The sequence below is a fragment of the Vibrio sp. DNB22_10_4 genome (genome assembly GCF_052879755.1).
On record NZ_JBNNXW010000003.1, the window covers coordinates 230,685 to 420,477 of the forward strand.

Below are 189,793 nucleotides of genomic sequence, written 5' to 3' on the forward strand. Positions count from 1 at the left end.
TTGTGCCACTTGGCGAGTGACAACTTCGTCATCCTGACTGAGACTTGGCTGAATCACCGCCGTTCTCAAACCAAACGTTTCCAACAAGCGCTGTTCTAGCGAGTGCGTTCTTTCTTGTGGAAGCTTTAGCGTAATCTCGACCAGACCATCATCATGCGCTTGCTTAATAACACGATTCACTTTCGCCGTGGACAACCCAAGCTGCTTAGCAATGTCTGACTGGCTGCGATTTTCCATATAGCGCAACGTTAAGATCTTTGCTGTTTGTCTCAATATGTCGTCACGTTCGTTCATCGTCATATCTCTACCTTTATTACTGCTTTCTGCCTTTATATAGGCTTCACATTTCGTTAACACTCAATGACTTTTTGTCTTGGCAACCTTGGTTAACTAGATGTGAAATTTATTTCATCTGAGTAAAAAGTAATCATAGAAAAGGACTTTTACAAGTCAAAATGATACCAATCGTATCGTTTTGACCATTTAAGTGCGCCAGATCACAAATAACAGCCAAAGTGATACGTATTGTATCGATATAGCATTGACCGGCTACATTTTGTTCACTACCTTTTAACACGTGAAATATATTTCACCTGTCTGAAAGATAATTCACATCATCGAGAACAACGTGTTGTGCTGCTTTTGGCTTACTAAGAACGAGGCTGTTTTATAGAGGCGAAGCAGATGTTGCTCCAAAGACGACGAGTGAATAGCAAATACAAATGGAGAAAATTATGAAGTCAGTGACTTTGAAAAAGATATTTAATAAAGGACTTATCGCTACGAGTATTATTGTCGCTTCAAGCCTAGCTGCCACAACACATGCAAACGAACGAATCGCATTTTTCGTTTCTGATTTGTCTAATGTATTCCACCAATCTCAAGCGACGGAAGCAAAGCGCTACGCAAAAGAGAAGTACGGTGCTGAAGTGGTTATCTTCGATGGTAAAGCCGATTCAGCGGTAATGACGCAAAACGTTGACCAAGTAGCAGCAGGTGCATTTGACGGTGCCTCACTTCATATTTGGGATGGCGAAGCTGCGACTCCGGGTGTTGAAGAAGCATTAGAGGAGAACATCGCTATGACGTCTTTCTTTAGCCCAATCACTGATACCGGCATTCCAACGGCTCGAAGTGATGAAGCGACCGTCTCTTACGATATGGGCGCACAAATGGCAAAAGCGTGGAAAGAAGCCAATCCTGACAAGCCTATCGTCATGGTTCAACTCGGTTGGCCAAACCACACCGAGGTAAGCTCTGGCCGAACTAACCCATTTGCTGAAGGCGTGCTTTCGGTTGATCCAACAGCGAAAAACCTCGGCGCTCTTGATGCTAGCGGCGGTCAAGAAGCAGCGAAACAAATCATTGTAGATCTTCTTACTCAACAACCAGAAGTTAACTTGATTTATTCCGAAGCCTCGAACTTAACAGTAGGCACAATGGCAGGTCTCAACCAGCTAGGTCGCGGTAAGTTTAAAGATGGCAAGCCGGTGACAGAGATCGTCGCCAGTGTTGACTTTGACTCGGTTGAATTTGGTCAAATCTATGATCCTGAATCAAGCCTAAAAGTCTCCATGGGTCTTCCTCCGATTGAAACAGCACGTGGTCGTATCGACTTAGTAATGGATGTCATCAACAAGAAGGTTTCGCCAACGAAGGATCAAGCAGAAGAATTCTTCTATAAGGCTTACACCATCTCTTACTGGTCAATGCCAAAGCCTGATGCAGAGCAATGGCTAGACGCTCAGTTCAGCAACTAACCCAGGCTTAAGGTCGGCGGCTAGACCGCCGACCTTATATGTTACTCACTTATTCAAAATCTCAGTGTTAAGGAAAAACTCGCTTCATCTGTCATGTCATCTGTGGCCTAGCAGTATCGAAGGTGCAACCACTGAAGGAGAGATCATCTTGAATAGTCACAATTCAACACCTGTATTATCAATTGAAGGGCTGATTAAAGACTACCCCGGTGTTAGGGCAGTTAACGATGTGAGCTTTGCGATTGAACGAAGTACCGTTCACTGTTTGATTGGCGAGAACGGCGCAGGAAAATCCACATTGGTAAAAATGATCACCGGCGCTATTCAGCCTACTCAAGGTGCAATGAAGGTGAACGGTAAGGATTACCGACCGACTGGCACTCAGTCAGCGCGTGACTCGGGAATCGCCACTTTATTCCAAGAGCTACACGTCGTTGATGAATTGACTGTACTTGAAAACTTAACGCTAGGTATGGAACAGAGCCGATTTGGTTTTTTGATTAAGTCCGGGTTAGAAGAGCGCGTGATCGAAACATTAGCAACCATTGAGCCTTCTATCGACCCATATGCTCGCGTCTCGACCCTCGGTGTCGCCCAAAAACAGATTATTGAAATTGCCCGTGCCGCCTCATCTGGCGCTAATGTCATTATTATGGACGAACCAACGGCAGCCTTGTCGGAAAGAGAGGTCGAAAGACTCTTTACCGTTATTCGTAGGCTACAAGAACAGAGCGTGACGGTTATCTATATCTCTCACAAACTGGATGAGATTTTGACCTTGGGGGATCGCGTCACTGTCATGCGCGATGGCAAACACATCGCCACTAAACCCATGTCTGAGGTCGATGGCCGCGCAGAGCTCATCGATATGATGATAGGTCGCAGCATCATGCACGATTATTCCCCGCGAGACGCCATTACTGATGAAGTGTTCCTCGCCGCGCAGCGCCTTAACAACCATCGCCTCAAAGATGTCTCGTTTGATATCAAAAAAGGCGAGATCGTTGGATTTTATGGATTGGTTGGTGCTGGAAAAACCGAGATCGCACGAGCGATATTCGGTGCCGACAAAGTCTCTGGAACGATTCGCCTCAATGGCAAAGATGTGGGTAATTCGCCACGTGAAGCCATTGCTGCGGGTATTGCCCTCGTGCCTGAAGAGCGTCGTACTCAAGGCCTATTTACCAATTTAACCATTCGAGAAAACATCCCAGTCATGAATCTACCAAGAATGTCTGACTTTGGGGTATTCAGAGAAAATGATGAGCTGAATGCAGCGATCGATTACGTCGATAAGCTCTCTATTGCCACCAGCTCAATAGAAAAGCACACAGAGAAACTCTCTGGTGGTAATCAGCAAAAAGTGGTGATCGCTAAATGTCTGTTCTCACAGGCGAAGCTTCTGCTGCTCGATGAACCCACTCGCGGTGTCGATGTGGGCGCGAAAAAAGAGATCTATGACTTAGTAAAAAGTCTCGCCAACGAAGGCAACTCAGTCGCGGTGTTTTCTACAGAACTCGAAGAGATCTTGGGCGTTTGTGATCGAATCTTCTTACTTTATGACGGCTCACTGGTATCTGAAATCAAGAATGGAGAGAACGTCGACACTAACTACATATTGAATGCCGCTACGGGTGGCCTTGAGGAGGCAGTATAATGAACACGTCAGTAAAGCCTAATCACTCGCCAGTGGAGTATCGACGGGTGAGCGACCAAATGTACATCACCTTGTTAGTGGCATTTGTTGCTATCGGGCTGTTTCTAGTTGCGTCAGCGTTTGTCCCGAACTTTTTCCAAGTTCAAAACATGCTTAACCTAATCACCAATAACTGGGCAGTGATTTCTCTTGGTGTTGGCGTCTCTTTCTTGTTGATTTCAGGCAACTTTGACCTCTCCGTTGGCGGTATTGTTGCGCTTTCAGGCGTGCTATCGGTTTGGTTTGCTCAAGCTATTGGTGGCGGTTCAGCCCTATCGACGGGCTTAGGGTGGCCTTATTGGCTTGCGGTGGTCGGCGCATTAATGGGCGCACTGGCTATCGGTGGTTTGAACGCTCTGTTTGTCGTGAAGTTTCGCATCCCATCAATCATTGTCACGCTTGGGACTATGATGGTGGCGAGAGGTATCGCCCAGGTGATTACTCAAGGTTCGCAACGTAACACCAATTTGCCCGAGGAGTTTGGCTTGCTCGGCAATTTGAAGGTGTTTGGCACCTCAATGCAATTCCCAGTACTGTTTATGCTCATTCTATTTTTTGTCGCCATTTTTATTGAGCGTAAAACCGTGTTTGGCCGCATCACCTATTGGATTGGCGCCAACCCTGAAGCCGCAAAGCTGTCAGGTATCGATAATTCCAAACACATTACTTACTTGTATCTATTTAGTGCGCTAGTAGCCGGCATTGTTGGCATCCTGCTCTCCTCAGAGTTTAAGTCAGGCTTTTCTAATCGTGGTTTACTGATGGAGTTTGACGCATTGGTTATCGCGCTACTTGGCGGTATTGCCATTGCTGGCGGCTTTGGCTCTGTCATTGGCATGTTCTTTGGCGCCATTATCTTAGCGGTGGTGACCTCGGCTGCGACTGGGCTAACCCTATCACCGGATTGGCAATTCATACTCAAAGCGGTCGCCGTTTTCTTAGCGATCACTGCTCAAACTTGGGCACTGTCCCTTAGAAACAAATAAGGAGGGGAACGTTATGTCCGATTCAACTAAATCACTTAATTCATCATCTGCCCCGTCGCCAGCTCCCGCATTGGGCGGACAAGTGGCCGAGTTTTTCCGTAACTACTACATCTACTTTGTATTGGCAGCGATTGTTATTTTTCTAAGTAGCGTTAACTTAGATCAGTATGCATTGTTTGAGCGCGGAAACTTTCTTTATAAGAAAAACGTCATCAACATTTTACGTGTTTCCGCTCCCATTCTCGTATTGGCGGGCGCGTTTACCTTACTGATGGTCTCTGGCTACATCGACCTGTCCGTTGGTAGCACAATGGGACTCACTGCCGTCATTTATGCCCTTCTCGCCATCAATGGTGTTCCAATGTGGGCGGCTTTCTCCATTACCGTGTTTTGCGGTATATTGCTGGGAGCATTCAACGGCTTGTTGGTGGTGAAGTTTAATATCACCCCCGTTATCGCTACCTTGATTACCCTAAGCTTGTATAAAGGTATCGCACTGCTTTTGGTTGAGGACGGCGTGTCAGCCATCAAATCCATGGGCGATCTAAAAATGCCAGCGTGGTTTAACGACTATGGTCGCGATGCTGTTTTACTTGGTTTACCAATGGCGTTTTGGGTAGCAGTGGGCGTTACGGCTCTACTCATCATCCTGCAAAACCGTTCTTTATTGGGTAAGTACGCCGCCGCTACGGGTGGTAATCCTACCGCTGCTAAGTTATCGGGAATTAAGACTGGGTTGGTCGTCTTCACGCTTTACGCTATTGTCGGCGCTACAGCAGCGCTTGCGGGTATTGCGCGTTCAAGCTTTATGTCGCTCGGTGACCCGCTATCGGGTGACGGTATGGAGTTAACCGCTATTCTTGTGGTGTTAATTGGTGGTACGGCGTTCAGCGGCGGTGAAGGTAAAGTACTGCGTTCATTTGTTGGTGCACTGATTATCATGACACTCACTGTCGGAATGCTCACTCTCGTACCTGCTTATTACCAAACTTTGGTGATTGGGGGTGCGCTATTGGCAGCAGCGGCATCGAATCACTTGATTAGTCGAAAGCGTAGTGAAGGATAAGTAGATTTAAGTGCAAATTAAGCCAGCGACAGGCACCAATTTAAACAGCCATGCATAGTTTTAATATTGCTGGCTGTTTAAAGCCCATAATAGAAAACTGTAAACTTTCATTACATGAAATAAAAGCTAAACATTTTAGTCGTAATTTCCACCTATGTTCTCCTTACAAGTTCCAATAATGAAAAAAATCCTTATCTCAATTCTGCTATCATTTTTCTCAATGGGAGCATTTGCTCAAAAAGATGCTATTTACATTTCTCCAGAAAAAATGATGTATGACCTAACCGAAGAAGCCACTTGTATAGCTGCTGCCACCTACCTTGAAGTAGATCGCCAAACAATCCATCGCTCGAACTTCACCACTCTCGCGATGGAGTATCAAGTCCCGAAGGATGTGGAAGAGCGAATCTTAGAGATGAACAAAAAGCAATACATGCACTTTATAACAAGAGCAACTAAGCGCTACCAGCCTGAGATACTGCCTTCAATGCTCTTATCAGCCTATACGCACCGGTGCGAGTTTATGAATGGTTTCGAAGCCAGACGCCAGTTTAACTCATCGCCACCAGAGATATAGTGTCAATTATACTCATTTATGCCTCGCTATAATGCGAGGCTTTTTATTGTCTATAATATTACACTCACTTAAATAACATATCTCAATCTAGAGAAATAAATTGCAGGCAACATACCCTTTGGAATCAACATCATCCTTTACAACCCTGCGAAACAAATATACACATACTGTCTTTAAGTATAAATACAAAGTAAATAAATCCTTAATATTCCCCACCTACTCTGCCTGTTCATAAATTTCAAAGCCACAATTATTACCCTTGGAAAATTTCAATGAAAAGCAGTATATTTAAAACTTCGGCGATTGCACTCGGAATAGCCTCCATTCTTTCAGGTTGTAACTCTTCTAGCGATGATGAAACTATCGTCACTCCACCAGAATCAACACCCTCTGCGCAGCTAAAAGTTGGTCTACTTCCAGATACGCAAGGCGGTGGCTGGAACGTCGCTATTCATCCTATGGAAGCCGTGCTTGCCAAACAAAAAGAACAAGGGGTCAACATTGTTATTCCAGTGGGAGACTTAACGGACAATGGCTCCACGCACGAATGGCGCCAATGGGTCGGAGTGGCAGAGAAATATCGAGATGCCGGTATTGAGTTTTTACCTGTCATGGGTAACCACGAGACAAGCTGGGCATACACGGTTGAGTGGATTGAAAATATGCGTCATTTTATTCCTGAGGACGCAATTCATATGCCAACAGCAGAATGGCTCAACTACTATGTTGTACGCGAGAACGTCCTGATAATTGGCCTCGCCTACTATAACCTGCCTATCGCATTTGGCTGGATTCAAGAAGTACTTGCCAATGAAGAAGGCAATTTTGACCATGTCGTGATTGCCAGCCACGATGGTCTTATTGGCGCAAAGTATGGGGAAACTCGTGAGCAAATCGTCGAAGGTAAGAAAGACGACAACCGCTTATTCGATATTCACAAAGAGATTCGAGAAACCTTTGCCGAGCATGATGTTATCTGGGTTCAAGGTCATGAGCACATGTATCAGCGCTCTCAGATCCACGCTCGTGTCCTCGGCTCTAACGACCCTGGCGGACGTGCATCGACTGAAACTTTAGCATCAACACCAAGCGGTGGAAACTATCGCATGCCTTCATATACTCAGATAGTCAGCGGTAATGCGTCCTACAAAGGTTATGAATATCGCTACGGCGAGCGAGAGCTAATTCAAGATGTGATTCAGCATAAGATGGATACCATGTTAGAAGGCTCGACACACTACGATGCTAATGCGCCAATCCTAACCTTCAACGACCAACGAGTTGATTATCACTCTTGGTCCGCGCCTCATACGATCAAGCACAATGACGACGGTCTAAAAGAGCTAGAAAATCCGGAGTGGACTATGATCGACACCTTTAGTCGCACACTTAACCGCTGCGAATCTTTGATCTATCCAAACTCAATACCTGAAGGACAGCGCCCTATCCTGAACCACATCACGCAATACAAAACCGCAGAGTGTGTCGGGGATGATGGCTCAGCAGCGCAGCTTGTCGGCGGAACAAATAATACATTCAATCGAGTCGACACGACCCAGCGCACACTAAGCTTCCACGAAGGTTTGAAGCGAGCTGAGTCCATGAATGACCTGACTCGCCTTACTTACCAATTCTTATTTACGCAGCATCAAGGTTGGGATGTAAACTTAAATGGTAACAACCGTATCATCAACGGTGAAAATGACTTCGATGACACTGGCGCTCGCAAAGGTAACGTGATTGTCCCAGCAACAACCATCGACATGAAAAAACATGTCACTTTAAGCTGGGAGCCAAGATCAAATGAAACCGTATCTGACATTCTTATCGTAAGTGGCATGCAGGTGCATGGCGGAACCTATCAGAATGCACATGGTGCTGAAAAAGACATCACAACGGAATACGGCCATGAAGGCTCTCAACCAGACGGCACCGCAAAACCGCCTCACACTATGCTTCCTTCTACAGCGACTCAAGCTTGGGATGTCGAAACCATTATTGGTGATCAATACGGTATTCAATTTACTGCAGATAGTTCCATCAATGCTGAAACGGTAGCACTCGGTCATTTCTTTGACGGCTCTTGGGTTGCCGTTGCCCCGCAAAATTGTGTTTTAGATCTTCCATGGGATGAAGATTTCGCTCATGGCGTTAGCCCAGATCGCGACGCTGCGTGTGAAGATTATCCGCTTGTAGGTTACGACTCTAATTATGAAAACCGTTGGTGGATGGTTGCGGATAAGGATGTTGAGGTTGCTTTGATTCAGAAATAGGCGTTTTATTTACTAAAAGAGCCTCCAAAGATGAGTCTTTGGAGGCTAATAGTCACTGTTACCCTTGCTGGTGACAGTACTTCCAATCACCTTCAGTTAGGGTGAGTATCCTAGGTGATGCTTCAAGCAACCTGAGCTACTTCCAGCTGACTTACATCTTGGAAAACCCGAAGCTCAAACAGGTTCAATACCGAATAGAGATGTTCGAAGATTTCTGCCTGAACAGTTTCAAAGTGAGTCCAATCCGTATTTTTTGTGAAACAGTAAATCTCTAGGGGAACGCCTTTGGCAGATGAGTCCAACTGACGAACCATAAGCGTATGCTTTTGAGTGATATCTTCTCTGGAGCGCAAGTAAGCTTCAATATATAGACGAAACAGCCCCGCATTGGTCAAACATCGTTTATTGATATTGTCGCCTAGTTGATTGAGCTGATGAGTTTCACATAGCTCCGCTATTTGGTTTCTAAGCAGTGGCACGCTCGCCAATCGACTAACCTGATTCATGTCTAGAAACTTAATGCTGTTTGCATCTAACGCTAGACTCCGTTTAATTCTTCGACCTTGGTTAGTCATACTTCGCCAGTTCTTAAGACCAACGTTCAGTATCTCGTAAGTAGGTATGATGGAGGTAGTTTTATCCCAGTTCTCGACCGTAATAACGTTGAGCGTGATGTCTTTTATTACCCCATCTGCGTCATATTTTTCTACCTCTATCCAATCTCCTTTGCGAACCAGTCGGTGCACATTTATCTTAATAGCCGTCACGATACCAAGGATGCTGTCCTTGAAAATGAGTATCAGAACTGCCGACATTGCACCAATACCACTTACGAGCGCCATAGGCGGAATATCCAGTAAGATTGCCAAGATCATAACAATCATCATTACAGAGGTAACAATCTTGATAAGCTCGATAAACGGCTTGATAGGGATCCCATCCAGTGACTCGTTCTTGCTAAATCGAGCCTCAAAGAGGTCGAGCACTGAATGAACCACTAAAACAGAGAATACGATTAGCCCCATCTCCGCAAGTTTGTTATACCAACCCTGCGCCGAAAAGTATTGAAACCAAAATAGGCTGAAGACAAAACCCACTAAGTACTGTACGCGATGCACAAAGCGCGCTTCATACTGCTTTTTTTCTCGGTTGAGCTTTAGATCTAAAAACTGTGATAGGACTGTGCGAACAAGCCAAGGGATAAGACAGAATGACACTGTGGTAGCAGCGATTTGAAAAAAGTGTTTTTCTACCTCTGTTAGGGAAAGGTAGAGAGATTTCAGCGTTTCTAAATAATCCATTATAACTACAACTAAAAAAAGGCGACGTTGTCGCCCTTTGAAAAACAAAACGTTAACACAAGCTTCTAGGAAAAATCAGCACTAAAAGCATAGGTATCAGTGGCTAAGGTCGAATTAACTGGTACTCAGACATTGACAGAATGGCCTCTTCTAATTCATAGAGCGCAAGCGTGCTATAGCCGAAAAAGTTAGGTACCAGATCCTGCCTGAGTTTTTGCGCAACCACGGATACATCCTCTCCGAGCATCATGCCATCGACTAATCTGTCCAAATCATTACGAGTATTGGCTCCCAAGTCCTCTTCAAATTGAGAAAAACCAGAAACCGACGCATATAAGTTCCCAAACTCCCCACCCGCATTTTCTTCAACATAATAAGTAGCAATACGTGACAGGTTTGCTCTCAAATCAGATACATCTTCCTGAGCACTGAATGAACGATTTAACAGCTTGCTGCCACCTGATGATTTTGTCGTATCGGGTTGGAAGTTATCGACGGGAAAAACCAGAAACGCTGCAATAGACTCGTCCTGAGTAATCGCTGACAGAATAAACCGGCTGTCCTGGTAATACTTGATAATTGCACCTGATGAGCTGCGTTTGATGTAAACAGGCGCTCCCATGACCTCATCAAGGACATTAGAAGAGGCTCTAACATACACCTTTTCAAGCTTACTTTGAGAAGGAATGTCCGTGAACTGAGACAAAGAAAACTGGTATATTTTTTCAAGCGCATCGACGCTGTCATTGAAACTTCCCAGGGCAATGGCAACCAATGAAGCAACGGCAACAAGCTTTGTCCATTGATCCTTGATTGAGTGCCTTTTTACTTCATTCTCTTCACTCTCCGGTGATGTTATTGTTTGAATGTCTGACATCATACTTTGCTCTAAATTGGTTCTGCTTCATAAAGTGACATCCGTGACGACACTTTCTTTAGGTAGTTTTTGGTTTCATCATATGGCAAGCGCTCAATCAAACGCTCATACACTTGTTTTGGCGTCATCTGATTGATGATTTTGGCTGCTTTTCTGATATTCGTAGAGTTATCGGAATTGAAAGCCCTAGCAACATTACCAGCACCAGTGTTATAGGCTGCAATAGCGCAATACAAACGACTCTCATCGTTGGTTATCCGGCTAAGGTAACGCGTGTCCAATATATGCAAATATGCCGTACCCGTTTCAACATTAAAGCCTGGCTGGTATAACTCAGCTTCTTTCATTGGCGCATCGATATTTCGGACCATCCGATTGACATCATGACCAGCACTAGTAGGCACAACCTGCATAAGTCCAAAAGCAGGAACATGAGATTTTGCTCTTGGACGGAATGAAGACTCGCTATGCATTATCGCCATAACAAGCGCTGGATCGAGCTCCCATCGTTTACTCTGTTCAAGCGCCAATGGTTGATATTTAGCCGCGCGTTTCGCAAGACTGTTGTTTGGGAGTTTGATTTTGTATGTGATTACTTTCTGCTTTGGCTCGTTTTCAACAACTTCAGCCACTTTTGCAGATTCCGTTTTACTTACTTCCTCACTCTTCGCCGTCTCTTTAACAGGCTCGCTTTTGGTTGGCTTTAACTTCTCAACCGTTTTAACGTTGACAACCTCCACGTGTTTTACTTCTTGAGCTGGTCTTGTCTCTTCGACATCTTCTGCTTTTTTATCAACTGCTACGACGGAAGTATCTGTTTCTGGTTTAATAACTTCTTTGGCAGGCTCGGGGCTTGGCGCTAGCTCAGCCGTTTTATTCTCAACCACCTTTTCATCAGTAAGTTCAGGGATTCCAAGTATCTTACGTTGTTGCTCATACTGTGCATTTAGAGCCGCTATCCGCTGCTGAGCTTCTTTAATTAGGCCTGTCTTTTTAATGTGCGATCTTTCATAAATAAATGAGTCTGGTACGCCAGTGTTCGCCGCGATCAGGCGATCGGCTTGAATGTCATACTCATTCATCTGTTGCTGAGTTTGTTTAACTATGAACGCTTTTTCTTTGGCTTGCTGTTCGTGGGAGTACGCAACTTTTTGTTGTGTCACATCAGCTTGGTTGATAGCTAGGCTAGACCCATCTGGAAGCTGAGCATTTGCAATGACAAGGCTCTTCGCTTGCTCCTCTGTCATATTCTCATCAACCAAAACAGAAATTTCAGCGGTGTTATTGTCATAATCGACGACCTTTCTTATCGATTCGTCATCGCTATATTCAACATCTTTGGTTTCATCCGAGAGCTCCGCACTGCCCCAACGAGAAATTAATTCGCCTCGCTGCTGATCTAAGTTGGCTGTATAGTTTTCACGCCACGCTTCATACTCATCAAATTGTTGATTAACGTAGTCCCTAAACTCACCATATACCTCTTCCTGAGGACGATTCTTTTTGGCGACAACTTTGTTTAGTTCATCAAATGATTGGGAGTTTGCACTAATAACGGGAGAGAACGCGGTGGCAATGGATAGTGCGAGAGCTGAATAGACTATTTTTCGCATTGATCTAATCCTGACTGTTAAAAACAGGGATCCGAAGATCCCTGTGTATTGCTAATTACATGCTTTTTAAAGAGTTAAGCGCATTGGAAAGCTCCTGCTCCGCTTTTTCGTTGTTGAACTGATTCCACAACTTAGCTTCGCTCGCTTGGTCAACCACTTGGTTCACGTTCGACTTAAACGTGTCTTTGTCCATTCCAACCAACACGTATAGGCCACCAGCCGGACTAACCTGACTAACGATCAACTTGCTATTGGTAAGATTCTGCGTAACAACATTCTGTGTTACCGACTCAAACGTTTCAGTTACAGACTCAACTTCTGCCTCGTTGCTCGATAAAACTGAGCCTTCAATCGCTTCTCTGAACATGTTGCTCACGTCGGTCTGGAATTGAGACGCCAGCTGAACACGCGCAGCATTGACTGCACGCTCACGCATGACTCCAATACCGGCACGACTTTTTTTGGCATAACCCATAGCGCCAGCACCAAGATCTTGTGGCATGACATCACAAACCCAGGAAGGCGCTTCATGTGTTGGCGAATCAGGGAAAGTACATTGCGCAAACTGCTGAGCTTGTTCAACGGTCGACTGAGTACTTTGACAAGCTGCTAACGACAATACTGCAGCACTAACTATAATGCTTTTCTTCAACATCTTACTTCATCGCCTTCTTAAGACCACATTCAAATTCGGTAAGTGACCACATGCTACATTCCTTAGGAACGACTGTTGCAGCATCACCTTTATGAAGCTTTAAAGACATTTCTTCACTTATACCTACCCATGAGTACTTGGATCGAATACCATTTCTAGGAACATCAACAACGGTTCCTTCTCCAATCGGAAATGTTTCAATTTCACCTTCTGCGTTCTTGATCAGAGTTGCAAACTCGATTTTATCATTCGGTTGGATATTCTTTTCCGACCCTATACCCACTTTAGCCATTGTGCCAGTTTTACATTGACGGACTTCGATAACAGGAGCTGTTGGAGCGAGCAAATGCTGTAGCTCTGTATTGTAATCAACGGACTCAGTCGCAGCTTTGCTAGCTAAACCAGCATAACTGGCAGCCGAAATTGGACAACGCGAATCTCTTGTATCGGTTTTCAACGAGTGATCGCCATCCAATTCGATACGTTTTACTAGACTCATTTCTGGTAGCGTTACAACTTTAACAACAGCCGTAACATCAACGTTGTAACTACAGCTCGCGGGGACTAAATATTCATCACCAGTTAGAATATTCGTTGCAGTATGTGCTTCCTCGTGTGACTTTGATAATTCACTGCCTATAATTTCTGTAATGATGGCATAATCCGCAATAGGAACACCCTTGGTGTTATATCGACCGCTTTGCTCTGCTAGCTTAATCTCGTCTTTAAGCTTATTTGCGATTTTTCTATCAACCAGCTTACTACCGGTTTTACTTATTTGGCTTTCAAGCTCATTACGCATCACCGCTTTTAGTTTTTTATCCGCAGAATCTTCAAAAGAAATATCAACAGGAAGCACAATAACCTTTCGGTCATCACTTGATTTTGACTCAACTTGCGCTGTTGCCAGTGGCACTGCCATATCTGGTGTACATATAGCTGAAACACCACTCCCCGTCATTTGACAACCAGAGAGTACCATCAACGTACTCAAAGCCACTGCCGTTTTTTTAAACATTTTGTCACTCCATTCAATTATTATTATTTACAAACCAAGTGCGTTCCAAACGCCTTGTTCATCAACTAGGTCGATAAAGTTTCGTTCAGCTCCTTCCCTAGATATTTTGTAACTAGAATAAGAACTGCCAGTTGAAATTATTTCATTGCTTCCCAATGTAGCTCCACGCTTCGGTGTCAACTCTAGTCGTGTAAACTGAGTCGAAATGAACGCCTCTCCGACTTTGTTCTGACGTAATTCAGTTTTCAGGCTTAATGTATGCGTGGCGCTAGGAGTTCGCTTGAGAGATGTTTTAATCGTTTGTTGTGACAACTTGTCCGCTAGTAGTTGAGCACTTTGCTTCGCACTACCTTTGAATGCGAATTGAACAACAATGTCAGACTGAATTTCATCAATCTTTTTGACCATTTTATTTACACTGTTAGCATTTGAGGTTGTTTTTACCCCCAACGCAACAAGCATAGCTTTTCGTACATTTATAGTATTCTGTACGTCTCTTTTGTCTTTGTTTTGAAGCCACCAAAGCAAACTATCCTGATGGGTTAATTTGTCTAAGACTTGTTGTGCATTTTTATCCGCTAATACGATGTCACTATTAAGCTGTTGAGCAATCTTTTCTCGACTAACTTTTGCTTGTACAAAGTACGCGATGTCATTCTTTTCAGTTTGGATATATTCTATGTCAGCAAATGTCACTGATGCAGTCTTGCTATTAATCTTACTATCAACAAGGCCAAATTCAGTTTCATCTACGCCATTTGTTCTATATACGTCTCTTGAGGAAAACGTTGAATCTATCTCTGTCCAAAGCTGGGCACTTATTTGACTGAGAGCTGATTGCTTTGCCATCTCTAAACTTCTACCCTGTCCTACTGCATAAATATAGGAATCATTGGTTGTTTGTGCAGAGTGGTACCATTCCGGCGGCTGGGTATTGGTTGACTGACACCCTATTAGAAAAACAGAGATTATTGAAGCCAATTTTAGTGAGGTCTGACGTATCATTATCTTCAGTGCATTGTTGAATATATAAAAATATTACAATTCGTAGTTATATAAATAAATTACAAGTTTATAAATTGAACTTTATTTGTGATGTTTGTCACATATTTTTATTTTATGAAACTTCATGCGGGCGATGTTTAATCAATCAATCCTTTATTACGAAATCTAATTCCCATCTGTAGAAAGCAAATATCTAAATCAATAAATTTAACATTTCCATGACATTAAAATTAACAGATCGTCATTCTATATACCGGAAAGTTAATTAGATGAAATTGACGCTATTTTTAGTATTACTAATTTACACTGCATGATTGATATACTTTATTTAAGAACAATAATTGAGATGGCGTACTACAAAACATGACTACTCTACATTGAGTGTTTGATGCGCTGAGTAGATAGGACTCACATCGAATATACCACTACACTAAACGGCAATTCAAAGCGCAAAGACTAACTTGGAATCTATGACTACGAGATAAGCTGCACTGATAGGTACTGTGGATTTGCGGTACAACATAAACAAAAAACCCACCGAAACGGTGGGTTCAGAACAATTGTCAACTCATACGACTAACAAGCATAACTAAAGGTCAAGCAGTAATCATCACCACCTTTTGCTACATACTCTTTATCTTCATTGCTCGCCGATGGATGACGTTTTTCGTCGCCTTTTACAAGGCTAACCCAGTGACGTAATCCCATCTCTTTGTCTGCACCAAATGTCGTGCACGTTTCGATTTGGATATCATCTATTTCAACTAGTTCAAGGCAACCTGTGCCTTTGCGGCGAGCGATGGTCATTTCTACATGCGTACCACTTTCGTCGCGGAACAAGATGTTGTCAGGGTTGCACTCGTCGCCAGTGTAAGCAACAAAGTGTTTGTTGTGGCGTAGGCCGCTGTGCTGGCCGTTTTTGAAGAAGGCTTGCACGTGGCGGTAGTTGATTTCGTAACTCACTACGTCTTCGTGTGAGCCATTTTCTAGCGGAAACAGCGTATCAAGAAGCTGCTTGGCCATTTTCTGCTTTTGCGTAGGCTCGCCTGCGTCGACCATTTCAACGGCAAACACGGCTTGTGCGATAAAGTTTTGTGGATTTTGTTGTTGTGTATTATCGAATGTTTGCATTTTCATAGTCTATTCCTTCAGCTACTTTGAGTACTGCATTAACCAAGCTGTCTACTGCTTTATTGGCGCTTCATGACTGTTTGGTTACCGCTTGATTTTAGAATAGCGCTTTTTTACAAACAATTTCACAACAAAATTTTTACACTGTCAATTTTACAAAAATGCGTTTTTACACATAACTGATTTTCCCGATGCTACACTCAAAAAAAAAGCGCAAACCATCGGTTTGCGCTTTGCTTATTAAGGGAAGCTCGTCAAGCTACTGATTGAGTTGAACTAGCCTCTTGTCCTACGCTGCCCCTTTATCGGTTACGCGCTCATCGACCGTTGAGTCATTGCTATCTGAAGGCTCACTCGTTGCGTTATCACTTAGTACTTCTGCAAGCGTCGACTTAGATAAATGGCCCTGCAGGTCACCGTTATCATCGACAACAGGAAGTGGGTGGTCACTGTCGAGTGTTTCTGGAATCACCTCTTCAAGCAGAGCATCGCTTTGAACGGCAGGTACATCATCTAGCAAGTCTTCCGATATCTCTTTGTGATAATCGTTTTTGTTTACTTGCTCTAACGTTTCTTGAGTAATGACACCTTGGTATCCGTCATCATTAACAACGTAACCATAGTCTTCTGACGATTTTCGCATCTGGCTAATAGCTTCACCCAGTGTTTCCGCTGTAATACGAAGTACAGGAGGCTGCATAACAGTTTCAACCGTCAGTGCTCGGGCTCGGTTTACGTCTTTAACAAACGCCTCTACATAATCATCTGCTGGGTTGAGCAGGATATCGACGGGCTTGTCTTGTTGGACAACAACACCGTCTCGCAAAATGGCGATGCGGTCACCAATGCGAAGCGCTTCATCTAAATCATGGGTAATGAAAATGATGGTTTTATGGAGCTTTTCCTGAAGCTCAATCAACTGATCTTGCATTTCACTACGAATAAGAGGGTCAAGTGCAGAGAAAGCTTCATCCATCAACAGGATCTCTGCGTCGGTACACAGCGCGCGAGCGAGGCCAACACGTTGCTGTTGTCCGCCAGATAGCTGACTCGGGTACTGCGCCTCATAGCCTTCTAGGCCAACGGTTTTGATCCACGACTTAGCTTTTTCAAATCGCTCTGTTTTACTCATCCCTTGGATTTGTAATCCATATGCGACGTTATCAATCACCGTTTTATGCGGGAGTAAGCCAAAGCGCTGGAATACCATGGACATTTTATGGCGCCTGAAATCACGCAAATCTTTATCAGAAAGCTTCATGACATCAGACCCATCAACAATAATCTCCCCTTCACTTGGGTCAATGAGACGATTGAAATGTCGAATAAGAGTGGATTTTCCTGAGCCAGATAGACCCATAATCACAAAAATTTCTCCTGGATAGATATCCAGGTTGATGTCTTTGAGGCCAAGGGTATGAGCTGTACGCGCTAGAAGATCATCTTTGGATTCGCCATCTTTAACAGCTTGAAGATAGGACTTATCTTTAGGGCCAAAAATCTTATACAAATTCTTAATTTGAATCATTGGCTGAGGTTGAGTAGTAGACATTATTCTCTACCTCCTAAGTGAGCTTGGGTACGTTTTGCATAACTTTGTGAAACACGGTCAAAAATAATGGCAAGCGCCACAATAGCAAGGCCATTGAGCAAACCTAGCGTGAAATATTGGTTGGTGATGGATTTTAGAACCGGTTGCCCCAAACCTTTTACACCGATCATCGATGCAATTACAACCATCGCAAGTGCCATCATAATGGTTTGGTTGATCCCGGCCATAATGTTAGGCATTGCCAACGGTACTTGAACTCCGAAAAGACGCTGCATGGGACTAGCACCATATGCAGTGGCAGCCTCTAGTACTTCTTTGTCGACGAGTCGTATCCCTAAATCCGTCAAGCGTATAACGGGCGGAATAGCGTAAATCACTACGGCAATAACGCCAGGGATTTTGCCTATACCGAGTAACATGACCACAGGAATCAAATACACGAACGCGGGCATGGTCTGCATCACGTCAAGTATGGGAGTAATGATGGCTCTGGCTTTTTTGGACTGAGCCATGAGGATACCCGTTGGGATACCGAGCGCAATCGCGAGCATGGTCGAGACTAAAATGATGCTCATGGTTCGCATCGTATTGTCCCACATACCGAAAAAGCCGATAGCAAAGAAAGCGATACCAACAGAGGCACTGAGTTTCCAAGATCGACTCGCAACATAAGCAAGTCCAACTAGAATACCAATAATTAGCCACCAAGGACTAGAAAGCAGTAACTTCTCAAACCAAATCAAGAAGCTTAATAATGGGTCGAATAGAGATTCGATCGTGTCGCCGTATTCTCGAGAAAAATCTCGATAGGCACCGTCTAAGGTTTTTCTTATTTCTAATAGTTGTTTGCGGTCTAATTGAGGTATTTCACTCAACCACGTGGCATTAGACATCTGTTACTCCTTGATTACTTCTGCCAGAAACAGCAATAAGTGCTGCCTTGTGTTCGCCTCTGAAATAGCGAGCTTGTATCAAATAATAAGGGGCTATTCGTCTAGCCCCTTTTACTACCAGTTCGGTCTATAGTTCATCTACTGCTTTTTGTACTTTTGCTGCAACATCTGGTGTTAACCATGCAGACCAAGTTGATTTGTACTCTTTCATAAAGTGTTCGACAGCGTATTCGCCATCCGCTTGTTCGTCTTCCATCCAAGCCAAAAGACCGTTCATTTGTGCGTTGGTAAACTCACGCTTGGCAAAATACGCCATTGCCTGTGGTGAGCGCTTAGCGAAGTCAGTAGTAACCACCGTTTCCACAATTGATGGTGGATACATAGTTGCTTTAGGCTCTAGGCACGTTTCTTGAGTAATACACTCTTTAAACATCGTCTCATCAACACCGCTACCGAAGTCGACTTTGACCATTTTGTATTTACCAAGAACCGCTGTTGGTGCCCAGTAATAACCAAACCATGCTTCTTCGCGCTCATATGCTTTTGCAATTGAACCCGAAAGACCCGCACCTGACCCTGGATCGATGACCTCAAATCCTTTTTCTTCCATACCGAGTGCAGTAACTAGGTTGCCCGCAGAGATTTGACAGTTCCAGCCAGCTGGACAAGAGTAAAACGCCGATTTGCTTGGGTCTTCTGGGTGCTTAAACATCTTCGCGTTAGCTAGAACACCTTCAATTGTTGCCAATGATGGGTCTTTAGCGACCATATATTCTGGTACCCAAAATCCTTCTTCACCGCCATCCGTTAAGGTTGTACCTGCGTATTGGATTTGACCGTCTTTGACACCCATATCCAAGGCTTCACGCATTGAGTTACTCCAAAACTCTGGTGCAATATCTGGCTGACCTTTTGAGATCATAGACGCACCCGTCGGTTGAGTATCACCTGGGACGAGTTCTGCTTCACAATCGAAGCCGTGTTGAAGTATGAACTTGTCTACGTTCGCAATAAGAGTTGCAGAGTTCCAGTTCATGTCTGCGATAGTCACTTCACCGCATTCGTTAGCAGAAGCGGTTTGAAGGGAACTTGCAGCAAGAAGAGACGAAAACAATAACGTCCTAGTTAAGTTTTTCATAATGATTTCCATATGGGGTTGTCAATAAGTGTATGAACAGTAGGTTATTATTACAAAATTCACTGACACTCTGTTTGCAGCTTGAATCAATCACCCTAGCGATAGCAATGCCTATGTTGCGTGCGATGATATTGATGAACAGAAGGCTCACAGCATGAACACCTTTAAGAAAGGCTTCTACATAGCCGTTGATAGGATTGTGAAGAATGTCATCAGGACAACCAGCTTGCAATACATCGTCATTGTTCAAGTGAATCAGGTACAGACAAGTCGATTCGTTTTGCATTTCGATTGGATTAAGAGAGTAGTGAGCCGAAAAAGCCCCGCCCATGAATGGAATAGCAGGGTTGGATGAAAGTTCACGAGCAAGACCTACACACTGCTTCGTGACGTTCCACTTTTCAACTTCTATGTCGGTGAATGAGAACGCTCTCTTCGAGTTTCCCCCAAACACTTTATACAGTCCCTTAACTTCCAGAATGGGATCCATGTCGAGTTGCCCTTAAAGTCCTTTGTAATGTAACGTTTAGCACTCTAAGTAAAGCTGGCGTCAATTTCAAGGTATAGCATTCTGTTAACAACTGGAAAACATCAATAAATTGATGATTTAGACATGCGATCTCCCTCGCACAACAATAGGTAACTAACTGAAATTAAAGAAAATCCTTACAAATAACATGTGTATAGATATTACCCATGCAAATATTTTTAAGTTTTTGATAATAAAAACAACAATTGGCAAACAGCTTTCAATATGCTAGCTGCTTAATCAAGCTCATAATAATAATTAGAACACTAACCTTTAATCTGCCTATTTCACCAAACCTTACGGATAGATGCACCCTACACTAAGCATATTTTCATCATTCAAGTGCTTCCACAATGAGACTCAAAGGATGTACACAAGATAACCCAGTATTCTCTTCAATTTGCCAACGACAAGTTTCGCAATCAGAAACCGCCAAATCGGCCTGTGAGTGATCAATTTGCTCAAATAAGCCGTGACCTATCTTCATTGATACATCGTAGTTTTCTCGCTTGTAACCATAAGTTCCGGCCAAACCGCAGCACTCACTATCTAGCACTTGCACTTCTAGACCTGGGATCATTTTTAGAAGCTCAATAGTAAAGATATGGTCACCGCTACGCTCCAAGTGGCAAGGTGTGTGATAAACAATACGCTTATTCAGTGGCTTCATTTTTGGTATGTTGCCCTCACGCCACTCACCGAGCATAAAGCGGTTAAACAGATGTACTTTGTCAGCAACCTTCTGGTTATCGACATCGAGTACATGGGGATACTCTTCTTGTAAGGTAAACGCACAGGTCGACGACGTTGAGATCACCGACTCAGAGCGGCTCTCTAACGCTTTCTCCAACTGACTCACATTAAGCTCTGCGTTTTTCTTTGCTTTGGCGTGAAAACCGTTGGCAATCAGGGGCACTCCACAGCACTTCTCTCGCTCTAATAACTGGACACCAATGTTCATCGCGTTCATAACACGGATAAAGTTTTGGCCCACGCTATGATCGTTATAGTTAACGTAGCAGCCATGAAAATAGCTGATTTGACGCCGATATTGGCTTTGATCGGCGACGTGTTTTTTGTACCAACGACGGAAGGTACCATGTGAATACTTAGGTAAAGACTTATGATCATGCACCTGAATCGTATGGTGCATGGCCTTTTTCACGAGGCTTTGCTCGGTAAGCTTATTCACAATAGGGGCAAACGGCGTGGCTAAGCTACCAAACAGATCAGTATGGCTCAGAACGAAATCCCTTGCCGTTGTCAGACTCAGCGGTTTGCGTCCATGCTTTCCACGCGCAACAGCAATAATGTCGCCAATACGAACCCCAGAGGGACAAGCAGTTTCACAGCGCTTGCAGTTAGTACAGAGCTTAAGTACATCATCAAAAAACTCTGGGCTTTTCAGTCTCAAACGCTCTCCATCAGGGCCACATTGTTTGGGCCCAGGGTATTCAGGATTGGCTTTTGCGACCGGACAATAGACGGTACACACCGTGCACTTAATGCAGTTCTCAAAGGTTTTCGTTTGCTCATCACCATGAAGGCTAGCGACGGCGATTAGTTCAGCTGGGCGTACGGCAGTCATACTAGCGCTCCTTTCTTTGGTGATTGATTATGCTGCTGTGAGTGGCTTAATTTGTGTGAGTAACAAGCTGACTCTTCGCTTTCAGCGATAGCATCAGCGACATGGAAACCAGTGCTTATTGCCACGCCCCCGCCACAGCCATGAGCAATAGGATCATAATGAGCAAGAATAGAACCTGCACAATAGACATTGTCTATGCACTGATGCGCTTTAAGGGGCTTGAATTCCCCATTAGTTGACACACCAAAGTTCATAAATGGATGGGATTTGTGTGAGAAAAAGTGCTTTGAATACCATGATTCCCGCCCACCGATGTCTTCAATATCCAAATCAAAGATAGGCTCGCTCACCTTATGATGCTCCGCTTTCAGACCTTTGCTAAAGAAGCTCCCAGATGCCAGCACCACATGCTTCGTATTAATAGGTACCGTTCGCATTTTTCGGGTATACAAACACGCAAGCGAAAGCTGGTCACCTTTTTGCTTAAACACACCGTGCGTCACCTCGTCGCCAACATGAAGTGCACCACCCGCTTCAATAAATGCTCGTCTTAACGTGTCTTCGATTCGAATACCCAAAAGGGACGGCGGCATAGTGGGCACTTCATGAAACTTCAGATGTGTTTCAGAGGCCAGTTTTTCCATCAGTACCAAGCCATCTCCATTGCCAAGGATTGAAGGCATCAGTACCAAATCGTTCGGCGTGGCAACTTGCCTAAGCTGGGAACAAAAGTTCTTAAAGTCAGCCTCTTGACGCAGCAGCCGAGACACATCAATAGAACGAAATTCGTGGCAATTTCTTTGAGCTATACCTGATGTATCAAGCGTGATTTTTACTGTGAGCAGCTCTTTGTCAGCGAACATTGGTAAACTCGCCAATTTGGCTTTGGCAATCTCCGGCTGGAAATCTCGGAAACCTTCAATCGAGACTAGGATTACTCGTTCAATCTGATTGAGTGCTGCAAATTTCTGATCAAGTTGCCATACATAAGGTTGAGATAACCATGTGGACTTTAGTGTGCCTAGGCTGCTGATTCGATAGTGATTATCCAATGAATCTTGATGTTTCAAAGGCAGCCCATGTTTGCTCATCAACTGTTGAAACCAGTTGAGTGACTCGAAGACCCGTTTCTCACCTAACTTTGCGTAAGGATGTAAAGACGAAGTCTTAGCAAGCTCAGCAATTTCATTAAAAGGATTGCTCACTGCTTCACCAGTTATTGGCGAATGACTCAGCACATCGATAGAGCCAGATGAAAAATGCATTGCACTTTGACCATGAGAAACCACGGCTGTTTTGAGTCCACGCTCAATGCATCTTAAAGCGCTGCTGTACCCTGCAAGGCCGCCACCAATGACAACCACATCATAATCAATCATTGCTCAACCTCCACTTCCTTATCTGTCTCTTGTTTCGTTTCGCAGTGATTCACATCATCTTGTTTGAGCTCAAAATCCCCGGCGCCAAATAAGCCTTGATATATCCAGTAGCTAAATTCCGCCTCCCGCAGAGCATCGCCCCAAAGTACAGGTTTGGTGCCCTTCCAGCGCTCTTCAAGAAAGTCATGCAGCATCTCTCCAACTTCGTACCCCGAAAAGTTACCGTAGTCCGCCAATAGACTGGCTGCTCGATAGCTGCACATTTCGCCCTGACATGGCCCCATTCCCAACCTTGTTCTTCGACGTAAATCGACGAGGTTATGCACATCCAACGCTTTTACCGCGTATTCAATTTCACCTGCAGTGACCATCTCACACTCACAAATCACAGACTGGCTGGCTTTATCATCAGATAAAAACGCCAGTGCCCGCTCTCCATGTCGATCAATCGCAGAGTGATAAACAGGCTTCGCGATACTTGCGGTTTTCTTAGCAGGAGTTGGGACACTATAAGAGCCAGGCAAAGGTGTGGTGTGCGTGATGCAAGGATTGGTGTTGCCAAGCTTTTTCGCGACGCTGTCGGTTGCCATTTGCGCCATGAGCCTATACGTCATTAGCTTGCCGCCAGTAATAGTGGTAAAACCATGCAGGCCGTCAAACTCCGCGTGATCAACAAGAACGATGCCGCGGCTGATATTACGCCCGCTAGTGTCTTCACTGAGTGAAACTAAAGGTCTGACACCCGCATAAGCACGTAGCACCCGGCTTTGGCTCATAATTGGCGCAAGCTTTGCACCTTCTTCCAGTAGAATGTCGACTTCATCGGCACTCACTCGAAGATCGTCTATTTGGTCGTAATCGATATGTTCGGATGTGGTTCCGATGAGAGAAATGGTGTCGCCAGGTACCAAAATATCGGCATCCGCCGGTTTGCGGCAACGATTGATGACTCGGTTATTGATGCGGTAGTCGAGTATCAGAAGAGATCCTTTAGCTGGGAACATTTTTACGCTGAGATCCGCATACTCACATATTGTCTGTCCCCAAATACCAGCAGCATTGATGACCTCTTGCCCAAACACCTCAAACGGTAACTGAGTGCGTGTATTGAAAGCATTAACACCAATGACTCTATCCCCTTCTCGGATGAGAGATGTCACAACACAATGGCTAAATAGCCTAGCGCCTCTCTCTTTGGCATCGAGTACGTTTGAAGCACACAATCTAAATGGGTCAATGGTGCCGTCTGGTACTTTAATCGCGCCGAGCATTGCTGGATTGGCGTTAGGCTCAAACAGTAACGCTTCTTGGGTTGTCATTCGCTCGGTTTCGATTCCGGCAACATCGCACGCTGCAACGAACTCGTCTTGAAAGGAGAGCTCATCTTCTGGAAGCGTGATGAACATACCACCAGTGTCTTCAATACAGTGTGAGGCAATGGACTTTAAGATGCGATTTTCAGCAATACACTCCATTGCAGAATCAGGATCAGTGACAGCGTAACGCGCACCAGAATGCAATAAACCATGATTTCTGCCAGTTGTACCAGAGGCCAAGTCATCTCGCTCGAGCAAGATACAATCAATACCCCGCAATGCGCAGTCCCGCATAATGCCAGATCCTGTTGCACCGCCTCCTATGACGATCACCTCTGTTTGATATCGAGCTATTGCTTTCATTGCATCCCACCCATTGAATTAACGCACAATTAGTGTGGCATTAAAACTCAATAAGTTTCGGGATTTTGCTCACAAATGTTCGTTCGAGCATTTAATCGCGCAATTTGGTTTCGGTAAAAACCTTTAATTTTGATAAATGCCATGACTACAAAACACAGATACAAAAAAACCAGCCATAAAGGCTGGTCTCTCAAGTCACGACTCGTTATCAGACGCTAAGCAATCTCGACGTTAATCTCATTATCTTTCAGAACATTGCAGATCTCTTTTGGTGGTTTCATATCAGAGATGACCAAGTCGACTTCTTCGATACCACCCAGTTTCACCATCGCATTACGACCAAACTTACTGTGGTCGACTCCCAACAAAACGCTCCGACTGTTTTCAATGATCGCGCGTTTTACTCGAACTTCATGGTAATCGAAATCCAATAGTGAGCCATCATAATCAATGCCACTAATACCTAATATACCAAAATCGAGTCTAAACTGAGCCACGAAATCAATGGTCGACTCTCCTGTGACGCCGCCATCGCGACCACGAACTTCACCTCCTGCTAAGATGACACGGAAGCTTTCTTTGTGCATCAACATCGATGCAACGTTGATATTGTTGGTCACAATACGCAAGTCACTGTGTTCAACCAATAGCGCTTTAGCAATGGCCTCTGGCGTGGTACCGATATCAATAAACAGTGTGGCACCATTCGGTATGTGTTTGACGAGCTGCGCAGCAATCCGCTCTTTCTCTGCCTGACTGGAGACTTTGCGGCTTTGGTAGGACGAATTTTCAGAGCTGGTCACAATGGTTGCCCCACCGTGATTACGTTTGATTTTGTTCGCATCCGCCAATTCGTTTAAGTCTCGACGAATCGTCTGTGGACTCACATGAAACTTTTCAACCAAATCTTCCGTGCTGACGTAGCCATGCGTGGTCACCAATTCAATGATTTCCTGATGTCTTTTTATCGCTTTCAACCACACTCCCTCGCGTTAAAACCATGGTGAACCTCGAGTTTACTTGGTATTGGTAAGGTTTTAAATAGTCGCTACACCAAATCTGTCCATTACTGTCTTCGATTACAGCTAAAGCAAACGAAGCTCTGCTCTATTTCGCGAAAAATAACCTAAACGAACATAAAATGTGCTTTGGATAACAATTATGAACATAATACGAACATTTTTAACTTTCGTACGCACATATGAGATCTAAGCCGAATTTCTAACTGGTCTAATCAGCTACAATCCCAGCGCACATTTGATATGCATATGAAACAAGACCAAGGAAAGAACTATGAGTATAAAAAAAGATCCTGCGCTACTCGGCCAGTGTATCGCAGAGTTTATTGGTACTGGCTTGCTTATATTTTGGGGTGTCGGCTGCGTTGCGGCGTTAGTGTTAACCGGTGCTGAGTTCGGCCAATGGGAAGTGAGTATCGTATGGGGCTTAGCCGTAGCGCTTGCTGTGTACTGCACCGCAGGTGTTTCTGGTGCTCACATCAATCCAGCGGTGACCATTGCTCTTGCTGCGTTCCACGGGTTTGAAAAGCATAAGGTACTACCTTATATAGCATCGCAAGTTGCAGGTGCATTCTGCGCTGCGGCGTTGGTATATGGACTGTTCAGCAACTTGTTTGTCGACTGGGAACTTGCCAACGGCGTGGCACGAGATACACCTGAAGCACTCGCAACAGCAGGTATTTTCTCTACCTACCCTCACGCTTCTCTGTCCTTCTTAGGCGCAGCAGCGGTGGAATTTACCATCACAGCAGTTCTAATGTTCGGCATTTTGGCGTTTGGAGACAGCAACAACGGCGGCGAATCTCGCGGTGCGATGGTGCCACTATTGATCGGTTTACTTGTTGCCACGATTGGCGGCTCGCTCGGCGCACTGACCGGCTTTGCGATGAACCCAGCACGTGACTTCGGTCCTAAGCTATTTGCTTACTTTGCTGGTTGGGATTACGCACTGACGGGAGCGAAAGACATCCCTTATTTCATTGTTCCAATTTTTGCCACTATCGCAGGCGGCCTATTTGGCGGCTGGCTATATCCAAAAGTGATTGGCGCTTATCTTCCTGCTGCTGGCGGTTGTACTAGCCCGGCTCAGTGTGAGGAAGAAGCTGAAGTCAACGACACGGAAGCACACGTTTAATTGAGTTAACTCTATCCCCTACAGATAATTACAACGAAATCAAAAGGACACTATTATGACTAAGAAATACATCGTCGCTCTTGATCAAGGCACCACCAGCTCACGAACGGTCGTACTTGACCATGACGCTAATATTGTCAGTGTCGCCCAAAGAGAATTTACTCAAATCTATCCAGAAGCTGGATGGGTTGAGCATGATCCGCTAGAGATCTATGCCACGCAGAGCTCCACTCTGATTGAAGCACTTGGCCAAAAGGGCATCACTTCCGATGAAGTCGCCGCTATCGGCATTACCAACCAACGTGAAACGACCATCGTTTGGAACAAAGAAACGGGTGCGCCAGTCTACAACGCCATTGTCTGGCAATGTCGCCGCACAGCAGAAATCTGTCAAGAACTTAAACAACGCGACGGCCTTGAAGAATATGTTCGTGAGAACACAGGTCTGGTACTCGACCCATACTTCTCAGGCACGAAAGTTAAATGGATCCTCGATAACGTCGAAGGTGCACGCGACCTTGCTGAAGAAGGTAAGCTAATGTTTGGTACTGTAGACACATGGCTAGTTTGGAAGATGACTCAAGGCCGCGTCCACGTGACTGACTTCACCAACGCATCACGTACCATGCTTTTCAATATCAATACGCTTGAGTGGGACGAACGCATTCTCAAAGAGTTTGATATTCCACTTTCTATGATGCCAGAAGTGAAACCATCTTCAGAAGTTTACGGCCAAACCAACATTGGTGGTAAAGGCGGTACACGTATCCCTATTGCGGGTATTGCAGGTGATCAACAAGCAGCGCTATTCGGCCAAATGTGTGTAGAACCAGGACAAGCGAAAAACACCTACGGCACAGGGTGCTTTATGCTGATGAATACCGGTAAAGAGAAAATTAATTCTAAAAACTCTTTGCTAACGACCATCGCATGCGGCCCGAAAGGCGATCTTGCTTATGCGCTTGAAGGCTCTGTATTTATGGGTGGTGCATCTATTCAGTGGCTACGCGATGAAATGAAGCTATTGAGTGATGCGAAAGACTCTGAGTACTTTGCGAACAAAGTAGAGTCGAGTAATGGCGTGTATGTGGTTCCAGCCTTCACTGGCCTTGGCGCACCGTACTGGGATGCTTACGCACGCGGTACCATTATTGGTATGACGCGCGGGACAGGAGCGAATCATATCATCCGAGCGACATTGGAAAGTATTGCTTATCAAAGCCGTGACGTGATTGATGCCATGCAAGCTGACTCCGGCATTGAGCTCGCCTCTTTACGTGTAGACGGCGGTGCAGTTGCGAACAACTTCTTGATGCAGTTCCAAGCGGATCTGCTCAACACAGAAGTTCATAGACCAAAAGTGGTGGAAGTCACTGCGCTCGGTGCAGCTTACCTCGCCGGCATTGCCGTCGGATTCTGGAGTGGATTAGAAGAAGTATCAGGCAAAGCAGAAATCGACCGTACCTTTATTCCGTCAGGTGATGCTGAAAAACGTGATACTCGTTATAGCGGCTGGAAACGTGCAGTGCAAGGCGTATTGAGCTGGTCTGAGTTTACTCAAGCTGAAAAATAGTCACGATTAGTCATCGGAGCGCATTCGAAGTGTAACTACCTCGGTGCGCTCTTTTCGTTTGTTCACTATTACGTCTATCCACACCAGACCAGATAGAAGTAGCCCGAGCCAAGCAATAAACACAGCGGTGAATAGAGCACACTATCAAGCACGGCAAAATCACCCTGTTTGTTTTTTTTGGTAAAGCCAACCAAGTTAAAGTCGCCTATCGCTCTTAAAATAAAAATCGTTCCGACAACAATACCTGCCCACTGAACATACTCGAGCAGCTCAGGTTCGATGAATACTAACTCTATTAACCCTAAAGACAGTGAGGCAAACAGCGAAAGGCAAATCGCCACTAAAAATGTCACCCCTGCGCCCGGCGTAAACGCATTACTTCCTTCTAATTTGGGGATCGCCAATTGAACGCCCTTTTTACCCCCAAACGCCCAATACACGTGAACCAACGCGATAATCGATAGAATCGAAAACATCGATAAAGCTACGAGCGACTGCATGATACCTCTCCAATTTCAAATACCTAAGTCATCTACAGAGAGGTGTACTATGTTGGAGGTTGCAAACCAAGTCGAAGCACGCCAATTACGTGTGTTACATTGAAGTTTGCGTGTCGGGCGACATTACAAGACTTAGTAACCCGTTAATTCCATGTATCCAAGACCTTCATGGGAGCCTTTTATCTGTACGGGTCCTTCCCAGTAAGGTACGGTCAAAGGCATTTTGGCATTAGGGTTAATGGCGTTAATCGTCAAAGATAGCTCGTGTGTTGGTATGTCTAGTTGCCACGATGTCGGGTGCGGGTGGCCATTTAGGTCTGTGTGTGTCTTTACCTTGAGAGAGAGTTCATCTGCACTAATGGTGATTCCTTCTCGGTCACGATACATCAATCGTCCATAGGCGTAGTTAGCTTCCCCTGTTTGGTTGTCTCTGAGCTGAAAAACCACCAAACTAGTGTCTGTGTCGAGCCTCAGTGCGAACCAGTCCCAACCTTGCTGAGAGCCGAGCAAAAATCGGGAACTCCACTCTCTGTCTATCCATGCTTGCCCTGTCACCTGATGCCTTTGCCCTTCCACTTGAATCGAGCCCGTGACGTCTATAAACGGCTGACTGTAATAATGAGAAGCAACCCTACCATCGGCACTTTTCACGCTATAACCATTATCACCCTGAAGCTGAAAGGCTGACTCGCTAGAGAGTGAGAGCTCGTAGCTAAATACATCTGCGGCAACGGAAAGTGTGGCGGGGAACATGTCTTGGGACTCACTATTCCATTGCCAATCATCCAAATAAACACGAAAAGGCCGCTCAGTCACCCCAGCGATTTCTGGATGGGCGCGAGACCATTTCTCTTGTGCAAGATGAAGCGTTGGCGTGGTGATTGCACTGTGCGCCATGTATATCTGTGTACTGTTCCAGTTTGCCTTTTGTTGTTCTACGTTTTGCGCCTCCTCTGGCGCTAAGGCGATTCGAAACTGCGTCCATTGAACGCCAAATGTTTCGCCTGCACTGTTCTCTAAATTTGCAGTGACATACCACCACTCATAGCGAAAATCATTGTGCGGCTGATGATCTTTAGGAAACTCTATGCTTCGATTGGCCGTCACCTTGGTAAAGCCTTGTTCATCTTGGCCAAGTAAAGCACCAAAACCTTGAGGCTTTGGTTCCTCACAACCGCTCAATAGAAATAAGAGTGGCAACAGTGTCACCAAAAGACACGAGGATCTATTTTTCATCACAGCACCTCGCTCTGAAGACTCGACATCGCTGGACGTTTCACCAAACGCCACAACGGCAATGCCGTCGCCGCTGATGCTGTTGCGATACTCACCAGTGATAGCATCGCGATATCGCTCCAACTCCAAACAAATTGCAGGCTCCATCCAAATGCGCGCAGCGTTACCATATCCGTCAATATGTACCCCACCAACGCACCGAGCGGCAGCGCAAGGCATAGCGTAAAGCAAACTAACACCACCATTTGCATCACAACCATGCCTAGCAATAGTCGACTTCGTACCCCAAGTGCATACAGCCGGGCTATGGCTGCTTTGCGCGCTTCTATAAGCATGAAGCAGGCACTAAACAGCCCGATTACCGCCACCATTAACGTGACACCATTCAATGCTTTTGTAACCGCAAATGTCTGCGAGAAAATCTCGAGCGCTATGGTTTTGATTTGTTGCTGATCGTAGAGCTGATTGTCGCTTAATCCAAACTCGCTCATCAGTTGCCTACGCATATCATCGCTAGCAAGTTCTGATTTAATGCCTAAGCTAGTCGGTACCAGTGAGAATCCAGCGCGCTGCCAAAGCGCGGGGGCAATCAACAGCTCCCCTGTAGGTGAACCATAATCATAAAAAATCGCCCCTACTTTTAACGGCTGTTCAAGCGCTGTATTCAGCTCCGTCACCTCAAGCTCATCCCCAAGGCCTAATCCAAGCTTCACTGCCATTGGCTCACTGATAGCCGCTAGCTCCATTTGATAAAAGCGTGGCCAGAAATCTTGCACCATTTCTTTGGCTACCATCGTTTGTTCGAGGGTTAACGTATCTTTGGTACCGAGCTTGGTTGAGAGGTTAGAAACCGTCGTATCTAAATAGCTTTGGGTGAAGATGGCGCTTACTCCTGGCATAGACTGCAACCTACTTTGAATGCTGCTCATCTCACTTTGGGCGGGACTGATATAAATGTCCGCATGAAGGCGCTGCTCTAGCCACTGTTTCAATGTGTGCTCAAAACTCACTACTAAGGTATTCATCGCTAGGTTCGCTGTCATGGCCAGCAGCAATGCCATCATCGCGAGAGATAACGGCGCGACCAACTCTTTAAGCTCAGCGACGAGATAATGCTTCAACCCACTGGTAAACAGCTTTTCAGCCCAAGCGCTCAGCATTAATAGACCTTTGGGCAGATAAAGTGGCGTCGCAACCACCAACACGCCAAGCCAAAGCATGGTGACCCGAAAATGATGGCTGAGCACGAGTCCAAATACCGCCAATATCGTTAAACCAATGGCCATAACCAGTAGCTCGGTGGTCTTTTGTGGTTCTGGAAGCGCGTAATAGCCACTGTGTATCGATAAAGGTTGCTGAACACTACCCCGAAAATGTTGCCAGGATGCCCCAAGAGCAGCGGCCAACGTAATAGCGAGAGCCTGAAACAACCAACTCAACTGCCAAGAGCCAGGTAGTAGTGTAGCGCCATAGAGCTGCTCCAACGTCAATGCCACCGTTGGGTGCAACCAATGACTAAGCTGCATACCAAATATAAAACCAACTAGGGATCCAAGCAGTACCATGACGGTCAGCTCGACTAACAAAGCAGTAAACACGGTTGTGGAATTAAGTCCCGCTTGCTGCAACTGAACCAACAGTCGCCTACGCTTCAATAAGCTGTACTTCACACCATTGTAGGCAATAAATAGCCCAACCAAGAAAGCCAGCATGCTCATTGCGGTTAGGTTTAGGTGGAAACTGTCGGTCAGTGAATCGAGATCGCTGCTTTGAGTATTTTCAATCCACTGACCTTGATCAGCGACGAGACTCTTCCACTTCTTTTCTTGCTCGTTTTGATTTTCAAATACCGCTATGTAGCTAAGCTGCCCAGAGCGATTAAGTAAACGCTCCGCGAAGCTAATATCCACCAGTATTCGATTACCCAGTTGCCATTGATCAGGCACGGCATAAATCTGTGTCTTGGTATCATCGAGTATCAGCTTGCTAGGGCGCCCCATTTGCTCAAACTGTTGTTCACTCACCAAAGCGACGGGTTCACCTCGAAGCATGTCAGCCAATGGCAGTTGCTGATCGAACAGAAAAACAGGTTGCTTACCATCTTCACGGCCAAGGTTCATAGTCGCGGTGACAGCCGCAACGATATCACTGCCCTGCACTGAGTATCGCGGCCCTTCGGATGAGCGAACGCGTCCTTCAAGTACCGCCAGTGATTGACTTAACCCAGCCTGTCTAAGCTTAAAATAGAGATCGTTTGAGAAGTACTTTTGTCCCGTTGGTGGGATAATAAACTGTGAGGCAGGTAAACTCAGTTGCTCTGCAGCATCCGCGTAGCTGCGTTTTGCATTTAGGTTTATCGCTTGGACCGCAACAAACAGCATCACTGCGAGCACAATACCAATCAATATGGAGGCCGCTTGCAATGGTGCTTGCAGATAATGGCGGGCATAAACTCGCAGTGCGAGCGCTAGATGCCAAGGCTTAACTCGCGTCATACAGCTGCCCATTCACTAAGCGTAATCTCGACTGCATAAACGCTGCGCACTCCCCACTGTGCGTAACCAACAGCACTGCTGTGTTGCCTTGCCGGGTAATGTCGGCCAGAAGCTGCATGACTTCTCGGCCTGACTGCTCATCTAAATTTCCTGTCGGCTCATCCGCCAAAAGCAACTTCGGCTCACTAGCCAGCGCTCTTGCGATGGCAACTCTTTGCTGCTGCCCACCGGATAAAGCCGCGACATGTCTATCAAGTAAACCACTTAGCCCCAATGTCTCTACTAAGTAGTCACACCAATCATTCCATTGCTTTTGAGCAAGCGACAGCGGAAAAGCTATGTTTTGACGCACGTTGAGTGGCGTCAATAAGTTGAACTGCTGGAACACAACGCCTAACTTGTGAATGCGAAATTCGCTCCAGTCACTATCTCGCCATTGACTCGTATCTTCGCCATCAAGGGCAAGCTTTCCCGAATTTAATGGTTCAAAGCCCGCAATGATGTTCATCAGCGTACTTTTACCACTTCCACTCGCTCCCATTAACGCAGTGCTCGAGCCAGTAGCCATCACGAGTTCGCAGTCGCGAAGCACCGCATGCACTTCATTACCATCAACAAATTGCTTGCTGACACTGCGCAGAGAAACCAACGAACTGTTGGGCATAAAGCCTCCTTAGAGTCTGTTATTAGAGCTGGGACACAATGCTGATACGCATCCAATCTGGCTTTACACCAACCCTACAGGTGACAATTAAGTTAATAAAATGTAATTAACACAACTAGATAAGACAAGAAAGCACGCACTTTTTGATTTTAGTTCACTAAATAAATGGGAAATGTGACACGAAATACAATTCGACCCAACAACTAACCCATTGAGTTGCTTGGCAATGGACATCCCACTATGGTGGACAGGATATGCACCTACACGCAAAACCGTATTTAAATCGGTGAATGTGAGTTTTGGGTGACATGGATGTAACTAACCCCAAGCGTCAGACTTGAGGTCAATAAAAAAGATAAGGAAATCAGATGCCATTAAAAAAAACCGCATTTGCACTAGCCTGTGCTTCTGCATTGCTTTCGACTTCAACATTCGCCGCCAGCGATAAACTCACCATCGGTATAACACAGTATCCAGCGACGCTGCACCCCGACATCGATAGTATGGTAGCAAAAGCCTACACCAGAGGCTTTGTTAACCGTGATACCATTGGCTACGACCAAAACTGGGAGCTTGTCTGCTTTTACTGCGAACAAGTTCCTAGCTTCGAAAATGGTTTAGCGCAGATCGTCGATAGGCCACATGCCAAAGAGGATGAAAGCAAGCAGGGCGTTAAGATGCGAGTCACCCTCAAGTCTGATCTCTATTGGGGCGATGGCACACCAATCACGACAAAAGATATGGTGTTCTGGCATAAAGTGGTCACCTCACCAGACGTGCAGGGAAACCCAGAGCTAACCACGTTACAACAAATCGAAAAAGTTGAGGTAGTGGATGGGCATACGGTGAATGTCTATGTCGACCGTATCTCGTTCAAATATAATGCAGACTACATTCCAAACGTTCTTCCTTCCCATATCGAAAAAGCGGTCTTTGAAAGCGATCCTAAAAAGTACCACCTCAACACCAAGTTCGTTACAGAGCCAACCTTAGCTGGCCTATATAGCGGCCCTTATATCATCGAGCAGCTTAAACAAGGTCAATTTGTAAAAATGACTCGTAATGAGCACTGGAAAGGAAAACAGCCCCATTTTAATACAGTGACGCTTAAAACCGTCTCTGACACTCAAGCCTTACAAGCGAACTTACTTTCCGGTGACGTCGACTACATCCCTGGCGAGTTGGGTCTGACTCTCGATCAAGCGCTGCAGTTTGAGAAAAAATTTGGGAATAGGTTTAACGTCGATATTCGTCCTGCGTCACTCTACGAGCATCTAGACGTTCAGCTCAACAATCCTCACTTGTCAGAAGTGAAAGTTCGCCAAGCGTTATTATTTGGGCTGGATCGCAAGCTAATTACAGACAAACTATTCGAAGGTAAACAACAAGTTGCTAACTCAGATACGAGTCCACTCGATAGCATCTATACCTCTGACACACCGACCTATGACTACAACCCAGAAAAAGCTAAGCAACTTTTGAAACAAGCAGGCTATGAGCTAGTCAATGGCGTGCAAATGAAAGATGGCAAGCCGCTGGAAGTTGAGTTTATGACTACCGCTGGCAACAAAACCCGTGAATTGGTACAGCAGTTCGCTCAAGGCCAGTGGAAGAAAATCGGCATCAAAGCCAGCATTAACAACCAAACTGCACGCGTGTACTTTGGTACTACCTTGACCGAGCGCAAACACAAAGGTCTAGCCATGTTTGCTTGGAGCTCGTCACCAGAAAACCCGCCGTTAACGATTCTGCACTCTGACTACATCCCAACGAAAGACAATCAATGGGCAGGACAAAACTACGCTGGATACAGCAATCCAGAAATGGATCGCATCCTAGAAGCCATCGATGGCGAACTTAACAAAGAGAAACGGACTGAGCTTTGGAAGCAATTCCAAAACCTGTATGCAACAGAGCTACCCGCGCTGCCTCTCTACTATCGTTCAGACAGCTACATTCTTCCGAAATGGCTAGTCAATGTTGAGCCAACTGGTCACCAACATTACTCAAGCTACTGGTCTGAAAACTGGAGTCGAGCGAACTAGATTTCGAGCCCAAATATTCGAAATTAATAAGCATCGAAACCGTCAATCGGTATCCATTTTTAAGAATGAAGTGTCTATGAATGAAGTAATCTTAGACGTCCGCAATATGAGTGTGGCCCTTGGGTCACACTTTGCTGTTAAGGATGTCAGCTATCAAATCAAGCCAGGTGAGATCCTTGGTGTCGTCGGTGAGTCTGGCTGCGGTAAGTCCCTCACCTCTCTTGCCATTATGGGTCTACTCGATAAATCGCTAACCTTGTCTGGTGATATTCGTTTTGGCGGAAGAAATCTTGTCGGTCTGGGTGAAAAGCAGTACCAGCATATTCGTGGCGAAGGCATTGGCATGATTTTCCAAGAGCCAATGACCGCATTAAACCCAGTAATGAAAGTTGGCGACCAGATCGCCGAAATGTTCATTATTCACGAAAACAGTTCGCCGAAAGAAGCGCGAGATCGTGCCATCGAAATGCTCAAACAAGTTCACATTCCTTACCCTGAAAAGCGCGCTAATGCCTATCCGCATGAGCTATCAGGGGGAATGAGACAGCGCGTAATGATCGCCATGGCACTCGCTTGTAAACCAAAGGTGCTGATTGCTGATGAGCCCACAACCGCGCTTGATGTAACGGTTCAAGCGCAAGTGCTCGATCTATTAGAGGAGCTGCGAGAAACCACAGGGACGGCGATACAATTTATCAGTCACTCTCTTGGTGTGGTGTCGCAAATCTCGGATCGCGTTATGGTGATGTATGCGGGTCGCGTGGTTGAAATTGCCGATGTGAATGAAATTTTCGATAACCCTCAGCATCCGTACACACAAGCACTGCTGGACACAATTCCACGAGTTGGTGTCGATGTGGACAGGTTGCCAGCTATTCCAGGCAGCGTACCACCACTCGATCAACGAAGCGAAGACTACAGCTTTCGCGACCGCTGCCCAGATCTCTATGATAGCTACTTGCAGAAAGCAGAGAAGCGCAATCAACAAAGGCAAGCCAAACAAACATCTCAATCCAGCTCGGCGCTACAATCGTCCATGTTTCGTCAACAAGGAGGCGCGGCCTAATGACTTTGCTCGAAGCCAGTAACCTGCACAAACATTACCTCCTTGAAGCAGGCTCGATGTTTGGAAGAAAACCGAAAACCCTTCACGTAACCAACAATGTCTCTCTCAAAGTTGAGTCGGGACAAACCACCGCGATTGTCGGTGAATCGGGCTCAGGAAAATCGACATTGGGGCGCATGCTCAGCATGTTGGAGCGACCCGATTCCGGCGACATATTTCTCTCAGGCCAAGAGGTGTCTAGATTACCCAGTCAGATGCAGCGTCGCTTAAGGCAACGCATTGGCCTCGTATTCCAAGACCCCTACTCCGCTTTGAATCCTCGCATGCCGATCCTCTCTTCGCTTATTGAACCAATGAAGGTCAACGGCATAGGTAACAAGCAATCGCAGCGTGCGCGCGCTATCGAAGTTTTAGATTGGGTGGGTATGCGAGAAGACGTTCTTACCCGCTATCCCCATGAGTTCTCTGGCGGACAAAGGCAGCGCATCGCCATTGCTAGAGCATTAATGCTACGGCCTGAGCTTATCATCGCCGATGAGCCGCTCTCGGCACTCGATGTTTCCGTACAGTCGCAAATCCTAAATCTATTTAAAGATTTGCAACAGGAGCACGGTATTGCGTTCTTGTTCATTAGCCACGATATGGCGGTGGTTTACCACCTCGCACACGAAGTGGTGGTAATGAAAAGCGGAACCATTGTCGAGCACGCTTCCAAAGCTGATTTTTTTGCGAACCCCAAACACGCTTACAGCCGTGAGCTACTGAGCGCTGTTCCGGACATTGGCAACACGCGCAGGCGAAATCGCTCTCAGCAAACCGTAACCGCTTAAACAGTTGGCCACTGGTTTAAGCCATTAGATGTAAGGGCTTTATGCCCGTATGGATACACGCATTTTATGAAACGATTTATATTTTCAAGATTGCTGCAAATGCTGCTGGTTCTTCTGCTGGCCTCGTTTGCTGCATACAACTTAATGGGATTAATGCCAGGCGATCCTATCGATCTCATGGTACAAAATAACCCCCATATTACCGCTGAAGACGTCGCAAGACTTAAAGCAGAGCAAGGACTGGATAAACCGGTCTATGTTCGCTACTTCCATTGGCTTGGTGATGCCCTGCAAGGTGAACTCGGTTATTCCCGCATGTTCTCTCAGCCCGCTATATCCGTGCTTTGGGAAGCGATGAAAAACACCCTCATTTTGGTTGGGTGCGGCACGCTTCTCTCTATACTGATTGCACTACCCGTTGGTGTGCTGTGTGCCGTAAAGCAAAATCGCTTCACCGATTACCTGATTAGTGGCATCACCTATCTGTTTCTGTCCACACCTGCGGCTTGGCTCGCGCTAATGCTGATCATGCTGTTCTCGGTGGTGTACCCCATCTTCCCCGCAGGAGGAACGGGAGAAGCCGATGGCGCTGAAGGTTTTGATAGGCTGCGTTATATGATCCTACCTATCCTTAGCCTGACCTTACTCAGCATTGCCTCGATTTCACGTTTTATGCGCTCAAGTATGCTGGAAGTGTTTCGCCAAGATTTTGTGCGAACCGCAAAAGCAAAAGGCGCTTCTTCAACACGAGTACTCTTCAGGCATTGCATTAAAAACGGCATGTTACCGATGATTACCGTGCTCGCAATGGATATTGCGGCATTAATGAGCGGCGCGGTACTGACCGAAACCATCTTTAGTTGGCCTGGCATAGGTAAACTCACTGTCGATGCGATTAACGGTAGTGACTACAACGTCGCCATGCTCTGTTTTATGGTCGCCACTACCGCCATTCTAGTGATGAACTTTATCGCCGACATTCTCTACTCCAAAGTGGATCCCCGTATTGATTTGACCAGAGGAAGCCCGTCATGACCGCACTCGCAGCAAGAAGCCAAAACCCTTGGCTGCAAATCGTTCATCGCTTGTCTCGCCATCGGTTGGCGATGGCTTCGCTGGTAATTCTTACCGTAATGACTTTACTGTGCTTTAACGCCACCAGTATTGGTCAATGGCTAGGTGTGGATCCGTTCGAAGACAATCTATTTAGCCGTTTCGAGGCTCCGAGCGACACGCATAAGCTTGGCACTGACGAACTTGGCCGTGATATTTTGATACGCCTCCTTCTGGGTGGTCAGGTATCCCTTACGTTTGCCTTTGTTGCCGCCATCGCAACCTCAGTGATTGGCACAGTGCTGGGCGTTGTTGCTGGTTATCATGGCGGCCGCGTAGATGCCATTATCATGCGCAGTGCTGACTTTATCATTAGCCTGCCGGGTATCATGTTGCTGATTTTGATCCAGAGTATCGACATGACCAAGCTAGGCTTCTCAGAAGAGTTAGTCCGAAGTGATAGCTTTAGTGTCTACCGTTTAGTCGTTGTTATTTCGCTATTGGGCTGGCCATTTGCCGCACGTCTAGTGCGCTCAAACACACTATCCGTCAAACACCGAGAATACGTGCAAGCGGCTATCGGTTATGGCGCAAGCCACTGGTTTGTAATGAGGCAGCACATCCTACCCAACGTCATTGCTCCTGTTATCACGGCCACCACGCTTGGCATTGGCGGCGCAATCCTAACCGAGAGTGCATTGAGCTTTCTTGGCTTTGGCATCAATCCACCAACACCATCATGGGGCAACATGCTACAAAACGCTCGCGAAGCCATGTGGCATTACCCAATGGCGGCGGTATACCCGGGAGTGATGGTGCTCATCACCGTGATTACGATTAACTTTTTAGGAGATGGCTTGCAGGAAGCGATTGATCCGAAAGCTTAGTGTTTGTTAGCAGGGAAAGTCATGATGTGCTTTCCCTGCTTGCTATTAAAATGTTGGCAATAAGTTGTCCTCACCTCCTTAAAAAAGGAGACCTACTGAAGCGGGTTACTTGGAATAGTTTTGTGAGGATGACTGTAGTCTGCCATATACCGCAGTGCTAGAAACCTTACTTAGCAACCAACGCTACCCCATCAAATTTTACGCCTTCCCAGCCATATTTAATAAAGTTACGAATATTGGCATGATCAGTACCTTCAGGGTTTTTCAATACATCTTCACGATAGTATTGGCCAAAGCATGCCAACGTTGATTGCTCATCCAGCTCTTTGATTTGAGCGAAAGCGAAGATCTTACAAGAGCCGCTGTTTTGACCGGCTTGATTCTCAGTATCACCGTTTACAAAGCTCACTGGCGTAAAGTCGAAGTGCTTGTCAATCACTTGCATCGTTTGTTCAAACATCACTTCGTTTGGTTGTGAAGCCAGTAGTGCTAGAAATTGTTCCATTTTTTAGTATCCCTTACTCTTTTTCTGAGCTAGCACTATATCATTGGCGCAATCTAATGTGAGGCTATTGGAGAAGAAAAAGAGCTTAGGAGGAAATGCGTACGCCAACTGATTAAATATCAGCCAACAAACAACATACCTCTCTTATCAGCGACGTTGAATGTCTTTTAAGTGGGCTAACAATGCCCTCTCAAAGTCTCTCTTAATAAGGGGCTTAGCAATAACCGTATTGACGCCACTATCTAAAAACTCTTGTCGATTTTCACTGATAACATCCGCTGTCCAACCGAATATTAATACACTATCGCCATATTTTTCTCGTATCTCTGATGCCGCACTCGGACCATTCATCACAGGCATGTGATTGTCTAATATGATCAGATTGTATTTGCTAGGATCGAACATTTCTAAGCACTCAGCGCCATTGGCACAGCTTTCTACTTCGATATTTAAAGACTGACAAAATTTGGCGGCAACAATTCGATTGATCGCATTATCATCAACGAGCAGTACCCTGTAGACAGAGAAATCTGCATCAATAGGATCAATACTCAATTGATCATCAACCTTATTCTTAATCTCAGGTAGAGGGATCAGAACCGTAAAAGAGGAACCCACTCCCACTTCACTGTTTACTTTGATTTGTCCGCCCATCAGCAAGGTAAGGCTTTTCACTATCGAGAGCCCTAGTCCAGTGCCTCCAAACTGACGTGTTGTCGAGGTTTCTGCTTGCTCAAACTTCTCGAACACACTGTCTATTCTCTCTGGGGGGATCCCTATGCCCGTGTCTTTGACAACCAACTCGCATTGCGCCTCGACTCGATTAGACACTGAGACAGAAATCGTTCCTTTTTGGGTAAACTTAAGAGCGTTACCCACTAAGTTGAGTAAAATCTGTCTCAGTCTTACCTGATCGCCAACAAACTGCGTGTCTGGATCGGTTTTATCATGAATTTCAAACAGCAGACCTTTTTCAGAACAGAGACTTTGATAGGTATTGTTCACTGGGGCGAGTATTTCTTGCATCTTGAACTGGGTATGTTCTAGCACTAGCGCTTGATTTTCGATCTTCGAGATATCTAAGATGTCATTGAGAATTGAAATAAGATGGTTGCCAGAGCCTAGTATGAGTTGAAGTGCCTCTCGATGTTTAGGGTCGGTAATTTCTTTTTCTAGGATTTGGGTTAGGCCGAGCACTCCATTCATTGGTGTTCGAATTTCATGACTCATCGTCGCCAAAAATGCTGATTTCGCCTCATTTGCAGCATTCGCTTCTTTGGCTGTGGTGGTTAGTTTACTCTCTAATTTTTTGTACTCAGTAACGTCCCTTTCTATGGCAATATATCGGTCTATGACACCATTCTCATCGCTAATCGGTGTGATATCGATATCCACCCAGTATTCTTTCCCCTGAGAATCATAATTCAAGATTTCCGTTTTGATTGGCAGCCCTTTAGATAGGGATTCCGCAATGCGTTGTTTCGCTTGCGGGTCAGTATTGTCACCTTGTAAGAAGTGACCAGGTATTTTGCCTTTCACACTCACCAACGCATAGCCAGTCATCTCTTCAAACGCTCGGTTGACCCATTCAATAGCGCCGTGTTTATCTGTAATCACCACAGCATCTCTAGCGGCTTTAACTACCGTTGCTAGTAGCTTACTCTCACGCTCTTGAAGAATGAGTTCGCTGTTTTTCTCCGCTAACTCTTTTTGGGATATTTCGAGTTCTTTATGAGGGTTAACCAGTACTTTATTTCCAGCAAACAAGACAAGTAGAAAACTGACGCCCATAACAACCGCAATCGCATTGTAAATATGCCCCATGAAACTATCTAATTGCAGCTCTAAAGATTTGGGGTTAACACCTTGCATTAGCGTCAAACCCGCCCTAGCGACAGGTGTAGAGTTCACAAGCCAGGCACCAAGTTCGTTTTGAGTGACGTAATCAGAGACATCCCCTTGTGTTAACGCGTACCAGCGCTCTTTGGGGTCGATCAATTCCCCAAACAGTTCGTCATAATCTACTGGCGTCTCACCAAATACCATTCCGACGAAGTTGCCGTTGCTAATTATTGGCATGAAGATCTTGATGCAAATATGATCGGTATCATTATGGAGAAGGTAAACTGGCGCTGGCGTAATAAGGTTCGACGCCATTTGCTTCATTTCATTAAAAATACGGATTTCATTGGTTCGAGATGGGTGCCTAAACTTGTCTTCAAAAAGGACTTCCCTATCCGCGTTAAACACCGCAAACAAAACGGAACGAGTGTCTCCCTCATAACGGTGTAAAGTCGAATCAAGGTTGACGCTCTGTTTACCTTCAAGAAACCCGATAATGTCTTTATTGCTCGACGCCAGTTTCACGCGCGCCTTTGCATTGTCTAAGTATTCTTCAACAAACAACTTCGCGGCTTGCAGCTCTAAATTCGATCCAGTTGTTTGCAGATAGTCTATCGCGTGCTTAGATTCTCGACCTAAAATAACGACAGAAGCAATAGCGAATACACACATGACGAAAGTCGTGTATATCAATACTAACGTTCTCCCACTTAGCCCTTTTAGTTTCAGCACGTTAAGTCCCTTTTACTGGTCACTTCTATGAATCTAGGAGATTTTGTACAGATATGCAGTACAACTTCACGAAAAAAGGAAAGTCCACAGGCTTAGCGCACTATTTTTAAAGTGCCGAGGCAGTTCACTAAACGCACTAAAGTTTTTAAATTTCTTGATGTTAGCCACCCAACCCACCATTTAGCGTCTATATTTCTGTTAAGCCCCCTCTTCAATTCAAGGATGATGAATAGCAAAGCGCGATTTGCCACTAAAGTGGCACTAAGTTTGACTCTCGCTTATCTCATACCCTTTGCTATGGGATGGCCTCAAGCTTCCACGGCTGCGACTACCGTTATGCTCATTGCATCGACGGGGAGCCAGCGTGAGTCTTTTGAAAAAGGCAGTCTCAGAGTACTTGGCACCATTGTCGGTGCTGTTATCGGACTAATTTTAGTGGGTGCTTTCGCTCAAGACCGCTTTTTGTACATGTTAAGCGTGTCTATTGTGGTGTCGTTTATTTTTTACTTTCGTAACGCCTATCAAAGCGACCCTACTCTACTCATGCTGACGGCTGTCATGACGCTAATGATGTCAAACGGTGGCGATGCCGAAGGTGCATTTCTGTATGGTGTCGACCGTGCTTATATGACGGTATTTGGAGTGACGATATACACCTTGGTTGGCGTCTATTTATTCCCCAGTAAAGCAGAGCAAAACCTCACTGCGCTGCTTCAAGAAACCTTAGACATCCAACAAAAAACCTTCGCCGCAATTTCCTCATCTTTGCCAGGTATGGCGACTTCCGCTTCGAATGATATTCAACCAAATGAGGCAAAAGACGAAACTGGTGAACGTGATTCTGCCGAAAACACGACTCCATCCATCGACGATCTAGTCGAAAAACTGTTCTCCGCACAAACCACGCTTGAGCAGCGCTTCAACGTCATAAAAAAGGAGAGTAGCGAAGTCGCCGCGTACATGCATGAGTGGAAATTGGTCATCCACCACAGTCAGAAAATTACCCAACTCCTTGCGACTGCGTCAAGCGCGCGCTTCAACCATGAAGACACCAATGATTACTTGGCCGAGTTCCCTACGTTTGTCACGCAAATTGAAACGCTGCTCTCGCAAAGTCAGCAGTTTTTAGCTTCACCTGAGGGTGGAGAGTCATTTCGCTTTGAAGAGAAGAAGCTGCAAGTTGATGAAGCAAGATTAGCAGCAAGCGGTCACCTTTCCAGGGCTTCGGTGTTGACCTTGGGCTATCTAGTGAATCGGCTTTATGATAACGCAGGTAAGCTTGCTGAAGCGGTTAGCTGTATTGACTCCATCACTAAAGTGGTGTCGTTTAAAGAAACGCTTCCTCCAATGCCGAGTGCCTTTTTGTGGTGGGATGCAGAAAATTTTAAAACGTCGATTAAAGTCTTCGTCACTTACTGGGTCGCAGGTGGTTTATGGATTATGTTTAACCCACCTGGTGGTTACAGCTTTGTGATTTTCTCCACCATATTTATGGCTGTCCTGTCTTTTATGCCGCTTCATCCTAAAGCGCTGGGATTTCTGTTCACATTCGGTTTTTTATTCGCTATCCCCGCCTATGTGTTTATTTTGCCCGCGCTAGAGCTCGGAATTGAACTCGCACTGTTCCTATTTATTTATACCTTTATCGGCTTTTACCTATTTAAAGGGCCTATCACCATCTTCTTTATGTTGGGTATGTTTGTGCTTGGGATAGACAACACTATGACCTATCACTTTGGCATCATTCTTACCGTCATGACGTTGTTTTACCTCGTGGTGATGATGATAGTGTTCTCACACTACTTTCCTTTTTCCAGCAAAGCGGAGCATCTATTTTTAACCGTTAGGCAGCGACTTTTCTTTCACTTACACCGTTTGCTGCTCGGCATGCAAAATATCAAACCAAACTGGCTAACAAGAGTGCGCCTCGCATTGCACGTCAAAACCGCCAATGTTGCCGCTAAAAAGCTGGTGCTTTGGGCAAGTAAGGTCGACGTGAGCTATTTCGATAACAATAGCCAACAACACTTAGTTCACTACGCCAAACGCTGCGGAGTATTAATAGGACATGTGAATAACCTCGTTGCTGCACAAACAATTCTGAAAAATAACTCATTGATTACTAAGCTTAGAGAGACTCACATTGATACTGTTTTGCCAAGCCTCCTCAGAGTGCATGGGCTCGAGGTGAATGGTGTCGCCCGATCAAACAGTCATGCTTATTTCGAGCAGGCTGAGCAAGACTACACCCAAGCGGAACAAGCTCTGGAAACCTTTTTCGAGTCGCTCGACTTGGACGAGATAGACAAAAATGACATTGCAGGCTTCTACCTATTTCTTCATCTAAAAAGAAATCTGTATGAATCACTGAAAAATGTTGAAGAGGCTGGTCGAGATATCGATTTGGAGAACCTCAAAATGCATCGATTTTAGGGACGAAATAATGATGAGCTATCGGCTATTCATAGCCTTTATTACGACTATGTTGATGACTGCCTGTACCACACTTGGCCCTGAATTTGAGCCGAGCAGCAAGGTGGTGCTTCCTCAGTCATGGAGTGACAGTGAAACAGAATCGAGCACACAATCAACGGCGAACTGGTGGCAACAATTTAACGACCCGACTCTCAATCAACTTGTAGAGAAAGCCGCTAAGCAAAACCTAGATGTCGAGGCCGCTGGACTTCGAATCTTGCAGGCCAGAGCCGTATTAGGCATTGCCGATGGTCTGCGTTACCCACAAGCACAGGCAATATCGGGCAACCTGGCTCGAGCCTATGTAAATGAAAGTTCCTTTAACAACGCCGCCATCAGTTTCGACGCAGGTTGGGAAATGGACGTCTGGGGTAAATACGCTCGCGGTATTGAAGCCGCGCAGGCAACCTACTACGCCTCTATTGCCTCTTATAACGATATATTGGTGACCATCACTTCAGAAGTGGCTCGCAACTACATCAACTATCGTTCGTTCCAAGAGCGCATGTTACTTTCTCAGCGAAACATCGAAATTCAAGAGCGTGTTGTCAATATCACTCGAGTTCAATTTGAGTCCGGTAACGTCACCGAGCTCGACGTGCAGCAAGCGAGAAACCAACTATTCACCACCAAAGCGGCACTGCCCGCGCTTGAGATTGCCATGTTGCAAGCGCGCAATGCACTTGCTGTTTTGCTCGGTTTGCTGCCAGAACAGGTCGACCCTTTACTTGAAGATGGGATGAATCAAAGGCTCGCTGAATATGAACAGCGTTTTCGTTCATCAGGGTCAAAATCTCTGATATCAGAAGATGAGGATGGGTCAATTGTGCCTGCGGCGCCAGCACTTGCCTCCAATATCGACGCAAGCTTGGTCATGAGACGTCCAGATCTGCAAGTCGCAGAACTTCAAGCCCATGCCCAAAGTGCACAAATTGGTGTAGCAGAAACCGCGCTCTATCCTAGCTTTTCCTTATTTGGCTCGATTGGTATCGACAGCTCAGTTCCGTCAGGTTCAAGCTTTAGCTTCAATGACTCACTGACATTAGTGGCAGGTCCTTCCTTTAGCTGGAACATTTTTCAATACGGCCGAGTTAAAAATAACATTCGCCTTGAAGACGCCCGTTTCCAAGAGACCATGACCAACTACAACAAGAAGGTTCTACAAGCGGTGCAAGAAGTCACTAACGCCATGGAAGCCTACGAACTCTATGTCGAGCAAAAAGCACTTCGTCTTCAATCGGTCAACGCATCGGTGCGAGCATTCAATATCTCTCTTACTCAATATGAGAACGGCCAAATCTCGTTTGAACGCCTGCTCAATTCGGTAGAAAAAATGACTCGCAGTGAAGATAGCTACGCACAAATCAAGGGCAACGTCGCCAACCAGGTCGTCGCGCTTTACAAGTCACTCGGGGGCGGTTGGCAAATCCAATCTGGGCAAAGCTTTGTGTCTCCAGACAACATTGAGCAGATGAAACAACGAACGGATTGGGATAACCAACTCAACGATGACAATACGGTGCTTCCTGATCTGATGTTTAGGACTGCGCACAATAAGGAGGAGCCATAGATGCCACACGAACTCGCTTGGGGCGACATCTACTTTTCACCGCTACTCCTCGTAGTATGTATGGCGATTGTCGCCACATGGATTACGGTGATCATTATGAACAAAACTAAGTTGTCGCGATTTGTCGCATTTCCTTCACTAACGTTCCTCGCCATCGTGGTGATGTACGTTGTTGCCTTCGACCACTTTGTGATTAGGTTTTAGGAGCCTCCGAATGAAGAAATCCATTATTATCGTCCTGAACTTAGTCATACTTGGCGGCGCGGCCTGGTTTGGGTATCAGAAGTACCAAGACTATTTCAATAACCCTTGGACGCGCGATGGCCAAGTAAGGGCGAACATAATCAAAGTCGCGCCACGTGTCTCAGGCCCCATTGTTAACGTTGCTATTACAGATAACCAAAGAGTGCATAAAGGCGATCTTCTTTTTGAGATTGACCCAGAGACTTACCAGGTTGCATTGGCTCAAGCGGAAGTTGCACTTGAGCAATCCATCATCAGCTCAAAGGGCAAAAAAATCGAATACGACCGCTTGCTCGATATACGTAAAAAAGACAAAGGCGCAGTATCGCACAAAGATCTGATTCGACGTGAAATCGCTTATCAAGAGTCCCTACTCAAAATCAAAGCGTCAGAGGAAAAACTGAAATCCGCCAAGCTTAATCTAAGCTATACCCGTGTAGCGGCCTCTGTCGATGGGTTTGTTTCCAACCTCGATATTCGCACTGGTACGCAGGCTGTGGCCAACCAACCGTTATTAGCCCTCATAGATGAAAATAGCTTTTGGGTATTCGGCTTTTTCAGAGAAAATCAACTGCCACAAATCAAACCAGGTAGTGACGCTCAAGTCACTTTAATGTCGCACCCAGACACACCTTTAGAAGCTACGGTCGACTCCATTGGCTGGGGGATTGCCCCCAAAGATGGCACCGTGGGTTACAACTTACTGCCTAATGTGAACCCTGTATTCCAGTGGATTCGACTCGCGCAGCGTATTCCGGTGCGTATTTCGATTAAGGAATTACCTGAAGGGGTTCATCTAAGATTTGGTCTATCGGCTTCTATTATGGTGATGGAAGACACGGAATAAAGTGCCACGCGCTAGTGAACAATATGGAAACGGGTGGCAAAGCAGCAAGGACAGATAACATGAAAGTAGGAAATCGCCTTAAAAACATCAATGAAGAAAACAATTTCTTCTATTTGACTCTCGCCTTAATTGCCTTATTGATTAGCGGTGCTTTGGCAGAAGTTGTGGGTAGTGGTGCTATCGAGCGTGTTCTTCAAGTCACTATTGTCATTACCTTTATCGTCTGTTTTGCGAGCCTTAGGTTTGATAAAAACTGGTCACGACTTCTGAAAACACTCGCTCTGTGCTGGGTTGCCGTCATTATTTTTAAACTCATATTCGAGCGACGTGAAATGGATATCGCCATGCTGGCGATCACCTTTTGCTTCTTCTTTGGAACATTCAAATCCACAGCAAGGCAGGTACTGTTTCATGGCAAGGTAAATACCAACAAAGTCATCGGCTCAGTCGCATTATTTCTCCTGCTTGGCTTAATGTGGGCTATCGTTTATTTGGTAGTCATTGAATATTCACCTGGCGCATTTACCGGTATGGAAGCGATTTCTTGGGGAGAGAACTTCTCAAATGCAGCCTATTTTAGTTTCGTTACACTAACAACATTAGGTTATGGCGACATAAGTCCAGTGACGCCACTGGCGCAAGTAGTGGTGTATTTGGAGGCGATTGTCGGCGTATTTTATATGGCAATCGTCGTATCGAGTTTAGTCAGTGCAAATTTGCAACACAGGGAACAACAAAATGGATAGACAAACCGAACAACGTCAAAGCAAGCTCTTTGTCAATAATATGGTGGAGTCGGCTATTCGAATCGGCTTACTCGTACTTTTGCTCAGTTTTACTTACGACATCATTAAGCCGTTCATTATTCCGGTGTTGTGGGGGGCAATCATTGCCGTAGCCTTATTGCCCGTCACTAAAAAGCTTGAACGTTCGCTTGGTGGTAAGCGAGGGTTAGCCTCTACACTAGTTGCTTTGATTGGTATCTCAATTCTAGTTATCCCATTTGCGTTGGTGTCAGGCTCAATTTATGACGGCGTTGCACATACGACGGAGGTACTGCAAAGCGGTGAGATTAAGATCCCTGGTCCAACAAACAAAATCGCCGAAATCCCTATCATCGGTGACAAGCTGTATAGTATCTGGAACTTGTTTGCGACCAACATTGAAAAAGGCATTCAGCAGTTCTTGCCTGAAATTAAAGGCTTCTTAGGCACCATAGCTTCTATCCTTGGTGGCGCACTGACAAGTCTTATCATGTTCATCATCTCACTGGCGATAGCCGGTGGCTTTATGGCTCACGCAGAAAAAATATCTGGTGCACTAGAAACCGTCGCGGTGCGAACCGTTGGTAAAAAAGCAGAACAATGGGCGAACTTAATGGCCGCTACTATTCGCAGTGTATTGCTGGGCGTTGTCGGTGTTGCCTTTATTCAAGCAGCCATTATTGGCGCTGCGATGTTTGTATTCAAAGTACCAGCCGCTGGTTTACTTACTCTTGCAACCTTGATTTTATGTATCGCTCAGCTTCCCGCGCTTTTGATTGTCGCTCCGGTGATTTTCTACGTTTATTCAACAGGCGATGGCACCAGCACCACAATATTTACGATCTGGGCATTGGCCGGCGGTCTTTCTGATAATTTCCTAAAACCTATGTTAATGGGGCGTGGTGTTGACGTTCCGATGCCTATCATCCTAATCGGTGCTATTGGCGGGATGCTCTTTGCGGGCATCATAGGCTTGTTCTTGGGAGCAATTGTCTTAGCGATTTGGTATGAGTTGTTCTTGTTCTGGATAAACTATGAAACGCAGAGTGAGCTAACCGAGTCAAAGCAAAGTGAGGAAGAGGTCGAAGACTACCGAATATAACTTTTGTCTCTGATTGTTTTTAGAGACTTAATCAAAGATCTGCGAATACATGGCCTTGTTCGTGCGTTACCGCTAACAACAAGGCTATGTTGGTTTTGAAGATGATGAATTATTTTTCCGCAATAACAAGGCCATGATTACTTGCACCCAATAAGCTCGGTTCCTGGCAGGTTGCTAAGTGATAGTTAAGCCAAGACTGGTATTGAGTGGGTGTAAATCGATTAACTCCTTGGTCTAAATATCGGTTAAAGCCATCTGTAGATGCATGAGCTGTGACTTGAAAGTCTGCTCCTTTGACTAGCGACTCCATCTCCGCTGGTGAAGCAAAGTAGCCAACATTGAAAAAACCATCCGCTTCCTGGTTTGAAACGGTGCCTTTTGAGTGCAATTCACCAAGTATCTCAGGCGTAATCAGGTGAGGAAAACGTTGAGCAAATAATCCAGCAACAAAAAACTTAGAAATATAAGCTATCGCAAGCACTCCACCTGGCTTCAAAATGCGCTTAGCTTCTTGAATCGCTTGCTGACGCTCGTGCTCAGTTTTCAAGTGGTAAAGCGGCCCCAAGATGACACATAAATCTTGAGATTCATCCTCGATAAAAGGCACATGGCAAGCATTCCCTTCATGGATATCTAGCGCTAAACCTTGTTTCAAAGCATTCTCTTTTAGCAAACGCACTTGATCGGGTACTAACTCAACGGCAGTAACATGACACCCCTGACTAGCAAACTCTAGAGAATAACGCCCTGTCGCTGCCCCCAGTTCACTAACCTGTTTCCCTTTGCCAAGATAATCACTCAGTAAATGCATAGTCGTATCGTATTCAAGCTGGGTAATATACTGACGAGTCAAGCGCGAATGCTCGTCTGCATCTGTATATTGGGCAATTAATGCATCCATTGCGAAGTCCTTTAATTTTTATGATTGAAGATTTAGCTGTGTGACCAGTTTTACATTCCAGACCGTTTCCCCATGGCGAATGAGATGAACTTGAGACATAAGCTTTCCTTGTAAAACCGTCACTTAGCAACAATATGCCACTAAACCCATAACCAAGTAAACCACATGAACATTCATTGCAATCACACCAAGCCTACATCTGAGTCTCACTTGGGTATATACTCCCTAGCACGCCACACACTCGTGTAAAGACGACTTAAGCAACCTTAGTTCCTATTCTTACCCTATTATGCAGCTGTCCAACTTCAAATATAAAACGCGAAAGGGCCCTGACTATCGTCATGGCGAACAGGTTTCTTTTTTAGATATCAAGCAGACGTTTGGCATTGGCAGCATTCGTGTTGGAAGTTGGGTAAACTCGGAAGAGAAAGATCTCGCCGCTAACCTTATCTTTGATTCATTGGCTGATTTGGCGTTTTTCCTCGCACTTCCAGCTAAGGCTATCGGCCTGCGTGGCAATCTGAATCTTGCTTTTGGCACTGGTGGCCGTAAAGGAGTACAGGCGCACTATGCTCCCAATCAGAGAGAGTTGGCACTTGCTAAAAATGCGGGCGCTGGCGCCCTAGCGCACGAATTCTGGCACGCGTTTGACCATTACATTGCAGAGAAAGCCTTTGATATTGGTGACCGTTCAGGCCCGCAGACAAAAATACTGTTCGCGAGTGATTGTTGGCTTACCAATACTAAACACTTACCTCATCCTTTAAATGAACGGTTACTTAACGTATTTGATACTGTGCTGTTAAGCAGTGATGGTTTGGATCGACACGACTATGTTTCTCGAAGTGTCAAAGCAGATCAAGCCGCAGGTGCCAACTACTTTTCTCAGCCAACTGAAATGATGGCTCGAGCATTTGAGGCTGTCATTGAATCATGCTCAGAGATTGAAAACTCGTACCTCGTTGCAGGTACCGAGAAACAAGATCTTATCGCGTTGTATCCAGATATGCACCATCGCCAAACCATCAGTGATGCACTGCTGGCATACTTTAAACCGCTTGGAGAAGCGCTAAGCCGATAGCTTTTCAACGCTTATACTGATAGTCACCAAAATAGACATCAGCTTGCTCTACTGACCACAGCGGCTGCTTTGCCATGACTTTGGAAAAAAACGGGCTATTTAGATAACGAGTCAACCAGTCACGTACCTTGGGATAAGGCGCTTCTCGAAACCACTGCTTGTCGATACGAGCGAACTTTCTAATAAATGGCAGTAAGGCGATATCAACGAGGCTTTCGCGCTCTCCAAACAGAAACGGGTGCTCTGAAAGACGAAGTTCGAGCTTGGCCAGCTCACGCTCACATTCTTGCCGCAGAGGGTTCATTGAATCTTCATGGTAGCGTTTAGCGCATCCAAACGCGTTGAGTGCTGGGTCAAAATCTCGTTCAAATCCCTCAATCAATGTCAGCATAATTGGAAGCTGATTGTGACTATCCTCTCCCAATAATCCATGAGGATCATTTTTCGACAACGCCCAAACCATGATATCCAAACTTTGTTCTAGAACGTGCGTCTCATCAGCCAACAGCGATTGCTGACTTTCTGAAACCACGAGTACCGGCACACTGGCCTTTGGAGAGGCTTGCAGGAGTTCGGCGGGCTTATTGTCTAGCTTAATTGAGCGAATACGTACTCGTTGCTGAGCTTTAATCAGCGCCATCCGAGCACGTATTGCAAAAGGGCAATTGTGCAGAGAATAAAGAATGGGCATGGATTCCACTATTAACATCCTCTGACGCTTTGTGCCTCATAAGCCACTATCTTACCACTCGAATTACTCTTGAGGCTTGTTGTTATCTCTATCCACATAGGGCCAGTAATGGTGCCCTACTCGAATAAGCAAAGTCGCGGCCGCCAAAACAAATGCCGCTACCGATAGCCAAACGACTATGGTTGCGTCCATTTCTTTCATCCCAAGTGTGATATAGCGAGCAATGGCCATCATGGCAATATAGATTGGATATCTAACTGGAATTTTTCCGTTCACGACGAACTGCTGCACCATAGCGAGAACTTCTAGGTAAATAAACATCAGCAGGATATCAGTGAGCAGCACTCGACGTTCAGTAAAGACGTGCATGAACTCTTCAACCATGGCGTAAATGGTGGCAAGCGTAATCGCCACCAGCAGCACGGCTTCGAGCACATAAAATATTTTTAAAAACGGCTTACTAAACGATTTAGGTAAATGTGAAGGCATAAACTTTCTAAGTTATTGTTAGTTATGTTTTTACTCTAGCACATTTTTACAGGGATAAAGAATACGCACCATAGCACATTTACTCCTTTCGCCCTGTTGACTCTCTAGCACCTCTAACATGAACTTATTGCCCTTGTACCTAACAACTAGGGAAACGGATGCCCAAACAGATTGGTGTTGGTGAGTTTGACCATAAGATAGCGTAATATGTTCGCAAGGAAGCATCCCAACCAAATAAATATACGCCGCTAACACCACGATAAAACTCACTAAAATGACCAATAGTCCTTTTGTTGAAGAAAGAGATCTTGTGCTATTCAAGAATGAAAAAGCCCGAGTAATACGAGCTTTGGTTACGATAAAACAGCACAACTAACAATTAACTTGTGAGCTCTTCCGTCACTGCCTGTTTTTTCGGGCTAGCCAGGACAAGTCCAATCACTATCATCAAGATAGTTGGTACGACCCAAGTAGCAAAGTACTTGTATAGCGGCATGCTATTCTCAAACCAAATGTTCATTGAATCCGGTATGTGCCCTAGAACATGCAACGCATCGACACAGCCAAAAACAAGTGCAGTGAAAGCAGAGAAAACAATCATAGCACGAGATAGTTTGTTTCGAATTGGTGCAATTAGCATTAGAGCGATGGCTACTGGGTGCAGCGCCACAACGGCTGGCAGTGTTATTGCAAGCAACTGTTCTAAACCAACGTTAGCAATTAGTCCCGCAAGCACCATAGTAATGACAACAGAACCTTTGTATGACAGTTTGGTAAATGTTTTGTCATAAAATTCGCTGCCAGCTGTTGTCACTCCAATCGCTGTCGTTAAACAAGCAAGTACCATCACAGCACCAAGCAACAGCGAACCGAAAGCACCAAAGTGATTAAAGGCAAAGGCCGTTAAAATATCCCCACCGTTACCAAACTCGGCTGCTAAGTAAGAGCTAGTGGAGCCGATATAAGACAGAGATACATAGACAAAAGCCATGGCGACAGCATACATCATAGCGGCTATCAGAGTGTATCGCGCTGTCAACCTTGGACACTCTATTCCCATACTGCGAATAGCACGGAAAATAATCCAACCAAAGCCAATGGAGCCTAACGCATCCATGGTCATATAGCCTTGAGTGAGACCCTCAGAGAAAGCATTGTTAATATACGACCCACTTGCACGGGTTAAATCGCCTGCTGGATAGATGAGAGCAGTCACCGACATTACCAACAAAATAGCCATCAACGCAGGTGTCAAAATCTTTCCCAGAGTATCGATGAGTTTACCTGGGTATAGTGCAAACAAAATGGTGACCAAGCAAAAAATAGCTGTGAATGGGAGTAGAGCAGACTCCCCGAAAATCGGTGCAAAACTGAATTGATATGCAACGGTGATAGCTCTAGGTATTACAAATGCAGGACCGATGACAATAAATACCATCACCCAAAAGCTTGTTGCCAATGGTTTTGGCAATGCGGAGGTCAATTTGTCTGAACCATTAACAATAGCAACCATTACTAACGCCATTGCGGGAAGACCAACACCAGTGAGCAAAAACCCGAGCATACCACTGAGATAGTTTTCTCCTGCTTGATAGCCCAAAAATGGTGGAAAGATAAGGTTGCCAGCCCCCAAGTACATGGCAAACGTCATAAAGCCTAGTGCGGCAATATTGCGAGCGCTTAACATCGCGATTCCTCATACAAATCATTTAGCGGACAAAGACCCTAATGTAGATGAGACATTTAACGCAACCGCTCAGAACCAAATAAGTCATAGCTTGCAAGATTTAGACAAAAGTCAGAACTTATCACCAATAATAGCCAAACAAGCAGCTATAAAGCCTATTCGCAGTACAAATGATAGCCACCCAACCCCCTTTCCATCTTAATTATATTCTCAATACCAATACTAATTCGGCATCAACACCTCATCACTATTTGTGCTCGTAGTTCTTGCTCCAGTTGATTCAATTTCTCCAAAGCACGCTGGTCTATTCGCAGATCAGGCATTTTCAATATTTTATCTACACAACACCGTTGAGCCTTTGTTCTCAATAAATGCGATTCAGTTAACACTTATCGTCCAAACTAGTATGAAAGGTCGACTAGCGCCTGTTATCTACTAACTTGTTTTCACATCATTCGCGTTAGGAACGAAAACCATGAGTGAAAATCAAAGACGTCACTATCGACTTACCTATCCAACTAAAGAGCGACCGACGCTGCATTTAGCCAATCACAGTTACGAGGTATTGCAGATTGCAGAAAGTAATATCGTTATTTCAACAGAGCGGACTTCGCTGAATGCGGAGTACATATTCCAAGGAGAGATTGCATTTAATGATGGCACCAGCGACAGTGTCGCGGGCGCAGTGCTAAAAAATGATGAGCAGCAAGCGATCATCTCACTCACTGAGACATTATCTTTCAAACGTTTGATGTCTGAACAACGCCGAATTCGAGTGACTTATCCAGCGTTTGATTTTAGTGACTGAGAACTAATTTGGCTCTATATAACAGCGAATAAGCAGTATCGATGATGAAAACCTAACGCACATCGATACTGCATTTAGGGCGAGTGCTTTCGTATCTGCGAGCTTTCTAGCTCAATCCCGCAAACACCACTTTCCGATAACCTTTACTTACCCACTACCAAGGTTACCAAAAAGCAAACACAGGCTATCACTAGTAAGGTGATTTCTTTTCTGCGCATAAACGCTCCTTTTGTTTCACGATTAAAAAACCGATAGTGCACGAGTGCTTATCCAGAGATAGGTAGGCACTCGGCAATTTACTTATCTTTGCGCCACATCTTGTAGCCATTCCAATACATGCTTTTGCTGAGTAGGTGCGCAGCGACTGGCGCCGTCAACAGGATAAACAGCATGGTACCGAGAACTCGGGAGACAACGGTCACGTCTGGCATACCTACTGCCACAGCAGCCAATAATGCGGTCAACCCCATGGTGTTAGCTTTAGTCGAGGCATGCATTCGCGTATAGAGATCCGGCATACGCAGTACCCCAATACTCGCCACCAGCACAAAGAAAGTGCCTAAACAGAGTAAAAGCCCAGTTAAAAACGTCATGACTTGCCCCCTTCCTCAAGATTCTTCTGATTTTCCGCTTCATTTTGTTGCTGGTTTTGCTTAGCAATAAAACCAGCAAACGCGATAGTGCCTAAAAACGCCACCAATCCGAGCGTGATCGCCACGTCAAGTAGCGACTTTTGGCCACTCGCTAGTGTGTGCACAGCAATAAAACCAACCGTGATAAAGGCAATAAGATCCAGTGCAACCACTCGGTCAGCGAGCGTCGGCCCTTTAATCAATCGGATAAACACCAACACCAAACTAAACAGCATGCCTACATAGGCAAAATTGATACTAAATGACAGCCAGCTATCCACGTGTCACCTCCAGAATTCGTTTTTCCATCCCATTCTTTATTGAGCGAATCACATCGTCGTGATCTGGTGCGAACATGGCATGAACAACCAAATGTTTCTTATCTTCAGTCACATCCAGACTCAAGCTGCCTGGGGTAAGTGACACCATGTTTGCCAGCAGCGTGATCTCAAGATCTGAGGTGACATCCAACGGCACATAAATGATGTCTGGATCACTTAGATGGGTGGGCGTGACAACGTCCCACACAACATGAGCGGCGGACACCAGCATTTCGTAGCAAAAATAAAGAAACAGCTTTATCGAAGCACTGAACCGTTTGAAGTAACTCGATTTAAGCCCAAACGGCTGGCTCAACCTAAGAGCGAAATAGCCCACCACAAAACCGGTGACGAAACTCAAGCCGGTATACTCACCATTGAGCATCATCCATGCGCCACCCAAGAAGACATTTAGGAAGAAATAATTCATGCGCCACCTCCTAAAACGGCGTTGATATAAGCGCTAGGTTCGAGAAGTTGCTCTGCTGCGGTAAAGGCAAACTGAAAGAACGGCTCTGCTGCAAAGCCAATAACCAAGGTCATTGAAGTCAACACAACGATTGGCGCGTAATAAAGCGCTCTGGTTTTGCTGCACAGTTTTTCTACAGGCATCTCTCCGTCTTGCTTAGACGGTTTGGCCTTCCAAAACACCTCACTCCAGATCTTGGTCATTGAGAAGATAGTAAGCAGGCCAACAAACAGTGCGACACCAGCTAGCATGTAGTACTCGTTTTGCAGGCTATCTTTGATGACCAAGAACTTGCCCCAAAACCCTGATAATGGTGGGAAGCCAGCCAGTGAAAACGCTGGTACTAAGAACAAGAACGCAAGCCAAGGCGTCGCTTTGTACATGCCACCTAACTCACTTAACTCGCTAGTTTGATGCTTACGCTCGACAAGACCGCCTATCAAAAACAGATTCGCTTTGACGATTATGTGGTGCACGATGTAGAAAATAGCGCCCGCCAAAGCAAGCGGTGTATACAGTGCTAGTCCCATCACCATGTAGCCAATTTGGCTGATGATGTGGAAAGAGAGGATTTTCTTTACGTTATATTGGCTCGCGGCTCCCAGTACGCCTGTCAGCATCGTCAGCGCAGCCACCCAAATCATCAGAGGCTGCCAGCCACTGTCGGCCAAAGGAAATACCAAGGTAAACACACGCATTAGCGCATAAATACCCACCTTGGTCAGTAGCGCAGCGAATAGTGCCACTACACCACTTGGCAACGTGTGGTATGACGCAGGCAGCCACGCAAACAATGGAAATAACGCTGATTTAACCGCAAAGCCAAACAGGAATAATGCCGCAAGCAATACCTTGGTTTGTGGTGCAATGTCTGCCGCCTTACTGTGTAAGTCAGCCAAACTCAGCGTACCGGTTGCGCCGTATAGCAGACCAATCGCCAACAAGAACATCAGCGTCGAGATAAAGTTCAGCATTACATACTTTACCGCGCCATCAACTTGCTTACGATTCGCATCCAGCACCATAAGGCCAAATGACGCGATCAGCATAACTTCAAACCAAACGTAAAGGTTGAAGATATCACCGGTTAAGAATGCGCCGTACACACCTGCTAAAAGCACATGAATCAGCGAATGAAATACGCCGTAGGACGGTTTCTGCTTTAGATCCGCCATGGCATAAAACACACTTACCACACCGATAATGGCGGTAATGACCACCATCGCTGCCGCTAAAAAATCGGCGACGAACACGATGCCAAATGGCGCTGCCCACTGGCCGAATGCGACTGCTTGAGGGCCGTGGTCTAAAACGCCATTCAATAACAACACACTGCCTAGCAAAGTAAACAGTGCACTGGTGCCACTTACTGCTTCAGCAAGCTTATGGTTATGTCTGGCGAAGAACACTAACACAGCGGTCAAGACAGACATGATAACAGGCAAGGTTAACCACATTGACATTACACCTGCTCCTCTGAGTACTTCATTTCATCAATATCTGCTGACTGCGTTTCTTCATAAGCGCGGTAGAACAGCACCAAAGCAAACACTAAGAGCCCAAAGCCAATCACAATGGCCGTTAAGATCAGCGCTTGTGGTAACGGGTTCGCAGCATCCATATGTGGCACGACAGAATCAGCATCAATGAGCGGCGGATTTCCTGGCGTTAGTCGACCTGCATTAAAGATGGCTAGATTGACTGCGCTACTCAGCAAAGTCAGACCAAATAGGACTCTGAGCAAATGTCTTTCCAGCATCAAATAAATACCAGATGCGACAAACACACCAACAACAACACTCCACAACATTTCCATCAGTCCATCTCCTCCGTTACATGGAGGATCATTCCCATCACCCCACCAATGACACCCAGATAAATACCAATATCGAAAATTAATGGCGTACCCAGTGGCAGTACATCTTTCCACCAAAGACCCGTTAGGAATGGCAGATTAAACACTAAGCTCACGGCACCCGCGGCAAAACTAATGAAGACACCGAGCATAGCGATGCTGAACGGCGCGTAATGCAGCCTTTCTCGCACATACTGTGGAGACTCGGCAAACATGAGCAGCGACAGACCAATAACGGCGATCAGCGCACCGATAAAACCACCACCCGGAGAGTTATGACCGCGCATGAGTAGATAAAGCGAGAACACCAACATAAGGGCGGCAACGATGTGCGATGCCGTACCTAAGATAAGTGACTTCACCTTGGTCGATGGCACACTGCCAGGTTTAAGTAGGCTCACCGCACACAGGCCAGCTAGTGCCACAACCAGTACCTCACCAAAGGTATCGAAGGCGCGGAAATCAACCAAAATGACGTTGACGATGTTGCGGCCATGACCGCCCGGTACGCTTTGCTCATTAAAGAACTGAGAAACCGACATATCGATAGGTTCGGCGGTAATAGAAATCAGCACCATAGCAACGGCAACGCCTATTGAACCCGCAACCAGGGCGTGCAGAGCGCGGCGACCTTTGGAGTGCTGCTTCACCGTCGATAGTTTTGGTAAATGACGCATTAGCAGTACTAAGAAGACCACCATCAAGGTTTCAACCAATAGCTGAGTCTTAGCGACATCGGGTGCGCTATAAATCATGAACACCAATGTGGTCATGAAGCCAATCATGCCGAGAGCTGCGACCGCTAAGAATTTTGTTCTGGAAATAATCACCACGAAGGACGACGCGATGAGTAGAGCTGCTATAACGACTTCGTAAAGCTTGATACCCTCCAGTCGACCTGTAAATTGACTAAACGACATCGGAGTATGGGAAATAAGCAGCACCGCCAAGGTTCCAAATGAAAGCAGTCCATAAACACTCATTCGTTTTGTCTGAAGCAAGTTCGTTTGCCACTTCGCAAAGCTCACCATAGCGTGCAGCAGATTATCGAAGACACGATTTGCACACGGCATTTTTGACAACTGACGATCAAGCAATGTGGTCAGTGACGGATACACTTTATAAAGCAGCACGCCCAGTGCCAAAGTCACAACACTCAGGATGAGCGGCGTGTTGATACCATGCCACATTTTCACTGGCTCAGGCGTCGACACCGGCGCTATCGTGGTCACGCCAGGAATAATCACTTGCTCATTAAGCCACCCTAGACCAATGACCGTCGCCAAAACGCTGATGATGGCCAGCATAAATGGTGGCATCCACAACCCTTTATTGAGTTCAACGGGCTTAACTTGTGTCGGCTCACCTTGATGACGTGTAGTAAAAGGTTTAATTAACAGCGCCATAACCAGTGTCACGGTAAGCGCATTCACTAATACCATCAGAAAGACTGCCCAATTGCTGACTTCCAACCCCGCTTTGTACATGTACTCCTTACCCAAAAAGCCAGGAAGAGGCGGCACACCAGAGGTCGAAAGCACAGCAACAACCGCGGCGACAAAGCTGATTTTTAGCACAGAACGTAAACCACGAAGCTGACTGATTTCACGTGTGCCCGCTGCTTTATCAATGTTGCCGACCACCATGAACAGGCCAGCTTTGTACAGGGCATGAGCAACAATCAGCATCAGTGCCGACTTAAGTGCTACGTCACTTCCAATACCAAGCAAAAAGGTCAGCTTTCCGAGTACTACGGTCGTGCTGTATGCCAACATGAGTTTCAAATCAGTTTGCTTGAGCGCCATCAGCGCGCACCACAACGCAGTAAAACCGCCGAGTAAGGTCAGCGTATAGAACCAGACCTCTGAGTGAGAATAGATGGGTGATACCACTGCCAGCAGGTAGATACCCGCTTTAACCATTGTAGCGGAGTGCAGATAAGCACTCACTGGCGTTGGCGCTGCCATTGCATTAGGCAGCCAGAAGTGAAACGGGAACTGAGCAGACTTAGTCAGCGCACCCAACAAAATAAGAACCAAAGAGGGTAAAAACAGAGCGTGATTTGAGATCTCGCCTACTTGCGCCAAGATACTGGTCAGCTCATAGCTGCCCGCCATGGAGCCAAGCATAATCAGGCCAGCAAGTAATGCTAACCCACCAGCGCCCGTAATAAGCAGTGATTGCAGCGCATTCTTTCGAGACTTGAGCGCTTCGTGGTTAAAGCCGATGAGCAGATACGAGGTAACCGTCGTCAATTCCCAAAATACAAACAATAGCAACACATTATCGCTGAGAACAACGCCAAGCATGGCGACCATAAACGCGGTCAAGTAACAGTGAAATGCGAGTCTCTGTTTGTGCTCTTTAAGATAAGCCAGCGCATAGATCTGCACCATAGTACCGATACCGCTAATCAAGCAAGCAAACAGAAACGATAGTCCATCCAGCCGGAAACTTAACGCCAGACCTAGGCTCGGAACCCAAGGAAAACTCCAACTGACGCCCTGAGGATCATACAACGACAAGACGGTTGTTAAGATCAAAAACGGAAACAACGCAAAAAGGCCAAATAGCGGAGACGACGAACTCTGGCCTCTACCGCTGCTCTGGCTTTGTATCCCGCTATTTATTACGGCTCTCTCGATACTCAAGTTAACACTCACTTCTCTCTTTCTCTGCACATAGTGAGTTGGTTGTCTTTCTCCCTTCTTGGGCTCCCTGATAAAAACATCGGAAATTCCGAACCAAAAACCACATATGCAATACAAAATTCGAACTTAATTCTATCCTCGAATGGTTACAAGGCTCTAGGTAGGAACTGTAAGATTTGATTGAAGAGTTAAAAGAAGCGTTTCTTTGGATGTAAAAGTTCGACTATTTGCAGCGAAGTATTGCGATCTCAACAAAATTCATGAGCATTTGTAACGAACTGTCACAGCAAGGGAAATTAAGCGGAGGAAGCAATAACGTGAGTATCCCCCGGAGATAGGGATAAACGGCTAAGTGTGGCGTAGTAAAAAGTAAAACGCCCGAAATGATTGACCACATTTCGGGCGAGGAGTTCCAAGCGATAGCTTATTGTGGAGATTCGATGTTCATCTCATTTAGCCCACCGGCATTGTGAAGTGCTGTGAAGCCTTTAGACTCCATATAAGCCAGTGCTTGCCCAGAGCGATTACCACTGCGGCAGTAAAGCACTATAGGTTGAGACTTATCGAGTGCAGCGATGTGCTTGTCCAACTCAGAAAGTGGATAGTTGACGGCTTGGTCTAAATGCCCAGCATTAAACTCTTCTGGAGTACGAACGTCGATGACCATTGCGCCTTGCTCAATCATTTGCCAGCCCTGTTTTGCTCGTTCACTGGCATGAGCGGCCCCTAAAACAAACAATAAACTAAGTACAATATAGCGAGACATAACCTTCATTCTTCCCTCCTTGAGCATCACACTGAGCAGCCGTTGTCTAAAACAAGTCTAGCGTAGCCTCTCTAGCACAATGTTTTGGTCTAGATGTTCATGATACGGCTGATAGTCAAAACCGCGATCAAATATATAGGCCGTTACCAATGAACGAACGCAACTCACAAGCTCTTCGGCCTTCCAAGGCTTCTCAAAGTAGTGGCTGACACCCGCAGTGTTAATCGCAGTAATGGTATCTGAGTGCGTCGCTTGACCAGTGAGCAGCACCTTTTTTGTTTCTTTGAATCGACTGTCACCTGAAAGCTCAGTCAGCAGCTCTACCCCGGTCATTCCCGGCATCACATGATCCGAGACAATCACCGCGATACTTTCACCTTCCGCATCAAGGTCTTCAATAAGATCCAGTACTTCTTCGCCCGACTCACAGTCTTCAATATTCAGCCAGCTTGATAGCGGCTCAAGATCTTGAATGACGGCGCTGAGTACTTCTCTCTGGTCATCCACACAAATGACGTTAAGCTTCTCCATATGCTTCTCCTACTGGTAACTTGACGCGAAAGATAGTGCGTGTTTCATCGCTTTTAACAGCAATCGTGCCACCTATCTCGCTGACGATTCTTTTCACAATTGATAGTCCTAACCCCAAGCCAAAAGACAGTCCGCCTTTTTTTGTTGTGAAGTTAGGCTGAAAGATTTTTCGGCGTGTGGACTCATCGATTTCCGGTCCATTATTGGCAATGGTCACCAGAATACGTTGATTCACAAACTTGGTTTGAATATCGATATTGGGCGCATCCGTTTGGGAAAGTGCATCACAAGCATTCTTTAAAATGTTGCTCCAAATCTGCACATACTCCGTCGATGCCCCTTTTATTAACGGCAGAACCGCTGGTTGAACACGAACTGACACCCTTCTCAAATCACTTTGCAACAGTGCTAGTGCTTTATTGATGGTATCGTTTATATCAAGCAGCTCATCGGGCTCACCATCAGTACGCCCGAGTTGCTTCACAGATTTGACGATGCCAACGGTATGCCTCGCAGCAATTTTGAGGTCGTGTAGATCCCGTCCCATCCCCCAGTATTTGAGCGCTTTCTGAGGATCATGCAACCAAGACTCGGGGACTGGGTTATTGCCTAGCGCTCTCGCCAGTTGCTTAGCCGTGTCTCTCTCTAAGCGATAATCACTTTGGTAACGCTTGGCAATTCGGCGTACCTCACTGGAAGAAACCGTTTGACCGAGCATCAGACCGACATCGAAATAGCCACTGACTTCCGGGTGTAGCTCTTCAAGGAGTTGCAACAAATCTTGCTGCATTCGTTCTGTTTTGCTGCTCACCACGCCAATGGCATTATTCAACTCATGTGCAATCCCAGCCGCTAATTGACCCAAGGTGGTCATCTGCTCCGCAGTATGCAGGCGTTGAAGCGCTTTCTCTTTGGCTAGTGCTTCTTGCTTAGCGCGCCTTTGACGTCTTGATAGCTCATTGACCATCACCGGCATAAACTGGGCACTCAATGGACCGTATTGCTGCGGTTCGACTGGCTCAGTATGTTTATCTATCCAAGCCAGCGTCACTTTGGTTTTAGCAATCACCGTCGATGAAGCGACCCAGGTACCAGAAAAGAAACTGTGCACACCAATAAATGCCCCATTCGAGGCATTGAAGAGCTTCGTGAGCTTGCCATCTTGTTCACTTTCAAAGTAGCCCTCAAGCTCTCCTTCTAGCACGTAATACAGACGGTCATTGTGCGCTTCTTGGCGCAGCACCACCTCTTCGGCATCGAAAGTAACTTGACGACTTGGCTCTGAAAAATAATGACGAACCAACAAATCCATTGGCACCTACCCTATATGTCCAACTGCGTGCAGCAGCCACACTAAGACAAAGCTCAGCAATACGCCCACCACACCCAATATCACGCCAACGCGTGCCATCTGACTGCTTTGTACATGGCCTGTCGCATGAGCCAATGCATTTGGCGGCGTACTAATCGGTAGAGACATACCGAGTGATGCAGCAAAGGTAACGACAAGAATGAGTGTCAACTCCCCGCCTAACGGCGTTAAAGAAGTCATTGAGGTACCTAGTGCCGCCATGATAGGCATCAATAGGTTTGCCGTTGCGGTATGGGACATAAAGTTCGCCATCACCAAACATAGAAATGCAGCGCCAAATAACACAACGTAAGGAGAGAATTCATCAAACGGAATGCTGTGAACAACGAGGCGAGCAAGCCCTGTTTTATCAAGCGCTAGACCCAACGCGATACCACCTGATACCAACCACAGTACATCCCACGAGATCTTTTTCAGATCTTCTTTATTGATGATGCCAGTCAGCGAGAAAATGGCGACCGGAATAAGCGCAACTGTGTATGAGTTCATGCCGTGTGTTGAGCCCATTAGCCAGAGGATAATGGTCAAAGCAAACGTGATGTACACCATGATGGCTTTTGGAGTTTTAAGGAACTTACCTTTGATCGACAGTTCGATTTTCTTTTGATCAGCACTGTACAGGAAGTTAATCAGCATCCAAGCCAGCGCCATCATGACAACGACGAACGGCACACCAAATGCCATCCACTCACCAAAGCTGATGTAGTTGTCACCCACTAAGTATTTGAGCGCAATTGCGTTCGGTGGCGTACCAATTGGCGTACCAATACCACCAATGTTAGCGGCAACGGGAATACACAGCGCAAACGCGATACGACCCGGATCTTTAGGGCCAAACACTGCAATAACCGGAGTAAGAATCGAGAGCATCATCGCGGTCGTCGCCGTGTTTGACATAAACATCGAGAAGATACCGGTGATCAACATCAAGCCCAACATGACAAACTTCGGGTCGCTTCCAAAAGGTTTAAGCAATACGCGAGCTAAGTTGACGTCAAGACGGTATTTCGTTGCCGCCATAGCAAGGAAGAAGCCCCCCAAAAACAGCATGATGATTGGGCTCGCAAAGGTCGCCATGATCTCGTTGTAATTGAGAAGCTCACCAAAATGTGGCTGCCCCTCTTCCATTCTGAACAAATAAACACCTTTATTGGACACCAGCAAAAGCTCGAGAACAATAATCACAACGGAGGTGGCGTAGATCGGAATAGGTTCAAATACCCAGCAAAGTGCGGCCAATAAAAAGATGGCGATGACGCGCTGCTGAACTATGGTCAATCCTTCGAAAGGGAATGCGGATAATGGTAGAAGTAGTACGATCAATGGGATCGATATCGGAATGATATACTTCAGATATTTTTGCATGATACTGCTCGTCCTGAGAATAAATTACTGTGAGCAGTATCACGCCACTATGCCAGTTTGGACTAGCGTAGGATCAAAGTTTCCTCATAAATATCATCAAGTTTCTTGGAATGTGATTTGAGTATCAATTTAGCTCAGTTTGTTTTTGAGGCTTTCAACCACGGACTTTCTAATTGAGCCAAGCCGCGGTGTCTGTTCCTGTTTAAATGGAATCGGACGCATTAAATTGATGGTCTTCAATCCTAAACGAGCCGTCACCAAACCCACACCTAAACCTTGCCCTGCGCGTGCAGACAGTTTTTCTGCCAGGTTCATCGACAATATGTCAGCACTCGATTCAATGGCTAGCTCACTTGCCCCAGCAATCGCTATGTTCACCAACACCAATTTGAACAGCTTCAATCTCGACCAGTAACCTAGCTCAACACCATAGATTTCAGAGATTTTGTCAATCATACGGAAGTTACGCCAAGCAATTAGAAGCATGTCAGCAATCGCGAGTGGGCTTAACGCCACCAAAATCGCCGCTTCACCAGAAAGCTTAGAGACCGACGCCATTGCTTTCTTGTCCTGCTCTGTCAGCACCATAGATTGATACATATCGAGCACTTCCGCATCGCTATGGGCACTGTGCACACTATTTTGCCAACGATCAAAAGCCGGATGTTCTGCAGGTATAGACGCCTCGTGAGCAAGCTTTTGACAGAACTTTTCGCCTTTACCTACCGCGTCATTGTCCAATAACGCTTGCGCCTCTTCTTGCACTGAAAAATGATTCTTCAATTTGCGAAGTTTAAAGAGCTCTTTACCAAAGGCACCGATACCCATGACAGCAACGCCAGTCACTAGAGCAGACCAGCCAAGCGATAGATAGTCGCCCGTCGTTGCCGCAGTAACTACGTTATCAATAGCTTGCCAGCCAACGAGACCTGCAAACGCAGTCAGAAATGTCGTCGCTATCCAACCTTTCTTGCTACTACCACGGATGGTTTTCTCCAGCTCGGCATCACCCTCGTCTTCAACAATAACCTGCTCAACGGGAACAAAGGTTTGCTCAGGCTCAAACAGCTTTTGGCTGTTCATGTCTAATGTTGGCTCTCCATTAGACAAATCTTCATCAAAGACTTTTCTGTTTTTCATATCACTCATCGAAGTTTGTCTCCAATTAAATACTGCATCGCTTTATCAAGGCGAATATGACCGCAAGGTGCATCTTGCGCACTCGCTAGAGGCCTGAATGAGGTAAATTCAAACCCGCTTTGCTGCCAAAAATCAGGCTTCGGTAGTCTTGCTGGCACATCACCGGGATACAGCGTTAATGTTTGATTATCCAATGTCGTGCCACGCAATGCTGGAGAACTGTCGCTGCCATTGCCGACAAATCCGGCTTCCGTTGCTTGAATAGATGCTACGCTCATGCAGCTCATCTCAATATTTTCAAACGCCGTTTCTTGCCATGCTGGGTGAACCATCTGTTGCAATAGGCTGACCAAGTTCCCGTGCTGATTCGGTGTTACATGGTCTGCCTTTGTCGCGGCAAATAATATTTTGTCGATGCGCGAAGCAAACAAGCGTCTTAGCAAATTCGATTGTCCATAACGGAAGCTTTTCATGATCTGCTGAAGCGCCTGCTTCATATCATTGAATGCCTCGTCCCCCGCCATCAGTGGCTGCAGACAATCCACCAGTACGATTTGGCGATCAAAGGTAGCGAAGTGCTCTTTATAGAACTGCTTAACCACTTTAGTTTGATACTCTTCGTAGCGGCGTTTCAGCATGGCGTAACCGCTGTTCTTTTCTGCTTTGTCCGTTAGAGGCTTGCATGGGAAGAACTGAAGCACTGGTGCACCCGCAAGCTCACCGGGCAACACAAAGCGACCGGGTTGTACCCAATGCAGGCCACGATCTTTACAAGCAAACAGATAATCCGTGAAGGCCTGAGAGATCTCAGCAATCACTTTCTCGTTAGCTTCTGCTTTTGCATCAAATGTCTCCAGTGCAGCAAGCCAAGCTTGTGCACACTCGCTACGAATACCAGACAAGTTTGCAAACTGCAGCTCGCTCCATTCTTCGAAGGAAAGGTCAAGCAAAGGTAAATCCAGCAGCCACTCTCCTGGATAGTCAATAACATCAATAAATAGAGTCGATGTTTTGCTGATTAAACGCTTCGCTCCTTTCGCTGGCTTATATTTCAGCGCCAAACGAATTTCACTCACATCTCGCGTTGGCTGCGGCCATTCTGGTGGCTCAGCGTGAAGCTGTGCGATGGCATCATCATAGGCAAAGCGCGGTACCATTAAATTAGACTGAGGAACGCGCTTTGCTCCAATGAGTCGCCCATCTCGCGCGCACTCAAGTAATGGCAAGTTGTCGTGAGTGGAAGTATGAAGTAACTGGTTCACCAATGAGGTGATAAAAGCGGTCTTACCCGCTCTGGACAAACCGGTAACAGCAATTCGAACGTGAGAATCTAGGCTTCGATGCAACAAATCTGAGACTTCTTGACCAATGCGGTTCATTCAACTTACTCCAATACAAAAGACGAGGAACAGTGTGCACTATACGAGATTAACCAAGTATGAACAAAAAACCCCTGATACAGTTCAGGGGTTTAGAGCGTTTCTAGAGATTTTTAGATAGGCCAATTGGCACTAATCATCCTCAATGAGTTTGTAAATAACAAACAGAGCAATCTCAAGCAGTACAGTCAGCACACACGCCATCGTGACGTACTTTTCATTGAAGATGCTGATGCCGTGTAAAATCAAGTCATAGCCAACAAAGAAACCCACTACTAGTAGTAACGCGATTTGTAATATTTGTATAAATCGAGGCATGTTTGCACTCTCCTTGGTTCTTTTTCTTTGAGTATATACCCTAATTGCCTCAATATGCCAAAAAGCTACTTGGGTATATGTCTGAATTATAGATAAAAAAAAGTGAGTATGTCTTCACACACTCACTTTTTTAAACTCAAATTAGGATGCGCTTTCCGCTTCCGCAATTTTCACTTTCCACGTATCTGGACCAATTTGGTGAGCATTAGCACCACTTGAATCCACCGCAACCGTGACTGGCATGTCTTCGACTTCAAACTCGTAAATCGCTTCCATACCCAAATCTTCAAACGCAACCACTTTCGCTTTCTTAATCGCTTTCGCAACAAGGTAAGCCGCGCCGCCTACCGCCATTAGGTAGACTGCTTTGTGCTCTTTGATAGATTCAATCGCCGCAGGGCCGCGCTCGGCTTTACCAATCATGCCCGTTAGGCCTGTTTCAGACAGCATCATGTCGGTGAACTTATCCATACGCGTCGATGTTGTTGGGCCAGCAGGGCCTACCGCTTCATCGCCGACTGCGTCAACAGGACCTACGTAGTAGATAAACTTGCCTTTAAAATCTACACCTTCAGGCAAACCTTCACCGCTCTCTAACATGCCCTGAATGCGCTTATGCGCTGCATCACGACCTGTCAGAATTTTACCGGTAAGCAGTACTGTTTCACCTGTCTTCCACTCTTGAACGTCTTCTTTAGTGATTTCATCAAGGTTCACACGACGTGTGTTCGCGCCTGCTTCCCAAGTGATATCTGGCCACTCTTCAAGCTTAGGTGGCGTAAGCTCGGCAGGTCCTGAGCCATCCAACGTAAAGTGAACGTGGCGCGTTGCTGCACAGTTTGGAATCATACACACTGGCTTTGACGCCGCGTGTGTTGGCGCAGTTTTGATTTTCACATCAACAACCGTCGTTAGGCCGCCAAGACCTTGTGCACCAATACCGAGTTTGTTCACTCGGTTGAAGATGTCGAGACGAAGCTCTTCTTCCGCATTTTGTGGGCCACGGTCGATAAGCTCTTGAATATCGATATGCTCCATTAGCGACTCTTTTGCCAGCACCGCAGCTTTCTCTGCCGTACCGCCAATACCGATGCCAAGCATACCCGGTGGACACCAACCAGCCCCCATCGTTGGCAATGTTTTCTCTACCCATTCAGCAATATCATCTGATGGATTAAGCATCACCATCTTGGTTTTGTTTTCAGAACCGCCGCCTTTAGCCGCAATTTGGATTTCGACCTTATCACCCGGCACCATGTTGATGTGCACAACGGCAGGCGTATTGTCTTTGGTGTTGATGCGCTTGCCCGCAGGATCTTTAAGAACCGATGCTCGAAGTGGGTTGTCTGGGTTGGTATAACCTTGACGAACACCTTCATCAATCATCTCTTGTACGGTCAGGTCGCTGTCCCATTGAACGTTCATACCAATGTTCACGAAACAAGTCACGATACCTGTATCCTGACAAATAGGTCTGTGACCTTCTGCTGACATGCGAGAGTTAATTAGGATTTGAGCAATCGCGTCTTTCGCCGCTTGGCTCTCTTCCTTTTGATAAGCTTTGTCTAGGGCTTGAACAAAATCGAGGGGATGGTAATACGAGATGTATTGCAATGCATCAGCAACAGAGCTGATCACATCTTCTTTACGAATAACCGCCATTGAATACCTCATTTATAATTTTAGCTTCCAGGAGGCCGAACTGTTTGACCTATCAAACTCATTGATCTGTTAAAAACTATTGGTCTATCAAAAACCATCAGCAAGCGAGTGACTACTTCGAGTAGAGCGCTTAGTACCACTCACTTTAACCATAGTGTTATCAGGGCTAAATGTCCGACTTTTTGTTGTGAAAATATGATACTCTTGCTTTCCACTATGCGCCATGAGTGCGACAACGTTTCTGTCACAGTTTAAGCAAATGAACAAAAAAGAAAGCCAATCTATTCAATTCGTTGACCTGCCTTATCAGCCAGATTTAGCCAAACAATACTTTGCCACTATCGAGCAGCTCCCTTGGGCTATGCTGCTGAAGTCCTCGACTTTAAAACATGAAAACAATCGTTTTGATATTTTGGTCGCTGAGCCAGTTGCGACGGTGCAGACCTATGGTGAGCTATCAAAAATTCACTATGATGGAGCGGAAGAAACGCGTAGCGACGATCCATTCACGCTTATCAATGACCTGATTGCAGAAAAGATTGGGCATACTGACATAGAAACCGAGTGGCCGTTTCTAGGCGGCGCGCTAGGGTACTTTGCCTACGATCTAGGCAGACGAGTAGAACGTATTCCTGAGACCGCAAATCATGACATTGCCGCCCCAGATATGGCGATTGGTATCTACGACTGGGCACTGATGGTCGACCACCAGCAGAAAAAAGCAGTGATTATCGGTATTGAGCCAAATAACAAGCTCATTTGGCTGCAGAGCCAACAGGGCAAAGCACTCTTGCCTTTTCAGCTCACCACACCTTGGCAATCCAACATGAGCCAGACCGGTTATCAACAACGCTTCCACTCAGTGAAAGAGTATCTTTCTGCAGGTGATAGCTATCAGATAAACCTAGCCCAGCGACACTGTGCTCAGTATTCTGGCAGTGAATGGCATGCCTTTGAAGTCTTAGATGAACACAATCAAGCACCATTCAGTGCATTTATCCGTTTGGAAGACAGTGCGATTATAAGCATCTCACCCGAGCGTTTCTTGCAGCTTCATAACCGCGTCATTGAAACTAAACCAATTAAAGGTACCCGACCACGTTTTGTTGACCCCACTGAAGACAAAAATAGTGCAATCGATCTGGCTAACGCGCCAAAAGATCAAGCCGAAAATTTGATGATCGTCGATTTGCTAAGAAACGATATTGGCCGCGTGGCCAAGCCGGGCTCTGTAAAGGTGCCAAAGTTATTTGATATTGAAAGTTTCCCTGCTGTTCATCACTTAGTGAGCACGGTAACGGGAGAACTGAATAGCCAATATCAAGCTACTGACCTATTGCGAGCATGCTTCCCTGGCGGCTCAATCACTGGTGCGCCAAAGGTTCGAGCTATGGAGATCATTGAAGAGCTTGAGCCGCACAGACGCAGTGTCTACTGCGGCAGCATTGGCTATATCAGTGCCCATGGCGTAATGGATACCAGCATTACTATTCGTACATTAATTGCGACGCAAGGTGAGATTTATGCTTGGGCGGGCGGTGGCATAGTGGCCGACAGTGACTGTGACGATGAGTATCAAGAGACGTACCACAAGCTAGGCAAGATACTGCCTATACTAGACAGCTTATGACACTCGATGGGGTCTAGCACTAAATCGCTTCAAGTCCCCAATTTGGCCCCCACTTGGCCAATGTTTGAGTAAGATCTTTTGCGGTGTAGGGTTTGGACAGTATGTCATCCATCCCTACATCGTAACAATTTTGACGCTCTTCCGTTGTGGTACCAGCGGTCAGAGCCACTATTGGGTTACGATATTCCGCACTGCGCAGTCGTTTGGTCGCCTCAAATCCATCCATGACCGGCATTCGACAATCCATAAAAATAATGTCGTATTGTTGCTGGCTCGCATGCTCAACCGCTTCGAGGCCATTAACTGCCAAGTCAGGCGAGATACCCAATTTACTCAACATCTTAGTAATAATAACTTGGTTCATCTTTATGTCGTCGACCACAAGAATCTTCAACGCTGAAAAGTCTAATGTTTGATTACTATCGGCTTGAACTGCTTCAGTTTTTTCTTCAATCAACTCCGTTTTTAGGGGCAGAAACACATGGAACGTGGTACCGACACCGAGTTCACTTTCCAGCGAAATATTACCCCCCATCAACTCCACCAAGCGGCGACAAATAGCTAACCCCAGCCCAGTTCCTTCATAGTTACGCGAGCTAGAGCGATCGGCCTGAGTAAAGGGCTGAAACAACTTCTTTTGAGCCGATTCACTAATACCGATACCAGTATCTGTCACGGATACCTGAAGGCCATTGGCGCTATTTTCCACATGGACACTAACATCGCCTTTGTCGGTAAACTTAATCGCATTGCCAATCAAATTTACAAATATCTGAGTAATTCTCTCTAAATCACCGTTGATCTGCTGGCTATCCAAATTCTGTGTTTTAATTGTAAATCCAATCTGCTTCTCTTGTGCTTTATGTTCAAAAATACTCTTTAAGGTCGACTCTAAAGTGTTCCAGCTGAACTTTGATTCGATAAGCTCAAGCATACCGGCGTCAATCTTGCTGAAATCTAGCAAGTCGTTGATGATGGATCGCAGTAGTTGACCCGATTGGCTGAGATTATGATGAAGATCTTTTTGTGCATCTGATAATCCCGTATCCGCCAATAGCTCGACACTACCCAATAATCCATTTAAAGGAGTTCGAAGCTCGTGGTTTATCATCGCCAAAAACTCTCTAGTCGAACGTTCCGACGCCTCTGCACGATCCTTTGACTCAACTAAGCGTTGATTGATAACTTGACGGTTAATCGAACTGGCCAGTAACTCACACACCAGTGACATCTGACTGTTAACAAAGTCCATATCAAACGTGGTTTCAATAACGCCTAACTCAAGCTTACCAATCACCTTCTGCTCAAGTTCAATAGAAATACAAGATGTCGTACAGCCCTCGTCGACAATAAGCTGGGCATATTTAGTCGTTTGATAGTGAGATTGGGTAACTGCCGGGAGGAGCTCACTTGGCAAAGCGATGGCACATGCTACATCTTCCGTCACTTCCGAGAGCTGATTAACCAGATCCACGACCAGTACATCATCTAAGTTGGCACGCAAAAAAATCCGACCGAAATGGATAAGGATACGCTCGATTTTCTGCTGAAACTCCAGACGTTTAAAACTTGCTTCGGAGCGTGCTTCCGTTTGCTTGAGTGCAACCTCAAGCTGCTGATTAGCATTAAAAAGCTCTAAACTCTTCTGTTCGAGTAAGGCTTCCGCTGCTTTTCTCGCGGCTATTTCTCGTTTAAGTTTGCGCTCGATCGCCGCACTGCTGGGCATAGTGTCTTTACACCAGAGTGAGACTGAATCTGACAGTGCTGTTATCGTCGGACTGAGGCGTCATCTCAACATTGATTTTCTCACCAAAATGTTCAGCGCAACCTTCAATGAGCCCCAAACAAACATGAGACATGCAGCGCGCGCTTTGATAGTCCATCACCATGTCAGTCTCAGACTCACTGATGAAGTAGAACTTGGGGGGCTCCGCATCAGAGTAAAGCTTCTTTACCTCTACATGGATATAGTCTTCCACATGTCGGATAAACTGAAAAGTCGAGCTACTGGTGCCAATGCTGGCACTTTCTGGAATAGAGGCAAGCAAGGTTTTAAACACCGTTTGCCCAAACACCTGCTGAAGTGTCTCAGGGTCAATGTTGGTTTTCTTACTCAAGTTGACGATAAGCTTGACTAAGTCTCGATGGTCATAACTGCCAACCGCAGTATAAATGCCCTCATCACCAGACATCTCCAACACCTCATCCAATACATCCAGACCAAACTTCTCTTCAACCAACTCCATGAATTCAGTAAAAATAATTCCTTTCATTCATCTTCTCCTTGTTAATGGAACGCACTGGTTGTGTGTTTATCGTGACTCATTAAAGTATTAGGACAATTCTTGGTTGTTTTCCATATATTGTTAAATATCAGATAATAAGGCGACAAGAACTTTTTCGGCATCGCTACACAGGAGCGAATAGAGTACTGCCTTTAATACTCAACGTTAGTTTGACGTCTTTTGGGTTTCACCTGTAACTGTCTTGGTAGGTTTGCGACCGCAATCCCTGTCGCAACATGCTCTACACCATCACAAATCGAGTACACAAAGCGCCTTGGGTTGACTGATACCGCTTTCTCCTCTTTATCAACAAACGAACCATCAGCTTGTGGGACTAGGAACTGCTGATCGTCCAGACAGAAAACGGACTCAACAAAAGCAATGGGACTTGATAATGAAGGGGTTACCTGAGCCAGCACTTTTTGCTCAAAACACTTAGTATCGTGAGACAAGGATAGTCTAGAGGTAAACAAACTAGAGAAACGAGAGAAGTCCAAACAGATCATAACCTTGGTGATCTCTTCAGAACCAAAATTCTTGAATAAAAGGGTTAAGTGACACAACTCTGATTTAGGAGCCAATAGTGTCTGATTGGGGTATACCAACAAATACTGTGGTGTGATATTAGAGGTATAGCCCTCATCTATGTCGTTGACACCTAAGAAAGAGACCTTCACTTTATCCGTTAATTTTCTAGATGCGTTTCGGCACAAGCTTTCTATAGAAATCATGACGGTTCCGTCACTGAGCATCGTATAACCAGAAAGAGACGGAGCGTGTCTGCGCAAAGACAAAGCACTCATGTCTAAGCAAGGCAAATCTAGATGATCAGGGACACTCATCACTTCATCTGAATCAATGGGGCAATAAATCCGAAAAGCAGCTCCGCCTACGGTGCATTTCAATACTAGCGTTTGCTCATCTTTCGACTGTTTACGATACGCGTAAAAACCATTCCCAAAATCTTTGAACACCCCGTTCGGGTTTTCACATATTACATGCTCTGGCTCAATGGACTCTAACTCTTTGGAGCAGCTTTGTAGATACTCTCGCGTGAACACTAGAGTGTCACAAGCGAGTTGTAACATAAGTCTTCCGTGCTGTTCTCCACGTTCCATAATAATCACCTAATACTCAGGAAAATATAGAGTTATTCGACACACTCACTGCCAGCAAGGTGCTCTTGAATTTGCTCGGCAGTCATTGGCCTGTAGAAGAAATAACCTTGAATAAAATCCACATCTATTAGCTTGAGTGTTTCCAATTCCTCTGCGTTCTCAACGCCCTCTGCAACCACTTTGATGTTTAAGTCATGGGACAGCTGTCTTAGCATATTAACTGCAAAAAACTTCTGTTTTATCTGATGGATATTCGTGATGAATTTACGGTCGATTTTTAGCTCATCAAAATGAAAGTCACTGAAGTAGGAGAACGACGAGTTACCTGTACCAAAATCATCAACCGCAATTTTTACCCCTGAGTCACGAATGTGTTCCAATAGGTTGGAGTTGTTAATGTTTTTTTCGAAATAGGATGTTTCTGTAATCTCAATAGTGACATCTTCATTTGTCACTGGTGACTCATTAATATAGGTAAACAACTCGTAAAGATGGTGGGACTCAGTATCAGCAATCGAGCAATTTAGCGACAGTGTTAGCTTTTGCTCCACTGCATTATCGAGTTGAACAAACGCTTTAATCGCCTTCTCAGCAACAATCATATCAATGGCATTGATCATCTTTAACTCTTCAGCAAGATGTATCATCTCCTGAACACAATAGTCCACTTCTTCGATTTGGAAGCGACACAAGGCTTCTAACTTCACAATCCGGTTGGTTTTGGTGTCCACAATCGGCTGAAAGTGAACATCAATTTGCTTGTTTTGCACCGCTTCAATGAGTAAATTTTCCAACTTTCTACGACGAATACTCGCTTGCACCAGCACTTCATCGTAAAAGTTCACGCTACTTGATTGAGAGTCATGAACAAACATGGCTTGAACCGACTGAGAAATCACTTCATCCATCGCACATTGATTGAAACCATGTAAAGCCACCCCAATTTGCCCATCAGAGATATCATTGATCAAATGGTCATCTAGATACTTACTCAAACCCGTGAAAAACTGCTTAATACACATATTGATCGTAGTGACGTCTTCAACATCGTCTTCACGTATTCGAAGCAAGACAACAAATGTATTCCTACCAATATAACCAAAGCTATCGGCATCATGAAACGACTGAAGTGCGGTATAAACTTTTTGACGTGACTCCACCTCAAGCTCACTGTAAAAGCGAGGATGTAAACTCACTACAATGAACTTGCCTCCTTGAGATGAAAGCTGCTTGGCACTATTTCTAAATGCAACTTCGTCCATCTCCTCCAAGTTAGGAGCATTGGCTACATCTGGCGCGTTATTTTTTATTGGGTTCCGATGTTCACCTAGAAAGCTGTATATATAAAAGCAGTGTTCTTGCGCTACCTCAACTCGCTTTATATGAACCATCTCCAACATAGAACGCGATTCTTTCGCATTAGTAATCATCGCTCCGCGCCATCTCACTTCACGCTCAATACGTTTTTGAAATGCTTCAATATGTCGCTTGTCACTATGGAACAGCCCTCCGTCACTAATACTACGTCCAAGTAACGCAAGCGAGGATGTACCATGGTCTCGACATAACTTCTCGTTGGTAAACAGCACTCGGTGTTTATCGTCGGTGATCATGACTCCTCTGGCAGGATCATCCAGTACATGCTCCAAAAGCTCAGTACAAGCAATCTTAGAAAGCGTGTGTGATAACACTTCAACATTGCCTTTCACCAAATTATCAATGACCAAGTAGATCTCAAATTTCACTACAATCAACTCACCGCCGGTCGTCTCGAGTGGAATAGGTACGGCGGCTGGTGCACCGTCAAATTGGACGTCGCGAATCAAAGTGAGTATGTGGTTAATACTGTCAATCGAAGGTGGATTGACATGAGAATGACGGGTATCAAAGTTCATAACCCTCTGCCAAAACTCGCCTTTTGACACTTCAGTAGTTATGTCATGAAGATGCTCTGACCAGAACAGCTTCTTCGCTTCAGCCTGCTTCGCTAGCATGTCGATCTCTCTTTGAATTATTAGCCAACCGAGGTGCTTATGAGTTTCCCTCTTGCACCAAAACAAGCTAGAAGAAACAAACTCAAATTCAAGTTGATATTTACTTGAATGCAGTGCAATGCGTTCTAGGTTATTGTCATGTTGTTGCGTAGCGGAGGGGCTCGATGGATTACGTGTATGTCGATGACTTATATGACGATGTGTATCATACCCCACCACCTGTCGATAAAGCGCTACAGCGCGGTGATGTACCCGAAGAAGAGTTTGAAATTCGTGAAGTTCTTGATTGTTGGTATCAAGCAGGCTTTGTTCCATTTATCGAAGGTCAACTGGAGCAAATCAACTTTTGGCAACGAGTAGACGAATTTAAGCGTTTAACCAAAACACTCACACTGCTGATACGATGTCGTGCATACCAAAGCGCAGTAAAACGTATTACGTCACAATGGCAATCAGAATCGCTAGAGTTTCGCTACGTTCACTATTTACTGTATAAAGTAAGTTACCCATAAACACTATTTTTATTAGGGATTTAAGAATTTTTATCATTAGCACTAATACTCAAACTATCAATAGCGCTTTTACGGTACCTATGATATTTTGCTAACGTGTACTTTTTATAAGTTTTATTATGTACAAATACGTCAAAGACAAGCTCGATCACAGCTATACTCAGGCGGTGCCAATTGGCCAGGCTCTGAATGAGAATGAGATACCACAGGAAGAAATTGAGATCAGAGAAATGGTCGAAGCCTGGTATGTCAGTGGCTATCGCCCGATAATTGGGGAAGATACTCTCTTTGAGCAATATTGCTGTGCTCACTCTTTAGCGAATATTGAAGGCGACTGGGAATCACAATCACAACAACAAAAAACAACCAGACTTCAACGCCTTGAACAGACGCTGGCTGAAATTTGTCGTCACCGTGTATATTTCGCTGCCCTTACTCGCTTTTTATCGGGTTTGCAGGACTGTTCAGTCAAACAACGGCTAACAGAGGTACTGTCAGTTGCCGAAGCGTCACAATCGAAGCCAAGGCTGCATCACTAGTGTTACCTACTAGCAAGTAGCGACAAACATTACTCACCTCATTACCCAGCCATCAAATTTGAGCTTGCCCTGAAGCTTGGTCACACCTTCTTGCTGCAGTTGACGTACTCTCTCTTTAGAAAGCCCATACATTTCACCTAGGCAGTCTAACGTCAATACTTCTTTACCAAACAGTCCAAATCGATGAATCACAATATCTCTATACTTGTCCGGTAGTGATAAAACCACTCTTTCTAAACTTTTCAGAAGCTTTTCATCGTGGCAAGTATCGTAAGGCTCGGGAATAGCATCGGAACGACACGTATCTAGACTCTGGAACTCCTTGTCTGTGATATCTACTGAAGCACTAGACTCGATAAATCCACTCATGTGAATAAGTTCACTCACGTGTTGCTGTGAATTCGAAGTTTGCTCAGCAATCTCTTTGACAGACGGCGCTCTTTTCAGAGCTGAGCGCATCTCATTAGTTTGACGTGACAGTCGATTGATTTCCTTGATCACATGAACTGGCAAGCGTACCGTTCTACCTGTATTCATCAAAGAAGACTCAATGCTTTCGCGTATCCACCATACGGCGTACGTACTGAAGCGGAATCCTTTTTCAGGTTCAAACTTATCGATAGCTTTGATCAAGCCTAAATTTCCTTCTTCGATTAAATCGAGGATGGTGTGATTATTTAAGCCACGTTTTGTATAACCCCTCGCAATCTTGACCACAAGACGAAGATTGGATTCAATGAGTACATCCCTCGCTGCCTTATCCCCGCGCCTGGCTAGCGTAGCATAATGGTATTCTTGTTCCGGTGTCAGCAAATCAATACCTACGACATCTTGAATATACTTGGAGTAGAAATCTACATTGCTGTCTAAGCCGTCAGTTTTTGCGTTTTCGATCCTAGTAGTCATGATAATCTCCATATCTCTGCAGCCTCGCCAACTCTATAGATAATTATTAGTTTCAATATTTTGAGGTGCGTCGCATGATCAAGAGTAGTCCCCTTTATGCTATGCATCAAAATTTACTTCATACTGTTTAGTCAATTAATGATCGAATTAGTACCAAAGTCTTAGGTGAGCAGCGATTACAAAGATCAAGTTTAGATCTTCATGATTGGCAGTTTTTCATTTCTAATAAACTATACTATTGTTGTTAAGTAACTGAGTTTGTGACTGAAATGAAACAAACTCAGTCAGGAAAAACGATAAACAGCATAAAAGGACAGCAGGATGATAGATTTCGACGTACTTCGCAGCTACATGGACAATGACGAGGACATCATCGCAGCCGTATTTATGGCATTCATGGAAGAACATGAAAACGGTGCAGACAAAATACAATCGCTTTATAACGAGCAAAATTGGAGCGAACTGTTTATCACTGCCCACTCTTTAAAAGGTATTCTCGCAAGCTTTGGCGAAACCAAAGCCGTCGACAAGTTAGAAGCGATAGAAACTGCGACTCGCGGTGGCGATACACCGCAATTGGCGGATATTCAATTCGTGATTCAAGAATTGGAAGTTATCAAAAACCAAATCAACGAATATTTAGCATCAATGGTGTAGTTGGCGAATAGTAGTATGACGAAATCTGAGTTTTTATCGCGCTTTCAACTGCAACAAACCGAGGACTACCATAAAGAGACTAAACTACGTACCGCAAATATAGACAAAGGTTCTCTGCGTGAAGCCAGTGTGTTGATAGGGCTAGTCGAACGTGAAGCCAAGCTTCACGTCATCCTTACCAAACGAGCCAGTCATTTAAAACACCACCCAGGCCAGATTAGCTTTCCTGGTGGTAAGGTAGAGCCAAGTGATCAAAGCCCTATCATTACAGCACTTCGAGAGACAGAAGAAGAGATAGGTATCAGTAGCAATCATATTTCCGTGATTGGCTACCTTCCCAAGCTCGTAACCGTCACGGCGTTCAACGTGACACCGGTACTCGCGTTTATTGAGCCTAAATATCGACCTAAAATTGACACTAACGAAGTCGACTACTTATTCGAGGTACCACTGGAGTTTCTCGCTTCCCCGACCAATCTTTCGGCTGTAGGTTTTCAAATTCGCGGACAGAACCACCGTGTTTTGTCTATTCCTTATAAAGAACACTTTATTTGGGGCGTAACAGCACAGATCATCGAAAACCTACAGACTCAACTTTTACCAAGTTAAATAAAAGTAAAAAGCCAATCGTTTGCCTAAAATGGCATTAGTTTTACTAATGCCACCCATCAGTCCACCTAATCAGTAGCACGAAAAAAACGTGACTAAACCTGCAAAATATAGCCCCAATGAATAAGCCAACACAAACCATGACCTAGATCTAGTTTTTGGCTGCAATTTACGTGCAATATTGCGGCCGACTTATTTCCTGTTCCCAAAAAATGAGTATTAACTATGACTACCACAACTACTGCGGCAGCGAGTCGCGCTGCGTCTAAGTGGACCTACAAAGATTTCACGTGGGCACTTTCTCTTTTCGGTACAGCCGTTGGTGCTGGCGTACTTTTCCTTCCTATTAAAGCGGGTGCTGGCGGCTTCTGGCCATTAGTAATCCTAGCCCTAATCGCAGCACCAATGACATGGTTTGCGCACAAGAGCTTAGCGCGTTTCGTACTTTCTGCTAAAAACCCAGACGCAGATATCACTGACACCGTTGAAGAGCATTTTGGTAAAACGGGTGCAAACCTTATTACTTTCGCTTACTTCTTCGCCATTTACCCGATTGTTCTAATCTACGGTGTTGGTATCACAAACACAGTAGATTCGTTCTTAGTAAACCAAATGGGCATGGAGTCTATCCCACGCTGGTTGCTATCTGGCTGTCTTATCGCTGCAATGACATGTGGTGTTGTATTCGGCAAAGAACTAATGCTAAAAGCGACGTCTGCAATGGTTTACCCATTGGTATTCATCCTTCTAGCTCTGTCTGTTTACCTAATTCCAGACTGGAATACATCAATGATGAGCGTGAGCCCTGATTGGGGTTCAATGCCTTCAGTTATCTGGCTAGCTATCCCTATCATCGTATTCTCATTCAACCACAGCCCAATCATTTCTCAGTTCTCTAAAGAGCAACGTCGCGTATACGGTGACGACGCTGTGAAGAAAACAGACATGATCACTGGCGGTGCTGCGATGATGTTGATGGGCTTTGTTATGTTCTTCGTATTCTCTGTAGTGCTATCTCTGTCTCCAGAGCAACTATCGATTGCACAAGAGCAAAACATCTCTGTATTGTCTTACCTTGCTAACGTTCACGAGTCGCCATTTATCTCTATCCTTGGCCCTGTTGTTGCTTTCGCAGCGATTACCTCAAGCTACTTTGGTCACTTCCTTGGTGCTCACGAAGGTCTAGTGGGTCTTGGTAAGTCTCGCTCTAAAGCGCCAATCGGTAAAATTGAGAAAGCGTCTCTAGTGTTCATCGTAGTTACAACTTGGGTCGTCGCTATCATCAACCCAAGCATCCTTGGCATGATTGAAACCATGGGCGCACCGATGATCGCAGCTATCCTATTCCTGATGCCTGTATACGCAATGAAGAAAGTGCCAGCGATGGCGAAGCTCCAAACTTCAGCGCCTGTACAAATCTTTACAGCAATTTGTGGTGTTGCGGCGATTACTTCGGTAATCTACGGCGCTTTTTAATTGACGCTGTCAATTGAACATCTCGATTAAACCGTATCTCGATACACAATAACGATAATTTGAGCCCCTATTTCGTATAGGGGCTTTTCTAGAGGCAAATCAGTATGATCAGTGTTTTTGATATCTACAAAATTGGTGTTGGTCCTTCAAGCTCACACACCGTGGGTCCGATGAAAGCCGGTAAAGAGTTCATCGATGATCTACGCACCATGGGCAAACTAAGAGACATCACCAAGATCACTGTAGATGTTTATGGATCACTATCACTGACAGGGAAAGGTCACCACACAGATATCGCTATCATCATGGGTTTGGCGGGTAACTCGCCAGAAAAAGTCGACATCGACTCTATCCCAGGATTTATTGCACGCGTAGAAGAGACAGAACGTCTTCCGGTTGGTATGCATTGCCATACGGTTTCCTTCCCTCGTGAAGGCGGAATGAACTTTCATTCAACCAACCTAGCGCTGCATGAAAACGGTATGCAGATCCACGCGTGGATCGATGAAGAGCTCGCTTACTCGAAAACGTATTACTCAATTGGCGGTGGTTTCATCGTTGACGAGGAAAACTTTGGCAAAGAAGAGGTCTCTGCTCTCAAAGCGCCTTATGAGTTCAACTCTGCTGAAGAGCTTGTTAACCTATGTAAAGACAACGGTCTTTCTATTAGCACACTCGTGATGGCAAATGAGCACGCGGTTCATTCTGATGAAGAGACACGCACTTACTTTGCGAACATCTGGCGCACCATGCGTGAGTGTATGGAACGTGGTATGAATACCGAAGGTATTCTGCCTGGTCCTCTGCGCGTACCACGCCGTGCTGCAGCGCTTCGTCAGCAATTGATCACATCAGAAAAAACCACAACGGATCCAATGTCAGTCGTTGACTGGGTTAACATGTTTGCGTTTGCGGTCAATGAAGAGAACGCAGCTGGCGGCCGAGTCGTTACAGCACCAACGAACGGTGCGTGCGGTATCATTCCAGCGGTTCTGGCTTACTATGACAAGTTCATTCAAACCGTCACAGAGAAAGATTATATCCGCTTCTTTGCTGCGTCTGGTGCTATCGGTGGTTTGTACAAGCAAAACGCATCTATCTCTGGTGCGGAAGTAGGCTGCCAAGGTGAAGTCGGCGTAGCATGTTCAATGGCCGCAGCAGGTCTTGCTGAGCTCATGGGTGGCAGCCCAGAGCAAGTTTGTATGGCTGCTGAAATCGCTATGGAACATAACCTAGGTTTGACTTGTGACCCAGTTGCAGGCCAAGTACAAGTACCGTGCATCGAGCGTAATGGTATCGCTGCTGTAAAAGCGATTAACTCGACACGTATGGCTCTTCGCCGCGCATCTGCTCCACGTGTTTCACTCGATAAAGTGATTGAAACCATGCTAGAGACGGGCAAAGACATGAACGCGAAATATCGTGAAACGTCGCAAGGCGGTCTAGCGATTAAAGTGGTTTGTTAATAGGTCTACAAACCGCTCAATAATATAAATGCCGAAGCCCAAATAGCTTCGGCATTTTTGCATCTACACGGTAAAGAATACGTTGGAATAAAAACCAATGGCAAAAAAAGTCGAGATAGCCGCACCTGTCAATAAGGTTGGCATTCGCGCTTTTGGATAGCGTTCAAGCAGGAGCATGATTGCCAAGTAGGTTGGATACAAGCCAAAAATATAACGCGGCATTGCATTCACACCCGATGACAACGGGATCAATAGATTGATGAGCATAAACGTCGCTTCTGCATAACGTTTTTTCACGAAAAGGTAAGCATTAAGTGCGAATCCTATGAGCGATACCAGCACCAAATAGAGCTTTGCTCCTCCGGTTTTCACACCATAAACCAACCACTCAATTGGATTACTGAACTCCCTACCCCAAGCAATCTGGATATGCCCAAAGGCCAGGGCATCCCCCATATGAAAATGCAAGTAAGCCATATAGCTAAAGAAGCCCAAAGGAATCAACCAAATTGCAGCAATTACCGAGAGCGCATTGTTCTTTAACCGATAGAAACTGCTCGCTCCATAAGCCTGAAAGCCCACTATCAATACTGAAAACACCAACATGACACCCAAGTTTCGAGTGATCGCAGCGACCAACCCAAGCATGCCTACTGCCCACCAATTTTGTCGATAGCAGGCAATGAAGACGCCACTGATGAGAGCGATATAAAGCGGCTCGGAGTAGCCAGACATGGCATAAACCGCATAGGGAGAAAAGCACAGTAGCCAAATGGCGATGTCTTGCATCTCCTCACTGAATCTTAACTGCTTTAGCGCTTTCAGGAATACAGCCACACTGAGTACAAATGTCAGGTTGGAAACCAAAACGAGCGCGAGATTGGTGTCTCTGACTAACAGTGCCATCAGCTTGCCCAACAAAGGTGATACCGGCATAAACGCCCAATTGGCCGCATTGCCACCTTTCATATAAGTCGGGAACAATGCATAGCCATCATCGGCAATACGTTGAAACCACATACAATCAAAACGGCATACCTGTTGCCATATATCGATATTAACAACCGTTTCTGGGTTATACGCATGCGTTCCAATCAGTCCTAGCGCATAGAAAACCGTACGACTGAACAGAACTGCAACCACTAGGGTTATCCACTGCTGCTTAGAAATCGTCAAGCTTGGTAAATGCTTATCAACGTACCGTGTTTGTTCTTGCAATAAAGTAGAATCGGCAACGTTTTGTGGATTTGTCATGGTTAGTTTGGTCATACTCATTGCACCGCCTCCGTAATCGTCACCTGCCGGACATTCAAACTGGCGTCAGTTTCAAATCGCAGTTGTTGAATTGGCTGAGCGCGCAAAAAAACACTTGCGGGTAACGTCGTTTCTAGTGAATTGAGTTCTAACGGCATCAACATGACCTTTCTGCCTTGGTTTGCTGAAATATAAACAGGCTCAGTAATCGATTGATTAAGCGAGATTTTAATTCGAACAGGGCTATGTGGCGTTTTTTGAAAGTTAAAGTAGAGGCTCGCATCGTGCACTAACTCCCTACCTTCTCTCTGCGGTAAGGATTCCCAACCTTGGCGGCTCAAAAATGGCGATGGTTCTGCGACATTGATAGTCCCCATTTCAGGCCAAATGAGGTCTATATTCTCTTGACCCCAATAGCGAGTTTTCTTGTCGATGTAATAGGTCTGGTAAGCCGTTGACACATTCGGGTGGGCGGCAAGATACAAGACCCACACGTAATACAAAGAAAGCGTGATAAACAACGCGAATACGAATGGTCGAAGTACCTGTGCTTTCACCTTAGCGAAGCTATTGTTTACTGATAATTCAGTGGGTTGTGAAGACATGCTGGATAACGTTCAATAACATCAAACCTCATTTTTACGCCTTACAACACACTACCCTGTCAGATTTGAGTCAAGAACTGATGAAGTTTCGATGACCTCGTGATAGTCAATCGGCATCAATTGATAAGTGTGATGGTACGACCACGTATGAAGGGTGATTTCTCAATTTTGAAGCAGTTTGCACTAAAAACCATGAGCTTTTCGAGGTTTTGCCACAAATCCACTTTTCTATTAAGTATTTATTAACTTAATATTCACCCCGTCAGCCCATACAGTTAACAATATAATTATGCGACTTACTATAACAAATAAGCTTCTACTCGCACTTATCTTGGTTTTTGGCACCGTCGTTGTCATTTCAACCACTTATCAATACAACCAGCAACGTAACCTTATCTATTCGGTACTCAGTGAGCAGCTAGAGGATAAAGCCAGTAACTATTTTGATAGTTTGAATATGATGATGCTTACCGGCACCATGGCACAAAAAGAAACGTTACGAGGTAAAGCTCTGGCTCAAGAGAATATCGAGAATGTCCGAGTGCTTCGTGGTGATGCTGTGAGCAAACTCTACGGCCCAGGTTTAGACAATCAAATTGCGCTTGATGATATCGATAAACGTGCCCTACTTGGAGAAACCGTGTTGGAGCCATTTAAGGCAGAATGGGGGCAAGGCCTCGTCGTTGCATTGCCAATGAAAGCCAGCGAGAACTACCGCGGCACCAACTGTATTGCTTGCCACATGTCTCAAGAAGGTGAAGTGCTGGGCGCAATTCGAATTGAGTATAATCTCAGTCATGTAAATAGCATGATCAACCAGCGCACCGCGATTGCCGTCGCCATTATGGCTGCCATAGCGTTTATCGGCTACCTCGCGACCATTTTCATTGCGAGACGCTTTATCGTGGGTCCGGTGCAAACTACATCGAAATTTATGACGCGAGTGAGTGGAAGCAAAGATCTCTCCATCCGATTAGAAGGCAAGCAAAACGACGAAGTTGGCGACCTTACTAATGATATCAATGACTTCCTAGATACTGTTTCACATAGCCTAGTCAAAGTGCAGTCGACCGCTCAAACCGTCAGTGGCAATGCCGACAAACTTACTGACATCGCGCAAAACAATGAATCGACGGCCAAGCGTCAGCTTGATGAAACCGCTGCGGTTGAAGCCAACATGCAGATGCTAAAAGAGCAACAGGCAACGGTCAGCGAAGCAACACAGCGCGCCTCACAATTAATGCAGGAAACCTGTGAGCTCACTCGTCTAAGTAGCGTGGAAGCGAAAAACGCCAGTGATGATATTGAGTCCTTAGTTCAAGATATAACAGAAGTCTCAACGCACATCTCTGAGCTCAATGAGCAGACGGAACAAGTCTCTGCGATCCTATCCACCATTAAAGGCATTGCTGACCAAACGAATCTGCTGGCTCTCAACGCTGCCATTGAAGCAGCACGTGCGGGTGAGCAAGGCCGAGGCTTTGCTGTTGTCGCCGATGAAGTTCGCTCCCTTGCCAGTCGGACTACAGAAGCGACCAACGATATTGAAACCATTATTGACAAGTTCCAACAAGGCAGTAGTTTCTCCGTTAACGCAGTCAATCAAGTGTCCGACACTGCCCACCAGCGCGCTGATGAAGTGCAAGCCCTCGCTAGCAAAATGCAGACCGTAGTGTCGCAAATTGAATCAACGACAGAGCTTGCTAGTCAAGTGCAGGATCAGATCCAAGCCAACCGCCAAACCAGTGAAAGTGTCGGTGAAAAAACCGCCACAATCACGGAGCATGCAAACGAAACATCCAGCAGCGCGACCCAAACGCATCAAATCAGCATGGACTTACAACAGCTTTCTCATCAGTTGGAGACATTACTTAATCAATTTATGCTTAATAACCACAATAAAGGTTGAACCGTGAAAATTGACAGGTAATATGTCCCTTTGAAAAGAAATTTAGTAGCAACCCAATGAGTTGACTAATTATTGGTCAATAATCATTGGGTTGTATTGTTACCTCCATGGAGATGATTAATAACATGACTTACGCGCCTGTAACTGACGTACTAAGCGGTAAGCTAGCGGTAGACAGTGAAGTAACTGTTCGCGGCTGGATCCGTTCGCGTCGTGATTCCAAAGCTGGAATCTCTTTCCTTGCCATCTACGACGGCTCTTGTTTCGACCCGATTCAGGCCGTGGTCCCAAATAATCTTAATAATTACGAAGAAGAAGTCCTAAAACTGACTACTGGTTGTTCAGTGGAAGTAACGGGCAAAATCGTAGAATCTCCAGCGAAAGGTCAAGACTTTGAGCTTGCAGCGACTGACGTTAAAGTAGTTGGTTGGGTTGAAGATGCAGACACTTACCCAATGGCTAAGACTCGTCACTCAATCGAGTACCTACGTGAAGTAGCACACCTTCGTCCACGTACTAACGTGATTGGTGCGGTTGCGCGTGTTCGTAACTGTCTATCTCAAGCGATTCACCGTTTCTACCATGAGCAAGGTTTCTTCTGGACTTCTGCGCCACTTATCACAGCGTCTGACGCTGAAGGTGCTGGTGAGATGTTCCGTGTGTCTACTTTAGACCTTGAGAACCTACCTCGCACTGAAAAAGGCGACGTAGACTTTAACGAAGACTTCTTCGGTAAAGAGACGTTCCTAACCGTATCTGGCCAGTTGAACGCCGAAGCTTACGCGTGTGCACTAAGCAAGGTTTACACGTTTGGTCCTACGTTCCGTGCAGAAAACTCAAACACCAGCCGCCACCTAGCGGAGTTCTGGATGGTTGAGCCTGAAGTTGCATTCGCAGACCTAGAAGACGTGGCTAAGCTTGCTGAAGACATGCTTAAGTACGTGTTTAAAGCGGTACTAGCAGAGCGTCGTGATGATCTTGAGTTCTTTGCTCAGCGCATCGACAAACAAGCAATCACTCGCCTAGAGCAGTTCGTAGATGCTGACTTTGCTCAGGTTGACTACACAGACGCAATCCAAATCCTTCTAGATTCTGGTCGTGAGTTCGAATTCCCAGTTGAATGGGGTATCGACATGTCTTCTGAGCACGAGCGTTTCCTAGCGGAAGAGCACTTCAAAGCGCCAGTCATCGTTAAGAACTACCCGAAAGACATCAAGGCATTCTACATGCGCTTGAACGACGACGGTAAAACGGTTGCAGCGATGGACGTTCTCGCACCAGGTATCGGTGAAATCATCGGTGGTGCACAGCGTGAAGAACGTCTAGACGTTCTAGATGACCGTATGCGTGCAATGAATATCGACCCAGAGCACATGAACTGGTATCGCGATCTACGTCGTTACGGCACAGTACCTCACGCTGGCTTCGGTCTTGGCTTTGAGCGTCTAGTGTCTTACGTAACAGGCATGGGCAACGTTCGTGACGTTATCCCGTTCCCACGTACACCACGTAGCGCGAACTTCTAAGCTGTTTCGTAGAACAGTTAGTCGCACAAATTAGCTATTTCAAAGGCCACCTCAACAGGTGGTCTTTTTTATTACTCGATATACCGTTTTAAAGTCACTATTAATGCGTGTTTAGTTTTCGTTTTCGAAGCACTTTTTACATTGGTAAACCATCAAAATCACACTACATTTAGATTAAAGAAAAACAACAACACGAGGTGTTTTGATGGGCAAGTTTACACAGAACGATATCCAATACTCCGGTGAAAGCAACGGCGTACATAAATGGGAGTCCACAAGCGGCCAGCCTTACTATTGGCACCCAGATTGGCTACATGTCGCAGAAGATGAAACCGGCTTACACCCTAAACAAGACCTAGATGTTGGCAGTAGTGAAGAGGCGACGAAAGAGCATGCTGCAAGCGCAATACTGAAGCATCTTAATGATTGGGCGAAAAGTAAGTTCGATAAAAACCCCGATATCGAAACTCAAGCCGTTGAGTCGGAGCACCAATTGAAAGGCCACGACGACTAACCCGCTATCACTAACGTGTCTAGCTATAAGATTGGCAGATACTGCCATTCACATTCATCAGCGCAAAGCACGTTAGTGACACCTTTCTCCCCGTATGTTAGCGATAAACCCATACCTTTTCATACACAAACACCCAATTTGTTCCCTTTTCTGTTTCAAATCAAAATAATTTTCTGTTTTCTTCTTTAATGTGGTTGTCAGGTATAGCCTTGAAAGGTATAAATAGGCTGTTGTCACCAAGTAACCGTTTCGTTACCAATGGTTTTTCGCCCCCTTCAATTAACATGGATGAAGAATATGTTTGAAAAAGTTGTTGCAGCACCCGCTGATCCTATCCTCGGTCTAACAGAAGAGTTTAAAAAAGACGCTCGCGCTGAAAAGATCAATCTAGGTGTTGGTATCTACAAGAATGAGCAAGGTGAAACCCCTGTTCTAGCGACCGTAAAGAAAGCGGAAGCAGCACTTTTAGAAACGGAGAAAACCAAATCTTACCTAACGATTGAAGGTACAGCTGAATACGGTCTAGCGGTACAAAAACTTCTGTTCGGTACAGATGCTGAAATCGTAACTGAAAAACGCGCAAAAACGGCTCAAGCTCCGGGTGGTACGGGTGCACTGCGAGTTGCTGGTGAATTCATCAAGCGCCAACTTGGCGATGCAAAAATCTGGATCAGTAACCCAACGTGGGCGAACCACAACGGCGTATTCAGCGCAGCAGGTATCGAAACCGCGCAATACCGTTACTACGATGCAGAAAGCAAAGACAAAGATTTCGCTGGCATGGTTGCGGACCTAGAGCAGGCATCTGCAGGCGACATCGTCCTACTACACGGCTGCTGTCACAACCCAACAGGTATCGATCCAACAAGTGACGAGTGGGAGCAACTAGCGAAACTTGTCTCAGACAAAGGTCTTATCCCTCTATTTGACTTCGCTTACCAAGGCTTTGCAAAAGGCGTAGAAGAAGATGCACAAGGCCTACGTACATTTGCTAAGTACAATACAGAAATCCTAGTGGCGAGCTCATTCTCAAAGAACTTCGGTCTCTACAACGAGCGTGTAGGTGCCTTCACACTCGTCGCAGCATCAGAAGAGATCGCAACAACAGCGTTCTCTCAAGTTAAGAGCATCATTCGCTCTATCTACTCTAACCCACCAGCACACGGCTCTGCGGTTGTTACTTACATCCTTAACGATGCTGCACTGCGCGCAGAGTGGGAGCAAGAAGTAGCAGAAATGCGTGACCGCATCCAAGATATGCGTGAGCTGTTCGTTGAGACACTAAAAGCAGAAGGCGTTGACGCAGACTTTAGCTTTATCGAGCGCCAAAACGGCATGTTCTCTTTTTCTGGCCTAAGCAAAGAGCAAGTGAACCGTCTGAAAGAAGAGTTTGCTATCTACATCGTTGGCTCTGGCCGTATCAGTGTTGCTGGCATGACCAAATCAAATATGGGACCACTATGTAAAGGTATCGCTGCGGTACTTTAATGTCCTAATATCAAAATATTAACTCAAAGGTCAGCGTAAGCTGACCTTTTTGGTTTCAGCGTGTAGTATTAACAGATACTCCATTTGATAAGGCTCGTCATGGACGCTGAACTGATTGAAATCCAGAACTTTCTGGCCTCTCATCCCCCTTTCGATGAACTCCCTGAAGAAACGCTGATACACATCTCACAGCAAATCGAGATTGGCTACTATCGTGAAGACACCCCAATCATTCATTTTGGTGACGATATCCAAGATCTGTTTATGGTGCGCAGCGGCGTCGTCGAAATCTACCGCCGTAAAGGTGAGCTATACAACCGAATTGATGAAGGCGATCTGTTCGGTCAAATGGGTCTTCTTACCAACAACAAGGTACGTTTCCCCGCCAAAGCCGTCGAAGATACGTTGGTGTACTGTATTCCCGCTGAAGTGTTTCAGGAGCTATATGATGGCTTTGACTCCTTCGCTGACTTTGTAGAAGTAGAAGATACGGTTCGATTGCGCCAAACCGTCTCGAACAATGAGAACACTAACGACCTTACAACATCAAAAGTTCGAACCCTTTTGACCCGAGATGCACCGACTATTGAACGTAGCAGTAGTATCCAAAATGCCGCGCGCGTTATGGCGGATGAACAAGTGTCATCACTGCTTATTATCGACCCTGAAATCGTCGAAAGTGATGAAGATGACTCCTCTCCCGTCGTCGGTATTATTACCGACAGAGACTTGTGCACACGCGTTCTTGCGGAAAACCTAGATCCACAAGATGAAGTCTCCTCTGTCATGTCTACTGACGTAATTTCACTTGATCACAACGCGTACGTATACGAAGCCATGCTCACCATGCTTCGTTACAACGTCCATCATCTACCTGTACTTAAAAACAAAAAACCGCTGGGGATCATCGAAACCACCGATATCGTTCGTTACGAGTCGCAGAACTCGCTGCTTCTAGTAAGCAGTATCTTCCAGCAACAGTCCATTGAAGAACTCAAAGCACTGTCTGAACAGGTTCGCGACAGTTTCGTGCGCTTGGTGAATGAAGATGCTAACGCCCACATGGTAGGCACTGCAATGTCGGTGATCGGACGAAGCTTTAAACAGCGTATCATTGAGCTCGCAGAAGAAGAATTAGGCCAAGCACCGATCCCATATTGCTTCTTAGCACTGGGTTCTATGGGACGTGATGAGCAGCTCATAGTCACAGATCAAGACAATGCCATTATTCTTGATGACAGTTATGATAAAGCCAAGCACGGTAAGTACTTTGAAGCCTTCTCCAAATTTATCTGCGATGGTTTAGCGGACTGCGGTTACACCTACTGCACCGGCGATATCATGGCAACCAATCCCGAGTGGCGAATGACCCGCAAAGAATGGGAAGCCTGTTTTGCTGATTGGATTGATGACCCCAACCCGAAAGCGCTACTCAATGCCTCTATCTTCTTCGATCTAGATGGCGTATACGGCAAGCTAAAATGGGCTGAGCAACTCAACAGCTTCATTGTCAGACGCGCGAGACGCAACAACCGCTTCCTTGCCTGTTTGGCACGCAATGCGCTTAACCGCAAGCCGCCTCTAGGCTTCTTTAAAGACTTTGTGATGGAAAAGGATGGCCGTCATAACAACTCTATCAACCTTAAACGACGTGGTACGGCACCTTTGGTTGACCTTATCCGTGTGCACGCCCTCGCGGTCGGCTCACGCTCAACTAACTCGTTTGAGCGTCTAGATGACATCCACGAGGCAGGGATTTTACCCAAGGGTCGTGCACGTGATCTTAAAGATGCCCTCGAATTTATCTCAATGGTGCGTATCTCACACCAAGCGCTCGACGTCGAGCAAGGTATCGAGCCAGACAACAACGTCGAGCCGGAGAACCTGTCCGACTTTGAAAGACGCAATCTCAAAGATGCGTTCCAAATCTTGAGCAACGGTCAGAACTTCCTGAAGTTCCGCTATCAAGCCAGTAACAACTTTAAGTAGGTCATATGATAAAGAAGCTCCTTAAAGCTCCGGCAGTGCAATGGAACAGTAAGTTCGAACAACTTAGTGAGCGTGCCAAAGATGACAGGCTCAAAGCCTTTTATGCTGCAGGCTTACCGTCACCAGAAACCCCTTTGAATGAAGTGCCTTTTGTTGCCTTGGATTTCGAGACGACAGGACTTAACCCAGAAAAAGATGGGATTCTGTCGATTGGTTTAGTCCCATTTACACTCTCTCGAGTTAAACTCCGTCAAGCCGCTCATTGGACAGTAAGACCAAAAGCTAAACTCGAAGAAGAGTCTGTGGTCATTCACGGCATCACCCACAATGACTTGATTGATGCGCCTACATTGAATGAGATATTGGCCGACGTGCTCAACGCTTTAGCTGGAAAAATCATCGTAGTGCATTACCGCCCCATTGAACGCGGTTTTTTAAACTGTGCATTGAAGAAAATGCTCGGTGAAGGTATTGAGTTCCCAGTTGTCGACACCATGCAGGTAGAGTCGGACTATCAAGAGAAATTAACGGCGGGCATAGTCAATAAGCTCAAAGGTAAGCGTGCGGATTCGGTGCGTTTAGGTCAAACACGTCGCCGCTATGGGTTGCCAGACTACCCACCTCACCACGCTCTGATGGATGCTGTTGCAACAGCAGAGTTGCTTCAGGCGCAAATGGCCTATCAGGACAATGAAACCAAAGTACTTGGTGACTATTGGCTTTGACACCTCGGTCTTGCCTTAATTCTTGGGTTTAGGTGTTAGTTAAAACAAGTCCTGCTGCGGGCTTGTTTCCTCCTCGAGAACTTTATTTGGCACAGGGACTTTACCCTGTGCTAATTTACGACGATATCGCTGCCGACAAAGTTTGATAATATGCAGCTGCTGTGCCGACGTATAAGAAAGCCAATTAAAACGTTCTTCCCGCTTGCGCATACATCCTTGGCAATAGCCCTTTTCATCCACCGTACAAACTCGAACACAAGGACTCGGCACGGTAAAAAACTCAAGCTGTTCCATTCACTTTCCTTGCTATCCAATCATTAATCTGGCTGGCAAATATTACTCTGCCTAGCTATACCTCTGTTTTCGCCCTTCAATTACTCTAGCACCCACCTTACAAAGCTTAAAATTCAGAAAGTAAGAATAGTCTGAACTATCGGTCAGTAGCCATACCTGCAACATGGATATACAATAACTTCCACATCCTAGGTTGAAATCCCACTATACTAAAGATAACCTACTCCTGACAAAAAACAGTGTTTTATTAGATACGCTAGTCAGCAATTTCATTTAGTTGGAGCAATAAATATGAAGATTTTTTCTAAGAAGGTACTCGCAGCTGTTGCGCTTCCAGTTCTTATGACGGCTTGTGCCGCAAACGATGCTAAGCAGGAGGAGCCAATGAAAGCCGTTACCGCTCAGGATCTTCAGCACCATAACTGGAATCTGGTTCAAATTGATGGCAACCCAATTCAAATCGAAGAGCAAAGCGAAGCGCCACGCCTAGAAATCGGTGAAAAAATGACAGCCAACGGCAACGCAGGTTGTAATAACTTCTTCGGTCAAGGTGAGTTGAAAGACGGTCAGTTCCGCATTGAAAAAATGGGTATGACGATGAAAATGTGTCCAGGTGCGGCAATGGACATCGAAAGAACGGTATCTCAAACCCTTTCTGACTGGAGTGAAATCACTGTCACTCAAAATGGTCTAGAACTTAAAGGCCAAGCGCATACGCTTACATTTGAGTTGAAAGACTGGGTAAACTAAGCCAAACACATGATCTAGGAGGCCTCGCTTTATGCGGGGCCTTTTTGTATCCCTTCCCTCCCCTCGGCTCTTGCCCAACCTTTGCTTTACAACATTGGCATTACAACATTGGTTTTGCCTATTGGAAGAATAACCACATCCAGTTATCTCTCGCACAGCAAAGCACGTATCTTATCGACATATTGAATTGCTACATTGAACCAAACGAGATTACCCATGACCACCAAAGCACTCATTGTCGAGGGAGGCGCCATGCGCGGCATTTTCGCAGCAGGCGTACTCGATGCATTTTTAGAGCAAGACTATCGCCCTTATGACTTTGTTCTCGGCGTCTCTGCGGGTGCTTCCAACCTACTTAGTTACTTAGGCAATGCACCAACTCGAAGCTATCAAGTCATTACTGAGTTGGCGACCAGCAAACAGTTCTACAACCCACGTCGATTTGTTTCTGGCGGCCATTTGGTCGATGTGAAATGGCTCTATGAAGAATCTAATCGCCGATTCCCTTTGGATCTGGAGCGCGTGTTTACATCGGCTCCTTTTATCGCTGCAGCCACCAATATCGCTACTGGTCGTCCCGATTACTACGAAATCACGCCAGACAATATCGCCAAGGCTATTGAAGCCACCGCTTCGCTGCCCCTTGCCTACAAAGAGACTCCTTGTTTTGATGGCGGCTGCTACACCGATGGCGGCGTGGCTGATTCGATTCCAGTACGTGAAGCTTATCGCCGCGGAGCAAGAGACATCACTGTGATTTTATCACACCCTTTAAGCTATGAAATGCCAAAGCCTAAAGCAGGTTGGCTAATGAAAAAGTTATTCACGAAGCATCCAAACATTGGGCTAGCGCTGGCAAAACGTGCTGAAAACTACAATGACTCGCTGCTGTTTATTAAAAACCCACCCAAAGATTGCGTGGTTCGAGTCATCACCCCACCCGAGGACTTTCCTGTGCAGCGCTTAACGATGAAAAAAGCTCTACTCGATAAAGGCTATGAAATGGGTATGGAACAAGGGCGAAGCCATGTCAATCATCTGACAGGTAAACTCGAGTATCGACAGGAAGAGTGTCACTTTTGCTAATAATGGATGAGTAAGTATGCCATCATAGTTACTCACCCACTATAAATAGGAAGTTTTCTTGATGCGTAAATCTGATAAGAAAATTGATAATCTAATCAGAGAAGTGTTGACCGAAGTTTGTGAAGGTACGCTAAAAAACTACGAAGGTTTTCTTTGGGTGACTCACACGGTCAAATTCCAGTCCTTCCCACAGAGCTTACAAATTATCTGTGTATTCGAATCGAACCAAGATAGAACAAACTTCTTGATGAGCGATGGCCAGAAACATGTCTCAACCACCATCCAAAATGCGTTCAATCAGGTTGGCGTACAAATGAAGAACGTGAGTAAGCAAATCAGTTACCAAACACGCTAAAAATGTAGTTAGTGAGCCGTTTGAGCTTTGCAGTTGCAAACCCAATCCTGGATATTTTAGAGATGGCTACGGTCGCAGCGTTTGCAGCGATACCGCTCAACACACGGTCTGCGCCATCATGACCGAAGACTTCCTCGTCTTCACCAAAGCCTGTGTCAATGACCTTTCTAGTCCTAGGCCAGAATAAGTCGAGATAACAGCGGTGCTGATACTGTTGTTCATAGTGCCCTGCCAAGAACTCATAGCCCCAGCCTATGAAATGTATCGTGACCACCCCCTATATCAATTACACCCCACCATTAAAATAGCCTTTGTCCCCTTTATATCATTGGTCAATATTTCCTATCTAGGAGGGTCATTGTCTATCTGATATTCCCATTCACAACTTTAAAACAGACAGTTTTGTAATATACCTCTATTAACGTTGGTCATTGAAATGAGAAATAAACTCTTACTCACAGCAATAACACTAGCGCTACCATTCAGTTCATTTGGTTCGGGAAATGTACTACCGTACGAAACTCCGGAATTTAATGGGAAGATTGGTCGCACAATCGCAGAATCAACAGAAGATTATCCGCAACCCGTTGAAGCTCCTGAAGGGGCTCCAAACATTATCCTTGTTATCCTTGACGATGTTGGCTTTGGTCAAACATCCACTTTAGGCGGTCCAATCCCAACTCCTGCAATGGATGAGTTGGCTGAAGAAGGTGTTACATACACCCGTTTCCATACAACTGCGGTATCGAGCCCAACGAGGGCATCACTCCTGACAGGACGAAACCACCACCAACTTGGCTTTGGAACCATTTCCGAAATGTCATCTGGCTACCCCGGATACCACAGTATTTGGGGGAAAGACTCAGCAAGTGTTGCAGAGATCTTAAAGCAGAATGGTTACAACACAGCAGCTTGGGGGAAATGGCACAATACGCCTGACTGGGAAACCAACCAAACCGGACCATTTGATCGTTGGCCAACTGGATTAGGTTTTGAATACTTCTACGGATTTATGGGAGGAGAAACCAGTCAGTATGAGCCTCAGCTCTTTAAAAATACCTTACCTGTAGAGCCTGAAAAGAAACCGGGTGAGACATACCATCTGACTGAAGACCTTGCGAAAGACGCCGTTAAATGGATCAAGCAACAAAAATCTCTCAACCCAGATAAGCCTTACTTTGCATACTTCTCAACGGGTGCGATCCATGCTCCTTTCCATGTAGGTAGTGAGTGGATCGATAAATTTAAGGGTCAGTTTGATGATGGCTGGGATGCGATGCGCGAACACACTTTTGAAAGGCAGAAGCAACTAGGCATCATTCCAAAAGACACAAAACTGACTCCGAGACCTGATGAGATCCCAGCCTGGGATGAACAGTCTGAGGACGAAAAGAAACTCTTTGCACGTCAAATGGAGGTCGCCGCTGGATTTATGGCGCACACTGATCACTGGGTGGGTAATCTAATCGAGCAGGCAAAGGATATTCCGGGGGCAGAAAACACCATGGTTATTTACGTCGTAGGTGATAATGGCGCCAGCGGTGAAGGTACACTCATCGGCACAACTAACAACATGATGGTACAAAATGGTTTCCCAGATAGCGTTGAAGATCAATTAGAAGTGATTGATGGTATCGGTGGAAAAGACTTTGAAAACCACTATGCAGTGCCTTGGGCTTGGGCGGGTAGCTCTCCTTTCCAATGGATGAAACGTGTACCCTCTCACTTTGGCGGAACCCGAAATGGTCTCATAGTTTCTTGGCCAGAAGGAATCAAAGCGAAAAATGAAAAACGCACCCAGTTCCACCATGTTGTCGATATCGCCCCTACTATTTATGAAGCAGCAGGAATTGAAATCCCGACAGAAGTAAACGGTGTAGAACAGTCAACAATGGCCGGTGTTCCGATGAATTACTCGTTTGATGGTGCAGACAAAGAAGGCACTAGAAAAACACAGTACTTTGAGGTAGCAGGTCATATGGCTATTTATCATGACGGCTGGATGGCATCGGCATTCCATGGCGTACCGTGGGCCTTTATAGGATCGAAAGGCTTTGATGATGTCACGTGGGAGCTCTACAACATTGATGAAGACTTCTCTCAAGCAAATGATCTAGCTAAGTCTCACCCAGAGAAACTTGAAGAACTGAAGAAGATATTCGATGAGGAAGCAAACAAGTATGACGTCTATCCATTGGATGATCGGTATGCAGAGCGCGTAGTAAACCCAAACCGTCCGTCGATTACTCGCGGTAAAAAGCACTTCAGATATTACCAAGGCACAGTGCGCATACCTGAAGGTGGTACTCCTCCTGTCTACTCACGTAGCCACACCATTGAATCCAAGTTGGACTACAACCATGGTGATGAAGGTGTCATCGTTGCTGTTGGGGGTAATGTGGCTGGCTACACCATCTATATCAAAGATGGCAAGCTGCACTACCACTACAACTTCTTCAACAAAAAACGCTTCCATGTGACATCAGAAGAGCCTTTGCCGAGTGGTTCTCTCGACATCAAGATGGACTACAAGCAAGAGTCTAGTGAACATGGTGGAGGTGGCACTGCAACTCTTTACGTGAATGGCAAAAAGGTAGGTTCTGAGAAAATCGGAAACACTGTGCCGCTTCGCTTTGCAGTAACAGAAACTACCGATATCGGTATGGATCTGGGCTCTCCAGTGACACCAGAATACGAAGCGCCTTTCGAGTACCCGAACCGCATTGAGTTTGTGGATTACACGCTCAATTAACGGTCACTTTATCACCACCTGTCGCTACCAACCGAAGATGCACTGTCTCGGTTGGTAGCAACGTACAGCTGCTACTTAGCAACATTCAACAACACCAAATTATCAAGCCCCCCTTTGGCCGTGAGGAATTTTCATGCAAACACCGACTAGTTGTCATGTAATGGCAAAACCAACTGGCTCTGTCTGTAACATTGACTGTGATTACTGTTTCTATCTAGAGAAAGAAAAGCTCTATCCAGATCGCCAAAACAACTGGCGCATGAGCGACGCAACGTTGGAAGCTTATATCATGCAGACTATTGAAGCGCAGAAAAATAACCATGTTCAGCTTACCTGGCAGGGAGGTGAACCTACGCTCATGGGGCTGACGTTTTTCCAAAAAGCAGTAGAACTAAGCAAGAGATACGCAGGCAATAAAACGGTTGAGCACAGCTTTCAAACTAACGGCCTGCTGCTTAATGATGATTGGTGTCGTTTCTTTAAACAGCACAACTTTCTTGTTGGCCTGTCTATTGATGGCCCCGCAGACCTAAATGACTGCTATCGAAAAAACAGAGCCGGCAAACCAACCCACGTAAAGGTAATGAAAGCGATCGAGTTACTAAAAAAACATAACGTAGACTTTAATACACTGACCGTGGTGAACCGAGAAAACGTAAAGTATCCGGATCGTGTCTATCAGTTTCTTAAAGATATTGGTTCAACCTACATCCAGTTTACGCCTCTGGTCGAACGAGAAGCCAGGGTGGCAAAAAGTGATCAATTACGCTTGGTTCTACCCCACGAAGCATTAGCGGATGTCACCGAGTGGTCCGTACCTGCGCGCCAATATGGTGAGTTTTTGAACGCTATTTTTGACCAATGGGTGCGAAAAGATATTGGACGAGTTTACGTAAACATGTTCGATAGTACATTGAGCAGCTGGTTTGGTGAGAACCCTAGTATTTGCCACTTCGCGCAGCGCTGTGGTCACGCCTTTGCTCTTGAGGCAAATGGGGATTTATACAACTGTGACCACTATGTTTACCCTGAACATTTGTTGGGCAATATTCACGACAAATCTATCGAGGAATGCAATACGAGCCGTCAGGCCATTCAGTTCGGAAAGGACAAACAGGAAACATTAAACGCAGACTGCAAACGCTGTAAATACAAGTTTGCCTGCAATGGAGGTTGTCCAAAGCAGCGCTTTACTGTCAGTCCAAATGGGTTGCCTAACCACAATTACTTCTGTCAGGGTTATAAGCTGTTTTTTGAGCACACTGCAACCTACATGCAGGAAATGTGCAACTTACTCAAACAGGGGCGCTCTCCTGCAGAACTGATGTGGATGCTGAACTACAGAGAGCCTAAAACCAGTGCGACTAAAATGAGCTCTATAGGCAGGAACTCACCTTGTCTATGTGGCAGTGGGCAAAAATACAAACGTTGCTGCGGTTAATCTACCTTTATGATTAAAATGGTTACCATCCGCCAGCGATACGACGCTTAATGGCCTCTCTGAGCGACTTATGTTGCTCATTGTTGGCATATCGCTTGTGGTAAGCCAAACTATAATTTATGGCACTAAGTTCAATAGGACACGCAAGCATTTTTAACCCCAAAGTGTTTTGCCAGTACTTGGCAAACCCTTCTGATACAACAGCTACTGCATCCGATTTTGATACCAGCATTAACTTGGCTGAAAGCGAACCAACAACGCTATGGATCTGGCGCTCTTGAACTATCGACTTAGCACCATGCTCAAAGCCCGACATTCTTTCCCATTTGGTGGATAAAATGATGTGGCGCTGCTGATAAAACTCCTCACTCGTCATTGTATCTCCAATTGACGGGTGATCAGCTCTACAAATAACTATCGCGGTTTCTTCAACGACAGGCTCAATAATAAGTGAGGGATCTCTAACAGTAAAAACAGACAGTGCGAGATCCAAAGATTGATTGCGCAGGCGCTCAATCACACTCACCTGCTCAGCTGGCGTTTCTTGTATTTGAGCATGGTCGATATTGACGACTTGATGAAGAAGCGCTTCGTTGACATGTACTTCAAAATTCACATCATCTGTCACTGCATTAATAATTTCATTGAAACCTTGATGACATCGTGAGGCGAGCTTATGTGCGTTCGCAGTAGGACTGATGCCTCGCCCTTGCTTTACGAAAAGTTGATAACCAATATCGGCTTCCATCTTTCTTACCGCAGCACTCACAGAAGGCTGACTAATACCAAGATTGTTAGCCGCTTTAGTAAACGAGCCAGTTCGGTAAACCTCGAAGAATGTTCTGATCAAATTCAAATCGAATTGTTGATTATTTTGCATAGATTAGAGTTTCTGTAGAAAGTTTTTTGCTCACGGTTGTGTCCATTATAACGACATTTGCTCTAAATGTTCTGCTCCCTTAATTCAGAACACTAAATTCAGCAGCTTCGAATGCGAGAGTTTATTCACATGCGACTAAACTAGCCATCACGCTAAACCCAAAAGGCTCCCGAGATATTGGGAGCCTTGAATCTTTTCTCACCGAAAAGCTGGTTATTTTGGAGATACATCCTTCGACATGATGCGATTCCATACTTGCTCTTCCCAACCTTGGTTATTCATACCTGGGTGGTTTGGCTTGATACCAGTGTCGAACACAGAAACGTACACTGGATTTGGTCTCGCTTCTGGGAACGGCAGCTGTTGATCTGCGTATGGGCAGTTCGATACAACAAAGTACTGGTCTTTCTCTGCGTAGAACTCTACCGCTGTACCATCTTCAACCGCGGGAGCTGGCGCTAGCACACAGCGAGTGATGTCACCGTCCATTTGCGTAAAGCGGTTAGGTTGGAAGATGTTCACATCGTTACGATTTGCATGGAAGATGGCCGTTTCACGACGTTCGGTTTCGTCTTCAATTGCGGCAATTGCTGGAACACGTAAAAAACCATGCAGGAAATTCTCGTTGCAAGAGTTCACGTTACCTTCTTCACCGTACAGCATGGTTAGCCAGTCAGCGTTACAATGTGCGGCATAGAAGATGTGGGTAAAGCCTTCTTCCAGTTTTTCGTACGGGAAGTTATCTTCGACGAGTGTCGCCATCTTCTCCATCTTATGACGTTGAGACCACACTCCTGAGTTCACACGAAGGTTTAACCCTTCCAGTGCCGAAGTATTTAGATGGTCAGCCCACTGGGTCAGGTCTGGGGTAATCATTTGCACATCGATGATTTGAGTACGGCCGTTGTGACGGCTAGGGTTGTTTTCGAAACGGATGACTTGACCCGCTTTAACAAAGAAAGCATTGCCTGTGTGTGCCTCTAAGATGTCGTCATATACGTGAGTTCGCGTACCGTTTTCTTTGGTTGCACGCACTGCGTCGTAGAATGCCATGTCAGGCGAGGCCATACGCTCATACGTTTTTGCCGGATCGGCATCTTCGTTATACTCGTAAACACCTGCTTCGTTGATTTTGCTCTCTACTACTTTGATATCAGACATAATGTGTACCTTAAATCGTAAACCTATCTGTTTCCGTACCAATCTCGTTTGATGTTTGAGTTAGGCTTCCTCGCTGCTTGTGGGTGTAGAATAGCAATTTTTAATTACATACAAAGTCAATGAAGCTTAAGAAAAATTTACACTTTGAGATGTCGAACTGTATTAGCTTCGAGTTGAACGATGGTGTTTGAGCACACCTCTGTCTAAAAGGGAATCTCATTCAGCGCGTAGCAAAGCTGATTTACGTGACGTAGCCGATAATATTCAGTTACCTACCCGCGCAGAAGAACCTCACTTTCGTGAGGGTGACGGCTATATTGGGCAGTTAGAGGCAAAGGAAACGCGATTGTTATTTCCAAATCCTTGTTACGAAACAATCACCACCGCTACAGGCGGTGGTTTAGAGGGGAGAACAAAAAATAGCACTCATTGAGTGCTATTTTTACTATTTGAACAGCAATACCTTCAAGGCTGCATCTGGGTCTACATCCGCGAACTCGTCCGGATTTGGCAAACGCTCAACAAAACTCAACTGCGGCGCTTCCTCAGCCATGCCTTCAATCAGAAAATCCGGAGTAACCGCTGGCGAGTTAACACACGCCATCACCTCACCATTAGGTGTCATCAGCTCATTTAAACGTCTTAAGATCTTCTTATAGTCTTTGGTTAGCGCAAAACTGCCCTTTTGAAATGACGGTGGATCAATCACGACAATGTCATACGGGCCATACTTTTTGATTTTCCCCCAAGACTTAAAAATGTCGTGGGCAAGAAAACTCACTTGGCTAAGATCGTGATTGTTCAGGCGATGGTTGTCGCGCCCTTTGTTGAGCGATGAACGCGCCATATCGACGTTGACCACATGCTCGGCACCACCAGCTATCGCCGCGACTGAAAAGCCACAAGTGTACGCAAATAAGTTAAGAACACGCTTACCTTCCGCTTTAGACTTCACCCACTCACGGCCATTTCTCATATCAAGAAACAGACCGAAGTTTTGGTTGCGACCAATATCGAGTTGATACTGACAACCTAGCTCTTCTACCACAGGTTTGTTATTGAGTTCACCCCAAAGCACCTCTGAAGGCGCGCCATCGCTGTATCGGTGTTGCAGTACTATCGCTTTGCCTTGCGCCTTTTCCCAAATAGTTGAAACCGCTAACTCCATTAAACCTTGTTGCAGTGTCGTTAGGAACATCTCATCAACAGGCTTAAACAAGTTCACCAACAACTGATTCGCTGCCCAATCACAAGTCAATTGCTCTAAACCAGGGAAACACTTACCACGGCCGTGAAACAAACGGCGAACCTCCGTTGGCGAAGAAGCTAAAGCGTACTCGACTTGTTCGAAGAACACCCCCAACTTTTCGGCCTGCATCACTTGACCTTGTGGCTCTTGATTGTCTTGTGATGAAATCATTTCTTCGGCCATACTAACTCCCACGGTTTAGACCATTGCTCAATTGCACTATTCAAAGCTGCGCTGTTCCATTTACTACCTAGTTTTGCGTTTCTTGGATCGCAGATAAACTCATACGCTTGATTAAAAAGGGTAAAGCGCAGCGCGTAAGCATGAAGATAACCGCGATCAACGCCTGTGCTCTGGCCATAAATGGGATCACCCACAATCGCAGAGCCCACTGATTTAAGCGCCACGCGAATTTGATGAGTTTTTCCTGTTAATGGCCGACATAAAAATGCCCGCTCACCTTCTTCGCCTGCTGAGGAGAAGAACTGTGTCACTGCCGGGTTATTCTTACTTGCTACCAACTTCCAAGAAGCACGACGAGAACGTTCCATATCCCCTGAGATTGTACCCTGCTTTTTCTTCGGCTTTTTGCTGCCAATCGCCAGATAGAACTTGTCCATTTGACGTTGCTGGAACAGTTGCGAGAACTCGGCGGCCACCTCGGAGCGTTTGGCTAGGATAAGCAACCCCGAAGTCATTTTGTCGAGGCGATGCACCAAAAATAGAGGCGGACAACCAAGGAAGGTCGCCACTTCTTGCACCAGCATGGTATCCCCGTCATCTTTGTGAACACTAACACCTGGGTACTTGTTGATGACCACAAAATCATCATTTTCAAACTGAATATCGAACATGAAAGGCGTAACTTTGAATTGTTTGGCTCGGATGATACACAAAAGCTGCCCGAAGAGCAGCTTTTGGTTTTCTGATAATAACTGATCAGAGGAAAGGATAAGCAAACACGATTAAGATTGCCGCCGGGCACACAAACTTCACATACCAAGGCCAAATTTTCCAGAACCAGGTCTGTTCAATTTCTGGGTTGCCTTGTCTGATTTCCTCAAGCAGTGAGTTACGGCTCCAAATCCAACCAAGAACCACAGCCCACACCACGCCAAGAAGCGGCTGCATATAAACCGTAGAGGCGGTCGCTACTAAGTCGAACAAAGCATTAAAGTTAGCAGCAATAATAGCGCTACATAGCAAAATAGTGCCGCCCAAGATCTTGGTTGCTTTGTTGCGAGACATCTTCGCTTCTTCTTGAAGGCAAGACACTGGCACTTCTAACATAGCGATAGAAGACGTTAATGCAGCGATGACCATTAGAGCAAAAAATGCGATGCCAATGACTTCACCAGCTAGCCCCATGGAATCAAAAAGCGCTGGCAGTACCACAAACACCAGGTTACCAGAGCTAATAAGCTCACCAAGCTCATTGAAAATCTGCACGCCATTTTCTTTTGCAACAAACATAGCGGGAAGAATCAGCAAACCCGCCATAAACGCGACACCTGTATCGATGATCGCCACCTGCCCCGCCGTTTTCGGAATATTGATGTCTTTGCTTAAGTAAGAGCCGTATACCATCATTGCGCCTACGCCAAGTGACAATGAGAAAAACGCCTGGCCCATCGCGTTAACCACAAGACTAGCATTTAAGTGGTTCCATTTCGGCACGAGATACATTTCCAGTCCGTCCATAGCGCCATCCTGGGTAAAGATGTAGCCAATTAGAGCAATGAAAAGCACAAAAAGGACTGGCATCAAACGAGATGACCACTTTTCGATCCCGTCGGAAACGCCGCGTCTAACAACGAACACCGTCATCAACATGAACAGCACAGTTAAGCTTACGTTACGAGCTGTGCCGAACGTCACTAGCCAGTCAGCCACACCATTTAGCCCAATAACATCAGCAATCGGCGCAAGACCAAAACCGATTAGCCAGCCAGCTAGAATGGCGTAAAAGCTAAGAATCATGGAAGCAGTGAGCAGCGCGATAACACCGAACATGGCAGCCACCGGCTTATTTTTTACCCATATTTTGCGAAGCGATGCAATTGGGTTTGATTGGCCATAACGGCCAATTGTCAGCTCAGCGATCAACATTGGAAACGCCAACAGCGCCATCATAAACAGGTAAACCAGCAAGAATGCCGCTCCACCGTTGGTCGCCGTTTGGGTTGGAAAGCCCCACACATTACCTAAACCTACTGCGCTCCCCGCCGCAGCCATTATAAAACCAAAGCGAGAAGTGAATTGTCCTCTATCGGAACTTGTCATTGTTTCGTACCAAACCGTCGCCCAGCGACGTGAAATGTAAAGTTGGCTGTCCTTGATACAAATAGCAACGCAAACCATCACTAACTAGCGATCATTGTTCCTTGTGCGAAGTCTTAGCAGCTCCCAGATCAAGGCTGTACAATATAATTTACAGCGCAGTTTTTATAGGAGTTTTGCGAATGGGTAGCAAGTAAAACAGGTAATCTTTACAATTGGAAGGCCAAAACCATTATCTGGCTATTTTGCATTCTATTTCACTATAGTTCGGCCACTAAACCATCGAATGTCAACGTAATGACCTCCCTAAGCCACACTTTGCTCTGATCACTTCCATTGCCATAACCTTTTATCTCACGTTTGTTAACTCTTAGCGCTCACAGCAGTGACTAGTTGTATTTGACAGACAGTTAACTATTCCAAATACTTGATTCTGAGATTATTATTTCCAAAACTGTCTTTCTATCGAGGCTAAATGGACAAGGTTTATCACTTTCTAACACTCGCAGGCATTGGCTTGTATTGGATACTCGTTGCCGGTGTGACATTGCGGGTCGTGCTCAAGCGGCGTGCAGTCAGTGTTTCTCTTGCGTGGCTAATGGTGATTTATATCATTCCAGTGGTCGGCGTGATTTGCTATTTCATGTTTGGTGAGCTCAACCTTGGCCGTAAACGCGCTGAACGCGCTCGCGTCATGTTTAAGCCCTTTGAAGAGTGGTTTTTTGAACTAAACCATTGTAATGCTCACGTGCCCGACAACATGGGTACGCACATTTCTAAGATCGATAACTTGTGCAACAAGCGCATGGGTATTCCCGCTTTGTGTGGCAATGAGCTGCAGTTGCAAACCACCCCACAAGAAATCTTGCTCTCGGTCATTGATGATATCGAGAACGCCAAGCACAGCATTCGAATGGTGTTCTACATCTGGTACCCTGGTGGGTTGGCTGACTCAGTAGCGGCGGCACTTATCCAAGCGTCAAAACGAGGCGTAAACGTCAAAGTTTTACTGGATTCGGCAGGCAGTCCAACCTTTTTCCGCAGCCACTGGGCAACCATGATGCGCGATGGCGGCATTGAGTTAGTTGAGGGGCTTGAGGTTTCACCATGGCGTATTTTCTTGCGTCGTTTGGATCTGCGACAGCACCGTAAGATCATCGTTATTGATGATGAAGTCGCCTATACGGGCTCTATGAACATGGTCGATCCCGCATACTTCAAGCAAAGCTCTGGGGTTGGTCAGTGGATTGATATTATGGTTCGTATTGAAGGCCCAACCGTCAATGTGCTCTCTGCTATTCACTGTTGGGACTGGGAAGTAGAAACCGGTGACCGCCAACTACCTGTGCAGCCAGAATGCCAAATCGATATTCCAGAGGATTCGAAACCGGTTCAAGTCGTACCATCGGGACCAGGTATGCCAGATCAGTTGATTGGTCAGGTGCTCACCATTGCCATGCATCAGGCAGAAAAGTCCGTGCGCATCACCACGCCTTATTTTGTACCAAGTGCCGATCTATTAGAAACCATTAAAACCACAGCACAGCGCGGCGTTAATGTTGAACTGGTGATACCGAAAAACAACGATTCCATGATGGTGAAATGGGCATCACGCGCTTTTTACACGGATCTGCTTTCCTCAGGAGTGAAAATCCATGAGTTTGATGGTGGTCTTTTGCATACTAAATCGGTGGTGATTGATGAGCTATTTTGCTTAGTGGGTACCGTCAATATGGATATGCGCAGCCTTTGGCTCAACTTTGAGGTAACACTTGCGGTCGAAGACCCAGCCTTCACACTCGAAATGCATCAGCTGCAAAGCCACTACATCGAGAGCGCTGAGTTAGTCGACTACAACAAGTGGAAACAACGCAGTATCTATCACCGTTTCTTCGAACGACTGTTCTACCTGTTCAACCCACTGCTCTGATCATAAGGACAGAAGAAGGCCAAAGACTTGCAACTCTTTGGCCTTCATGGTTTATTGCTGTTATCTAAGCATTAATCTCAAACACATTGCGGTTTGAATACAGACAGGGATCCTTAATGTCAGAAAGCAAAACCACCAAATTTGTCACCGCTGGCCGCGATAAAAAGTGGACAAACGGCGTCGTGAACCCGCCAGTACAACGTGCCTCTACCGTTGTCTTTGATACTGTCGCTGAAAAGCATCACGCTACAGTGAATCGCGCCAATAAGACCCTGTTTTATGGTCGTCGTGGCACCAATACGCATTTTGCTTTCCAAGATGCGATGACGGAAATCGAAGGCGGTGTTGGCTGTGCGCTCTACCCATGTGGCACAGCGGCTATCTCAAATGCGATTCTTGCCTTTGTCGAGACCGGCGATCATATTCTCATGGTCGACACTTGCTACGAGCCAACTCGTGACTTCTGTGACAGCATCATGAAGAAAATGGGCGTAGAGACCACTTACTATGACCCAATGATTGGCCAAGGCATTAAAGATCTTATCCAGCCAAACACCAAAATTCTGTTCCTAGAATCCCCAGGCTCTATCACCATGGAAGTGCAAGACGTTCCAGGTATGGCTAAGATCGCTCATGAGCACGACGTGATTGTTATGCTGGATAACACGTGGGGAGCAGGCGTCAACTTTTCTCCATTTGAGCATGGTGTCGACATTTCGATTCAAGCCGCGACTAAGTACATCGTGGGTCACTCGGATGTAATGCTGGGTACCGCTGTTACTCACGAAAAATACTGGGATCAACTACGCGAGCAGAGCTACCTTATGGGTCAGTGTGTCTCTCCTGATGATGCGTATCTTGGCCTGCGTGGCATCCGCACGCTGGATGTGAGACTGCGTCAACACGCTGAAAACAGTTTAAAGGTCGCTGAGTGGTTGGCCACGCGTCCTGAGGTGGATCATGTTCGCCACCCTGCTCTTGATACTTGTCCTGGCAGCGAGTATTTCAAGCGTGACTTTACTGGCGGTAACGGCTTGTTCTCATTCGTGTTGAAATCGAGCTACCCACGAGCGACTACTGCGCTACTGGATGGCATGAAACACTTCAGCATGGGTTATTCCTGGGGTGGTTTCGAAAGCCTTATTCTCGCCAATGAGCCAAAGAGCTTTAACTCACTGCGCACCGTCGCCAACCCGGACTTTGAGGGGACTCTCGTTCGTCTTCATATCGGATTGGAAAGTGTCGAAGATTTAATTGAAGATCTAAAAACCGGTTTTGAGCGCTATAATTCGGTGATTCAAGAGAAAACCGTTACTCAATAATGTTTGTTTAAATGGCTTTCAGATTGAAAGCCATTTTTTTACTAAAGGAAATCCGAATGAGACTCAAAGCCGACGTCGCCATCTTAGATATTCTCGGTCATTTGTTAATTTGGTTGATATTAAGTTTCATCACTTTTGGTATCGCACTGTTCTTTTTCCCTTATTCTTTCTCCAAGTTCATTCTCAACCGCACCTATGTGGTCGATGATATGGGAAGAGAGCGAAAAATGGATTGCGATATCGATCTGTTTAGCGACCTCGGCCACGTGCTATTGTGGTTTGTGATATCGATACTGACGTTAGGCATTGGCTACATTTTCTATTTCTATCGTGTGTGGAATTATGCGCTCAACAACACCCGCGTAGACTAACCTCATTTTGGAAACACAAAAGGCAGGGATTCTCCTGCCTTTTCTCGTTAGTAGTAACTAACAGTTGGATCAACACATTGATAAATTTGACCGATACTTGCATCATTCAACAATAATTGGTGCACTAAGCGTGCAACTTCGCTGCGATGAATCGCACCATGAACTTCCACATGTTGAGACAATTCCCCTCGCTCTGTCACCTCACCATCTTTAAGTCCGCCCGGTCGTAGAATAGTGTAATCGAGTGAACTACTCGCCAGCCACGCTTCCGCTAACGATTTCTCTCGTACTGCAGCTCCAAAGCCCGCTCTCGCGCGTTCAGAAAGGTACTGCCATGAATCACCACATCCAAGCGAAGTCACCATTAAAAAGCGGTCAATACCGTGTTTTTCCAAAGCATCGACTAAATAGCGGTGTCCAATGTAGTCTACTGGTTTATCCGACCTAAAGCTGCCCATAGTAGACAGCACAACGGCGTCCTTTGGTAATTCTGATACAGCACTATTTACAGCGTCGAATTCTGTTGCATCACATGCGATGAGCTTTTCGCAAAGGGAATCCAAGTCAGCTTCCTTCTGTGGGTTTCTTGCCACACCAATAACATTGATGTCTTGGCTAGCAAAATAGCGCACCGCAGCAAGCCCCAGCCCACTACTGGCACCAAAAATCACAATTGTTTTCATTTTTCACCCCTTTTGGTAATGCGAACAATTTACATCACCATCAAGATAAATCTATAATCTGCATCAAACAACGCGCCTTTGAGCTCAAATCCATCCATGCTAAGGTGAGCACTTAGACATGGACACGTCGATTAGGAAAGCCACTATGAACTCCCCCTCTGCCATTCTTTACTATGTTTACGATCCCATGTGTTCATGGTGTTGGGGCTATAAACCGACTTGGGAGGCTATCAAAGCTTCGCTGGGCGGAGACGTAGAAATCCGCTACGTTTTAGGTGGGCTGGCTGAAGATACTGATGCGCCGATGCCCCTTCAGATGCGGACTCAGATAGCGGAGTACTGGCGCAAAATTGAGAGCTACTTGGGAACCGAGTTTAATCATGATTTTTGGACGCTCAACGAACCAAGGCGTGCTACCTATCCAGCTTGCCGAGCGATTATTGCTGCTCGTGCTCAAGATGCCGAGTTTGAAATGTACGCGGCGATACAAAGTGCCTACTATCTTGAAGCGAAAAACCCGAGCGATAATTCCGTACTCATCGACATCGCGACCGAAATTGGTCTAGATAGGAACCGCTTTACGCGAGATCTCACCGCTCAAGAAACACAACAAGCTTTGCTCCAAGAGATCGCTTTTGCTCGCAGTATTGGCGGCAACAGCTTCCCTTCGCTATTTCTATCTAAAGGTAACGCAATTGTGGAGCTGCCAGTCGATTACCAACATCCTGAAGTCACTGTGTCACAGGTACGCTCGATAGTAACCTCTCACTAACTTTTTATTGTTTGACCATCAATATTACAGTCTGCTGCTTTTTAGGGGTGTCACGTGTACACTTATTCATGCATGTGATTTGATGAGCCAAATTATTTCTTCACCCAACTGTTTCACCGACAAGAAAGTCTCAAATGACCAAAACCCAGTTTATTGCGTATTTTTTGCGTCTGAATCGCACCTCTTATCTGCTAGCGATTTTTTTCATTTTCCTCGTTAACTGGTTACAAGTAGAGATCCCACGCTACATTCAATTAGCGATCGATCTTCTTGATGGCATCAGCAGCGAAAGCTATGGCCAATTGCAATATTACGTTTCCATCGTCGTGGTTATGGCCATTGCGATGATCATTACGCGCATACTATCGCGTATTTATGGCCTCAACCCTGGGCGTATAACGGAAGCTGAGCTAAAAAACATCCTGCTGAAAAAACTTAATCGCCTCCCAAATGAGTTCCACAGTCAGTTTGCTTCGGGACATCTGATTTCTATTGTTAATAACGACTTAATGGGGATTCGATTGATGTTTGGTGTCGGATTTCTGCAGCTATTTAATACCCTACTGGCCTTGTCATTAACTCCACTATGGATGTGGCGCATTTCACCGGAGCTGACTCTATATTCGGTGATCCCAATTATCATTGCCTTTGTGATTTTTCGCATCGGTTTTACCAAGATGAAAGATCTGCACATGGAGCATATGCGCCGTCTACAAAAGTATTCTGCTGAACTGATGAGCTACCTTTCCGCCATTGATTTGATAAAAAGTCAGCAGATGGGAGCCTGGGTGCAAACCGAAACCGACGCGCTAAATCAAAAGCTACTCAGATGCCAAATGAAGCTGACTCGCATTCAGGTGTTCTACATGCCCGTGTTGGATTACGCCAACAGTGTTATGAAGATTCTCATCTTAGGTCTTGGTGGCTACATGTTGATGCAGCAAGAGCTGACTCTGGGCGAAATCACCGCATTTTTGACCTACTCAGTACTGCTCTCGATACCGCTAATGGCACTTGGGCGAATCGCAACAATCTATCAGCGCGGTATGGTTGGCATCACCAGCTGTCAAACTATCTTGAACGCCGAAGTACCTGAAATTGACACCCAAACCTTGCCAGAAGAAACGCTTAATACCCTTAAAGGCCAGCCCTTTTCGGTTCGCAATCTCACCTACCGTTATTCGCAAGACGATGCTCCTATACTTGATGGCATTAGTTTCGATATTCCACCAGGTAAAAAAGTGGGGGTTTTAGGAAGCATTGGCGCCGGAAAAACGACCCTAGTGAACTGTCTTAATCACCATCTCGATGTACCAGGTAATTCAGTTTTTCTAGGCGATCGCGACATCACCAGTTTCTCCCGAAATGATTTGAGGCGCTTTGTAAAAACCATTACTCAAGATCCATATTTGTTCTCAGCAACCATCACAGAAAACGTCAAGTTCGGTAGCGGGAGTCGAACGATTAGCGACGACGATGTTCAAGGTGTACTGGACCTGAGTCAACTCGCTGGCGACGTGGAACGCTTTGAGCAAAAAGCGCAAACCGTGGTAGGCGAAAAAGGCGTTATGCTTTCCGGTGGGCAGAAGCAGCGCTTGAGTATTGCAAGGGCGCTGCTTGAGCCTTGCGATTTGCTTATTATGGACAATGTGCTCTCGGCTGTGGATTACGAAACAGAAAGGAAGATACTCGAAGGTCTGTTTGCTCGATTAGATCATCAATCGGTGCTTGTGGTCTCTCATCGCGTCAATGCCTTGGAATATATGGATGAGATTTTAGTGCTTAGCGAAGGCAAAGTACTCGCCAAAGGCGACCATGCGACTCTTTTAAAAACCTGTGACTACTACAAAGAGACCTGGCTACTACAGCAAACTGAAACGGAGGCAAACCCATGTTAAAAGGGTTAGATGTAAAGTACCTCAAACACTTCTTCCAGTTTGCTCAGCCTTATCGACGTACGGCATGGATAGGTGTCGCCATGTTGCCGCTCTCCATCGCGTGCAGTTTGCTGTTTCCATGGCTGATTATCCAAGTGATCGATGGCTACCTGTCCCACAGTAACGTTGATGGGTTGCTCACCCCTATCCTCTACTTAGTTGCAGTGCTGATTGTCAGTTACATCGTTGATACCACCTATGCCTACAACTTGCGTAAAACTGGTCAACACACCATTGCCGACATGCGCTCTGTGCTGGTGTCACGAGTGCTTAAACTGCCGCGCAGTTACTTCGATAACACACCAATTGGTATCACGTTGTCGCGGTTAACCAGCGATCTAGAAACCATTGGTGATTCGTTTGTTCAAGCCGTTGTGGGACTAGTGAGAGACAGTCTAAATACCATTGCACTTTTGATCATGATGCTGGTTATCGATTGGAAGCTCACTATGGTGGTATTAGTGGTGATGCCACCTGTGATTTATTTAACCGTCTATGTGCGTAATCGCCTACGCCAAATGCATCAAATTACCCGTTCTGCCCTTGCGCGAGGTATTGGGTACCTGCAAGAAGTGCTGCTCGGTGTAAAAACCGTTCAGTTATATCGCGCCGAGCAAGAAGTAGAGGCCAAATACCAAAGCTATACTGATGAGTTTTTAGCTGCGCAGATGAAGGTGAACAAATACGATGCGATTTTGTTCGCGTTTATCTCTGGCGTCACCTCGATCACCATCGCACTAATGATTTGGTTTGGCTCTGGGCAAGTGCTTGAAGCCTCGCTTACGCTAGGTGTATTGATTGCATTTATCAACACACTTGAGAAAGTGTTCATTCCGATCCGAGACTTCACCTCTCAAATTGCGTCTATTCAAAGCTCCTTTGCCGCTTTTGACCATATTGAGGAGCTATTTGTAGAACCGCTTGAGGAAGAAGGACATACACTGCTACCAAGTGATGAGATAAAGCCAAAGCTCGCAGAGTTCCAAAGCTTAGAGTTTCGTAATGTCAGCTTTAGGTATAAACAGGATGGGCCTTATGTGCTCAACAAGGTGTCTTTTACCCTCAATAAAGGTCATCAAGTCGCATTGGTGGGCTCTACGGGCTCTGGAAAGTCAACCATCATGCGTTTGATCACGAAAACCTATCGCGATTATGAAGGCAGTATTTTGCTTAATGGTATTGAGCTGTCACATATCGCGGCAGAAGATTGTGCTCACCTATTCTCTATGATGATGCAGGATGTTCACCTGTTTGAACAAAGCATTGATTTCAATATTGCGCTTGGTAAGCAAAGCGTCGGACGCGAGCAAGTTGTAGAAGCTGCACGCTATGTTTATGCAGATCGCTTTATCGATCAGCTCCCAAATAATTACGACTTTAAACTCGACAAAAATGGCGCAAACCTATCGGTTGGACAAACGCAGTTGATCTCGTTCGCGCGGGCCATCGCTCAAGGCGGGCAAATCATGATGCTGGACGAGGCCACCAGCTCTGTCGATTCCATTACAGAGGATTTAATCCAAAAAGCAATGAGTCGTTTGTATCAAGACAAAACCGTCATTGCCATTGCGCATCGCCTAAGTACCATTAAACACTCCGACATTATTCTTGTGCTCGACAAGGGCGAAATTGTCGAACGTGGCAATCATCAGCAACTCGTCGAATTTAATGGACTATACGCAAGTCTGCTAAATGAATCTAAAGGTGGCAGCCTAGATCAAATAAATGTGATTAATATGTAATCCAATTCCGATGATGTCATTAGTTAAAACTACATTTACTAATGACATCATTAATAAAACCCATCATTCTCATGACCGCAATGCCAGCTTTGCTTACTCTGCCTTATATTTTGTTTTAAATATTTTCTGTCTGTGTGAAAATAGCCGCCTATCCACTAGGATACCCAAAAATATACGTGCAATCTTCTAAATTTAAGGAGTATTTATGAGATTGATGGACTCGATCGCTAAGAAGTTAGTGCTAGCGATCGCCGCTATTATGGTAACGATATCGATATTCGCTTCCTATTTTATTGTTAATCAGCGCTCCGCTTCTGTAGAGAGTCAAGTGATTCAGGAAGTTCAGTTAGTTACTGAGAAAACCGTACGCTCCATTCACGAGTTCTTTCGCGAGCGCTCACGTGTGGTCACAACCTTGGCAGAAAACCCGTTTATTAACAACTGGTTTGCCAACTATACTCAGCGGGGTTCTAACATAGATAGCGACCCTACCTATCAGTCGATAGTTGATACCTTTCAATCTATTTCTAAGCACGATCCACTGATCAAGTCGGTCTTCTACGCTCCAGCCAATACTCATGAATATTTCGATCTCAACGGCCGTTATAACAACCTTGACTATTACACTACCAAGCGACCTTGGTGGTTTGAAGCACTAGAAAAAGACCGTCTTTTCATTACAAAACCACAAATTGATGCCAACGATAAAAGTATTGTCACTTCAATTAAAACCACGGTTAAAGATAATAAGCAGCAGCTTATTGGTGTCTTGGGAATTGATATTCTAGGGACAGAAATAAAACAAGGCTTGATTGATAAAATGCGCTATCAAGGTGTTGGTACGGGCTTTTTAATCGCCTCTGATGGTGGCATCATCGCATTTAACGACACCCAAAACCGCATTGATATGTCGACACTACCAACCCTCGGTGACGTCGATAAAGTGTTTGGTAATACATCCGGATTCGCCGAGCTGCAAAGCAACGTTCGCCAGCAAACCCAAACTATTGGTACTGTCGTTTTCAATGGCCAGCCACAGCTCGTATTTGTTGAAGCAGTCACCGACCCCACACTGGAGCTAGATTGGCGCGTGGGCTTTATGGTTCCAGAGAGTTTGATTACCGATCCGATTCAATCGACATTCTGGGGAACCGTTGCGGTCATTTTGTTGGTGCTTATCATCAGTGGCATGGCGATGATGTTCATCATTAATCGCTTCCTAACTCAACCGCTGAGTAACGTGGTTACGGCGATGGACAACATCGCAGTAGGTGAAGGCGACCTGACGCAGCGTTTAGAGTACGAACATAACGATGAGCTTGGTAAATTAAGTCGCTCATTTAACCTCTTTGTCAACGATATCCAGCAGACCACACAGCTTAGCCTTCGAACCACTGAGCAAGTCACTAACGACGCGATTGAACTGCATCGTATCGCTGAACACTTTGGCAACACCATCGCTAGTCAAAAAAGCTACATTGAGCAAATCGCCACAGCTTCGACGGAAATGTCACAAACGATCAGTGGTATTGCGGACAATGCGCAGACAGCACAACAGCATGCTTCAGATGCGTCAACGAGCTCTCAGCAGAGTCAAACACTGACTCACGACGCAAGCAATCTGATGAATGACATCTACCAAGATGTCTCAAAATCAGAGAAAGTGGTTGCCGTTCTTAATGACAATGCTACCGCCATTACTAGTGTGCTTGAGGTAATTAAAGGCGTCGCTGAGCAGACGAACCTACTCGCGCTCAACGCCGCGATTGAAGCCGCTCGCGCTGGTGAGCAAGGGCGTGGTTTTGCGGTCGTTGCCGATGAAGTTCGTACCCTCGCCCAGCGCACTCAACAGTCTACTGTTGATATTGAAGGCATCATCGCCACGCTACAAAGCTCTGCGGCTAACGCGGTAGATTCACTACGCATTGGCCGCTCTAAAACCGAGCAAGGCGTAGATATGATTGCAGAAGTCGACAATAAGCTACGCGAAATTCATCAAACGATGGAAATGATCGACTCTCAATCTCAAGAGATCGCCTCCATGGTGAATGAGCAAGCTATTGCCTCTGGCGAAATCAGTCAGCAGACCGTCTCTGTGGATCAGCTAGCCGAAGACAGTGTCGCAGACACACGCAAGATGCTAAGCAAAATCGACAAGCAGCTTGAAATGGTAGAAGAGCTTAAAAAGACGATTGGTAAATTTAAAGTAAGCTAAATCCTTTGAGATGAAGCATCAAAAGGGCTCATTTGAGCCCTTTTCTATACAAGAAAAACTCTAACTCTCCTGCTCATTTTCGTGAATCTTTCGGATAAGCTTGGCGGGCGTGCCTCCGTAAAGCGAGTCTGGTGGTACATCAGAATTAACCACAGAGTTCGCTGCAATCACTGAGCGAGCGCCAATAGTCACACCTTGGTTTATCACAACATTGCCCCCAATCCACACATCATCTTCGACGGCAATGGGGTCGCATTGTGTCGCCCAGTTGCGGCGTTTTAAGTAGTTTAAGTCGTGACTTGCACAGTAGAACTGGGTATTGGGACCAATCAACACGTTGTTGCCAATGGTGATTTTCGCGCCATCGAGCATGGTGACATTCATGTTGAGGAAGGTTTTCTTGCCAATCGAAATCGTTTTACCAAACTCACAGTAAAAAGGTGAACGAATAATGCTAGATCCATCCATACTCCCCATGAGTTGCTGAAACAGCTCACCACGTTGCGCTTCGTTAGTATTTTGATTGATGGCCTGTAGTAAATCCGCTGCATTTTGACGGATTTTATTAATGCTCTCCGAGCCACCATCAAACTCTTCGCCAGCAAGCATCTTTTCAAATTCGGTCATGTTATCTCTTTAGTTTTTAGTGAGTTATTATGAGCGGCATTGTAGCACTCTCCCACATCGCTTTTCATCCATCTCTACACGCGAGTAGAAAGCTAATCAAACCGAGTTTTCAGAAAGACTTTGGCATAAATACATGTAGCGATATCGATAACTAATTGAAGTGATTAGATCAAAAAAAAACCTGCCATAAGGCAGGTTTTCTATCATTCGAGTATCTGATTACTCTTCAGAAGCGTCGTCCGCTGCTGGTGCTTCAGGAGTATCGGTTGCTGCAGCATCTACTACCGCGCCTTCGGTACCCTCTTCACCTTCAAGTTCCGCTAGCTCTTCCACTTCATCGATGCGCTGTAGACCTACTACAGATTCATCAGAAGCGGTACGGATTAGTGTTACGCCTTGAGTGTTACGACCGACTTGGCTCACCTCTGCAACGCGAGTACGTACTAGCGTACCTGCATCGGTGATCATCATCATTTCGTCGCCTTCTTCAACTTGGACAGCGCCAACCACAGGACCGTTTCGCTCAGAGACTTTGATTGAAACCACACCTTGCGTTGCACGACCCTTAGTTGGGTACTCTTCAAGCTCAGTACGCTTACCGTAACCGTTTTGCGTAACGGTTAGAATGTCACCTTCGTTTGAAGGAACAATCAGAGACACCACTTGGTCATCGTCAGCCAGCTTCATACCGCGAACACCTGCCGCTGTACGGCCCATTGCGCGGACTTTGTCTTCGCTAAAGCGAACCACTTTACCCTGCTTCGAGAACAGCATCACATCGCTGTCGCCGTTAGTGATATCCACACCAATTAGCGAGTCATCGTCACGCAGGTTCACAGCGATTAGGCCGTTAGCACGTACGTTAGAGAACTGGTCTAGTGACGTCTTCTTCACTGTACCGTCGCCAGTTGCCATGAAGATGTACTTGTCAGCGCTGAACTCAGACACTGGCAGGATAGCCGTGATACGCTCACCTTCTTCTAGTGGAAGAATGTTAACGATAGGCTTACCACGAGCTGTACGGCTCGCTTGTGGCAATTGATATACTTTCAGACGGTAAGTCTTACCGCGCGTTGAGAAGCACAAGATGTTGTCGTGAGTGTTAGCAACAAGCAGACGCTCGATGTAATCCTCTTCCTTCATCTTAGTCGCACTCTTACCTTTACCACCACGACGCTGAGCTTCGTAGTCGCTTAGGTACTGATACTTGACGTAACCTTCATGAGACAGCGTTACTACTACGTCTTCACGAGCGATCAGCTCTTCCATATCAATGTCATGAACGGCAGCCGTAATTTCACTGCGACGCTCGTCACCGTAGGTCGCTTGAACTTCTTCTAGCTCTTCGGTGATCACTTCCATCAAGCGCTCTGTGCTAGAAAGGATGTGCATTAATTCTGCAATCTCTTCTAGAAGTGCTTTGTACTCTTCTAGGATCTTCTCATGCTCTAGACCAGTTAGACGGTGTAGGCGAAGTTCTAGAATCGCTTGAGCTTGTTGCTCAGTTAGGTAGTACAGACCATCACGGATGCCGTATTGATCTTCTAGCCAGTCTGGGCGAGCCGCGTCAGTACCGGCACGCTCTAGCATTGATGCTACGCTACCTAGTTCCCAACCACGAGAAACCAGACCAACTTTTGCTTCTGCAGGCGTTGGTGCGTTTTTGATGAGTTCGATAACTTCATCGATGTTCGCAAGGGCTAGGGATAGCGCTTCAAGGATGTGAGCACGGTCTCTTGCTTTACGAAGTTCGAAGATAGTACGACGAGTCACAACTTCACGGCGGTGATCAACGAAGCACTTCAGCATGTCCTTAAGGTTGAACAGCTGTGGCTGACCATTGTTTAGGGCAACCATGTTGATGCCGAACGTAGTTTGTAGCTGAGTCTGTGAGTACAGGTTGTTTAGAACCACTTCACCTACTGCGTCACGCTTACATTCGATAACAATGCGCATACCGTCTTTATCAGACTCATCACGTAGTGCGCTAATGCCTTCTACTTTCTTATCTTTAACAAGCTCTGCAATCTTTTCGATTAGGCGAGCCTTGTTCACTTGATAAGGGATCTCGGTAACAATGATGGTTTCTCTGCCATTCTTGTCTTCTTCGATCTCTGCTTTAGAACGCATGTAGACTTTACCACGACCCGTCTTGTAAGCATCGATGATGCCTTTACGACCACTGATCAGTGCCGCTGTCGGGAAATCTGGGCCCGGGATGTAATCCATGAGCTCATCAATCGAGATGTCTTCGTTCTTGATGTATGCCAAACAGCCATCGATAACTTCATTGAGGTTATGCGGTGGAATGTTGGTTGCCATACCTACCGCGATACCAGAAGAACCGTTTACTAGTAGGTTTGGAATCTTAGTCGGCAGAACCGCTGGAATTTGCTCTGTTCCATCATAGTTAGGAACATAGTCAACGGTTTCTTTGTCTAGGTCTGCTAATAGCTCATGAGCGATTTTAGCCATGCGGACTTCGGTATAACGCATTGCCGCCGCTGAATCGCCATCAATGGAACCGAAGTTACCTTGACCATCTACCAACATGTAGCGAAGCGAGAACGGCTGAGCCATACGAACAATAGTGTCGTATACAGCACTATCACCGTGTGGGTGATATTTACCGATTACGTCGCCGACAACACGGGCAGACTTTTTATATGGTTTATTCCAATCATTACCTAGCACATTCATCGCGAACAGAACGCGGCGGTGTACTGGTTTTAGGCCATCACGCACATCTGGAAGAGCACGACCCACGATAACTGACATCGCGTAGTCGAGATATGAGCCTCTCAGCTCATCTTCTATGTTTACGGGCGTGATCTCTTTAGCTAGATCGCTCATAGAGCCAATATCCCTCTATATTTTGATCGTATATTGATACGTATAAGGTGACAAAATATAACACAAGAATAGTGGGTTCGGCATCACTTTCCCTTCCCTTTTATTATGTTGTGACCTTGGTTGTGATTCAAACGTCCACAATTTGCACATTTTGAATCTATGGCTCTGAAAAATGGCGAAAAAACACTCAAAATGTTCGAGCTAAGTAGGCCGCAAGCCACAAATGCGCCAATTATGCTCACTGGGTAGGTTTTCCCAATTGAAATTGCGGTATACTTCCGCGCCATACCGGTGTGAAAAATGGCCGGAGCTACGTTTGAACAGAACTACGCATGAACGGAGCTAAAGTTAATCGGAACACAGAATTGTCGGAACAGAGAATTGGCACAGATGGATAAGCAACAAAACGTCGATCTAGACGAAATCAGAAAATTTGAAGAGATGGCAAGCCGTTGGTGGGACCTAGAGGGCGAGTTTAAACCTCTGCATCAAATCAACCCACTGCGCCTTAACTATGTGTTAGAAAAAGCCAATGGCCTTTTCGGCAAAACCGTACTCGATGTGGGTTGTGGTGGCGGTATCTTGGCAGAGAGCATGGCCAAGCAAGGTGCTAATGTCACTGGCCTGGATATGGGCAAGGAGCCACTGGAAGTCGCGCGCTTACATGCCCTAGAGACTGGCACTAAGCTCGTCTACGTTCAAAGCACGGTTGAAGAGCATGTTGCCGAAAACGCGGGTAAATACGACGTAGTGACCTGTATGGAAATGCTTGAGCATGTTCCAGATCCAGCATCCGTTATTGCTTCTTGTGCCAAACTCGTCAAGCCTGGTGGTCAAGTGTTCTTCTCTACCCTTAACCGCAACCTACAATCCTACTTGTTTGCCATTGTTGGTGCTGAGAAGCTACTTAAAATTGTTCCAGACGGCACTCATAGCCATGACAAGTTCATCAAGCCTTCTGAGCTTATTAAGATGATTGATGCCACCGAGCTGATTGAAAAAGGCATCACCGGCCTCTCCTACAATCCGCTAACGGATAGCTACAAGTTAGGTAAACGTGTAGACGTTAACTACATCGTCTACACTGAAAAGTCTCTCTAAAGGCTGCAGTGTATTAGTTGGTCATAGACACGAACTAATCAAACACAATATCTAGTACCAGCACCAATTTGGCGAGCGGAAATTGCACGCCAAATTAGTGCTACAAATCACGTTAACGAGCGGCCACAATTTGTTTACAAAAACAAGACACTTTCGTCGGTTTTGTGTACTGAAATCGCACTTTTAACCTCCTCATCAATAACAGCCAAAACTTGCCAAAGATCAAGGAATTTTTTTTCGCATTGTTTAAAACGAAACCGATCTGCTAGCACGTGTTTTTGTACAACTAATACGGGTCTAACTTCCATGGTAAGTATCCACTAACGTATTTTTTTCTTTCCCCTAGTTATCCACAGTTTCCTCAAATCGCCGAACTTGAAAATCTCGCTATATAGCACTATCTTGTAACCCGTAAACCAAATGACCCCTATATCTTGTGTTGGAAGCCAATTTTCATAGGGTGACATTGATCACGAAGCCTTCGCTAAGACTCAACAAAATTTCATAAAAGCGAGGTTTCATATTGTTTTGTTAGGGAACACCTCAGAATGAACCAGCAACTTTCCGTTACTAAACGTAATGGCCGCAAAGAAAGTATTGATCTCGAAAAAATCCACCGCGTTATCGCATGGGCTGCCGAAGGCCTAGACAACGTTTCTGTGTCGCAGGTGGAACTTAAGGCTCACATCCAGTTTTACGATGGCATTACAACGTCTGACATCCATGAAACTATCATCAAGTCTGCAGCAGACCTTATCTCTGAAGACGCACCAGACTACCAATACCTAGCAGCTCGCTTGGCTATCTTCCACCTACGTAAAAAAGCGTACGGTCAGTATGAGCCACCAGCGCTGTTCGACCATGTGTCGAAAATGGTTGAAATGGGTAAGTATGACGCGCACCTGCTTGAAGACTACACGAAAGCTGAGCTTGAAGAGCTGGACGATTACATCGACCACACTCGCGATCACGACTTCTCTTACGCTGCGGTTAAACAGCTGGAAGGTAAGTACTTCGTACAGAACCGTGTAAGCGGTCAAATCTACGAAAGTGCACAGTTCCTATACATCCTTGTTGCGGCTTGTCTATTTGGCAAGTATCCAAAAGAGACGCGTCTTGACTACATCAAGCGTTTTTATGATGCAACATCGACATTTAAAATTTCTCTACCTACACCAATTATGTCTGGTGTACGTACCCCTACTCGTCAGTTCAGCTCTTGTGTTCTGATTGAGTGTGGTGACAGCCTAGATTCGATTAACGCGACGGCAAGCTCTATCGTACGCTACGTATCACAACGCGCAGGTATCGGTATCAACGCGGGTCGTATTCGTGCTTTGGGTTCTGAAATCCGCGGCGGCGAAGCGTTCCACACTGGCTGTATCCCATTCTACAAATACTTCCAAACAGCGGTTAAGTGCTGTTCTCAAGGTGGTGTGCGTGGCGGTGCGGCGACGGTGTTCTACCCTATGTGGCACGGCGAAGTACAATCACTAATGGTTCTTAAGAACAACCGTGGTGTTGAAGAGAACCGTGTACGTCACATGGACTACGGTGTTCAGTTGAACAAACTGATGTACGCACGTCTTGTTCAAGGCGGCAACATTACGCTGTTCTCGCCATCAGACGTTCCTGGTCTTTACGACGCATTCTTCGAAGACCAAGATGAGTTCGAGCGTCTATACGTTAAGTACGAGAACGATCCGTCAATTAAGAAAGAGACGGTGAAAGCGGTCGAGCTATTCTCGCTACTAATGCAAGAGCGTGCATCTACCGGTCGTATCTACATCCAAAACGTCGACCACTGTAACACTCACAGCCCGTTTGACTCGAAGGTTGCACCAGTTCGTCAATCTAACCTATGTCTTGAGATTGCACTGCCAACTAAGCCACTGAAAAACGTGGAAGACGAATCAGGTGAGATTGCGCTATGTACGCTATCTGCATTCAACTTGGGTGCGATTAACGAGCTTGACGATCTGAAAGATCTGTCTGACCTAGTGGTTCGTGCACTTGATGCACTGCTCGATTACCAAGACTACCCACTACCAGCGGCATACCGTTCAACCATGAACCGCCGTACTCTGGGTGTTGGTGTGATTAACTACGCTTACTACCTGGCGAAAAATGGTGTTAAGTACTCGGATGGTTCCGCAAACAACCTCACTCACCGCACGTTCGAAGCGATTCAGTACCACCTACTGAAAGCGTCTGTCGAGCTTGCAAAAGAGCAAGGTCGCTGCCCATCGTTCCACGAGACAAACTACGCGAAAGGCTTGATGCCAATCGACACGTACAAGAAAGACATTGATCTCGTGTGTGACGAAGCACTTCATTACGATTGGGATGAGCTACGTGCAGAAATCATGGAGTTCGGTCTACGTAACTCAACACTGACTGCGCTAATGCCTTCAGAGACCTCTTCGCAGATCTCTAACGCAACCAACGGTATTGAGCCACCACGTGGTTACGTATCAGTGAAAGCGTCGAAAGACGGTATCCTGAAGCAGGTTGTGCCAGATTTTGCCAACCTAAAAGAGAACTATGAGCTACTGTGGAACATCGGTGGTAACGATGGTTACTTGCACCTTGTCGGTATCATGCAGAAGTTTGTTGACCAAGCTATCTCTGCCAACACTAACTACGACCCTAGCGTCTACGATAGTGGCAAAGTGCCAATGAAGAAACTGCTTCAAGACCTGCTAACTGCGTATAAGTTTGGTGTAAAGACACTTTACTACCATAATACTCGTGACGGCGCGAAAGACGACCAGAACGACAAAGCAGCAGTTGTTGAGCAAGACGACGATTGTGCAGGCGGTGGCTGTAAGATCTAATGTGCTAAGCACACATTCAATACAGCATTTAAGATTAGATTTCTCTGCCCTTCCTTGTGAAGGAAGGGCTTAAAAAGGATTGCAGCATCATGGCTTACAGTACTTTTACCCAAACTAAAAATAACGCGCTTAAAGAACCTATGTTCCTGGGTCAACCAGTCAACGTTGCGCGTTACGACCAACAAAAATTCGAAATTTTTGAAAAGCTGATCGAAAAGCAGCTTTCGTTCTTCTGGCGTCCAGAAGAAGTGGACGTTTCAAGCGACCGCATCGACTACAACAAGCTTCCAGAGCATGAAAAGCACATCTTCATCAGTAACCTGAAGTACCAAACGCTTCTAGACTCGATTCAAGGTCGTAGCCCTAACGTTGCTTTGCTACCGCTTGTGTCACTGCCTGAGCTAGAAACATGGATCGAGACATGGTCGTTCTCTGAGACTATCCACTCTCGTTCATACACGCACATCATCCGTAACATCGTTAACGATCCAGGTGTGGTTTTTGACGATATCGTTGAAAACGAGCACATCCTAAAGCGTGCGAAAGACATCGCACACTACTACGATGACTTGATTCAAGCGACAAACGACTACCACCGTTTCGGTGAAGGTACGCACAACATCAAAGGCGAAGAAGTTAAAGTTAACTTGTACGACCTGAAGAAGAAGCTGTACCTATGCCTGATGTCAGTGAACGCACTAGAAGCGATTCGTTTCTACGTGAGTTTCGCTTGCTCGTTCGCATTTGCAGAGCGTGAGCTGATGGAAGGTAACGCGAAAATCATCAAGCTTATTGCTCGCGATGAAGCGCTGCACCTAACCGGTACTCAGCACATGATTAACCTGCTTCGCAACGGTCAAGACGATTTCTCATTCATGCAAATCGCTGAAGAATGCAAGCAAGACTGTTTCGACCTATTCAAAGAGGCGGCAGAGCAAGAGAAAGAGTGGGCAGAATACCTGTTCAAAGACGGCTCTATGATTGGTCTAAACAAAGACATCCTATGCCAATACGTTGAATATATCACCAACGTTCGTATGCAGGCCGTTGGTCTTGGTGCCGCTTACCCAGAAGCAACATCGAACCCAATTCCTTGGATCAATGCTTGGCTGTCTTCTGATAACGTACAGGTTGCGCCGCAAGAAGCAGAAATCAGCTCTTACCTTGTCGGTCAAATCGACAACGAAGTAAGCGCAGACGACTTTGAGGGCTTCGAACTTTAATGCCAACCATCAAGATAAACTCTATCACCACGATCGAGTCTAACCCTTCCAACACCGTCCTAGAGACAATGGAACAAGCTGGGTTAGAACCAGAGTATAACTGCCGAGATGGTCACTGCGGTGCCTGTCGCTGCACATTGGTCTCTGGCGAAGTGGAGTACGTAGGGTTTGCGATGGCTTACACACAGGCAAACGAGATTTTGCCGTGTATTTGTCGTGCGAAAACTGACATTCAGCTCGACAATATAGCGCATCAAATAAAGAAGCGTGCTTAGTTCAGCACCTCTCATAAAAGCGGCTCAATCGAGCCGCTTTTTACTTTTAACTACAAATTATTCCTTTACATCCGGTGAAGTAAGCCCCATACTGCGCCCTTCTGCTGTTTAGCGGTATTAAGTGAAATCTTCAGTTGTAAAAGTAAAACTCTCAGAATCTCTTCGTTATTGTTGTAATCCTCAGTGTTTCCCTATGCTTCATCGATGTATTTAATAAGTCTAAACCCAGCAGTTCATGCAATTTTGCATCAATTTTTTAAGTAATAAGGGACACATCATGTCTAACAAAGTAAACGGCGTAGTAAAATGGTTTAACGAAGAGAAAGGTTTTGGCTTCCTATCTCAAGACGACGGCGGTGCAGACGTATTCGTTCACTTCCGTGCTATCGCATCTGAAGGCTTCAAAACACTTACAGAAGGCCAAAAAGTGTCTTTTGAAGTAGAACAAGGCCAAAAAGGCCTGCAAGCTGCAAACGTTGTAGCTCTGTAATAGTTCAAAAACAAGTGGAGCGGTTGCTGACTGTTCCACTTGTTTGCTTACCGCTCAGTAATTAATCGCTCCCGTACTGCAAGCCTCTCGAAATCTTCTAGCACAGCCCAACCTCTCTAAGTTCTCGCTACACATTTTTCAACAAGCAAGCCCACTGAGTTAATCTATAACACTGAGTGCACTACACCTATATTCAAACCAACTAATAAGGCAAATTATGTCTCGTTCCATCGGCAGAAAGCGCTTCTGGTTTTATCAAAATCGTGAAGCAAGCAAACATACCAGAGATTTAAAATCGGAGATTCATGAAAATAGTATTCAAATCCACCATCGATAACCACACTTGGGAAACCGAAACACATCAACTCAATAGCGATATCTTACTTAGACACTTTCTAAGTAAAGCGAAAACCAAAGACTTACATATAGACTTCAGCTACTGTGAACTTACCCAATGTGGAGTGATCACAGACCGGCATGAACAGATTATTGGTCACTTTTCCCTGTTAACCTAGCGCATTCCTCGCCCCAGAATCTTTAAGCTTTTCATGTGAATTCACTATAGCCAACTCGTACCGTTAGAAGGTGCCCTCGTTGAGCCGACTTCTATAGTGAGATTCAAACCTTACTTGACTCTTTTCCCCACATCACTGTCTGTTGGTGGCGATAAGACAATCGTCATTTTTTGCTTGAAGCTCATGTCTCTTCGAGACAGTGCTCTCACTATTTCATTCCATTCACGAAACGTAACAACAAAAGGGTTAAAACTATTCACCGGCTTACTGATACCATATCGAACCTCTTCAACTTCTGGTTCAAACGTCCCAAAAATACGATCCCAAACAATTAATATGCCAGCATAATTCTTATCGATATACTGAGCATTGACCCCATGATGTACTCGGTGATGGGAGGGCGTGTTAAACACCCATTCTAAAGGGCCAAGTTTACGAATCCACTGGGTATGTACAAAGAATTGAAGCCCCAAGTTAAGCAAAACCACGAACACTACCCATTTAGGTTCGAAGCCAATAATGATGAGGGGCATCCAAAATAACCACATGCCAGCCAGCGGATACATTAAGCTTTGGCGAAACGCGGTGCTGAAATTCATGTTCTCTGAGCTATGATGAACGACATGAGCCGCCCACATCCAACGCACTCGATGACTGGCGCGGTGAAACCAGTAGTAAAAGAAATCTTGTAGCACCATGAGTAACAGGAACATCGTAAGCGACATTTCTATATCAAATAGTTTCCACCCAAACACAAGCAAATAAAGCTTAGCGATGAACAAACCCGCCAATAAGTCAGACAGTTGATGTAGTCCCGCTAGAGAAAAATTGCAGACTAACTCTTTAACAGTGTATCGCGCTGATGCTGGTAGTTTGTCGCTTCTTTGCCCAAACCAATACTCCAGCCCCATCATGAGAATAAAAATGGGTGCTAGAGCTATTAATAACAATTCAGGTTTGTCGGCGAGGGTTTCCATACTCATCCTTTTTTCTACTCTCTCGGGTCAACGTTTACCATTTGGCGTGATGATCTTCCGTCAGACCCAATACGTTCTCGATCTGATAGGTCTTTTCGGTTGATAATGAAATCGTTCCAGAAAACATACCTATAAATTGGCGAAAGTTGCTTTTAAGTAACCACAGATTGAGTTGCTCCTTACGCACAGTCTTGGGGCTAAAGCGAAGGTCAATCTGTCCATTAGAATCATAAATTCGCCAGGCAGAATCTGGATTTTGACGGTCAAATTCAAACAGTACAGCAGGAAGAAGTATTCTTTGCCCATCTATCCATAAGGCATTTTCGTTCACTCCAGTTTCATTCACGCCTGCCGCGAGGTTTAACCCTATTCGGGTTCCGTTAGAATCTGCGCTGATACTCGCCCAACGCCAACTTGTCTCACGGCGCATAAACCCCGCAGAAAAGTCATAGCCAGCCCGCGCATTGCTCAGCGACACTGAACTGCCAGCTACACTCAAACTGCCAGAGACATCCAGCGCATTGTGCTTCTGAGTATAGGTCCAGCCTGAGTAACCAGTCGGTGAGCACACCATGATTGGAGCACTGTCATGACTGGGCGGCGTCAGAGTGATGTCCATAGAGAAATGCTTAGACTTAACGACTACACTCCAAACACCTTCTTCGATTTGCAAAGCGAGAGCACCACCGTTAAATACGGCTTTCCCTTGCCAAGGCGACGGCGTCATCGTGTAGCCGAGCCCCAAAGGCCGAAGCCAACTTTGTTCAAGCAACTCATCTCGCTTGATGTCATAGAGATAACAGAAGCTGTTGCCTACATAACGTATATCAGCAATGGCAAACCCAATGACATAATCTGGCGTAAACACGCTAATGAACTGGAATTGTTTGTAGTGGAAATACTTAGCGACCGAACTGCGCTGTTTGTCCATGGTAGAGAAATAGCGAAAACTCTCGACGTCCAGCTGCTCTGGTATTGAAGTGAGATATCCCTGCAATGGGCGCCCAGTCTCATCGATTAAGGTTTTAATTTGCTGAATTGACGAGAGTTCCATACTCGAACACCTATAGTGTGGTGATAGATTGTACAAGTATGAGTCAAATTCTATGTTCTAGACGAGCGTTAGAGCAAAAGCACCAAAGCGATCACAGTTTCAATAAAATTCGTTAAGAACAACGTGAATAATGTGGCACAAAAAGAAAGGGCTGACGCACAGGTCAGCCCAAAAGGAATGAATTTTTTTAATCGACTGTCGACAAAATTGAATCGGCGGTACCCATAGATACGCTCTTATCGGCGACATGACGACCACCATCGTCATAAAGCGAGATTCGGAAACCATCGTCGGACAGGATTTCTTCCATAGGAGCCTTCAACCACATAGCTGCTATATCACCATACTTTTTACTGAACGCTTCACCAAGCATGATTTGCTCATTAGCTACTTGATAAAACACTCTTATTTTAGATTGTTGGATCATATCTCCCCCCTCCTGCACACCACTATATTTAGGGTGAACATTGATTCTAATCAATTGGAGAAAAACAGCTACTCTCAAAAATGAGAATTTGAAATTCCCTTTAGAGATCAGTTTATTGTGAGCTAGATCCAATTTTCATATATAAATAACTAAATAGCATATTCAACCAATCGCATTTCAGTATCGATGAATCAAGATAACTTATCAAGCGGCAGGAATATATCTTGAGTTCTAGTCAAGAACCCATAGTCAGGAAACATCGGTTGATTGTCTAGGTATCGACGTAGCATGTCGCCAGCTACCGTACTGATCACGGTTTTGACACTCTTTTGGTTATAGCTTCTTTGGAGTTTGAGTGTCTGCCCCCACTCTCCTTTTGGTGTTGAGATCGCAACAGAGAACTGCTCGTTCTCTAGTTTACCAGTCGAGATGGCGATATCGGCCGAGCAGTTCCCTTTGGTCGCTCCAGCAAGCGCCAACGTTGCTCCCAGCTGTTCACTATCACGATCTAACGGTGAAGTCGTTTTTGAGCCCAAGATCCATGTAGCACCGCAATATTTAGATATCAGCTCCTCATCTTGTAGCCAAGATGCCAAGTATCCCTTAGTGGAATGCTCAGAGATGGCTATTGTCGGCTTGTGAAAATCAACCAGATGACCGATACGCTCCAACATAGGTTCATCAACGCTGACCACATTGCTGTGCAGAAGTTTCTCTATCATAGAAAGCACACGAGCCCCTGTTTCCAAATCATCCGACGGTCCAAAAAGCTTCACTTCGATAAACGGTAAATACGAGCGATAGCCAAGCTCATAATCGGCAGGGAGCTGAATATTAGATAGCGTGTCAGCAATACCAGATTCAGAAAGACCAAACGTATAAACACGACGACATACTCGTCCCTGTTGAGATGGGAACAGAGTTGTAAGATCTGGGATGATTTGTTCGATTGCCATCTTCTTAAACTCGCTCGGCACACCGGGCGTGAAATAAAACAGACAATCGTTAATCATCATTTTGAAGCCACACGCGGTACCGATTGGGTTATCCACTACTGTAGCATTCGCAGGCAACATCGCTTGTTTGATGTTGCTCTCAGGCATCAGTTTACCGCGTTTTGCATAGAAGGATTTTAAGTTAGCTAGCCACCCTTGATTCAATACCAAAGGCTCATCCGCTGCTTCCGCTGCTACCTCTGCACTCAAGTCATCCGATGTAGGACCTAAACCGCCATTAACAATCACCACATCAAGGTTAAGACTCAACATCACCAGTTCTTGCAGCAAAGACGCTCGTTGATCGCCGACCGTCGAGCGTTTATACATAGAAAACCCATGCTCATAAAAGACACGACTGAGCCAAGCGGCGTTGGTATCCACAATGTCACCATAAAGCACCTCTTCTCCAGTACTCAGCATCGCTATTTTAGGCATGATCTCTCCTTATTTGTTTTTCTTTAAGAATGACATGAGTAAAGGAAATAGCAATAGCGTTGACCAAGCAAATCATTGGATTAGCAGAACATTAACCTAACCATACTGTACGGTCGGTATGGGCATCGTTATAATATTGAATCAACTCGTATGGGAAGTGATACATGGCAGATCTAAAACAGACACTACTTGATGCTGGTTTTGAGCTTATCAGTGAGCATGGATTCGCTGGTATTGGCATCATGAAGATAATCCAACAAGCCAATGCAACCAAAGGCTCGTTCTATCATCACTTCAAATCGAAAGAAGACTTCGGACGCCAATTACTAGAAGACTACTTCGAGGATCATCTCACAACTGTGATCTCATACCTTAGTGATGAAAGTGTGCCGTTTGCAGAGCGAGTTTTAAAATACTTCGAATTCTGGTCCGACTCTAAAGTGACGGGCGAGTTTCAGGTCAAGTGCTTAGTGGTAAAACTCTCTGGTGAAATAGCTGGGACATCATCAAGCATGCAATCTGAGCTCGACAAAGGCGCAGAGAAAGTGATTAATCGTATGGCTGATTACTTTACCGAAGGTAATTCGCTAGGTGTCATGTCAGTCCCTGAGCCCTATGAGGCGTCCCGTTCACTGTATGCTAAATGGTTAGGCGCAACCTTACTTTGTGCAATCCAAAAAGACCGATCGCATCTAGAACAGGCGATGCGTGAAACTGCGCAGTTAGTCGGTAGTAAATAGCTATTCCTAAGCACCATCAAATCTCTATAAGAAAGGGCTGTTTCCAGCCCTTTGTCATTTAACGTCCTATACCTGATGCATCGACGGCCTCAGGCTCAAATGTAAGTGGCGGCCACTCTTTAAAGGTCTCTAAGTGCTGCTTAACCGCAGCTTGAGCAGGCCCAAATGCCCACATTTTTTTACCCATCCAGTTGATGTACATACCCGACTCTTCCGCAGCTCGCTCGTAAGGATCTCGGCGAAGATTAAACAGCAGTGGCGCATTAAGCTCTTCTTTTGGACCGCTCCAACCATGGTTTTGAACGATAAAGTGCGCTTTCCAATCACCTACTCGCACCGCTTGCAACCTATCGCGCTCATAGTAGATGATCTCTTTACGGTTTGAAGATCCTTGCTCTGTTAGCATCGACATTTGGTTGTAACCGTCTAAGTGAGCTTTGTAACCCTCATACCCCGTCAACATCTGCTCTTTAAGATCACTCGGCCCACCAGCAGCGTCAACGAGCGTTGGCAACCAGTCCATACCGTCAAACATACCATTGTGAACTTTTCCAGCTGGAATTTTTCCTGGCCAACTCACAAGCAATGGCGCTCTCACCCCACCTTCCCAAGTTGACCCTTTTTCACCATGAAATGGTGTCATGCCGCCATCCGGCCAAGTCATAATCTCAGGTCCATTATCCGCGGTAAAGATCACTATGGTATTGTCAGCGACACCCAACTCCTCAAGTTTGGCCAGCATTTCCCCTACATGATCATCAAGGTCTTTCATCACCACTTCTTGAAGTCCCCAGCCGTTTTGACCAAGCATAGCTTCATACTCTGGTGACAAGTGAGTCCATACGTGACCTCTCGAGGGGCAGTACCAGGTAAAGAACGGTTTATCATCTTTAACGGCTCGCTCAATAAAGTTGATGGCGTGTTTGTTCACTTCGTCATCTAAGGTTCGCATTCGATCTGTGGTTAATGGGCCATCATCAGTGATGGTTTGCCCACCTTTACCATCAGATTTCGCATGAATCACATTTCTAGGAGCAAACTTCTGAAAAGCTTCGTCTTTAGGCCAGTCTGGATCTTCGGTGTACTCCATTGCGTTTAGGTGATACAACCATCCCCAATACTCATCAAAACCATTCATCGTAGGTAGTACCGCATCCAAATCGCCAAGGTGATTTTTACCAAACTGGCCAGTGGTATAGCCGAGCGTTTTGAGGATTTCTGGTAGTGTAGGTGTATCAGGATTGAGCCCTACTGGACTGCCCGGAAGCCCCACGGTATGCATACCGGTTCTAACAGGAAATTGCCCAGTAATGAATGCCGAACGCCCTGCGGTACAAGATGGCTGGGCATAATAATCGGTAAGTAGCATGCCCTTTTCAGCGATACTATCAATATTTGGCGTCTCACTGCTCATCACGCCACGGTGATAAGCACTAAGGTTTGAAATACCAATATCATCAGTAAAAATAACAAAAATATTTGGCGGCTTATCCTCTGCATTTGCTAGCGCGGTAAACCCCAGGAATATGACCAATAGAAATCTAATTATGTGACGATGCATCCTGCCTCCCTTATACATTCATCCTGCGTACTGTGTTTCCTGTTTGCTACTTCTAAGAAGAATTAGGCCTACTAAACCAAAGCCAATTTCCAATAATAAATACACCACGAGTAGCCAATGCGGCATACCATCGATAACAATGCTGAAAACTCTCCCAATGCCAAGCCCGAGCATAAAGACAACAAGACTTTGTAGCGCTGACCGAGCCAAAAACAGAGATCCGAATGCGCCCATTAACCAATAAATTACCAAAGCCAAGTACAGTCCCATCACCGCTCGAAATATGTGGCTAACATTGGTTGCACTAGCATCAATGTCGAATAAAAACGGCAATGAAAGGTTAGGCTTCAAGCCATAAGAGAGTGCTATTGGGGTTAAGCCAGCCGCTGCGAGAAGTAAAAACTTTTGTACGTTCGTCATATGTCGCCTCCTCTTTCACAAAAGACTAGAAGTTACATCCAGAAAATCAAACTTCTAACTGCACTCCAATCGGTTATATAAAATTGTGTCGAGAGTGGGTTTGAGATTAGAGACTCACTTTATCAAGTAATCCTTGAAGGTTTAGCTGTTCACCCAGTTCAAAAGCGCTGACCAAACCGTAGCTCAATCCACTCCACCACAATATTGATGCAGCCAGAAGGACAAAGGTTGCGGAATAGGATTGACGCAGACGTTTGGCGATCAATGTATAGAGGGGGATGCCAACCAAAACCGGAGCCAGCATGGCCATAGTGGTGTTGCCATAACGCTTCCATGCCTTAACAAAACGGCGCAACCTAGGCCGAAAAGGTCGCAAGTTTCTGCTCGAGTATAGAAGCAACGAATATCGTCCCACAAACCAACCAAAATAGCCTGCAACCAATGCAGGGAGTACATTGAACAGCAGCATTTCCGGATAGCTAAACCCAACAAATGCCGCCAAAGCTGGCCCAGAATAGGTTTTCCAAATACTGAGTAATGCCATTGCTAAGCCCAGTAGCAGGTAACTTTCCATCACAATCTCACTCTAGCGGTTGGCAGAAACTTCAAACCCATTAATGGAAAGTATATGCCTAATAATCAGGGCGATATGATGAAATATTTGTTGCCAGCCTTCACATAGATAATTCAATCCAGGGTTGCGTAACGATTCACGTTGCCCATCTCAGCCTCCTAGCGTATTGCTATGGAAACGTCTGTTGCCCTTTTTTGCTCCCACCAGTAGCCCAAAGTCCAAAGCACCACCACAGTATCCATAACGCCTGCCAATATGAAGCCGTTGATATGTGGATTACCTAGGTTGGTTAGCAGCAAACTCACCATAAACCCCTTCTCAATCGCAGAGTAAAGCATAATGCTTTGACGCCATTGCGGCTTGAAGGCAGCACCTATCATCATGACGCCCATCATACCGACCATAATTCCCCAGTGCTGATAGAAAATGAAATCTTGCTCGAGATAAGGCAACTGACCAATGTTGTTGACAGCCCATTGTGGGAAGAAAGCATAAGCTAACGCTGCAGAAGTACCAATACCTGTGATAAGCAGCATTTTTTCGACGTATTTTGTAAAAAACATAGTTAATCTCCAAGGTGTGTAAGCCTTAGTTAAAGGCGCACGGTTGTAGGACATAGGTAAGAGAACCATCCTTGGTACTGTATTGATTTCGAGTTAACAGGTTGCCGCCAAGATTTGCTCAATCTTGTGCTTGGGAATCGCATAGAACTGGAAGCTCATGTCTTTCTCGATACCTTGCGCTATCTCGGATTGCGTATCTGTATTCAAACTCCAATTGTTAAAGGTTTGATGAGCCTTCACTTGTACTTGGAAAGCGCGCAAGGACAGTACGACTTCGCGATGCTTTTCTTCTGCAGTAAGCGTTTGAGACAGTCCAAAAATACTCGCGAGCTTATCAATACTTGGCAGATAGAATTCCGGAAGAGCCTCGATCACCGCTGGCAATAACACGCTGTTCGCATCACCATGAGGGATGTGAGCGATCGCACCAAACGCGTGCGCACAGTTGTGAATAGGGATGCCGCCTAATGAGGAGTAAAACGCCGAAATAGCCATAGTACTTGCTTGAAGTAGCTCCGTTCTCGCCTTGATATTATTGGGATCAGAGACCACTATTGGCAGGTTATCCAGTATCAAGCGACTCGCTTGTACTGCATACGCATCGGTAAACGCATTACTCATTGGAGATGAAGCCGCTTCAATGGCGTGAGTCAATGCATCCATCGCTGTCGACACCGTTAGCGGGACAGGCAAGCCAAGGGTAAGTTTTGGGTCTAGTACCGCAAGATCACATTCAAGGCCAGACACGACTAAGCTCGCTTTGACTTGCTCAACGTCATTGAAAAACACGGCAATGGGTGAGGCTTCAGCACCGGTTCCCGCTGTTGTTGGTACACCGATGTGTGTAATGGTAAAGGGCTTCACATGTGATCCAACATCAATACGTCCACCACCACGGATAGCTTCACGAATGTCATCAAGTTTGTGCTCTAGCGAGTACTTGATACCTTTAGAAGCATCAATCACGCTGCCACCTCCCAGCGCCACAATACTGTCCGCTTTCACTTTGTTGGCGTACTGAACGGCCTTGTTTATGTCATCACAGCCCGCCTCAGCCTTAATGTCGGTATAGACACCGACTAGCTCTACTTGCATGTTGTTTTCGAAAACGCCAATCAGCTTATTCACTAGACCAACCGTCTCTAATCCAATATCACTCAATAGCAGTACTCGATGAGCACCACGCGCTGCTAGTTGAGCAGGAATGTCATTGATTGAGTCTTCACCAGACAAGATCACAGTTCGCATATTAAACATAAAGTTATTGTTCATAATTTCATCTCCAAACCAGTAATTAAGCGCACAGTGAAACAAGCACTGCACGTTTGAATTCATTGTCTTCTGGGCCAAGCAGCTGGCTAACGTTGTGAGCTTTAACGTCGGTTTTCATGTCAGTTCTCCTCAGAAAGTGATTACACATTAAACAAAACAAACCGGTCGGTCTAGTTAATAAATGTCAGAGAACTGTCAATTGAAGTTAATTGAAAAATGATCTGCTGAATAACTGATTGTCAGCGCTGCAAAAACCATGAGTTTTGTGGAGTTAATTACACTTCCCTAAACTCATGGAGGTTTTTTGGTGTGAACCTTGAGGTCAATCATGCGTGGCGAGCGTTTTAGATCTAAACTGGAGTTAACTAATCAATTAGTTATTGGTTTTGTACCTGTGGAGGGAAATGTATGAGCAGTAGTACCTTTATCGTCAACTTTGTTGGCCAAGCGACCCCAGCCACCATTAAAAACCTCGCATCAGTGACCCACGAAAACGGGGGGAAATGGCTGGTGAGTAAAGTGAACTTTATTGAAGACAACGTCGCCGCTGTCATCAAAGTCGAGCTTCCGAGCGACAATGCGCAAGTTGTCAAAGATGCCTTCAACAATCAACAAGGTTTGCTCGTCCAGATTTCAGATACGGATCCGCATCGTCATGAGCATGAGACAGTTTTCCAACTAAGACTCGACGCCAATGACAGAGCCGGTATCGTCAATGAAATCACTCAATTCTTAGATGGACAAGATATTCGTATTTTAGATATGGATTGTCAGCGTGTGTTTCTCGCTGGCGGCGGTGGTATCGGCTCTAGCTTGTTTACCGCCAACATGGCACTAAAGATCCCGCCTGCGATGCAAATAGAAGATGTAGCGAGTGAACTTGAAGCGTTGAGCGAAGATACTCGTGTGATTCTTGAGTCCTAAAATGATTCGCTATTGGGCTGATTTTTACAGTCAGCCTTAGTGAATTACATCTACATGTTATCGTCACCCCTGCGCCAGGCAGGGGTCTACTTACAATGCACACCAATCCAATCTAAACGCGATTGTCTCCAAACCCATAGGCAATGATTTGGCTTATCTCAGACAGCGAACGACCTGATTGCTGGTGCCATTCCATGAAGGCTTTGTTTGCAGCAGTCATAGCACGTTTAGTACCTCTTCCAGAATCAATAATGTTGGTATTACGAAGATACCCTTCCACATCATTAGACAAAATGAAGGTATCTACACCCAATTGTCGTAACGCATAAGATCCGGTGTTTCCCCCCAGACGAGCGCCGTGTTTTTTCAGATGTGCCCATAAATCCGTTATCGACTCCTTCGGCCAATCTGCCACCATTTGGGCGAAAGAATCATGTTCAAAGCGTGCTCGCTGAATCATCGCTGCATTGGCTGGTATGGACATCACCTTGGTCATATGACGAATAATTTTAGGATCTTGCGCTTTTTGTTCCCACTGTTCTTCAGAAAGCATGAGCAATGGGTCAATACGAAATTGAAAAAAGTGCTCTTCGAAGTTAGGCCATTTATTTCTCACTACTTTCCATGAGATGCCACTTTGGAACACCTTCATAGAAAAAGCAGACAACCAACGATCCTCAGGAATGGCGGCAACTTCATCTCGCGTAAGAGGCTTAGAAACAATTGACTCAAGCCCCTGCTCTCCCCCTTTACGCTCTGCTGCTCTCGCATAAATCGAATCAAACTTTTCCATAAATTTCCATTACCTACTGCTAAAAATGCAACTTAATCAAATGAACCATAAAAGAAGTATTTCGTAACTATACTCGTTACTGACACTTGGAATCTAGCTAAGGATAGCCCTTATGAGAGCGCTTTTGATTTTTGTTCTACTACCACTAAACGTTATAGCCGCCCAATTTGGTCGAGTTGAATATAAAGGCAGCCAGCGTTGGGTCAAAGTCGTTGAAGAAAACCAAAAGCTCTATGACATCTTGTCTGACTCTCCTTTCAATAATCCCAAAACGCTAGACACCATCAAGTCGTCAGAGGCTACACTTGTCGCCCCATTGGCGGGTGGTAGCGTTTACGCCGTAGGGCTCAACTTTAGAAGCCATGCCGGAAATTCAGGTGCTGCAAAGCCAGAGATTTTCTTTAAATCTGTCGATTCAGTGAGAATAAGCGGCGATCTCTCCTTCCCAAAAGGCGCCAACAACGTCCACTTTGAAGGTGAGTTAGTTATTGTAATTGGCAAACCGTGCCAAGAGGTCAATAAGACATCTGCATTGGAGTGTGTGTTCGGATATCTAGCGGGTAATGACCTCACTGAGCGCAGTTGGCAAGGACAAGACCTTCAGTGGTGGCGTGCAAAGGGCGCTCGAGGGTTTGGCCCTGTTTCTAGTTTTATCGTTAGCGATGTCGCGATTAAAGACCAAGTCATCACCACCACGCTAAACGGCAAAGTGATGCAGCAAGAAAGCGTTGCCAATATGATTCACGATGTACCTGCAATTATCTCATATATAAGTACCTACATTACACTGAATCCAGGCGACATGATTTTTGCAGGAACGCCGGGGCGCACACGTTCGCTCAATGCTGGAGATGTAGTTAGCGTTTCTATTGACGGTATCGGTACAGTCACCAATACCATTCAAGGCTCAAACTAACTCGTATTCTAAACCTAACGCTTGGTAGCTATCGATGACCTCTTGGCGTCGATAGCAGTCGAGGCTGTGGTCATTGATAAGCCCTGCGGCTTGGAGAAACGCATAGATGATAGTAGAGCCAACAAATTTAAAGCCACGCTTTTTAAGGTCTTTACTGAGCGCGTCCGATACCTTCGAGGTCGCAGGATAGTCCTCAAGTTCCTTATAACTGCAGACTAATACCTTGTGATCGGTAAACGACCACAGATAGTCGCTAAAGCTACCAAACTCTTTTTGAATCTCTATAAAGTATTGAGCGTTGGTAATCGTCGAGCTGATTTTTAGCTTGTTACGAATGATGTCGGTATCTTGCTGTAAGCGCAGCCCATCCTCTTCGGTAAAGGCCGCCACTTTCTCTACATCAAAATTGGCAAACGCACGTCGGTACCCGTCACGCCTTTTGAGAATGGTGTACCAGCTTAATCCTGCCTGAGCAGACTCTAACACCAGAAACTCAAACAAGGTTCTATCATCAAGAACGGGCACGCCCCACTCTTGATCATGATATTCCACATAGTCTTGTTTAGTTTCATCCAACCAAGGGCAGCGATTAGCCATGTTCGGTACCTCCGTTACAATCCATTTTCACTAGAGTTCAGCATACTCCTAACAAACGGCCTGTGCCAGTAAGGTACTGACACAGGCCGTGATTTTCTAAAAGCAGTGTTTAGATCTACAGTTGATTAGATCTTGAATCGACCAATCTCACTTTCTAGCTTCTGCGACAAGTCTGAGAGTTCAACCGCTTGCTGAGCCGCTTCTTGCGCTTCTTCTGCCAGCTCATCAGAGACGTCGCGAATGCCTTGCGTATTGCGGGTAATTTCAGACGTTACCGAAGCTTGCTCTTCAGCAGCCGTAGCAATTTGCGCGGCCATATCACTGATTTGCTCAACTGCGGCATGGATCTGCGTCAAACTCGCTGCTGCGCTATTGGCATCATCAACACTGGTTTCTGCCAATGCTTTGCTGTCTCCCATAATGCCAACCGCCTTCGCCGTAGTGCCTTGCAAAGTTTCAATCGTGCTTTGGATCTCTTGGGTAGAAGCATGAGTACGCTGACTCAGAACACGAACTTCATCTGCTACAACCGCAAAGCCACGACCTTGCTCTCCAGCACGAGCCGCTTCAATCGCAGCATTGAGTGCTAACAAGTTAGTTTGCTCTGCAATGTCCTGAATCGTCGAAAGTATGGTATTGATGCTATTACCATGAACTTCAAGCTCTTGGATAACCGATGTTGCTACATCTACTTCCGCAGCCAAATTCTGAATAGAGTTTTGAGTTTGCGATACCTGACCCGCACCATGGGTGCTGGCCCCTACCGCCTCTGACGAATTTGACGCGGTCATGTCAGCATTGTTCGCAATCTCTTGTGTCGCGGCAGCCATCTCATTGATTGCAGTAGCTACCATGTTAATTTCATCTTGCTGAGTTTGAATACGCTGACTTCGAACTCGCGCATGTGTTGCCGTGTCTTTTGCTTGTTCAGACAGTGCGATTGAGACATCTTTCAAGTGCATGATAGTTTCATGCATATAGCTCACGAACGTATTGAAGTTACGCGCTAGCTGCCCTACTTCATCTTTGCTTCTCGGCTCTAGTCGCTGAGTTAGGTCACCTTCACCAGACGCAATTTCCTTGAGCGCTTTCGATACGCGAGCCAGATCGTTCACCAAGAAACTCATTAGCCATGAAGCAATAAGCGCGACAAACACCAAAATAATCAATGAAGTGACAACAAGTTGCGTCAATGCCGTCTTATGTCCCGCAAGCTCTGTAGCCTTGTCTAATTCAATAGCAAATACCCAATTGGTGCCTGGAACTTGCGAGAACAACATAAGCTTCTCAGAGCCACCTAGGGTTAGCTCCAAGATTGAGCGGTCCGCGACTTTCTGCTCAATAGTACGAGTCGTAAAGTTTTGGCCTAGCGCCGTGACCGGTTTCAGCAGCAGTGACCTTTTTGGGTGCGCGAGAAACGTGCCGTTAGTCAGGTCAATCAGCATAGCACTGGCATTGTCACCCACGTTTAGGCTGATCACATCATCGACTAGCTGATCAATCAGCACGTCAGCGCCCACAATGCCAGCCATTTTGCCATGTGTACGTACAGGTTCAGCAATCGTTACTAGTAACGCATTGGTAATCGCATCTTGATACGCCTCTGTAATGATCTGTTTGTTGGCGGCTTTTGCGTCTTGATACCAAGGGCGGGTTCTTGGATCGTAATCTGCACGGTTGCGCTCTGGATGGGAGCGATACATGTCACCTTCAGGCGTACCAAAGAAAATGTCATCGAATCCACCAGCGATACGCGCTTGCTGCAAGTAAGGTACGTTGTCCTCTTGGTCAGCAAAACCATTAAACGCGCTAGCGATGTCTTTACGAATATCAATCCAATTTTTGATACCTTCAACGGCGGCAAACGATACATTATTTGCACGCGCAGTGATCGCGGCATTGGTTTGAGAAGAGAGTTGATTGGCAGAAAGGATGGTCAAAGCCAAAGCCATAATGATCACTGCGCTCAACGTAGCGGCAATGAGCTTTTGTCTTAATGATAAGTTCATAAGTTATTATTCTGTTATTTATAGGATTTACTGACCATTCACTCAAATTATGAATCGGCAAATGGCGGTCGAATAATATACATATTTAAAGGCAAAATCGAGAGGCAATATATTGACTTAAGATGATGTAACAACGTCATATTCTTGACTACCCGCAAATAACAAACATTTATTCCATTTTTGGTGCGACCAAATACACCTGATAAAAGCTATACTTGCGAGATCCTACCCTTACTTGGACGCAAACATGCCTGAACACCTTTTTCAGTTGCCTCTGGTTGCTGTCATCATTGCTTACCTCAAACGACCCTTTATCCATTAGCTGAAGGGCTATCTAACACCATTACTCCATTTGGATTAATCCACTTAGACAACCCAAGGTAAACAATGAAAAACAAACACTGGACACAATTTGAACTTCTCCATCAAACCGTCAAAAACCAGAACATTCATATAAAAGGGTCACATAGCTATTACAGTGATGCTTACGATGATGGTTTTGAAGCATCAGTCGTGCGCTATTTACATGGTGATGAACACACCAAAGACCGGGCGCCACGTTGGCCTATCGACCAGTTATATATTGGAGACTATGTCTGTATTGGTGCGGAAGCCGTCATTCTGATGGGTGGCAATCATACCCATCGCAGCGATTGGTTTTCGCTCTACCCTTTTATGGAATCTATTGATGACGCCTACCAATCAAAAGGCGATACCCGCATTGGAGATGGCGTATGGATAGGTATGAGAGCAATGCTAATGCCGGGAGTGACATTGGGAGAAGGCGCCATCGTCGCGGCAAATAGTATCGTCACCAAAGACATCCCACCCTATGCGATTGTTGGTGGAAACCCAGCCGCCATTATAAAATATCGGTTCGATGAAACGACAATTCACAGGCTGCTAGCGCTTGAGATATACACTTGGAGTCCCGAGAAATTTGACGCGTTAAAACCATTGATTTGCGCATCCAACATAGACGCACTAGAAGCGGCGAGTCGCAATTTCAAAGCATAAAAAAAGAGCGGTCATCGACCGCTCTTTCTAGTTTTATTTCGTAGTCAGCTTAGCTGCTTAGTAACGCTCTGTCTTCATACCCATTAGCAAGCTCACACACATCATGAGCAAGATAACAGTGAATGGTAGTGCGGATGAAATAGCACCTGCTTGCAGAGCCGCAATCGCCTCTGTGCCACCAATCCAAAGAAGCGCAACCGCAATAGCACCTTCCATGAACGCCCAGAATACACGTTGAATAACTGGCGCATCGACTTTACCACCCGCTGTGATGCTATCGATAACCAAAGAGCCAGAATCTGACGAAGTAATAAAGAATACCAATACCAGAATCACAGCAATGATCGAAAGCAGCGTGCCCATTGGCAACGCATCGAACATTTCGAACATCGCCAGCGGCATATCACGTAGACCATTAGCACCAAGCGTACCTACTTGGTTCACGACTTGATCGATGGCCAAACCACCGAACACAGACATCCAGATCACAGTCACAGTCGTTGGGACAATCAGTACTGCTGTAATAAATTCACGGACGGTACGACCCTTCGATACACGTGCGATAAACATACCTACAAATGGTGACCATGAAATCCACCAAGCCCAGTAGAATACAGTCCAACCGTGCATCCAAGCTTCGTCTTCACGACCGTGTGGGTTACTTAATGGAATGATGTTCTTTAGGTAGGCAAACAGGGTGTCTGGAATCGAGGCGAATGTCACCGCATAGCCAATGAGCGCCACCAAAATCAGCAGCAAGAACGCCACGATCATATTGATATTACTCATGACTTTTACGCCACCGTCAATGCCACGAAGCACCGATACAACCGCCAGAAGTGTCACAACCGCAATAACGATGACTTGTAGTGTCATGCCCGCTTCAATACCGAATACGTGCTGAATACCACTCGCCGCTTGCTGTGCGCCCAAACCCAGTGACGTTGCAAGACCGAAGAGTGTTGCAAGTACCGCTAGGATATCAACTACGTGTCCTGCCCAGCCCCAAGCTCTATCACCTAAAATTGGATAGAAGATTGAACGCATCGAAAGAGGCAGGCCTTTGTTGTACGCAAAAAACGCCAGTGATAGCGCTACCACGCCGTAAATCGCCCAAGGGTGAAGGCCCCAGTGGAACATCACTGCTCCCATCGCAAGCTCTTTCGCTTGCTCTGTATTCGCCTCTACGCCAAGCGGAGTCTCGTACCATCCTGTGAAGTAAGCGACTGGCTCAGCCACACTCCAAAACATCAGGCCAATACCCATACCTGCGGCAAACAGCATCGCAAGCCAGGACATGAATGAATAATCGGCGACAGCATCAGTACCGCCTAGGCGGATTTTTCCGAAAGGCGTCACAATCAACACTAAACAGAAAACGACGAAAATATTGCCAGACCACATGAATAGCCAGTCAAATTTGTTGATGATGCTCCACTTAATTCCATCAAGTGCGCTCTTTGCCGTCTCGGCATCAACAATCACGGTCATTACTAGGAGAAGCGCAATAAAACCTGCACTGATCCCAAATACTGGGTTGTGAACATCAAACCCCCACTTTTGGACATTATCCTGTCCTATTGTGTAGTCAGTACTATCAATACTGTACTTATCAATACCCTTTGTCATGAATCCTCTCTATGACCAAATTGCTTTCAACTCAAAGCATCTAATGTTCTATATAACGGCGACATTGGCATACAAAAATCGCTGAGAACATGCATTAATCTACTTTTCAGCGCAGTACTCTACCAAATTATAAGTGTAATTTCACAATATGTGATTTTTATGGCGATATTTTAAGCAAACAGCTTGGAGATAAAAAAGATTAGTACTCAAAAGAGTATGGCGCTTCTAAATACAGAGTAGAGAAATAAAAAACGATATGACGGTGTGAGGAATGAGAAAACCGGGCTTGATAAGCGAACAAAAAATCATCAGACCCGGATAGTATTTTAGTTTTTCGATATATTACTATCGAGCTGCAGAACGGGGGCTGCATCAAGATCGTCAGCGTTCATCATCAATGAAATACGCTGGATAGACGAGAGAAGCAGCGTCTGCTCCCAGCTCTCCAACGCTTGAAACTTGTTCACGAAATTATCTTGCAGTGGCGGCGGCGAATTTTTCAGCACTTCTTGGCCTTTTTCAGTCAATACCGCGTGGACTTTGCGTTTGTCTTGTTGGCTACGCACACGCTGGACGTATTCCTGCGCTTCTAGACGATCAATAATCGTCGTCGCGGTAGCTTGGCTAATATTAGTGGAATTCGACAACTCACGAATGGTCACATCCCCCATATCTCGAATGGTATTCATGAGGATCAATTGCGGGCCAGTCAAACCACACTCTTTCTTGAGCTTCTTCGAATGTAGATCGATAGCTCGAATGATCTGACGTAACGCTACTAAGACTTCTTCGTGTTTTTCCAAAACTAATTCCAAACGTTCACTGATATTGCGGGCACTTTATAACAGAACTTTGCTGTTGATGTGTGGGAAAATTGATAAAAATTATGTGAGATCACATTAGGGTGAGTGGTTGTTGTGACTTCACCGCATTATACCCCCTCTAGCTCCCCCTATATTAGGGGGAGAACTTTGGCTCGCTCCTATCGTCACATCACTGCTTTCATTGCTCTAGTTAAGCGATGCGAAGCGAGCCAGTTGTTCCTCCCCTTACTAAGGGGAGGCTAGGAGGGGTAGAAGCGATGCACATAAAGCCAACTCTAAATAACTAGGATCTTACAAATCAGTTCGCAAACTTTAACTAACCACTTGTCGCAACTTCACCGCACTATACCCCCCTCTAGCTCCCCCCTATTTGAAGGGGAGAACATAGGCTCGTTCCTGTCGTCACATCGCCTGTGCTAAGCCAGTACTCTCAGTATTATGACAAACCATTCTCTAACGCATACTTCGCCAACTCTGCCGTAGAATGCAAGTCCAGCTTATGCTTGATATTCTGGCGATGCGTCTCGACCGTTCGATAAGAAATATTCAACAGTTGAGCGATCTTCTTGCTACTGCAGCCTTGAGCGACCAAGGTCAAAACCGATTCTTCACGGCGGCTCAGCGGGTTGGACTTTACCGCTGTTGGAGTGATGTCTTGAGAGAATAAGGTTTGAGTTACCGACTCGCAAAAATACGTCGACCCTTGATGAACCGTCTTAATGGCTTGAACCATTTTCTCGGCAGAAATTTCTTTAAGCATGTAGCCGACCGCCCCAGCCTGCATCACCTTCATAATATACTCACGGTTGTCGTGCATGGTCAGCATTAACACGCGAACGTTCGGCAGCTCAGCTTTCAATACTTCCGTTGCCTCAATGCCGTTCATTATTGGCATGCTGACGTCCATCAATACGACGTCTGGCATCGATTGTTTGATAACTTCAACCGCTTCCACACCATTACTGGCTGTTGCCACCACGTCAATATCGGGTTCGCGTTCTAAACGCGCCATAAATCCTTCAAGCACTACTTGATGATCATCGACAATCACTACACTAATTCGGTCGTCCATCACACCGCTCCTTCTACCGTCAACAATACGGTTATTTCTGTTCCTTTGCCATACTCACTAATCAGTTCAAACTCACCACCGATAAATTCGACTCGCTCGCGCATATTACGCAGTCCTATTCCGCGGCTATTCATTGCGCTACTGACATCAAAACCCACACCATTGTCAGACACAATAAGTTGCAGAACTTCACCAAACTGCTTGAGAAACACCGTCACTTCAGTCGCACTGGCATGCTTTTCGATGTTGTTTAACGACTCCTGCACTACTCGATACAGTGTAGTCGCTACTTCGGACTTCAGTTTGGGTGTATTGGCGTCAAGTACCAGATTTGTTTCCGCCATCGAGTAATTTTTAAAGTCTTGCAGCAAGGTGGTAATGGCGGCTTCAAGTCCAATATCATCCAACGCACTTGGTCTTAGATGATGAGATATACGTCTTACTTCCATAATCGCTTCTGACAGCGAGGTTTGTGATTGTTTGAGATGATCCATAGAGCGGTCATCCACACTGCCCGTGTCCATCAGCTCTAAATGACACTTACTCGACACCAGCAACTGATTCACGCCATCGTGAAGTTCCCTCGCCAAATGCTTGCGCTCATCTTCTTGAAACATCACCGTCTTATGTGCCAGCTCTTTAAGGTTCTTATCAGCAAGCTTATGTTCGTGCCAATTGATCGCCAGCGTTAATACAATGATCACCGCAACTGTAACGGCAAAAATGGTGACAATAGAAAACATGGTGGTTTCGATATTATTGTCAATGGCGGCGCGCAGCACCGCCACTTCTTGCGCTACATCTTCAATGTACAAACCTGTACCAATCATCCACTCCCATTTATCAAGCCACGCAGCGTAACTCAACTTGGTGACCGTTTCCCCAGTCGAGGGCTTTTGCCACAAGTACTGATGAAAACCGCCGCCCGCTTGCGCTTGAAACAGCAGAGCTTCTATCAGGTAATCGCCATCTTGGTCTTGAAGTTTAAGTAGATTTCGTCCCACCAACTCGGGAATGATGGGATGGACTAAGTTGGTGCCAATCTTATCGTAAGCAAAGAAATAGCCGTCTGTTCCATAGCGAAGACGGTTCAAAATCGCTTTCACTTCGACCTTCGCTTCTCGCTCCGACAAAGTAGGATCTAGATACGCTTGCTCGATAGCATCAAAAGCAAGCTCAACACTGTCTTTCAATGCGGCTTCTTTAGTGCGGATCAGACTCTCGCGAAAGATGCTGATTTCCTTTTCGCCCAATGCCTTAGCTTGGTAGAGAGTAATCCAACTGACGCTCGCGGTTACAATGACCAGCGGGATCAACGTCAGTAGAATCAGTTTGGCTTTTAACGGCATAGAAATCCTTTCCTAAATTCGCCTTTTGCTATATTCGCCCCTTAACTGCATTCACCTTTGCACTTACGAGTAAAGCTGCACTAAGTGCAGCTTTACTAACCTTACCAACGAGTGGCGGTGAAATGAAACGCTATGCTGAGCTTACGCCAAGGCGATCACATTCCATAGAACTCTGGGAAGATGAGGAGAGAAGCTAGTACCACTATCTGTATCGCGATGAATGGCATCACGCCTCGATAGATATCACGTGTCGTGACTCCATTTGGCGCCACTCCCTTAAGATAAAACAGGCTAAATCCAAATGGTGGTGTTAAGAACGAGGTCTGTAGGTTCATCGCAATCAAGATAGCAAACCACGTCATGTTGATACCCATCAGCTCAGCGACTGGCGCAATCATAGGTACGATGATGAAGCAGATTTCAACGAAGTCGATGAAGAAACCAAGGATCAAGATAACCAGCATAGTGATGATCAAGAAGCCCCATTTTTCACCTGGAATTTCTAGCATCCACTCTTCCACCAGCATATCGCCGCCAGTGTAGGTAAACGCCATTGAGAAAGCGGTCGCACCAAGCAAGATTGCGAACACCATCGCCGTCACTTTTACCGTTTCTTTGGACGCATCGTAAAGCATGCTCCAGCTAAATTGACGATAAAGCACAGCCAACACAATCGCACCAGCGCCGCCCAATGCTGCAGACTCCGTTGGCGTCGCAATACCGGCGAATATCGAGCCCAGTACGACTACGATCAGCGCTAAAGGTGGAATTATGGCTTTAAGTGCCGTTTTAACCTCTTGTGAGCGTGAAATAGACTCATCACGTGGGATTGGCTGCGCGCTCTCTGGGTTCAGCTTGGCATAGATAAGAATATAGAGTACGTAGGCACCAACTAGAACAAACCCTGGCCACAGCGCCGCTTGGAATAGATCGCCAACCGGCACACCCAACACATCACCAAGCAAGATGAGTACGATAGAAGGCGGAATAATTTGTCCAAGGGTACCCGATGCGCAAATCGTGCCGCAGGCAAGCCCTTTGTCGTAATTGTACTTAAGCATGACAGGCAGAGAGATAAGACCCATTGCTACAACAGAAGCACCTACTACACCCGTTGATGCGGCCAGCAATGCACCCACCAGCACCGTAGAGATAGCAATTCCGCCTCGCACACCACCAAATAAGCGCCCCATTGACTCTAGAAGCTGCTCTGCTAGGCGCGTCTTTTGAAGCACCAACCCCATGAAGACAAACAGAGGCACCGCCATGAGTACCGTATTCTCCATGATGGATTGAATTCGATATGGCATAAAGGCAAACATCTCCATGCCTTCAGCCCAAACACCAAAAATTAATGCAATGCCACCAAAGGTGAAGGCGACAGGGAAACCAAGTAGTAGCGCGAACAAGGCTACAAAAAACATCACAATACCGATCATGAGAACGTCCTTATTCTTTAGCGCCGGAAGACTTTGCGTACATCAAATGCGGATTAAACAACTTGTTCAATGAGTGAAGCACCAATCCGCAGCCAGCAATCGCCATAAATGAGAAGGACAATGGGATCATCGCTTTAATCACCCAACGATAAGGTAAGCCACCTGGGTCACCGGAAGTTTCACCAAGCTCAAAACTTTCTTTCGCAAAGTCGATACCGTACCAAGCGACCAATAGGCAAAATGGGAACAAAAAGATAAAGGTGCCGAGTAAGTCGATAATGGCCTGCGCCTTCATAGATAAGCGCTCATAGAACACATCCACACGAACGTGACCGCCCGCTTTTATGGCATAAGGCACACCTAATAAAAACACCGCTGAAAACAGGTGCCACTCCATTTCTTGGAAGGCAATCGACACATCATTAAAGACGTAGCGCATGACAACGTCATAAACCACGTTTGCTAACAGAAGAAGAAAAAGAATACTGGATAGCCACCCGAGCGCATCGGCTATCTTGTTAAACAGTCTTTCGATATAAATTAAACTACGCATACAACTTTCCGCCTATCCGCCGTGATTCGTTAATAGTTATGATTAGGGCGTATGACAATGGGTGTAAAAAGAAAGTGGCGCAGGAGCTACGCCACTTGAGTTGGGGGGTTAGTCGTCGAACTTGTTTAGGTAAGCTTTCGACGCGATATCAGTCCAAGAACGCACTTGCTCTAGGTAAGCTGCTTGTGATGCTTGGATCTCTTTCGCCATCTCATCTTTGTCAGCGTGCTGCTTAAGCAGTTTATCGTTGGCGTCACGAAGCGCATCCATCACCTCTTTCGGGAAGTCTTTCACTTTCACGTCAGGGTAATCAGTTTGGATAGTCGCCCAGTTCTTACCACTTTCGTGAGTCGATTGGATGTACATATCGTATGCGGCTGTCTTCATTGCAATTTGCAGAATCGCTTTCAAGTCATCCGGAAGCTTATTCCAAGTACGTTTGTTAACTAGGAACTGAAGCTCTGTTGCTGGCTCATGCCAACCTGTGTAGTAGTACGGTGCAATTTTGTGAAAGCCCATACGAAGGTCAAGTGAAGGGCCTACCCACTCAAGCGCGTCAATCGTGCGACGCTCTAGAGATGTGTACAATTCACCCGATGCGATGTTCGTTGGTTTAGCGCCAACTTCTGCTAGGATTTCGCCCGCGAAGCCTGGGATACGCATTTTCAGACCTTGCAAGTCCTCTACGCTGTTGATCTCTTTCTGGAACCAACCGCCCATCTGTACATCAGTATTACCGCCAGGGAAAGACAGCAAGTTATGTGGGTCATACACTTTTTCCATCAACTGCATACCACCGCCGTGGTAGAACCACGCATACTGCTCAGGTGCCGTCATACCAAAAGGCATAGTCGTAAAGTAGAGGGTATTTGGCACCTTGCCTTTCCAGTAGTAAGACGCAGAGTGGCCCATGTCGTACTGACCAGATTTCACCATATCAAACACACCGAACGGCGCTTTGTGTTTGTTAGACGAATCGATGCGAATTTGCAGACGACCGTTCGACATTTCTTCGGCCATTTTCGCCATGTTCTTCGTTGCATCACCGAAAATTGGGAAGTTTGGCCCCCAAGTTTCTGCAAGTTTTAGGCGATAGACTTTATCGTCAGCGCTGGCATTTCCAGCTACAAACGCTAGGCAGGTTGCAGCTACGATAGCCGTGCTCTTCATGACACGTGATACTGATTTCTTGATTAGACTCATTATTCAGTTCCTTGAGTAGGTTCCTTTTTGAAGTCAGTAACTGACTCCAAGTTTCACATTCCAGATAACTATGGATGGAAAACCCAGCAAGGTGTATTAGTGCGAGCACGCAGTAATAAGATTATCAACAGATCGACTTCGACCTTGGTATTACGTATTACTACGTAGGTGATAAACGAGGTAGTTACTCAAGACAAATAAAAATCAACTGGTTAGAGTGTTCAAAAAGAAATCTAGAACGAGACAAACACGTACGCATTTATTATCAGCAAGATATTACAGGATGGCTACTTTTGTGACATCTGTCGCTAACATCTCCCAATTTTCCAAACGACAGGATCAAAAAAACCCCTCGAAAGGGGTCTTTTTGAAATTGGGTAAAGTGAACGCTTATAGCGCTTTGTAGATCACTTTGTTGCCCGCTAGCTGCTCTTTAGCCACCAAACCTTCTTCAAGAAGCTTCTTTAGAGCGCCAGTTGCCCAAGAGGCTGCTTTCGCATCTTCTTGGCCAGCCGCAAGGCCGATACCTTTCGGGTTGATGCCTTCAGCGTTGTTAGCAACGATGTCTAGCACTTGTTGCTGTTTAGGAGTTAGGGCTACATCAACTTTTTTTGTCGCAGTTGCGGTTTCAACTACAGGTGCTTTTGCTACAACAGGCTTTGCTGTTTTTGTTGCAGCGGCTGTGTTGGCAACTACCGCTTTAATACGCTTTTGCAATTTTGATTGCACTTTGCGCTTATGAGCAAGTCTCATCGAGTTTTCTCTCCAATTCACTGCATCAGGGCAGTGGTCAAAATTTGAAGCGCGTTTTATACCAAAATTTTGAATGCTTTTGTAGGGTCTTGACACAAACTCGAGACAAAAATGCCGTCCCGAGCCAACAATGACTATTATTTAAACAATAAACTTTGTGGTTGTTTCACCAGTATAAAGTGAGATTAGTATTCATTGATGGCACCGATTATGGACACATTACATCTTAGCAATCACCACTACACTTGGGACTCTCCTACTGTCAGGATGTTGGCTGGCGTGGGCGCGTTGGTGTGTTTCTGCTTTTTGTTACTCTCACCTTCTTGGGAGCACGCCTGGCTGTTCATTGCTATTTTCGCAAGTGTGTCGGGCTTTGCTTACCTTATGCTACAAAAAAGTCGCGTCACGTTTACCCTAACCAACTCTCATCTTCAACAGCATTTGTTTAAGGGCGGCTGGGTTCTTCGCTGGGCGAATGTCGAGAGAATTGGGATCTGTACTCAACATCAAGAGGGCTGGCACAAGCCACTTCCCTGGATTGGGCTTAGAGTGAAAGAATATGGCCCTTACTTGGATGCCATCTGTCCGCGTATTGCCACCGATATTCTACTTAGCCAACGTGCACTACTTTATATCGGCGTACAGCAAACCTCACCAGCCAAGAGCTTTGAAGACATTGTTCTTGACGCTGAACCCTTTGTCGATGAGCGCGGCATCGAATACAAAGGACTTCTGGCCATGCTTGCCAATCGTATGAAGCATCAAAGAGAGTTTTACGGATACGACGTATTTATTGCCGAAGCGGATTTAGATAGAGCAGGAGAAGATTTTGTGGGATTGGCTCGCCGCTATCAAGCAGCGGCAAGCCGGAGTGAGGTTTAGTAAAGAGGCATCTCATCAGCAACGTACGGATTAGAGACACGCTCACGACCAAACGTCGACTCAGGACCATGACCAGGTACAAATTTCACATCATTACCCAGTGGCCACAACTTGGTTTTTATCGAGTTTATCAGTGTTGCATGATCGCCTTGAGGGAAGTCAGTACGACCGATGCTGCCATTGAACAGAACATCACCGACAAACGCGACCTTAGCGTCTTCATTAAACAAGCACACGTGACCTGGTGTGTGACCCGGCGTGTGGTAAACACTTAGAGATTCATTACCAAAAGTAACCACATCGCCTTCGTCTAGCCACTCAGTTGGCTCAAACGCTTCCGTTAATGGCCAGCCAAACATTTGACTTTGACCTTCCAAACCTTGAAGCCAGAAGTTGTCCGCTTTATGCGGGCCGATAATGTCCACTTTAAGAGACTCGGACATCTCTACCGTACCACCAACATGATCAAGGTGACCGTGAGTCAAAACTAGCTTCTCAATCGTTACGCCAAGCTGTTCAACCAAGGCTAGCAACTGTTTTACGTCACCACCTGGATCAACCACAATACCCTTCATAGTTTCGTCACACCATACAATAGAGCAGTTTTGCGCGAAGGTAGTGACCGGTACGATTTGATACTTAAGACTCATGATAAACCCTATATTTTGTAAACTGAGGCGACTATGACACTGTCATAGAAGAATAACAAGTCTGTGCCGCTGGCCAAACAGTGAAAATCAAGACAGTGATTAGACGATGCCCTACTCGTTACCATTATATTCCAGAGACAACAAAGCCACCGTGGCAAAACTGGCACGATGGCTCTTTATCAAAGTGAGGTTTGTTTGATTATCGATTACTCGATAAGGCAGCCTCTTCTACTGGGTTGCGCTTGTCATCGTAACGGTAGACGTCACCGCGGAAGTGTGCCTTACCGTCTACGAGCCAAGCTGTTTGATAGATAATGTGCACCGGAATTCGCTCCTTAAAGGCAATGGCTTTATTGGGACGCGAGGATGCGACATCTTCTAGGCTCTTACCCTGCACCTCTAGCAACACTTCAGCAAATTGGTCTGCATGTTCGACCCGGACACAACCCGAACTAAACGCACGTAAACTTTCATCAAACAAATGCTTACTTGGCGTGTCGTGCAAGAAAATGGCTTGCGCATTCGGTGTGTTGAACTTGTATTGGCCGAGCGCATTGAGCTCACCGGCTTTCTGGCGCATTCGATATGGGAATCGCCTAGCGTTGACCTCGCTCCAATTGATCATAGTTGGATCAATCCTGTTCTGGTTATTCCAGCCTTCCAAAATTTCGAAGCGCTGAGAAAACAAATAGGTCGGATCACGCTTCACTTTAGGAATAATGTCTTTCACCATGATCTTCCATGGTACATTCCAAGTAGGATTCAAGATCAATGAATCCATTTTGGTTTCAAAGATGGGAGTTTGACGACTGGTTCTACCGACAATGACTCTCGACTCGAATCGCGTTTCACCTTCATCCCAGTATTTGAGCTGAAAGCTCGGCACGTTAACCAAAATGATGTTTTGACGCTGCTCTGGCCATAGACGGGAGCGCTCTGAGTTCAACGCTAAGATCCTAAGTTTGTCATCGGAAGACTTATTCAACCATTCGACAGTATTTGGCCCAATAATTCCGTCGTCATTAAGTCCATAGAGACGCTGAAACTCGCGCACTGCAAAATCTAGCGACTCATCAAACATATAATCATCGCGAATCAACACCTCGACGTCCGACGCTTGTAAACGTTCGACCAGCAACTCATATTGTTGCGGCATCAGCACATCACCCATGCGCAATAATCCCGTTTGTTCGTACAATGGCGTATCGAGTTGAGACTTAACAACCAGGTCAATATAGGCGTTTTCAAATCCTGGCTGTTTAAGCATTGGTGAGGCGAGACTTAAAACATATTCCGATTCCGTACCAGCCTCAAAGGCAGAGACCAACAAATCTACTTCCGTCGCAGAAGGCCTTGGCATCACCTCATTCAAATCGGTAGTGAAATACCACTCTTTGCCTTTATCCGCCGCAGCAGCGACATAGCTCATGTAAAGCAGAAACGTGTCGGTGGTCAGTCTGTCATATAGAACAACATCCTGCTTCTGATAGGCAGCTTGCATTAAAGCGACACGATGTTCGAACACCGGACTAAAACCAGCCAACCGTACGACATCAAGTTGAAGGTTAACTTGAGCATTCAGCTCAACATCCGCCCAAAGCGTTGCTCGTTCTAGGCGAGAATAGACATATTCCACCAGTTGTGGATAAAGGAACTCGCTGTCGATGCTAGGCATCGATTCAATCTTTTCAGAGGCTTCTGCTGAGCTCGATTTCAGAATCGGTTCAATATGTTTAACAGAATAAGAGGTAAGTTCACTAGAATCAGACACGAGCTGGTCTGGCGCCGCTGTAACGGCGACTGAACTTGACAATGCCGAGATCAATATACTCGGCAAAATTAACCAGTTTCGCATCTACCCACCTCCTTAGACAGAGTCTTAAGTATGGCAGAAATCACACTTTGGAAAGTGCTAATTTATTTTAAACCAGTTAGCGTCTCATTTATGTGATAGCACTCCAATGGTTATCCCATTGAATCCCCGAGACAAAGGCATTCTTGGTGAGATCCGCATTTATTTTTACGACCTTTCCAACGCCAGAACTTACATAAAACTGGTCATTTTTAACCACCACGCCAGAGGCATCCGGCAACACATTGATCTCTAAAAGATCGAGAGAGGATTTGTCCCAAATACCATAACAATTGCCCCGTGGCGATGTCGCTAAGATATGAGAATCTGTTGCCGCGATGCTCGCCACATAATGGTTGAAGCGCGCCCACTGCTCTGGTTCACCACCGAGCTCAACCAGAGACTCACCAGTTCGATGCATGGCAACTAATGGAACATAATCATCTGGCTCGCCTCGATACTGCTGACCACACAGCACGGTTTGCTCGCCATCATGAGCCAAATGCCGAATACTCTTATGGTGATCTGGCAGCATCACTTGATCAAGCAACTCCCCATTGCCTGACAAATAGCTAAGGCTTGGCTTCATTGTTGCTAAATTAATCGGTGTTCTCCCTTGAGTATGAACTCCGCCGACACCAACTACCAACCGGCCATCAGACATAATAATGATTTCATGCGGGCCGACCCCAAACCCAGAAAACTCGGCAACTTTTTTGTAGCTATTCTCGGCATCGTATACACCAATAATGCCTCGGCTTGTCGCACGCTCTCCTTGAGTAGCGTATAACCAACGACCATCGTTTGAATACACCCCATGACCGTAAAAGTGACGATTGTTTTCCGCAGGAATGAGTGCCTTTTCTTCTCCATCTCGATAGTCAAAAACCATCGCATAACTGCCGGGACGACGAGCAAACATCACAGCGTGATGCTTTGATGGTGCTATCGCTACCCCATGTCCTCTCGCTGGCAAAGGGATATGATGTTGAAACTGCCCCAGTTGAGAGTAAACCACGGCCTCAAATTGACCTTGGCGACGAATCGCTCCACCAATCAATACTTGGTTTGTATTCATGCTGCCTAGTTCAACGTTGCTCTTAGCCGCAGTGCTATTCGTTACACAGCCCGCTAGCAATGAGGGCGAAAGCGTCCCCATTGCCAATGCTTTAGCTAGATTACGCTTAGCTCTATCAATCGCCATCTGTTGCATTGAACCCTATAACGACACCCAGATTTATAGCCGCTTCTTCACCAATCAAATATTTGAGCTGCTCCAGCTTGTTGAACTGCGCCAAAGCGGTTCGGTAACCCGATTTAGTTTGCAACATATCAAATAGACTCGATTCTTGTGGCCATGTTTCTAGCGTATCTTGGAACTGCTGAGCAATATCGTCAGCGAGTGCTTCCTCGCCTTTATCTCTCAGAATGGAGTCAAGACCACTTCCTTCGGCCAAATACAATGCCTGCATTGCCACTAGGTTTTCTTTTAGATTCGACAGCGAAGTTTGAGCGCGCCAAGATTCTGAAAAATACGGACGTGGTGCGCCAATTTTCGCAAGCGGACGAGACAGCTTCTTCATGCTGTAATCAAGCTGATTGGTGAGTAGCGCTAAATATTCCGCATGCCATGCTTTGGTATCTAACTCGACCCATGGGTTTGTGGTCCAAGCCTGCAAAACAGTGTTTGAACGATCGACCAGAGAGTCAGTAACCGCTTTAAGCAAGCTACAATCTTCCTTACCACCTTCACTCATGCTTGAGGCACCGTCATATAACAGCCATTCCACAGAGCCAAGCCCTTGAACTGTCACGCTCTGAGATTGAATCGACGTCATATCCCAACTCTTGGTTTTGATCGCCGTAGCCATCTTGCGGCCTGTGGTATTTTTTTTATCGGGCCAAAACTGAATGTTCCAGTTTTGTTCAAGCGCTTCTGAGGGGCCTCGCTCCTGCCCTTGAAGATGCATCCAGCTCTCCATCCCCTGCTGCCAAGCAATTTTCACATCTTTTAGGCTGCTTTGAGACTCGCAATAACGCGCAGATTGATTGCGAAGTTTGAGCATAGAATCATTAAAGCGCAGAGCAGATTCAAACTGGATCTCATACACACCTTGGCTTTGGTGATTGCTCGATTGAGGACGCAGTTTGTCTGTACTGGTTGATGATTGACACCCTGCCAGTAGAACTAAAGCCGCAATGGTCACTGATTTTTGATAATACATCACTGTTCCCTATAGCGAATTTAAGAAAGCAAGCAGCGCTTCACGCTCTTTCTTGCTCATTGCTAGCACCTGATTTCTTGAAGTTTGAGCTTCACCGCCGTGCCATAAAATGGCCTCGGTTAAGTTACGAGCACGGCCATCATGAAGAAAATACGTGTGACCATTCACTTCTTCGGTATACCCAATACCCCATAGTGGTGGCGTTCGCCAATGCGAGCCAGATGCAGCGTATTCCGGACGACCATCAGCAAGCCCCTCCCCCATATCGTGTAATAACATGTCTGTATAAGGATGAATTGTCTGATTCGACAAAGCAGGTAAGCCTTCGCGTTTCGCCGTTTGGATATTGGTTCGATGACAGTTGTCACAACCCACTTTTTTAAACAGTGCTTCTCCAGCTAGCACCTCTGAGTTATCAATATTACGACGCTGTGGAACGGCAAGGTGCTGTGTATAGAACTCAACAAAATCAAGAATGTTGTCGCTTACCTCAGGATCGCCGCCACTTAGGCTCTCGGTGCACAAATCTTGTTTATCAGTGCAGTTTTCTTCTGTAAACAATGCACTTGTTAAGCCAACATCACCGTTGAATGCCGCCGCATTTTGCTGCATTAGGTTCGGCTGTCCCGCTTTCCAGCCAAATCGTCCTAGGCTCATCTCTTTAGTTCGTACATCAAGCACATAGTTAGGAATACCAGCAACAGACGTTGTGTCCTGTTGTTGCTGCTTAGAAAACTCTAGGATGGTCGATTCAGGAATGGATTCAAGCAACCCAAGGCCGATCATAGGTGGAGCGACGCGAGCTGACATCATGACATCTGGATGCATATCTCCATAAGCAAGTTCAACGATCTTTAAGTTTGGCTTACGCAGCATAACCGTGGTGCCATCTTCAAATCGCATCGCGACATCGTCATAAGTAATGTGTATTTGGCCTTCAGGCGCCATATCTGGAAGAGCAAAGTCTTGAAGCTGACCACCATAAGTCGGCTCAGGAATTACACCTGACATTTTTACTGCTTGTTTTTGTGCTTCCGTCGTTGCAGGAATACTCAGACGAACTAACATTGACACCGCATGCTGGTCGTTCTGCTCTGGTGGGTGTCCACGACCATCTTTTATGTGGCAGTTTTGACATCCATTAGTATTGAATAAAGGCCCTAGACCATCACGAGCATCCGTCGATGCGGGCGCTTGAACCCAAGGGTTTCGAAAGAAACTGTTTCCGACACTAAAATCGAGACGTTTGCTCATCGGCAAGTTAGCCGCTGGCATTGAAAAGGCGTTGGCACCGTTTTTTTTAACCGTAGTTTTGCCGCCAGAAAGACGGCTAGGAGTCGACTCTGCAAAAACGGACGTGGAGATTATCGCAAAAAGCGCAACCCAGATGATGTTTGATCTAGACATACAGCACTCACAAATAGAACAACAAAGGGGGCAAGCGCCCCCATTTCACAGATTTTTATTATGATTAGAACTCGTGGTCAGCTGTGTCTGGGCTAAGGCTATCAATGCCTACAATACCCGCAGCACGTTCTATTGAACCTGTTTGAGCAACAAGTGCAATAATCGTCTCATTCACAAGTTGGTTGCCTTGTGGGTTGCTTGAGGCGATCAGTTGATCAAAGTACTGGTTGTCTTTTTCTGCAGAAGTGACAAGTTTGCCTACTTGAGCGCGAGCCAAATCAAACTGCTTTTGAATCTCTTTCGCTGCGCTCTTATCTTTTTGCTCTACAAGGTTAGCAATGCTTGGACCATCAACTAACGTGCCGTCAGCACGTACATAGGTACCGGTGTAGACGTTGTAGATCCCCTGCTCGTTATAGTAGTGAGAGTTGTGAGTGTTATCAGAGAAACAATCATGCTCATCTTCTGTTGAGTTTGCCTCTAGTGCCACTTTCATACGCTCACCTGCCAGTTCACCCAGCGATAGCGAGCCCATACCAAACAGCATTTTACGCAGACCATTGTCGGCTTTGTCAGCAAGAAGCTCTGTACGGTAGTTGTCTTTCTCTGATGCAGACCATTGCTTTTCCATCCACTGAAGATCTTGAATCAAAAGAGCAGAAGCCGCTTTTAGGTACTCAGCACGACGCTCACAGTTACCATTTGTACAACCTTCACCTACAACGTAATCCGTGTAAGGACGCTCTCCGGCACCTGCATTAGTGCCGTTCAGGTCTTGACCCCACAAAAGAAACTCAATGGCGTGGTAGCCAGACGCCACGTTAGCCTCTGAGCCACCGACTTCGTTTAGATCTGCAATAGCTTGAGGAGTAATACTCGCAACATCTAATGTAGTTGCACCAATCTTAAGAGTTTTGTTAGCAACAATGTTCGCCTGTGCGCCTTCATTGCCAAGTTCGTACTGATAGTCACTACTTACGTAGTCGATAAGTCCCTCATCAAGAGGCCAAGCATTGAGTTGACCTTCCCAATCATCAACAATCGAGTTTCCAAAGCGGAACACTTCTGTTTGCTGATACGGAACGCGTGAAGCAAGCCAAGCTTGTTTCACATCAGCAAAGCCTTTTTCCGATGGAGAAGCTAAAAATGTGTTAATTGATGTGTCTAACTCTTGCGCTGTAATACGCGCATCAGTAAACACAGCATGAGCAAGATCGGCGTAATGCTCGACAACTTGATCTTTAGTGACTGCTGAAAAAGCAGAGGTAGACGTGATAAGAAACGAGGCGACAATTGCGCCCTTCACTGCGGTTGTTACATTCATGAAAGCATCCTTGTTGAGCTTAATTCTTATTATTTAGTGCGAATTGTTATCATTAACACTATCAACCGCGATAATACCTAGTTACAATTTATTTTCAACAGTGAATACAAAAAAACCTCACATGCGTGAGGTTTTTTATTCAAAATGTTAACAAGCTACTCTAGAGCTCGAGATGATGCTTACCGTGTGAGACTTTGGCCTTTAGGTAGCTTTCATTACCATCTTTCACGTGAGCACTGGTGTTAACGACATCTTCGATATTAATACCATGCTCGCGCAGCTCACGGATTTTCTTGGGATTATTGGTAACTAAGCGAATTGAGTAAATGTCTAATGCTTTGAGCATTTGAGCCGCTTCGGTGAAATCACGTAAATCATCACCAAATCCAAGATGGTTGTTCGCTTCGTATGTGTTCATGCCTTCAGACTGAAGCTTGTAGGCATCTAGCTTGTTGTACAAACCAATACCACGCCCCTCTTGGCGCAAATATAAGATGATGCCACCTTCACGCCCCATCTTTTGGATGGTCTCTTCGAGCTGTTCACCACAGTCACAACGAGACGAATGGAATACATCCCCCGTCAAACACTCAGAGTGCATTCGCACTAAAGGTAGCGCTTGGTCTTTGTCTGCTGCTTTAAAGATAATAGCAACGTGTTCTTTGTCGGTCTCTAAGCCGCGAAAAGAGAGCATTTCCGCGTCGATGTCGCTTTTTGCACCGACTTTTAATTCTATTCTGGCACGTACTTCCGCCATCGTATTTCCTACTAGATTTTCTGAGGCTATCAGTGAGCTTATCTCAGCCATAGTCTGTTTCTCCAATATGGGAACTATGGGGGCTAATACCGCACTTTTCAACAATAAGATCACCAAGGAAAATGTTATATTATAACAATTAGTGCTTTTGTAAAATGAAAAAAGCCCCGAGTGAATCACTCAGGGCTTAGAATTTGTTGGAGTTAATACGCTGATTATGCTTGCTTTTGCTTCCATACTGCTAGCTGAACCCAAACGTTTTCCAGCTCTGCCAATTCTTCTTTCGTTAGCAAAGACATAGTTTTCGAGGTACTCGATGCGCTAGCACCATTTGATGATTGAAGGTGCGCGTAAAAGTCTTTTTTTAATTGGCTGATCACTGCTTCCACTGCTGTTCCACCTTACGTTTAAGACACTCCGATGCTTAGGCATCATACCATTCTGATCAGATCGTACAGCTTTTTTACCAATCTCTGGAACTGCAATCACATTTTGCCTACGTTTTTCATAGTTTTTTCTAAAATTTAACCTTGCCCGGACGATAGCGCTATTTTTGTACTGAACTTTTTTGATGCCACTGTACAATAACGGCACACCAACTAATAAAGTAAAAGCAATGTTGAAAATCATCAGTAACCAAGACTTCGACACGTTTTCTGAAAACGCGAAACAAGCACCGCGCAAGCGCAGCCATCACAACCTACACGAACAATTGGACGCGGGTGTGCAGCGCCTGTTCATTTCAACTGAGCCAGAAACTTACATGCGCCCTCACCGCCACCGTGAAGAGCACAAATGGGAGCTGTTTTTGGTACTTAAAGGTCAACTTGATCTACTTATTTTCGATGACGAAGGCAACGTAGTTCAGCGTCACAGCCTATCACCAGAAACCAACCGCGCTATCGAAATTCCACCAGGTACATGGCACGGTTATGCATGCATGGAGTCTGGTACTGTCGGTCTAGAAATCAAAGAAGGGGCTTACATCCCAACGCCTCAAGAAGATTTCGCGCCTTGGTCTCCTGCAGAAGGTGAAGACGGCGCTAATGAGTACCGCGACTGGATGAGAACAGCGCTACCAGCGTAACCTTCACAGGTAACCTCACCACTTCGCTGGTTAAATGTCCTCCGTCAGCCATGTTTTTGCTGGTAACATCGACCATAATGTTGATAATACTCGCTCCCTAACGCTGACTGAGGATACCTCGTGACCACTCCGGCATTTTCCACACTAAATCTACCTACTGAATTACTGAGCACTTTGGATAGCCTTGGCTACGCTAAAATGACACCGATTCAAGCAGACTCACTACCAAAAATCCTCGATGGTAAAGACATCATCGGTCAAGGAAAAACCGGTTCAGGTAAAACGGCGGCATTCTCACTTGGCCTACTTGCCAACCTCAACGTAAAGCGTTTTCGTGTGCAATCATTGGTGCTTTGCCCAACGCGTGAACTTGCTGACCAGGTTGCAAAAGAAATCCGTACCCTGGCTCGTGGTATCCACAACATCAAAGTGCTAACGCTATGTGGCGGAATGCCAATGGGGCCGCAAATTGGCTCTCTGGAGCACGGCGCTCATATTCTCGTCGGTACACCAGGTCGTATCCTTGATCACCTTGAAAAAGGTCGTATCAACCTTGAAGAGCTCAACACATTGGTGTTGGATGAAGCCGATCGCATGCTGGAAATGGGCTTTAAAGACGCACTCGATGCCATCATCGGTGAAGCGCCAAGCAATCGTCAAACGCTACTATTCAGTGCAACCTTCCCAGAGCAGATTCAAACCATTGCATCAACGGTAATGAAGCAGCCTGAGGTTGTGAAGGTAGAGAGCAAACACGATCATTCAAGCATCAAGCAGTTCTTCTATCAAACTGATACCACAGAAGAGCGTGACAACGCGTTAGAAACTCTATTACTAACACACCAACCAGAGTCTGCGGTTGTGTTCTGTAACACTAAGAAAGAAGTGCAAAACGTGGCGGATGAGCTTCATCATCGCGGCTTTAGTGTCATCGATATCCATGGAGACCTTGAGCAGCGTGACCGTGACCAAGCTTTGGTACAGTTTGCCAACAAGAGTGTCTCTATCCTAGTCGCAACCGATGTTGCTGCACGTGGCCTTGATGTCGACAACCTTGACGCTGTATTCAACTACGAGCTATCACGTGACCCTGAAGTGCATGTGCACCGTATCGGTCGTACTGGTCGTGCGGGAAACAAAGGCTTGGCATTTAGCTTCTACAGTGAGAAAGAGTTTTATCGTGTAGCACGCATCGATGAGTACTTAGATTTGCCTATTGAGCCAAGCACGCTACCACCAGCATCATCAAACCGCCCTTATCAGGCAACGATGACCACAATTCAGATTCTAGGTGGCAAAAAGCAGAAGCTACGTCCTGGGGATATTCTAGGTGCGTTGACGGGCGACAAGACTCTATCAGGCAACCAGATCGGTAAGATCAATATGTTCCCTATGAACGCTTACGTTGCGGTAGAAACATCCATTGCGAAGAAAGCGCTGGGTAAAATCACTAACGGCAAGATGAAGGGGCGTAACTTCCGCGCTCGTATCATTAAAGCGTGACGTTAATAGAGGCCGAGCTCTATAGCGTCAATACTTTATAGAGGCTCGGCTTTATAGAGACCCAGCTTTATAGAGATAGAGCGATGGATGAAAATGGACAGCCTTGCTTGCAACGTCCGCATCCATCGCACTTGCTTTCACTGACGGTGGGTAAACTCAAGTCTTCCAGTTCTATGGCGTCTTGAGGACATGCTTCCTGACACAAATAACAATCGCCAAACAGTGCGTTTTGACAGCTTTCTAAAAAGCTTGGTCGCAAGCCGCTATCCATTACACTTCCGTGCAATGCGCCTGTTGGACAGCTTTTCCCGCACTCTCCACACTGACTGCAATACCCATAGTCCAGCGTTAGCTGCGCCAACCCACCTTGGATGGAAATAACCTGTTCAGGGCAAACCTTTTGACATTCACCACAGCCGTCGCAGATTTGCTGAAACAGTACCTCGTCAATCGCTTTTGGCGGTCTTGGTAGCACTCTAACTACCTTTTCAGCATTCAACTTTGACGCAAGAGAGTCATCAGTCTCCGTCGGATTACGAGTCGCGCCATTTGTCAGAGCGCGAAACAAACCACGGCGGCTTATCGTCTTGTGCTCCATATAGGCTTTTACGTATTGCTCATCACGACTCATAATATTCTCACCATAGATGGGTGTATTTTTTAACGATACAGCTTCACAGCATTAGGCGTAATGTCGAGCACATCCTGTACCACTTCACACCATAGAGAAACCAAGCCTGCCAGCTGTTTGTAGCTTTGGGTTTTGGCATGCTGTTGTACCAATTCAAAGTAGCGGTAACACCACGTTAGCAAATGCTCGGTCAGTAACGTTTTAACCGTTTCGACATCTTGTTGTTGCTCAATAAGTTGGCTAACCGCAAACAACATCAAACCAATCTGGTCTTCTGGCTCGCGCATGCCTGTATCAAGCTCAATGCCGTATTCACGCAAGAACTGGCGATAGGCAACGGTACTGTCACCAAAAATCACTTCTTCTTTGTCGGTATACACAGAGCCCCAAGGTGGTGCCAACATCACCTCTCCGCCTTCAAACAGCAAGAAGAAGTCTTGATTTAGTGCTTCTGGCAATTCTGTTAGCGCTGTTTTACACCAGGCTTGAATATCGCTGTTCTCCAGCGCTTCATCTTCCGAAAGAGCTTTAATCAAAGTTTGGTTGTTGCTATCAGTAAGCGGGAAGTACAAAAGTGAGCCAAACACCTTGGCCATGGTCTGAAGGCTTTGAAGATCAATAACGTCTGATTGTGACATGAACTGAGATTACCAAGTTATTCTAAACAATAAAGTTGAGTGTAATAGAGGGTAGGCACAAGCGCCTACCCTCTTCACTCATTACATGCCAGCGGTCATGTGAAGACCGAAGAACACGCTGCGACCAATGAGCTCTGCAACCATAACCATTGCAAAACCCACCACCGCGATTGGCATTGAGCGCGATTCAGAGCGCATTGCCCAAACCCAAGCAGCAATACCAGCAAATACCAACACAAAACGTAGGTTCTGAATTTCTGCCATGTTTGGCACAAGCTCAGCGGCTGATACGATTGCTGAATGGATACTAGGTAGTGAACCCATCATAGATATCGTCGTCATCACAAGCGCTAGGCCTGCAACAGATGCAACAATCGCCGTGATCTTACCAAGCTTAGGACACTCAAGTTTCGCGCCACGCATCAGAATAAGTGACAACATCACGCCGCACACCACTGCCGTTAGTGCGAAGGATTGACCGGTAAACGGCGTATCCCAAGTTGGTACAGTATCAATGATGTATACGTTGGTCATTGCGTACATAAACACAACACCAATCAACATTGCCGCGACCAACAAGCCTTTGCGAATCGCTTCGCTGCCCTTGTCGATAACAGACAACAACCAATAGATGCCTCCCAAGCCAAAGAACATTGAACCAAACAAAATCTCGCGCGAAAGCCACGAGGTACCCACTTGATTCAACGCGTTAATGGCACGCATTGGGCTACCCAAGTGCATAGTCGAAGCCATAAAGCCTAGCCCCATAAACACCCAGATAAAGAACATGTTACGAGTAATGCCCGTTTTCACGTGCGCATCTGCTTTGCCAAACAGTGTGATTAGACCCATCACGACAAATGCACCCACCGCGGTTTGTGCAAATACAGTGAAGAAAATCAAAGGCCATTCATGCCATCCCATCTTAGACCTCCTTAGGGTTTGCTAGGTGACCAGTCGTGTCATTAGTTGGACGCGCATGACGGTTTGGCTTGATCACAATATTAGGTTTCGTCAGTGACGAAGACGGAAGCGGTGCCACATCAGCATTAGTACCGTATTTGGCACGAAGCTCAGCAATCGGGCCAAACTCCAACGCTCGCAGCGGGCATGAACCGACACAGATCGGCTCGAAACCCTCTGCCACGCGCTCAAAACAGCCATCACACTTGGTCATGTGACCTTTTTCTTTGCTGTATTGTGGCGCACCGTAAGGGCACGCATTGGCACAGTGTTTACAGCCAATACATACCTTTTCATCTACGATGACAAAGCCATCTTCACGTTTGTGCATCGCACCAGACGGACACACTTTTGCACACGCTGGCTCATCACAATGGTTACATGCGATAGAGGTGTAGTAGGCGAACACATCCTGACGGTAGGTACCGTTCTCTTCTACCCAGTTACCACCAGCGTATTCATACACTCGGCGAAAACTGCGGTCGACACCCAAATCTTTAAAGTCTTTGCAAGACAACTGACAGGTTTTACAGCCAGTGCACTTACTCGAGTCGATATAAAAACCGTATTGTTTCATGAGTTAGTCCTTACGCCTTCTTAACCAGTTGAACTTCGACAAGGTTGGTGTGTTGCGGGTTGCCCTTCGCCAATGGACTTGGCTTTTGAGACGTCAACACGTTGATTGAACCATTGTGGTCCACCTTATTGCCATCTGGTGCGTACCAAGCGCCCTCGCCCAATGCCACAACACCAGGCATCATTCGAGGCGTCACTTTCGCGTTGATGCGAACTTCACCACGGTCGTTATAGATCTTGATGCGATCGCCGTTCTTGATTCCACGACGCTCTGCATCCATTGGGTTGATCCACATCTCTTGCTGAGCCGCTTGCTTAAGCACATCAACGTTGCCGTAGGTAGAGTGACAGCGAGCTTTAAAGTGGAAACCGGTCAATTGAAGCGGGTACTTGTTACGCAGAGGCGAGTCCCAGCCTTCAGAAGTACTCACATAAATCGGTAGCGGGTGAATCACATCACCTTCAGGCAGTTCCCACTCCGCAGCTAGTCTTGCTAGTTCTTCAGAATAAATCTCAACCTTGCCAGACGGAGTCGTCAGCGGATTGTTCTCTGGATCTTCACGGAATGCTTGGTAAGCCACATAGTGTCCATTCGGGTCACTACGCTTAACGATGCCTTGCTTGCGAACCGTTTCAAAATCCGGAAGTGTTGAGTCCAGCTTCAAGGTTTCAGCATACAGATGACGCAACCAACCTTCTTGATCGCGACCTTCGGTAAACTCTTTACCTACACCCATACGCTCAGCAAGATCCGAACAGATTTGGTAGATGCTGCGTGCCTCGAACTGAGGCTCAATCGCTTTGTCTGCAAAGATGAAGTAAGGCATGTTCGCCGCTTTACCATCCATACAGAAATCCGCCTGCTCTGACGTGGTCAGGTCTGGTAGGATGATGTCCGCATATTTAGCCGAAGACGTCATATGGTTATCAATCACCACAATCATCTCACACGCTTTGTCATCTTGTAGGATGTCGTGGGTACGGTTGATATCAGAGTGCTGGTTGATGATGCAGTTACCTGCGTAGTTCCAGATGAACTTAATTGGCACATCAAGCTTATCTTTACCGCGCACCCCGTCGCGAGTTGCCGTCATTTCTGGGCCACGCACGATCGCATCTGTCCAAAGGAACATAGAGATAGACGTTTGAATAGGGTTTTCAAGGGTCGGGAAACGAACAAACGGAATGTTGTAATCCGACTCACGAGCGCCAGAGCCGCCACCATGAATACCTAAGTTGCCCGTTAACAGCGCCAACATAGCGATAGCACGAGAGGCAATCTCACCGTTTTGAGTACGTTGCAGACCCCAACCTTGATAGATGGCACACGGTTTGGTTGAACCGATTTCGCGAGCCGTCTGAATAATGATATCGACAGGAATACCGGTAATCGGTGCAGCCCACTCAGGCGTCTTCTCGATGCCATCTTCACCAAGGCCAAGAATGTATGACTTGTAGTCACTGTTGGCTGGTGCCGACGCTGGCAGGGTCTTCTCGTCGTAGCCGACGCAGTATTTGTCTAGGAACGCTTGGTCAACCAAGTCTTCTTTGATCATCACGTGCGCCATCGCAGCAATAAAGGCCGCATCCGTACCCGGTTTAATTGGGATCCACTGATCTTCGTGGCCAGCTGCTGTATCGTTGTAACGCGGATCAATCATGATCATGCGCGCGTTCGATTTCGCTTTGCTCTCAATTAAGTGGTGGATCAAACCGCCGCCAGACATGCGCGTTTCAGCGGGATTATTACCAAACTGAACAATCAGCTTACTATTCTCTGTATCTGAGAAGGAGTTACCATTCGCCCAACCACCGTAGGTGTAGCTCAAACCTTTAGCAATCTGTGCTGTCGAATAGTCACCATAGTGGTTCAAATAACCGCCGGTTAGATTCATCAAACGAGCAATCAAAGACTTACCTGGAGGCCAAGACTTAGTAACCGTGCCGCCGAGCGTACCCGTACCATAGTTCAAGTAGATCGCTTCATTGCCGTATTCTTTTTTGATGTGATCTAGGCTATTGACGATCTCCGTGTAAGCTTCATCCCAAGAGATGCGCTTAAACTTACCTTCACCGCGCTCACCAATGCGTTTCATTGGGTATTTCAGGCGATCCGGATTGTAGACACGGCGACGCATTGAACGACCACGTAAACACGCGCGCACTTGCACATCTTTGTTCGCGTAATCATCGGTACCGGTGTTATCGGCGTCGACCCATTTAATCTCGCCATCGACTACGTGCATGCGCAGTGGGCATCGGCTACCACAGTTAACTGTACAAGCGCTCCAAACAACCTTTTCATCACTTGGTGCTGATTGGGTCTCTGCGTGTGCAGATTTGAAGGGAAGAGAGATGGCACTGGTCGCTGCCGCGAGACCACCGATGGCCGACGAGGATTTGATGAACCCTCGACGCGTCAACGACGGCGTCAGTAATTGCTTCAGTTTATTATTCATATAGACATGCTCAGTCATAGTTATGCATCATCGCAAGCATGTTACAAACGAAAAAACTGGAAACAATTGACGAAAATCAACTCTACTACTTAATAGGTAATTTCTGACAAAAACTTTTCATTTGGTAGAATATTTTTAGAACAGACGTTTATAAAAACAAATAAATTACAACATTTGCGTTTAACCACAGAATATATTGATAATTATTCTAGACATGTAATACGAATAAATCGTATTACATGTCCATCTATCTCCCCTAAACAGAGCTAAATTTCAGCAATAAATAACTGTGTTATCAGAGGGTGCGCAGTGGCTCCTGTGAGCAGCACTATGTCGACATTAGGCAGTGGCGGCATATTATCTAGAATGACCACATCCTTGTTGACGCTCAGTTGCCCCATCGCCCCGACGCCAAGCCCTGCAGAGACCAACGACCGTTGGGCGGATGCCGTATTGCAGCATGCGATGAGTTGATGGCTAACACTGCGTTTCGCCAAAATATCAATAGCAGCAGCATGGTATTTACAGTCGGTTTGAAACAGCACCAAAGGCAGCGGCCTTTGAGAGACATTAAAATCCTCAGCAGCAATCCACACTCCGCGATCGGACTCAAGCCAATAACCCTCTTCACTGTCTGGTGCTCTGGTCACTATCGCTGCGTCGATTTTCCCTTCATCGAGCCACTCTCTTAGAACGACACTGGGTTGAGAGTAAACTTGAACTGAACAAGTCGGCTCCGTTTGAGTGATGGCACTGATCACTTTTGGAAGAATGGTTTCATTGTAATCTTCGGGGCAGCCGAGCCTCAGTGAGGTTTTATTTTGATACTTCTGAACTTGATGCAACGCTTTATCATGCAGCGCCAAGATTTGCTCCGCGTGTGCTTTTAGCGCTAGCCCTGCTTCTGTGAGCATCATATTACGCCCCTGACGCTCAAACAGTGGCGTCCCCGCTTCACTTTCTAACTTCTTCATCTGGGCGCTAAACGCAGACTGCGTTCGATTGATCTGTTTCGCCGCCCGAGTAAAACTGCCCGTTTCCGAAAACGTCAAATAGCTGCGTAGCGCTTCAATATCCATAACCCTCTCCACCCATCGATTCCATTGATGGCACTCATTAAAACTATGCGTTAGTCACCCATCAAACCATTGATTATGATGAAAATCAAACCAAGAAAGGAGGCGACATGAAACTGTATATTGCAAACCAAAACTACTCGAGTTGGTCACTACGAGCCTGGCTTATCTTTGCTCAAAACAATATAAACGTGGAAGTGGAAAAGCTCACTCTATTCACTCCCGAGTTTTATCAAACACTTGCCGAAGTAACACCAACAGCCAAAGTGCCTACCCTAGTCGACGCCGACATTACCACTTGGGATTCACTCGCCATCATGGAATATGTCAACGAGCGATATCTTGATGGTCGCTGCTGGCCAGGGTCTATCACAGAGCGCGCCAAAGCACGTGCCGTAGTCAGTGAAATGCACTCAGGTTTTATGGCGCTTCGTAATGAGCTACCAATGAACTGCCGCGCTCGTCGCAAGGTTAAATTAAGCCAAGCGGCTCGTGCGGATATCAAACGAATCGATGATTTATGGTCAGAGCAAATGAGCCAGTATCCAGAACAATGGCTATTTGGCGACTGGTCCATTGCTGACGCTATGTATGCTCCCGTCGCACTCAGATTTAGAACCTATGGTATTGAGCTATCTGAATCTGCAAAGCACTATCAAGAAAAAGTCCTCTCCAGCGGCGCCATTTTGCGATGGCTTGCAGAGGCAAGCTCTGAGACGGACATCGTAATGGAAGATGAAGCTGGCGAAGAAGTCTGCGCCTAGCGCTTAACATCAACTACAATAAAGCCATGGTAAAACAGGTAAATACTACTTAAAGGAACCTCTCCATGGCTGGCGCAAGTTTACTGACTCTGATTGACGATATTGCCGTACTGATGGACGATGTGGCGGTCATGTCCAAAGTTGCGGTTAAGAAGACCGCTGGTGTGCTCGGTGACGATCTAGCGGTTAACGCAGAGCAAGTCAGCGGCGTCTCTACTGAGCGAGAGCTGCCGGTAGTTTGGGCAGTAGCAAAGGGCTCACTGCTTAATAAAGTCATTTTAGTCCCCGCTGCACTTTTGATTAGCTTGGTTGCCCCTTGGCTAATAACACCCCTTCTTACTCTTGGTGGTGCTTTTCTCTGCTATGAAGGCTTTGAAAAGGTGCACCATTGGTGGAGCCATCGCGGCGAAACGTCAACAGCAACCAGTAATCATCCAGCTCTAACCATGAGCGAAGAAGAACTCGCCGATTACGAAAAACAAAAGGTGAAAGGCGCCGTTCGCACCGACTTTATTCTTTCAGCTGAAATTGTGGTCATTGCGCTGGGTACTATGATGGCGCAGTCCCTCGCCATGCAAGCGATAGGCTTAAGTGTGGTAGCGGTATTAGTCACCGCAGGTGTATACGGTTTGGTAGCGATCATCGTCAAACTTGATGATGCAGGGCTATGGCTTATCAATAACAACCCCAACAAGAGTTCGATAAAACAAAAGCTTGGCATGGGTCTGCTGCAGTTTGCTCCGTGGTTAATGAAAGCGCTGGGTATTGTTGGCACTATCGCCATGTTCCTAGTTGGCGGTGGTATTATCGCCCACGCCCTGCCCTGGCTGGAACACTTAAGCGCCGCTCAAGCGGACACATTTAATCATATTCCTAGCCTAGATCTATTCTGGGAGAGCATCGGCGCGAGTATGATTCATCTAGCAAGTGGTGCTGTCCTTGGCGCGGTATGTTTTGCGCTGCACCAAGTTTTTGTAGCGTTCAGAAATAAATAAACGGCACACTCCTTATCGGAATATGCCGTTACTAAGTAGCTAATCTATCGCTGTACTAAACCGATAGAATGCGCTGGTTAGCCTTTCAGCTCAGACAGCTGATCAGAGAACCAAATCTTGCGCTGGAAACGCGGGTTTTTAGAAGACATGTCGATCTTATATGGATTTTCTTCTTCCAAACGCTGCGGAATATCTAAGATTTTGCTTAGCTCCTGCGCCAAGTACTTCTCAATCTTCAGTACCACCATCTTCTTACGCAGACGACCTTGTTCGTCACGGTTAAGAATGGTTGGCATGGTATTGAGCGTCAGAATCTCGCCCAATGCAGGGTGCGACATACGCTCACGACCTTCGGTGCTCGCGTAGAAGTGAGAGACGGTAAACACCATGTTCTCAGGTTTAAGCTGCTGCAGGAACTGGCACGATTTCACCACGGTTGACCCAGTACGAACCATGTCGTCGAACAGTACGATGCTCGACTTTTCCAAACCTTCGAACGTGTCTTCACTCTCTTTGTGTAGAGTGATTTCAACTTTACGTTCAGCGGTGCGCTCTTTATCCAACATGATGAATTTGGCTTTGCTCAAACCAATTCGGTTGTACATCTCTTTAACGAAATCACGTGCCCCCTTGTCTGGCGCACAAAGTACCAAACCTTCGCCATCTGGGCCGTAGTTCAACATATTAGAATTGAGCAGGTAATGCGCGTAAATCTGATAAGGAATGAGATTATAGAAGCGGCCACCAAACACATCGCCAAACATCTTTTGCACTGAGTCTGAGTGATTGTGTACCGTCACTACATCATCAACGCCAGACAGCTTCAACAACTGCGCATAAAGCTGTGCGGTAAACGGCTGACCATCAAACTTCTTGATATCCGACACAGAACGTTCACCGCCCGTATCACCAAGCTCCGGACGCGCACCACGATCTTGCGCAGAAAAGAACAGGTCTGGCTCCACCAGCACTACACGACTCGCACCGTTTTCTTTGGCAGCACGCGCAATAATAAAGTTGTGCATCGCTAGCTCTTGACGACTGGTCACTAGATTCCCAGTGCTGACGATAACGACCGTCTTACCTTCTAAGCTATTGCCGATATTGTCCATGTCATCTTCATCGGAGATAAAGCGCGGGCAAAATTCGGTATTCATGAAGTGCTTCATACTGATGACATCAGAGATGTCCTCATGCTGCCCCATCGCATAAGCGACATCAATGGCAAACGGGTTATCGGAAGAGTTACTGACAATCACTATATCGCTAGATAGTGCGTTTTGGCTGCTCATGGCAATCCTTATTGATTCGGAAAGTGAGTGGGTTGTGATGGGGGTATTCTAGCGGGAAAGGGAGCAAAACGGCAGGGGGAAAGGGTAATTAATGGTAAGTGCGAGTTGGAATGCTAAGTGACCTTTGTACAAAACCGTGCCAGCGCCTTCACTAAATTAGTATTTAATGGAGCATCTGAAGTACGGTAAGCCGGTATACGATCAATGGGACAACGTAGACTACATTACTGGCTCAAGGGTTGAATACCTAATGACAAACCGGACTGACCATTTCCAGTCCGGTTTTATTACCTAATTACCATTGATAGAGTGCGATACAACCACCAATAAAGAAGCAAATCGTTCCAGCTAGAAAACAAAATTTTTCAAAATTACCCATACTCCCTCCTTTAAACAAATAGAACTTTAATCGCTAAACCTATTAGAACTCCCCCTGACAGGCGGTCGATTAAAACTGCGTATTGACGTAAGTAGGTCATCGTATTCGGTCTAGATAATATGCAAGCAATGAATGAGTACCACATTGCGTCTAGAAAAATTGGCGTGGTCGCAATAATCGCTTTGCTCTGAAAATCATTACCAACAGAGACAAATTGGCTAAACAGAGCTAGAAAGAAAATGATGATCTTTGGGTTAAGCAATGAGATCACAAAGCCAGCGCGGGCCGACTCTAGTCGAGTAAAGGGTTTTCCACTCACTATTTTGTCGGACAGCCCCCCTTTAGAACGTAATGAACACATACCTAAATAAAATAGATAAGCGGCACCAGAATACGCAATAAAGTGGAAAACTAGCGGAGAGTTTTTCAAAGTCAGAGCAAGACCTGTCAACGACAGAATCGCATAGATACCAACGCCAATTGCATGAGAGCAAGCTGTAATAACCCCGTTAATTCGGCCACTTGCTAAAGTATGGCGAGCAACCATGATAACGGATTGGCCAGGTGTCATTGTGCCTAGAAGTGTCACGATAAACAGTGACGCAAAAACAGAGAGAGTCATATAACCTCAACTTATTAAATTTGTACGAATTTTGGATGTAATTTGGTCTTTGATTAGGACGCTACCAAGGTACGTTTAATAAGTTATTGTGTGTTGCTGCGTGCGCAGCTGAGGTTTTAAAATTCTTCATAGGCGACCACTATGCCATCACGAAAAAATCATATCAATACTCGCTTGTCATGATATTTAATCATAGCGATTATGAGTTGTTCTGAATTTGGCCTACAGTCTTTTGACCAAATTATTCTAATGGAGGTTTACTATGGTCTAAACACGTTTTGGGGCAAAAATAAGCTAGCCTCGTCACTCAGTTTGCGGAGTTGACGATATGATTCAGTGGGCGCTGTCAGTAGATTCCTGCCTTCGCAGGAATGACCGGATTTGGATTTGGGTTATTGACACAGAAAGGGGCATAAATGCGTTAAGGAAAAGCGAGCATTAGCAACAGATCAATACCTACTGGTGTAACAACGTCGGTCAACTCAGCTTTCAAGGTTAAAAGGCGAGTCAATACCCGCTGCGGTTAGATTCCTGCCTGCGCAGGAATGACGCTAACTAAACGTGGGGGATAGTATCTAGTCCGAAGGTAGATAAGCACGCCCCTCACTTCCACCCCTGCAACCAACTCTCCCTATCCTTCAACTCACGCCAATCCATCTCTATCACTCGCTTCGACATAATCGCCTCTAACTGACAACCAATCACAATGCCCTCTTCATCGCGCTCTACTTCAACCACAATGAAGTGCTTCTCTTTCTGTTTCGGTGTCACTGCTGTCCACTTGCTGTTCAGTAACTTGTTGGGATTAAACTTATTTATTGTCGAAGCCATGTTTCTCAATACCAATTGTGAATATCTTCTCTTTCAACGTAACCCCTGACAATTCGATCATTCTTTGAGAACCATTTATCTCCATCACTAACCGTTTATCTCCAAAAATCACCATTTGTCGCATCACGAAGCGATGCCCTGCCCGACTCAGTAAATTGAACACACACCAATCGAAAAGTATCGCAAGGAGTCGATATGATTACGTTCCATCAACTACTTAAACGCTACATCATGGGTGCAAATCATGTAGAAGCGCTCAAACACATTTCTGGCACGATTCAGACTGGCGAGATCGTTGCCTTGTGTGGGCCGTCAGGGTCAGGGAAAAGTACTCTGCTCAATATCTTAGGGCTACTCGACACCAATTATGATGGCGAGATTTCTTTCGCAGGTAACACCATGAGCAAAGACGGCAAAGCGTTAACCCGTTTTCGCCGTGAGAATATTGGATTTGTGTTCCAGCGCTTTAACCTAATTCCAGTAATGACGGCTCTGGAAAATGTTGCCTACCCACTTATGCTCAACAAAATCTCTTTTCAAGAACGCATGCAAATTGCCGAGCAGTGGCTAGAGCGTGTGGGACTTGGTGAAGTCAAACACCATCGTCCCGACCACCTTTCCGGCGGCCAGCAGCAACGTGTTGCGATAGCTAGAGCTTTGATTCATAGCCCACAGTTGGTCATTGCCGATGAGCCAACCGCCAGCCTAGACAGCAAATCTGCAGGGCAAATCGTGGAGTTAATGAAACAGCTTAGTCATGAACAAGGCACGACTTTCATCGTCGCCACGCACGACAGTCGTATGTCCAGCCGCTGTGACCGCACCATTGAACTGGTCGACGGTAAGCTCTCTTCCACGCCAAACCACCAGCCTGTTGAGCTAAGTAAGGAGATCGCATGATTTCATCACAACTACAGGGCTTTAAAGCCGCGAGCCTATATCTGGTTAGAAACAAGCGCCGCACATTGTTGTCATTGATCATCGTTGCAATTGCTATCTTTGCACTTACTGCGGCAGCGGGTTTTGGGTTGTTTACGTATCAATCACTCGAGCGCTCCACCGCGAATGATGTTGGCCACATCACCTTAAGCCAGCCTGGCTACTTTGAGCGTGAAGAAGAGATGCCACTGCAAAATGGTATCGCTCAGTACCAAACGCTTAACGGACTACTTAGCCAAACGCTCGAAACTAAGGGTATTCAACCTAGGATCTATTTCTCTGGTTTGATTTCCAATGGTCGAAAATCCTCTATTTTTGTCGGCAATGGTGTTGAGCCCAGTGAGTTTGTTCTGCGTGAAGATTTCATTGGTTTGCAAACCGGCAGCGCACTTACCGAGTCCAGCGAAGACGGCATTATGATCGCTAATGAACTGGCCAATAACCTGTCCGTTCGCGTTGGGGACTGGGTAACGTTGCTTGCCACGACAACCGATGGTGTGCTCAATGCGATGGATTTCCAAGTTGTGGGCACCTACAGCACTGGCGTTCCTGAACTTGATAAACGCCAGATTCATGTTCGCCTATCGAGTGCACAGTCACTACTCGCCAGTGACAAAGTCAGCGCCGTATCTATCTACCTAGACGACACCAAACTGACAGACTCCGCCTCAATGGCAGTGACAAAAGCACTCAACAGCGATCCTGCATTTTCAAACTTGCAACTCACCCCATGGTACGAGCGCGCGTTTTTCTACAACAAGGTTCGCGGCCTTTACAACGGCATCTTTGGTGTCCTCGGTATCGTGCTTGGTCTAGTGGTATTTGTGGCGCTGTTTAACACTATGTCGATGACCGTGTCTGAACGTACCCGTGAAATTGGCGCTTTGTCGGCGATGGGCAGTTACCCACGAGAAATCATCGCGATGTTTGTCCGTGAGTCAATACTCATCGGAATAATTGGCAGCGTTGCGGGCGCCCTGTTTGCCTGGCTCACCACCCTGTTCCTTCAAGTTGCCAACATTCAAATGCCACCTCCACCGGGGCGAAGCGAAGGCTACCCACTTGAGCTGGTGTTCTCACTGAACGTTGCTACCTACGCAGGCATCGCTGTCATCATCATCTGCGTATTTGCCGCCTTTATTTCCGCACGCAAAGGCACCAAACGACCTATTACGGAGGCACTTGCTTATGTTTAATTGGATTCGAAAACAACCGCTAGTAATAGCATCACTGGTCACTATCTGCGCCAGCTGGCAAGCACAAGCAATCACTATCTCTAAAGATACCAGCGCTGCTGAGATACTTTCGATCGCCGATGACTATCGCCTAGAAGACGCCGCTTCTAAAGTTGTCACTCAAGTAGCGTTGTATCAAGATGGCGAGCTGGATAAGACTCGCCAGTATGAAGTGTATCTGAGGCCAGAACGCGAATCTTTGGTGCTGTTTAAGTCCAAAGTCGAGCAAGGTCAAAAGATGTTGATGCTTGGTGATAATTACTGGTTAGTCATGCCGAAAAGCCGCAGACCCATCCGCATCACACCGATGCAAAAGCTGTTGGGTGATGCGTCGGTGGGCGATGTCTCCACCCTTACTTGGAGTCAAGATTACACGGGTGAAATCATCTCAGAGCAAAGTGACATTATCGGTGCTGATTCAGAGCCTACGCTGCAGCTATCTCTAAAGGCAAAAACAGCGGGTGCAAGTTATCAGTCCATTGACCTCTGGGTTGAGAAGCAAAGCGGTTTTCCAGTGCGTGCCGACCTCTACCTCACTTCTGGCAAATTGGCCAAAAAGGCTCTGTTTGAATCTGGAGAGCGGGAAGGCCAAAGACGCGTAGTCACTATGGTCTTACTCGACCAAATCCAAACCGACAAAAAGACGGTCATCGACTATCAACAGGTTACGCCGCACCAGCTCGCCGACAAGTACTACAACCCGGCGTACCTATCTAAAAACAAGCGAGTTGAGCTATGAACGCCCAACATAGCTTGGAACATAACTTAGAACATAGCTCAGCTGCACCCAAGCGTATTGCTTGGGTGCCTGCGGCGCTGGTTCTTCTTTTAAACGCAAACATAGCAAACGCAACAGAGTCTTCGTGGGATGAACTCGATATTGAAACCGACTATCAAGTGAACTTACAGTCCATTGGTGGCGGCGACAGTGCATTCTTGCCAGATCAAAGCGATCGCAGCCACGAGCAAGTGAATGCCCTACTCGATATCAATGCGCAGTTTCATTCGTTTAGCGCCAATGTGGCTCTGCTTGGCACATCTCTTTATGACAATGCGCCCAACGGCCATAACCAACGCCAATTCGATGCGGTCATCTCTACGCTGACTTACGAGACCAGCGTAACGCTCGGTGAATCGGAGTGGGACGTACTCATAGGCAAGGCACGTATCGATTGGGGCGTTGGCTATGGCTACCGAGTTCTGGACATTTTCACCCCCTATCGCCGAAACCCAGTAGGAATACAGATAGAAGAAGGTGCGGGCACACTGGCGCTGTCTCACTATGGATTGGAGTCGGAATGGACGCTCATCGCTACCGACTCAAGCTGGAGCCAACTCGACACCTCAGAGTATGGCCGCGCTACCGAACAGCAAGGACTGGGTGGCAAATACTACCGCTTACTGGGCGACCTTGAGCTGCAAATGATTGGCTATTACGACAATGTTCGTCAGGGACTGCTTGGTGGGAGTCTGGTTAATGTATTCAACCAAGCATGGTCAGCACACGCATCGGTTTCTTATTCGCGCCGTTATCAAGGCTATGACATCACACCCAATCAACCGGTGAGACTCACCGAGAAAAACAGTGCCAACCAAGTATTAGTGGGAAGCACATGGTCGCACGAATCCGGCCTGAGTGTGATTGGTGAGTATTGGTATGACTCGCGAGCTTGGAGTCAATCTGAATGGGATAGCGCGTTTCAATATGCCAGCTCTAATGACCCGAAATTTAACCCCATCTCTCAATCATATGCCCTTGGCTACAGCCAGCAAAACATCGTACAGCACAACGTCATGCTGCACGGCCGGCTTGACCCTATTTTCTGGCGTCAGTGGCAATGGAGTAAAGACAGCGACCTACTACGCAGCATGCACCCGCGACTGGATATCATGTTAGCGCCTGAGGATGGCGGCATTATCGCTACTCAGTGGCTCGATTTTGATGTGGTTGATACAGGAGACACCCGTTTTAACCTGGAACTTGCCGCTCGATTCGTGACCGGGGCAACGAATAGCGTGTATGCAAATTTACCTGATACCTATAACATACTAATTAATCTAAAAGGACGTTTCTAATGATGACTATTCCAATGGCAGAGAATGGCTGGGCTCGCTCATTATTGCTCACAACCCTGTTCTGCGCCTTAATCGCGGTGATCACCGCTTCCATTTGGTCTGCACCTTATTACGAAAACCTGATGATAAGCTTAGGCTATGGTTACAGCGCCGTGTTCATGTCTTGGGCGCTTGCTCGTTTTGTGCCGACACTGAATCAGCAGCGCACTCTATCACTCGCCATTACTCTATCAGTAGCGGTCGCGCTCGGTACGGTAAATGCTTATTTTTGGGTGAGTAAATATCCGGGATTCGATGTTTGGAACGGCATAAAACCGATCTTTTTCCTTGGCATTATATTTACCTCAATCTGCTTCTACTTTTTTCATGCTCAAGAGCAGAAAATGAGACTGCAACAAGCTCTAGAGCAAAGCAAACGCAACCAAATTGAACAAGAAAAAGCCTTAGTCGAATCAGAGCTTAAGCAATTGCAAAGTCAAATCGAGCCACACTTTCTGTTCAATACCTTAGCTAATGTTGGTGTGCTCGTTGATGCCAATCCCGAGCAGGCCAAAGTAATGCTCGATAAGCTGACCACACTTCTTCGCGCCAGCATGACAGGCCACCGCAGTAGTCATGTCAGCATCACCTCGGAAATAAAGCTATTGGAAGCCTACCTCGCTATCCAAGAAACGCGTTTAGGTGACAGACTAACGGCAACGTTTGATGTTTCAGATGAAGCCAGCCATCTGATGATCCCGCCATATCTACTGCAACCTCTAGTAGAGAATGCTATCAAGCATGGTATTGAGCCTAGTGTCAAAGGAGGCAATATTGCCATTGAGGCACAAAATAAAGGCAATCAATGCGTAATAAAGGTCGTTGATAACGGATTAGGCCTCTCAGCCAACAGCGACAATGCAGGCCACGGTATTGGGATCAAGAATGCTAAATCACGGCTCAATGCCATGTATCAAGGCCGCGCCACGCTGACCATCACTGAAAACGCACAGGGTGGTGTAACCGCCACCATTACTTTACCGCTCGACGCTCAATAATGTTGGATGAACTATGATAAAAGCACTGATTGCTGACGACGAACCGCTGCTCCGATTCCACCTAGACAAACTGCTCGCAGAGGCTTGGCCTGAACTCGAAGTCGTTGCGAAATGTGAAAACGGCGAACAAGCGCTTTCCGCCATCGAGAAGGAACACATCGATGTCGTGTTTTTGGATATTCAAATGCCGGGAAAAACCGGACTGGATGTGGCGCGCGAGGTCGCTAAACGTTCTTCAAACAGCGATAAACCAGCGCCGCTGATCATCTTTATCACCGCGTTTGATCACTATGCTGTCAGTGCTTTTGAAGCCAATGCTATTGACTACTTACTCAAGCCCATTGATGAAACAAGGCTTATTGATGCATGTGAAAAAGCTAAGTCGCGCTTGTCTTCACATAGCGCAGCCCCAGAGCTTAGCTCGCTCATGGCCAATTTGGAAAAGCTGTCCCTGAATGCCACACCACAGTTCTCAAAGTGGCTTAAAGCCAGTAAGCAGGATGAGATTCATCTGGTGTCGGTCGACGATATCGCCTACTTAAAAGCCGAAGATAAGTACGTGACCTTAATCACCGATGACAAGCGGGAATATGTGCTGCGTAGCAGCATCAAAGAGCTATCAAACCAGCTTGACCCAGACTGTTTTTGGCAAATTCACCGCTCAACGATGATCAATCTTCATAAGCTCGAGAAGGTGAAAAAAGACCTCACCGGAAAAATGAACGCTTATGTGGCTGGAAGCAAACTTCCTGTCAGCCGTGCTTTGCAACACCTTTTCAAGTAGCTGCCTCATTCTTGCCAATCAGCGAAGTAATTCACTAAAAAATCAATCGCCATTCTTGCTCTTACGGGCAAAAATCGGCGATTCTGATAAACAATCCAGCTGCTCGAACCTTTGCCCCAATAGGGCTCTAGAACGGGCGTTAATTTGCCGGTAGATAATGCATCCCCAAAACTGCTTCGAGGCAAATAGGCGATACCCAGCCCCTCTTCACACGCTTGCAGTAATGCGTTTGAGTTGTTGCTTCTCCAACGACCGCTGACTCGAATAGCGCTCATGGGAGTACCTTCTTTCTCAAACTGCCAATGGTCATTATTGGCAATTATGCAGCTATGCTGGGCAAGTTGATTGGGGTGCGTTGGCTCACCGTATTGTGACAAGTACTGCGGACTTGCGGCGGCGGCCATCGGTCTGTCCACTAGCTTTCTTGCCACTAACCCAGAGTCATTCAAACGGCCGTAGCGAATCGCAAAATCAACGCCATCTTCGATGAAGTTCACCATACGGGTATTAAAGTCCATCTCAACCGTGAGTTCTGGATATTGCTTAGCAAACACCATAAGAGCAGGCGCGACATGATTTTCTGCAAATGCACCAGCGGCGCTAACGCGCAACGTGCCACTAAGCTCAATATGTTGAGAAGATAAACGCTCGTTTGCTTGCTGTAAGCCAATGACCAGCTCTTTACATTGCTGGTAATACACCTGTCCGGCATCGGTCAAACTGACCATTCGGGTCGAGCGCGCCAGCAAAGCCACTCCTACCCGCTGTTCCAATCTCGATACTTGGCGACTTACATGGCTTGTGCTGCAACCAAGCTGCTTGGCCGCAGCCGAGAAACCGTGACTTTCCGCAACAGCAACGAACTCATTGATCCCTTCAAAGCTCTCCATAATGACCTCGGCAATGCCTATCTTTGCTATTTAGCAATAATGTTTTTCCTAATTCGCCAATTATCACCCATCTGATTTGCAATTAATGTTAATTCGTACAATAAAAAGCCCGTCTGCTCAAAAGGAATGAATCATGAAAAAAGTACTGATCCCAGTGACCAATCACGCAACGCTAGGTGAAACCGAACAAGCCAACGGTACCTACGCGCCAGAATTAACCCATGCGCTCAGTGAAATCCTAGCCGCAGGGTTTGAGTATGACATCGCCTCAATCAAAGGTGGTCAAGCGCCGCTATATGGCACAGATATCGAAGGTGATAGCGTCAATGCCGAACTGCTGGCAAACGATGACTTTCAAAACCGCATTAACAACACGATTCCAGTCTCGCAAGTCAACGTAGAAGACTACGACGCTATTTTCTATCCAGGTGGTTTTGGTTTGCTGTCTGATCTCGCTACAGACGAGTCTTTCGCAGCAATTGCGGCGAAACACTATGAAAGTGGTGGCATTGTGTCTGCGGTATGTCACGGTCCAGGTGCCCTACTGCCAATCACACTGAGCAATGGTGAAAAGCTGTTGGCCTCTAAGTCAGTGACAGGTTTTACTCGTGAAGAAGAAGTCGACTTTGGTACTATCGATGCTATTCCATTCTTGCTAGAAGAGTCTCTTGCACGTACTGCCAATCGCTACACTAAAGTGCAGCCTTGGCAAGAATTGGTCATCGTTGATGATCGCGTGATCACTGGCCAAAACCCAACAAGCGCCCACGCCGTTGGTAAAGCACTAGTTGAAAGCCTCAGCGAATAAGGTGCGCTACATAAAGCAATAAACAACCAGCCCCAAGTACCCCTGCGTACTTGGGGCTTATTTTAAGATGCACTAAAGACTTGGGTGTCAGGATAAAAGGCATACCAAGCAAACCAAAATAGCAAAGTTGAGGCTAAGGTCTGTCCGTCTTTGTCGGTTATCCAAGCTGACTGGTTATGACTATCCCAGTGAATGGTATAAGTCTGATTACCAAGCAAATACTCAAAACTCATCTTGTCTTGCTTTTCTAACTCGCTGAATGGAAAAGCAACGGCACTATCACCGAGCAGCACACCCAACACCATTTCTTTTTGGTGGTATTGACTTGGGGCTTGATTCGCCACGGGAAAATAGAGATTAGGATGCTCAGCATAACCGGCATAAGGATCGCGCTCGTAGTCACGCCGATATCCTGTTTCCGTCGACAGTACCTTAGTATCAGGGTAACGTTGCAGCCAACTTGACCAACGAGACAGAGACATTGGGATTTGTTTAAGTTTGCTGCCAACCAGCGCCCCTGCAACTGCTTCACCGTGGATTTGCGACCAAAGCGACTCGGTTTCACGGTCATACATCAGCACGTCCGAGCTATACAACAGACCCGACACACCAAACTCTAGCTCAGGCTTTTCATTCCCTTGTGGCTTGCTACTAAACGCCATTCCACTGCCGCAAAGTGGACAGTAGCTCACTAGAACTCGCTCTCCGCCCACAGTATCATTGACGATCTCATGCCAGTTCAGAATATTCAGCGGGTAGGCTTTCGCCTCGCTATTAATCATCAAGCCCAGCACCACATCACGTGGCTTTACGCTTTTTGCGGTCTTGCCTAATTCAAACTTCGGATCAGTAAGCGCAGGAATACCATCCCGAGGCGGTCCTCCACTTTGAATCAAATTCAGAGGTACGGTGGCGTTGCTTAACTCAAAGCCATTAAGGGATTTCGCAAGTCCAAAGGAAGGGGCAAGCAGAAAGAAAACAAATGAAAGTACAGGAAGAATAGAACGCATGTGGCTCTCCTCACAGCAGCAGATAAATAATCAGACCGCCAGTGAGGAGAATCGCTTTCAGAAATCAGCCGTTAGTCTGCTGAAACGCTTTTACAAACTCATCATAGCGCGCACGGTTCACACCTGCATCGCTGTATCCGGTGCGAGACTGAGAGCGGTAGTGCATTACGCCGTTGTCAGCGTCAAAATACAGCTCTACATCATCATGAAAGCGCATCAAAGGCGTGGTAAACACTGCATGAACGTAGTCGCCATTGTCCGTAACAACTTCATTGCGACCCAAGGTTTTAAGCGCTGCCAATGCGCGAGATTTTGCTGTCGCTAAGTCGTCAAACGCGATAGGTGGCACCTGCTTTTCTGGAATATTGGTCTGTGAAGAAACCGCATTTGGAGTAGAAGGCATTCTAGCTAGCTGACCATCATCCACACCTAGATATGACGGCATGCTATTATTTTTGTAAAACATGTAGCCGATAAGAACGAGTATCAGAGTGGTGAAAATTTTGCTGATCATGAAGAGTCCTTTTGCTGTTGGCGGAAAGAGTATCCTCGCGCCATTTTTCCAATTAATTGAATAAATTACCCATAATAGTCCATCCTGGTCAAACCAGATCACTTACTGCTTCAAAAACTTCGATTTACTCAAAAAAATCGATAACCAGTTTATTATTCTCCACTTTCACTTCAGGGCTTGAAGATTTAAGCAGTGATTGCTTTACCGTGGTTTCATCAAGCTGATACACCGGATAGCTCGACACGGCATTACCAATCAACGCGACAGCGGGCTTGATTAGCTGCCTGATCTCCGGGGTTAGCACAGAGCCATCTTCATCTAAGCGCTCTAGTCTAAGTGATTTGAGAAACACCTCACCCGTCTCTTTCTTGTAGCTCGGTATGGCACTAAACTCAATATCCAGATCTAAGTTAATCTCTGGTTGGCTCATCATGTGCAGTTCGGCTGTGGTATTGGCGAACACTGCAACTCTGTCTTTATCGCTGCGTCCAATATTCACTTTTAAGTCATCAACTGACACCTTTGCATACAGCATATCCTCAATTCCTACTGCCTGTTCAAGCTTGAGGTTTTGGTTAAGGTAATCGGTCATCTCTTGCTCAGTAATACTGTAGCTAACGCACCCAGACAGACTTAACAGCACTATGAGTAGCCCAAATAACTTGGCAGAGAATGGTTTCTTCATCAGAAAAGGTTCCTTGAGAAAAGTGAAGCGCATACCGCATATCTTGTTAAAAGATAGGGGCTTATAAAAAAACAGGCAAGCCCAAAGTGCTTGCCTGTGCCATTCAAATGTTCACTAAACGACTAGCTCACGGACCACTGAGACAGTGAACGCTTGAAGTCTTCATAGCCAAACTCGTTAAGTTTTTCGATGTTGCCTGAAGAGCGCTCACAATAGATAGATGGCATCTTCAATCCATTAAACCAGTTCAGTTTCACCATGGTGTAGCCAGCACTATCCATAATGTGTAGCTGCTGACCTACTTTTAGCGGCTCATCAAAATTAGCCACACAGAACTGATCCCCAGCAAGGCAAGAACACGAGCCAATCACATACTCATGCTCACCTTCCGGGTTTGCTTCCAAAATGGATGCCGGCTCATCGTAGATTAAGGTATCCAAACGGTGCGCTTCAGTTGCTGAGTTAACAATGGCGGTTTTCTTGTCATTCTCGACAATGTCCACCACAGTCACCACAAGATCGGTAGTCTTAGTGATGATGGCTTCACCCGGCTCCAGATACATCTGAACACCGTGTTTGTCAGAAAATGCTTTTAGCGCCGCACCAAGCTTTGCAATATCATAGCCAGGCCAAGTAAAGAATACGCCGCCGCCCATACTCACCCAATCGAGTTTGTTGAGATGCTCACCAAACTGCTCTGAAATCGCATCAAGTAAAGCAATAAATGCATCCACATCTTTGTTTTCACAGTTCATGTGGAACATGACGCCACCGATACTATCAAATACAGATGTATCAATATGGTCAGCTTGCACGCCAAGACGAGAATACTTACGCGCAGGATTTGCCAGATCTTGTCCCGCATAGCTAACGCCCGGATTAAGCCTTAGTCCCAAAGACGCTTTACCTTCCACAATATGACGGTAAGCCGCCAACTGAGACTGAGAGTTAAAGATCATCTTGTCACAGATATCCGCGACTTCACGAACATCGTCCTCGGTGTAACCCACACTGTAAGCGTGCGTCTCTCCACCAAAGGTTTCGTGACCCAGTTTTACCTCAAAAGGACCACTGCTGGTTGAGCCATCGAGATAAGGTTTGATGATGTCAAAAACACCCCATGTTGAGAAACACTTCAGTGCGAGAACCAGCTTAACGCCTGATATCTCTTTGAGCTGTTTGGCTTTCTCTAGGTTGTCGATCAGCTTGGATTCGTTGATCATGAAGTATGGGGTTTTTAGTTGGGATTTGTTCATGGTTTGGGTTCCGGGTGATGGTTGGGGGATTTTAGCAGGTTTTTGGGTTGGTGGATTGACCCCTCCTAGCCTCCCCTTATAAAGGGGAGGAACAGACGGCTCGCTGACGCATCGCCTAATATACTAGCGATGCGATAGCGAGCCAGTAGTTCTCCCCCCTTTATAAGGGGGAGCTAGAGGGGGTGCTCTTAAACCCCTACTTCAAAACCTGAATATCCGGCGACCCAACTTCCAATTCTTGAACATGCCAGTCCAAGCCAATCTCTGGCATTGTCTCCAAGAACGGATCTGGGTCTAGCTGTTCCATGTTAAACACACCAGCCTCAGCCCACTTGCCGCGGAAATACTGAAGTGCCGCAGTAATAGCCGGAACACCCGTCGTGTAAGAAATCGCTTGGTGTTCAACGTCTTCATACGCCACTTCGTGGTCAGCGTTGTTGTAGATAAATACTGAACGCTCTTTACCGTCTTTCTTGCCTTGAACCCAAGTACCGATACAGGTTTTACCTGTGTAGCCCGGTGCTAGAGAGGTTGGGTCTGGCAGTAGTGCTTTAAGCACGTGCAGTGGCTGTACGACTGTACCGTCGTGCAGTGTTAGCGGGTCTGGGCTTAGTAGGCCGATATCGCGCATGCAGTTGAAGTAGTTTAGGTAGCTGTCACCGAAACCCATCCAAAACTCAATACGTTTCGCTGGGATAAACTCTTGCATTGAACGCACTTCATCGTGCGCCATAGAGTAAACCTTGTGCTTACCTACTAGTGGGAAATCAAATTCAAGCATGCGAGAGTGACATTCCACTTGTTTCCACTCACCGTTTTCCCAGTAGAAAGAGTCGCCTTGGATTTCAAGCATGTTGGTTTCTGGGTCGAAGTTGGTTGCAAACTTCTTACCGTGGTCACCGGCGTTTACGTCCATCACATCGATGGTATCGATCTCATCGAACAAGTGCTTCACAGCGTACGCCGCAAATACACTTACTACACCTGGATCAAAACCCGCACCTAGGATGCCTGTGATACCTGCTTCTTTGAATTTGTCGCGGAAGCCCCACTGCCAATCGTAAGCTTGCGGTACTTGCTGACCTTCAGAACAGAGATCAACTGCAACCGATGTATCTAGGTAAGACACCTTCGCTTGCAGACACGCTTCCATGATGGTGATGTTCACCCAAGGAGGTCCAGCGTTGATCACGAGATCCGGTTTTACTTCATTGATCAAAGCAACAAGCGCTTCAACGTCGTCCGCATTAACGGCACGCGCTTCCAGCTTTTTACCTGGATCTTTAAGGTTATTTTTGCCCTTGATTGACTCGATGATTTTTTCGCATTTCGCTACCGTGCGTGAAGCGATAGTGATATCACCCAATACATCGTTGTTTTGAGCCGCTTTGTGTGCGACTACCCAACCAACACCACCAGCACCAATTTGTAGAATTGCCATTTGTTTTGTTTCCTTTTTCTCTTAGTGAGAGTTAGTTAGCTCAAGGGCTAATTGATGAATATTGTTTAGAAGCGCCTCAAAATCCGATAGCTTCAAGCAAGGGTTTAGAATCGTAAATTTCAGTGCCGAATGACCGTTTACGACGGTTTCCCCTAGTACCGCCACACCGCGAGTTAGCGCTTCGATACGAATCGTTTTATTGAGTTGCTCTAAGTCAGCGGCTTCTGTGTTTGTCGCCCTAAAGAGTACAGTCGATAGAGACGGCTTAGCCAACAGCTCAAACTGAGGGTGAGCTTCGACCAACTGGGCCACTTGCTGAGTTTGATCCATCAGATGATCGTACATCTCACCTAACGCATCTGGGCCGACGTTTTGCATCGTCATAAAGACTTTCAGAGCATCAAAACGCTTGGTTGTTGCGATAGATTTATCAACCAAGTTAGGCAGCTCGTCATGTTCGCGATTGAGGTAATCAGCATGATGAAGCAGGTATTTGAAGTTAGCTTTGTCTTTAACAAGCAGTGAGCCACAGCTGATGGTTTGATAGAACAGCTTATGGAAATCAACACTCACGGAATCGGCTTTTTCGATGCCTTGGAGCTTATCTTTATGACTGCTCAAAATCAGAGCGCCGCCATAAGCACTATCAACATGGAACCAAAGACCAAACTGAGCGGCGATATCGGCAAGGGCAGCTAGGTCATCAATCGCGCCGTGGTCTGTAGTGCCAGCGGTGCCAACCAATGCAAACGGGATGAGTCCTTCTTCCTTAAGTGCTGTGATATCAGCGAGCAAGGCATCTGTCTTAATCGTGCCATTGTCGTGAGTTGCTACGCAGTGCACCGCTTTTTCACCAAGACCAAGCAGTGACGCTGACTTTTGTACCGTGAAGTGTGACTTGTCTGAGCATACGATACGCAGTTTATCGGCGTAGTTTGGCAGACCCAGTTTCTGAATAGAGTGACCGTCAGTGATGTCCGCAATACGGTCGCGAGCGAGCAGCAAACCCATCAAGTTACTTTGCGTACCGCCACTGGTGAAAATGCCATCCGCATTTTCACCAAGCTCATAACGCTCGCACAGCCAGTTCAGCACCTTTTGCTCAACATACGTTGCTGCAGATGCTTGATCCCAAGAATCCATTGACTGGTTTAGCGCCGCAATCATGGCTTCTGCTGCTACCGCAGGCATCAGCGGAGGCGTGTGCAAATGAGCAATACAGTCTGGGTGTTGAGTGAAGATTGAGTGCTCAGCAACAAGTCCTGCTGTTTCATCCACAACGCTTTGTAGGCTGTTGTTTTGACTATCAAGATTGACGTCATTGATAAGGTGTTCGAGCGTTTTCGGATCCAACCCAGAGTATGGTTTGCTGACCTTCTCAAACACTTCTTTCATCGCTTGAGTGGTGTGATTCATCACCTGGGCAAACTCAGTGGCACCTTGCTCACCAGTATGGATGAAGTGCTTTCGCCAGCTAGATTCCTTCGCCTCTTGCTCGGTTTTCTCGCCGCCGCCAGCAACAATGATCGCCTCTTCGATAGTGCGCAGCGCAAAGTCAATCTGCTCAAAGCTGATGATGAGTGGTGGCAGAAAACGAATGACTGAGCCGTCACGACCACCTTTTTCAACCATTAGACCGCGCTCGAGCGCAGCGCGTTGAATCGCGAGTGTCAGCTCGCCATCAGCAACAGGCTCACCAAACTTGTTGTGTTCGCCGCTTGGTTTAACGATTTCAACGCCTAGCATCAGGCCTTTGCCGCGAACTTCGGCAATGCAGTTCACGCGATCTTTGATTTTGTTTAGACCAAGGCGCAGATATTCGCCTGCAATACTGGCGTGCTCGACAAGGTTATCTCGCTCGATGATCTCAAGCGCTTTCGCACCCGACACCATCGCTAATTGGTTACCACGGAATGTCCCTGTGTGTTCACCAGCATTCCAGGTATCGACACTTTTGTTGAACACCAAGATCGACATTGGCAAACCGCCACCAATCGCTTTGGAAAGACAAAGGATATCTGGGCTGATTCCCGCTTCTTCGAAGGCAAATCGGTAACCCGTTTTACCCACACCGCACTGGATCTCATCCAGAATCAGTAGAATTTCATGTTCATCACAGATCCTGCGCAGCTCTTTGAGCCAAAACGCCGGAGCCGGGATCACGCCACCTTCACCTTGCACTGGCTCAACAATGATTGCCGCAGGTTTCATGATGCCTGCTTCGTCGTCATTGAGAAGACGCTCAATGTAGCGAATGCTTTGCTTAGCGCCCGCATCACCACCGAGTCCAAACGGACAACGCAGACTGTACGGGAATGGCATAAAGTGCACATCGGACATCAGTCCGGTGCGACGCGCCTTAGTACCAAGATTACCCATCATGCCCATGGTGCCATTCGTCATGCCATGATACGCACCGCGGAAGGCAAACATGGTGTTGCGACCGGTAGTTTGCTTGGCAAGCTTGATGGCCGCCTCCACTGCGTCAGCCCCAGAAGGGCCGCAAAACTGAATCACTGAATCCACAGCAAACTGCTCTGGCAGGAAGCCTTTTACGCGTTTGATAAAGCGGTCTTTAGCTTCTGTAGTGATATCGAGCGTTTGGTATGGCAGACCAGAATCTAGCTGCTCTTTTAGAGCTTGGTTTATTTCAGGGTGGTTATACCCCATCGCCAAGGTGCCTGCACCGGCTAAACAGTCTAAGAAGATTTGACCACGAGTATCTTCCACTAAGGCACCATAAGCGCGCTTAATGGCAATCGGAAGACGTCGCGGATACGAACGTACTTCTGATTCATGCTCAGCTTGGTCTAGTAGAACTTGATCTGGGGTCAGATCGTAGGTGCCTTCGACATGCGGAACTTGCACGGAAATCGAAGACGCGAATTCTTTGGAATCAAATTCGAATGCTGTACTCATTTACTTGTAACCTGATTTTACGCGCACAGAATTGGCTGTTACGCGAACAACAAAACGAGCCCCACCTGAATAACAGATGTGACGAAGCCCAACGCAATCGCGCTAGGAAAATAGATCGATGTTGAGAATCAAGGCTCTGTGATACTACGGTTTACGCGCAATACACAGTTTGGAAGTACAAAGCTGATTTTTGAGTGAGAGTTAATGTGTTTCAATGTTGGGTTTCCCATAAATATGCCTGTCCAGGCATCAGTATCCCGTCTACTGATTATTGGCATAATCAGTACCTACCCTACGTCGTATCACAATCAGCTTGAATGGTTACGACGCGTATCCCCCAGATTCATTCCGAGATTGGGCGGGAAAGTAACATAAAACTCATTATCATCGCAACCGTTTTATCAGTGGAAGTATTGTTCAATTTATAAAGCATTTGTTAACGATATCAAACCTATACCATAAAAAAAGCCGCCTCGTTGGAGGCGGCTTTTTTTAACATGTTTACTGATCTTTCTTATCGCTCAAGCTCTTAGTAGTAGCATGGCCAATCGCGTCTACATCCACACCATTCTGCTCTAAGAACTTTTCAAACATAGGTAGAAGCGGCCCTAATGTTTCTGCGATAGTGTCTCGCACCGTATCGACGACAACTTGCGTACCGCGCTCAATCTCGATATTAACGTCATCGCCCACACCCTTGCCTTCAAAAGTCGTCATGCGGCGAGTCTCTGGGATAAGCCAAACATCGAACCAGCCCTCTTGTTTATCGACCTCAGACACAGTCAAACTCGCGCCATTGATTGCGATATAACCCTTAGGGAATACATAAGGTTTCCACTCTTTGGGCAGTTGGAATTTGATGCGATAGTTGTCTTCTTGCTGTTCTACGGCCACTAGAGGCGTTTTAAAGTCCACATGCCCCGATAGCGGGTGACCACCAATTTCCGCACCATCTTTAGCCGCACGTTCAACATTGATTACTTGCCCTTGTTCAAATGAACTCAGTGTGGTGATGTTAAGACTCTGCAGCATGACATCGAACGATAAACGCTTGTCGGTTTGGATCTCGGTTACCGTTAGGCAGACACCATCCACAGCAATACTAGCGCCAATTTCGACATCGACACAAAAGCCTTCTTCAAAATCAATTTCAAAAGTACGGATACCATTAAGATCTGTAATTTTATCAATGGTGGCGACGGATTGAATAATACCGGTAAACATAGAGGCCTCGATTAACGATTAGAGTGCTTTTAGTACGGACATCATTGCAAAAAGAATCAGTAAGATAAAGGCTAAAAGTGGAAAAGTACCAGAACGAGAAAACCCCAGCATTTCTGCTGGGGTTTTAATTTGGAGCGACACACGAGGTTCGAACTCGTGACCTCAACCTTGGCAAGGTTGCGCTCTACCAACTGAGCTAGTGTC

169 protein-coding genes and 1 pseudogene (1 of these 170 running past the window's edge) are annotated in these 189,793 nt (G+C 46.0%); 69 read left to right on the top strand and 101 right to left on the bottom strand.

Going from position 1 to position 189,793, the window contains the following annotated elements:
• Positions 1-300 carry the 5' portion of a sugar-binding transcriptional regulator gene (locus tag ACVA6Q_RS11960; protein WP_446647652.1) on the bottom strand. Its footprint begins 660 nt before the window's first position, so only the first 300 of its 960 coding nucleotides appear in the window; the start codon lies at positions 298-300; the stop codon falls past the left edge of the window.
• A gap of 434 nt (positions 301-734) precedes the next feature.
• Between ACVA6Q_RS11960 and ACVA6Q_RS11965 the strand changes: the two genes are divergently transcribed.
• The 6 genes from ACVA6Q_RS11965 (at position 735) to ACVA6Q_RS11990 (ending at position 8,358) form a co-directional block, all read left to right on the top strand.
• On the top strand, positions 735-1,760 hold the full coding sequence (locus tag ACVA6Q_RS11965) for a sugar ABC transporter substrate-binding protein (protein WP_446647653.1): 1,026 nt from the start codon (positions 735-737) through the stop codon (positions 1,758-1,760).
• Positions 1,761-1,908: 148 nt separating this feature from the next.
• The gene (locus ACVA6Q_RS11970; RefSeq protein ID WP_446647654.1) at positions 1,909-3,417 is read left to right on the top strand and encodes a sugar ABC transporter ATP-binding protein; all 1,509 of its coding nucleotides are present in this window, start codon (positions 1,909-1,911) and stop codon (positions 3,415-3,417) included.
• Positions 3,417-4,442, top strand: a complete 1,026-nt coding sequence (locus ACVA6Q_RS11975) for an ABC transporter permease (RefSeq protein ID WP_446647655.1) — start codon at positions 3,417-3,419, stop codon at positions 4,440-4,442. Before ACVA6Q_RS11970 ends, ACVA6Q_RS11975 begins: the two co-directional genes overlap by 1 nt.
• Positions 4,443-4,455: 13 nt before the next feature.
• Positions 4,456-5,508 (top strand): ABC transporter permease, encoded by a 1,053-nt coding sequence (locus ACVA6Q_RS11980; RefSeq protein WP_446647656.1) that lies wholly within the window; start codon positions 4,456-4,458, stop codon positions 5,506-5,508.
• A 178-nt stretch (positions 5,509-5,686) separates the two neighbouring features.
• Positions 5,687-6,085 carry a hypothetical protein gene (locus ACVA6Q_RS11985; protein ID WP_446647657.1) on the top strand — a complete coding sequence of 133 codons (399 nt, stop codon included), beginning with the start codon at positions 5,687-5,689 and terminating at the stop codon, positions 6,083-6,085.
• Positions 6,086-6,357: 272 nt separating this feature from the next.
• Entirely contained in the window at positions 6,358-8,358 is a 2,001-nt protein-coding gene (locus ACVA6Q_RS11990; RefSeq protein ID WP_446647658.1) for a metallophosphoesterase family protein, read from the top strand.
• Positions 8,359-8,480: 122 nt separating this feature from the next.
• On the opposite strand, the gene ACVA6Q_RS11995 is transcribed toward ACVA6Q_RS11990, so the two are convergent.
• The 15 genes from ACVA6Q_RS11995 to ACVA6Q_RS12065 all read right to left on the bottom strand — a co-directional run bounded on the left by ACVA6Q_RS11995 (position 8,481) and on the right by ACVA6Q_RS12065 (position 25,693).
• Positions 8,481-9,659 (bottom strand): mechanosensitive ion channel family protein, encoded by a 1,179-nt coding sequence (locus ACVA6Q_RS11995; RefSeq protein WP_446647659.1) that lies wholly within the window; start codon positions 9,657-9,659, stop codon positions 8,481-8,483.
• 103 nt (positions 9,660-9,762) lie between these two features.
• The gene (locus ACVA6Q_RS12000) at positions 9,763-10,539 is read right to left on the bottom strand and encodes an ETEC_3214 domain-containing protein (protein WP_446647660.1); all 777 of its coding nucleotides are present in this window, start codon (positions 10,537-10,539) and stop codon (positions 9,763-9,765) included.
• Positions 10,540-10,547: 8 nt separating this feature from the next.
• Complete coding sequence (locus tag ACVA6Q_RS12005) at positions 10,548-12,149, bottom strand: transglycosylase SLT domain-containing protein (RefSeq protein ID WP_446647661.1); 1,602 nt, start codon at positions 12,147-12,149, stop codon at positions 10,548-10,550.
• Between the two features lie 55 nt (positions 12,150-12,204).
• Positions 12,205-12,801 (bottom strand): hypothetical protein, encoded by a 597-nt coding sequence (locus ACVA6Q_RS12010; protein WP_446647770.1) that lies wholly within the window; start codon positions 12,799-12,801, stop codon positions 12,205-12,207.
• A gap of 4 nt (positions 12,802-12,805) precedes the next feature.
• Positions 12,806-13,822, bottom strand: coding sequence for a hypothetical protein (locus tag ACVA6Q_RS12015; protein ID WP_446647662.1), 1,017 nt, complete (start codon positions 13,820-13,822; stop codon positions 12,806-12,808).
• A 27-nt stretch (positions 13,823-13,849) separates the two neighbouring features.
• Complete coding sequence (locus ACVA6Q_RS12020) at positions 13,850-14,827, bottom strand: LPP20 family lipoprotein (RefSeq protein ID WP_446647663.1); 978 nt, start codon at positions 14,825-14,827, stop codon at positions 13,850-13,852.
• Between the two features lie 576 nt (positions 14,828-15,403).
• Positions 15,404-15,964: a hypothetical protein gene (locus tag ACVA6Q_RS12025; protein ID WP_112479782.1), complete on the bottom strand. Its 561-nt coding sequence runs from the start codon at positions 15,962-15,964 to the stop codon at positions 15,404-15,406.
• Between the two features lie 283 nt (positions 15,965-16,247).
• Complete coding sequence (locus ACVA6Q_RS12030; protein ID WP_446647664.1) at positions 16,248-17,510, bottom strand: quaternary amine ABC transporter ATP-binding protein; 1,263 nt, start codon at positions 17,508-17,510, stop codon at positions 16,248-16,250.
• Positions 17,510-18,403 (bottom strand): ABC transporter permease, encoded by an 894-nt coding sequence (locus tag ACVA6Q_RS12035; RefSeq protein ID WP_418641506.1) that lies wholly within the window; start codon positions 18,401-18,403, stop codon positions 17,510-17,512. The genes ACVA6Q_RS12030 and ACVA6Q_RS12035 overlap by 1 nt, the downstream gene beginning before the upstream one ends.
• A gap of 127 nt (positions 18,404-18,530) precedes the next feature.
• The gene (locus ACVA6Q_RS12040) at positions 18,531-19,541 is read right to left on the bottom strand and encodes an ABC transporter substrate-binding protein (protein ID WP_446647665.1); all 1,011 of its coding nucleotides are present in this window, start codon (positions 19,539-19,541) and stop codon (positions 18,531-18,533) included.
• Positions 19,525-20,031 carry a hypothetical protein gene (locus tag ACVA6Q_RS12045; protein WP_446647666.1) on the bottom strand — a complete coding sequence of 169 codons (507 nt, stop codon included), beginning with the start codon at positions 20,029-20,031 and terminating at the stop codon, positions 19,525-19,527. The genes ACVA6Q_RS12040 and ACVA6Q_RS12045 overlap by 17 nt, the downstream gene beginning before the upstream one ends.
• Before the next feature lie 373 nt (positions 20,032-20,404).
• A complete protein-coding gene (gene glpC, locus ACVA6Q_RS12050; RefSeq protein WP_446647667.1) occupies positions 20,405-21,658 on the bottom strand; it encodes an anaerobic glycerol-3-phosphate dehydrogenase subunit GlpC in 1,254 nt (417 codons plus the stop codon).
• On the bottom strand, positions 21,655-23,037 hold the full coding sequence (gene glpB, locus ACVA6Q_RS12055; RefSeq protein ID WP_446647668.1) for a glycerol-3-phosphate dehydrogenase subunit GlpB: 1,383 nt from the start codon (positions 23,035-23,037) through the stop codon (positions 21,655-21,657). The genes glpC and glpB overlap by 4 nt, the downstream gene beginning before the upstream one ends.
• On the bottom strand, positions 23,034-24,716 hold the full coding sequence (glpA, locus tag ACVA6Q_RS12060) for an anaerobic glycerol-3-phosphate dehydrogenase subunit A (RefSeq protein ID WP_446647669.1): 1,683 nt from the start codon (positions 24,714-24,716) through the stop codon (positions 23,034-23,036). The genes glpB and glpA overlap by 4 nt, the downstream gene beginning before the upstream one ends.
• 215 nt (positions 24,717-24,931) lie before the next feature.
• Positions 24,932-25,693 (bottom strand): DeoR/GlpR family transcriptional regulator, encoded by a 762-nt coding sequence (locus tag ACVA6Q_RS12065; RefSeq protein WP_353498533.1) that lies wholly within the window; start codon positions 25,691-25,693, stop codon positions 24,932-24,934.
• Positions 25,694-26,009: 316 nt separating this feature from the next.
• Here ACVA6Q_RS12065 and ACVA6Q_RS12070 point away from each other — a divergent pair, with 316 nt between their 5' ends.
• Positions 26,010-26,870: an MIP/aquaporin family protein gene (locus tag ACVA6Q_RS12070; RefSeq protein ID WP_042498305.1), complete on the top strand. Its 861-nt coding sequence runs from the start codon at positions 26,010-26,012 to the stop codon at positions 26,868-26,870.
• Positions 26,871-26,922: 52 nt separating this feature from the next.
• Positions 26,923-28,443, top strand: a complete 1,521-nt coding sequence (gene glpK, locus ACVA6Q_RS12075; protein ID WP_446647771.1) for a glycerol kinase GlpK — start codon at positions 26,923-26,925, stop codon at positions 28,441-28,443.
• A gap of 74 nt (positions 28,444-28,517) precedes the next feature.
• Here glpK and ACVA6Q_RS12080 read toward each other — a convergent pair whose 3' ends face one another.
• The 4 genes from ACVA6Q_RS12080 to ACVA6Q_RS12095 form a co-directional block, all read right to left on the bottom strand.
• A complete protein-coding gene (locus ACVA6Q_RS12080; RefSeq protein WP_446647670.1) occupies positions 28,518-28,943 on the bottom strand; it encodes a DUF3995 domain-containing protein in 426 nt (141 codons plus the stop codon).
• 132 nt (positions 28,944-29,075) lie between these two features.
• Positions 29,076-30,179 (bottom strand): lipocalin-like domain-containing protein, encoded by a 1,104-nt coding sequence (locus ACVA6Q_RS12085; protein ID WP_446647671.1) that lies wholly within the window; start codon positions 30,177-30,179, stop codon positions 29,076-29,078.
• Entirely contained in the window at positions 30,179-32,674 is a 2,496-nt protein-coding gene (locus ACVA6Q_RS12090) for an FtsX-like permease family protein (protein WP_446647672.1), read from the bottom strand. The genes ACVA6Q_RS12085 and ACVA6Q_RS12090 overlap by 1 nt, the downstream gene beginning before the upstream one ends.
• Entirely contained in the window at positions 32,661-33,338 is a 678-nt protein-coding gene (locus tag ACVA6Q_RS12095) for an ABC transporter ATP-binding protein (protein WP_446647673.1), read from the bottom strand. The genes ACVA6Q_RS12090 and ACVA6Q_RS12095 overlap by 14 nt, the downstream gene beginning before the upstream one ends.
• Before the next feature lie 368 nt (positions 33,339-33,706).
• Between ACVA6Q_RS12095 and ACVA6Q_RS12100 the strand changes: the two genes are divergently transcribed.
• The 5 genes from ACVA6Q_RS12100 to ACVA6Q_RS12120 all read left to right on the top strand — a co-directional run bounded on the left by ACVA6Q_RS12100 (position 33,707) and on the right by ACVA6Q_RS12120 (position 39,219).
• Complete coding sequence (locus ACVA6Q_RS12100; protein ID WP_446647674.1) at positions 33,707-35,383, top strand: peptide ABC transporter substrate-binding protein; 1,677 nt, start codon at positions 33,707-33,709, stop codon at positions 35,381-35,383.
• A gap of 76 nt (positions 35,384-35,459) precedes the next feature.
• Positions 35,460-36,449 carry an ABC transporter ATP-binding protein gene (locus ACVA6Q_RS12105; protein ID WP_446647675.1) on the top strand — a complete coding sequence of 330 codons (990 nt, stop codon included), beginning with the start codon at positions 35,460-35,462 and terminating at the stop codon, positions 36,447-36,449.
• The gene (locus ACVA6Q_RS12110) at positions 36,449-37,279 is read left to right on the top strand and encodes an ATP-binding cassette domain-containing protein (protein ID WP_446647676.1); all 831 of its coding nucleotides are present in this window, start codon (positions 36,449-36,451) and stop codon (positions 37,277-37,279) included. Before ACVA6Q_RS12105 ends, ACVA6Q_RS12110 begins: the two co-directional genes overlap by 1 nt.
• A 66-nt stretch (positions 37,280-37,345) precedes the next feature.
• The gene (locus ACVA6Q_RS12115) at positions 37,346-38,314 is read left to right on the top strand and encodes an ABC transporter permease (RefSeq protein ID WP_353498524.1); all 969 of its coding nucleotides are present in this window, start codon (positions 37,346-37,348) and stop codon (positions 38,312-38,314) included.
• Positions 38,311-39,219: an ABC transporter permease gene (locus tag ACVA6Q_RS12120; RefSeq protein WP_446647677.1), complete on the top strand. Its 909-nt coding sequence runs from the start codon at positions 38,311-38,313 to the stop codon at positions 39,217-39,219. The genes ACVA6Q_RS12115 and ACVA6Q_RS12120 overlap by 4 nt, the downstream gene beginning before the upstream one ends.
• A 166-nt stretch (positions 39,220-39,385) precedes the next feature.
• Here the strand turns inward: ACVA6Q_RS12120 and ACVA6Q_RS12125 are convergent, their stop codons facing one another.
• Together ACVA6Q_RS12125 and ACVA6Q_RS12130 are read right to left on the bottom strand one after the other, a co-directional pair.
• Entirely contained in the window at positions 39,386-39,724 is a 339-nt protein-coding gene (locus ACVA6Q_RS12125) for a HopJ type III effector protein (RefSeq protein ID WP_446647678.1), read from the bottom strand.
• A 147-nt stretch (positions 39,725-39,871) separates the two neighbouring features.
• Positions 39,872-42,298, bottom strand: coding sequence for an ATP-binding protein (locus ACVA6Q_RS12130; RefSeq protein WP_446647679.1), 2,427 nt, complete (start codon positions 42,296-42,298; stop codon positions 39,872-39,874).
• A gap of 225 nt (positions 42,299-42,523) precedes the next feature.
• Here ACVA6Q_RS12130 and ACVA6Q_RS12135 point away from each other — a divergent pair, with 225 nt between their 5' ends.
• The 6 genes from ACVA6Q_RS12135 to ACVA6Q_RS12160 are packed head-to-tail and all read left to right on the top strand — an operon-like array spanning position 42,524 to position 49,299.
• The gene (locus tag ACVA6Q_RS12135; protein WP_446647772.1) at positions 42,524-44,731 is read left to right on the top strand and encodes an FUSC family protein; all 2,208 of its coding nucleotides are present in this window, start codon (positions 42,524-42,526) and stop codon (positions 44,729-44,731) included.
• 10 nt (positions 44,732-44,741) lie between these two features.
• Positions 44,742-46,343, top strand: coding sequence for a TolC family protein (locus ACVA6Q_RS12140; protein ID WP_446647680.1), 1,602 nt, complete (start codon positions 44,742-44,744; stop codon positions 46,341-46,343).
• A complete protein-coding gene (locus ACVA6Q_RS12145; protein WP_042498270.1) occupies positions 46,344-46,547 on the top strand; it encodes a DUF1656 domain-containing protein in 204 nt (67 codons plus the stop codon). It begins immediately after the preceding gene.
• Between the two features lie 10 nt (positions 46,548-46,557).
• Entirely contained in the window at positions 46,558-47,433 is an 876-nt protein-coding gene (locus ACVA6Q_RS12150; RefSeq protein ID WP_446647681.1) for an HlyD family secretion protein, read from the top strand.
• Positions 47,434-47,492: 59 nt separating this feature from the next.
• Entirely contained in the window at positions 47,493-48,179 is a 687-nt protein-coding gene (locus ACVA6Q_RS12155) for a potassium channel family protein (protein WP_446647682.1), read from the top strand.
• On the top strand, positions 48,172-49,299 hold the full coding sequence (locus ACVA6Q_RS12160) for an AI-2E family transporter (protein WP_446647683.1): 1,128 nt from the start codon (positions 48,172-48,174) through the stop codon (positions 49,297-49,299). The genes ACVA6Q_RS12155 and ACVA6Q_RS12160 overlap by 8 nt, the downstream gene beginning before the upstream one ends.
• A gap of 109 nt (positions 49,300-49,408) precedes the next feature.
• On the opposite strand, the gene ACVA6Q_RS12165 is transcribed toward ACVA6Q_RS12160, so the two are convergent.
• Positions 49,409-50,200, bottom strand: coding sequence for a class I SAM-dependent methyltransferase (locus ACVA6Q_RS12165; RefSeq protein ID WP_446647684.1), 792 nt, complete (start codon positions 50,198-50,200; stop codon positions 49,409-49,411).
• A 289-nt stretch (positions 50,201-50,489) separates the two neighbouring features.
• Here ACVA6Q_RS12165 and ACVA6Q_RS12170 point away from each other — a divergent pair, with 289 nt between their 5' ends.
• Positions 50,490-51,281, top strand: coding sequence for a CLCA_X family protein (locus ACVA6Q_RS12170; RefSeq protein WP_446647685.1), 792 nt, complete (start codon positions 50,490-50,492; stop codon positions 51,279-51,281).
• A 4-nt stretch (positions 51,282-51,285) separates the two neighbouring features.
• Here ACVA6Q_RS12170 and ACVA6Q_RS12175 read toward each other — a convergent pair whose 3' ends face one another.
• The 3 genes from ACVA6Q_RS12175 to brnQ form a co-directional block, all read right to left on the bottom strand.
• Complete coding sequence (locus ACVA6Q_RS12175; RefSeq protein WP_446647773.1) at positions 51,286-51,972, bottom strand: glutathione S-transferase; 687 nt, start codon at positions 51,970-51,972, stop codon at positions 51,286-51,288.
• Positions 51,973-52,035: 63 nt separating this feature from the next.
• Positions 52,036-52,461, bottom strand: coding sequence for a phosphate-starvation-inducible protein PsiE (locus ACVA6Q_RS12180; protein ID WP_353498512.1), 426 nt, complete (start codon positions 52,459-52,461; stop codon positions 52,036-52,038).
• A 379-nt stretch (positions 52,462-52,840) separates the two neighbouring features.
• A complete protein-coding gene (gene brnQ / locus ACVA6Q_RS12185) occupies positions 52,841-54,148 on the bottom strand; it encodes a branched-chain amino acid transport system II carrier protein (protein WP_446647686.1) in 1,308 nt (435 codons plus the stop codon).
• 475 nt (positions 54,149-54,623) lie between these two features.
• Between brnQ and ACVA6Q_RS12190 the strand changes: the two genes are divergently transcribed.
• The gene (locus ACVA6Q_RS12190; protein WP_446647687.1) at positions 54,624-54,956 is read left to right on the top strand and encodes a hypothetical protein; all 333 of its coding nucleotides are present in this window, start codon (positions 54,624-54,626) and stop codon (positions 54,954-54,956) included.
• Positions 54,957-55,252: 296 nt separating this feature from the next.
• Here ACVA6Q_RS12190 and mnhG read toward each other — a convergent pair whose 3' ends face one another.
• The 14 genes from mnhG to ACVA6Q_RS12260 all read right to left on the bottom strand — a co-directional run bounded on the left by mnhG (position 55,253) and on the right by ACVA6Q_RS12260 (position 69,416).
• Entirely contained in the window at positions 55,253-55,549 is a 297-nt protein-coding gene (mnhG, locus tag ACVA6Q_RS12195) for a monovalent cation/H(+) antiporter subunit G (protein WP_042498239.1), read from the bottom strand.
• Positions 55,546-55,869: a cation:proton antiporter gene (locus ACVA6Q_RS12200; protein ID WP_446647688.1), complete on the bottom strand. Its 324-nt coding sequence runs from the start codon at positions 55,867-55,869 to the stop codon at positions 55,546-55,548. Before ACVA6Q_RS12200 ends, mnhG begins: the two co-directional genes overlap by 4 nt.
• Complete coding sequence (locus tag ACVA6Q_RS12205) at positions 55,862-56,338, bottom strand: Na+/H+ antiporter subunit E (protein WP_353498508.1); 477 nt, start codon at positions 56,336-56,338, stop codon at positions 55,862-55,864. The genes ACVA6Q_RS12200 and ACVA6Q_RS12205 overlap by 8 nt, the downstream gene beginning before the upstream one ends.
• A complete protein-coding gene (locus ACVA6Q_RS12210; RefSeq protein ID WP_446647689.1) occupies positions 56,335-57,840 on the bottom strand; it encodes a proton-conducting transporter transmembrane domain-containing protein in 1,506 nt (501 codons plus the stop codon). Before ACVA6Q_RS12210 ends, ACVA6Q_RS12205 begins: the two co-directional genes overlap by 4 nt.
• Entirely contained in the window at positions 57,840-58,193 is a 354-nt protein-coding gene (locus ACVA6Q_RS12215) for a Na+/H+ antiporter subunit C (RefSeq protein WP_446647690.1), read from the bottom strand. The genes ACVA6Q_RS12210 and ACVA6Q_RS12215 overlap by 1 nt, the downstream gene beginning before the upstream one ends.
• Entirely contained in the window at positions 58,193-60,850 is a 2,658-nt protein-coding gene (gene mbhE, locus ACVA6Q_RS12220; RefSeq protein WP_446647774.1) for a hydrogen gas-evolving membrane-bound hydrogenase subunit E, read from the bottom strand. Before mbhE ends, ACVA6Q_RS12215 begins: the two co-directional genes overlap by 1 nt.
• 457 nt (positions 60,851-61,307) lie before the next feature.
• Positions 61,308-61,658: a rhodanese-like domain-containing protein gene (locus tag ACVA6Q_RS12225; protein ID WP_446647691.1), complete on the bottom strand. Its 351-nt coding sequence runs from the start codon at positions 61,656-61,658 to the stop codon at positions 61,308-61,310.
• 48 nt (positions 61,659-61,706) lie between these two features.
• Positions 61,707-62,180, bottom strand: coding sequence for a response regulator (locus ACVA6Q_RS12230; RefSeq protein ID WP_353498503.1), 474 nt, complete (start codon positions 62,178-62,180; stop codon positions 61,707-61,709).
• Positions 62,167-63,492, bottom strand: coding sequence for an ATP-binding protein (locus ACVA6Q_RS12235; protein WP_446647692.1), 1,326 nt, complete (start codon positions 63,490-63,492; stop codon positions 62,167-62,169). The genes ACVA6Q_RS12230 and ACVA6Q_RS12235 overlap by 14 nt, the downstream gene beginning before the upstream one ends.
• A 6-nt stretch (positions 63,493-63,498) precedes the next feature.
• Positions 63,499-64,917: an SLC13 family permease gene (locus ACVA6Q_RS12240; protein ID WP_446647693.1), complete on the bottom strand. Its 1,419-nt coding sequence runs from the start codon at positions 64,915-64,917 to the stop codon at positions 63,499-63,501.
• Between the two features lie 129 nt (positions 64,918-65,046).
• Positions 65,047-66,066: a YcjF family protein gene (locus ACVA6Q_RS12245; protein ID WP_446647694.1), complete on the bottom strand. Its 1,020-nt coding sequence runs from the start codon at positions 66,064-66,066 to the stop codon at positions 65,047-65,049.
• On the bottom strand, positions 66,063-67,436 hold the full coding sequence (locus tag ACVA6Q_RS12250) for a YcjX family protein (protein ID WP_446647695.1): 1,374 nt from the start codon (positions 67,434-67,436) through the stop codon (positions 66,063-66,065). Before ACVA6Q_RS12250 ends, ACVA6Q_RS12245 begins: the two co-directional genes overlap by 4 nt.
• Positions 67,437-67,568: 132 nt before the next feature.
• Positions 67,569-67,754: a hypothetical protein gene (locus tag ACVA6Q_RS12255; protein ID WP_006073687.1), complete on the bottom strand. Its 186-nt coding sequence runs from the start codon at positions 67,752-67,754 to the stop codon at positions 67,569-67,571.
• Positions 67,755-67,895: 141 nt separating this feature from the next.
• Positions 67,896-69,416 carry a fumarate hydratase gene (locus ACVA6Q_RS12260; RefSeq protein ID WP_418641522.1) on the bottom strand — a complete coding sequence of 507 codons (1,521 nt, stop codon included), beginning with the start codon at positions 69,414-69,416 and terminating at the stop codon, positions 67,896-67,898.
• A gap of 259 nt (positions 69,417-69,675) precedes the next feature.
• On the opposite strand from ACVA6Q_RS12260, the gene pabB reads away from it, so the two are divergent.
• Positions 69,676-71,046, top strand: a complete 1,371-nt coding sequence (gene pabB, locus ACVA6Q_RS12265) for an aminodeoxychorismate synthase component 1 (protein ID WP_446647696.1) — start codon at positions 69,676-69,678, stop codon at positions 71,044-71,046.
• 19 nt (positions 71,047-71,065) lie between these two features.
• On the opposite strand, the gene ACVA6Q_RS12270 is transcribed toward pabB, so the two are convergent.
• From ACVA6Q_RS12270 to ACVA6Q_RS12285, 4 genes are all read right to left on the bottom strand, one after another.
• On the bottom strand, positions 71,066-72,772 hold the full coding sequence (locus tag ACVA6Q_RS12270; RefSeq protein ID WP_446647697.1) for an ATP-binding protein: 1,707 nt from the start codon (positions 72,770-72,772) through the stop codon (positions 71,066-71,068).
• A 7-nt stretch (positions 72,773-72,779) separates the two neighbouring features.
• Positions 72,780-73,319 carry a heme NO-binding domain-containing protein gene (locus ACVA6Q_RS12275; RefSeq protein WP_446647698.1) on the bottom strand — a complete coding sequence of 180 codons (540 nt, stop codon included), beginning with the start codon at positions 73,317-73,319 and terminating at the stop codon, positions 72,780-72,782.
• 164 nt (positions 73,320-73,483) lie between these two features.
• Positions 73,484-74,449 carry a hypothetical protein gene (locus ACVA6Q_RS12280; RefSeq protein WP_446647699.1) on the bottom strand — a complete coding sequence of 322 codons (966 nt, stop codon included), beginning with the start codon at positions 74,447-74,449 and terminating at the stop codon, positions 73,484-73,486.
• Positions 74,450-74,481: 32 nt separating this feature from the next.
• Positions 74,482-76,443 carry an EAL domain-containing protein gene (locus ACVA6Q_RS12285; RefSeq protein ID WP_446647700.1) on the bottom strand — a complete coding sequence of 654 codons (1,962 nt, stop codon included), beginning with the start codon at positions 76,441-76,443 and terminating at the stop codon, positions 74,482-74,484.
• A 164-nt stretch (positions 76,444-76,607) separates the two neighbouring features.
• On the opposite strand from ACVA6Q_RS12285, the gene ACVA6Q_RS12290 reads away from it, so the two are divergent.
• Entirely contained in the window at positions 76,608-76,955 is a 348-nt protein-coding gene (locus ACVA6Q_RS12290; protein ID WP_418641528.1) for a hypothetical protein, read from the top strand.
• Positions 76,956-77,074: 119 nt separating this feature from the next.
• Positions 77,075-77,494 carry a hypothetical protein gene (locus ACVA6Q_RS12295; RefSeq protein ID WP_418641529.1) on the top strand — a complete coding sequence of 140 codons (420 nt, stop codon included), beginning with the start codon at positions 77,075-77,077 and terminating at the stop codon, positions 77,492-77,494.
• Positions 77,495-77,527: 33 nt separating this feature from the next.
• Here ACVA6Q_RS12295 and ACVA6Q_RS12300 read toward each other — a convergent pair whose 3' ends face one another.
• Positions 77,528-78,400, bottom strand: coding sequence for a sigma-70 family RNA polymerase sigma factor (locus ACVA6Q_RS12300; protein WP_418641530.1), 873 nt, complete (start codon positions 78,398-78,400; stop codon positions 77,528-77,530).
• A gap of 321 nt (positions 78,401-78,721) precedes the next feature.
• Between ACVA6Q_RS12300 and ACVA6Q_RS12305 the strand changes: the two genes are divergently transcribed.
• The 4 genes from ACVA6Q_RS12305 (at position 78,722) to ACVA6Q_RS12320 (ending at position 82,608) form a co-directional block, all read left to right on the top strand.
• Positions 78,722-79,057, top strand: coding sequence for an Hpt domain-containing protein (locus ACVA6Q_RS12305; protein ID WP_353498490.1), 336 nt, complete (start codon positions 78,722-78,724; stop codon positions 79,055-79,057).
• 15 nt (positions 79,058-79,072) lie between these two features.
• A complete protein-coding gene (locus ACVA6Q_RS12310) occupies positions 79,073-79,666 on the top strand; it encodes a CoA pyrophosphatase (protein ID WP_353498489.1) in 594 nt (197 codons plus the stop codon).
• Positions 79,667-79,891: 225 nt separating this feature from the next.
• Positions 79,892-81,142, top strand: coding sequence for an aromatic amino acid transport family protein (locus ACVA6Q_RS12315; protein WP_429759034.1), 1,251 nt, complete (start codon positions 79,892-79,894; stop codon positions 81,140-81,142).
• Positions 81,143-81,246: 104 nt separating this feature from the next.
• Positions 81,247-82,608 carry an L-serine ammonia-lyase gene (locus ACVA6Q_RS12320; protein WP_418641532.1) on the top strand — a complete coding sequence of 454 codons (1,362 nt, stop codon included), beginning with the start codon at positions 81,247-81,249 and terminating at the stop codon, positions 82,606-82,608.
• 63 nt (positions 82,609-82,671) lie between these two features.
• On the opposite strand, the gene ACVA6Q_RS12325 is transcribed toward ACVA6Q_RS12320, so the two are convergent.
• Positions 82,672-83,883: a mannosyltransferase family protein gene (locus ACVA6Q_RS12325; RefSeq protein ID WP_446647701.1), complete on the bottom strand. Its 1,212-nt coding sequence runs from the start codon at positions 83,881-83,883 to the stop codon at positions 82,672-82,674.
• Entirely contained in the window at positions 83,880-84,467 is a 588-nt protein-coding gene (locus tag ACVA6Q_RS12330) for a hypothetical protein (protein ID WP_446647702.1), read from the bottom strand. The genes ACVA6Q_RS12325 and ACVA6Q_RS12330 overlap by 4 nt, the downstream gene beginning before the upstream one ends.
• Positions 84,468-84,756: 289 nt before the next feature.
• Here ACVA6Q_RS12330 and ACVA6Q_RS12335 point away from each other — a divergent pair, with 289 nt between their 5' ends.
• From ACVA6Q_RS12335 to ACVA6Q_RS12360, 6 genes are all read left to right on the top strand, one after another.
• Positions 84,757-86,376 carry a methyl-accepting chemotaxis protein gene (locus ACVA6Q_RS12335; RefSeq protein WP_446647703.1) on the top strand — a complete coding sequence of 540 codons (1,620 nt, stop codon included), beginning with the start codon at positions 84,757-84,759 and terminating at the stop codon, positions 86,374-86,376.
• 125 nt (positions 86,377-86,501) lie between these two features.
• Positions 86,502-87,902 carry an asparagine--tRNA ligase gene (asnS, locus tag ACVA6Q_RS12340; RefSeq protein WP_446647704.1) on the top strand — a complete coding sequence of 467 codons (1,401 nt, stop codon included), beginning with the start codon at positions 86,502-86,504 and terminating at the stop codon, positions 87,900-87,902.
• A gap of 205 nt (positions 87,903-88,107) precedes the next feature.
• Positions 88,108-88,416 (top strand): hypothetical protein, encoded by a 309-nt coding sequence (locus ACVA6Q_RS12345; RefSeq protein ID WP_353498482.1) that lies wholly within the window; start codon positions 88,108-88,110, stop codon positions 88,414-88,416.
• 297 nt (positions 88,417-88,713) lie between these two features.
• Complete coding sequence (locus tag ACVA6Q_RS12350) at positions 88,714-89,904, top strand: amino acid aminotransferase (RefSeq protein ID WP_446647705.1); 1,191 nt, start codon at positions 88,714-88,716, stop codon at positions 89,902-89,904.
• 99 nt (positions 89,905-90,003) lie between these two features.
• On the top strand, positions 90,004-91,893 hold the full coding sequence (locus ACVA6Q_RS12355; protein WP_353498480.1) for a putative nucleotidyltransferase substrate binding domain-containing protein: 1,890 nt from the start codon (positions 90,004-90,006) through the stop codon (positions 91,891-91,893).
• An 8-nt stretch (positions 91,894-91,901) separates the two neighbouring features.
• The gene (locus tag ACVA6Q_RS12360; protein WP_353498680.1) at positions 91,902-92,618 is read left to right on the top strand and encodes a 3'-5' exonuclease; all 717 of its coding nucleotides are present in this window, start codon (positions 91,902-91,904) and stop codon (positions 92,616-92,618) included.
• A gap of 39 nt (positions 92,619-92,657) precedes the next feature.
• On the opposite strand, the gene ACVA6Q_RS12365 is transcribed toward ACVA6Q_RS12360, so the two are convergent.
• Positions 92,658-92,912, bottom strand: a complete 255-nt coding sequence (locus tag ACVA6Q_RS12365; protein WP_446647706.1) for a DUF1289 domain-containing protein — start codon at positions 92,910-92,912, stop codon at positions 92,658-92,660.
• 291 nt (positions 92,913-93,203) lie between these two features.
• On the opposite strand from ACVA6Q_RS12365, the gene ACVA6Q_RS12370 reads away from it, so the two are divergent.
• From ACVA6Q_RS12370 to ACVA6Q_RS12395, 6 genes and pseudogenes are all read left to right on the top strand, one after another.
• A complete protein-coding gene (locus ACVA6Q_RS12370; RefSeq protein WP_353498478.1) occupies positions 93,204-93,662 on the top strand; it encodes an META domain-containing protein in 459 nt (152 codons plus the stop codon).
• A 216-nt stretch (positions 93,663-93,878) separates the two neighbouring features.
• Positions 93,879-94,748, top strand: coding sequence for a patatin-like phospholipase family protein (locus tag ACVA6Q_RS12375; protein ID WP_446647707.1), 870 nt, complete (start codon positions 93,879-93,881; stop codon positions 94,746-94,748).
• Between the two features lie 61 nt (positions 94,749-94,809).
• Positions 94,810-95,103 (top strand): Fis family transcriptional regulator, encoded by a 294-nt coding sequence (locus ACVA6Q_RS12380; RefSeq protein ID WP_446647708.1) that lies wholly within the window; start codon positions 94,810-94,812, stop codon positions 95,101-95,103.
• Between the two features lie 58 nt (positions 95,104-95,161).
• Positions 95,162-95,290, top strand: a pseudogene (locus ACVA6Q_RS12385) (DUF2237 family protein); the annotation flags it as partial.
• A 249-nt stretch (positions 95,291-95,539) separates the two neighbouring features.
• Entirely contained in the window at positions 95,540-97,855 is a 2,316-nt protein-coding gene (locus ACVA6Q_RS12390; protein WP_446647709.1) for an arylsulfatase, read from the top strand.
• Positions 97,856-97,988: 133 nt separating this feature from the next.
• Positions 97,989-99,296 carry an anaerobic sulfatase maturase gene (locus ACVA6Q_RS12395; protein WP_446647710.1) on the top strand — a complete coding sequence of 436 codons (1,308 nt, stop codon included), beginning with the start codon at positions 97,989-97,991 and terminating at the stop codon, positions 99,294-99,296.
• A gap of 22 nt (positions 99,297-99,318) precedes the next feature.
• Here ACVA6Q_RS12395 and ACVA6Q_RS12400 read toward each other — a convergent pair whose 3' ends face one another.
• From ACVA6Q_RS12400 to ACVA6Q_RS12420, 5 genes are all read right to left on the bottom strand, one after another.
• The gene (locus ACVA6Q_RS12400; RefSeq protein ID WP_446647711.1) at positions 99,319-100,176 is read right to left on the bottom strand and encodes a LysR family transcriptional regulator; all 858 of its coding nucleotides are present in this window, start codon (positions 100,174-100,176) and stop codon (positions 99,319-99,321) included.
• A 213-nt stretch (positions 100,177-100,389) separates the two neighbouring features.
• Entirely contained in the window at positions 100,390-101,337 is a 948-nt protein-coding gene (locus ACVA6Q_RS12405; protein WP_446647712.1) for a DUF1989 domain-containing protein, read from the bottom strand.
• Positions 101,338-101,782: 445 nt separating this feature from the next.
• The gene (locus tag ACVA6Q_RS12410; protein ID WP_446647775.1) at positions 101,783-102,715 is read right to left on the bottom strand and encodes a class I SAM-dependent methyltransferase; all 933 of its coding nucleotides are present in this window, start codon (positions 102,713-102,715) and stop codon (positions 101,783-101,785) included.
• 38 nt (positions 102,716-102,753) lie between these two features.
• On the bottom strand, positions 102,754-103,440 hold the full coding sequence (locus ACVA6Q_RS12415) for a TIGR01621 family pseudouridine synthase (protein ID WP_446647713.1): 687 nt from the start codon (positions 103,438-103,440) through the stop codon (positions 102,754-102,756).
• An 85-nt stretch (positions 103,441-103,525) separates the two neighbouring features.
• Positions 103,526-104,869 carry a sodium-dependent transporter gene (locus tag ACVA6Q_RS12420; RefSeq protein ID WP_353498472.1) on the bottom strand — a complete coding sequence of 448 codons (1,344 nt, stop codon included), beginning with the start codon at positions 104,867-104,869 and terminating at the stop codon, positions 103,526-103,528.
• Positions 104,870-105,341: 472 nt separating this feature from the next.
• On the opposite strand from ACVA6Q_RS12420, the gene cls reads away from it, so the two are divergent.
• The 3 genes from cls to ACVA6Q_RS12435 all read left to right on the top strand — a co-directional run bounded on the left by cls (position 105,342) and on the right by ACVA6Q_RS12435 (position 108,489).
• Positions 105,342-106,796 carry a cardiolipin synthase gene (gene cls / locus ACVA6Q_RS12425; protein ID WP_353498471.1) on the top strand — a complete coding sequence of 485 codons (1,455 nt, stop codon included), beginning with the start codon at positions 105,342-105,344 and terminating at the stop codon, positions 106,794-106,796.
• A gap of 116 nt (positions 106,797-106,912) precedes the next feature.
• Complete coding sequence (locus ACVA6Q_RS12430) at positions 106,913-108,118, top strand: cystathionine beta-lyase (protein WP_446647714.1); 1,206 nt, start codon at positions 106,913-106,915, stop codon at positions 108,116-108,118.
• A gap of 56 nt (positions 108,119-108,174) precedes the next feature.
• The gene (locus ACVA6Q_RS12435; RefSeq protein ID WP_112461530.1) at positions 108,175-108,489 is read left to right on the top strand and encodes a DUF6693 family protein; all 315 of its coding nucleotides are present in this window, start codon (positions 108,175-108,177) and stop codon (positions 108,487-108,489) included.
• 47 nt (positions 108,490-108,536) lie between these two features.
• Here ACVA6Q_RS12435 and ACVA6Q_RS12440 read toward each other — a convergent pair whose 3' ends face one another.
• Positions 108,537-109,172, bottom strand: coding sequence for an SDR family NAD(P)-dependent oxidoreductase (locus ACVA6Q_RS12440; protein ID WP_446647715.1), 636 nt, complete (start codon positions 109,170-109,172; stop codon positions 108,537-108,539).
• 145 nt (positions 109,173-109,317) lie between these two features.
• On the opposite strand from ACVA6Q_RS12440, the gene ACVA6Q_RS12445 reads away from it, so the two are divergent.
• From ACVA6Q_RS12445 to ACVA6Q_RS12460, 4 genes are all read left to right on the top strand, one after another.
• Positions 109,318-109,944: a DsbA family protein gene (locus ACVA6Q_RS12445; protein WP_446647716.1), complete on the top strand. Its 627-nt coding sequence runs from the start codon at positions 109,318-109,320 to the stop codon at positions 109,942-109,944.
• 134 nt (positions 109,945-110,078) lie between these two features.
• Complete coding sequence (locus ACVA6Q_RS12450; RefSeq protein WP_446647717.1) at positions 110,079-111,842, top strand: ABC transporter ATP-binding protein; 1,764 nt, start codon at positions 110,079-110,081, stop codon at positions 111,840-111,842.
• Complete coding sequence (locus tag ACVA6Q_RS12455; RefSeq protein WP_353498466.1) at positions 111,836-113,623, top strand: ABC transporter ATP-binding protein; 1,788 nt, start codon at positions 111,836-111,838, stop codon at positions 113,621-113,623. The genes ACVA6Q_RS12450 and ACVA6Q_RS12455 overlap by 7 nt, the downstream gene beginning before the upstream one ends.
• A 205-nt stretch (positions 113,624-113,828) precedes the next feature.
• The gene (locus ACVA6Q_RS12460) at positions 113,829-115,838 is read left to right on the top strand and encodes a methyl-accepting chemotaxis protein (RefSeq protein ID WP_446647718.1); all 2,010 of its coding nucleotides are present in this window, start codon (positions 113,829-113,831) and stop codon (positions 115,836-115,838) included.
• A gap of 60 nt (positions 115,839-115,898) precedes the next feature.
• Here the strand turns inward: ACVA6Q_RS12460 and ACVA6Q_RS12465 are convergent, their stop codons facing one another.
• Positions 115,899-116,465, bottom strand: a complete 567-nt coding sequence (locus tag ACVA6Q_RS12465; RefSeq protein ID WP_446647719.1) for a sugar O-acetyltransferase — start codon at positions 116,463-116,465, stop codon at positions 115,899-115,901.
• Positions 116,466-116,684: 219 nt separating this feature from the next.
• On the bottom strand, positions 116,685-119,318 hold the full coding sequence (gene gyrA / locus ACVA6Q_RS12470) for a DNA topoisomerase (ATP-hydrolyzing) subunit A (protein WP_446647720.1): 2,634 nt from the start codon (positions 119,316-119,318) through the stop codon (positions 116,685-116,687).
• Between the two features lie 390 nt (positions 119,319-119,708).
• Between gyrA and ubiG the strand changes: the two genes are divergently transcribed.
• The 6 genes from ubiG (at position 119,709) to ACVA6Q_RS12500 (ending at position 125,759) form a co-directional block, all read left to right on the top strand.
• Entirely contained in the window at positions 119,709-120,419 is a 711-nt protein-coding gene (ubiG, locus tag ACVA6Q_RS12475) for a bifunctional 2-polyprenyl-6-hydroxyphenol methylase/3-demethylubiquinol 3-O-methyltransferase UbiG (protein WP_446647721.1), read from the top strand.
• 548 nt (positions 120,420-120,967) lie between these two features.
• On the top strand, positions 120,968-123,256 hold the full coding sequence (gene nrdA / locus ACVA6Q_RS12480; protein ID WP_353498460.1) for a class 1a ribonucleoside-diphosphate reductase subunit alpha: 2,289 nt from the start codon (positions 120,968-120,970) through the stop codon (positions 123,254-123,256).
• Positions 123,257-123,345: 89 nt separating this feature from the next.
• Positions 123,346-124,479 carry a class Ia ribonucleoside-diphosphate reductase subunit beta gene (gene nrdB / locus ACVA6Q_RS12485; protein ID WP_353498459.1) on the top strand — a complete coding sequence of 378 codons (1,134 nt, stop codon included), beginning with the start codon at positions 123,346-123,348 and terminating at the stop codon, positions 124,477-124,479.
• The gene (gene yfaE / locus ACVA6Q_RS12490; RefSeq protein WP_353498458.1) at positions 124,479-124,754 is read left to right on the top strand and encodes a class I ribonucleotide reductase maintenance protein YfaE; all 276 of its coding nucleotides are present in this window, start codon (positions 124,479-124,481) and stop codon (positions 124,752-124,754) included. Before nrdB ends, yfaE begins: the two co-directional genes overlap by 1 nt.
• Before the next feature lie 277 nt (positions 124,755-125,031).
• Positions 125,032-125,244, top strand: coding sequence for a transcription antiterminator/RNA stability regulator CspE (gene cspE, locus ACVA6Q_RS12495; protein WP_353498457.1), 213 nt, complete (start codon positions 125,032-125,034; stop codon positions 125,242-125,244).
• Positions 125,245-125,549: 305 nt separating this feature from the next.
• Positions 125,550-125,759 (top strand): hypothetical protein, encoded by a 210-nt coding sequence (locus ACVA6Q_RS12500; RefSeq protein ID WP_446647722.1) that lies wholly within the window; start codon positions 125,550-125,552, stop codon positions 125,757-125,759.
• A 110-nt stretch (positions 125,760-125,869) separates the two neighbouring features.
• Here ACVA6Q_RS12500 and ACVA6Q_RS12505 read toward each other — a convergent pair whose 3' ends face one another.
• From ACVA6Q_RS12505 to ACVA6Q_RS12520, 4 genes are all read right to left on the bottom strand, one after another.
• A complete protein-coding gene (locus tag ACVA6Q_RS12505; RefSeq protein ID WP_446647723.1) occupies positions 125,870-126,742 on the bottom strand; it encodes a sterol desaturase family protein in 873 nt (290 codons plus the stop codon).
• A gap of 28 nt (positions 126,743-126,770) precedes the next feature.
• Complete coding sequence (locus ACVA6Q_RS12510; protein WP_446647724.1) at positions 126,771-127,790, bottom strand: DUF2804 domain-containing protein; 1,020 nt, start codon at positions 127,788-127,790, stop codon at positions 126,771-126,773.
• A 187-nt stretch (positions 127,791-127,977) separates the two neighbouring features.
• Positions 127,978-128,217: a hypothetical protein gene (locus ACVA6Q_RS12515; protein ID WP_353498453.1), complete on the bottom strand. Its 240-nt coding sequence runs from the start codon at positions 128,215-128,217 to the stop codon at positions 127,978-127,980.
• A 191-nt stretch (positions 128,218-128,408) separates the two neighbouring features.
• Positions 128,409-129,650, bottom strand: a complete 1,242-nt coding sequence (locus tag ACVA6Q_RS12520) for a CinA family nicotinamide mononucleotide deamidase-related protein (protein WP_446647725.1) — start codon at positions 129,648-129,650, stop codon at positions 128,409-128,411.
• Between the two features lie 164 nt (positions 129,651-129,814).
• Between ACVA6Q_RS12520 and ACVA6Q_RS12525 the strand changes: the two genes are divergently transcribed.
• Entirely contained in the window at positions 129,815-130,390 is a 576-nt protein-coding gene (locus ACVA6Q_RS12525; RefSeq protein WP_446647726.1) for a TetR/AcrR family transcriptional regulator, read from the top strand.
• Between the two features lie 58 nt (positions 130,391-130,448).
• Here the strand turns inward: ACVA6Q_RS12525 and ACVA6Q_RS12530 are convergent, their stop codons facing one another.
• From ACVA6Q_RS12530 to ACVA6Q_RS12550, 5 genes are all read right to left on the bottom strand, one after another.
• Complete coding sequence (locus tag ACVA6Q_RS12530; protein ID WP_446647727.1) at positions 130,449-131,951, bottom strand: arylsulfatase; 1,503 nt, start codon at positions 131,949-131,951, stop codon at positions 130,449-130,451.
• Between the two features lie 18 nt (positions 131,952-131,969).
• The gene (locus ACVA6Q_RS12535) at positions 131,970-132,371 is read right to left on the bottom strand and encodes a DUF4345 domain-containing protein (RefSeq protein WP_446647728.1); all 402 of its coding nucleotides are present in this window, start codon (positions 132,369-132,371) and stop codon (positions 131,970-131,972) included.
• 106 nt (positions 132,372-132,477) lie between these two features.
• Entirely contained in the window at positions 132,478-132,945 is a 468-nt protein-coding gene (locus ACVA6Q_RS12540) for a hypothetical protein (RefSeq protein WP_446647729.1), read from the bottom strand.
• A 158-nt stretch (positions 132,946-133,103) separates the two neighbouring features.
• Positions 133,104-133,508 (bottom strand): hypothetical protein, encoded by a 405-nt coding sequence (locus ACVA6Q_RS12545; protein WP_418641545.1) that lies wholly within the window; start codon positions 133,506-133,508, stop codon positions 133,104-133,106.
• 93 nt (positions 133,509-133,601) lie between these two features.
• Positions 133,602-134,783, bottom strand: a complete 1,182-nt coding sequence (locus ACVA6Q_RS12550) for an iron-containing alcohol dehydrogenase (RefSeq protein ID WP_446647776.1) — start codon at positions 134,781-134,783, stop codon at positions 133,602-133,604.
• Between the two features lie 405 nt (positions 134,784-135,188).
• On the opposite strand from ACVA6Q_RS12550, the gene ACVA6Q_RS12555 reads away from it, so the two are divergent.
• Complete coding sequence (locus tag ACVA6Q_RS12555) at positions 135,189-135,704, top strand: glycine cleavage system protein R (protein WP_446647730.1); 516 nt, start codon at positions 135,189-135,191, stop codon at positions 135,702-135,704.
• 112 nt (positions 135,705-135,816) lie between these two features.
• Here the strand turns inward: ACVA6Q_RS12555 and ACVA6Q_RS12560 are convergent, their stop codons facing one another.
• Positions 135,817-136,497, bottom strand: a complete 681-nt coding sequence (locus ACVA6Q_RS12560) for a DNA-3-methyladenine glycosylase I (RefSeq protein WP_446647731.1) — start codon at positions 136,495-136,497, stop codon at positions 135,817-135,819.
• A 112-nt stretch (positions 136,498-136,609) separates the two neighbouring features.
• Between ACVA6Q_RS12560 and ACVA6Q_RS12565 the strand changes: the two genes are divergently transcribed.
• The gene (locus ACVA6Q_RS12565) at positions 136,610-137,413 is read left to right on the top strand and encodes a fumarylacetoacetate hydrolase family protein (protein WP_446647732.1); all 804 of its coding nucleotides are present in this window, start codon (positions 136,610-136,612) and stop codon (positions 137,411-137,413) included.
• Here ACVA6Q_RS12565 and ACVA6Q_RS12570 read toward each other — a convergent pair.
• Together ACVA6Q_RS12570 and ACVA6Q_RS12575 are read right to left on the bottom strand one after the other, a co-directional pair.
• Positions 137,405-138,010 carry a DNA-3-methyladenine glycosylase I gene (locus tag ACVA6Q_RS12570; protein WP_446647733.1) on the bottom strand — a complete coding sequence of 202 codons (606 nt, stop codon included), beginning with the start codon at positions 138,008-138,010 and terminating at the stop codon, positions 137,405-137,407. The two genes, ACVA6Q_RS12565 and ACVA6Q_RS12570, sit on opposite strands and share 9 nt — an antisense overlap.
• A gap of 125 nt (positions 138,011-138,135) precedes the next feature.
• A complete protein-coding gene (locus ACVA6Q_RS12575; protein WP_446647734.1) occupies positions 138,136-140,019 on the bottom strand; it encodes a methyl-accepting chemotaxis protein in 1,884 nt (627 codons plus the stop codon).
• A gap of 387 nt (positions 140,020-140,406) precedes the next feature.
• Between ACVA6Q_RS12575 and ACVA6Q_RS12580 the strand changes: the two genes are divergently transcribed.
• Positions 140,407-141,036 (top strand): CatB-related O-acetyltransferase, encoded by a 630-nt coding sequence (locus ACVA6Q_RS12580; RefSeq protein WP_446647735.1) that lies wholly within the window; start codon positions 140,407-140,409, stop codon positions 141,034-141,036.
• Between the two features lie 57 nt (positions 141,037-141,093).
• Here ACVA6Q_RS12580 and ACVA6Q_RS12585 read toward each other — a convergent pair whose 3' ends face one another.
• The 8 genes from ACVA6Q_RS12585 to ACVA6Q_RS12620 form a co-directional block, all read right to left on the bottom strand.
• The gene (locus ACVA6Q_RS12585; protein WP_112461508.1) at positions 141,094-142,665 is read right to left on the bottom strand and encodes a BCCT family transporter; all 1,572 of its coding nucleotides are present in this window, start codon (positions 142,663-142,665) and stop codon (positions 141,094-141,096) included.
• A 326-nt stretch (positions 142,666-142,991) separates the two neighbouring features.
• A complete protein-coding gene (locus ACVA6Q_RS12590) occupies positions 142,992-143,468 on the bottom strand; it encodes a MarR family winged helix-turn-helix transcriptional regulator (protein ID WP_112461507.1) in 477 nt (158 codons plus the stop codon).
• A 457-nt stretch (positions 143,469-143,925) separates the two neighbouring features.
• Positions 143,926-144,561 (bottom strand): response regulator transcription factor, encoded by a 636-nt coding sequence (locus ACVA6Q_RS12595; protein ID WP_042498079.1) that lies wholly within the window; start codon positions 144,559-144,561, stop codon positions 143,926-143,928.
• The gene (locus ACVA6Q_RS12600) at positions 144,561-145,910 is read right to left on the bottom strand and encodes a cache domain-containing protein (RefSeq protein WP_353498439.1); all 1,350 of its coding nucleotides are present in this window, start codon (positions 145,908-145,910) and stop codon (positions 144,561-144,563) included. Before ACVA6Q_RS12600 ends, ACVA6Q_RS12595 begins: the two co-directional genes overlap by 1 nt.
• A 155-nt stretch (positions 145,911-146,065) precedes the next feature.
• Positions 146,066-147,349 carry a TRAP transporter large permease gene (locus ACVA6Q_RS12605; RefSeq protein WP_446647736.1) on the bottom strand — a complete coding sequence of 428 codons (1,284 nt, stop codon included), beginning with the start codon at positions 147,347-147,349 and terminating at the stop codon, positions 146,066-146,068.
• Positions 147,350-147,359: 10 nt separating this feature from the next.
• Positions 147,360-147,902: a TRAP transporter small permease subunit gene (locus ACVA6Q_RS12610; protein WP_446647737.1), complete on the bottom strand. Its 543-nt coding sequence runs from the start codon at positions 147,900-147,902 to the stop codon at positions 147,360-147,362.
• Positions 147,903-148,010: 108 nt separating this feature from the next.
• A complete protein-coding gene (locus ACVA6Q_RS12615) occupies positions 148,011-149,105 on the bottom strand; it encodes a TRAP transporter substrate-binding protein (protein ID WP_418641551.1) in 1,095 nt (364 codons plus the stop codon).
• Positions 149,106-149,495: 390 nt separating this feature from the next.
• Positions 149,496-149,858, bottom strand: coding sequence for a MarR family transcriptional regulator (locus tag ACVA6Q_RS12620; RefSeq protein WP_446647738.1), 363 nt, complete (start codon positions 149,856-149,858; stop codon positions 149,496-149,498).
• A 210-nt stretch (positions 149,859-150,068) separates the two neighbouring features.
• Here ACVA6Q_RS12620 and ACVA6Q_RS12625 point away from each other — a divergent pair, with 210 nt between their 5' ends.
• Positions 150,069-150,740, top strand: coding sequence for a DUF2982 domain-containing protein (locus ACVA6Q_RS12625; protein WP_446647739.1), 672 nt, complete (start codon positions 150,069-150,071; stop codon positions 150,738-150,740).
• Here ACVA6Q_RS12625 and ACVA6Q_RS12630 read toward each other — a convergent pair.
• From ACVA6Q_RS12630 to ACVA6Q_RS12665, 8 genes are all read right to left on the bottom strand, one after another.
• Positions 150,737-151,390, bottom strand: coding sequence for an MBL fold metallo-hydrolase (locus ACVA6Q_RS12630; protein WP_353498434.1), 654 nt, complete (start codon positions 151,388-151,390; stop codon positions 150,737-150,739). The genes ACVA6Q_RS12625 and ACVA6Q_RS12630 overlap by 4 nt on opposite strands.
• 199 nt (positions 151,391-151,589) lie before the next feature.
• Positions 151,590-153,245: a L,D-transpeptidase family protein gene (locus tag ACVA6Q_RS12635; RefSeq protein WP_418641554.1), complete on the bottom strand. Its 1,656-nt coding sequence runs from the start codon at positions 153,243-153,245 to the stop codon at positions 151,590-151,592.
• Between the two features lie 88 nt (positions 153,246-153,333).
• On the bottom strand, positions 153,334-154,455 hold the full coding sequence (locus ACVA6Q_RS12640) for a DUF1513 domain-containing protein (protein ID WP_446647740.1): 1,122 nt from the start codon (positions 154,453-154,455) through the stop codon (positions 153,334-153,336).
• Entirely contained in the window at positions 154,436-155,467 is a 1,032-nt protein-coding gene (locus tag ACVA6Q_RS12645) for an imelysin family protein (protein ID WP_446647741.1), read from the bottom strand. The genes ACVA6Q_RS12640 and ACVA6Q_RS12645 overlap by 20 nt, the downstream gene beginning before the upstream one ends.
• A gap of 9 nt (positions 155,468-155,476) precedes the next feature.
• Positions 155,477-156,874: a di-heme oxidoreductase family protein gene (locus ACVA6Q_RS12650; RefSeq protein WP_446647742.1), complete on the bottom strand. Its 1,398-nt coding sequence runs from the start codon at positions 156,872-156,874 to the stop codon at positions 155,477-155,479.
• Positions 156,875-156,938: 64 nt separating this feature from the next.
• Positions 156,939-158,198 carry an imelysin family protein gene (locus ACVA6Q_RS12655; protein WP_446647743.1) on the bottom strand — a complete coding sequence of 420 codons (1,260 nt, stop codon included), beginning with the start codon at positions 158,196-158,198 and terminating at the stop codon, positions 156,939-156,941.
• Between the two features lie 160 nt (positions 158,199-158,358).
• Positions 158,359-158,955: a GTP cyclohydrolase II gene (locus ACVA6Q_RS12660; RefSeq protein WP_353498676.1), complete on the bottom strand. Its 597-nt coding sequence runs from the start codon at positions 158,953-158,955 to the stop codon at positions 158,359-158,361.
• Between the two features lie 215 nt (positions 158,956-159,170).
• Positions 159,171-159,344 (bottom strand): hypothetical protein, encoded by a 174-nt coding sequence (locus tag ACVA6Q_RS12665; RefSeq protein WP_042498055.1) that lies wholly within the window; start codon positions 159,342-159,344, stop codon positions 159,171-159,173.
• A 182-nt stretch (positions 159,345-159,526) separates the two neighbouring features.
• Here ACVA6Q_RS12665 and ACVA6Q_RS12670 point away from each other — a divergent pair, with 182 nt between their 5' ends.
• Both ACVA6Q_RS12670 and dbpA read left to right on the top strand, forming a co-directional pair.
• On the top strand, positions 159,527-160,042 hold the full coding sequence (locus ACVA6Q_RS12670; RefSeq protein ID WP_353498428.1) for a WbuC family cupin fold metalloprotein: 516 nt from the start codon (positions 159,527-159,529) through the stop codon (positions 160,040-160,042).
• A gap of 120 nt (positions 160,043-160,162) precedes the next feature.
• Positions 160,163-161,545 carry an ATP-dependent RNA helicase DbpA gene (dbpA, locus tag ACVA6Q_RS12675; RefSeq protein WP_353498427.1) on the top strand — a complete coding sequence of 461 codons (1,383 nt, stop codon included), beginning with the start codon at positions 160,163-160,165 and terminating at the stop codon, positions 161,543-161,545.
• 67 nt (positions 161,546-161,612) lie between these two features.
• Here the strand turns inward: dbpA and ACVA6Q_RS12680 are convergent, their stop codons facing one another.
• From ACVA6Q_RS12680 to ACVA6Q_RS12705, 6 genes are all read right to left on the bottom strand, one after another.
• Complete coding sequence (locus tag ACVA6Q_RS12680; protein ID WP_446647744.1) at positions 161,613-162,176, bottom strand: ferredoxin-type protein NapF; 564 nt, start codon at positions 162,174-162,176, stop codon at positions 161,613-161,615.
• Between the two features lie 29 nt (positions 162,177-162,205).
• On the bottom strand, positions 162,206-162,814 hold the full coding sequence (locus ACVA6Q_RS12685) for a TorD/DmsD family molecular chaperone (protein ID WP_446647745.1): 609 nt from the start codon (positions 162,812-162,814) through the stop codon (positions 162,206-162,208).
• A gap of 81 nt (positions 162,815-162,895) precedes the next feature.
• Positions 162,896-163,738 carry a DmsC/YnfH family molybdoenzyme membrane anchor subunit gene (locus tag ACVA6Q_RS12690; RefSeq protein WP_446647746.1) on the bottom strand — a complete coding sequence of 281 codons (843 nt, stop codon included), beginning with the start codon at positions 163,736-163,738 and terminating at the stop codon, positions 162,896-162,898.
• Between the two features lies 1 nt (position 163,739).
• Complete coding sequence (locus ACVA6Q_RS12695) at positions 163,740-164,354, bottom strand: DMSO/selenate family reductase complex B subunit (RefSeq protein WP_042477459.1); 615 nt, start codon at positions 164,352-164,354, stop codon at positions 163,740-163,742.
• A 10-nt stretch (positions 164,355-164,364) separates the two neighbouring features.
• A complete protein-coding gene (locus ACVA6Q_RS12700) occupies positions 164,365-166,812 on the bottom strand; it encodes a DmsA/YnfE/YnfF family dimethyl sulfoxide reductase (RefSeq protein ID WP_446647747.1) in 2,448 nt (815 codons plus the stop codon).
• A 266-nt stretch (positions 166,813-167,078) separates the two neighbouring features.
• Complete coding sequence (locus ACVA6Q_RS12705; RefSeq protein ID WP_446647748.1) at positions 167,079-167,891, bottom strand: LysR family transcriptional regulator; 813 nt, start codon at positions 167,889-167,891, stop codon at positions 167,079-167,081.
• Positions 167,892-167,998: 107 nt separating this feature from the next.
• On the opposite strand from ACVA6Q_RS12705, the gene ACVA6Q_RS12710 reads away from it, so the two are divergent.
• Together ACVA6Q_RS12710 and ACVA6Q_RS12715 are read left to right on the top strand one after the other, a co-directional pair.
• On the top strand, positions 167,999-168,652 hold the full coding sequence (locus ACVA6Q_RS12710; RefSeq protein WP_446647749.1) for a glutathione S-transferase family protein: 654 nt from the start codon (positions 167,999-168,001) through the stop codon (positions 168,650-168,652).
• 65 nt (positions 168,653-168,717) lie between these two features.
• Positions 168,718-169,647: a DUF808 domain-containing protein gene (locus tag ACVA6Q_RS12715; protein WP_446647750.1), complete on the top strand. Its 930-nt coding sequence runs from the start codon at positions 168,718-168,720 to the stop codon at positions 169,645-169,647.
• Positions 169,648-169,724: 77 nt separating this feature from the next.
• Here ACVA6Q_RS12715 and ACVA6Q_RS12720 read toward each other — a convergent pair whose 3' ends face one another.
• From ACVA6Q_RS12720 to ACVA6Q_RS12730, 3 genes are all read right to left on the bottom strand, one after another.
• A complete protein-coding gene (locus ACVA6Q_RS12720; RefSeq protein WP_353498419.1) occupies positions 169,725-170,939 on the bottom strand; it encodes a phosphoribosyltransferase family protein in 1,215 nt (404 codons plus the stop codon).
• 389 nt (positions 170,940-171,328) lie between these two features.
• Positions 171,329-171,940, bottom strand: coding sequence for a LysE family translocator (locus ACVA6Q_RS12725; protein ID WP_446647751.1), 612 nt, complete (start codon positions 171,938-171,940; stop codon positions 171,329-171,331).
• A 603-nt stretch (positions 171,941-172,543) separates the two neighbouring features.
• The gene (locus ACVA6Q_RS12730) at positions 172,544-172,771 is read right to left on the bottom strand and encodes a TIGR02450 family Trp-rich protein (protein ID WP_446647752.1); all 228 of its coding nucleotides are present in this window, start codon (positions 172,769-172,771) and stop codon (positions 172,544-172,546) included.
• Positions 172,772-172,966: 195 nt separating this feature from the next.
• Here ACVA6Q_RS12730 and ACVA6Q_RS12735 point away from each other — a divergent pair, with 195 nt between their 5' ends.
• From ACVA6Q_RS12735 to ACVA6Q_RS12760, 6 genes are read left to right on the top strand one after another with little or no spacing between them, the layout of a single operon-like run.
• A complete protein-coding gene (locus ACVA6Q_RS12735) occupies positions 172,967-173,671 on the top strand; it encodes an ABC transporter ATP-binding protein (protein ID WP_446647753.1) in 705 nt (234 codons plus the stop codon).
• Positions 173,668-174,906 (top strand): ABC transporter permease, encoded by a 1,239-nt coding sequence (locus tag ACVA6Q_RS12740; RefSeq protein ID WP_446647754.1) that lies wholly within the window; start codon positions 173,668-173,670, stop codon positions 174,904-174,906. Before ACVA6Q_RS12735 ends, ACVA6Q_RS12740 begins: the two co-directional genes overlap by 4 nt.
• The gene (locus tag ACVA6Q_RS12745; RefSeq protein ID WP_446647755.1) at positions 174,899-175,684 is read left to right on the top strand and encodes an outer membrane lipoprotein-sorting protein; all 786 of its coding nucleotides are present in this window, start codon (positions 174,899-174,901) and stop codon (positions 175,682-175,684) included. The genes ACVA6Q_RS12740 and ACVA6Q_RS12745 overlap by 8 nt, the downstream gene beginning before the upstream one ends.
• Positions 175,681-177,021 carry a hypothetical protein gene (locus tag ACVA6Q_RS12750; RefSeq protein WP_446647756.1) on the top strand — a complete coding sequence of 447 codons (1,341 nt, stop codon included), beginning with the start codon at positions 175,681-175,683 and terminating at the stop codon, positions 177,019-177,021. The genes ACVA6Q_RS12745 and ACVA6Q_RS12750 overlap by 4 nt, the downstream gene beginning before the upstream one ends.
• The gene (locus ACVA6Q_RS12755; protein WP_446647757.1) at positions 177,021-178,058 is read left to right on the top strand and encodes a sensor histidine kinase; all 1,038 of its coding nucleotides are present in this window, start codon (positions 177,021-177,023) and stop codon (positions 178,056-178,058) included. The genes ACVA6Q_RS12750 and ACVA6Q_RS12755 overlap by 1 nt, the downstream gene beginning before the upstream one ends.
• A gap of 13 nt (positions 178,059-178,071) precedes the next feature.
• The gene (locus tag ACVA6Q_RS12760; RefSeq protein ID WP_446647758.1) at positions 178,072-178,842 is read left to right on the top strand and encodes a LytR/AlgR family response regulator transcription factor; all 771 of its coding nucleotides are present in this window, start codon (positions 178,072-178,074) and stop codon (positions 178,840-178,842) included.
• Between the two features lie 5 nt (positions 178,843-178,847).
• On the opposite strand, the gene ACVA6Q_RS12765 is transcribed toward ACVA6Q_RS12760, so the two are convergent.
• Complete coding sequence (locus ACVA6Q_RS12765) at positions 178,848-179,732, bottom strand: LysR family transcriptional regulator (protein ID WP_353498410.1); 885 nt, start codon at positions 179,730-179,732, stop codon at positions 178,848-178,850.
• Between the two features lie 133 nt (positions 179,733-179,865).
• Between ACVA6Q_RS12765 and ACVA6Q_RS12770 the strand changes: the two genes are divergently transcribed.
• Positions 179,866-180,540 (top strand): type 1 glutamine amidotransferase domain-containing protein, encoded by a 675-nt coding sequence (locus ACVA6Q_RS12770; RefSeq protein ID WP_446647759.1) that lies wholly within the window; start codon positions 179,866-179,868, stop codon positions 180,538-180,540.
• A gap of 62 nt (positions 180,541-180,602) precedes the next feature.
• Here ACVA6Q_RS12770 and ACVA6Q_RS12775 read toward each other — a convergent pair whose 3' ends face one another.
• The 7 genes from ACVA6Q_RS12775 to ACVA6Q_RS12805 form a co-directional block, all read right to left on the bottom strand.
• The gene (locus ACVA6Q_RS12775) at positions 180,603-181,550 is read right to left on the bottom strand and encodes a DUF3179 domain-containing protein (RefSeq protein WP_446647760.1); all 948 of its coding nucleotides are present in this window, start codon (positions 181,548-181,550) and stop codon (positions 180,603-180,605) included.
• Between the two features lie 64 nt (positions 181,551-181,614).
• Positions 181,615-182,064 (bottom strand): DUF1499 domain-containing protein, encoded by a 450-nt coding sequence (locus ACVA6Q_RS12780; protein WP_446647761.1) that lies wholly within the window; start codon positions 182,062-182,064, stop codon positions 181,615-181,617.
• A 124-nt stretch (positions 182,065-182,188) separates the two neighbouring features.
• Entirely contained in the window at positions 182,189-182,749 is a 561-nt protein-coding gene (locus ACVA6Q_RS12785) for a DUF1439 domain-containing protein (RefSeq protein WP_353498406.1), read from the bottom strand.
• A 122-nt stretch (positions 182,750-182,871) separates the two neighbouring features.
• Positions 182,872-184,005: a carboxynorspermidine decarboxylase gene (nspC, locus tag ACVA6Q_RS12790; RefSeq protein WP_446647762.1), complete on the bottom strand. Its 1,134-nt coding sequence runs from the start codon at positions 184,003-184,005 to the stop codon at positions 182,872-182,874.
• Between the two features lie 196 nt (positions 184,006-184,201).
• Positions 184,202-185,446 (bottom strand): carboxynorspermidine synthase, encoded by a 1,245-nt coding sequence (locus ACVA6Q_RS12795; RefSeq protein ID WP_446647763.1) that lies wholly within the window; start codon positions 185,444-185,446, stop codon positions 184,202-184,204.
• Positions 185,447-185,467: 21 nt separating this feature from the next.
• Positions 185,468-188,365, bottom strand: a complete 2,898-nt coding sequence (locus tag ACVA6Q_RS12800) for a diaminobutyrate--2-oxoglutarate transaminase family protein (protein WP_446647764.1) — start codon at positions 188,363-188,365, stop codon at positions 185,468-185,470.
• A gap of 501 nt (positions 188,366-188,866) precedes the next feature.
• A complete protein-coding gene (locus ACVA6Q_RS12805) occupies positions 188,867-189,589 on the bottom strand; it encodes a riboflavin synthase subunit alpha (protein WP_353498402.1) in 723 nt (240 codons plus the stop codon).
• Positions 189,590-189,793 lie beyond the last annotated feature (204 nt).

What these genes read in the sequence shown, in the direction of transcription:
- ACVA6Q_RS11965 (WP_446647653.1), top strand. Translation starts at nt 735, where the DNA reads ATGAAGTCAGTGACTTTGAAAAAGATATTTAATAAAGGACTTATCGCT.
- ACVA6Q_RS11975 (WP_446647655.1), top strand. Translation starts at nt 3,417, where the DNA reads ATGAACACGTCAGTAAAGCCTAATCACTCGCCAGTGGAGTATCGACGG.
- ACVA6Q_RS11980 (WP_446647656.1), top strand. Translation starts at nt 4,456, where the DNA reads ATGTCCGATTCAACTAAATCACTTAATTCATCATCTGCCCCGTCGCCA.
- ACVA6Q_RS11985 (WP_446647657.1), top strand. Translation starts at nt 5,687, where the DNA reads ATGAAAAAAATCCTTATCTCAATTCTGCTATCATTTTTCTCAATGGGA.
- ACVA6Q_RS11990 (WP_446647658.1), top strand. Translation starts at nt 6,358, where the DNA reads ATGAAAAGCAGTATATTTAAAACTTCGGCGATTGCACTCGGAATAGCC.
- ACVA6Q_RS11995 (WP_446647659.1), bottom strand. Translation starts at nt 9,659, where the DNA reads ATGGATTATTTAGAAACGCTGAAATCTCTCTACCTTTCCCTAACAGAG.
- ACVA6Q_RS12000 (WP_446647660.1), bottom strand. Translation starts at nt 10,539, where the DNA reads ATGATGTCAGACATTCAAACAATAACATCACCGGAGAGTGAAGAGAAT.
- ACVA6Q_RS12005 (WP_446647661.1), bottom strand. Translation starts at nt 12,149, where the DNA reads ATGCGAAAAATAGTCTATTCAGCTCTCGCACTATCCATTGCCACCGCG.
- ACVA6Q_RS12015 (WP_446647662.1), bottom strand. Translation starts at nt 13,822, where the DNA reads ATGTTTAAAAAAACGGCAGTGGCTTTGAGTACGTTGATGGTACTCTCT.
- ACVA6Q_RS12020 (WP_446647663.1), bottom strand. Translation starts at nt 14,827, where the DNA reads ATGATACGTCAGACCTCACTAAAATTGGCTTCAATAATCTCTGTTTTT.
- ACVA6Q_RS12025 (WP_112479782.1), bottom strand. Translation starts at nt 15,964, where the DNA reads ATGAAAATGCAAACATTCGATAATACACAACAACAAAATCCACAAAAC.
- ACVA6Q_RS12030 (WP_446647664.1), bottom strand. Translation starts at nt 17,510, where the DNA reads ATGTCTACTACTCAACCTCAGCCAATGATTCAAATTAAGAATTTGTAT.
- ACVA6Q_RS12035 (WP_418641506.1), bottom strand. Translation starts at nt 18,403, where the DNA reads ATGTCTAATGCCACGTGGTTGAGTGAAATACCTCAATTAGACCGCAAA.
- ACVA6Q_RS12040 (WP_446647665.1), bottom strand. Translation starts at nt 19,541, where the DNA reads ATGAAAAACTTAACTAGGACGTTATTGTTTTCGTCTCTTCTTGCTGCA.
- ACVA6Q_RS12045 (WP_446647666.1), bottom strand. Translation starts at nt 20,031, where the DNA reads ATGGATCCCATTCTGGAAGTTAAGGGACTGTATAAAGTGTTTGGGGGA.
- glpC (WP_446647667.1), bottom strand. Translation starts at nt 21,658, where the DNA reads ATGACTGCCGTACGCCCAGCTGAACTAATCGCCGTCGCTAGCCTTCAT.
- glpB (WP_446647668.1), bottom strand. Translation starts at nt 23,037, where the DNA reads ATGATTGATTATGATGTGGTTGTCATTGGTGGCGGCCTTGCAGGGTAC.
- glpA (WP_446647669.1), bottom strand. Translation starts at nt 24,716, where the DNA reads ATGAAAGCAATAGCTCGATATCAAACAGAGGTGATCGTCATAGGAGGC.
- ACVA6Q_RS12070 (WP_042498305.1), top strand. Translation starts at nt 26,010, where the DNA reads ATGAGTATAAAAAAAGATCCTGCGCTACTCGGCCAGTGTATCGCAGAG.
- ACVA6Q_RS12080 (WP_446647670.1), bottom strand. Translation starts at nt 28,943, where the DNA reads ATGCAGTCGCTCGTAGCTTTATCGATGTTTTCGATTCTATCGATTATC.
- ACVA6Q_RS12085 (WP_446647671.1), bottom strand. Translation starts at nt 30,179, where the DNA reads ATGAAAAATAGATCCTCGTGTCTTTTGGTGACACTGTTGCCACTCTTA.
- ACVA6Q_RS12090 (WP_446647672.1), bottom strand. Translation starts at nt 32,674, where the DNA reads ATGACGCGAGTTAAGCCTTGGCATCTAGCGCTCGCACTGCGAGTTTAT.
- ACVA6Q_RS12095 (WP_446647673.1), bottom strand. Translation starts at nt 33,338, where the DNA reads ATGCCCAACAGTTCGTTGGTTTCTCTGCGCAGTGTCAGCAAGCAATTT.
- ACVA6Q_RS12100 (WP_446647674.1), top strand. Translation starts at nt 33,707, where the DNA reads ATGCCATTAAAAAAAACCGCATTTGCACTAGCCTGTGCTTCTGCATTG.
- ACVA6Q_RS12105 (WP_446647675.1), top strand. Translation starts at nt 35,460, where the DNA reads ATGAATGAAGTAATCTTAGACGTCCGCAATATGAGTGTGGCCCTTGGG.
- ACVA6Q_RS12110 (WP_446647676.1), top strand. Translation starts at nt 36,449, where the DNA reads ATGACTTTGCTCGAAGCCAGTAACCTGCACAAACATTACCTCCTTGAA.
- ACVA6Q_RS12115 (WP_353498524.1), top strand. Translation starts at nt 37,346, where the DNA reads ATGAAACGATTTATATTTTCAAGATTGCTGCAAATGCTGCTGGTTCTT.
- ACVA6Q_RS12120 (WP_446647677.1), top strand. Translation starts at nt 38,311, where the DNA reads ATGACCGCACTCGCAGCAAGAAGCCAAAACCCTTGGCTGCAAATCGTT.
- ACVA6Q_RS12125 (WP_446647678.1), bottom strand. Translation starts at nt 39,724, where the DNA reads ATGGAACAATTTCTAGCACTACTGGCTTCACAACCAAACGAAGTGATG.
- ACVA6Q_RS12135 (WP_446647772.1), top strand. Translation starts at nt 42,524, where the DNA reads ATGAATAGCAAAGCGCGATTTGCCACTAAAGTGGCACTAAGTTTGACT.
- ACVA6Q_RS12140 (WP_446647680.1), top strand. Translation starts at nt 44,742, where the DNA reads ATGATGAGCTATCGGCTATTCATAGCCTTTATTACGACTATGTTGATG.
- ACVA6Q_RS12145 (WP_042498270.1), top strand. Translation starts at nt 46,344, where the DNA reads ATGCCACACGAACTCGCTTGGGGCGACATCTACTTTTCACCGCTACTC.
- ACVA6Q_RS12150 (WP_446647681.1), top strand. Translation starts at nt 46,558, where the DNA reads ATGAAGAAATCCATTATTATCGTCCTGAACTTAGTCATACTTGGCGGC.
- ACVA6Q_RS12155 (WP_446647682.1), top strand. Translation starts at nt 47,493, where the DNA reads ATGAAAGTAGGAAATCGCCTTAAAAACATCAATGAAGAAAACAATTTC.
- ACVA6Q_RS12160 (WP_446647683.1), top strand. Translation starts at nt 48,172, where the DNA reads ATGGATAGACAAACCGAACAACGTCAAAGCAAGCTCTTTGTCAATAAT.
- ACVA6Q_RS12165 (WP_446647684.1), bottom strand. Translation starts at nt 50,200, where the DNA reads ATGGATGCATTAATTGCCCAATATACAGATGCAGACGAGCATTCGCGC.
- ACVA6Q_RS12170 (WP_446647685.1), top strand. Translation starts at nt 50,490, where the DNA reads ATGCAGCTGTCCAACTTCAAATATAAAACGCGAAAGGGCCCTGACTAT.
- ACVA6Q_RS12175 (WP_446647773.1), bottom strand. Translation starts at nt 51,972, where the DNA reads ATGCCCATTCTTTATTCTCTGCACAATTGCCCTTTTGCAATACGTGCT.
- ACVA6Q_RS12180 (WP_353498512.1), bottom strand. Translation starts at nt 52,461, where the DNA reads ATGCCTTCACATTTACCTAAATCGTTTAGTAAGCCGTTTTTAAAAATA.
- brnQ (WP_446647686.1), bottom strand. Translation starts at nt 54,148, where the DNA reads ATGTTAAGCGCTCGCAATATTGCCGCACTAGGCTTTATGACGTTTGCC.
- ACVA6Q_RS12190 (WP_446647687.1), top strand. Translation starts at nt 54,624, where the DNA reads ATGAGTGAAAATCAAAGACGTCACTATCGACTTACCTATCCAACTAAA.
- mnhG (WP_042498239.1), bottom strand. Translation starts at nt 55,549, where the DNA reads ATGACGTTTTTAACTGGGCTTTTACTCTGTTTAGGCACTTTCTTTGTG.
- ACVA6Q_RS12205 (WP_353498508.1), bottom strand. Translation starts at nt 56,338, where the DNA reads ATGAATTATTTCTTCCTAAATGTCTTCTTGGGTGGCGCATGGATGATG.
- ACVA6Q_RS12210 (WP_446647689.1), bottom strand. Translation starts at nt 57,840, where the DNA reads ATGTCAATGTGGTTAACCTTGCCTGTTATCATGTCTGTCTTGACCGCT.
- ACVA6Q_RS12215 (WP_446647690.1), bottom strand. Translation starts at nt 58,193, where the DNA reads ATGGAAATGTTGTGGAGTGTTGTTGTTGGTGTGTTTGTCGCATCTGGT.
- ACVA6Q_RS12225 (WP_446647691.1), bottom strand. Translation starts at nt 61,658, where the DNA reads ATGAAGGTTATGTCTCGCTATATTGTACTTAGTTTATTGTTTGTTTTA.
- ACVA6Q_RS12230 (WP_353498503.1), bottom strand. Translation starts at nt 62,180, where the DNA reads ATGGAGAAGCTTAACGTCATTTGTGTGGATGACCAGAGAGAAGTACTC.
- ACVA6Q_RS12235 (WP_446647692.1), bottom strand. Translation starts at nt 63,492, where the DNA reads ATGGATTTGTTGGTTCGTCATTATTTTTCAGAGCCAAGTCGTCAAGTT.
- ACVA6Q_RS12240 (WP_446647693.1), bottom strand. Translation starts at nt 64,917, where the DNA reads ATGCAAAAATATCTGAAGTATATCATTCCGATATCGATCCCATTGATC.
- ACVA6Q_RS12245 (WP_446647694.1), bottom strand. Translation starts at nt 66,066, where the DNA reads ATGAGTGATATGAAAAACAGAAAAGTCTTTGATGAAGATTTGTCTAAT.
- ACVA6Q_RS12250 (WP_446647695.1), bottom strand. Translation starts at nt 67,436, where the DNA reads ATGAACCGCATTGGTCAAGAAGTCTCAGATTTGTTGCATCGAAGCCTA.
- ACVA6Q_RS12255 (WP_006073687.1), bottom strand. Translation starts at nt 67,754, where the DNA reads ATGCCTCGATTTATACAAATATTACAAATCGCGTTACTACTAGTAGTG.
- ACVA6Q_RS12260 (WP_418641522.1), bottom strand. Translation starts at nt 69,416, where the DNA reads ATGGCGGTTATTCGTAAAGAAGATGTGATCAGCTCTGTTGCTGATGCA.
- pabB (WP_446647696.1), top strand. Translation starts at nt 69,676, where the DNA reads ATGAACAAAAAAGAAAGCCAATCTATTCAATTCGTTGACCTGCCTTAT.
- ACVA6Q_RS12270 (WP_446647697.1), bottom strand. Translation starts at nt 72,772, where the DNA reads ATGCCCAGCAGTGCGGCGATCGAGCGCAAACTTAAACGAGAAATAGCC.
- ACVA6Q_RS12275 (WP_446647698.1), bottom strand. Translation starts at nt 73,319, where the DNA reads ATGAAAGGAATTATTTTTACTGAATTCATGGAGTTGGTTGAAGAGAAG.
- ACVA6Q_RS12280 (WP_446647699.1), bottom strand. Translation starts at nt 74,449, where the DNA reads ATGGAACGTGGAGAACAGCACGGAAGACTTATGTTACAACTCGCTTGT.
- ACVA6Q_RS12285 (WP_446647700.1), bottom strand. Translation starts at nt 76,443, where the DNA reads ATGCTAGCGAAGCAGGCTGAAGCGAAGAAGCTGTTCTGGTCAGAGCAT.
- ACVA6Q_RS12290 (WP_418641528.1), top strand. Translation starts at nt 76,608, where the DNA reads ATGGATTACGTGTATGTCGATGACTTATATGACGATGTGTATCATACC.
- ACVA6Q_RS12295 (WP_418641529.1), top strand. Translation starts at nt 77,075, where the DNA reads ATGTACAAATACGTCAAAGACAAGCTCGATCACAGCTATACTCAGGCG.
- ACVA6Q_RS12300 (WP_418641530.1), bottom strand. Translation starts at nt 78,400, where the DNA reads ATGACTACTAGGATCGAAAACGCAAAAACTGACGGCTTAGACAGCAAT.
- ACVA6Q_RS12305 (WP_353498490.1), top strand. Translation starts at nt 78,722, where the DNA reads ATGATAGATTTCGACGTACTTCGCAGCTACATGGACAATGACGAGGAC.
- ACVA6Q_RS12310 (WP_353498489.1), top strand. Translation starts at nt 79,073, where the DNA reads ATGACGAAATCTGAGTTTTTATCGCGCTTTCAACTGCAACAAACCGAG.
- ACVA6Q_RS12315 (WP_429759034.1), top strand. Translation starts at nt 79,892, where the DNA reads ATGACTACCACAACTACTGCGGCAGCGAGTCGCGCTGCGTCTAAGTGG.
- ACVA6Q_RS12320 (WP_418641532.1), top strand. Translation starts at nt 81,247, where the DNA reads ATGATCAGTGTTTTTGATATCTACAAAATTGGTGTTGGTCCTTCAAGC.
- ACVA6Q_RS12325 (WP_446647701.1), bottom strand. Translation starts at nt 83,883, where the DNA reads ATGAGTATGACCAAACTAACCATGACAAATCCACAAAACGTTGCCGAT.
- ACVA6Q_RS12330 (WP_446647702.1), bottom strand. Translation starts at nt 84,467, where the DNA reads ATGTCTTCACAACCCACTGAATTATCAGTAAACAATAGCTTCGCTAAG.
- ACVA6Q_RS12335 (WP_446647703.1), top strand. Translation starts at nt 84,757, where the DNA reads ATGCGACTTACTATAACAAATAAGCTTCTACTCGCACTTATCTTGGTT.
- asnS (WP_446647704.1), top strand. Translation starts at nt 86,502, where the DNA reads ATGACTTACGCGCCTGTAACTGACGTACTAAGCGGTAAGCTAGCGGTA.
- ACVA6Q_RS12345 (WP_353498482.1), top strand. Translation starts at nt 88,108, where the DNA reads ATGGGCAAGTTTACACAGAACGATATCCAATACTCCGGTGAAAGCAAC.
- ACVA6Q_RS12350 (WP_446647705.1), top strand. Translation starts at nt 88,714, where the DNA reads ATGTTTGAAAAAGTTGTTGCAGCACCCGCTGATCCTATCCTCGGTCTA.
- ACVA6Q_RS12355 (WP_353498480.1), top strand. Translation starts at nt 90,004, where the DNA reads ATGGACGCTGAACTGATTGAAATCCAGAACTTTCTGGCCTCTCATCCC.
- ACVA6Q_RS12365 (WP_446647706.1), bottom strand. Translation starts at nt 92,912, where the DNA reads ATGGAACAGCTTGAGTTTTTTACCGTGCCGAGTCCTTGTGTTCGAGTT.
- ACVA6Q_RS12370 (WP_353498478.1), top strand. Translation starts at nt 93,204, where the DNA reads ATGAAGATTTTTTCTAAGAAGGTACTCGCAGCTGTTGCGCTTCCAGTT.
- ACVA6Q_RS12375 (WP_446647707.1), top strand. Translation starts at nt 93,879, where the DNA reads ATGACCACCAAAGCACTCATTGTCGAGGGAGGCGCCATGCGCGGCATT.
- ACVA6Q_RS12380 (WP_446647708.1), top strand. Translation starts at nt 94,810, where the DNA reads ATGCGTAAATCTGATAAGAAAATTGATAATCTAATCAGAGAAGTGTTG.
- ACVA6Q_RS12390 (WP_446647709.1), top strand. Translation starts at nt 95,540, where the DNA reads ATGAGAAATAAACTCTTACTCACAGCAATAACACTAGCGCTACCATTC.
- ACVA6Q_RS12395 (WP_446647710.1), top strand. Translation starts at nt 97,989, where the DNA reads ATGCAAACACCGACTAGTTGTCATGTAATGGCAAAACCAACTGGCTCT.
- ACVA6Q_RS12400 (WP_446647711.1), bottom strand. Translation starts at nt 100,176, where the DNA reads ATGCAAAATAATCAACAATTCGATTTGAATTTGATCAGAACATTCTTC.
- ACVA6Q_RS12405 (WP_446647712.1), bottom strand. Translation starts at nt 101,337, where the DNA reads ATGTCTGATATCAAAGTAGTAGAGAGCAAAATCAACGAAGCAGGTGTT.
- ACVA6Q_RS12410 (WP_446647775.1), bottom strand. Translation starts at nt 102,715, where the DNA reads ATGCAGGCCGAAAAGTTGGGGGTGTTCTTCGAACAAGTCGAGTACGCT.
- ACVA6Q_RS12415 (WP_446647713.1), bottom strand. Translation starts at nt 103,440, where the DNA reads ATGTTCGATATTCAGTTTGAAAATGATGATTTTGTGGTCATCAACAAG.
- ACVA6Q_RS12420 (WP_353498472.1), bottom strand. Translation starts at nt 104,869, where the DNA reads ATGACAAGTTCCGATAGAGGACAATTCACTTCTCGCTTTGGTTTTATA.
- cls (WP_353498471.1), top strand. Translation starts at nt 105,342, where the DNA reads ATGGACAAGGTTTATCACTTTCTAACACTCGCAGGCATTGGCTTGTAT.
- ACVA6Q_RS12430 (WP_446647714.1), top strand. Translation starts at nt 106,913, where the DNA reads ATGTCAGAAAGCAAAACCACCAAATTTGTCACCGCTGGCCGCGATAAA.
- ACVA6Q_RS12435 (WP_112461530.1), top strand. Translation starts at nt 108,175, where the DNA reads ATGAGACTCAAAGCCGACGTCGCCATCTTAGATATTCTCGGTCATTTG.
- ACVA6Q_RS12440 (WP_446647715.1), bottom strand. Translation starts at nt 109,172, where the DNA reads ATGAAAACAATTGTGATTTTTGGTGCCAGTAGTGGGCTGGGGCTTGCT.
- ACVA6Q_RS12445 (WP_446647716.1), top strand. Translation starts at nt 109,318, where the DNA reads ATGAACTCCCCCTCTGCCATTCTTTACTATGTTTACGATCCCATGTGT.
- ACVA6Q_RS12450 (WP_446647717.1), top strand. Translation starts at nt 110,079, where the DNA reads ATGACCAAAACCCAGTTTATTGCGTATTTTTTGCGTCTGAATCGCACC.
- ACVA6Q_RS12455 (WP_353498466.1), top strand. Translation starts at nt 111,836, where the DNA reads ATGTTAAAAGGGTTAGATGTAAAGTACCTCAAACACTTCTTCCAGTTT.
- ACVA6Q_RS12460 (WP_446647718.1), top strand. Translation starts at nt 113,829, where the DNA reads ATGAGATTGATGGACTCGATCGCTAAGAAGTTAGTGCTAGCGATCGCC.
- ACVA6Q_RS12465 (WP_446647719.1), bottom strand. Translation starts at nt 116,465, where the DNA reads ATGACCGAATTTGAAAAGATGCTTGCTGGCGAAGAGTTTGATGGTGGC.
- gyrA (WP_446647720.1), bottom strand. Translation starts at nt 119,318, where the DNA reads ATGAGCGATCTAGCTAAAGAGATCACGCCCGTAAACATAGAAGATGAG.
- ubiG (WP_446647721.1), top strand. Translation starts at nt 119,709, where the DNA reads ATGGATAAGCAACAAAACGTCGATCTAGACGAAATCAGAAAATTTGAA.
- nrdA (WP_353498460.1), top strand. Translation starts at nt 120,968, where the DNA reads ATGAACCAGCAACTTTCCGTTACTAAACGTAATGGCCGCAAAGAAAGT.
- nrdB (WP_353498459.1), top strand. Translation starts at nt 123,346, where the DNA reads ATGGCTTACAGTACTTTTACCCAAACTAAAAATAACGCGCTTAAAGAA.
- yfaE (WP_353498458.1), top strand. Translation starts at nt 124,479, where the DNA reads ATGCCAACCATCAAGATAAACTCTATCACCACGATCGAGTCTAACCCT.
- cspE (WP_353498457.1), top strand. Translation starts at nt 125,032, where the DNA reads ATGTCTAACAAAGTAAACGGCGTAGTAAAATGGTTTAACGAAGAGAAA.
- ACVA6Q_RS12500 (WP_446647722.1), top strand. Translation starts at nt 125,550, where the DNA reads ATGAAAATAGTATTCAAATCCACCATCGATAACCACACTTGGGAAACC.
- ACVA6Q_RS12505 (WP_446647723.1), bottom strand. Translation starts at nt 126,742, where the DNA reads ATGAGTATGGAAACCCTCGCCGACAAACCTGAATTGTTATTAATAGCT.
- ACVA6Q_RS12510 (WP_446647724.1), bottom strand. Translation starts at nt 127,790, where the DNA reads ATGGAACTCTCGTCAATTCAGCAAATTAAAACCTTAATCGATGAGACT.
- ACVA6Q_RS12515 (WP_353498453.1), bottom strand. Translation starts at nt 128,217, where the DNA reads ATGATCCAACAATCTAAAATAAGAGTGTTTTATCAAGTAGCTAATGAG.
- ACVA6Q_RS12520 (WP_446647725.1), bottom strand. Translation starts at nt 129,650, where the DNA reads ATGCCTAAAATAGCGATGCTGAGTACTGGAGAAGAGGTGCTTTATGGT.
- ACVA6Q_RS12525 (WP_446647726.1), top strand. Translation starts at nt 129,815, where the DNA reads ATGGCAGATCTAAAACAGACACTACTTGATGCTGGTTTTGAGCTTATC.
- ACVA6Q_RS12530 (WP_446647727.1), bottom strand. Translation starts at nt 131,951, where the DNA reads ATGCATCGTCACATAATTAGATTTCTATTGGTCATATTCCTGGGGTTT.
- ACVA6Q_RS12535 (WP_446647728.1), bottom strand. Translation starts at nt 132,371, where the DNA reads ATGACGAACGTACAAAAGTTTTTACTTCTCGCAGCGGCTGGCTTAACC.
- ACVA6Q_RS12540 (WP_446647729.1), bottom strand. Translation starts at nt 132,945, where the DNA reads ATGGAAAGTTACCTGCTACTGGGCTTAGCAATGGCATTACTCAGTATT.
- ACVA6Q_RS12545 (WP_418641545.1), bottom strand. Translation starts at nt 133,508, where the DNA reads ATGTTTTTTACAAAATACGTCGAAAAAATGCTGCTTATCACAGGTATT.
- ACVA6Q_RS12555 (WP_446647730.1), top strand. Translation starts at nt 135,189, where the DNA reads ATGAGCAGTAGTACCTTTATCGTCAACTTTGTTGGCCAAGCGACCCCA.
- ACVA6Q_RS12560 (WP_446647731.1), bottom strand. Translation starts at nt 136,497, where the DNA reads ATGGAAAAGTTTGATTCGATTTATGCGAGAGCAGCAGAGCGTAAAGGG.
- ACVA6Q_RS12565 (WP_446647732.1), top strand. Translation starts at nt 136,610, where the DNA reads ATGAGAGCGCTTTTGATTTTTGTTCTACTACCACTAAACGTTATAGCC.
- ACVA6Q_RS12570 (WP_446647733.1), bottom strand. Translation starts at nt 138,010, where the DNA reads ATGGCTAATCGCTGCCCTTGGTTGGATGAAACTAAACAAGACTATGTG.
- ACVA6Q_RS12575 (WP_446647734.1), bottom strand. Translation starts at nt 140,019, where the DNA reads ATGAACTTATCATTAAGACAAAAGCTCATTGCCGCTACGTTGAGCGCA.
- ACVA6Q_RS12580 (WP_446647735.1), top strand. Translation starts at nt 140,407, where the DNA reads ATGAAAAACAAACACTGGACACAATTTGAACTTCTCCATCAAACCGTC.
- ACVA6Q_RS12585 (WP_112461508.1), bottom strand. Translation starts at nt 142,665, where the DNA reads ATGACAAAGGGTATTGATAAGTACAGTATTGATAGTACTGACTACACA.
- ACVA6Q_RS12595 (WP_042498079.1), bottom strand. Translation starts at nt 144,561, where the DNA reads ATGGACGACCGAATTAGTGTAGTGATTGTCGATGATCATCAAGTAGTG.
- ACVA6Q_RS12600 (WP_353498439.1), bottom strand. Translation starts at nt 145,910, where the DNA reads ATGCCGTTAAAAGCCAAACTGATTCTACTGACGTTGATCCCGCTGGTC.
- ACVA6Q_RS12605 (WP_446647736.1), bottom strand. Translation starts at nt 147,349, where the DNA reads ATGATCGGTATTGTGATGTTTTTTGTAGCCTTGTTCGCGCTACTACTT.
- ACVA6Q_RS12610 (WP_446647737.1), bottom strand. Translation starts at nt 147,902, where the DNA reads ATGCGTAGTTTAATTTATATCGAAAGACTGTTTAACAAGATAGCCGAT.
- ACVA6Q_RS12615 (WP_418641551.1), bottom strand. Translation starts at nt 149,105, where the DNA reads ATGAGTCTAATCAAGAAATCAGTATCACGTGTCATGAAGAGCACGGCT.
- ACVA6Q_RS12620 (WP_446647738.1), bottom strand. Translation starts at nt 149,858, where the DNA reads ATGAGACTTGCTCATAAGCGCAAAGTGCAATCAAAATTGCAAAAGCGT.
- ACVA6Q_RS12625 (WP_446647739.1), top strand. Translation starts at nt 150,069, where the DNA reads ATGGACACATTACATCTTAGCAATCACCACTACACTTGGGACTCTCCT.
- ACVA6Q_RS12630 (WP_353498434.1), bottom strand. Translation starts at nt 151,390, where the DNA reads ATGAGTCTTAAGTATCAAATCGTACCGGTCACTACCTTCGCGCAAAAC.
- ACVA6Q_RS12635 (WP_418641554.1), bottom strand. Translation starts at nt 153,245, where the DNA reads ATGCGAAACTGGTTAATTTTGCCGAGTATATTGATCTCGGCATTGTCA.
- ACVA6Q_RS12640 (WP_446647740.1), bottom strand. Translation starts at nt 154,455, where the DNA reads ATGCAACAGATGGCGATTGATAGAGCTAAGCGTAATCTAGCTAAAGCA.
- ACVA6Q_RS12645 (WP_446647741.1), bottom strand. Translation starts at nt 155,467, where the DNA reads ATGTATTATCAAAAATCAGTGACCATTGCGGCTTTAGTTCTACTGGCA.
- ACVA6Q_RS12650 (WP_446647742.1), bottom strand. Translation starts at nt 156,874, where the DNA reads ATGTCTAGATCAAACATCATCTGGGTTGCGCTTTTTGCGATAATCTCC.
- ACVA6Q_RS12655 (WP_446647743.1), bottom strand. Translation starts at nt 158,198, where the DNA reads ATGAATGTAACAACCGCAGTGAAGGGCGCAATTGTCGCCTCGTTTCTT.
- ACVA6Q_RS12660 (WP_353498676.1), bottom strand. Translation starts at nt 158,955, where the DNA reads ATGGCGGAAGTACGTGCCAGAATAGAATTAAAAGTCGGTGCAAAAAGC.
- ACVA6Q_RS12670 (WP_353498428.1), top strand. Translation starts at nt 159,527, where the DNA reads ATGCCACTGTACAATAACGGCACACCAACTAATAAAGTAAAAGCAATG.
- ACVA6Q_RS12680 (WP_446647744.1), bottom strand. Translation starts at nt 162,176, where the DNA reads ATGAGTCGTGATGAGCAATACGTAAAAGCCTATATGGAGCACAAGACG.
- ACVA6Q_RS12685 (WP_446647745.1), bottom strand. Translation starts at nt 162,814, where the DNA reads ATGTCACAATCAGACGTTATTGATCTTCAAAGCCTTCAGACCATGGCC.
- ACVA6Q_RS12690 (WP_446647746.1), bottom strand. Translation starts at nt 163,738, where the DNA reads ATGGGATGGCATGAATGGCCTTTGATTTTCTTCACTGTATTTGCACAA.
- ACVA6Q_RS12695 (WP_042477459.1), bottom strand. Translation starts at nt 164,354, where the DNA reads ATGAAACAATACGGTTTTTATATCGACTCGAGTAAGTGCACTGGCTGT.
- ACVA6Q_RS12700 (WP_446647747.1), bottom strand. Translation starts at nt 166,812, where the DNA reads ATGAATAATAAACTGAAGCAATTACTGACGCCGTCGTTGACGCGTCGA.
- ACVA6Q_RS12705 (WP_446647748.1), bottom strand. Translation starts at nt 167,891, where the DNA reads ATGGATATTGAAGCGCTACGCAGCTATTTGACGTTTTCGGAAACGGGC.
- ACVA6Q_RS12710 (WP_446647749.1), top strand. Translation starts at nt 167,999, where the DNA reads ATGAAACTGTATATTGCAAACCAAAACTACTCGAGTTGGTCACTACGA.
- ACVA6Q_RS12715 (WP_446647750.1), top strand. Translation starts at nt 168,718, where the DNA reads ATGGCTGGCGCAAGTTTACTGACTCTGATTGACGATATTGCCGTACTG.
- ACVA6Q_RS12720 (WP_353498419.1), bottom strand. Translation starts at nt 170,939, where the DNA reads ATGAGCAGCCAAAACGCACTATCTAGCGATATAGTGATTGTCAGTAAC.
- ACVA6Q_RS12725 (WP_446647751.1), bottom strand. Translation starts at nt 171,940, where the DNA reads ATGACTCTCTCTGTTTTTGCGTCACTGTTTATCGTGACACTTCTAGGC.
- ACVA6Q_RS12730 (WP_446647752.1), bottom strand. Translation starts at nt 172,771, where the DNA reads ATGGCTTCGACAATAAATAAGTTTAATCCCAACAAGTTACTGAACAGC.
- ACVA6Q_RS12735 (WP_446647753.1), top strand. Translation starts at nt 172,967, where the DNA reads ATGATTACGTTCCATCAACTACTTAAACGCTACATCATGGGTGCAAAT.
- ACVA6Q_RS12740 (WP_446647754.1), top strand. Translation starts at nt 173,668, where the DNA reads ATGATTTCATCACAACTACAGGGCTTTAAAGCCGCGAGCCTATATCTG.
- ACVA6Q_RS12745 (WP_446647755.1), top strand. Translation starts at nt 174,899, where the DNA reads ATGTTTAATTGGATTCGAAAACAACCGCTAGTAATAGCATCACTGGTC.
- ACVA6Q_RS12750 (WP_446647756.1), top strand. Translation starts at nt 175,681, where the DNA reads ATGAACGCCCAACATAGCTTGGAACATAACTTAGAACATAGCTCAGCT.
- ACVA6Q_RS12755 (WP_446647757.1), top strand. Translation starts at nt 177,021, where the DNA reads ATGATGACTATTCCAATGGCAGAGAATGGCTGGGCTCGCTCATTATTG.
- ACVA6Q_RS12760 (WP_446647758.1), top strand. Translation starts at nt 178,072, where the DNA reads ATGATAAAAGCACTGATTGCTGACGACGAACCGCTGCTCCGATTCCAC.
- ACVA6Q_RS12765 (WP_353498410.1), bottom strand. Translation starts at nt 179,732, where the DNA reads ATGGAGAGCTTTGAAGGGATCAATGAGTTCGTTGCTGTTGCGGAAAGT.
- ACVA6Q_RS12770 (WP_446647759.1), top strand. Translation starts at nt 179,866, where the DNA reads ATGAAAAAAGTACTGATCCCAGTGACCAATCACGCAACGCTAGGTGAA.
- ACVA6Q_RS12775 (WP_446647760.1), bottom strand. Translation starts at nt 181,550, where the DNA reads ATGCGTTCTATTCTTCCTGTACTTTCATTTGTTTTCTTTCTGCTTGCC.
- ACVA6Q_RS12780 (WP_446647761.1), bottom strand. Translation starts at nt 182,064, where the DNA reads ATGATCAGCAAAATTTTCACCACTCTGATACTCGTTCTTATCGGCTAC.
- ACVA6Q_RS12785 (WP_353498406.1), bottom strand. Translation starts at nt 182,749, where the DNA reads ATGAAGAAACCATTCTCTGCCAAGTTATTTGGGCTACTCATAGTGCTG.
- nspC (WP_446647762.1), bottom strand. Translation starts at nt 184,005, where the DNA reads ATGAACAAATCCCAACTAAAAACCCCATACTTCATGATCAACGAATCC.
- ACVA6Q_RS12795 (WP_446647763.1), bottom strand. Translation starts at nt 185,446, where the DNA reads ATGGCAATTCTACAAATTGGTGCTGGTGGTGTTGGTTGGGTAGTCGCA.
- ACVA6Q_RS12800 (WP_446647764.1), bottom strand. Translation starts at nt 188,365, where the DNA reads ATGAGTACAGCATTCGAATTTGATTCCAAAGAATTCGCGTCTTCGATT.
- ACVA6Q_RS12805 (WP_353498402.1), bottom strand. Translation starts at nt 189,589, where the DNA reads ATGTTTACCGGTATTATTCAATCCGTCGCCACCATTGATAAAATTACA.